Origin of the sequence: Paenibacillus xylanilyticus, assembly GCF_009664365.1 — a bacterium.
Lineage (GTDB): Bacteria > Bacillota > Bacilli > Paenibacillales > Paenibacillaceae > Paenibacillus > Paenibacillus xylanilyticus_A.
In genome coordinates this window covers 4,786,197-5,016,882 of the sequence record NZ_CP044310.1, presented here as the reverse complement: position 1 = coordinate 5,016,882, position 230,686 = coordinate 4,786,197, and the positions used below count along the sequence as shown (strand labels likewise).

The window sequence follows — 230,686 nt, the reverse complement described above, 5'->3', positions numbered from 1 at the left end:
CCCTTGAAAAATGCAGGGATTTTGCCTCAATCGGTCACCTGGTTTGGCAATCTGTACGGTTTTCTGTTTTTGATGTATATGTTGTTTATGGTAAGTCTGTATACGACGCAAAAGTGGCGTTTACGCCGTCCGATCGCGTTATTTTTCATATCGTTTATCCCTCTGGGCAATTTCGTTTATGATTTTTTCGTTTTTCGCAAAATGGACCAGGGTCAAGGTACTGTTAAATAAAGCTTGACTTTGTGTAGTGTTGTGAATATGATGAGAACAGGTTATTTGAACTGTAAGAAATGCACCAACTACAACTGCATATTCCTGATGTTAAAGGGGAGTAGCTTTCACAGTAAAGTCGTCAATTCGGGATCACATCCCCGGCTTTATTGGCAGCAATTTGTTGTTAGCGAGACCTTTACCAAGTTTTCACGCTGGGTAAAGGTCTCTTTTTATGGATATAAAAGGATCTTTACCAGCGATGGTAAAGGTCCTTTTTTTGTACATCATAAGGATACTAAGGAGGAGTCAAATTTGGATTTGTCATTATTATTGGAGTATGGATGGGTACTAATCGTCCTAGTAGTCCTGGAAGGATTGCTGGCAGCAGATAATGCTTTGGTGCTTGCGATTATGGTTAAGCATTTACCGGATGAGAAGCGCAAAAAAGCGCTATTCTACGGTTTGCTCGGAGCCTTTATCTTCAGGTTAGGTTCCTTGTTCCTGATCTCGTTCCTCGTCGATGTGTGGCAGGTTCAGGCGATCGGAGCACTGTATCTTCTTTACATCTCGATTAATCACATTGCCAAGAAAGTTATGGGCAGCCGAAACAAGACAGACGAAGCAGCCGATGATGCACCGAAGAAAGCCAAGAAACAATCCGGTTTCTGGATGACCGTTTTCAAGGTCGAGGTTGCGGATATTGCTTTTGCAGTCGACTCCATTCTTGCAGCCGTAGCACTGGCTGTGGCGCTGCCACCAAGTGGATTGCCACCAATTGGCGGGTTGGATGGTGGACAGTTTATCGTCATCTTCCTGGGTGGATTTATTGGTCTCGTCATTATGCGTTTTGCAGCTTCCTTCTTCGTTAAATTGCTTCATTCACGTCCGGGACTTGAAGTGGCAGCCTTCGTTATCGTAGGTTGGGTAGGGGTTAAGCTCGCAGTCATTACGCTGGCGCATCCTTCACTTGGTGTTCTGGATGAACATTTCCCGGAAAATAAAATTTGGAAATTCGGATTCTATATCGTATTGATTACCATTGCGGTATGCGGTTGGTTCCTGTCTTCCAAGGTACCAGCCAAAGAGGATGAAAATCCGATTGAAGAGTTGGAAAAACAAGCAGGAAACTAAGCGTATAAGCTTAACACAAACAGCATATGTCGTCGTAAAAATCAGGGGCTGTATTCAAACAGACCCCTGATTTTTTAGTATATGCATATTCATGTCAAACGGTTTATTTTCCAAGAAAAGGGTTGACATATCGAAACGAGTCCTATTAATATAAGACTTATCATTTACGAAGGGAGGCCGAAAGACATGATGGTTGGTTATGATGTTCGATTGACACATACAACAAGTCGCATAGTTACAACTGCATATCCAGCTCATCGTCTCTTTGGCCTCTTACGGGCGACATAGGAGGATCGGCATATCTTTTCACTGTTCTTAATGCAGGTATCGATATGTCATTCTCGGCTTATATAGCGATGGAGAACAGAGGTATGGCATCTTCATGCCGTCCTGTTCTCTGTTATGTCATGAAGAAGTCATGGGCGGATGCGTCCATGGCTTCTTTTTTTTGTTGTATCGACTGAAGCGGACATGAACCATGCGATACAAACATTCCTTATTTTGAAAAACAACCACAATATGATAAACAGGAAGGAAAAATAAGCATTTATGAATACAGAACCTAATTTATTTACGAGTCAAAACGAATTCCCTGGCGGATATCGGCATGAAGTGAAATTGCCAGCAGGAGACTTGACGGTATATGCCGCACAGCAATTGTTTTCCTCACTGGACTATAAAGTGTTTGAAATGGCGAACAACAATTTGCAAATTCCTGGCATTTCCTATATGAGTTATACCCCGGATGTTCACGTAGGTGTGGGAACCTGCATCGGCACGACGGCCGTATGGGACGCAAAGACGGGTTACGTGTCTCCATCCATTGTTGGCAGTGATATCGGCTGCGGGATGCGGGTGCATATGACGAATCTGCATAGGGATGATCTGAAAGATGTAAAATTGCGCCGCAAGCTGGTCAAGGCCATTGAAAAGGTATTGCCAATGGAGGCTAGTCAGCGAGGGCATTTCTCGGATATCCGACTTGAACACATTGTTCGCAAAGGCTTGCATGGCTTGCCCAAAAAATATATTCCGGACAGTTACACGCCGAAGAAGTCGACATCCATCACCCATGTGGAAAGCAGCAAATTTGCCTACGATGAGGACGTGCTCAATCTTGTTCCGGATATGACCTGGCATCGTGCACACCGTCAGCTGGGCACCTTGGGCGGGGGCAATCATTTTGCCGAAATCCAGTCTATTGAAATTGCAGAGGAAAATCGTGAGATCGCGGAAGCCTGGGGATTGGTTGATGGTCAAATCGTCGTCATGATTCATTCAGGTTCCCGTGCATGGGGCGGACATGTGAGCCAGACCAGCTCGTCTGCCATTGCCAAAATGATGCAGCGAAACGGGCTTGGTACATCGGATCCGAGACTGGTTTTTGCTCCGTTGGAACACGCCGAAGGCCGTCATTACGTCAACATGATGTATTCCGCGTTGAATTATGCTGTGGTTAACCGGCATCTGATCGCTTTCGCTATTCGGGAGGCGTTCCGGGAAGTGTTCGGACCCAAATGTGAATTCCGTACATTGTATGACCTGATGCACAACTATGCCTGGGAGGAATCTCATGCCAAAGAAGGCAGCGTATTTGTCCATCGCAAAGGGGCAACGCGTGCCCTGCCTGCCGGGCACCCGGATAATCCGAAACCTTATATGGCTACAGGTCATCCTGCGCTTATTCCAGGATCGATGGGGACAGCCTCGTATATCATGGTAGGTCAGCCTCAGGGCGAAGATAACTATTATTCGATCTGCCACGGTGCAGGGCGCATTCGTTCACGTACTGCTACCAAGCGTCTGGTTACGGTAGAAGATTTTGCATCCGCACTCGGCGTGGGTACAGAAGATGAAATTGTGGTGAATCAGCGATCACTCGAATCGATTATAGATGAATCGCCACAGGCATATAAAAATGTTGATGAAATTATTGATAGTGTTACCGGTGCAGGCCTGGCTCAGGTTGTAGCCAAATGCAAACCGCTTGCAGCTGTGAAAGGAGCAAAATAATGATTATACCCAATGAAAAAGTAAATCACACCCAAGCTATCTATGCTTACGACCACACGCAGGACGACCAGATCCGAATCCAGGGCTATGCGACATATGCACGCCTGATCCGGGGCATTATTGAAGCGTTAAGCAGCAAGTACGGGGTTCGTTATGAACTGTTTGCCAGTGATGATCCGAACAACGAATACTGGGAGCTGCTGAAGGAGGATTTGCTGAGCGACAGTAACGAAGTGGAGCTGGTTGCCCGTATTTTCGAGGATCTGGAGCTCCGTACCCTTCATTATGAAGATGATGGTGATGTGCCTACATATGGGGTGCATTATTCCATTCGGAACAACGTGTTTGCATATCCCAAATGGGGGGTTGCACTCGTCCGTATTCCCTTTTTCCGGGATAATGGCATCTACAATGAGGACTTTGTATTCGCGGTAGGTGAGGAAGAACTCAAGCAGTTTCTGGGCAGTGTGCGTGAACGGGAGCGTCAGCAAAATATGAAAAAGGTTACGGTGTATACCGATGCCCGCAATGGCAGCGAACGCCATGTCGAATCCATCACCCGCTCGGTGGGAAGAGACGATGTGGTTCTTTCGCCCCAAATTAAGCAGGATATTTTCCGCTCGCTGGATCAGTTCTTCGAAGCGGATCGCTCCTTTTACCGGGAATATGATATTCCCTACAAACGGGGGATTCTGCTGTATGGTCACCCGGGCAACGGGAAAACAACCTTGGTCAAATCCATTGCGGGCAGCATCCCGGGTCCAGCTGCATACTGGCAAATTACCGAGTATACCAACAGTGAGTCCGTTCGGGAAGTATTCGAGGCAGCCAAACGCCTGGCTCCTATGGTGCTGATCATTGAAGATATTGATTCGATGCCGGACGAAGTGCGCTCCTTCTTCCTAAATACACTGGATGGAGCTACATCCAAAGAGGGTATTTTTCTGATCGGTACAACGAATTATCCGGAGAAAATAGATCCAGGTCTCATGAACCGTGCCGGACGGTTTGATCGGGCTTATGAAATTCCGCTGCCAGACGAAGCACTGCGACTGCAATACTTGCAGCAGCGGGGATTTTCGGTCTTTGCCGGCGAAGAAGGAACGCAGGAAGCGGCTCGGCTCACGGATACATTCTCCCTTGCACAGCTCGGTGAGTTATATGTCAGTGCTGCACTCGAATGGCATCAGAATGGCCAGACAGACATTGTACAAGTTATTCAGTCCATGCGGGGAGAGCTGGACAAGAGCCATAAGCATAACTGGCTGACTCAGCCAGGAAAGGGACGAGCCGGTTTTTATTAATACCATACACCATCAAATATTATACATCTCAATTGGATATACTACGGTTGTCTGCTCCTACATACAATGACCTTCGGGAGGTACAATTAAGCCGTTGAAGCTAATAAAGGTTGAACGGAAAGCAAAAATGAGTTGTTTCCTTGCTGAGACGGGCTTGTCGTGCGGATATGAAGCATATGAATAAAAGGTAATATACAACAATTTTTAATTCAGTTGTTTAAATGCTTCTGTAGCGGTTAATAGTAGACAGACAACAACAAAAACTTTTAATTGAGGTGAGTAGTATGGGTTGGTTATGGTCATTAATTATCGGTGGTATTATTGGATGGTTGGCAGGTCTGATCGTTGGTCGTGACATCCCAGGTGGTGTTATTGGTAACATTATCGCTGGTTTCATCGGTGGATGGTTAGGCGGCGTGATCTTCGGAGAGATGGGTCCTGAAATGGGCGGATTCTACATCGTACCGGCATTAATTGGTGCCATCGTACTTGTAGCAATCGTAAGCTTGATCTTCCGTTCAATGGGTCGTAGTCGCGGGTAACGACGTTATTGCACTACGAATCCATGGGAAATAAATGATGTTTCCCGTTTATAATGAAGAGGTTGATGAGAAGCCATAGGGATGGCTTTCCATCAACCTCTTTTTGTTTTAAGATATATAGGCAGCGGTTCATAACGAAACCTTGGTTTGGGTGACAGGCAAGGTTTCCTAATAATAGATGAGTGCACGAAGGAGAGAGAGACCATGGAAAAAGCGACATTTGCCGGAGGATGTTTCTGGTGTATGGTTACACCATTTGAAGAACAGCCAGGCATTCACGGAATTGTATCCGGGTATACAGGCGGTCACGTTGAACATCCCACATATGAGCAGGTCAAAACAGGGGAAACCGGACACGTTGAGGTGGTTGAAATCACATTTGATCCGGAGCTGTTTCCCTATGAACGGCTCCTGGAGCTTTACTGGCCGCAGATTGATCCTACCGATGACGGAGGTCAGTTCCAGGATCGCGGAACCCAGTATCGTACAGCGATCTTTGTACACAATGAGCGACAGCGCGAACTGGCTGAGCAGTCCAAGCAGGATCTGGCCGCAAGTGGACGATTTAACCAGCCCATTGTGACAGAAATTCGGGATGCGGTTGTGTTCTACCCGGCCGAGGACTATCATCAGGATTACCATAAGAAAAATGAGAAGCATTACAAGGAAGACCGTGCCCAATCCGGACGGGATGAATTTATTGAAGCAAACTGGAAGTAAGACAAGGGAAGATCATATTACAAAAGCCGGGCAGGCTCCTTTTGGAGTCGACCCGGCTTTTTTTAAATCAAGGCTGATGAATTATTTTGCGGACATGGACTTAAGCACATGTTTGGACAATGCATCCTCCTGAATGGTGTAGAGGACACCATTAACATACGTTGAAGGACTTATAATAGAAGGAACCGAAGCGCTTGCTGTGTACACATGCACGTCTTCCAGGGTTTTGGGGTCCACGATATAACCGGTTTTGGCAAAATCAAGCTGATACTGCCCATCTTGAGTTCGCTTCACTTGCATCAATACAGGCTGTTGATCCTTGAACGTGCGCTCGGTTACTTTGCCTTTCATGTTGTACAGCTCCAGCTTGGAACCTGTAAACAGGGTATATCCGTCGCCTGCGGTCTGAATGAAGGCATTACCTGGAATGCTGCGTCCCCAAGCGAGCTTGCCATCTGCTCCGAAGCCCATGAGTTTGTTGCCCGTGTTCTCGAAGTTGGCACGCATGATGACGGAGCCATCGTTCAGTATGGCAAGTGACTCACCACCGCCGTCTCCCTGCGTGTTTGCATTGCTTGGGAATTGATAGAAGGACAGGCGGGTGAGCGAACGATCATAGATCTCCACTTTGGGATTCGCTGCAGGCTGCCAGTAACTGCCGACTTTGATTCGTTTGCTTGCATCTACCACAATGCGGTCACTGCCTGCCTGAAGCACAGCACCATTAATCGTCTTCTCGGTAATCAGCTTGCCCTTCTTGTCATAGAGCGAGATTGCTGTTCGAACCGAACCGTTGGACTGTGCACCCTGACTGGAAGCGACTAGCAAGGTTTCGTCATCAAGCAGATACAGATCGGAAGGAGCATTTACCGTTCTGACCCAATTCGTTTTGCCGGATGTGTTAAATGAGTATACTTTCTTGGTTCCATCCGAATATTCCATATATACATAGGCTGAGCCGTAACTGGTGTATATTGAATCGGAGTAGGTCGTATACGGCCCGCTTTTCTCATGAAAAATATAATTCCATTTCACTTTACCAGTTGTTGCATCCAGGGCCTGAAGTGTATCCAGCTGCCAGGCCAGCGTTGTGGCACTGCTTGTCTTGGTCACAGGCTGGGAGGAATGTACGTATACCAGGTTTTTGGCAGGGACAGCGTTGATCTCCTTGACCAGGACGTCTTTTTCCGTGTTGACTTGGGTTTGCATCAGTGAAGGCGAAGTCCAAGCAGGTTTCGGAAGCGGCTCACTCTGTACTGCCGCATAACCCGTTGTATTCATACTGAAGAGGAGCACGCCGCTGAGTAGCAGGGCTGCCCATGTTTTGGTATTGCGTTTGTTTAATGTAAGCAAGTTATAAACCACCTTTCTTCGGTTCAAAATAGAACCGATTGTTGAATTCTACCATTTAAGCCAGTTCGAATTCAACCTGAGAGACTGTAACCTTTTATCCCCCATGTATCCTATTATCTATGTTTGCTGAAGTGTAACGGTTACAGGGAATTCATCTTCTTTCGAACGAGGTAGAAGTTTGTTATATTAAGTCGGTAATCATGGTTAATTCTAACATAGGCACGATTCTGACAGAGGAATGTACAAGGAGAACAGACATGAATTGGAATGACAACTTAACCCCTTGGGTCATTGGATTGATCGCTGTATTGCTGCTGCTGGCTTGGGTAATTCGGCGAATCATCCGGCGGGGACAGCGTATACGCAGTGAAGCCAACCCTCGCAAGATTTCAATCAAGGACATCGATAAAATGGAAGATGGTTCGGAGTTTGAGTTATATCTCTTTCATTTGTTTCAACAGCTCGGATACGAAGAAGTTCACAAGACGACCAGCAGCCGTGACTTCGGAGCGGATCTTGTGTTTACGGACCGGCTGGGCAGACGGAATGTGATTCAGGCCAAACGATATGGAGCGAATCATCCGGTTGGTTTGAGTGCCGTGCAGGAGATTTACACCTCGATGCGTTATTATGAGGCAGACCGCTCAATCGTCCTGACTTCAGCGAGGTACACGGAAGCCTGCCGAACCCTGGCTGCGGTCAACGGTGTGAAGCTGCTGGACCGGGAAGATCTGATGGATCTGATTGTCCTGTTCAAGTCGAGAAGAGTGGAAGAAGCCATGGAGCTCATTGAAGAAGATGATCAGGAACCGGTAGAAACGTGGCAATCGAGACGAAAACGAACTACACGCTAAAGCCTAGAATAGAAATGCATTTATCAGGCCCCGATGGGGCCTTTTTACGAAGACATTAGGCAGGGTTCACCTTCACTTGCAGGCCTGCACATGATATATTGAGTGTATTCAACCAAAGGAGAGTGGATATCCATTATGGCACGTACCCAAACACAAAAAGCATTACGCAGAGCAGAGCGCTCAGGACAATACTGTCCCGAACAGAGCCGAAGAGTAAACGAAAATTATGGTGCATTATCCCAGCATGTTCGACTCATGCCAACCAAACAAGAAAAACTGCAAAAGGTCAAACACAAGAAGCGGATCATCCAGGATGGTGGTGCTTCTTTTTATTTTGTCCACGGGACGTGCGGCAAGGGCGCTTAATGAATGTTTTACTTAATGCTTTGGTTGGATTGCTTCGTTAAAGACTGATAAAATGGAAAAATAGGACAAACTGTAAAATTGTAAAAGGAAACCATGAATCCTGTGAGAAAGGACGAATGATCCATCATGACGACAACCCTGCGCACGACAAAGGCAGCTGTTCGGCGCTTTTTGCTGCATACACAATTGCTGCTGGAACGCTGGCCAGCAGAACCGGGAACGTCCGGACCGGATCAGGTTATGCGTCTGATTCGTACGCTAGGCTGCGTGCAGATCGATCCGGTTGCAGCAGTGACTGGCAATCAGCATTTGGTTCTGGGAGCCCGCGATCCGGGGTACGATCCTGCCCATTTACATACATTGCTTCGTGAGCACAAGGTATTCGAGTATTTTGCCAATGCAGCATGTGTCATCCCGATGGAGGACTACGCGTATTTCGAACCTGTGCGTGCGAGATTAAGAGAACGGCTTAATCCATCCCTGCAGCGTCTGGAGATAACTGTACAGCATGTCCTGCAGCGTCTTGCTGAGGAAGGACCGCTGCCCTCCAAAGCATTTCGTGCGGTTGAACGAGTCAGTGGTTATTGGGATCGTCCGGATGCACCAAAGACTAAGGATACAAGTCTCGCGCTGAACCTGCTGCTGGATACTGCGGCCATCCGGGTCGTTGCAAGGCAGGGCAATGAACGATACTTCCAGATCACTGAACCGAATTTGGTTCAACAGAGGCCTGGCCTTAGTGTCGAACAGGAGACGCATATGCAGCAGCAGGCACTTCTGGATAAATACATTCATGCCTATCGGGTGGTGGATACCCGTGATGCCAGACTCGGATGGCTTAAATGGTCCGCAGCTGAGCGGCGTGCGCAAATGGCTGCACGTGTGGCCGATGGACGAATGATCCAACTGGAGATTGAGGGTGTCGTGACACCCTACTACATCCGGACAGAGGATGAAGAGCTGCTGCTGAGAATGCAGCAGGACGAGACACATTATGAGGCATCAGGTCCGGTCCGTTTCTTACCCCCATTGGATAACCTGCTCTGGAGAAGGGAACGGATTGTGGATTTGTTTGATTATCATTATAAGTGGGAGATTTACACGCCTGAAGCGAAACGGACGTATGGTTATTACGCCATGCCCATTCTTCACGGGGATCGGCTGATCGGACGGATGGATCCCAGACTGGATCGTAAAACGGGAACACTCACGGTCCGTTTGTTATCCATGGAGGAGAATGCTCCTCCCGTGGAAGAATGGATGTCTGATTTTCGGGATGGACTTGCCTTCTTCGCAACCATGCATGGAGCCCAGTCCATCAAGGTGGAAAAGACGGTACCTGCAGCTCTAAAAAAAGGATTGAAGTCCCTCTGATCCACTGATGCATGAAGGGTGTATGAGGCTTTTGGAAAAAGATAAATCATTCACTCTATACATCTGAACATAACAAAAGGAGAGCCCCAGGGCTCTCCTTTATGTTTATATCATTTCGTTTGATGTACGTACCCGCGCTGCATTACCTGATTCGCGATTAGCGGAGATGCGGTACTTCCACATTGGGATCCACGTCAGCTTCGTAGTCGACGCCATCGGTCTCAAAACCGAACAGCTGGAAGAACTCGCGACGGTATCCTTCGAGATCCGACAGATCGTAGATGTTGTCTGTAGTCAGCTCATTCCAGAGCTTCGCGACTTCATCCTGCACATCCTCTCTCATCTCCCAATCGTCAATACGAATGCGTCCTTGTTCGTCGGTTGGAACGTCCCCTCCGGCATACAGGCGATCAGCGAACAGACGCTGCAATTGCTCGATACAGCCTTCGTGCAGTCCTTTTTCCTTCATGACCTTGTATAGGGCAGAGATGTACAGCGGTACAACAGGAATCGCGGAACTGGACTGGGTGACAAGAGCTTTCGCTACAGTGACATATGCACGTCCACCCGTCGCACTCATGTGATCATTCAGCTTGTGTGCTGTCGCCTCCAGATGATCCTTCGCCTGACCAATGGAGCCTTCACGATAGATGGCCTGTGTCAGTTCAGGGCCGATATAGGAAAATGCAATCGTCGTTGCGTCGTCAGCCAGCACGCCGCCTTGCTGCAGTGCATCCATCCACAGTTCCCAGTCTTCGCCGCCCATTACCGTTACCGTTTGGCGAATCTCTTCTTCGGTTGCTGGCTCCAGGGTAACGGAAGTAATTTCGCCCGTATGGAAATTAACCGTTTTGTTCGTGTATGATTGTCCAATCGGTTTCAGGACGGAGTTGGAAACTTCGCCAGTGTTCGGATCGGTGCGCCGTGCGGATGCTACACTGTAGACCACAAGATCAACTTGGCCGAATTCGCTGCGAATCAGCTCAACTGTTCTTTCTCTCGTTTCATTAGCAAATGCATCCCCAGTGATGCTGTACGATTTCAGGCCTGCTTCTTCCGCGGCCTTCTCAAATGCAGCCGAATTGTACCATCCAGCCGAAGCGGTGCGCTTATCCGTTGAGCTGCTTGGGCGGTAAATACCGATGGTATTCGCTCCTGCGCCAAACGCAGACACAATACGTGATGCGAGTCCGTATCCGGTAGAAGCACCGATAACAAGCACATTACGTGGCCCCTTCAGCGCCGGCTGGGATTTCACGTATTCAATCTGTTCTTGCACCTGTGCGGCACAACCTACAGGATGGGAAGTCGTACAAATAAAACCACGCGTTCTTGGTTTAATAATCATTCATTGGCATCCTTTCATTATCAACTCATGTGTTAATAGTTAGTCCATATTCTCCATTGCATACCTCCTTATTGTAAAACAATTGTCACCGAAACGGAAACCGTTTCATTTGAATTCGTCAAAAGGGTGGCATTGATTCCCTGATTTTGCGATGATAGTTCATAGCATTTACAGCAATGAATCGAAAGGAACACACGCCCATGCTGAAGGAACGGATTGAATTTCTGAGTAAAAGAAAGCAAATTTCCCGCAAGGATTTGGTTGAGGGTCTGGTGACACAGGCTCATTTTGCGAACATACTGGCGGATCGTTATCCGCTCCCCGAGGACTTGGCTGAAGCCATTGCTTCACGCCTGGCAGTCAAGCCGTCTTACCTATTGCACGCAGCGGATCAGAGCGAGGAGACGATGGAACGGGCAGAGGCTATTTTTGCACAGCTGTCCATGCCGGCTTCGGCCATACCGGAAGACACCGTGCATGCGCTGGAAGATCGGGATGATGCACTGACGGTTGAACTGACGACCGCTCTTATGAAAGCAGTGTATTACCAGCAGCTGAACGATGCAGCCGCTCATGAATACATCCATACTTCCTATTTGAATTATTATCTGGAGAAATACGGTCGTCCGGATGATGTCGATCTGCCCCGTCCGCTGGCGAAAGCTCTCTTGTATTACAAGGTGCAGTATTATCGTTCCAAGCTTGCATACGTCGACGTGTTGACTCATGCAACAAGGCTCAGTGAGCTGGCACTCCCTGGTAGTGAATTTTGGCTGTCGGTACAAAATATCAAAATGGAAGCCTATATTCAGGTCAAACAATATGAAGAGGCCAAACAGGTCTTTGAGCAGACGATGCGGCATGTGTATGATCAGCGTCTATTCCACCGTTTGTCGGGTTTATATGTAGCATATAGCGGTTATTGCTTCGCCATGGGGCTTGTACAGGAAGCCCTCTCGGCTCTTACGATGGCGGAAGCCAACCTGGTATATGCCGGGAATCAGGGAGATCTCGTTACTGCAATTGCAAACAATCGGATTGTCATGTTGACCATGACGGGTGAGTTAGACAAGGCTCAGACGGAGATTGAGCGATTTGAGACGCTGCTCATGCAGGAACCGGAAGAAACACAGCAGGCGATGAAGCCGCTCATCTGTGTGTATCGCTGTGAGGTGGCACTTGGCCGCAAACATTGGGGCATGCTTGCGCAAAGTGTGGATCAACTGCTGAAATGTGCAATAACAGAGGATCAACAGATGAGTGGAACGTTTTATCAGAGTCATCTGGCCCTGGCACATGGGAATCGTGAGGCGTTTATGGAACAGGCTCTCGCATGCCTTCCCTATTTCGAATCGACACAGCATGCCATGAGACTGGAGCCGTTATATGAGGGACTCGCGGTGGTATCCGAGGATCAGCGCAGGTATAAAGAGGCAGCGATGTATTATAAGAAGCTGGTTTATCTGCTGCGCAAAAAATAAGGGAGTACATCGGCTTGAAACGCATGCTTTGATCACGTTTTTTGTCCAGCGGTGGTCCATTTTCTACAAAACAAAAGATTCCCAGACCAATTAAAGGGCCGATACTCGGCTCTTTTTTTGCGAATTAAATGATATAAACATAAAAATCAGCCATCATATCGCGATTGAATTTACGGATTTGGCGTTTATTTTGTATGCAGTCAGAAGTATATTCAAGGCGAAGCCCTCCTGTTTATAATGAATATATAACAAAAAACAAACAAATGAGGTGTTTCGGATGGGATGGTTTAGCAAGAAGAACAAACAGGAAGACGCCATTGCAAAAGCAGATCGAGTGATGAACAAAGGACTTACCGGCCTGATGATGAAAGGCTTCGTACCCAAGCAGCACCGGGAAGCAATCAATCAGAGTCTGGATTCGGCGAAACAGGCACAACTGGCAGCGACGGGTTCACTTCCCTTAACAGCCACGGCTACGGTCCTCACGATTACCGATACAGGCAAGCTGATCAACTTTGATCCCATTGTGGTACTCGTATTGGATGTAACGGAGACGAGTGGAAGACAGTATCAGCGAACGCTGGAAACGCTAGTATCCAAGATGCAGATTCCCCGGGTGGGAGACCGGGTTGGATTAGGTCAGAATCCTGCGAATCCGTCGGAACTGATTTATATGGGATTGTTGACAGGTTAAGTGTTCACCCCAAGGATTAAGCAGTATGGAAAGAGAAAAGGTTACATTTATTCATATAACAACGAATTATAGAGATGAAGGAGTGGGGGATATGACAGGTATATTGAGAATGATTGGTGTGTTGACCGTATTCGGGGTGGGGTTTTCGCCATTTCTGGCACAGCAGCTCTGGAATGATCCCTTTATCATCATGCAGGCCTGGTGGTATAAACCGGCGATCTTTGCAGGCTTTGGACTAATTTTCATTCCGACCATTCTAAGTAACATCTTCGGCGTGGGTCGGGTGAAGTCAGGACTTCCTGCTGTGGGCGTCATTCGAAGTGTTCAGCAGACTGGCACGTATATTAATGAACAGCCAGAAGTGCGTCTCAGCTTGACTGTATCGCGCAAAGGACGGGAGAAATATGACACTGAATTGAAGACGGTCGTCCCCCTTACAGCGCTGGCACAGTTTCAGCCAGGAAGTTTTGTTCCGCTGGTCGTTTCCGAGAAGGATGAGCGTAAGGTGGGGATTGATCTGAAAGGACAGCTATCGCAAGCGGACCTGCAGGAACTGCTTAACGAAAAGATGATCCAGGAGGGCGTTTCTCCAGATATGATGGATATTGCCCGTACGGGGGAGAAAGCAATGGCCAAAATTCTCGACGTCACCCCGCTGGGGAATTCGGGAACAGGCAAGATCAAGCTTCAGCTTACGCTCAGTGTGACCCCGCCGAATGGGGAGACGTTTCAAGTGACAACGCAAAAGGATATTTTGCCTTCCGCCCTCTCTCAGGTTCAGCAGGGTCACATCATTAACGTCATCTATTCCAAGCAGGATCCATCCAAGCTGGTACTGGCATTGAATGTACAGGAAGAGCAGTTAAGCCATCTGTTCTCATCGTGATCCATATGCCTAAGACGGTTCTCTCCGCAGAGGAGGAACCGTCTTTTTTGAATAGCTGTAAGTTATGAATCGTGGCTGGACGCAAGTGGGCTGAGCATATCCCGGAATGATGGGAATAGAGATACAGCCCAGCCTTCAAGCTGTTCGCGACTAGGCCATTCATCGTGCACCAGCAGTTCATGATCGAACCAAACGACAGCATAATCATGGTCACCACCCGGTTTGCGAATGTCCCAGCATACCGGTCCGGCGTCATCTTCGTATGTAGCGAGTGGAATGTACCCTTCGGCGATTAGTGGTTTCCAGGCTACCCATAACTCCTGTAAGCGACGTAATGGACGATCGGAGGGTAGATCCGGCAGAACTATGACAAAGTCATCGAAACGCAGATAGACATTCATGACGTATCTTGTGCTCAGATATGCACGATATAGCGGCGGGACGGGAACGGGCAATCCACAGGACTGCTCCAGCTCGCGTATCTGATCCTCCGTCACCATAGAAGCGAGCATTCTCCAACGAACCCAGCCTTCGTCATCTACTGTACCATCCTGCATATCCATAGGCACGCCGTAATCCTCATCCTCTGTTTTGGCTGGAAGGGACATCAGGATGTCTTGATGAGGGGTATTGAAATAGTTATCCAAGCATTGTTCAATGTAAGTCCGATCTTGCAGCAAGATGTTCGAATCATTCAAAGCGATTCACTGCCTTTCTTCCGGGATGGATCTATATAATTGGAATGATGAAATGATCAGATGATACCCAGACGCATGCGGTAAGAAAACAAGACCGTTCTCGTTTGTCCGTCAAATATCCGGGTTGCGAGCGTTCTGAATTCATCCGCAGCCGTTAATAGTTCGTCTGCTCCAAGCTTAAGCGCTGTCTGCAAGCCGCCCTGACTGAGGGCCAGATTGACGTAACGATCCGCATCAAACGTCTCATGGTGATGGAATACGATCTCACGAGCAAAGCGGAACAGGCCTGATTGGCTTATTTGCTGCAGATGGCCGTCCTTGCTCCATTTATGAGCCTGGTTTTCCTGTGCTTCCAGACTGGAGGCCTGATGATCGGCTTCCGCGATCAACTGCTGATATGCCTGCTCCAGCTGCCAATCGAGGATAGGAGGCCAGTCACAATCATAAGCGGCAAATATGCCTCCTGGTCGCAGTACACGTGCGAATTCACGAAGTGTGGATTCAGGCTCCATCCAGTGGAACGATTGGGAGCAGGTCACAATATCAACACTGCCGTCTGGCAATCCCAGTTCATGAGATAAGCCTGATACAAATCGCAGATGATCCGGTTTGCCCGCAGCCTCCCATTTGGCCTCCGCCACGGCTCTCATGTCATCGCTGGGTTCTACACCAATAATGCGTTCAGCTTCATTCAGCCAGATCCATGAGGATAACCCGGTGCCGCAGCCCACATCTGCAACCAATCTTGGTTTGGTGCCGAGATAGGTGTTCAGAATTTCCACGACTTCTGTGGGTGCAGCCGGGCGATTCTGGTCATATAACGTACCGAAGCCTTTGAAACGTTCCACATTGTTGCGTCTGATGTCTTGCATGGATAAACCTCCTCTACAAAATGGGCGACTTGCAATGAATTGATGAATTCAAGTTCTTGGCGATTCCATTATATCATTCATCGGGCTGGAAGCCGTCAGGATTGAATGTTTGCACGTGTTTGACAGCCTGTTGATATCGGCGGAGCAGTTCATGTCTGACATGTGGGGGTTCGAGAACGGTCAGTTCAGCACCAAATGACATCAGAAACGAATAGAGCCGCTCTCCTTCATGAATTTCCAACGTCACACGAAGGCTGCCATCCGGCTGTTTGTTCATCCGGGAAGGTTCGAAGAAATCAAGCGCCCGATAAGCAATGGAACTTGAAAATAAGAGATCCAGGGATAAGGGAGCGTTCACAGGTGTCTTTTCCACATCGGCTGTGGAAGAAGCTGATCCATGCTCTTGCAGCCTTGGCAGCAAACGGAGCTCGGAGATCCGTTTCATCTTAAATGTCTTTTTCTCGGTAGGGTGCGGCAGGCTTTCGTCCTGTCCTTCGATATACCATGTACTATTTTTAAAAATGAGTTTGACGGGTGCAATGTTCTCTACACTTGCTTCTCCGTCAGAGTCGATATAGTTGAATGTCATCCCCTGCTTGGTCAGTATGGCCTGCTTCACTAAGTTGAACATATCTCTTTCCTGCACAGGGATATTGCCCCACGGGGAGAAATCGAATTCAATCCAATCCAGTTTGTGATCAAACAAGGCAGTCAGCCGTTTGAGCATATGAACACTGTTCAGGTGTGGAATGGCACTGATACTGTACAGGCCAAGCAAAATTTCGTTCTGATCTTCTTCAGACAGCAGGGACTTGTCCATCACATAATTGTCCATCAGATGGATGCCACCGTGCTTGCCAGTGGTGGTGTAGACGGGAATTCCCGCTGCGCTCAGCCGGTCGATGTCACGGTAAACCGTGCGTACCGAGATTTCAAACAAGCGGGCGAGTTCGGGCGCGGTGGCTTTTTTCTTCTCGAGTAACAGCAGCAGCATTCGAAATAATCGGTTATTTTCCATGCTATGATTATACCATGACAATAGGTGTCAGGGTATGGATGCTACACTGGTATTACAGTGTTAAGCAGCTCATTCATAGGAGGACTTGTCATGAAGATGAAAGATGGATTTTACTGGGGCGGCGCAACAGCTGCCAATCAATTCGAAGGCGGATGGAATCAGGGAGGCAAAGGTCCGAGCACATCCGATATGATGACAGGCGGAACTCATACGACTCCGCGGCGGATTACGCCAGTACTTGAAGAGGGCACGTATTACCCGAGCCATGAGGCTGTAGACTTTTACGGACATTACAAAGAAGATATTGCCTTGATGGCAGAGATGGGCTTCAAAATGTTCCGCATGTCCATCAACTGGTCCCGGATCTATCCGAACGGTTATGATCTAGAGCCCAACGAAGAGGGATTGCAGTTCTATGATCAAGTTTTTGCCGAATTGAAAAAATATAACATCGAACCGTTGGTAACCATCTCTCACTATGAGACACCATTTGGTCTGACGCAAAAATACAACGGATGGGCTTCGCGCGAAGTGATCGATTGTTACCTCCGTTATTGTAAAACTCTGTTCAACCGTTATAAGGATCAGGTGAAGTATTGGCTGACATTCAATGAGATCAACTGTCTCACCATGCCGATGGGCGCATATATGGCGGCGGGAATTCTGTTTGAAGGAAAAGAAACATTGACGGACGGCATCGACGATCCGCAAACCCGCTTCCAGGCCCTGCATCATCAGTTCGTGGCGAGTGCGAAGGCCGTCAAGCTTGGACATGAGATTAACCCCGATTTCCAAATCGGCTGCATGGTTGCGTTCATGACAACTTATCCGAACACGTGTAATCCGGATGACATTTTGCTTGCGCAGAAGAAGGATCAGCTCTCCAATATGATCTGTGGGGACGTGCAAGTGAGAGGAGCATATCCTGGTTTCGCCAAACGTTTCTTCGCAGAGCAGGGCATTCAGATCGAAATGCAGCCGGAAGATGAGCAAACCCTGCGTGAGGGCTGCGTGGATTTCTACTCCTTCAGCTATTATATGTCCTTGGTTGAAAGTGCGGACCAGTCCTTGGAGAGAGCCGGGGGCAACCTGCTGGGCGGGATCAAAAATCCGTACCTGGAAGCTTCCGACTGGGGCTGGCAGATTGACCCGAAAGGATTGCGTTACACGCTGAATCATCTCTATGATCGCTATCAGGTGCCATTAATGGTCGTTGAGAATGGTCTGGGTGCAGTCGATGTGGTAGAAGCAGATGGCACCATTCAGGATGACTATCGCATTGATTATTTGAGAGGCCATATTGAGCAAATGAAAGAAGCAGTCGCGGATGGAGTGGAGCTCATTGCCTACACGATGTGGGGATGTATTGACCTCGTCAGCGCATCGACCGGAGAGATAAAGAAGCGTTACGGCTTCATTCATGTCAACAAGGATAATGATGGAAATGGTGATCTGAGCAGAACGCCGAAGAAGAGCTTCCACTGGTACAAAAAAGTCATTGAATCCAATGGCGAAGAACTATAATCGATTGCTGATAAAAAAAGAGATGTCGTACCCGCTTGTTCCCTCTATGGGAATAGGCGGGTATTTGCTTTTGAATAAAATCTCGAATAATTTACATACTTAACTCAGAGACTGAGCATAAGTGAAGGTAAAACGCTAGATGTGAATTTTTCAGCAGATTCATATGATCGTCAGAAAAGGGGAGATCTCTGTGAACACTTCCGGGAATCGCTACAGCATGTCACCCATTCATCTGTATTTTGTGCTCTATGTAAGCTTGGTTGGCGTAGGTTTAATGAATTTTCAATATAAAATGCTGCGTGGCGCGGAGAAAGATGGATGGATCAGCATTTTGGCCGCCGCTGTCATGATCTCCATCATCCTTAAAATGATGTTTGTCCTGCTGTCACGCCAATCCCCCGGCCATTCCTCTCTCGTTCACATCAATCGACGGTATTGGGGACGAATCGCGGGTGCTGTCCTGAATTGGATCTTTATTTTATATTTTCTGCTGGGTGCTTTTGTAGCCTATCGCTCCTATATTCATATCATCCAGCTGTGGATTCTTCCCACACAAAATAACTGGCTGCTGGGCATCGTGGTTCTGCTGCTTGTCTATTACTGTGTGTCGGGCGGCATACAGTCGGTCACCGGGATGTGCCTTTGGGGCACCCTCTTCATCCTAGTATTTGTCTTCCCGCAGATATTCCTGGTCTCTTCCTATCTTCATCCACGAAACCTTCTTCCTGTGCTGGATCATGATGTCACATCCATATGGTTGTCCACAAGGGATATGCTTCATGAATTTATCGGCTGCGGCATTTTGCTGGTCGTATATCCATACATCAAGACGCCAGGTCGCTCGCTCAAATGGGCTTATCTCGCCTTGGTTACTGCAACCATAGTGTATCTGGTTTTCTTTATCTATTCCTTTATGTACTTCAATCATGGACAGATGAAGGAACATTTGTGGCCTACCCTGAGCCTGATCAGCATTATTGAAATGCCATTGATCCAGCGGATGGAGTATCTGGTGTTATCCTTTTGGCTGCTAAAAATTCTATCCATCATCACGTTGGGAACTTGGGCAGCATGTCATTGTTTGAAACTGGAGAGAGCAATCAAGCCCAGTCTCGGACTGAAACTCGCCATCGTCCTTTTTGCCATTCTTTTGTTTGTGGTTAAAGACACCGTGGATATTGATATGGTCAACGAGATATACACCAGAACGGGGGAAATATTGATTATGTTATATGTCCCGCTTCTGTTTATCATCTCGCTGTTCCGCAAGAATCTGGGGGGCTCTACCGGACATCAGGATATGCCGGACCAGCCCAAAGGAGAGGAAGCATGAGTTCACCTGCCAGTGACAACCAACAGATGTCCAGTACATCTCATGACCCGCTCGATCCATGCCGTCGCTCTGATGATTTTATCATAAGTACGATGACCGTCTCCGGACTGGCCCTTGAAGTTTGCTACTATAAAACACTCGTGGACAGTCATCTCCTTGAAGTAGCCATCCACTCCCTGCAGGAACGCATCCCTTCAAGCGAAGAAGTGAATTTGCATGATGTGCTCTTGCATATTCCCATAGAGGAAACGAACCTTACTAATCAAGACGAGGAAATGGTCCAATTCCTTCTTCAAGGCAGCCTGCTTATCCGGCAGTGCGGACAGACCCATGAGTGCATTGTGGTTCCCATGCCAGGCAAGGAAGGGATACGAAGTGATAACGACACGGAAAATGAATTTAGCGTGATCGGACCCAAGGTTGGATTCGTCGAGGCAATGCCGGTTAACCTGCATCTGATCCGTACACAGCTGCGAACACCTAATCTGATCATCAAGGAAATGACACTGGGCTCCTTGTCCCAATCCCAAGTGGCCATTCTGTATATGGATGGTATTGCTGATCCCGAGAACGTCAGCAGGATGGAGGACAGATTGAAGGGAATCGACTTTGATGCTGTCTTGGATACGTCACAGTTGGATCAACTGATCGCAGATAACTCACTTACGCCGTTCCCCTTGTTTACGACGACCGAACGGAGGGACAGAGTCATCTATGCCCTGATCACCGGGCAAGTAGCGGTCATCAGTGAAGGCTCGCCAAGTTTTATTACAGGGCCATCCACGTTGTTTGATTTTTTTGTCTCGCCGGAAGATTATTATCTGCCGTGGGCGCTTGGATCTTTTTTTCGGTTGATTCGCATTTTTGGCGTCATTTTCTCGCTGTTTGCCTCAGCCCTCTATGTGGCATTAATGACCTTTCACTATGAAGTCATACCCAAGGAGCTGCTTGGCAAGTTGATCTCATCCAGACAAAATGTACCGTTTCCCCCTTTTGTGGAAGCCATATTTCTGGAGACGACAATTGAATTCTTGCGTGAAGCAGGAGCCAGACTGCCGAACCGGATCGGACAAACACTGGGTATTGTTGGCGGGATCATTCTTGGACAGGCTGCCGTGGAGGCCGCACTTACGAGCAACGTACTGATCATCATCGTGTCCTTGTCTGCACTGGCTTCGTTTGTGACACCGATCTATAAAATGTCCAATGCCATTCGTTTTCTGCGATTTCCGATCATTATACTGGCTGCCATCTGGGGCGCATTCGGGATTGCGATCGGACTGTGCTTCCTCCTCGTCCATCTGTCGCGATTAAAGTCTCTGGGGTCACCTTATATGGCTCCTTTCTATCCAATGCGGTTCAGGGATCTGAAAGACAGTCTGATTCGTGCTTCCTATCAACAGACGGATAAGAGGCCGAGCTATTTAAGGCCGCTCTCCTTCATCCGCTACAAGCCGGGAAGGGTTCACCAAACGAATCAACTGGATGAGGAGTGAGCGTATGAAACGTCTATCCCAATGGTTCCTTGCCGTAATGTGGGTAATGGGGATGCTGCTGCTCAGCTCCTGCCAGGATACGAGCATTGTGAATGAGATCAGCCTCGTCCTAACTTCCGCTTACGATTTGCAAGATAAACAAATTCACAACAGCGTGCTCATCGGTGAGTATACCGAGAAGGACAAGAGTGATGTCGAACTGCTGGAGATCGACTCAACCAACAGCTTCGATGTCATGCCAAGAATGAATATGCAGGCGAAAGAACCTATTGAGTATGGCCAATTAAGAATGATGGTGCTGGGGGAGGACTATGCGAAACACGGGATAGGCGATATTCTGCGCGTGTTATCCCATAATACCCGGGTGTCCAGACGTATGCAGTTTGCCGTAGCGGAAGGAAGGGCGCTGGATATCATTAAGGCATCCATTCCCGCTCATGATCCGCTGTATCTGATGAAGTTAATCGAGCAAAACGGCAATTTTGCCAATCTGCCTCACTTCAGTCTGCATCAGACGTTGTTCCAATATTTCAGCAAAGGACAGGATATTTATCTCCCTCGGCTTCGCTTGAACGATCAGGATAAAATTATGCTTGATGGTCTCGTGGTTTTCAAAGGGGAAAAAGCTGTACTTCAGCTGAGTGATGAAGAGGGGCTTGGTTTGAAGCTGCTTACGGAGGATGCCAAGAATGGCAAGTTTCTTGCACAGATCAATGAGGTTGAGGGGGCACAGAGGCAAACGGCTAATACAACAGACAATGATGCCCTAATCAAAATTTTATCTTCCTCCGTGAAGCATCGGATGCGTTCAGACACCCCAGCAGCAGCGCTGGATTCAAAGATTCACATCAGTGCATCTGTGATTAAGGCTTCACGGAATGATTTTCTGTTATCCGGCAAGGAGATGAAGGAACTGGAATCAGAAATGAAAAGGCATATGGAAGCCAAAATCAATCAACTGATCCGCAAGTGCCAGAGAGAGAATGTGGACCCGTTCGGGTTTGGAGAGTATGTGAGAAGTTGTACGCACCACTGGGACAATGAAACGTTCTATAAGGATTATGGCTCGATGGATATTCGGGCCCACGTGGAGCTGACGCTCGTCCAGGATGGTATTCAGGAATAAAAACGGGAAAACCCGCTCTGACCTCAGCTTTGAGGATAGCGGGTCTTACCTATGTTCTAATTTTGATGTTCTATGTCAGAGGTTTGGAATGAAGCAGGGAGAGCCGCTCTGCATAACGCTGATAAAACCAAATGCAAATGGCCAGCCAGCTGCCGCTCAGAAAGTAACCTCCGATGACATCACTGGGATAATGAACCCCCAGATAAATTCGGCTCATGCCAATGGTCAGAATAAAGGCTGCACTCACGATGATCATGATAACCCGGCCTGCTGCTGTCGGGATATGCTTCCAGATCAGAAAGGCAAGTCCACTATATAGGCTGAACGCTGCCATGGAGTGTCCACTTGGGAAGCTGTAACCGCTCGCTTCGATGATGCGGTGAATAGTGGGCCTGGCACGCTGAAACGCCAGTTTCAACAGGGTGTTCAGCAACGTGGAGCCTGCGATGACTGCTGCCAAAAACAGAAGTTCCCGTCGGTGTCCCAGGAAAAGATATAAGACCACCATGGAGATGATCATTATGATGATCACAGGCAATCCGCTGCCAATCCAGGTGAAGACCTGCATCCAGTTGGTCATTCCGGGAGCTTCCATCCCTTGTATCCATCCAATCAGGTTATCATCAAACCGGTGGATCTGGTTATCACTGATAGACAGGGCAATCAGTGCAAATACGGTAAGGCTCAATGCTGCAAGGAGCAGCGGGATAGAGAAGGCCTTTTTTCCTTGCTGGTTCAAATGTCATGTTCCTCCAGGATGTTTGAATTTCATATGTTGGGCCGCCAGCCATACGATATGGATATTATGCTATCATTTCGCCTTAAATATTGCTTGAACAAAAAGGTTAGCGACTCAGTTCAGTTGAAGCATATATTCATAGGCGGTAACACCGAAGACACGCTTAAAATGTCTGTTCAAATGCGTAAGATCGACGAATCCGCATTCGGCTACCGCGGAGTAGACATCCTTATGCTTCTCTATGGCCTGCCGGGCATGTTCAACCTTGCAGTTCAGGAAGAACTGGTAGGGTGATATGCCGGCATGTGACTTGAATTCCCGGATAAACTGAAACTTGGACATATTAAACTCGGTATAGAGATCATCCAGTTTCAGCACATCATCGAACCTGCTGAACATCATTTCTTTGGCCTTTCGGACAAGCCCGTCACCAGGTCCGGGAATGTGAGTATCGATCTCCGACCGGGACAGCTGATGTACGAGGCTGAAGAGAAGTTCACTGCATTTGGCTTCATCCTGCCCGCTCTGAACGGCACGGTTCAGCATGAGAATACTTCGTGCCAGCTGAGGATCATAGACAATGGGAGTGGAGAAACGCAATTCCTTTTTCCCCAGAATGTCTTCTACCACCTCCGGCTTCAGATACAACATGACGTAGTCAATACCAGCCTTGTCGTAAGAACTGCCATCATGGGACTGCTCCCGATTAAACAGCATGACACCGTTCTGGTGAGAAGCCTGATAATGACCGTCCAGATGGTACTGCTGAATACCGCGCAGTGTCACACCAACCGCATATTCCTCGTGACAGTGCTTCTTATACGTAAAATCCGTAAAACTGGCCGAAAGGGCCAGGACATCAGACGACTTCTTATAATTGAACAGCTCCACTCCATGCATACCTCCAATCTAGATGAGTCCCGATACCATAATGGCTGAGTATACCAAAAAGAGAGCCATCACGATACTAAAAGCTTTTTGATGATCATGCAAAAATTGCCTGAACACAGAGCCGAAAACAACCCAGCTGGTAAAGGCCAAAATTCCAATCAATGTGATGAGACAGACAAACAGCACCGTGGACAGCGAGGTGTCATAATAGGGCAGCACATAGCTGGGGATGACGGTGAACGTGAACAGAATTACTTTCGGATTCACAAACTGCATGATTAAACCGCTCACAAATCCGGTTGCCTGCTTCGGTGCCTCCTCGGAAGATCCCATCTTGTAGATCTGATAGGCGAGGTACAGCATATACAGGCTACCAACGATCTGCATTACATGAAGAAGACTGGGCAAGATGCCCGCCAGAAGATGATTGAGGAAAGCCGATGCGGCAAGCAGCATACCAAATGCCACGGTGGCTCCCCACACATAATGCATGGTTTTGCGTGCACCCGCGTGCTGAACTGAAGATAAAATGACAATATTGCTGGGTCCTGGCGTAAAGGTAACCACAATGCAATAAATTAAAAAAGAGGTAAGATTCATCGTTTCATAGTGCCTCCCCGGGTTGTAGTTTCATGATCATACTGCGGGGATGGTTGAACCGATAGTACATTATTGCAGCAGTACAACCTGAGATCGAAAATAGGAAGATACGTTGGTTAGAGAGGAAAGCGGTTTCTTTTTTGCGTGTTTGCGTTTACAATTTAAGCGAAACACAAGTGGACAGATCTCAAGGATGTGAAAACGAATATGAAAAAGACATTGCTGGTCTACATTTTACTTATCTCGGCTTTTGCACTGTACGTACTCAGGTATGAATACGCAAGCGAAGCGAATGGCTCTTGGGAAGCCAAGGGACTGCGTGGAGATATTGGTGAAACATACATCATGATCACATTTCAGTCCGGCTTGGAATATTGGAAAAGTGTGCTCAAAGGCTTCGAGGATGCGGGTGATGCGCTCGGAGTAACCGTGGAGTATCGGGGAGCTACCCGATATGACCCGAAGGAACAGACCACGATCATTGAGCAAGCGATTGCACGGAAACCGGCAGGCATCGCCATCTCCGCCATTGACCCGCAATCGCTTATTCCTGTGATTAACAAAGCATTGGATGCAGGTATTCCGGTAGTTTTGTTTGATGCGGATGCCCCGGACAGCAGGGCATATTCTTTTCTCGGCACGGACAATTATCAAGCAGGGGTGACTGCTGCGGACAAAATGGCCGAGCTTCTCGGACGGGAGGGAGAAGTCGCTGTTCTGACCATGCCGGGACAGCAAAATCATGAGGAGCGAACGGAAGGGTTCCGCGATACCATCCGTGATCGGTACCCTTCCATGAAGGTTGTTGAAGTCGCGGACGGGCACGGAGATGCAATGAAATCAAGAGATGAAGCTCTTAGAATGATGAAGACATATCCGGATCTCGGCGGTATTTTTGTAACCGAAGCGACAGGAGCAGCTGGCGTTGGTGAAGCGGTTCAGAATGGGGATGCAGGTTACCCGCTGCAGATCATATCCTTTGATACCAATAAAGCAACACTGGACATGATCAAGAGCGGCACGATCTCTGCAACGATCGCACAGGGGACCTGGAACATGGGCTACTGGTCCCTTCAATACCTGTTTCATTTGCACCACCAACTGACCGTACCTGCACCGTCTTCTTCCGATGAAAATGCACCGCTGCCGGTCAGGGTGGATACCGGAATCTCTGTCGTGACACGATCGAATGTAGATGATTATTATGCCAAATAAAACAGAACATCGTTCTCGAATGCCCCTCGGCTGGAAGAAAATTCGTTTTCGAATGAAGAGCGGATTGCAGAGGCTGCGTTTGCGTAATATGCCGCTGCGCTATCAGCTGATGCTGCTCTTTTTGCTTTTTGCCATCGTTCCTTCAATGGGACTCGGACTGCTGGTGAACTGGACTGTGGAACGGATTGTTGAAAGGCAGGTCGAGGGACACACGATGCAGCTGATCGGCAAAGTCAATGAAGCACTCGACAGCAAGATGGAGAATTTGCAAAACATGACCTATCTGATCGCGTTTGACCCGGATATCCGTGCGTTCATGGAAGGGAAAACGGAGTTTGACGGTCATACTGGAGCAGCGGTATCCGGTGGCGATTCGAACCAGTCCACAGATCAGGATCAACTGTATGGGATCAAGCAGTTTTTGCAGGGATTCACGACATTGTATCCGGAGATTGCAGGAATTGTCCTTGTGAATGGAAATGGAGATTACATTAGCAACGAGATGTACCCGAAAACCAATCAGAGCCTGGTCCAGGAGCAGTGGTACCAAGGTGCGTCCCGGAATGCCGGCATTTTTACTGTGCTGGGTCAACCGAGACAGCGCAACATCACGACACATGTTCGGTATAAGGATAGTGAAATTGTGTCTGTTGCACGTTCCATCACGGATGAAACATCAGGACGTGTGCTCGGTGTCATTATGATTGACCTGAAACTGCGTACCGTATCTCAGGCCGCCAGAGATGTGACGCTGGGGAAATCCGGATATGTGATGGTGACCGATGCAGAAGGGCGAAGTGTCTATATGCCCGACAACCCCCTTGTTGAGCAGATTCCATCCGCGTGGTTCCCTTCCGGGGATAGCGGAATATTCAACGCTGAAGCGGATGGGAAGGAGTTGTTATTCATGTACCAGTCTTCTTCGTTTACAGGATGGAGAACTGTAGGCGTATTTCCGGCGAGGGAATCGATAGCGGAAGTGCGCCAGATCCAGTTTTACGTTGTCAGTTTTGTGTTCGTGGTCTGTCTCTTTGGTCTGAGTGCTTCCCTTCGGTTCTCCAGTTCCATCGCTCAGCCTATTTTCCGGTTAATGTCTTATATGCGCAGGGCGGAAACGGGAAATCTCAGATCCGGCCGCTGGAGCGATCGGGCTGATGAAATCGGCATGCTGGGTAGAAGTTTTAACCGAATGCTGGCACAGATCCGGCAGCTCATGTCCCTTAACGAATTACGGGAGCGGCAAAAACGGGATGCTGAAATGCGAAGCCTGCAGGAGCATATCAAACCTCATTTTTTATATAACACCCTGGATACGATCCATTGGATGGCACAAAGGAAAGGTGTGGACGATGTATCCGAGATGGTGGGCGCCCTGTCCAGACTATTTCGTATCGGGCTCAGCAAAGGCAATGATTTCATTCCCTTGCAATCCGAGGTTGAACATATATCCAGTTATCTGCAAATTCAGCAGACCCGGTACCGGAATCGACTTCAATGTGAGCTGGTGATTCCGGAGGAGCTGAAGGAGCTGTTTGTGCTTAAGCTGGTGCTGCAGCCTATTGTGGAAAATGCCATCTATCACGGGATTAAGGGCAGACGAGGTCCGGGTAAGATTCGAATTGAGTCCAAAGTACAAGATCATAAGCTGGTTCTGACGGTACAGGATGATGGCGCCGGGATGTCCAGCGAGCGGCTGCACGAGATGGCGCAGCTGCTTGGTACACCCTTGGAAAGCATGGAAACACAGGAAGCTGGTCAGGGCGGCAAAAGCTATGGCATGCTGAATGTACAGGCACGCCTTCGGCTTTCTTTTGGAGAAGATTATGGGATTAGTTTGAATAGTCGGGAAGGTGAAGGGACTTGTGTAACCATCACTCAGCCGTTGATGAAAGAACTTCCACAAGCGTGGCAATTCGATACTGAGGGAAGGCGGGATAGTCAATGAAGGAAGCAATGATCCAAGCAGCTTGGACAGAAGCAGAGATGGAGAATACGGCAGCATCGGTGGCTGCAGCCCAGACATTGCAGTCGGCCCGGCGTTACCAAGTGCTGATTGCAGATGATGAACCGATTATTCGCGAAGGCATTCGGGATGCCATTGACTGGGAGGCGCTTGGCATGGAGGTTGCCTGTGAAGCGGAGGACGGAGAGGAAGCGCTGGAGCTGGCTGTCCAGTTCGGTATTGATATCCTTCTAGTCGATATGAACATGCCATTTCTGAACGGCATTGATCTGATCCGTCGCCTCCAGGATGAGTGTCCGGATTGCCGCTGCCTCATCATCTCCGGGCATGATGAGTTTGCTTATGCCCAGGAGGCTGTGCGACTTGGCGTGGAGGATTACATCCTAAAGCCGGTAGATGCAGAGCGGCTGCACGCTGCGCTTATGCGCCTGAAACAGCGCATGGATGAGGAACGTAGACGTACGGCCTACGTGAAGCAGGCTGCTGACCAGATCGAACGCAACATTCCGCTGCTGCGTCAGCGTTTTTGTCTGGAGTGGCTGGAAGGACGGGCGGAGGGAAAAGATCTGACAGAGCAGCTTGCGTTCCTGCGCCTGCCATCGGATCCGCCTGTGCAGATCGGGGTCGTCCGCTGGCCTGCTGCCGAAGCACGGCAGTCCCTTATGCGAGAGAATGATCGTCAATTGTTTCTGTTTGCCGTAGAGAATATTATCGGTGAACTGCTGGGAGATCTTCCCCATGTCCTGTTCCGGGACCCGAATGGATTAATTGGCTTCTGTCTATGGCAGGCTGCTCCGGAAGAACTGGATTGCACCATTGAACAGAAAATCAGTGCCTGTCTGAATATTGCCGTTCATGCTCATGTAGAGCAGAATACAGGTGCATTGGAGGACGTCCCGAGTGCTTACCGGTTATGCCGTGAGCTTATCTATGGGGAAGCCCGCTTGTCTCCGCTGGTGCGCAGAGCTCGGCAGATCATTCATGAAGGGTACGCGGATCGGGAACTGACACTGGAATCGCTCGCTTCGCGTCTGCAAGTCTCCTCGGTATATCTCAGCCGGGTACTCAAGAAAGAGTTAAACGATACATTCGTAACCCTGGTCACCCATGCCCGCATCCGCAAAGCAGTACAGCTGCTGGATTCAACGGCACTGCCTATCCACAGCATTGCAGAACGGGTCGGTTACGATACCCAGCACTATTTCAGCACGGCGTTCAAGAAAGTGATGGGCATTTCACCTGCACAGTATCGGAAGGATGGGGGCACAGGGCAGAGTGCCTCCGCAGACCGAGTGTAGCATCATAAGATATGGCGAGTACAACAGAGTTGCTCTGCTTCTGCGAAGCGGATCAGCTCTTTTTTTCGTGCCTGGGGATGGATCTGGAACGGTATTCAATGAAAGGGATGAGGTACTCCTTCTGAGAATACAAAAGTTAAATTTTTATAAAAAAGGTTCAAAAGCTGCAAAGACTGTTTAAACCTGACAATGCTACGATGGGGTCAGGCAGAAACAGAAGGCAATTGAAGTTCATTTCTAGATTGTAAGCGTTATCTTGTGAAACACAATCAGATCCGCATGATTCGAGGAAAGGGGAACTTGATATGAAAAAAGGAGCAGTGTTGATCTGGCTTCTGGTGATGACCTTGATGTTATCGGCCTGCAATTTGGCTGAGAGCGGAACAGGCAGCAAGGAAAAAGGATATGTCGGCATCTCCATGCCAACGAAATCGTCCGAGCGCTGGGTCGGTGACGGAGAGAACATGGTCCGACTATTTCAGGAACAAGGGTATAAGACAGATCTGCAGTACGCTGAGGACGTGGTCGAAAATCAGATTTCACAGATTGAGAACATGATCACCAAGGGAGTGGATGTGATGGTCATTGCATCCGTGGACGGCAATACACTGACGGATGTAATCAAGAAGGCTCACGATGAGGGCATTCAAGTCATATCATACGACCGCCTGATCCGGAACACGCCTTATCTCACGTATTATGCGACGTTCGACAACTTCAAGGTTGGGGTACTGCAGGCTTCCTACATTGAGCAGAAGCTTGGCCTCAAGGAAGGCAAAGGACCATTCAACATCGAGCTGTTTGGCGGCTCACCCGATGACAACAATGCGTATTTCTTCTTCGACGGTGCAATGTCTGTACTGAAACCTTATATCGATTCCGGCAAGCTTGTGGTACGGAGCAACCAAACTACAATGGCACAGATTGCGACCTTGCGCTGGGATGGAGCACTCGCCCAGTCGAGGATGGATAACTTGCTAAGTGCCTATTACTCCGGAGATAACCTGGATGCGGTGTTGTCCCCGTACGATGGAATCAGCATCGGCATCATCTCGTCACTGAAAGGCGTCGGGTACGGATCAGAGAGTAAACCTCTGCCTGTTATCACTGGGCAGGACGCGGAGCTGGCCTCGATCAAATCCATAGTTGCCGGAGAGCAGACACAGACGGTATTCAAGGATACACGCAAGCTCGCGGAGCAGACGGTAGAGATGGCCAATAGCATTTTACAAGGGAAACAAGCAGAAGTGAATGACGAAAAATCATATAACAACGGAATTAAAATAATACCAGCCTATTTGCTGGATCCAATTTCCGTGGATCGGACCAATGTGGAGAAGGACATTGTCGGCTCCAATTATTACACCAAAGAGGAAATTGGATTGAAATAATAATGGAAAGGAGCAAGTCCCATGACCGGAATCATATTGGAAATGAAGGGCATCACCAAAACCTTTCCTGGCGTCAAAGCACTGGAAAATGTCAATCTCAAGATCCGGGAAGGTGAAATTCATTCCCTGTGCGGTGAGAACGGCGCAGGTAAATCCACACTGATGAAAGTGCTTAGCGGTGTATATCCACATGGAACATACGAAGGGGATATTTTGTTCCAGGGGAAAACCTGCGAGTTCAAAAGCATCAAGCAGAGCGAGGATCTGGGAATCGTCATTATCCATCAGGAGCTCGCACTGATCCCTTATCTGTCCATTGCCGAGAACATCTATCTGGGCAACGAGCGTGCCAGCAAAGGCATCATTGACTGGAAAGAAACACTGGTCGGCACACGTGAATTGCTCTCCAAAGTGGGCTTGAGCGAAAATCCGAACACCCTAGTATCCAACATCGGTGTAGGTAAGCAGCAGCTGGTTGAAATTGCAAAAGCACTCTCCAAAAAGGTTCGTCTGCTCATCCTGGATGAACCGACAGCAGCGCTGAATGAGGACGATAGTGAAAACCTGCTCCAATTAATGCTGGAGTTCAAGAAACAGGGAATAGCGTGTATCCTGATTTCCCATAAGCTGAACGAGGTGTCCAAGGTATCGGATTCCGTCACGATATTGAGGGATGGCAAGACCATCGAGACGCTGGACATGAGGAAGGATAACGTCACCGAGGACCGGATTATCAGCGGTATGGTGGGCCGTGATCTGACAAGCCGCTATCCGGAGCGTCATGCGGATATTGGTAACGTCATTTTGGAAGTGAAGGATTGGACGGTTTATCACGAGCATCATGCTGATCGCAAAGTGCTGGACCGGGTCAACATGAACATCCGGCGTGGTGAAATCGTTGGTATAGCCGGTCTGATGGGTGCGGGACGCACAGAGCTGGCCATGAGCATATTTGGCAAATCCTATGGACGCAACATATCGGGCCAGCTCATCAAGGATGGCCAACCGATTCAGAACAACAGTGTAACGGAAGCAATTCAGAATGGTTTTGCATACGTGACAGAGGATCGGAAGGAATACGGGCTCATTCTTATGGATGATATCAAACGCAATATTTCACTGACCGGCCTGGGCAAGCTGACCAAAAACGCCGTTGTGAATGAACGTGAAGAAGTGCTGGTTGCCGAAGAGATGAAGAAAAGCATGAATATCAAAGCCCCAAGCATCCTTCAGAAAACCGGCAATCTGAGCGGGGGGAACCAGCAGAAAGTGGTGCTGAGCAAATGGATATTTGCCGGACCGGATATTCTCATTCTGGATGAACCGACCCGCGGAATCGATGTGGGCGCGAAATTCGAGATCTATACGATTATTCACCGGCTCGCTGCTGAGGGCAAGGGCGTGCTGGTCATCTCATCCGAGCTCCCGGAGGTTCTGGGCCTGTGTGACCGGATTTATGTCATGAATGCCGGGCGCATCACGGGTGAAGTCAGCCGCGAGGAAGCGACGCAGGAAACGTTGATGAGATATATGACGAAGTCTGGAGGCGAGAAGCATGGAAATGCTAACTAAACTGTTCAAAAACAATATACGCCAATACGGCATGATTATCGCACTGGTTGTCATTATGATCTTGTTCGAGGTGCTGACTGGCGGGCTCTTGCTGAAGCCAATCAATATTACGAATCTGATTCTGCAGAACAGCTATATCCTGGTGCTCGCCATCGGGATGGTACTGGTCATCATTACCGGACATATTGATCTGTCGGTCGGATCTGTTGCAGCCTTTGTCGGTGCAGTGGCGGCAATTATGATGGTTGACTGGCAGCTTCCCGCTTGGCTGGCGGTAATTGCTTCTTTGCTGGTAGGGGCGTTAATCGGAGCCTGGCAGGGCTTCTGGATCGCGTATGTGCGGATTCCGGCCTTTATCGTAACCCTTGCGGGCATGCTGCTCTTCCGCGGCTTGACGATGATTGTGCTGGAGGGCCAGTCCATCTCTCCTTTTCCGGGGGGATTCCAAAAGATAAGCTCCGGATTCCTGCCTGATATCCAATTCTCAGGTTTCGGTCTCATCTCGATCCTTGTAGGGATTGCACTTACAATCTGGTATATCGTAAATGAACTGCGGGAACGCCGCTCCCAGCGGAAATACGGATTCGCGGTGGTGTCGCAGGGACTTTTCCTGCTCAAGCTGATTGTGGTGGCTGCGGTAACGAACCTGTTCACCTTCGTACTTGCAAGCTACGCCGGCATTCCGAATATCCTGATTCTGCTGTTTGTGCTGATTGTCGTGTACTCCTTCGTCATGAACCGCACTGTAATGGGACGTCATGTGTATGCACTTGGTGGAAATGAAAAGGCAGCAGGACTATCCGGAGTCAAAACCAAAAAAGTAACGTTCTGGGTATTTGTAAACATGGGCGTGCTCGCTGCTGTATCCGGTCTGATCTTCGCTGCTCGTCTGAATGCGGCTACCCCAAGAGCGGGTACCAACTTCGAACTGGATGCGATTGCTGCCTGCTTTATCGGTGGAGCTTCAGCTTCCGGAGGTATTGGAACCGTGTTTGGAGCGATCATCGGCGGCTTGGTTATGGGGGTACTGAATAACGGGATGTCCCTCATTGGATTGGGCATTGACTGGCAGCAGGGAATTAAAGGTCTGGTGCTTCTGCTTGCCGTAGCCTTCGATATCTATAATAAAAATAAAAGATCGGCATAGATTGATAGAAAATAGATCATTTCATTTCATCTCATCGATATCTTAGAGCTCGGACTTCATTTATGTTTAGATGTAGAATGTTCACTCATTTGGAAAGACACAAACAGACCCGCTATCCTTCATAGTGGGTCTGTTTTTTCGTATGTCAGGTACAGCCGGTTTTACATGAGTGCATCCAGAAAGCGGGTTGCGATCCCGAAGTAAATAAACAGCGACAATATATCGTTCAGCGTAGTGATCAAGGGTCCGGAGGCAACGGCGGGATCAACCTTGAAGCGACTTAGCAATAAGGGGATACATGTACCTGTCAGTGTACCGATCACGAGTGTGAAGAAGAGGGACACGCCAATAATGGTGCCGAGCAGCCAATCCCCCTGCCAGAAGTAGGCGATAACTGTAATCATGACTCCGCATACAAGTCCAATCAGGGTACCTACCTTGATTTCCCGACCAATTAACGCCAATACGGTGGATTTGTCGAGCTTGCGACCAATGAGACCGCGGACGACGACAGCCAGAGACTGTGTTCCCGTATTTCCGGTCATACCGGCGATCATGGGCATGAAAAATGCGAGAGCAACCACCTGATTCAGCGTATCCTCGAAGAAGTCCACAATGCTGCCTGAGATGAGTCCGATGAATAGTAACAGGATGAGCCAGGGGAGCCTGCGTTTGACCGCCACGAGCGGTTTGGTATCAAAATCAATATCCTTGCCGCCGCCGCCCATCTTCGCAAGGTCTTCACTGGCTTCATGCATGATGATATCAATGACATCATCCATCTGAATGACACCACAGAGTCTGTGGTTCTCATCAACGACGGGCAAGGCGATAAATTCATAACGCTGCAGCAGCTGCGCAGCTTCTTCCTGGTCCATGTCCACAGTCGCATAAATGACGCGCTTGGTCATCAGCTCCTCTACCCGGGTCTTGTCACCCGCCTGAAGCAGGGACCGGTGACTGACCACTCCAACGAGTTTGCCTTCATCATCCGTTACATACAGATAGCTCGTTGCCGGTATAGGCGGCGTGCCCTGGGATTCCCTTATCGCTTCCTTCGCAGTCTCATGTGCCAGAAGAGTGCGGTAACGGTCGGTCATGATCCGGCCGGCTGTCTCCGGCGGATAATTCAGCACAGAGCGGATAATGGCAGAGTGGTCGAGTTGCATATTCGACAACAGCTGTTCCCTGCGTTTGGAAGGCAAATCATGCAGGAACCGGATCAGATCACTCTTGTCCATCTGCTGCATAACCTCAAGCGTACGTTCCGGCCCTAGCTGTTCGAACAGCTTAATCTGGTCATGAAGCTTGAGCGATTCGGCCATATCGGCGAGAACATCTGGCTTGAACAGCAGCAGCAGCCGCTTCGTTTCCTGTTCGGGAAACTTTTTGTAGATGAGCGTAAGATCGTAGGGATGCAGTTCTTTTATCGCTTTATAAAATTCGGGCAGGTCTTGGGTTTGTACATATTGAACCAGCAGCTCGGTGATTTCTTCGATTGAATTGTTTTTAGGCGATTGAGGTCCGTTCTTGTTCATATCCAGACTCCTTTCTAGAGGCGGGGCTCCGTATTTTTAAACGCAATGTAAGCGAGGTAAACAGCAAATTGGAGGATTGAAGCATGGACTGTGCTATTGAAATCTTGCTCAACTATTCGGAACGGGCTTACAAATAGGCGCTGCGGAGATATACTGGTTGTACCAAGTAACTGATGAGGAGGACTTGCACGAGTGGAAACAGAGATTAGAACACAGCTGCTCAGTCTGGCCGAACCGGAGTACCAAAAATTCTCGGCTGCATTGATTCCCAATATTACGAATCTGATGGGTGTTCGATTGCCTGCGATACGCAAGATGGCGAAAAAGCTCGCTGCAGGGGACTGGCGTGCGTACCTGAAGACGGCTGACGATGACTATTTCGAAGAAGTGATGCTGCAGGCAATGGTTATTGGACATGTCCAGGCGGATCTGGATGAATGGCTGGAGCATGTCGCCGCTTTTGTTCCCAAGATTGATAACTGGTCGATATGTGACAGCTTCTGCGCCGGATTGAAATATACGAGGGTACATGCAGAATCCGTGTGGAATTTCCTGCAGCCTTATCTGAAGTCAGATCAGGAGTACGAGATACGTTTTGGCGTGGTCATGCTATTGAACTTTTATCTGGATGAGACATACATTGATCGGGTTCTGGTCTCATTGGATCAGATTAAACATGAAGCGTACTACGTCAAAATGGCGGTAGCATGGGCAATATCGATGGCCTATGTGAAGCAGCCGGAAGTGACGATGCCATATTTGAAAAACAATACGCTTGATGATTTTACCTACAATAAAGCTCTGCAGAAAATAACGGAGTCCTATCGCGTGGATCCCGAGACCAAGCAGATGATTCGCAGCATGAAGCGGAAGACCAAGAGATCTGTTCGTGTATAGCAGCGGAGCCTTCTTTATATAGAAAGAAACGAAATGAAATACTCAATAGGGAGGAGCGTGGACACATGCGAAAAAAGATCATATGGTCTGCTTTGGAGCTGGACGGAAGTCCGTGGGTGTTGATCGCTACGGAACTGGGGATCTGCCGTATTGTCATGCCGAATGAAACGTTGGAGGACTGGAGCAGCTGGATAACCCGGATTGCCCCGGGAGCAGAGCTGGTACAAGATGAACAAGCCATAAAGGGGACAGGCATGGTGGACTGGCTGCAGGCTTACTTTGCAGGGGAGCAGACTCGTTATACGGACGAGATTCCACTTGATCTGATTGGCACAGCATTCCAGCAGCAGGTGTGGAAAGAGCTGGGACGTGTCCCTTATGGTGAAGTTCGCACATACGGCGACATTGCGGCTGCAATTGGCAGACCTACGGCGGTTCGTGCAGTTGGGGCTGCGAACGGAGCGAATCCCATTCCCCTTCTGTTACCATGTCACCGCATCATCGGTGCCAACCGCAAGCTGACCGGATTTCGCGGAGGCCTGGAGTTGAAGCGCAGACTGCTGGACTTAGAGCGGATTGAAGGCGTGACGGATGGCGGGCATGAGCGGTTTCATTTTTGAAGAGCGGTGGTTTAGGGGGATAGGGTGCAGGCACTTAGTTGTGCCTGTTTTTGCATTCTCTGATTATCGTTCCGAGCGTCTGTGGAATAACGAGAACAAGTAGGAGGATCACCGTGTACGAACCCCAACGTACTTCTGAAAGGGACGTCCCGGTTACCGTATAGTACAGCATCATGAAAAGTGTAATTGCGATTGCGCTTACGAAGATATGAAGCCATTTATTCATGTTGAGGGCACACCTTTCCGCTAGTCAGATCCAAACGATCCTCGTATGGAACACCAACGTTTTACATATTTTTGCCTCGTTCAACCCTATGGTACCATAGAGCACAGATGATCGATACCATGCACGGCACACTTCGTGGAAAGAGGGATGACATGTTAAATCAGGCATATTGGTTGACTAACGTAACGTTGGAGCAGGGTTATGTTACGGAAGAGGGCCAGGTAACGGGAACACAGACAAAGAAGGCCCAGCTTCGGGTGGAGAACGGAATCATTACTGAGATGAAGGATGAGGGAGTAGAACTTCAGACGGATCTGCCTCAATATAATGCTAAAGGGCAGCTGCTGCTGCCTTCGTTCGAAGAAGCTCATATCCATCTGGATAAAACGTATTACGATGGACCTTGGCAAGCCGTAAGGCGCATATCCAGCATTTTCGAACGGATTGAAGAAGAGAAGGTGCTGCTGCCCAAGCTGCTGCCGGATGCGAAACGTCAAGCGGAGAGTATCCTGCATCTGATTCAGGGTTATGGGTCCACTCATGTACGCAGCCATTGCAACATTGAGCCCGTCAGCGGGTTAAAACGGCTTGAGGCCACCAGACAGGCACTGGAAACTTTCTCGGGCAAGCTCTCCTCGGAGATTGTGGCGTTTCCACAGCATGGGCTGCTTCGCTCCAATTCGGTGGAGTTCATGCATCAAGCCATGCAAGAAGGGGCTGCAATCGTGGGAGGTCTTGATCCTCATACGGTGGACGAGCATATCGAGAAATCGCTGCATGCCATGGTAGATCTGGCTGTGCAGCATCAGGCGGGGATCGATATCCATCTGCATGATCGCAATGAGCCGGGCAAGCAAACGCTGCAGCGACTCGTTGACCTGACGGAAGAGGCAGGACTTCAAGGGAAGGTCACGGTGAGTCATGCATTTTGGTTCGCTCAAGCGGAGCCGCAGGAGGCGGAGGATATGGCGAAGCGTATGGCCGCTCTTGGCATGAGCGTGGCTTCAACGGTACCCATTGGCAAAATGGTTATGCCCCTTCCGATGCTGCATCGCGTCGGGGTCAACGTGAAGCTGGCCACAGACAGCCTGACCGATCATTGGTCACCTTTTGGCAGTGGAGATCAACTGGAGAAAGCAGGGCGCTTCGCCGAATTGTATGGATACAATGATGAACGTTCGTTATCCCAGTCTCTTGGTTTCATCACGGGTGGAGTTACACCGCTGGATACGGAGGGGAATCAAGTCTGGCCTAAAGTAGGCGATGCGGCGAGCTTTGTACTGGTTCAGGCAAGCTGCTCGGCGGAAGCTGTTGCCCGTAAATCTGCCCGGCAGGCGGTATGGTACAAGGGGCAAATGGTGAGTGGAACTGTATAAGAGAAATGCAGAAATCATGTGAAGCCACGGGAAACCGTGGTTTTTTTGTGATGTTAAATGAAGATACACCTCTAAGGAGAGAGGAATAATTTATTCGCATATACCATGATTTGGGTTATGATGGATTTAGTTTTCCAGATGTATATGTGTTGGATAAATTGTAGGACAGGTCCGTGCAAGTATTTATATGGATTATGGTAAGACGATGATAAATGATTAAGGGGAGGCCCTCATGTCAGTAGAGAACGTCACACTAAGGTTGATAACGAAAGAAAATGAATTGGAATGCATTAACCTTAAACCCCGGGAAGAGCAAATGAACCTGGTCGCTACGAATTCGGACTCGCTCATTCATGCAATCAAGGAGACCACTTCCAAGCCATACGGAATCTATGCAGAGGATCAGATGGTGGGTTTCATTCTATTTGACAATGAAATCTATAGTGACGGGTATTACTGGATTTTGCGATTTATGATTGATGAGAGATATCAAGGAAGAGGCTATGCCAAACAAGCTATTAGAGAAGTGATCAACAAACTAAAAAGCAGAGTGGATTGCCAGCAGATCAGGGTGTCTCATGTACCGCATAACGTTGTGGCGAACACGCTATATAAAGCTTCTGGATTCCAGGACACAGGCGAAGTTGAAGACAATGGAGACATTATATTGAGTTATCACCTGAATTAATTATTTTTAGAAAATGAGGAGCGTGAGCGTGATGATCAGGGAAGCAGAGTCAAGAGATGCGCAGGCTATTGAACGTTTGTATAAAGAGTTATTGCCAAACAACTTGAATACAAAAGTGTTGGGAGAACGTATTGAGGAGATCCAAAATAATCCCAACAGTTTCTTGCTCGTATGCGAAATCGATCAAAAGGTCATTGGTACAGCGCACTTACATATTTGTCTGGATGCTCTGGTAGAGGATAGACCGTTTGGAGTAGTCGAACGAGTCATTATTACAGAGCATGTTCAGAGCAAGGGATACGGTTCAGAACTGATGAAGTATATCGAAAATATAGGTATACAGAAAAATTGTGTGAAAATGTTTCTAACCAGTGGAGCATCCAGAAGCGAGGCACATCATTTTTATGAAAAACTAGGGTACGATGGAGAGTCAAGCAAAGCATTTAAGAAATACCTATAGATGAAGAACCAAGTGAGCAAACAAATCTAATTGAACGAAATGAGGTCATAGAGCGATGAGTAGCCCGAAGCAAGATGTTGAATTGCAGATAGTATATGAAGATCATGAGGAAGACTACAAAGCCATTTGTGATCGTTTATATAACTACAATGTAAGAGAAACGAAAGGGTTATTAAAGAAGCCAGGAAAAAGTATCAATCTATTTCTGAGGGATATGGAAGGCCGGGCTGTAGGTGGAATCTTCTGTGCTACATACTGTGAGACGTTATATATTGATAACTTTTGGATCGACGAGGAATATAGAAATCAGGGGAGTGGGAAGTCTCTCCTTTTGCAAGCGGAAAGCATAGCCTCAAGTATGGGGTGCAAACTTGCTCACACCAGCACATTTTCCTATCAGGCTCCAGAGTTCTATCAGAAAATGGGCTATGAAGTGTTTGGAGTCATCGATGAATATCCAGAGGGCATAGTTCAGTATTTTCTGAAGAAAAGGCTGTAGACTTTTTGGAAATGTAATAACTATTACGAATGGAAAAGCGTTATTTTATTTATAAGTTATCAGCAGGATAAACAACAAGGAGAATCTAGTAATGACTACAATAAATGTTTTAGAAACTCAACCTTCCAGTCGGTATGATGAATTAGATCCATCTCAGGATGGGAATAAAAACACAACATTCGCAGATCTCATTATCGATGGAAAGTCTCTATATCAGATGCTTAAGAGGCACGATCTGGTACCAGCACTGGGATGGGGAACTGAAGAAAATCAAAGACAAATGATTCAATACTTTTTGTTAAAGGAACCCCATGAGTATCTGTATTATAGATATCCCATTTTAGTATGCCCTTTGTGCGGGGACGAAGAGTGCGGTTATATCTCCGTGAAAGTGGATCGGGATGATGATGTAGTTATTTGGAAGGACTTTATGCTGGAGCACAAGAACCAACCACTAAACATAGGTCCATTTTATTTTGTGTGGGAAAACTATGAGAGAGCTATTCAGGGTACATTTGGAATGGTAGAAATGTGAAGATATGTTTTGAATCAATGGCGACAAAGGAGGTTTGGCAACATGATCTACGTTCTTAGGCATGGGCAGACCGATCTGAATAAGGAGGGAAGACTCCAAGGCAGACGAGGTTTGCCATTAAACCATTACGGAATCCAGCAAATGGAACGGCCAAACCGAGGAGTTTGATCTTAAAGTAAGGTGAACAAAATCATTTATAGGAGCGATACAATCATGGCTAAAACTACCGGTGAAATGATTGAGGAATTCAAGTCGTTTACTTCGTATGTGAGAGAGTTGGACAGTCTATCTGAGCAGGTTTGGAATACGCCAATAGCTGAAGGCAAATGGACTTTGAAAGACGTTATCGCGCATATGATGCTGTGGGATCAATATTTCTATGAGGAAGCTATCTATAAAATCAAACAGGGCGAACCATTGACCGTTAAGCATCTGAACTTTGATGAATTTAATGCAAATGCGATGGAATACTCAAAGACCAGACCGAAGAAGACCATTGTTGAACAATTTATAGAAAAGCGAATGAACATTATCCATGATATTACTGGATTGAACGAAGAAGAATATACGCGAGAATATAAGGATGGAGACAAGAAGAAATTCAGTATTAAAAAGTATGTAAGGGCATTCATCTCGCATGATATACATCATAAAAAGCAGATTGAAGCCTTTAAGAAGACGCTAAACATAGCTAAGTAAAGGTGAGGTGGTAACCACGATATGAATTATGAATTAATTCAAGCATCCAAGGAATTTAAGGGTATCATACAAAATCTCATGCAATTCTATAGTTATGATTTCTCTGAATTTATCCATTGTGATGTGGAAGATGATGGTCTATTTAAGGACTATCCTTATTTGGAAGACTATTGGATCGAAGTGGATCGTCGATTTCCATATGTCATCAAACAAGAGCATAACTATATCGGGTTTGTGTTAGTCAGGTGCATAGAATCAGAAGAGCGAACGTATTGCTCCATTGCGGAGTTTTTTATTATGAAGAAATACAGAAAGACAGGCATAGGCAGGGCAGTAGCTAAACAACTATTTGATATGCATAAAGGGCACTGGGAAGTACACCAGCTTGAAAGCAATGTGCCCGCACAGCATTTTTGGAATAAGGTTATACACGAGTACACACAAGGAAACTTCTCAGATCGAGTGTATGACGGTAGAAGAATACAAGAATTTATAAGTTAGATGGACAGAAAAACAGATTCATAGATGACAAGGACGAGATAATTTCAAATGACATACAAGAGAATTCATATTATTGGTTCTACAGGTAGTGGGAAAACATATTTAGCGAGAACTCTGTCCAGCCAACTAAACATCCCATATTTTGAATTGGATAAGGTGATGTGGAGCAGCTCCGTTGAATTTGCTGGAAAGAACCCACCTGAAATACGGGATAGACTGCTTGAAGATATTATAAGTGAGGATGCGTGGATTATTGAGGGGATATATTACAAATGGGTAATGAGGAGTTTTGAAGAGGCAGATATTATCATCTTTTTGACCCCGAAACCAATGGAAAGAGCCATAAGAATTGTGCTGAGATTCATTAAGCAAAGAATTGGATTAGAAAAAGCAAACTACAAACAAACATTTAAAGGTTTAGTCGACATGCTGAAATGGAATTACAAATTCGATAGTGAAAATATGAATAAGATTTATGAGCTACTTGAACACCATAAGCGAAAATTAATTATAGTGAATAGTAATAATAAAGTGCTCTCTATGAAGATATTCAAGGGGGAATGACGAGTGCAGGTAGCTGAATGGTCTGAAAACATAGAAACGTATGATTTATCCAGCGAATATTCTATTCGTAAGGCTGACCCGGAAGAGTGGGGAATATATTGCTCGGTGTATTACAATATGCGCTTGTTGGTTTTTTTAGAGAAGAACGTTTCAGTGCTAACCGAAATAATGCGTATTGGATCTACCAGGGAGAATCGAAAATGGGTGGGGTACGGATGGCACCCAATAATATATATCATTTATTTTTCATTCCACCGTTCAATTAATCATTTGAGGTACTGAAGCTTCTGAAAAAGATTCTTGTTAGCTAGCTGGTCTGATCGAACCCAAGCCATTAAAGCTTTTGAAATTCTTCCGGACCAGGTTCATTTATTTGCCAAAGCCGGATTTTGGCCAGTGGAGTTCAGATGCCGCTGGATGCAGCGTCCCACTGAACGATTCAACGTGACTTGGGACGACGATCTGATCATCAAGAGTCCTCAAATTACCGAAGATGCAACAGGCACCAAGCGATTTACAAATGAAAATGAAATAGCTCAATGCGACTTCGCAAGCTTTGTAGGAGGTTTTGAGGCGGTAAGAAGAAATAAGTCTTCGCTGGAACAGTTCATACCTGATGAAGATCCCGCTCTAACCAATGAGACCCTTACGGAAGCTTCTACACTTTTGTATGACAAAAATACGGGGAAGCTTGTCGCCAATTGCCGGCTTTGTTTACAGGACACGGAGGCAGCAGTCTATAGTATTGGTGTTATCCCATCGCATAGAGGGAGAGGTATTGCTACATATATGCTGCAGAGAGCTTTGACAATCCTGAAAGGAAAATATCCAATCCTTCGGTTGTATGTCATGGAAGGAAACGATGCAGAATCCGTATATTATAACCTCGGGTTTATTCCTGGAGTACAAGAAGTACAGCAGATGATCATTCCTGGAGAATGAAATGAAAGGCGTATTTCAAAATGTGGAGGAATCCATTGTGAATACGTTATTTCTGGCAAAGCCAATTGGAGGTCAACTGACCGTATCCAACGAAAGTCTGGAGACCAAGTATTTCTCGGTGGAAGAAGCCTTACGGCTAGTTACGTGGAAGAATTTCAGACAGCGAATCGAGTATTGTTTAAGACCTGACATGCAGCCCTTTTATATTGAATTCTAAGAAGAAGAGGCTTTGAAAAGGAGCATGCTGTGAAAAAGTTTAGAGAGATCGGATATGGAAACCGGTGGTTTATCCGAACGGAATTCGAACACGAAGACGGTACAGAAAGCGAGGTCAAGGGATTTACTAGACCCTTCACTCTTAAGTCAGTGTACGTTAGAGTATGGATCGGAAAAAAGGTAATGATCATCGATACAAAAGAGGGAATTAAATTTGTGAATAAAAAGGTGAAGAAGGTAAAAATCATTCTTGGTTTCTTTGGGTATTGATTCAGGAATCGGGGATGCTGTGAACTTTATTATGAGCCAAGTAGTAAAGTAGTACAAGAGTACATACCTAAGGTGGAGGGAATTAAATCATGAACATGGATAATATTTATCTGATAAGTGACATACCGGGTTATTCTCCACAGATTAGTCGCCTAATTTCAATGATGAACTATGCCAGATATACAACGATTGAAGAAGTCAAAGATCTATCCATCGATCACCTTGATTTTTTGCTGGATACCGAGAGCAACTCGATTGGAGCATTGCTGCTGCACTTTGCGGGGGTCGAATATGCTTATCAGGTGGCGACGTTTGAGAATCGGCAGCTGAACGAAGAGGAATTATTGGAATGGGGCCCGGCCCTTCAATTAGGTAAGGAAGGACAGGAAAAGATCAAAGGCAATGATATCACCTTTTATTTTACGAAAATGGACCAGGTAAGAAGGAGAACACTTCAGTTCTTTCAGAGCATAGATGACGACTGGTTAAGCAAGGAAGAGGATTTTTGGTATAACAAACCGGCCAATTATTATTTTATGTGGTTTCATGTTTTTGAGGATGAGATCAATCACAGGGGTCAAATCAGAATGATCAGAAAGAGAACTCTTGACGCTTAAGGTGGTGACGTTTTTTTATATTTGTTTTTTTGGAAAATTAGAGAGTTCCCAGATTCTCTTAAGTAGTTACTCTTTCTATTTTTATGGTCACTCTAGTATTTAGATATATATTTTTTTGTCGAAAAATAACAAACAAAGTCTATGTTTATGGATAAAATTAACTTACAATTAGGTACAAAGTGATAATCATCACTTCTCAGAAGTTATATACATAGAACTTTTGGATTACACAAGGATGATACTCAGTAATTTATAAGGCCTATAGGGGAGGAACTAGAAAATGGGAGTTGTGGAAAACAAAAGTCAGTCATTGTATTCCGATGTTCAGCGGGGAAAAAAAGAAGATTTGATCTACTTAACGGCTTCCGATCTAGTTCTAAAGCAAAATTACTTTTCAGATGTTACAGCGCACTATTGGATACAGGCGGATACGATCCATCTCGATGGATCTATAAGTTTGCCAGGGCGTAATCTAACGCTAAATGCGAGAGTTATTTCTTCCAATGGGGATATTTCCATTAGTACGTCGGGATCACCCCTTCTTAAGGATCAAGATTTTATGGATGAACCGAAGGCTGATTCCGGCCTCAAAGCGATCAAAAGCGGAGACGATGGCGGAAGAGGACATGACGGTTCCAACGGAGCAGATGGAATATCCGCTGGGCACCTGGTGTTGACTGCGGAACGTTTTGATTTAAAAGGAGAATTACGTCTTTCTGCAAATGGTAGTAACGGGGGTCGCGGACAAGACGGAGGGGACGGAATGGATGGCCGCCCAGGGGATGATGGGAGAGACGGTGAAACCCATATTTTCTGGTTTAATGACTATGCTACAGCGGGTACCGACGGAGGTAATGGTGGTGACGGAGGTAACGCGGGGCGTTCGGGGAATGGTGGAGACGCGGGTCATATATTTATTGCCTATGTCGTTTCAAGCGAAGAACATCGAATAACGATGGAAACACAAGCGGGAATCGCTGGAGCACCAACCTTACCTGGAAAAGCAGGAACTGGATATCCGGGGGGGAGAGGTGGCCTTCAACTGGAGACAGTCTCTGTAGGAAGGACATCAAGTGTTACGAAGCGCAGTAGTACGAAGCGAGCCGCTAGTGGAAAGGATGGCGTAGACGGCAAAGTTGGACTTGGCGCGGATAATGGAATTGACGGTAAACCGGCAGAATCCATCATTATTCAGATTGCCTATAATCAATTCTTCGGAGCGAGAATCGCTAACCCGGAACTTTACAAGCGTCTTTCTTCTGTAAATTTAGAAACTGCCTTAAGTGCCTCATTTGAACGCCAGACACTAACCTTACATAAGGCAGGGTTAGCGTATCTTTCGGGGAGTGAGGAGAAACTCGAAGAAGCAGCCAACCTCCTAAACTGGATGCAACAAACAACACCCAATGAGTCTTGGTTTAACGAGGTCCGAGCTCAAGAGACCCATACTGAATTCCAAAGCGATATGCTGGACGCTTCCATTCAATGGCTAGCACTACGAAATAAAGCGATGATTCTTATTACACAGTTGGGACAAGGGTTAGACTATTTTGGTCATCCTTGGAACTGGGTACCGCTGATGCCTTTAGATAAATATCAAGACTTGGGTGTCAATCTGATTAACTCTGCACAACAAGCTGAAACATTATATCGTGATTACATCATAGCTGAGAACGACCAACGAGGCCAATTGAAAGTTTTAAACGATGCCATATCAGTTGCGGTGAATCGAATCAATGATATAGAAGGTCAAAGGCAAGATTCGATTAAAGAGCGGGCACGTTTGGAAGTGGAAGCAGATAAGCTCTATGAAGATATCCTTTCAAAAGAGAGATCGCTTCAAAAGGTAGCAGAAGAGTTTGTTGAAGCCCTGCGTAGTAAACTTGCCTTGTCCACGCTGAAGGCTACATTTGATTTGGTGGTGAACGGCATAGCGCTGGTGACCAATGTAACTCCAGCCCTAACGGCGCTCAAAACAGGTGGTGCTATAGCGTCAGCTATGAGTAACTACTGGAATACAGGTAAGGCCATTGTGATTGACGATACGTTCAAAAATGCCAAAACGGTAGAACAAGAAAAAAAGAAAAAAGAAGAAGAACTCTCTAAATCTATTAAAAGTGTGACTACTGCTGCCTCTTCAGGTCTCGCAATTATTAAAGATGGAATCGAAATTTATACTCTGATGAATCAAATGCACGATGCACGTGATTCCTTCGGATATTCTTCATCCATGCTTGCCATGTCACGTGGAAAATTTGAAGAGATGTTAAAACCCGTTTATGACCAAATGCCGAAAGATAAGGTCGATGGATATCGTAAGGCGTTCAATCAATATCTTAACGTCGTTGAAGAATATCAGCGCAAAAAACAATCCGTGATAGCTAAACATTTGGAAGAAGCAAAACTATTAGCCGAAATGGAACAACGACGTGCGGATCAGGATCGAATCAAGCGAGTGATGGGTGATGACGTGGATGCTAGCTTGCCGATGTTCCATACGTACATTTTCGATCTGTACAACAGCTTAAAGTTGGCATTAACCGATTTCTTGTATCAAGAGTACCAAGCGTATCGCTATATGGTTCTGAGCCAGGAGCTCTTCCCATTTGTTCAAGATAGCCACGTGGCTGAGCTCAGTCGTATCCATGCCGATGTGACGGTTAAGTTGAAAAACGCGCTAAATGCTTCGGAGAATCCAGTACAACCATTCAAGAACGTGACGTTTATATTCAACGAAGCATCGTTCCCAGAACAGTTTGAAACGCTGAGAGAACACGGAGCAGCTTTCTTCCCTTTGACATTAGATAATGAGCTTATTCGGGAGAAAATTGCAGGTAAAGCTCACATGATGGTTAGTGACTGTCACATTCAATTACCAGGTGCACGGCATACTGCTGGAGACATTCACATCGAATATACTCACTCTGGACATTCAACATTCCTGGATTCTTATGGCCAACGTTTTGACTTTGTTCATAACAAGAGCCATGGCTTCTATGAATATGAAGTAACTCCAGATCAAGGTGCAGCAGCTGATATCGAACCGAAGGAGTTTATCCGCAATGAGTCTGGTGGTGCTGTGGGCGACGGGGCTAGCCGAATTATGCCAGGTTTATTGTCCGTATGGTCGATTGAGGTACCAGGAGAGGATCGAGGCGGTATTAAGCTTAATGAGGGAGTAGATCTGAGCCAAGTGAAAAAGATCGTCATGACCTTCCAGGGAAAGGCAGAGGCTTATGCTTCTAAAGCTCAAGGAACAAAATTGACCTCCTTTGCAGCGAAAAAACTTATTTCTGAAACGTTCGCCGATAATGAAATGTTTGGGTTGCCGGGTACTGGAACAGAAACGGTACAAACAGATTCAATTGTGATAGAGCTGTAGTCTTATATGGAATGGATTAAGTTTTCCCGGAACGTTAATAAAGAGGCGTCCTTAATGGACAGCCTCTTTTGATTATATCTATATAAGATTAACCACGCGAAGGAAATTCACCCTGCAAGCAAATAATAAAACTCTGTGCAATAAAAGGTTGCATATTGTTATGAGGTTGAGATGAACCAGTTACTCCTAAAGCCATTGCCGCCATCTCTGTGGTTGGAGTGTTACTGTACAATGGAGGCTGTGGCGCAGTAGGAATAGGCTTGGCAGCTTGTGCCCAGTACGCATCTTTTGGTGATGTTTGATTCCCCGTCGCAACAATGCCTTGTGGTGCATGGGTATGAGCTGGGATTTCGGTTTGAAGTAACGTGACCACTGCTTCACCAACCTTTTGTCCAACGGTCCGAGGAGTTAGTCCTGTTCCAGTGCCTTGATGAATAACAGCCGAACCCATCAAATTGGGCAAAGCAAAAGTTGTTTTACCGTCTCCGCCATACTGTACACCCAATATAGAAAAGAGAGCCGTATTTTGCGTAATAGACATCAATTGACCATTACATAATGCCCAACCTTTTGGGGCAAAATTTCCAGCGAAAATTCGGATTTCGCCAATATATGCATCAGCCATAGTCTTTTCCTCCTTATTAGTTGCGAGAAGGGAAAATTCCCTGAACCGCAATGGCGTAATTCAAAACGGTGTACGGTTGCATATTGTTATGAGGTTGAGACCCGCCGGCTACCGAGAGAGTTCCTGGATTCATGGTTTCTTGTCCAGTGGTAGATCCGAATGAGTTCGGGACAGCTGCCCAAACGTTGTTTAGAGGAGTTGCTGCCGATGGAGTAGTATCAGAAGCTGTCACTTGATGGTTATGTATCGGCATTTCATTGATAGTTAGCGTGTGTGATGCTTCACCCTGTGAAGTACCCAGCGGGATTGTTGCAGACACATGTACAGGTACTCGCCCGCGATAATCAGGAAGTGCAAAAGTAGTAACACCATCCCCGCCGTATACGTTACCGAGCAGTGAATATAGAGCCTGATTGCTGTTAATTTGTAATATTTGTCCTTCGCAAAACATCCAGTTTCGGGGGGCGTAATTATTGGCGAACAATCGGATCTCGCCCAAAAATGGTTCTGACATGAGGTGACCTCCTCTATTTTTTATTCGTTTTTAGGGTTGAGGGGGGAACCAGCCCTCTAAAGAGATAATGAACGAAATAACGGTTGAAGGCATCATATTGTCATGAGCCTGATTTCCACCAACGGTGGATACAGAAGCAGTATTCATATTCACTGTAGTGGCTTTATCTGTAGTGTAATAGATTTTTCGTGGTGAGTTAAACCAGGTCGCATTACTTGGTGTTGAGGTAATTGTTGAGGTATCTGATGCTGTATACACTGAATGTGTGTGTGCAGGGAGTTGATTGGAAACCAGAGTAACTGTCTCATTACCTGATTTTTGGCCTCTAGTATATGTCGTACTTGGGTGTACAGCAACTCTGCCCTGCAAATCAGGCAAAGCAAACGTGGTTTGGCCATCTCCGCCATATGTGGTCCCAAGTAGAGCGAACAGAGCTTCATTTTCAGCAATCGATACAATTTGTCCATTACACAAAGCCCACCCTCGAGGAGCGAAGTTTCCTGCAAACATACGAATTTCCCCTAAATAAGCTTCACTCATTTGTTCTCACCTCATTAAATTTTGGTTCGGATTTACTTGTTTTCGAAGCATGCCATTCCATTAGCTGATGTAAACCTGTGCTGTGTACAGGAAAAAAGTCAAGCTTCTGGTACAGATTCGTTGCTCTGTTCATCGGAAGTACACTTAAATGAATTCTTGCTCCGGCACGATTTGCCTGGTGTTGTAGATCCAAAATCAGACTCGTACCTATGCCTTGATTGCGATACTCCGGAAGTAGAGAAATATCAATAAGCACCCATTCAGACCCTTTTTCAAATACATACATTTGACCAACCGGTACACCGTTTTTACGAACGATCATTCGATTGGCACCTGGGTAAGAAGCAGCATATGACATGGTTTGAGCTCTCCATTGCATATGTAAAAATTGTTCCTGCTCTGCTAATCCCCAGTTCCAACTTTGTAATTCGTCTTGGCGGCTCAATGAATACAATTGAAACAAAAACGCTTCATCTTCAGATTTTGCAGCAACTGTATCAATCACTTTTAGTTCTCTCTCCCTTGTGCCAGAGTGGTGGCTAGACATGATTGTCATAATTTGTTTATAACAGATGGCAGGAGGCATGTCATCTAAAATTTTGCGGTTTTATATCGAATAGTGACGAAAAAATATAACCGAATTTCACAAAAAACATGCCACTTACGTTAGAAAATGGGTGAAAAGTCTTTCGTATTATGAAAAAAGTCCCTAATTTTATATTTACCTATATCAAAGTCTCGTTTATGATGAGAGTAATTTCCATTTCATCATTCGACAAACTTCATCGGGAAATAGATAAGCAATGAATGAACATTGTTAATTTCATCTAGTATAAGGGGGCCGGACATGTTTTTGTTTCTGAGAAAAAGGAGTTTAAATCGTTTACTCCGAATTGCATTGGCAAGTGTGTTACTTATTAGTTCATTTAGTGGTGGAATTTTATCTTCTAAAGTGAATGCGGCTACTTGGAGTCATGTGCATCAAGAACCAGGAAGTTTTCAATATCTAGTTGAATATGGAAACGGTACATTTATGTCGTTAGGTTATTTCTTAGATTACCATCTATCGACAGATTCCATGACTTGGGATAATCGCTATCTTGGAATTGCCATGGAACCTACTAATTTGAAATATTTAAATTCAACGTGGTATATTACCGGATCGAGTGGAGTTTATAAGACAAGTAATCCCACTACAGGATGGACTCTTATGAATCCATCTCTAGCAGGCACGCATATTAATGATATTGCTTATAACCCTGTTACCGACCGTTATGTGTTAGCGGGGCAAGATAAACTTTATTCATTTACAGGAAGTGGGACACCAGAAGTGGTGTATGTGGATAATACTATCCCTAACTTTTATCGATTAACTTACGGTAACGGTATGTTTATTGCAACAACTCAGATCGAAGGACAGGGATCCAAAATCTACCGATCTACTGATGGATTAGTATGGACTCAGGTTTATACGACTAATCCAGGTCAAGCTATTTTCGATATTGCCTATGGAAACAGTACCTTTGTAGCGGTAGGTGAAGGTGGCCGGGCATACGTGTCAAATGATGGAGAAAATTGGAGTGTTTCAACATTACCGAACTACACTAGTCTGGCTTCAGTGACCTATAATTCCGGGGAATTTTATACTGTTAGCACAAATGAAAGAGTTGCAACCTCATTAAATGGTGTTGCCTGGGTAGAGGAGTGGAGTGATAGCTCCTCAGCAATTGATTTTGCTGACATCAGTATAGGTGGGGGACGAGCGGTTGCAGTAGGCTATGACAGTCAAACTTATGATGGGCACATAAAATCTGCTCCTGCTCCACAAGTGAACAGTGTAACCGTGACGCCAACCAACTCAAGTGTGGTGCAAGGGGGTACGGAACAGCTCACAGCCACTGTGGATGTTAGCGGAGGAGCCGCGCAAACCGTTACATGGAGCAGTAGTGACACAAACGGAAACGTGAAGGTGGATGGGAATGGATTGGTAAGTGTGGCAGCGAATGCCACTCCAGGTCCATATACGATTACCGCAACCTCGACAGTGGATGGCACGAAGTCGGGCAGTGCAACGGTGACGGTAACCTCGGCCCCGGCAGTGAACAGCGTAACCGTGACGCCAACCAACCCAAGTGTGGTACAAGGGGGAACGGAACAGCTCACAGCGACGGTGGATGTCGTTGGAGGAGCATCGCAATCCGTTACGTGGAGCAGTAGTGACACAAATGGCAATGTCACGGTGGATGCGAATGGATTGGTAAGTGTGGCAGCGAATGCCACTCCAGGTCCATATACGATTACCGCAACCTCGACAGTGGATGGCACGAAGTCGGGCAGTGCAACGGTGACGGTAACCTCGGCCCCGGCAGTGAACAGCGTAACCGTGACGCCAACCAACCCAAGTGTGGTACAAGGGGGAACGGAACAGCTCACAGCGACGGTGGATGTCGTTGGAGGAGCATCGCAATCCGTTACGTGGAGCAGTAGTGACACAAATGGCAATGTCACGGTGGATGCGAATGGATTGGTAAGTGTGGCAGCGAATGCCACTCCAGGTCCATATACGATTACCGCAACCTCGACAGTGGATGGCACGAAGTCGGGCAGTGCAACGGTGACGGTAACGTCTGCCCCGGCAGTGAACAGTGTAACCGTGACGCCAACCAACCCAAGTGTGGTACAAGGGGGTGCGGAACAGCTCACAGCGACGGTGGATGTCGTTGGAGGAGCATCGCAATCCGTTACGTGGAGCAGTAGTGACACGAGCGGCAATGTGACGGTGGATGCGAATGGATTGGTAAGTGTGGCAGCGAGTGCCACTCCAGGTCCATATACGATTACCGCAACCTCGACAGTGGATGGCACGAAGTCGGGCAGTGCAACGGTTACGGTAACGTCTGCCCCGGCAGTGAACAGTGTAACCGTGACGCCAACCAACCCAAGTGTGGTACAAGGGGGTACGGAACAGCTCACAGCGACGGTGGATGTCGTTGGAGGAGCCGCGCAAACCGTTACATGGAGCAGTAGTGACACAAACGGAAACGTGACGGTGGATGCGAATGGATTGGTAAGTGTGGCAGCGAATGCCACTCCAGGTCCATATACGATTACCGCAACCTCGACAGTGGATGGCACGAAGTCGGGCAGTGCAACGGTGACGGTAACCTCGGCCCCGGCAGTGAACAGCGTAACCGTGACGCCAACCAACCCAAGTGTGGTACAAGGGGATACGGAACAGCTCACAGCGACGGTGGATGTCGTTGGAGGAGCCGCGCAAACCGTTACATGGAGCAGTAGTGACACAAACGGAAACGTGACGGTGGATGCGAATGGATTGGTAAGTGTGGCAGCGAATGCCACTCCAGGTCCATATACGATTACCGCAACCTCGACAGTGGATGGCACGAAGTCGGGCAGTGCAACGGTGACGGTAACCTCGGCCCCGGCAGTGAACAGCGTAACCGTGACGCCAACCAACCCAAGTGTGGTACAAGGGGATACGGAACAGCTCACAGCGACGGTGGATGTCGTTGGAGGAGCCGCGCAAACCGTTACATGGAGCAGTAGTGACACAAACGGAAACGTGACGGTGGATGCGAATGGATTGGTAAGTGTGGCAGCGAATGCCACTCCAGGTCCATATACAATTACCGCAACCTCGACAGTGGATGGCACGAAGTCGGGCAGTGCAACGGTGACGGTAACGTCTGCCCCGGCAGTGAACAGCGTAACCGTGACGCCAACGAACTCAAGTGTGGTGCAAGGGGGTACGGAACAGCTCACAGCGACGGTGGATGTCGTTGGAGGAGCATCGCAATCCGTTACGTGGAGCAGTAGTGACACAAATGGCAATGTCACGGTGGATGCGAATGGATTGGTAAGTGTGGCAGCGAATGCCACTCCAGGTCCATATACAATTACCGCAACCTCGACAGTGGATGGCACGAAGTCGGGCAGTGCAACAATTAACGTAGTTACTCAAATCAAACTGTACAACGTAACTATAAACAACCTGGTAGATGGCACGATTACTGCTACTCCTATTAATGCTCCAGCTGGTAACGTAATTAGTTTGAACATCCTACCGGATTTTGGGAAGAGATTGAAAATAGGATCACTAAAATATACCTATAATTCTGTGGACTATCCGATAACGGGTGATGTCTTCATCATGCCAAACGGGGATGTTACTATTAGTGCAGAGTTTGAGGATATTTCAGAAACGATACCTTTTTTAAGTATTGTCGCTCCATTATTTGCACCGGTAACGGTTGGTTACGAACAACCTTCAGCAGAGAAATTAATCATTACGAATGCCGGAATGGTCGATACAACCATCCAAAGTCTTACTTCAAGTGAACCCAGCACATTTGTGGTTGAGGGAAGTGGAGAAAATGTTGCTGCGGGTGAAAGTATCGACACGTGGACTGTTCGACCAGTAGTAGGATTGCCTGCAGGAACCTATTCTTCCGTCATTACAGCTGTTTATGGAGACGGGGAGATAGCAACAACGAACTTGGTTCTCACTGTGAATCCTTCCAGTAGCTCAGGTGGCGGTGGAAATTCGGGGAATAACGGTAGTGGGGGTGGCTCTCAAGGTGGCGGAACGCCATCTGTGGACCCACCTCAGCCGGAGCCAACGGGAGTTCCTGTCATAATAAATGGTAAGTCAGAGAATATTGGCAAGTTGGAAACCAATGTCGTTGAAAATAGAAGCATTACAACCATTACGCCGGATCCTAAGAAATTGCTAGAATGGCTGGCGAGAGAAGGTCAGAACGCTATAGTGACTATTCCTGTTAATGTGTCATCAGACTCCATTGTGGGACTGCTAACAGGTGATGTCGTTAAGAAAATGGTGGACCAATCTGCCGTCTTGGAACTGGTTACCCCGCTCGCTATATATAGGCTACCAGCGAGCCAAATCTCAATTGGAACTTTAGCGGACCAACTTCGGGCAGATCAATCGCTATCTGACATGACGATTGAAGTAACGATCTCTAAAGCCTTTCCGTCGGAAACAAGCATTGCAAAGGATTCGACGAATTCAAATAGTGCTTTGCTTTTAATGGACCCAGTTCACTTTAAGTTAATGGCTGAATTTAATGGTTCAAGAAAGGAAATAAATCGCTTCAATACGTACGTTGAACGGTTTATTACTATTCCGCAGACTGTGGATCGAAATCAGATCACGACAGGAATTGTTGTAGGTTTGGATGGTTCCATTCATCATGTACCGACTTATGTTGAGCAAAAAGATGATCGTTACTACGCAGTGGTTAATAGCTTGACCAATAGTTTGTACACGCTGGTCTGGCATCCAGTCGAGTTTACTGATGTGACAAACCATTGGGCAAAAAGTGCAATCAATGATATGGGATCCCGAATGATTGCTACGGGAGTTAGTGAGGATATATTTGAACCGAATAGGGATATTACACGTGCAGAGTTCGCAGCTATGGTTATAAGAGCGCTAGGTTTAGTACCGATAAGTGGCGAAACTCCGTTCATCGATGTAAATAAGTCTGATTGGTTTGCTGATTATATCTACACAGCCCGAGAGTATCAATTAATTGAGGGTTATAGCAATGCTCAGTTCGCTCCTATGGATACCATCACTCGAGAACAAGCTATGACTATTATTGCGAAAGCCATGAAGATCACGGGAATCCATCCGAATTTATCACCTGATCAAATAAGCATGTTGCTGCAAGAATTTAAAGATGAATCGTTAATTTCCGGCTATGCCAGAGATCATATAGCAGCTGGCTTAGCGATGGATATTCTGAATGGTAGAACAGTAACTACGATTCAACCAAAGAACAAAATTACACGTGCTGAAGTGGCTACGTTACTTCAGAAATTACTCAAGAAGTCGAATTTGATTCAATAGGACTTTTTAAAGTAAAGGGTCAGACCGCGTTGGTCAGATCCTTTACTTTTTTGCATTTTAGATACGAATAAATGCGTGGGTGTCAGTCTACTCAAGTATTTTTCAACAAAGAAGGAAAACTATTTTAGGAAAGAGTAAAATATAGATGTTATGAATAGTTTTTAAGCTTTCTATAACTCGTTAGCTGTCTATCACCACCACATGTTCTAAGAAGTGTTTTAAAGAATATGATCTGGACTCAATTCACTATGGAGGGATTCCATTGCTTTATCTCATTATAGTCGTGGTTATTGGTTTTGCAGGCATAATTAGTAATCAATACGCAGGGTTGAGGAGAATGGAATCACTACAAAAATCATTGGATGAACTGAATCATCAGCTGCGAGAAGCTGGACAGATCCGGCCTGTCAATCAGGTTGAAAAGGAGTGAATCATGATGTACAAGCAAAAAACAAAAGAGACAGACAATAGCGTTATTGAGTTTATTGAGAGCGTGGATCATCCAAAGAAACGTGAGGATGCTTATACGTTGCTGGATATTTTTGCTGAAACACCAGGTTATGAAGCTAAAATGTGGGGACCGAGCATTATTGGATTTGGTGCGTATCATTATAAATATGCTTCAGGACATGAAGGCGATGCCCCGCTGGTGGGATTCTCACCCCGAAAAGCGAAAATCAGTTTATATTTTGCAACCGGAGATACAGAACGAGAATCACTATTAAAGGACCTGGGGAAACACACGTCAGGAAAAGCATGCGTGTATATTAATAAAGTCGAAGACATTCATGTGGATATTTTGAAAGCTCTTATAAACCAGTCGGTTAAGTTCTTACAAGAGACCTATCCGAATCCGTAGTTATATTTCATGGAATGACCTACAATATGCTGCTATGAACAAGGCAAGGAGGAAAATAATATGCTGCATGACCTGCAAAGCCAAGCCAATATGTCACCTGTAGTTGGGATGCTATATTCAGCAGTGAGAGAGAATAGCCAGCGACTTCAAACCATTACAGAAGGAATGTCACAGGAGGAAGTAGACTACAAGGGACCCGATCATAACCTCAACAGTACGGCTCAGTTAATAAAACATATCCTATACGTTGATCTAAACTGGGTTTACAGGATCAAGGGAGTACCGCTGCCCCAGTCATTGATAGAACAATACGGCCCGATGATCGATGAAAACAATAACCTTCCAATGGTGAGTGGAGTGTCAAGGGAGACGCTTATCTCTCAATATGAGGGAGTAATAACGGATCTGAAAGAGACATGTGAGCAATTAACAGATACTGATTTGGACCGTGTAGTAACTTTCGGGCATAACCATGAAAAACAAGCCACACTACGCTGGGGAATATGGCATATGGCCGACCATAATCGGTACCATCAAGCTCATATTAATCAACTAAGAAAGTGGTTTAAGGGGAAGGGAAATTAATTGATACCAATTTCTATTGAAACTATTGATAAAAGTAATTGGGAAGAAGCACTTTCAATCTCATTATACGAAGGAGTAAGAAATATTAAATAATGAACAACAAAAGCGTGATATGACTTGTTATTTATGATATAGCCAATACATATCGAAACGAGGTTGAGGTTCTGTATGGAAGAGCAATGGAGAATTGCAACGCATGACCCGGCATGGAGGTCGTTGTTTCTAGAGACGGGATCCAGATTGAGGGAGGCATTAGGAGAAAAAGCTCTTCGCATCGACCACGTCGGATCAACTTCTATCACCGGTTTAGACGCCAAACCCATTATTGACATTCAAATTTCGGTATTGAATCTCGATAACTTACCGGATTTCCAGTTGGATATTGAAAGGGTCGGCTTTGTATTTAGGGAGGATAATCCCGATCAGAGCAAAAGATATTTCCGCGAAGCACCAGGGAATAGACGAACGCATGTACACGTTAGGCAAGCAGGGAGTTTTTCGGAGCAGATGACATTGCTGTTTAGGGATTATTTACGAGAACATCCACTGGATTGCCTGAAGTATGCGGAGGAAAAGCATAGGCTCATGCGTTTATACAAGGAACAACGTTCAAAGTATGTGGAGGGCAAAGGGCCTATAGTGTGGGAGATCTTGCAGAAAGCCCATCTGTGGTCTCAGGAAGTAGGCTGGAAACCAGCGGATTCGGACGTATAAGTACCTTGGATTAATTGTGGATACCCATATTGGAGTGGTGAAATGAACCTGGGTAGAAAGCTGTTAACTTCACTTTTAACCGTAATCTTGTTTAGTTTAGCTGCAAGCTTGTTATCCATGAGTGAAACCTATGATTTTGGTTTTTATATTGCAGTGTACCCTATATATGCAGCTCCGTTGATCTTTTTGATAGGGTTACCTTTGTCGATCGTAGTAGACTTCTTGCTGAACAAATTCAGATTTACTAATTATGTACTCTACCTAATTGTAAAATTACTGAGTTACGCGTGCGCTGGGTTCGTCGGCATGTACATATTTTATCTGGTTATCGGAGCTAGAGAGAATATTTTTAATCTTAAAGAAACGTTCCCTCTAACCTTATATGGTGTACTTGCAGCTATGATCTTTGTGCTGATTGATCTTGGGTTGGAGGCTCTCTTCAGGGCTCACAAAAAACGAGAATAGTGTAAACAGTGTTTGTTAGGAGGTGCTGTAAGTTGGAAAAATCGATTCACAGCGAGCTTATCGGAACATTTATTTATGAAGAATTGAGCAAGGCATACACGTATGAGAAAGGTCCTGTACATTGGACATTAGAAATATCGGATGATAAGGCTAATTTTTATGAGATAATGCAGCGGGCGGAGAACCTATATAGGGTTTTGCATGAGTTCGATAAGCAGGCTAAGGTATCCATCGCAGATGAATTAACGAGCTATAAAAATGATTTCTGGCCTGAATATGATGAAGACGATGAACATCTAGATTGGGATGAAGTCGATGCAGGAAAATATGATGTAACTCCGGAGACCTTTGCAGCCTCCATCAAACTTCTGGACATCGTGATTAGGCATGAAGATATATACTGTGAATATGATGATGGAGAATTGTTCGGTGGTCACAGAATCCATGCATACTTTGATAATGACCACCGTCTTAGAAGTGCCGAGATTTAGAAGCAGCTATAGTTAGCGCAGTATTTAGGAAGGTCCATTTTATAAAAGGGTGATGGTTGTGATATCTTACCGACAGTTGGAACCACAGGATCCGAAATTTGTTAGTCATTTAATGGAGGAATATGCGCTGCAGTTTCCCGCTTTTATCATTAACCTTTATCCAGAACGTTGGGAGAGCTATTTCAATCATTCCAGTAATTCGAAATACTGGGTCGCAGTTGAGATGAGCCAGATTGTAGGACATGCCGGGTTTATGTATAACAATGATGAAAAATCGTATGAAATCGTAGGTGTTGTTGTATCGCCCAGGCATCTGAGAAAGGGAATCGGGAAAACTCTTTTGGACCATGTATGTGAAGCGATTCAAGAAAAAGGAGTAACAGAAGTTATGCTGCACACCCTCGGCCATCCAGATAATGAAGACACATTAGTATTCTATAAATCGATTGGTTACTCGGTATCGAAGTTTGAGAAGGATTATTTTCAAGCAGGGTATTCGCGCGTTACGTTTAGAAAGAGTTTGAGCCAGTCCTAGATGAGTGGGGGGAGATAGATTGAACATTAATTATAGAATACTCAACCTTTCCGCTGGGCCTTCCATGTTAGCTGTCATGCTTATTCCTGGAACTGCATACACGGAAGGCCCACCGAGAACGGAGTACGGTTTCCCCTTTCGATTTTACACAGAATATCACCATCACAGTCCCCCTGATACAATTTGGTTTCTTTCAGGTGTCAACATTCAAGTGCTCTCCTATTTGTTTAATGTCCTACTTATTTATGCAGCAATTCATGTCTTCCACTATATAAAAAAGAGATTGACCCGTTCAGAAAAGTAAAGAACTGAAATCATGGGTTCTTAGTTTTATCCATATGGTGGGTTATGATAGAAGGTGAAAGTGATAATCATCAAGAAAATTGCTTAACAGGAAGGGAGAGTGGAGAAGAGAAATGGTAGAAATTAATACGATAGATTATGAAGATAAACATGTATTACATAACCTGATGCAGCTATATCGATATGATTCAAGTGAGTTCGATGGACATGAGTTGACTATTCACGGGCTATACCTATACAAGTATATTGATCATCAATGGACGGACACCTACAGACGACCCCTAATGATCAAAGTGAATGGGGAGATAGCAGGCTTCGCCTTATTAATGCTGGATGTTCCGAGAGAGTTCGTGCATGTTAGTGAGGCATCCAGGACAAATATCATTAGTGATTTTTTTATTGTGCGGAAGTATAGAAACAAAGGATATGGAAAACGAGCAGCCTTCCACGTCTTTGATCAATTCCCGGGAGCGTGGGAGATTCGGCAAACGCTCGCCAACAAGCCTGCCAATCAATTTTGGAATCGTGTTATTGAGAGCTATACGGAAGGAATGTATAGGGAGATAATCCTGAATGAGGAACGATGGACTGGACCGATCCAGGTATTTGGAGAAGAGCCTAACAATACATTGGAGTGATGAATATGAAACAGCTTCCAGAGGAATGGAAGTCAGAACGACTCATTATTTCAGATGTGAAAGAATACGAGATCCCCGAAATCCAGTCTATTTGTAACACAAGCTGTTACTTACAACAATGGGACGGACGGGAGTATGAACCGGATTATGTGAAGAAATGCGTTAAAGAAGGCAATCTTCCACCGGGAGGAAAGTTGGAGAATTACCGGATTCAATCGATCCGTACAGTAGAAGAAAATCAAAAAATCGGTCTGCTGAGCATGTACCATGGTTACCCATCTGAGGATTCCATTTATCTTGAATTTTTATATATCCAAAGTGATATTCAGAAGCAAGGATATGGACAGGAAATGATTCAAGCACTGAGTCTCCATCTTTCCTCACTCGGATACAGGGAAATTAGAATCAACGTGGCGCTCAAAAACTGGCCTGCATTACGATTCTGGATTAAATCCGGATTCAATCAGATTAGCGGGATATACGGAGATCTTGAGCATTCAGATACCACATTTGCCAATACGGAATTGATCAAAACACTCTAGAAACACAACCGGAAAAGGAGGAATGGGAATGGAAACTTTTTTTCGTTATAACTGGATGGTGCGTGAACAGTGGTATGCGTGGTGTGAGGAGTTACCGCTTGAAGAATTGCTGAGGACTCGTACAGGCGGGGTAGGGAGCATCTTGAAGACGTTTTTCCATATCATTGATGTAGAATGGAGCTGGCTTCAGATTCTGCAAGGTAAGCCGGATGGAGCGGAAGATTTTGAACACTACAAGAGCCTTGAAGCAGTACGACAATTCGATCGCAAGCTGCGTCCCGATGTAGAGGCATTTGTTTTGGCGTGGGACACGAGCATGGAAAAGAAAGCTCATATTGATCATCTACCGAATGGCAAAGTTGTAATAGATTCATGGGGAGAAGTGATGCGCCACGTCATCGCTCATGAAATTCACCATATGGGACAATTGTCGGTATGGGCCAGAGAATTGGGCAAGGAACCGGTATCCGCCAATGTGATTGGTAAAGGCCTGATTATCCCTGACTGACCCCGGATCGGGTAGACCCATGACCAGCTAAAAAATGGTGGGAACATCTATTTTACTGGAGATAAGGCCATGTGCTGAAGAGGAGGAAGTGATGGCCATCGAACTTAGTCGTATATACTGGATTCAGCTGGATGAAAGTCTAAGGCTTATGATGAAAGGGGGATACGATGTTATTCCTTTGTCACCTGGACTGGAAGCGGATGTGATGCAAATCGTATTTGATGATCAGCCGTATGTTCTGAAGATATGGAACAAGGATTCCAAACCAAATGTAGGCAACCAATATAAGCTGTTATCCAAACTACTCCATAATGGGATTCGTGTCTCCACACCTTATGGCTGGGGCAGGGATAAGGAGCATAATCAGGTGCTGTTAACGAGCTATGATGGCGTACCTGTGACCGAATTAACATCTTCCAGGCTGGCACATTTGGCTCAACATTTAATGGAGGTCCATCGTTTTCCGTTAAACGAAGCAGATACAGGAGAAGTTGTAGCGTACATATCCAGCTATGATTTTGTTGGTTATTTCTTTCCTTCCATAGAGCTTTACGAAGACATCAGCACTCATCTGTCGTATCTTCTTCAGCGCGTCCAGCTTAGGCAGGACTGCTTAATCCATGGGGATTATAATTTGGGTAACATTCTTGAGATGGAAGACGACTATACCATTATCGACTGGACGAACGGACAATTGGGCGACCCGAGGTACGATGTTGCATGGTCTGTTTTTCTGATTACGATCTACAATGGAGAGCGTTATGGAGAGACGTATTGTGCTGAATTTAGGCGTACAGCAAGTTATTCGCTGGAGGATGAAGAGGTTTTTGAAGCAATCGCTTGTCTGCGCTGGATTCTGTTAAGCCGCGTCACCGATGTACCCATGGGACCAAACGTAATGCAGCGAGTTCATAGAATTGCCATCCATAATCCATATTTGAATGAGAGTCTGTTGCAATGGAGATAAGATGCCAAAGGAAGTTGATAGAATGTCAGAATAGCCTGTCCTAAACGATCGTTTCCTGCATACCTATGGTATAGAGGAGCGTGATAGGTCATGGAACAGAAGGTGCAAACCTATTTTCAACTGAAGCAGCAGCAAAAAGAGATTGAGCAGCAATTATCTGTACTTCGAGATGAGATTGTCGCATATTGTGCGGAACAAGGGGTATATGAGACACAGTTTGGCAGTTATACGGTGAAAACGGTGCTTCAGCACCGCAAGGAATATGATGATCAGAAGCTGTATGCCGCACTGCCTGATCCGGACATTTGGCGACTGCTGTCCAAGGTAGATAGTCATAAGCTGAAAAGCCTGATCAAGCTGAACGTGCTATCCGAAGAGCAAATCAGTCCTGCGTGTACCGTAAAACAGGTTACGCTGCTGCAGGTGGACAAGCTATAGCTGTAGCCCCCTTTAGTTTAACTGAACTTATCTGAAGAATGTACGAGCGGTTCAATGGTTGAAATACATCATCACGTCAAACAAAAAAACAGGCATGCATTTACCTTGAGAGGCGTTCTGACCGTCTCTCTGAGTGTAAATGACATGCCTGATCTTTATTTATGCTGCAAATCCCGTGTGATCTTGCGCCCTGTCGGGGTCTGGGCGAGGCCGCCGCCTGCTGTTTCGCGTAATGATTCAGGCATGGCCGATCCAACCTCAAGCATGACCTGTACCACCTCATCGGAAGGGATAACACTGCGGACTCCGGCCAGCGCCATATCGGCGGCTCCGAGAGCAGTAATGGCACCAAACCCGTTCCGTACGATGCATGGAATCTCGACAAGCCCCGCTACCGGATCACAGATCAGACCAAGGGTATTCTTCAGCGCAAGCCCAACGGCGTGGATGGCCTGGGAAGGAGACCCGCCCCGGATATCCACCAGCGCTCCAGCTGCCATCCCGATGGCTGACCCCACTTCCGCTTGACATCCGCCTTCCGCACCAGAGATGAACGAATTGTTGGCAATGACGTAACCGATTGCCCCGGAGGCGAACAGGCCGTAGACCATCTGTTCATCGGTCCAGCCGAATCGCTCCTGACTGCTGATAAATACCCCGGGAATAATACCGCAGGAACCCGCCGTCGGTGTAGCAATAATTCGACCCATCGAGGCATTGACCTCGGATACTGCAAGTGCGTAACTCATCGACAGACTGGCATGGTCACCGAGCATGGACTGTCCATCTGCACGAAAAGCCATCAATTTACGGGCGTCTCCTCCCGTTAAGCCGCTTTTGGAAGTGGTATCGGTGTGAAGACCTTGATGCACCGCACTTTTCATAATCTCATAATACTCTTGCATCTGGCCGAACACGGTACCCGTGTCTTCGCCTGATTCATGACATTGCTCTTCCAGCATGAGCTGGCCGAGGGAAAGATTGCGGGTCTCCGCCAGTTCGGCAAGTTGTTTTAGCGTTCGAAAGTTCATTGGCGTAGGCTCCTTTATCGATTAAGCGGTAAATAGTTCCAATATTCAAATTAAAGGTGGAGCAGCGTGACTTCCTGGACTTCCGGAATCACTTCAATCTGCCGCACCACGGCGTGGTCAATCCGGCCATCACATTCAAGCACCATCATGGCTTCACCCCGCCGGTTCTTACGATCCACAGACATGTGTCCAATATTGATGTGATTATCTACAAGCAGGCGAGTGACGACAGCAATGACACCGGGTTCATCGCTATGACGAATGATGAGTGTAGGATAGAGAGCCGTCAGCTTCAAGTTGTAGCCGTTAATCCGGACAATCTCGATATTCCCTCCGCCGATTGACGTACCGATCATGTTTAATGTCCGAGTTCCCGCTGCGTTGGTCAGTACAATCTCTGTCGTGTTCGGATGCGGATACAGACCTGTTCCCGGACGGATGACAGTTTGCATGCCTGCCATGTCTGCATGGGCAAAAGCCTCGGGCAGTCCGGGATCATCCGTGTCCATATCCAGCAGCCCGCCAACGATGGCGGTGTCGGTACCATGTCCTTTATATGTTGCGGCAAAAGAGCCAAACATGATGATTTCCGCATGGGAAGGGCATTCGCCGAACAGTTGGCGAGCCGTGCGTCCTATCCTTGCTGCTCCTGCAGTGTGGGAACTTGACGGTCCAACCATGGCTGGACCGATAATGGAAAATACGTCTTTGAACCTCACTGTCTCATTCTCCCCGTTTGGGAGGCTGTACATCTGCGGGAACAAGGCAGTCGTACACTTCCCCGCCGAGTCTGTCCAGCAACTCCTGCTGTGCTTCCTTGACGATCTCTGGATGCAGAATGGATTCAATGGCCGTAGCTGCCATCGCTTTGGCGGCGAGCAGCATGCCCTTGTGAGCAAAACTGCTCTTGCCTTGGGCAACGGTTTGCCAAGCATGAAGCGGTGTGCCAAAGGCCATCGTGGTTGTAATACACTGCGCGGTCGGCACATTCCAGCTGACATCGGCAACATCGGTTGATCCACCCATGAAGGTCTCCTTCTCGTCTGAATACGGAGCAATAAAGTTCGGCAGCGGTCGCTCGGCCAGAAGAGGGGCGAGTTCAGGACCAACTAACGCGCCAGCTTCCTGCTGATTTTGGAACGGCAGCGTCTCATAGATGGCTTTGGCATAATCGTATTCGTCCTCTGCATATTCAGGTGCGCCGAAAGCCACAAGATGCTGATGCATCACTTTCTCAAGCGTGCTGTTCGGAATCAGGTTGGCGCATGCGCCTTCATATTTAAAATCCATCGTGGTTTCCGTCATCAGGGCGGCCCCTTCAGCGACCTTCACCAGACGATCAAACAGACTCCGTACCTGAGCGCTCTTCGGTGCTCGGACGAGATAAGTGACCTCGGCTTCCGCCTGCACGACATTGGGTGCCAAACCGCCCGAGTTGGTAATGGCGTAGTGAATCCGGGCCTGATCAATCATGTGCTCCCGCATATAATTGGAACCGATATTCATCAGCTCAACGGCATCGAGAGCGCTTCGACCCAGGTGGGGAGCGGCAGCAGCATGAGCACTAATGCCTTTAAAAGTAAAGGTGCCGTGAATGACTGCATTGGAGCTTCCATGCATTACTGCATTCATGGAGTGGGGGTGCCAGGAGAGCGCAGCATCTACGTCTTTGAAATAGCCCTCGCGAGCAAGATACGTTTTACCATATCCGCTTTCCTCCGCCGGGCATCCATAGAAACGCACCGTTCCTTGGGTTTCCGGATGCTCTTGAAGATAGTCTTTGACTGCGACTGCCGCAGCCACAGCGCCTATGCCAAGCAGGTTATGTCCGCATCCATGACCGTTACCACGCGGCTGAACGGGCTGGTATGTGCTGATGCCTGCTTCCTGGCTGAGATCAGCCAGTGCGTCATATTCGCCCAGTAAGGCAATGACCGGCAGCCCCGAACCATAGGAAGCGATGAAACCGGTCTCCAGTCCGGCAACACCTTTCTCGATCGTGAAGCCTTCCGATTCAAGCAATTCGATCAGCAGCTCTGCGGATTGAAATTCATCGAACCTTGTCTCTGCAAATTCCCAGATTCGGTCACTGGCTTGGGTGAATACCTCGCGTTTTCCTTCAATGGCATCGGATATATATTGGGTTAGATCAATCGTTGTTGTCATGGAATACACCTCTTTACATGTGTTTTATGATGAGTACGAAATGGCTTGTTTGTTACGGCATGATTTTTATTGAAAAAAGGATACTAAGCTGCTGCGTCATTAAACGGCTGTTGCCTGCACTTCAGAACCACTGTCTTGTTTCGAACGACGCGAGAAGAATAACGAAAGGGAGCAAATGAGAGCGAAGGCGATCAACATGATGAAGGCCGTTGCATAAGATCCTCCTGAAGCCTCTACCAGAAATCCGATCAGCATCGGTGTCAGGAAACCGGCGAGCTGTGCACCTGTGTTGATGAATCCATTGGCCGTTGCGACTACAGATTCGGGCATGGTTTTTAGTGATTTTGAAATGATCAGCGTGGAAATAAATCCAGCCATGGCCGTTACGATTGTCATGTACGTAATAAATGTGGCAATGCTTCCCGAGGAGCCCATGAGGTACAGGAAGAAGGCAACCAGTACACCGAATACGGAAGCGATAATCCGATCTTTGCCAGCCGGGATACGGTCAAGCACATAGCCACTGAGGAGCATGGTGAAAATGCTGACGACGGCCGGGATGGCTGCAAGCAGTCCCATTTCCGTCATATCCAGTCCCCGGACATTGACCATGTACGTTGGCATCCAGGATTGGAGTCCCCAGTTGACGGCATAGATGCTGAAGTAGCTGATGAACAAGTTCCAGATCATAGGCGTTTTCAGAACGTCTTTAAGTGATGTTTTCGGTTGCTGGCCTGAAGCAGTGGAAGTAAGCGCCGATTTCGCAGGTTCTTTTAATAAAAAGAACATGAGCGCCGTGATGAGGATGCCCGCCGCACCGATGATGTAAAACAGGTTGCGCCAGCCAATGGTCACAAGGGCATGTCCAGTCAAAATAGGAGTGACAACCCCCATAATTGCAGCGGATGCCAGCATGATCGACATGGCTCCACTTCGCTGATTGACCGGGAAGTTGGTGGCGATAGCTTTGGAACCGGAAGGGAAGAAGCTGCCTTCACCAATACCAAACAGGAAACGAACGAAGATAAGAGAGAGTAATGACCAGGCAGACCCGGTCAGAATGGTGAATATGGACCAGGAGAACAAGGAAACAAGAATGACCTTACGGTAGCCAAAACGGTCGGCGAGTGCTCCGCCCGGGATTTGCATAATGGCATACCCGAGGAAAAAGCTGCTGAGAATGATTCCTTGCGCGGAAGCGCCCAGACCCAGATCCTCAGTTATTCCTACAATGGCATAGTTGATGACGAAGCGGTCGAGGTTGCCTAGGCACCAGCCGAGAAACAAGAGAGCGAGAACAATGTACTTGAAGTGTTTGCTTTGCATGATTTTGGACATTGTGTTACCTTCTTTCTCATCGATTGTTAACTTGATTTCTGTGTTGATATAAAGTTACAGGATGAGGGGGTACCAACACAATGTATATATATGTATAATAAATTGTAGTTTTATGTGAAAACCTACATTGACTTGGGGGTGGCTCTGTTGAATGGAATCTTACATGAAATCCTGAGAGAACGGTTGGGGAAATGCGATTATGAGGTTTGGATCAGCAGTAATTGGGAAGATTGGGTGCTGAATGAAGCCATTGGCAAAAAGGAAAGTATACCACCTTGTTTTGATGAAAGTCTCCCTCTTCAACACCCCAAAGTAGAGCAAGAATTAGATGAAATGGTGTTAGTTTTTCTGCCATATAGCAATAATATATGCGTGGCAATTCGTGTTTTTAAGAACTGGCACTGTTCTGCGGAAGATTTAGTTACGCTATCCTCATTACTCTACCCGTATTATACGGAGGCTGTGGCAATCAAGCATGAACGTGCCTTGAACGAAATCATGAACAGTATCCGTGATGTGACTCAGCTGTTAGATCTGAATGAGCTGTTGAGCCGGATTTTGGTGAGTGCTCTATCGGTTATACCTTATGAATGTATCGGAGTGTTATGGAGATACGATCCTGCAATTGATGCACTGAAGGTTAAGGCAAGAGCTGGCGAAATGGGCGAGGGCATGCTGAAAATGAAGCTGAAGCCGGGTGAAGGCATCATTGGCAGTACGTTCAAGCGAGGCACTCCCAAGCTTTACAACAGTTTCTCCACAGTGGAAGATGATTTTGGAAACATGACTCCTGACAACAAGTCTCATTTGAATTCGGCATACGACTTTCAGAATATCGGGTCCATCATTTCGGTGCCGATCAAGGTGGGAGGAGAGCCGGATTGCGTGTTAATCGTTTATCAAAAAGGAAGGGTCCCCATATTTACGGAATCGGATGTACGACTCCTGCAGAGCTTTGCCGACCAGGTTTCCATTGCCATCACGAATGCCCAGCTCTATGAGGATCTAAGCAAACGGAACGAAACACTCATCAAACGAGACGAGATTCACTCATCCTTAATGCGGCTGTCCCTCCAAAATAAAGGTGCGGTATCCATCGTTAACGAATTGACACGTATCATTGGCGTGCCCATCGTATTTATCGATTTTATTGATAATGAATGGATTCCCAAACGGAGCAGTGTCCTGAATGATTGGGATATGGAGAAGCTGCGCAATCTGTACGAATCCTTACATCATCCTGATTATCTGACATGTATCAAGGGCGACGATAGCCAGGTATTTCAATATTTGTACCCGATTGCTTCGGCTAATCAATGTCTCGGTTATCTGATTATGCAGATGAATACTCCGCTGGAACCATTGCAGTTAATTGCGCTGGAGCAGGGAAGCTCCATTCTGGCTCTTGAACTGATGCGCAAGCAGTCTCTGGCTGAATTTTACTTCAAGAAAACACAGCAATTCTTCAATGAACTGAGACTTAGTCAGGACTCGGAGGATTACTGGCAGAAGTCAGGGGAGATCGGGATCGGTCCTTCAACATCCATCATAGTGGGTCTTTTGGAGTTTGCGGATAGGCTGAACCCATCCACCTATAGTCCTTTATCCGTTCAGCTCATTGCTTATCTGAGAGAGAAAATGCCAAGCGGAACGCTGCCTGTTGCGTTTGGGGATGAGAGGCGAATTACCTTGCTGCTGATCGTGACTGATGGGGTTAAACCTGGTAAGCTGGAGCAGCAGTTCAGCTCCCTGGTGAAGGACTGGGAGAGTCGAAATCAGGTGAAATTATTCGGAGGTTTAAGTTCAATCCGATCAGGCGTGGATGCGATTAATACGGGATTCCAGGAGGGCGATAAGGCACTGGCGTATCAGAAGACAAGGGGAGAACGGGGAACCATTCGCTATACGGATATTGGTGTCAACCGTTTGTTCATCCGGCAATCTGCGGAGGATCTGAATACGTTTATGGCAGAGATCTTTGAGCCCCTGCGACCTGCCAAAGGGCAGACCGGCGGATTGGAGGAAACGCTAATGACATATATGGCTTCCGGAGGATCTGCTGCTCAGACGGCAGCCACGCTTCATATTCATATCAATACACTGTATCAGCGGATTCGCAAAATTGAAGAGATTCTGGGCATGTCCTTGAGTAACCAGGAGCACCTGCTTCATCTGCAGCTGGCCTGTTATCTGCGGCAGACATACCGCTCATCTTGATCGAACACATAAAAGGCAGAACCACACATTCACTGAATTAAATACCATGGCAACCGACTCTCTGGCTGAGGGTCGTTTTTTGTGTGCATAGGTGAAGTATAATGATTAGAAAGGAAATCATGAGAAACTTGGACGTGCGAGTCGTTAGGGAGGTGCATATCACGTTGCTTCAAAAGAAATTCGTACAATGGGCCGAACTGAAGGCAGGCCCGCTGCGAACACTTCATATTACTACCGAACCGGTGAACCATGGACGTGTGAATGAACAATATATTCCAGATCCCTCGACCGGGGTTGTTCATGAATCAGAGTGTGCCATGGGCCAAGTAACCGTATGGGAGTCCGGACAAATGGAATACGAGGTCATTAACATCGAAACGGAAGAATTGATCTTGTGGAAGTATATAGAGCAGATTCAGGAAGAGACTCCTGATTTTGATAAGCTTTTGCGAATATATTTCCAAGTGTTACAGACGGGTGTTAATCCTTAACGTATACAGCGTGAGGCTGTCGAGATGTAATGGCTGCTGACTTCCATTTACATCATGTCCATTGTTCATTACACTTGATATATAGTTATGCTAATCCCCAATACAGATATCAGGAGGAAACCATTCATGCATCAATCCGAACATATTCAAGAAGCTAGAGATTACATATTAAACCGAATCAACACCAAGCCTGCCGTAGGCATGATCCTCGGTTCCGGCCTTGGAGCACTTGCGGACGAGATCGAGAATGCTACTGTTATTCCCTATACGGATATTCCGTATTTTGCACAATCTGAAGCTGTTGGTCACGCTAACGAGCTGGTCATTGGTGAACTAATGGGCCAAACGGTCGTAGCCATGAAAGGGCGTCTTCATTATTATGAAGGTTTCTCGCTGGATGAAGTGACGTTTCCGGTTCGCATCATGAAGGCGCTGGGTGTCGAACAATTGATCATTACGAATGCCTGCGGTGCGATCAACACAAGCTTCCAGCCAGGTCAGTTGATGCTCATTACGGATCACATTAACCTGGTAGGCAACAATCCATTGATGGGACCCAATAATGCCGATCTGGGTGTGCGTTTCCCTGACGTATCCCAGGTATACAGCCGCGAGTTGCGCAGTATTGCGCTTAAGGTTGCAGAAGAGCAGAAGGTCAGCCTGCAGCAAGGGGTGTATGCGTGGTGGAGTGGCCCTGCGTATGAGACACCAGCCGAGATTCGCATGATTCGGACAATGGGTGCGGATGCTGTAGGTATGTCTACGGTTCCTGAAGCGATCGTAGCCATCCATGGCGGCATGAAGGTGCTGGGCATCTCCTGTCTGACCAACATGGCCTGCGGCATTCTGGATCAACCGCTCAGTCATGATGAAGTCATCGAAGTGGCTGCACAAGTGAAGACGACCTTTATCGGGCTTGTCAAAGGCATCCTACAAGAGATGTAGGGAAGAGAGGCTTCTCCTTTTCATAGAAATAGCAACAGAGAAAAAAGCATTGTTCATGTCGGATGATATCCGGTGGACTATGCTTTTTTCTGATCATAATCAGGTGCGAAAATATTCCTAAACGGGCAGAAACGACCTATAATAAGAGAGATTCAAACTGGTAGAATAATCAAGATCGGCTGATCAAAGGAGACTGACAGCAATGGAAGAGTTGGGTTCAACGGAATATGTCATTTTTGAACGCATCAATGCGAACTGGTTAAGGGGATTTGAAGGCGTTGGGGGAAAGCTGTTCCTTACCAATGAACGATTGGTCTTTATTCCACATGGTCTGAATATTCAGACCGAATGGCTTCAACTTGAGATCTGGGGCATGACCAGGATTGAGAAACGAAAGACCTGGGGAATCATTCCTAATGGCATTACAATTACGATGGAGGATGGACACGTCTTCAAATTTGTCGTTTGGAATCGTTCGAAGATTATCCGCGAGATTATACGTGCCAAGAAAATGGATAATGAATTGATGTAGAGTCAGCAAGAAGTAGTACATATGCGAAGAAATAGGTACTTGGAGTAATGATATGGAGGTCGTAACAATGAACCAACTAACGATGCATCAAGCTGTGCAGGAAGATGTGGAGCGGCTTGCTGATTTGCGTGCTCTGGTTCTGTATGATGATCTGACCAGATTGGGAAGGTACGACGAGGTGAAGGTTCGGGAACGTTTCCGGAACACATTCGATCCGATCTATACCTGGATTATTCAGCTGGAGGGTTCGTCTGTAGGTTGTGTGTCACTGAAGCCTACGGCGGAGGGTGCTCTGCTGGAGCACTTTTATATTCATCCGGATGTTCAGGGCAGGAGAATTGGAACCGAAGTATTGCAAAAGCTACTGGAAAAGGACGAAGTCAGAGGTAAACGTGTCACATTGAATGTGCTGCAGGGGAGCCGGGCGAAGCATTTATATGAACGTTTCGGGTTTGTTGTAGATCGTGAAGATGAGGTAGATGTGTTTATGTCCGTCCAGCTAACAGAAGATTGAGTGTAATATGGCACAACGACAGGCCCATTCATTTAATTCTTGAATGGGTCTATTGAACTTTTCTATTATACTTTCCAGCATGCATATCCTAATATGAATAATAACCTACTTATTTTATAGGAATTATATACTATGGAGAATACCGACATGCCGGATTGGAAGCGTAATCTGTATATTCTGTGGTTGGGGCTTTTTTTCAATCATATGTCGTACACCTTGTCCGTGCCGTTCTTTCCCCTGTTTCTGCAAAATGATCTCGGAATTAAGAACGGGCTGGAGGCCTGGTCCGGTGTCTCGATCTCGATCAGCTTTTTGATCAGCGGATTATGTGCGCCCTTCTGGGGATCACTGGCTGACAAATACGGCAGCAAGCTGATGCTGATCCGTTCAGGTGTTGGGCTGGCGATTGCCCATTCTGCCAACTATTTGGTTCAGGATCCTTACACCTTCATCGCTGTTCGGGTCTTTCAGGGACTCATGGCAGGATTCAATCCGGCCTCCATCACATTAGTCGGCACGAATACGCCGGAGAAACATGTCGGTTATGCGCTGGGTGTCATCTCCACATCCACTGCAGCAGGCGGAATTCTTGGGCCTCTTGCTGGAGGTGTGCTCAGTCAATGGATTGGGCTGCGTGGATGCTTTATTGCATCCGGGATCATTACATTGTTCTCGGCTCTGCTGGTTCTTGGCGTAAAAGAGTCGCGCAGAAGCCATAAAGTGGCTTCTACCAGCATTCTGGGAGATCTGAAGAGAGCCGCATCCACTCCCGGTTTAATGCGGATCTATGGACTCATTTTACTCGTCTCCACGTCCGTGCTCATCATTGAACCGGTGCTTACGCTGTATGTCGTTCAGATCGGTGGAGATGTAAGCCATGCGACACTCAGTGCAGGCATCGTATTCTCAGCCATCGGGGTAGCGACAGTCATTATGGGACCCAGATGGGGAAAGATTGGTGGCAGGATCGGGTATGAGAAAACCTTGTTTATCGGGCTGATCGGCGGCGGTATTGGCAGTCTTCTTCAGCTAACTGCGTATAATCTCGTGTATTTTGGAAGTTTGCGATTTATCTATGGTCTGTTCTTCGCTGCGGTCTACCCGGCTCTCAATGCATTAATTATCAAATATGCGGAGCAGGATTTCCGGGGCAGGGCCGTTAGTCTCAGCCAGACGGCGAGCCAATTCGGTATTGTGCTTGGTCCTTTGATCGGCGGCTTGCTTGGTGGATGGACCGGGATTCCTTTCATTTTTCTGCTTACAGGGATCGTACTTCTCGGGGCTGCCTGGGTGGTAAAAGCAAGTGATATGAAACCAGTGAACAAGAGTGACCGGATTACCCACGAAAACATAGGGAGGACTTGAATATGACGAAACGACAACTGAAATTGGGGGCCAATCTGAACGGAGTCGGGAACAGTATTTCCTTCTGGCGACACCCTGACATTCCGATTAATGCCAGTGTTAACCTTGATTTTTACAAAAAACAGGCGCGTAAAGCGGAGGAAGGCAGGTTCGATCTCCTATTTATTGCTGACGGTCTCTTTATTAACGAAAAATCCAATCCTCATTTTCTGAATCGCTTCGAGCCCTTGACCTTGTTGTCTGTGCTGGCAGGAGCCACTTCCAATATTGGGCTGGTTGCGACATTATCGACTTCCTACAGCGAACCGTTTACGGTAGCGAGGCAATTTGCTTCACTGGATCAAATTAGCGGAGGACGGTCGGGCTGGAACGTAGTCACTTCCCCACTGGAAGGATCGGCACTGAACTTTGGCAAAGGCGAACATCCAAACCATGCGCTTCGCTATGAAATTGCTGAAGAGCACCTGAATGTGGTCAAAGGACTGTGGGATTCCTGGGAGGATGACGCATTTGTCGGGGACAAGGAGAATGGTGTCTTCTTCGACCCTTCCAAGCTGCATACGCTGAATCACAAAGGGAACCATTTCTCCGTACAGGGACCGCTTAATGTGGCACGTTCAAAACAGGGTTATCCAGTCATTTTTCAGGCAGGTTCATCCGAATCCGGCAAAGATCTGGCAGCGAAATCAGCAGATGCTGTATATACGGGACATGAGACGTTTGAGGAAGCAAGAGAGTTTTACCGGGATGTTAAGGCAAGAGCGGTAGCATATGGACGCCAGGCTGAAGACATTCTGATCTTCCCGGGTATCGGTCCAATTGTGGGCAGAACAGCGGAAGAGGCAGAGCAAAAGTATCAGGAAATTGCCGGACTGGTCAGTATTGACCACGCGCTGAATTATTTGGGACGCTATTTTGACCATTATGACTTTTCCCAGTATCCGCTGGATGAGCCTTTCCCTGAGATTGGTGATGTGGGCAGCAACAGTTTCCGCAGTACGACGGACAAAATCAAACAGCAGGCACGAGAAGAGGGGCTGACTCTCCGCCAAGTCGCGCTAAGAGCATCTACGCCGCGAACCTCTTTCATTGGAACACCCGACCAGATCGCCGACCAGATCCAAGAGTGGTTTGAAGGTGAAGCCGCAGACGGATTCAATATCCGTACGGTTGTGCCGAATGGACTGGCGGATTTCGTGGATCTGGTTGTCCCTGTTCTGCAGGAACGAGGACTGTTCCGAACCGAATATGAGCATGAGACGCTTCGGGAAAACCTGGGTCTCAAAATTCCGCGTAATCGGTACACGCTGGAACGCGTGAACTAAATAGAGTAATTTGACGATAGATATTCAGGTTTGACAAACTTGACCTAAGTCCTGTTAATAGGTGGATAAAAAAAGAGCGGTAATGACGTATCTTCAACATCGTTACCGCTTTTTTGTATACAAATCTGTTTGGTTCAGAATGCTTTGAAGGAAATCCAAACGGATCCCATCATGACAACAATGCCGCCAATACTGGTCATCAAGTAATAAAAGTCGCTAGGTTCGGGGTCGTTCACCCAAATCCAGCGAAGGGAGATGAGGAAGAGGATATCCTGAAACCTCCGGTAGTAGAAGCTGCACCATCCAAATATCAGTCCGCCGAGTGCGAGAAAAAGGTAGACAGGCTCACCTTGCGTGTGATGGTATATCGGGTAAGCAGCAGTCACGATTGTATCCGGTGAAAATTGCTCTTCGTCCTCGCTAAGTATTCTCTGGTTGTTAACGTAAAAAGCGATGGAAGTTATGATATTGCCTTCTTCATCAAAACTTCTTAATATACCGCCATGGTCCTGAACCTCATACGTGTCTCCTTTGGGGTATAACACGCTATATTTTGCATGAGGTTTGGAACTGAGTTCTGTAATGATATATTTCTGATCGTCGATGAACACGGTGCGCTTCTGCTGCTCCACTAGCACCTGAATGGAATCAGCCGTTCTACTCTTATATATCAACTGGTTTTCTTCTTGGCGATCCAATAAATACTTGTTAGTATCTGCATAGAATATATGTTCTGTGAAATAAGGCTTGGATAGGAAGCCAACGATCACAGACAGTACCAAAAGGCATGAAAAGAAAATAATGGTGGGGGACTGGATTTTCTTAAGCCATTTCGTCATCGTATCACCTACCTTTCCACTTTTTTCTATTACGCTGATTTCGGGAAAGGGTTGCGTAGGGTTTGAGGGTTTGCGCCATAAAAGAAATGGAACATACTGGTTTCTTTTTTGGGCGTGGCTGTTATTATGAATTTATACCCTGAATTGGAGCTTGAGAGGGTGCAGCAGTCGTTGCCTATTAGACAAGTCACAGGAGGAGATTGGGATGATTAGAGGATTAACGAAAGCGGGTTTGGGGAAGATCGAGTCTGACGAACAATATATTACGAGTGCAGCCAAATATGGCTTCCAATCCGTAGATTTGAATCCGCTCTCATTGGTTCAACAGTACGGGAAGGAACAAGCTGCACAGCTATTGGAACATAATCAGGTGATCATCGGTTCATCGGATTTAACCGTGGACTGGAGAGGCTCGGAAGAGCAGTTTCGTGCAGGGCTCAAATCTCTGGTTGAAATGGCTGAAGCCTCTGCTTCGCTGAATTGCTTCACTTGCTGCACTTATGTTCTGCCCTCGACCGATCAGCCTGCAGCATCCTTCATGGCGGCAGCTACCAGATGGCTGAAGCTCTGCGCAGATATCCTGGGTGCTTACGGTATCCGGCTAGGGCTGGAGTTTGTCGGCCCCCATCATTTGCGGACCCAGTGGAAGAATCCGTTTATTTGGAGTGTGGAGGACACCTTGGACTGGATCGAGACCATTCATGCTCCCAATGTAGGCTTGCTGGTGGATTCCTATCATTGGCATACGCTTGGTTTGCGTATGGAAGAGGTGCTGCAATTGAAAAAGGAACAGATTGTTCACGTTCATATCAATGATGCCTCTGATCTGCCGATTGAAGAATTGCTTGATAATGAGCGCCTGTATCCAGGCGAGGGAGTCATTGATCTAACGGGTTTCCTGAAAAATCTGAAAGCCATTGGTTACACGGGCCCTGTAGCCCAGGAAGTTCTGGCACCTGCATCAACACTTGATTCAAGCGAGCTGTTTGCCAAGTCGAAAGCAGGCTTTGATAAGGTGTTTGCGGAGTTATAAATGGATAGAGCAATGAAGATTAGGGAGTAATGCTAGAAGCTGGCGGGTTCACAAGTATTGCATTGATGGATTCGCCAGTCCCTTTTTATTTTATTATTCAGTTCATGAAGAAATTAGAAATTAAAGTGATATATATATGAATATCCATAATACAAGGAGTCATATATGTAGTAGATTTGTCATTGAAATTAACACCCCATTCACAATCTTTTTACGTAATCCAAGATGTAAAATTCAAGTCAAGAGAGAACATAACCGAGTAGCCGTGGGATGTAGAGCGCTTAAATATCTCTGCAATGGATCGTAAGTATTACAGTATTTAGAATACTGTTCACAGTACGATTTTTACATAATTCTTCAGCTTGGCCGCCTCTATCACGGAATCCTCACAGACCTCTTCCTGTCATCCACAAGAGTGGTGAAAGTTTCCTGAATGGTGAACAAATTTTGAACGTTGCAAAGGGCAAGATCGGCCTGATTTTATCAATTCCGACTGATGAAATGAGAGATTTAGAGAGGAAAGCATGATATGCATACAGCAAAAGAAAGCTTTAATAGAACGTAAACGAATGCAGCTCTATGTAAAATTTTTAATAGGCGCTTTCAACACGTTGACCCTGCCCTCAAAGTCTCATATATTTACTCCCGTCACAACAACACAGAACGGGTGGAGGGATCAGGTTGTTCAACAAAAAAGGAAAGAAAATGCTAGCGATGCTTACGCTGATACCCCTGGCTACAGGGATGGTCATGGGAGCGTTTCCTGCGGCAATTACCTATGCAGCCGCGGGAGATAATACACCAGTCAGCAGCACGGATGCAGGCTCATGGCAAACGGGGGATTTGCACGTACATACATTTGAATCAGATGATGCGCAGAATTCGCTGGAGAACGTCCTGGACGCGGGTTTGACGCAATATGGGCTGGACTGGATCGCGCTGACGGATCATTTGCGGTTATCCAAGCGGGATCACAACGGAAATGAAATTCCGGGTGGGTCCATTCCGATGTCCGTGGGGATGAATGAATATCAGGTTCCACAGATCAAGGCACTACAGGAGCAGGGCAAATATGCAGGCAAAACGATCTTCTCCGGCTTCGAATGGGACATGCCGACGCATGAACACGTTGGTGTGGGCATTCTCACCGATGAGCCGAATTCGACCGAAGCGCTGGAAGCTGCCAAAGAATTCGAATATCGTTTTACCAATCGCGATGCGAGTCTGTTTGATCCGGCGGATGTAGTGGCCTGGGAACAGGAAGGTGGACGTGCCTATACGACACATCAGGATGCGCTTACTGCCATTGAATGGCTAAAAACCAACTATCCAACAACGAGCTATGCGATGATCAACCATCCTTCTCGTGGCAAAAATAAATATACAATTGCGGACTTCCGCGATTTCAACGATCTGGCACCACAAGTGGTATTCGGTATCGAAGGCATGCTGGGTAACCAGATGGAACCGGATCGCGGCGGGTATAACACAACCTACAACGTGTCTAATCCAACGGCAGACGATGGGTACAAATACCGTACATATGGCGGTGTAGACTACATGGTAGCCATAGTGGGCGGACTGTGGGACGCACTGCTTGGAGAAGGTCGCCACTTCTGGAACTATGGTAACTCGGATTACCATTTCAAGACGATTGGCACGAATTCCAGTGGTTATTTCCCTGGGGAATATGCCAAGACATACGCGTGGATTGAGGGCAGCGGAATGCAGGCCGTGCTGGAAGGCCTTCGTTCAGGAAAATCCTTTTCCGTATTTGGTGATCTGATTAACGCCCTGGATTTCACCGCATCCGGAGCAGGCGCTCAGGCTGAAATGGGTGAGGATCTGAACGTGACTCAAGGCGATGAGGTAGAGCTGAAGATCCGTTTCAAGAGTCCGACGACCAGCAACAATTATGAAACACCAATCAACAGCGGTACATCCGCTGAACAGGTACCTGTGGTGGATCACGTTGACCTGATTGCAGGAGTTGTGACAGGCAAGGCCGAGAAGGGTACAGCCGCATATAACAAGGATACCAACGATACCACCCGCGTGCTGGCTACCTTCACATCGGACGATTGGACGACAGATGCCGAAGGCTACAATGTCATCACATATAAGATCAAAGCGACGGAACAAGACCAGTATTTCCGCCTGCGCGGCACGAATCTGGATATGAACGTTCCAGGCGAGACGGTGAATGGCGAACCACAGCTGGATCCGAAGAACACAACTGCGGATGCAGAAACACGTTTCAACCAAATCAATGATAGCAACTATAGGGATCTGTGGTTCTACTCCAATCCGATCTTCGTGAATGCGGCACCTTATAGTGATGTGCAGGCGGTAAATGATACGCTCCAAGCGATTGATCTGGGGGACCTGAACGCGGTCACTTCCGACCTCACTCTTCCTGTTGAAGGGAAGCATGGAGCAACGATCACTTGGTCCAGTTCCAATCCGGCATTGATTGATAATCAAGGCAAGCTGCTGACACAACCGGATAACAATGAACGATTGGAACTGACGGCAACGGTACAACGCGGCAGCGAAACTCAAACGAAAGTTTTTACTGTCATCGTAGAGGGCACGAATAATCAGGTTCTGATTTTGAAAAGCAATATGACGACCACAGACGGCCAGCCGTATCATACGGATACATGGACGAAACAGTCTGTATACGTAAGTGTAACCAGCGCGGTTTATGCACCGGCGACTTCGGCGACCATCGAGCTGTCCCGTGATGGAGGTCAAACGTATGATCCTTATACCTCGAATACACCTCTGGAGATTGCCGAGCCTGGAGAACACAGCCTGTTGTTCCGAGCTACAGACGATCTGAACAGTGAGTATACTTTACCTGTGATGATCAAAATTGACCGTGAAATTCCGGTCATTACGCTGCAAGGCAGCAGTCAGATGACATTGAACGTGGGGGATACCTACACTGAGCCTGGAGCATTGGCATCCGACAATGTGGGTATCAGCGGTTCCGTACAGATGGATGGCACCGTGAACACGCAAGCAGCCGGAATCTATACGATTCGTTATAACGTAAAAGATATCGCTGGCAATGCAGCAGCAGAAGTCACACGTACCATTACGGTACAAGCCGGTTCGAACAATGGCGGTGGATCAGGCGGGGGTAATGGAGGCAGTTCCGGTGGCAATACCGGAGGAAGCACGCCAAGCGTACCGACAACCCCAACCGTTCCTACAACACCATCCACTCCGGAAACAGAACCAGATTCATCCACTGAAGTGAAGGTTGAAGTGGAAGCGAATCAGCCAGTACAGACGGGGATTAAAAACGTGGTAGAATTCAACGCTCCGGCTGGAGCCGTTGGGGAAAAAGATACCTTGCAGCTGTCCGTGATTGCACAGGACAAACTGCAGTATGCAGCTTCGCTGAACGTGCTGGGTCAAGCGGTACAGATTAGCCGCACGGGCGGACGGACGTTGAACCATTCGGCTGAGTTGAGCCTGAATTATGATCCGGCAGGTTTGCTAAGTGGAACGAAGCCAGCAATCTATTATTTTAACGAAGCTCGTCAGAGCTGGGTATTTGTTGGCGGGGAAACGAATGCTGCTGGAATCATCACGGCGAAGGTGAATCACCTGGGTACCTTTGTAGTGTCCAGTTATACACCCGTGAACCTGACGGATCTTAATGGACACTGGGCATCTGATTATGCGGATCGACTGATGGGCATGAATGTCATCCAAGGGTATGCAGATGGAACATTCCAACCGTCTAAGGAGATCACAAGAGCTGAGTTTGTCACATTGCTTAGCAAAGCATTGGCTCTTCAAACGGTAGCGTCCACGACTTCTTTTGCTGATGAGGAAGCTCTACCTGGATGGGCGAAGTCTGAGATTGCAGCTGCCGTACAAGCCGGTATAGTGACAGGCTATGGTGATAATGCATTCAAGCCGGATCGCACCATTACTCGTGCGGAGATGGCTGTGATGATGGCAAAAGCGTTGAAGCTGAGTGATGTGCAGGCAGGAACGAACGGTGAGATTGCTAAACCAAGCTTCACCGATGCAGCACAAACGCCAGCTTGGGCACAGGAAGCCATGGATGCAGTTGTGCAAGCCAATATTATTAATGGGTATACGGACAATACGGTTCGCGCGGAGAATGTGACTACCCGTGCGGAAGCGACAGCCATGATTTACAAATTGCTGCTTGCGATGTACCTGTAAAGGATAAGGAAAAGTACAGCTCAAAAAACAAAGAGAGGAGTGCCTGGAAGTGGCGCTCCTCTTTATTTAGTTGATTGAATCTTTTTCTTTTTATAGCACCAATATCGGAATAAATAAGGCTGGCAGCAGATTCAAAACTTTGATCTCCGTAATCTTCAGGACGTTCAATCCGGTACAGAGCGCCAGAATACCGCCAATCAGCGTGATTTCGTTAATGATGTTGGCCGTCATGTATGCGGAGATAAAATCAGCCGAGAAGAAGACCAGCGCCTCAATGACAAATAAAATAATTGCTGAAAACATGATGCCAAAGCCGAAGGAGGAAGCCAGAATTAAGGCCGTTATGCCGGAGAAAATGGTATTGATCTGTAAAAAGGTGTTATCTCCCTGCAGTGCACTTTGCAGCGGACCGAGAATCGGTATCGACCCTAAGCATAATAAGGAGATCGCAACCGTCAATCCTTCATTCAGTCCATTGGATGAGAAGCGGGTCATGATCCTGGACAAGATCTGATCGAAATTAATAAGTTGACCGATAATCCCGCCTATCGTGAGAAAGATAACAAACATCACCTGATACTGGCTCGTAGAGATGCTGTTGATGGTAGTGCTAATGCCGATGATGATAGCACTGATCCCAATAACTTGATACAGGATGGCTTTATATCCGTCATTGACAAATTTTTTGGTGATCGCTCCAAGAGTACTTCCGAATACAATGGAAAAGCAATTGACTAATATTCCGAACATGATTTCACTCCTGAATTCACCAAACCGAGTTTAGAACATCGTCTACTTGCTGTATTCTCGTCACAGATGGTGATTGAATTAGATTTCCTTTGACCATGACCATACGTACATCGGATAGTGCTTCAATATTTTCCAACGGGCTTTGGTCCAGCACGATCAGATCTGCCTGTTTTCCAATATCGACCGTACCTGTAACGTCTTCAATGCCGAGGATCTTCGCGTTGGTTCGGGTCACCATATCGATCAGGTGTCTGTTGCTAAGGTTAGTCTGGTTGATATAGTAGTCCATCTCTCTCCACATGTCATAGTGAGTCACATACGACATGGCGGCATCGGTGCCAAGACCGATGGTAATGCCGTTGTCGATGGCCTGCTTCACACCTTTTAACATGGATGTATACACGAGTCTGGCGTTTTCTTTCACGGTTGCACTCACCTTCGTTACGCTGGTATCGAGCAGAGCAGAGGGATAAGCAGCCAGAAAGGTAGGAATAAGCGCAGTATAGCCATTCAGGGCATTCGGATTGTTTTTGAACAAGCTGATAATCTCGTCATCCATCTCGGAGCCGTGCTCTATGGTATCCACGCCGCCTTTTAATGCGACTCTGACACCCTCCGTGCTTTCCACGTGAGCTGCCACCCGCAACCCGATTTTGTGGGCTTCCTCGCAGATCGCGGTAACTTCCTCTACCGTCATCTGCAAACGGCCAGCTTCGCCGACCATTTTGGCATCCGTAACGCCGCCAGTTACGCAGATTTTGATGAGATCCACGCCGTTCTTCACATTGATGCGTACATTCCTGCGTGCTTCCCAAGGGGAATCCCCGACCAGAGCCAGAAAAGGAGCACCATGACCTCCCGTCACACTTAGGAAAAATCCGGAGACAAGCAGATTAGGGCCAACGAATTCACCGTTATTAATTTCATCCCGCAATTTCACATCGGTATAGAAGAATTCGCCGACACTGCGCATCGTGGTTACGCCCGCGTGCAGTGCGGTCAGCGCATTGCGTTTCATTCTTTTTTTCAGAATGTTTTTGCCGAATTTCGTGTTCAGGATTCGATCATAGGCGAATTGCAGCATGCCTTCGCTGACCGACAGGCTGAAGGGCTTACCATCCGCAAAGAGATGGACGTGAGCGTTGATCAAGCCAGGCATCACATATTTTCCCGATAGGTCGATAACCTCATAGTGGCTCGGAATGGCCAGTTCACTTGATTTTCCAATCCCCTGAATCAGCCCTTGCTCATTGACCAGGACGGTCATATTTTTCTCCAGATCGCGATTAAGGTCTCCATGAATCAGATGGCAGTTCTTTAATGCATAAGCTGTGTTCGTCATTGGGTGTTCCTCCTTGAAATGAGCATCGAATTCAAAATTGAATTATTAATTCATTTTTAAGTCAAAAAAATATGTGGGTTGGATTAGGCATTTTTTTGCGTGCGGACCAAGTACGTTTGTTGTTATTGACCTGGTCTGCACGCTGTGCCAGCTAGGCGTATAGCTTATTCGCTCAAACTCTTCATGCCGTATAACCGGTATACATATAATGCTTCAAAAATCTGCTTGCGGCTGTCCTCGCTCATGTCCCGTTTTAACAAATCCAGGTTCATGTCGATCACATTGTGCGCGAGGATATCGAGCAAGATCAGGTGTTCTTCCATTCCAATCTCATAATGCTTGTACTGCTTTTTGAGATAGGCTTTCTTGGTTTCGATCATGGTCTCGACGAGCTCGTTCTTGGCGTTGGTGTAGATCGTTCCTTTGTTCTTTTCGAAAATGATGATGATCTGGTTCCGGTATTTGCGCAATACATCAACCTGTTCCTGTAACAGTGCCGATTTCCTATCGCTGTCCGTTTCCGCCTCGAACAGGTTCTGGTTATCGAAGTGAATGGTATCGACCAGCACTTTTTTCAGGTAATCCACCAGATCGGGCGGAACGACCGCGTAGAACAGATCCTTTTTGTTTTTGAAATACGTGTAGATATTGCCTACCGAAATATTGATTTCATTCGCAATGTCGCTCATTTTGGCATCCACAAAGCCTTTCTCGTAGAACACCTTGAGCGCCGCGTATTCAATTTCTTTCCTGACTTCGTCTTTCTTGGCTTGTACCATTGAGAACGACTCCTTAATAATGAATGAGTGATTCGTTATTAGGTTATTCTTATTTTGTGGGTTTGTCAATGGGAGTTATGATACATTTTTGAATGCAATATAATTGTATAAATATGTGGACTAGAAGGATTTATCTGTTATTCTGTCGAATAGTCTTTAAAATTAATTATAAAGTGACGTTTGTACTGAAGAATATGTCATAAGGATGATAAACTATGAAGTCTCTAAATCATGATGCAACAAATAGTTGGAATGGTTACTCTTATCAAGGTAAAACGGCTATTTACACTGTGCTAAAAATAATAAATGACAAAAGTTTAGTAAATGAAAATGTAAAAAAATTCGAATTGGAATTAGAGCACTTAGAGGATTTTACAGTAATTTATAATGATAAGGAAGTATCAATACATCAAGTTAAAACTTTTAATTCTACTGCCCCAAGCGAATATAAAGATGCTGTATGGACTCTTTTAGGTAAACTTGCAATAAAATCTCATATCGACAAAGCTTATTTGCATACTACTGAGAAACTTCCTGATAAAACAACTCTAAGAGAAAGATACAAAAACCTCACTGCCCCTACAGCAACTGGTTCTGAAAATCAATTGAATCCAAATGAGTATTATCAATATGTTATAGACAATGATCTTTATGAATCAGTTTTTGAAAAATTTGATTTGTTTACATATGATCAAGATTTAAATCATTGTAATCTTACAGAAATTAAAAATCGAATTATTTTTCAATTATCCAGATATTATAAGGAGAGGGGGATATCTAGAAGCGAAGAACATTATAATCGTCTTTATTATTTTTTGCTTTCTATACTTGATAACCATGTTTCTGAAAGGCATAAATTTTTGCAAGAAGGTAAAGTTACCAAGGACAATAGAAGAATTCCATTTAGTGACATTTATGAAGCTCTAAATTGTAATTTTGAGGAATCTAGTAAACAATATTATACATATGTCTTACGAGAGTTATACTGTTCTGTTTGTGAACAATTTTTATATGATAATCAAAATGAAGCTAGCTCTATTGCTTTTCAAAGAGTTAAGACATTTTATGATGATGTAAGATCAGTAGATGATAATGCATTTTTAAAGTTATGTAAAAAATGGACACCTCATGTTCAAGCGAGCGAAATAAATCTTAGAACCTTTCATGGTCTTATTCCATTTCAAGGAATACGGGACCCTTTACTTAAAGCACTCTATGTTTTTAGAGAGCCGCTCCATAATGATCAGTCGGTTTTTTTGAGAAAAGATGAGAACGGCCTAAATTTAGTATATTTGCCTACTACGTTGCATGAAAGGCCTACATCATTAATCGATGATGAGTTGCTAGATGAAAAACAAGTTAGCCGAATAGCTAAAGATATAATGATGAACTCAGATATTGAAGATTTGCATGAGATAGATGTAATGATTTCCTCACATATACCAATGCAATCTTTAGAAGAAGCAGCATATAAATATACTCATATCTCAAATGAAGAACTCGAGAGTGATAACGAATCAGAGGATGATAAATTTATGAAAATAAAACGGATAAGAATGATTAACTTCCCTCAAGCAAGAAAGGAGCTTGAGTAATGATACATTTTTTGAAGGATTTATTCATTGAACATAAATTCAATGTAGTTGAACCAGAATTTTTAGAAGAAAAGTCCGGATTTATGGCTGTTAAATTAGATTCATCAAAGTTAGGATTTTTCCTAGTATTATTTGAAAATGAAGATGTGAATTTTGAAAATCTGAATGAATTAATGAATCAATACTTTGTGGAGCTAAAGCGACTACCTACTGGTTATGACAGAAGAATGGATAAAAATTCCACTCTGATTATCTGTTTAAAAAGAGCTGCTTTTACTTATAATGAGAAGCTTAACAGGAGTATATTTGAAGTGGAAGAAGATCCTTATCATTTTAGAAAATTAGTTTTACCATATGCGGACGCAGAACTGCAGGAGTTTAATGAGCATCATAGAGCAAAAGGAATTACTAAAGGTTTGTATAGTTTACTTAATGATAAAGAGAAGTTCTATGATTTCAAAAAGCACCCAGTGGAATCAACTGCTTTTCATTTAACAACACGACTTTTTATTAAACTGCCGTTCTTACAGTATCGAGGAGAAGAAGAGGAATTGGATAATTTATCAATGAGGATCGACAATCGTTTGAAACAGTTAGAACTGTATTCTGTCAGAAACAGCGCTCTAAATCTAATTGGAAAACTTGAAAATTGTAATGATGAAGAAGAAAATGAATTGTTAAATGAATGGTTGGGGGAAGTTAATAATGAATGATTTGTTTCTCAAGAAAATATCAATTCAAAATTTTAAACTAATTGACAATTTCAATCTTGAAATCGATTTACAGGATTACAATCTTATCATGCTAGATGGACCCAATGGTTTTGGTAAAACAACCCTTTTTGATGCAATAGAATTAATGCTTACAGGAACAATTCAGCGTATTCGATCTGATGACGGAAGGTCAACATTTGGAGTCGATTTGCTCAGGAAAAATACAAAACGTGATTGCATCATTAAAATAGAATTTGGTTCAAATGAAAAACAATTTACATTACTTAAACGATTGAAAGCTAACAATAAACTACATAGATTTCGTACTGAGGACTTTTTTAAGTTTGAAACATTTCTACTATCATCTTTTGACTCTCCCGAAGAGGAGTACGAAGAAATTAATCAAGACAGAATATCAGAACTTTTTAATACAACTGATTTACCTCGATTCTATAATCTGTTCTATTATATTCAGCAAGAAGAAAATACTCATTTTTTAAAAAGAAAATCAAAGGAGAGGATGGAAGAGGTAGGGCAACTGTTTGACACGAAACAAGAAGAAGATACGAAGCGAAGCTTGATTAAATTGAAATCAAAGTTAAGACAAGTTTCAACTAAAGTTTCCAAGAGTTTAACAGAAGCGAGAAACAGATATAATTATTTGATAAATGAGTTACAAACTTTCGACAAAGACAGTGTGAGATATACAGCGTTTCATCCGCTATTACCTCATCTTGAAATCCCTAAACCGTGGGATATTGAATTACCAATAATTAACACGAGAGAATCCCGCGATATAATCTTGAAAGAGTTACGGTTAATGTATGAGTTTATAACTATGTTTCAAGATTTCCTAAACGCCAAACACAATTCGCAAATTGATTTTGCCGTTTCTAGTGATAATAACTCTATAATTAGGTCAGCTATTTTGACGGGATTACACATCAATGAGTTTGAAGAAATTAAGGCTATTAAGCAAACTGAAGAAAAACTGAATGAACTTCTGTTAAAGCTCTCACCAGAAACATTTCTAAAGAATCCGTCCTTATTAAATTTTGATATTTTAAAAGAGGTTAACTTCCCAATAGACAATTATTTTGGTGAAATAAATACTCTAATCATTCAGATAACTACTGATCAGAAAATTGCCGGAAATTTATCTACTTTAATTAAAGAATTAAATGACTCACGTAATCAACTTATAGAGAAATTTGTAAAGTTAACTCAAAGCCACACACACATAATAGATAGCATCTGTCCTTTATGTGGGCAAAATTGGGAAGAACAGGACATTCTAATAAGGGCTATTGAGGATAAAAAAGCAGATTTCTCTAAATTTTATGATGTTTCTACAAAGCGAGTTGAAGAAACAACTAAGCAACTTTATGAGAATTTCTTTCAAAAAATAATTAACTACGTAAATGATTACTTACAGAATCCTACTCATAGAATCGATAACAAGTTCTTTGAAGAGATATCGAATGCGAATAAAATTAAAAATAGAATTACTAAATTTGTTGAATGGTGTCAAAGTAAAAGAATTGATGTAAATAAATATTTCCAAAAAGAGCGCGAGATACCTGAAGATTTGGTTACACGTACCGATCATGTAATTCAAATGATATCATTTGAAAGAATTCACATTGATGAAATATATGATGCAGGTGGTAGTAAATTTAATGAATTCCTTAGCATTTACAAAGAAAATTTCTCAGAATCTCCTGAGAGAGTAAGACTGGTAACTCAAGAACAAGTTCAGGAAAAAATAAATTATATTGAACACATATATTTTACAGGGAATACTAATGAATTGAAAAAAATAGAAATTAATATTTCTTCTTTAGAGAGAAAAAGTTCTGCCTTAGAAGATAAAAATAATAATCTATCTGATATCATTGATGAATACGATAAAGGAATAAAGCAACATTGGAATCGCATAATGAAAGATATAGAAATCCCTTTTTATATTTATAGTGGGAAAATTATTCAATATTATCAAAAAGGTTTAGGAGTCTTCATAAAAGAGGCTGAATCAGGTGAGGCAAAAAATATTAAATTTGTGTCAGATGACATGAGTGAACATGACGCAATTAATTATTTTAGTTCTGGTCAAGTATCTTCACTTGTAATTTCTTTTACTCTAGCACTGAATAAAATTTACGGTAATAAAGGACTTGGCTTAATTCTTATTGATGATCCTGTGCAAACAATGGATGAATTGAATATGGCTTCGTTAACGGAATTATTAAGGAATGAGTTCCCTGACAAACAAATAATACTTTCTACTCATGAAGATCATATATCTCGATATATTAGATATAAATTTCAAAAGTACGGTAAAAACACTCTACAATTCAATGTTAAGAGAGAGCTAGTAAATAATTAAGTTATGAGTTTTACAGATTATTATGACAAGATATTATTTCATAACGAATTAATAAGTTAAGATGTCTTATATCTTTTCGGTATTACGTATATTAGATATTTTTGGTTTATTTTACCCTCTCTTTAATAAGGAGTGGTGATTCGAAATAGCAACATAGAAAGGTTAATTTTTTAATACGCTTCCAACTCACTCTATACACTGGAATAAGAACTGAAGAGAAAGTTATTCAAACCACAACTGGAGAAGAGCATCTTAGCGAACCGAATGAGCCAGTCTACAAAAAATAAAACGTTAATAAGGGACAGCCTAGGATCATTTACAGTGATCTTGAACTGTCCCTTTATGTTTTCACCAGCACTGTTCCTGCTTTCAATTAAGCATTGACTTTCCCTATGTGTGCCCCTAAACTTCAATTATTAAAACACTTTTAAAAACATTCAGTAAATGGCGTCAATCTACTGGAAAGGAGGCGTAAAACTCAAAATGCAGCCTACATCACACAATACACAACAGGTGAAGCGAATTAATGTGGAGCTGGTGAAGAACACGCTTAGATCAACGGGCGTGGGAACGAAGTCTTCCATTGCGAACCTGACAAAACTCAGTGTGGCGACCTGCGGCACGATTCTGAACGAGCTGCTGCAGACTGGAGAAATTATTGATCTGGGCCCGGATGAATCTAGCGGGGGGAGACCTGCGAGCAGATACCAATTCAATGCAGACTTTGCCAGCGTACTATGCGTGTTTATTCGAACAGAGGGCGGTGTTCACTCGATCACGCATCTTCAGGCTAATCTGAATGGCGAGATACAGGATGAGCAGACGCTTATTTTCGATGAGATTACCATGGCTACGGTAGAGGATCTGATTGCAGCTTTGATTGAAAAGTACAACAATGTGCAGGCGATCGGGATTGGTATACCGGGGGTGGCCCACAACGGAATGATAGGCATATGCGATGTGCCAGGTCTGGCAGGTCAGCCGCTGGGGCCGAAGCTCAAGGAGCGATTCGAAGACGTTGAAGTCACTATTGATAACGACATGAATCTGACGGTGTACGGACTGTACAACGAGCAGCATTTTGAGGAAGAGAAGAACTTTGCGGTGGTCACTTTTCCGAAAAATCATTATCCCGGGGCAGGTTTCATCATTGATGGTCACCCGTTGAAAGGGAACACGCATTTTAGCGGCGAGGTATCTTACCTGCCTTTTGGGGTGTCATCCGAAGAACAGCTTCGGATGCTGCAAACTCCGGAGGGACTGCATCAGCTTGTGGTCAAAACGCTGGTATCCATCATTGTCATTATTAACCCCGCAGCAATCGTCATCACAGGGGACACGATGGACGCTGGCATGAAGCACGATCTAATCCAGGGTTGCCTGCAAACCATTCCGCAGGAGCACATGCCACAAGTCATGATTCAGAATGACACACGACGTGAATATGTTACCGGCCTGGTGGCTGTCACGTTGGAGAGCTTAACCTACCGCATCCAGTTAATTGAGAAAAAGTGGTAGATCATATGTGACGAATCGTTATTTGTCTTATACAACAGGAGGTACTCATTTTGGAGCAGCAAGCAAGTAAAAAGAAGTTTAATAAGATGTACGCCATGCAGCTGGCGACCATCTTTATTGGTTTTATTGTGTTTGGCATATCGGAAAATATTAAAGGCCCGGCGATTCCACGCATTCAATTCGACTTCAATCTGGACGAGAAGCAGCTCGGAACGTTGTTATCCCTGAACGCATTGGGGTATCTGATCGCTTGTTCGTTTACGGCCATTCTTGTCCGCAAATGGGGCATCAAGGCAGTTAGCATCATCTCCTTTGCCTCCATGATTCTCTCGGGTGTGTTCATTTATTTATCCCATACATATCCGCTCTTTGCTTCATCTTATTTCTTCATGTACATCGGTAATGGCATGCTGGAGATTGCGCTGGCGATTCTGGGTGCTCGGATCTTTGTGAAAAATACAGGCACAATGATGAACCTGTCCCATTTCTTCTATGGTCTGAGTTCAACCGTAGCTCCGCTGCTGGCAACGGGTGTCATGTCACTGACGGTGTTTGGGCATGAACTGGACTGGCGCGGCATGTATCTGGCGATGTTGTCCCTCTGCCTACTGCCTATTATTGCGGCAATGCTTAGTTCGTTTCCGGGAGATGATCTTCCGCATGAAGACCGGGTTTCCCTTAAAATGCTGACACGTGATCCGGCCATCTGGATGATGGTGCTGATTCTTTCTTTTGGCGTGGTATCCGAACTGGCCGTAGGCGGCTGGCTTGTAAACTTCCTGGAAAAGGCGTATACCTGGGACACCGTGAAGGCTTCGGGGATGCTGTCTGCATTTTTCCTCAGCTTCTCGCTCGGGCGGCTGCTGCTCGGTCCGCTTACGGACCGGATTGGTTTTGTACTTTCATTGATTGTTTTCTCGGCTTTCTCCGCTATCTGTACGTTCGCAGCCATCGCGGGCGGTGAGGGGCTGGCGTTCCTGTTTGCCGTGTCCGGTGCAGGTATTGCGATGATCTATCCAACCGTAATGGCATTTATTGCGAAAAGGTATCCTAACGGAAGCGACACCGCCATTACGTTTGCGGTTACGCTGATGGGGGTGGGCAGCGTCATTGGTAACTATGCGATTGGCTGGGTTATTGAAGGCGTGAAGAACGCATATGGTGCAGCTACTCCGTTGGGCCTGCTCCGCGGTCTGCAGGCGGGGTATGGGTTTATCGGTTTGTGCGCTGTGATCTGTGCGGCGTCGGGCGTGGTGCTGTTTGTATATCTGAAACGGAAGCAGGAACTGATTTAGTAATTATTCTATTTAATTTAATTATGTGAGATGGCATAGGAATCCTCGATCGAGTTAAACGGGGGTTCTTTTATTTATTGATTCTGAGATATATGATGCTATTATTTTAGCTAGCCGTAGACGGATAAATTTTTCATTTTACGGACGGATAAATGCATTTTTTTGGTTTTTAAGAAAATATTTCAGGGTGAGGTATAATTGGAGCAACTATCAAACGAAAGGTATGAGATTGCCATGACTACAGCCATACTTAGGAAATGGGGAAATAGTATTGCAATTTGTATTCCTAACCAAGTACTTAAACGTCTTAATCTGGAGGAAAGTTCGGAAATTGAGATTTTAGTGACGGCAGATAATGAATTGTTGTTGCGCCCAAAAAACAAACTGACCAATTCCAATGAGGAACTGCGTTCCCATCTAAAGACTCTGCTCTCTAAAATGAATGAGGATAAACGACACGATGAAATAGACTTTGGCACGGAAGGGAACGAGTTGCTTTAAGTTCCCAAACGAGATCCCATACTTAAATCCACGTCCATCTCAATGACGTGGATTTTTTGGTTATTATTTCGAAAGGAATTTTTGGACTCTTCTGTTCTTGGTTTACCTAGTTTTAATAAACAACGAATTATATTGTTTCGATATGGAATTTATCCGGAGATTAAGTGCATCTAGTATACACTCCTAGTGAAAAGAAACATTTTAATCCTCTGAAAATGTTTCCCATTTATAGTATGATCATACTATCGATAGCTTCTGCAAACACGTACTCTATCATCTCTGTGGCTATCGGACAAGGTCGGGTCATCACGAACGAGTACCCAAGACCACCCTATACATAAACCAAAGGGGATAGAGACATGGCAGTCACCTCAAATCTAGAACAGATCCGCATTATCGAATACGATCACTCCTACGCTGCCGCACTGGCAGACATGTGGAACCGCAGTAATGAAAGCTGGGGAGGAGGGACGAACCAGAGAACAGAAGATACCGTGCGCCGGGAGATGGAGAGTTCGTCCAATCTGCATGTGTTTCTCGCAGTTCATGAGCATGAAGTGGTTGGCTTTTGCAGCTTTGCCCACTACCGTTTCGATGAAGGGGCGCTGTATGTACCGTTATTGAACGTGCGCCCCGATTATCATGGCCATAAGGTCGGCCGCAATCTGATCCTGAACGCCGTTCGCAAAACCGTGGAAGCGGGGTGGCCCCGCCTTGATCTGTTCACGTGGGCAGGCAACACCAAGGCTGTGCCGATGTACAAGAAGTGCGGTTTCTTCTGGGAGAAAAAAGAGGACAATGTGCACCTGATGAACTTCATCCCGACCGTCTTGCAGACCGAAGCGCTCGCTCCCTACTTCGAGGTGTTGGATTGGTATACCGATAGTACGCGTGAACTTGTCATTGAGCCGGATGGCCGGCGGGAGCGAGGCTTTGATTTCTTCGATTACACTTGGAAAAAGGGAGATATCTCCTTGCGCGCCGAGTTCGAGAAGTCCGGTCGTGGCTTGACCGCACTCGACACGCCAGATTACGTAATCACTACAGAGATCGATGACCATGATCTGGTGTTTGGCTCCACATACCAGGTTCGCTACCGAATCAAGAACTGCTCAGCATCTGAGCAGACGTTTGAAATCAAGGGGCAGGACAACAAAAATATTCGCTTTGCACTGGACACCGCAAGAAAAGTGGCTCCGGGGGAAGCGATCGTTGTGGAAGGCGAGTTCCATCTGGACCCGGTCACAGAGGAACAGAACCTGATGAAAACCCACCCTGTTGTCGCGAGCACATGGCTGATTGGCGGCAGGAAAGCGGAGTTCCGTATAGGCGTTGCACCGAAGTTTCCAGCCAAGCTGAACATGGTGCTGCCCGTGAAGGAACTGTACACGGGTGTCCCGGCAGAGCTGGTTCTGAACGTGGAGAACAATTATGATGCCGAGGCTGAGTTTACTTTTGACCTGCCCGAGGATGAATTCCTGGAATGGACAGAACCTTCGGTACGCCTCACCGTGCCTGCGAAGGGTAAAGCTTCCATACCCGTATCCTTTATGCTGCGCTCGTATGGACTTTATTCGAGGAAGGTGGAGGTGACAGCTGTTCCGGCAGGTCAACAGCCAGTCGTTTTCACAAGTAAACTCTCCGTCCTGATGAAGGGAACCCAAGGGCGTTATGGCGGAGAGCACGGGGATCAATGGGTAGCTGTGAATGGCGCATTCTCCCTTCATATGAGCAGACAGGATAATACGATGTGGATCGAATATCCGAGCTCTCACCATACGTTCTGGTGGACCTACCCGAAGCTGGGAAAGCCGTTTGCCGAGGAGTTTTCCAAGAAACAAGCCAAAGAAGTCAACATCTATCCCGAAGGGGACAGTCAGGTTTTTGAAGCTCTCTATGAATCGGAGGACTTTTCGGGGTTACAGGTTAAATCTGTGGTCAAGTTGTTTGCCAGCGGCATTGCGGAATTTAACCACGAAATAATCAATACGCGCAGTACAGAGCTGGAAGAGAATATGAGTTTAATGACCAACTTCGGATTCTTCGGGAGCCGGCTAATTTTGCCGTATCAAGGTCGGTACGTGGACATGGGTGATACGTATTCCAGCGATCCGGGCCATTGGGATAGTGCCCAAATCACGGAGAACTGGCTTTTCTGCAAGGAAGCGTACGGAGCATGTGGTATCTATTGGGACCCTTCACTGAAGCTGCTTCGTCCGGAATATACACTGGGGCTGGAGCATGACCTTGGCCGGATGCCGGCAGGGGCTGTTGTACAGACCAAGAAGACTGTATTTGCGTTGAACACGTTCGTTAAGTGGCAGGATTTCCGTTCTTTTGCACGTAAAGAACGCGATCTGATTGTACCTGTGCTGGATGACCATCTCGAACTGGCTCTGGGCGGTGGCAATCCATTTGAGGGAGGCAAGCTGCAGGCCGAATGGATGGAGCGAAAAATGATACCGCTAGCCGGAAATCTGGAGCTGTATGCGCAGCACGGTGGTGCATCGGAGTTTAAAGTTGCAGATATGGAATTAAACCGGGAACAGGACCTTCGCTCTGTACAGTTGGAGTTCTCCCCTGAGGAAACCGTGGCCAAGGAAAACAGTGAACATGCCTGGAAGATTCGGGCCGTATATCGCGGAGAGGATCGGATTCAGGAACGGACCGCTCTCTGGTTCCCGAAGACGCAATCCGCCGTTAACTGTGTGATTGAAGAAGGGCAGGCAGGTCCGGTGTACACGGTGAGCAATGGAGTTCTCTCGATCGCAGCAGCACCCGGGTTCGGAAGTGTCGTGCATTCCTTGATGTATCAGGGAGAGGAATGGCTGGACAGTTCGTATCCCGAAGCTGCTCCGCGTTCCTGGTGGAATCCATGGTATGGCGGTCTTGGTGTGGGAATTCCCGGCATGAATGGTTTCAGCCGTCAGCAGGAGTACCGAAGTGCAGCGTGGACGGAGCAGAAGGATGATCACGGAAACGTCTGGACAGGAATCTGCATGACAACCCGGATCGAGAAGCAGGAAGCGAATCGGGGGATCACGGTACAACAGCGTTACCTCATGCTGCCTGGGGTGCCAGTTCTTTGTTCTCTGCATTCGGTGACGAACGAAACCGGGTTGACGCAGGTGAATTACTCGCTTACCGAAGATCATTTCTTCGGGCCGTCACCCATCTTTGCCGAAGGCTGGCTGGAACATCCGGAGCAAGGACGGTTCTCCTTGGGGAAGGTGGACGCAGGTCTTCAATTGAAAGGAATCTTGCGAATAGGTGCGGATACGCGTAAAAACATGCTTCATGCCGTAGATGCCTATCCCAACCATAATCCGTCGGTATATGTGAATAACCAGGTACTCAGCCACAATGTGCATCAACATCTCCCGGTATCCAATGGGGAGACTGCCTGGATGAAACCAACCTATCTGGTCTTAGGGCAGATTCCTCTGCATGCAGAAGATGTCCGCAGCCTGTTGAAGCTATCCTTTAGGAACACGACCGTTGAAAAGGAGAACACCCATGCCGATCATTGATATTCACATTCATCTGTCTGATATTGACAGCTTCCATCGAACCGCGATCGATCTGTCCCAAGTCGATTACTCTGCCGCGGGCCTTAAGGCGGAGTTTGACAAGAACGACGTTATTCTCGGTATTGGCATGGGAGTAACCGAGCAGTCCAAGGGAGCCTTTCCGGACTCCAGTTCACCGAATCCGATGGGACTTGATCTGGAAGAAACGGTTCCTCCCTTTCTGATGGAATGCGTAGGCGTCAATCCGAACCGGCTTGGCGGTGAACACGCGCAGGAAGAACTGGACCGCATTGAAGCAAGGCTGCAGGCTCCCGAGGTAGCGGGTATCAAGCTGTACGCGGGGTACTATCATTACTATGTCCATGACAAGATTTACACTCCGATCTATGAGCTGGCAGCCAAGTATAAGATACCCGTCGTCATTCATACGGGGGACACCTACTCCATGAATGGATTGCTGAAGTATGCCCATCCGCTGACTGTGGATGAGTTAGCTTATCAACAGCGGGGAGTGAACTTCATGATCTGTCATTTGGGTGATCCCTGGGTGATGGATGCCGCCGAAGTGGTGGCGAAGAATCCTAACGTATATGCCGATTTGTCCGGCCTTGTGGTGGGGGATCGTCCCCATTTTGAACGATTCATGAATGAACCGCTGTTCATGGACCATTTCCGCCGGGCGCTGGTATATTCCGATCACTACGAGAAAATGCTCTTCGGAACCGACTGGCCGCTTGCACCGATCGATCTGTATGCCGAATTCATCCGCAGGCTTGTGCCGGAGCAGCATCATGACAAGGTGTTCTATGAGAATGCATTCCGTTTATTTCCACGCATAGAGCAGCGAATTGAACAGCTGGGTTAAGAAGAAAGGTTCAAGGAATGTATCAATAAGATGGTAAATATCCGGAATATGACGTTTGTGTTCACTATGATCGTTCACTATGAGTTATTGATCGCACAAAAGCTCCCGCCACATATATGGCAGGAGCTTTTTTTACTAGAAGGATTTAGTATAACGTTAACCAAGCATCTTCACTTTTCCATTTAACGCTATGTTCTTCTCTGTCAGCAGTAAGAGAACCGATCCGATCTATTGAGCAAGTCTCATTATAGAACAATCGGAGCCCCAACTTCTCTGAACAGAGCGCTTTTCTACCGCAAGGAGAATCAAGTTGCGTTACCAGATTTCATTTACATACGAGCCTTTTTGACAGGAATTCGAATGGCCAAGTGCTCTTCCTTGGGACGTTTTAAATAACCCTTGCTCGGCTTATGGAGCAGAAGGAATGGGATGGAACATAGATATAGCGTTTGACCCCAGGTGGGTGGCAGGGCTATACCGAGCAGTAATGCCAAAATTAGCGCAAATATGGTTCTGGTGTACCTACGTTGAGCGATGCAAACCACGATCCAGATCGCCGGAAGGCCAAGCAAAATAAACCGGGTAATGGCATCCGCTAGTACAACAGGAGCGTTATCCAGTGTGCCGCTGAGAAACATAGAGATTGCTTTCATAAGGGAGTACCCTTCATAGACAACTTTGAGGCAGAGTAGAGAGTAAAAGGCATTAAACCATTTTGGCATTTTCATTTTATTCACAGACTCCATTCTACAACTAAATCTATACTTGCAAATCCCGCTTGGAATACTGCCGCACAGGAGCCTCCTGCTTGAGATACATCTTGCTCGGTTTGTGGAGCAGGAGTACAAGCAGCATGAACAAATGCAGAACGACTAGAAAATTCTGAAGCAATCCGGCAGTGAACAAAAAGGTGAGAATCATGAAGGTCATGGTCAGTTTATATCTTCTTTTTGCAATGAATATCATGGTCAGAATCGGAGGTCCCAGGATTAGGAGGATGCGGGTTCCCGCACTCGTGAAGTAAGCGACCTGGTCGGATAGCGGAAACGCGGCGTAATCTGCACTGTGGCGCAGCATATCGTAGATTATAAAGCCTGTGGCAATTCCCATATAGATCATCTGTACCCCGAGCAGTGAGCGTATAACGTTTAACATTGTGGGCATTTTAGTATTCAATTTCAGTTCTCTCCCTAATAAATATGTAGTTCTTTGATTATACGTAAGTGATGTCATATTTTGTATTAAACCAAAGTCTAGTTTTGTTAATCGGCTGCTCACTCCTTTGGCCTAGGAAGAACCTGGAGAAAGAGCGTCAGAGGTACTGCACGAATATGAAAACATCAATGCAAATGTTCTATATCACTGAACAATGTACAGATACATACCGATATAAAGAAAATACATAAAGTATGGACCACAACATGATGAAAATGGAAGGTGAAATGAATTGAAGTTATTCAGTAAGGTGAAGGGAAGCATGGCGAACATGTCCTTCAGGGTCAGATTGCCACTGATGATCAGTGTGCTGGTATGTATCGTATTGGCAGTTACGGCGGTCTTATGTTATAGGGTTGCTGAAAGTATTACACTGGACAAAAGTAAAGATGAGATTAAAGCGACATCCGATCGGATCGGTGCGGGATTGTTCACATCTCTTACTTTGGAGGAACAGTCTACGTTTCTGATTACAACACATCGTACATTTGCGGATCTGCTCCAGATACGGAATTCGGGAGAACAGAGCGATGATACATTTTTTACAGAAAACAGTGAACTGATAGACAAAGCAAATGGCATATTGGCAGACAGTCTCGCAGGAATGGAGGGCAACAGCAATATTATCTTGCTCGACAAGGAAGGCGTCATTGTTGCAGCGAATGATCCGTCAGCGCTCAAGGGTGAACGTGCAGATCGTGATTATTTTAAGCAGGCCATTCAAGGGCGGAATGTAATCAGTGATGGCATTATTTCCAAAACGTTAGGTACGTTGGGAAACGCTTTTGCCATGCCAATTTATAATGATGACAATCAAGTAGAAGGCGTGTTGGTATCTACTGCAACCACCTCGTTCTTCGTCGACCAGCTGCAGAACATTAAAATCAATGAAAAAGGTAGTGTTATCATCCTGGATCGAGTAGGTACGGTGATGTTCCATTCGTCCGATGAGACGTTGATTGGCCAGAAGATGGAGTCCGGGGAATATCAGACATTGATTGATCTGCCTCCTAGCGAGCAGCTGCAGCAAGGGGAAGTCAGCTCGGAAGAAAAAGTGGTATTCTACTCCAAAATTCCGCGCTCTGATTGGACGGTAGTGGTGGAGGATTCGTACGACGATGTGCGGAAGCCGCTCGTATCCATGGCGAACAAAATGTATATCGTGCTGTTCAGTGCCATTGCAGTTTCCATCGCAGCTGGAATTCTGATCTCGCTGATGTTAACTAAACCGATAACCAAACTGACCGGATTGTTCAGACAGCTTGCAGGCGGGGACCTGACCGTTCAAGCAGAAGGCAAATACAGCGGAGAGTTCAAAGACTTGGCGGACAGCTTCAACACCATGGTGAGTGCCAACAGGCAGCTGATCTCCAGCATGAACAGCTCCATTATTACGTTGAACACCAGTACATTCGAGCTGGATCAATCCACGCAGCAGACTTCCGCATCCATTGCGGATACAACGACAACGGCAATGGAAATCTCGCGGGCCATGGAATCACAGGCAAGTGATACGGAATCCATCGTGGATAAATTCATGAACGTAGGAAGCAAGATTGCCAGTGTGAGCGAGAAATCACAGGCCGTAAAACGTAAAGCCGATGAGATTACCGACGCATTTGAAAACAATCATGAAGTCGTCGATAAGCTCATTGCCGTGAACAATCAGAACGAGATTGAAGTTGGCAATATCTCTAAAATTACGGTGCAGCTCGCGGAGAGTTCTACGGGTATTCATCAGATAACAGGCACCATTGCCGAGATTGCGAATCAGACGAAGCTGCTTGCACTCAATGCTTCCATTGAGGCAGCCCGAGCAGGCGATCAGGGACGCGGCTTCGCTGTCGTTGCCTCGGAGATCCGTAAACTGGCAGAGCAGACGACCGCACAGTCCGAAGACATCAAGCGGATTGTAATGCAGACGATTGAACATGTCGAGCAGAACAACCGCAGCGTACAAGCCATTGAAGCCATTGCCGAACAGCATAAGAGTAGTGTTGGTCAAACGAAGGAAACCTTTACGTTTGTCACGCAAAATATGCATGAAATCATGGACCAGGTACAGGCCGTTGCTTCCGAGATTGAATCCATAGAGCGTGACAAGGATGAGGTCATTGGAGCCGCACAGAACTTGTCTGCTTCTGGTGAGCAAGTATCGGCTTCAGTTGAGGAAGTGACTGCAACGATGCAGGAGCAAGCGGGGATGACAGAGCATTTGGCTGAAATGGTGCAGACCATTGATGAGCTGACCAAACGGCTTGCAGAGGAAGCGTCGAGGTTTAAAACGAATTGACCCAATGAAGTAATCAAACTGAACAAAATAAAATGAACTAAATAAAATGAACTAATCCATCCGCTTTAAGCATGATCACAAGAATCATTTTTAATATTAAAAGTGTTCATGAAGAAGACGTGCAAGGACGCCAATCGATAGAGATTGATGATGTCCCTGCATGTCTTTTGAATTTATAGGGATGATGAGACGCCGGTCTTGGCAAAACGGGAGAGGGCAAACCTTCCGATGTCCTGATCCGTATGCCCTGTCTGGACCAAATCGGACAGGATCTGGCCAATTGCGCTCGCGAATTTGAAGCCATGACCCGAGAATCCGCCTGCCAGCCAAACATGCTCATGCAGCGGGTGACGATCAATAATAAAGTCCTCGTCAGGCGTCATTTCGTATTTGCATACACTGCCGCGCTTCAATTGGCCTGCCGCCTGTGGCATTCGAAGCTCAAGCAGTCTCCGCAGTTCACCCTCGTCCGTTTCATCCGTTCCGAACGGTGTCTGTGATTCTCCGGGCGTCCATGTAGGTCCTGTATCATGACGGCCAATCTTCACTCCGGCCCCGCCGATGCTGGGGAATCCGTAATAGATCCCTTCCCGTTCGGCTATCGTGAAACCAGGGAAATGTTCTTCGCCGAACAATGCCTCCGGTGCATCGAACCATCCTACCGTTTTGCGAACGGCTCGGATTGGGAGATCCACAAACGGTTTCAATGTCTGAAACCAGGCACCTGTGCTGAGTATGAGCTTACTTGCGTGATACGTATCTCCTCCAGCAGTTTTTATGGATACGGACTGAGGTCCGCACTCGACATGTTCCACAGGGGTATGTGTCAGCAGAGTAGCACCCGCTTGTTCTGCAGCTTGACGATACGTCTGAATGCAGCGTTCACTGAACAGATAACCAGCATCCGGTTCGTACATGCCTTCATAATGTTCAGGTATGGTAATCCCTGACCAGCGCTTCATCACTTCATTGGCATGCAGCATCTCATACCGGACTCCGGCATCATCTGCATGAGTCAACCGGTCGCGAAACGTATGGAATTCTGGATCACCGAGGTTGATGACTCCTGAACGAACAAATAGATTATTACCCGTTATATCCTCCAGCTCCTGCCATAGATTCTGGGCAAGAAGCGCCATCGCGATGTAATCAGGTCCCCCGCTGTATACATGGCGAATCAATCGCGACTCTCCATGATGGCTCCCTTCGGTATGTGGGGGATCAAAAGCATCAATCATCAGGGTTTTTAGCCCGCTTCGTGCCAGATAATAACCTGCACTCATCCCCATGGAGCCTGCTCCAACGATAATGACGTCATAGAATGGTGTGATAAGAGCTCCTCCTCTCGCAGATTGATTAGGCTTGATTAGCTTACATGATAATGTAGACTTGAAAGCGAGTTTGGTCAAGAGGCAGCTTAGAAGAGGAAGGTATTACGATAAAGAGAAATTGGATAAAAGCAAAGATATTCCATACCTTCCATAACAAAAGCCGGTCGCTCCAACGGGAGTGCCGGCTTTTGCATATGTGTTTAAGCGTAGTAAAATAAATCAGCGGACAAACCAACTGAGCGGCTCGGGTGAAGAGTTGGCCGTATCCCGAAGATCATGGACCTTGACATGGCTGCCGTAGATCATGGAATCACTGGTCAGCCGGTACGAAGGGAAGCTGTTCTCCGATTGCAGACGCAAGTTGGACTCGAAGTATATCTGCTGCTGTTTGTTGATGAGAAAAGGGAGCGCACCGGATTCAATCGGAATGTCATCACTATCCGGTTCGTTAACGATCAGGAGGACCGCAGTGCCATCGCATCCGCATCCATCGGTGTCATAAAACAGCTTTAAATAGCCTGGCCGATCTCCCAGCATCGCGTTAAGTCTGGATTCTGCCAGCGGGCTGACCTGAATGATCATAACGTAAGTTCACACTCCTCTAATCACCATATGAATTCGCTTACAATCTAATATATGGGCGAGTGATGTAAAATAGAAGGAGTATCCATGCCAAAATCATGGAAAAATGAAGACTAATTTGCTCCATGTTTTGTCAGCGAAGGAGGCGAATTTGCATGAAAATCTTGAACCTGAACGACCAGCCGATCGAACTGTATGATTACCTGAATGCCATCCCCGGAGGAGAGGTCGCAGAGGCACAGCTGCCTATATATCATGGTACGGTTTCCGGGCTGCCAGAGGGTATAGATGCACTTATTGTGGCTTCGGATCTGCAGGGCATTATGCCTGTGCCCCGGATAGAAACGCACACGATGACAGCCGATGCAGCGGCTGAATCCGACATGGATGTATTGCTTGGTGTAATGCTGCCCGCCCATGTCCGGCTGCTGCTGGAAGTAGAATGGCCGGAGGTTGATCCGGATCGTGTGGGAGTGTTATTGTGCGGAGACCTGTATGCCCGGAGCGGCAAAAGGGGAGCAAGCGGCAATCCGGTTCCCGTCTGGCTTGCCTTCCGGGAAGCCTTCGGCTGGGTTGCCGGCGTGGACGGCAACCATGATCTCACCGATGAAGCAGGCGCTCATCGGCTGCACAGCGGCGAGGGCATCCACTATATGGATGTCCCAGCCGTCATTGACGCAGGCCCACCAGCGGGTGGCCCTGCATCGCATGCTGCCGCCCAGTCACAGCTGCTGCGCATCGCTGGTCTGGGCGGCATTATTGGCAGGCCGGACAAGCCGAACCGGCTACCGGAGAAGCACTACCTGCAATCCGTGAACAAGCTGCTGAAGCAGCATCCGGATTGTTTGCTGCTGCACCAAAGCCCGGGCATTCCCGAGCTTGGGCTCAGGGGTGAACCGCTGATCCGGCAGGCCCTGGTGGCCGGGCCGGAGACGGTTGTCTTTTGCGGACATACCCACTGGGATACGTCCCTTGTACAGCTGAACAACGGCACGCAGGTCGTTAATGCCGACAGCAAGCTGTTTATTTTGACACGAGGTTGATGCATCAGAGTGAAACCCATTACATCGCCCATCCTTATCTGGTATGATAAGCAGGAAAATTAGAGACAAAGGAAGGTTCCACTTATGACACCGATCACCATTTATGACATCGCGAAAGAAGCGAACGTATCTGTTGCGACCGTCTCCCGGGTGCTTAACGATACGGCACCCGTGCGGGCAAGCACGAGGGAGAAGATCATGTCGATTATCGAGAAGCACCAGTTCCAGCCCAATGCGCAGGCACGAAGCTTGATCAAGAAAGAGACGGGCACGATTGCCATTATCCTTCCCGACATTACCAATCCGTTCTTCCCGGAAGTATTCTGGGGCGCCGAGAATGAGGCACGCGGCTTGGGATACACATTCTTTCTGTGCAATACGGCGGGGGATTACAACCGGGAGTCCGAGTATCTGTCCATTTTGCGGGAAAAGCGGGTAGACGGCATTATTTTCCTCGGTGGAAGAATCAACATGCAGCATTGTCCGGACGACATGGCTCAGGAATTGATCGATATGGGCAAACGTATGCCGATTGTTTTGGTCAATGGCAATATTCCAAAAGGAGGTTTCCACCGGGTTTACACGGATGAAGGGGCAGGAGCTGTACTCGCTGCGGAACATTTGCTGGAACTGGGACATCGGGATATCGCTTTTGTAGGCGGACTGAGAGAACTGTCCACAACGATGGTCAAGGTCAAGGCTGTGCAGAAAAAACTGCGGGAGCATGGACTCGAAATTCCGAAAGAACGCCAGCTGCTCGGCAGTTTCTCCATCGATGACGGCAAACGGGAGATGTCCAAGCTGCTGGAGCAGGACAATCCGCCGACAGGAGTCATCTGTGTGAATGATTACACTGCCATTGGTGCGATTAAGGCAACGATTGAACATGGCCTGTCGATTCCGCAGGATATTTCCATCGTGGGATTCGATGATACGCCGCTGGCCAGTGCGGTTATTCCGGAACTGACGACCGTGTCACAGAATACGTATCAGCTTGGCAAGCTGGCGGTGGATAAGCTACACGAGCTGATTAATCAGGGACAAGCGAAGAAGCAAACCGTGCTGCAGCCGGAGCTGATTATCCGTCAGAGCACCGGTCCTGCCAAGCGATAAAGGGACGGACATCTGGAAAAGAAAGCGTTGACATTCCCTCGAAAGGTGAAATATAATGAGTCCGTGAATGAAACCCCTTTCATAAAGTGGAACGGGTTTTAATTTCAGGCTTTATGAAACCCATTTCATGAAACGGGTTTCAGTGTGGTCATCCATTCATTATTTCGAGGGGGCGTACCGTATGAGAAGAAGTTTAAAGGTCATTTCGTTATTGATGTTGGTTATGGTTGTGGTTCTGACAGCTTGCAGCAGCGGAGAGGGCGGCGATTCAGCCGGCGGGGCTGGAGGCAAGGTTGATCTGAGCATGACCATCTGGGGCTCGGAGGATGAGAAGAAGATTTACCAGGAGAGACTCGACATTGTGAAACAGACATATCCCGATATCAACGTGAAGCTCAACGTGGTTGCCGGGGATTATGACCAGAAGGTACAGACCATGATCGCCGGGGGAACTGCGCCCGACATCATGATGATTGCCGAGAACTATCAGGCGTACGCCTCCAAAAATCAGATTATCCCGCTGGATGAGATGATCCAGGCAAACAATGTCAACATGTCAGAGCGTTACTCCGATGACATCGCGAACCTCATGAAATACGATGGCAAGCAGTTCGGCATGCCGGACCGTGCTGGCGCGATGGTACTCTTTTATAACAAGGATCTGTTCGACAAGGCCGGGGTGGAATACCCAACCAAGGACTGGACCCAGGAAGACCTGCTCGAAGCAGCCAAGAAGCTGACGGTGCAGGAGAACGGCAAGACGGTTCAATGGGGGTACTACCCGGGAAGCTGGTGGCCGCAGTGGATGCAGCTGATCTACCAGAACGGGGGATCGCTGTTCGACGAGAGCGGCAAGCCAACCTTCAACACGGAACCGGTACGCAATGCGCTGCAATTCATGAATGACCTGATCTTCACGCACGGTGCTGGACCGACGCCGACGGAGATTGCCGACATGGGGAATATCGGTGCAGACCCGCTGTTCGCTCAGGGCAAGATCGCGATGGAAACAACCGGTTTCTGGAACATCGGTTCACTGGCCAAGGTGGAAGGCATCAACTGGGATATCTCTCCGGTATGGGGGGAGACGAACGCGTTCTTCAACGGCTTCACCATCACGAATGCATCGAAGCACAAGGAGGAAGCATTCAAGATTATTGAAGCATTGACGACGCCTGAGGCACAGATGCCGATGATCAAGGCAGGGCAGGATGCACCAGCTACGAAGGCGGGACTGTCCAGCGATGAATTCCTGAATGCCGAATATGGCGGCAAGAAGATCAACATGGCTGCGTTCAGCGATTCCACCATTTATGCAGAACCATTCAACCCGCAATGGAACGAAATGATGAAACTGATCAATGACAAGCTTGGCGTCTACTTCAACAATAAGGCTTCACTGGATGATACGGTAACCGAAATTCAGAGTGGGCTGGAACGACTCTACAAATAGCATGGACAGGGGGACAGATGGAGCGCAGCACATGAACTTGTGTGTATCTCCATCTGCTCTCTACGTCATGGGGAGGGCTTAACGTGAGAAAAAAAGACGGGAAATGGTTTTATCTCTTCATCTCGCCTTGGCTGATCGGTTTTCTGGGGCTTACCCTGGGTCCGATCCTGTTTTCCATCTATATGAGCTTCACGAACTGGGATCTGTTCCAGACCCCGGAATTTATCGGTATCGACAACTACAAAACGCTGCTCACCGATGATCCGCTGTTCTGGAAGTCCGTGGGCAATACGTTCTTCTATGCCTTGATATCCATTCCGCTTGGCATGTCGATTTCTCTCTGGATCGCCTATTATCTGAACAAAAAAATCAAGGGTATTACCTTTTTTCGCATCTTGTTCTATCTGCCGTCAGTCGTACCAGTCGTAGCAAGCTCGCTGCTCTTCATTCATTTGCTGGCGCCGACCGAAGGGTTGATTAACAAGGCTCTGTCCATCTTCGGCATTCCGGGTCCAGCCTGGCTGCTCGATCCGAACTGGGTCAAACCTGCATTGATTCTCATGTCCCTCTGGGGCGTTGGGGGTGGCGTGGTACTGCTGCTGGCGGGTATGAAAGGCATTCCCCAGGAGCTGTACGAGGCTGCTGCCATTGACGGAGCGAAGAGCACACAGTCCTTCTTCCATATTACCTTTCCGATGCTCACGCCCGTCATCTTCTTCAATCTGGTTACCGGGATGATCGGAGCGCTGCAGACGTTCGCACAGGTATTCATTGTTACAGCGGGCGGACCTGACAATGCGAGCCAGATGGTCGTTCCCTACCTGTTCCAGAATGCATTCCAGTTCTACAAAATGGGCTACGCCTCAGCCATAGCCTGGGTATTGTTCATTATCATCATGGCACTTACCCTGGTTGTGTTCCGTTCATCGGCACTATGGGTGCACTACGAGGAGGGAAAAGCGAATGAGTAATCCATCCACTGCGGAGAAAACGATATCCTACATATTTCTGATTCTGGTCGGGGTGCTGCTTGCTTCGCCCTTCCTGTATATGATCTCGATTGCACTGGCGAGTGACGCAACCACGGTGAAGTCAGCCTTTACCTTTGTGCCGCTGGAGTTTCAATGGTCGAACTTCTACACGATTTTCACTAACAACAACCTGGGCACCTATTTGAAAAATTCAATCATTATTACCGTATTCACCATTGTGGGCTCGGTCCTGTCGGCTTCCATCGTTTCTTATGGCTTCGCTCGCATCAAGGCCAAAGGCAGTCGGTTTCTGTTTATCGTCCTGCTGAGCACAATGATGATTCCGGGTGAGGTCACCATGGTGCCCCAGTTCATCATCTTCCGTCATCTGGACTGGATCAATACATTTTATCCGCTTATTGTACCGAGCTTCTTCGCAGGGGCGTTCAACGTATTCCTGATCCGGCAGTTCGTGATGAGCATTCCGAAGTCACTGGATGAAGCCGCGATGATCGATGGTATGGGACACCCGGGTATCTACTGGAAGATCATCATGCCGCTGACGTATCCCATCCTGGCGGCCATCGCCATTTTCTCGTTTTCCTATAACTGGGGGAACTTCATGGGGCCGCTCATCTATATCAATGATCCGGAGAAAATGCCGCTCGCGCTTGGCGTTCAGCTCCTGACAACCGTTGGTGGCGGGCAGATGCCTCCCTGGAACCTGGTCATGATTGCTTCCTTGTTCCTGACCATTCCGATGGTGCTGATCTATCTGTTCGGACAGCGTTATGTCTATGAAGCCAACATCAGCGGAGGCAGCAGCGGAATCAAGTAACGGGAGGTATGTACAATGATTGAACCTGTCGTGAAAACAAGTAGATGTCATGTTCGTGCATGGAGAGAGGATTGGGTGAACCATGGCGGATAACAAACAACGCAGCAGCCGCAAAAGAAGCTATACCCTGATCGGTGTAGCCCTGATTGTGCTTCTGGCGGGAGGAGGAATCATCGTGAATCAATTTGCCAATGAAAAATCCAAGATACTCGCATTTGAGGGTGAGCCGGTACGTCTGCAGCTGGAACAGTCCTATGACCATTTTGAAGGATGGGGTACGTCGCTTGCGTGGTGGGCCAACGATCTGGGGGGATGGAAGGATCAGGCGAAGGTCGATGAAGTTATGGATCTGGTCTTTGATGCAGACAAAGGGCTGGGACTGAACATCGTCCGTTACAATATCGGCGGAGAAGAAAACCCGGAAATGAAGGCGCTTCGCCCTGGCGGTGATGTTCCCGGCTTCCAGCCTGAACCTGGCGTGTGGGACTGGGAGGCGGATGCGGGGCAGCGGTCGGTATTGCAGGGCTCCCTGGAACGCGGAGTTAACATCGCTGAGGCATTCTCCAACTCACCACCGTATTGGATGACCATCAGCGGATCGGTAACGGGTGCCGTAGACGGCGGCAATAATCTGCGTGAGGATCAGTATGACGCTTTTGCCGATTATTTAACCGAAGTGGTGAAGCATTACCGGGATGAGTGGGGCATTACGTTCCGGACGCTTGATCCCTTGAATGAACCTTCCTCGGACTGGTGGAAAAAAGGCAACATGCAGGAAGGCAGTCACTTCAGCAACGACAAGCAGGCCGAGATCATCAAGAAGGTGGCTGCATCGCTGAAGAGCAAGGGATTGGATGGAACGGTCATCAGTGCTGCGGACGACAACAGTATTGATGAAACCGTGCACAACTTCAGTATCTATGATCAGGATACGCTGGATGTGATCGCGCAGATCAACACCCATTCTTATAATGGAAGCAAAATGGAGGAACTGCGCACCCTGGCCGAGCGGCACGGCAAGAAATTGTGGATGTCCGAGTATGGCACGGGAGGCAGTGAGCCTCATCATCACGAAGATATGACATCGGTACAGGAACTGGCGGAGCGGATCATGTTTGATCTGAAAATCATGCAGCCTTCTGCCTGGGTCTACTGGCAGGCGGTTGAAGATGAAGGTGCGAATAATAACTGGGGCTTTATCCATGCCAATTTTAACGGGGATGAGCAGTATGAGATGACCAAGCAGTATTACGGCATGGCCCAGTTCACCAAGTACATTCGTCCGGGTACGCAGATTATACCGACCGATGATGGACGTACGCTGGCTGCCTATGACGCAGAGCGCCAGAGACTGGTGCTGGTTATCCGCAATGAACTGTCTGCCGGGAAAAAGGCGTTTGATTTGCAGGCTTTTGATATTGGAAATTCATCCACGGCACAGGTGTACCAGACCTCACCGGACCGGAATATGGAACAGCTTGAGGATATTCCGGTGTATGCCAATGGAGTGGAAGTGCCTGTGGCGGACAATTCCGTGACGACCGTGGTTCTGGAAGGTGTAACGTTGAATGCGGGCGAGTAGATGAAGCAGACGCAGATCCATTCGCTTGATTAGGAATAGATGAATGACATATGAACTCAAACATTTAAGAAGGAGGGGAACGCTTTGACAGAGAAACGATCCCTTTTGCTTCATGAGCAGGAGAAGAATACAGAACCTGGGGCTGACAACCGTGTTGCTTCGGAATGGAGTTATGACCGGCATAGCTTCATGTGGAATGGACAGCGCGTATTTCTGAACAGTGCAACGATTCATTACTTCCGGATGCCAAGGGAAGAGTGGCGAGAAGTATTGGTTAAGGCCAAACTGGCTGGCATGAACTGTATCGATACGTACTTTGCCTGGAACGTACATGAACCCGAGGAAGGACAATGGAATTTCGAAGGAGATCGTGACTGTGGGGCTTTCCTGGATCTGTGTGCCGAACTGGGTATGTGGGTCATTGCACGTCCTGGCCCGTTCATCTGTGCAGAATGGGATTTTGGCGGATTTCCTTATTGGCTGGAAACGAAGCCACACGTGAAATTCCGTGAAAACAACGAAACCTATCTGCACTATGTCGACCTGTACTTCGACCGGATCATACCGATCATCCGTGAGCGCCAGGTTTCCGCTGGAGGCAGCGTCATTCTTGTTCAGGTGGAGAACGAATACGGGTATCTGATGGATGACGCCGCAGCAAGTGACCATATGAACCGCCTCCGGGATGGATTGCTGCGGCGGGGTATCGAAGTTCCGCTCATTACCTGTGTAGGAGGTGCAGAGGGGACCATCGAAGGGGCCAATTTCTGGTCAGGTGCTGACGGGCATTATGCGAAGCTGTGTGAGAAACAGCCGGATACGCCGAAGATGGTTACCGAGTTCTGGACCGGATGGTTCGAGAATTGGGGCGGACCCTCTTCCATTCAGAAAACGGCGCCATTACTGGAAAAGCGGCTGATGGAGGTTCTCCGTGCCGGGTACACCGGGATCAGCCATTACATGTTCTATGGCGGGACCAACTTTGGCGGATATGGAGGAAGAACCGTGGGCAGCAGCGACATATTTATGGTCACTTCGTATGATTATGATGCACCGCTGAATGAATACGGGCGTGTGACGCCGAAATACGCGGTAACGAAGAAGTGGTCCTATTTTGTAAATGCGTTCGGAGCGTTCTTCATGGAAGCCGAAGAGATCCCGGAAGCGGAGATGAGCCCGCGCCATCCCAAAGGGATCACCATACGAGGCCGGCGTTCTGGCGACCAGACGGTCTGGTTTCTGGAGAGTCACCTGGATGAACGGCAGACGCTGCCCATTACGCTGGAAGAAGGACGGACCCTTCCTGTTGCTTTAGACCCTGGACAGATCGTTCCGGTGTTTGACCGGATTCGGATCGCGGGTGATGTTTTCCTGACGGGTGGTGTGTGGATTGCAGGCAACGAAATGGTGAATGGTGAACGAACGTTGTTCATTGTGGGAGATACGGGACAGCGTTCGGTTGTGGAACTGGAGGCACCGTCCCTGCGAGTGATAAGCAGCAGCATGCAGCTACTCCTGGGTCACGATCCGGAAAGTGATGTCCGGCGCCTGGATTTGTTCCATTTCCGTGAACCCGGGACGATTCGTCTGGAGGCTGGCGGTGTCCCGCTCCGCATCATTGTACTGGACAGTGAAGCGATGGACAGAACCTGGAGAATCGAAGGCACGGATCAGGAACAACTGCGTTATGTGATCGGGGTGGATGATGTTGACATTCTGCCATCCGGGCAGGTCAAGGGCATGATCTCCGATCCGGACCGGTCCATGATGCTGCTCGGTGGCTGGCCCTCAGGTGAACAGATGCTGACTGGACGCGAGTTCATGCAACCGGATGCCGTAGTGGAGTCCAGCCGTACGGAGGATACGGAGGATAACCATGCGACCAAGGGCACTCACGATCAGCAGCTGCCAGTGCTGTCGATGCCTCCAAGGTTGTCTGGATCCCCGGACGTAGCGCGTATCAAGCTGCAAGCAGCGGCGCAATCACCAAGCGGTCAGCCGGAACACTTCGCGGAGTACGGGCAGGATTATGGATATCTGCTCTATGAATGCGACTTCCACAGTGAGGAAGGCGATACGCGCAATCTCATTCTGCCGGATCTTCAGGATACGGCCAGAGTATATGTCGGTGGCGTGGAACAGGCGCTGGTAAGACAGGTTGGTGCGGCAGCTATCCCGGTGAAGACTGTGAAAGGAACGAACAGGCTCCAGATCCTGATCCAGCACATGGGAAGGCTCAATTTCTCCCCACATCTGGGAGAGAGCAAAGGATTGGCAGGCCCTGTTTATCTCGGCGGCGCCGTACAGGATATCCGGCGGGACTGGCAGGCGGCAAGTGGAATTGTTCATCTGGATGAAGTGAATCATCTGGAGGAACATCCGCTGATCAGCCGGAGTATCACGCTGGATGGCATGGACCGTGCCATTCTCGTTGGAGCTGTAAGCAAAGGACTGCGGATTAATGGCATCAATGTACCGCTCGAAGGATATCAGGACTGGTTTTCCTTCCATACGGTCGATCTGTCACTCTATTTGAAACCAGGTGAAAACAACACACTCGAAATGCCTTACAGCAGCAGCCCTCTGAACCGATTGGAGCTTATTTTGTACCGAACTGAAGATGAGCTGACAGACTGGCGCATGGCTGGCAACGAAGCACTGCTTCCCAAGCAGTGGGGAACGCTCGGTACATTCGATGAATCGACTGATTCGATGGAAACCAAGCATGTCGTTCAGTATAGTGGCAATCGTATGGCCAGTCCGCTGATTGATCGTTCATATGGCCAGCCGGCGTGGTACCGTTGGAAGTTCTCCCGACCTAGCGTACCGGAACATTACCGAGTGAACCTGATGATTCGGCTTACCGGAATGAGCAAGGGAACACTCCATCTGAATGGATATCATCTGGGCCGATATTGGCAGATTGGTCCACAGGAAGATTACAAAATTCCTGTTTCCTGGCTTCAGGACGAGAATGAACTGCTCGTATTTGACGAGGAAGGCTGTGCACCTGATCGAATACGACTTCTGTTTGATGAGCCGTCCCGATACCCGTGGGTTGTAATCGAATAACCATCAAGTGTGAATAGGCACGGTTAACGTGTGCAGCAGGACTCCTTGTTGAACAGTCCGGTGATTTGTTAATATCATCTGCTGTGCAATATAGGGGTCTTTTTTTCATGATTTTGATACAATGGATAGGAAAAATCAGAGATGAATAGAATTTGATAACAGTTTGGCTGAAAGGAGAAGATCCATGAATACCCCGTTTATGTTTGACGAGTTCCCTGTGCTTCAGACCGACCGCTTCAACCTGCGAGCTGCAGATGAACAGGATGCCTCGGATCTTTTGGCGTTGTATTCCAATGAGACCGTTGTGGAATTCATGCCATTTACACCTTTTGAGAGTGTGAACGATGCGATGGATGAGATCGGTTGGTATACGAAGATTTTCAGGGAACAGTCCGGTTTGCGCTGGATGATTGAAGATGTGGAATCCGGTAAAGTGGTTGGTACCTGCGGGTTCCTCAATAGAGAAGAAGTACATAACCGTGCAGAGATTGGATACGATTTGCATCCCGAGTATTGGGGGAAGGGCGTTATGACTGAGGTAGCACATGTCGTAATGCATTTTGGCTTCACGAACATGCAGCTGAACAAGATTGAAGCGAGAGTGGAACCGAAGAATGAGGCCTCGATCAGGCTGCTTCACAAACTTGGTTTTCAGCAGGAAGGTCTGCTGCGGCAGCATGAGTTTGAAAAGGGACGGTACATCGATCTTGCGGTGTTCTCCAAGTTGAAAAGCGAAGTATAGCCAAATGGACTGGAAACAATCTAAATAGGATAAAAGCCGCGCATCTTCGCGGCCAAACGAAGACCGGACGATGATCCGGTCTTTTTCTTTTTTTTTGGAACTCTGCTGAACGGTGCATTATCCATATCAGACGGGGAGATCGTCCATGGAAGGATGGAAGGGCCTTGGATATAATCAAAAGTTACTGCATTAACGATAAGGAGGAATCGTCAATGAAACAGGTCATAAATCAAGATGGCACTAGTCAGAGGAGGAGCTTGCCAGGAACATCTGTCTATAAGGTGCGCGCTGAACGGAGTGGGCGTGAGTATGTGATTAACGCTTTTGTTGCGGACATCGCTCCGCCGCCTAACGGATATCCCGTGATCTATCTGCTTGATGCCAATGCCGTGTTCGGAACGATGGTGGAGGCTATGCGTGTTCAATCCGTGCGTTCAGATAAAACGGGAGTGGTCCCGGCAGTGATTGTCGGGATCGGTTACGAGGCTGAACAGCCCTTTCCAGCAGAGAGATATTATGATTTCATGATGCAAGTTCCTGAAGCGGATTTGCCTCGAAGACCGGATGGCGCAAGCTGGCCGGAATATGGAGGGGCAGAAGAGTTCATGCATTTTATCGAAAAACAGTTAAAGCCTGAGGTGGAGGAGAAGTACTCGATCGATCGCAGCAGGCAATCGATTGTAGGTCACTCCCTCGGCGGGTTATTGGTCCTGCAGATGCTGCTGGCCAATCCCGGAACGTTTCGCCATTACATCGCTGGCAGTCCGTCCATCCACTGGAATTCAGCCTGGGTTGAACAGCAGAGAGCATCATGGGTCTCGCGCGCTAAACACTGTGGGACGGAAATGCATGTTTTAATCACAGCAGGGGAACAGGAAGGAAGCCACCCGAGCGGCGTAGTGGGGCGTTCCAGGGAGCTCGCACATTGGCTGGGCCAGACGGGAATTGAGGGCTTCAGTGCCGAGTTTACATGTTTTGAAGATGAAGGTCATATTTCGGTACTGCCGATATTGATGAGCAGGGCTATCCGATTTGCCTCTAGGGGATAGAGGATCATTTCTTTTTCTATGTTTATCCTGAGAAGGTCGTGCGAAATCCTGCGTATGTTTGATATACTAGTACGAGTAAATGAGAATGGTTATCAAATGGAGGTAGGAAAATAGATGATTTCCCAAAACTTTCACAAGGAGCGCCTGATGGGTTCCGAACACCCGCTTGATCGTCTGACCTTGAAATTGCGAGATATCGAGAAAATCAAATCCACAACAGGATGGGTGCTGCCCCAGCAGCATACATCCTCTTACATATTGGTCATGGTTACAGGCGGTGAAGCTCTGTTAACTCTGGATCACCGTTCCGTGAACATAAGGGCACAAGGCGTATATTCATGTGTGCCTGAATCAACGTTTGGGTTGGCATCTTTTGGAGAAGAGGGGGCTGAAGTAACGCTGGTCCGCTTCGATCTGTATGAGGAAGTTACAGATGACACAAGTTCGCTGCGTCTCATTAAGGAGACACCTTTGTTTCGATCCGGTAGGGAACTGGCAGTGGCTCCAACACTGCAGCTGGCTTTCCATTGTGAAGAAATGAATAACCTGTGGCACAGCGGTAAAGCCATGGATCGTTTCCATGCTTACTTGGAATTCCAGCAGATCCTGGTTCACGTTACAGAGGCTCACACATCACTGAAGGAAGACTCTCAAATGTTGATTCAGCGTACCAAAGAATACATTGATGAACATTCCAATGAGAATCTGACGGTGGAGCTTCTCGCAGGCATGGCCGGACTCAGCCCGAAATATTACGTGGACTTGTTCAAACGAAGATATGGAATGAGCACCACTGACTACATATCAGGACTCCGGATCAACCGGGCGAAGCAATTCATGGCCAGCACGGATCTGCGTCTGCGGGACATCGCCCATCAGGTTGGGTATCAGGATGAGTTTTATTTTAGCCGCAAATTCAAAAAAATCGTAGGCGTATCCCCTTCGGTATATATGAACAGCCGACGCCGTAAAATTGCAGCCTATCATATTGGGGTCACGGGACATTTGCTGGCGCTGAACATGACTCCGTATGCTGCCCCGCTGCACCCCAAATGGACAGCCTATTACTATCGGATGTACGGTAAGGACATTCCGGTGCACCTCAGTGCCTATCGTCTGGATGTGGAATGGGAGTCGAAAATTCAGGCTCTGCAGGAGCATCAACCTGACCTGATTATCAGTTATGACCATTTGCGGCCTGAAGAGCGGAAACGGCTAGAAGAGATTGCACCTGTGCAGTATATTGCAGCTTCGGAGCATTCTTGGCGTTTGCAGCTGCAGACGCTGGCTGGACAGATCGGGGGAGAACAGGATGCCGAAGCCTGGCTGGCAAGCTATGACCTCAAGGTCCAGCAGGCTAAGGTGCTGGTGCAGCAGGAACTTGGTACTGATACTGCTGTAGTTGTACGCCTGCTGAAACAGCAGTTCACCCGGTACAGCTCGCCTTCCATGGCGGAGGTTTTCTATGGTGATTTGGGCGTTAGACCCGCCTATTCGAGTCCACAGGGCGCGGTATACAACGAACCCATTAGTCTGGAACAATTAAGCGCCATGAAGGTGGATTGCATTTTCCTGATGGTGTGTCAGGAGAGTGAAACATTATCCGTATGGGAGGATGTGCAGAAAACATCCCTATGGCAAAACATCAAGGCGGTGCAGAACAATCGTCTGTATATCATTACGGCTGACCCTTGGCTTGAAAATTCCCCTGTATCCAATGAACGAATGGTAGATGACATGATGAACCTGCTTCGGTAAATAATCCATAGGGATTCAGGACAGAGTCCATGGTCCTGTTTGTCATTCTTGTTTATCATTCAATAATGATTATTATTCTCAATTAGAGAATGGAACTATTGAAGGGGGATCACCAGAGATGAAGAAAAAACTGGGGTTGTTGCTGGCATTGATCTGTATGCTGACTGTTCTGGCGGCATGCGGTAATCAGGAAGATACAGAAGGAGGAACGGAAAATTCAGCGCAAGCTGAAAGTGCAGGAGCGAGCAGTGAAACGGACACGAGCCAAGCAGCAAAAGGAACACGAACCATTCAATATCTCGATCAGGAATACACGGTTCCGGCAGATGTTCAACGAATCGTAATTACCGGTTCGATGGAAGCGATGGAGGATGCACTGGTACTGGATGTACACCCTATAGGTGCAATTACCTTTGGCGGGGAGTTCCCGGAGATGTATACCTCGATTACTGATCAAGCAGAGTCCATTGGACAGAAGATTGAGCCAAACTTTGAAACTATATTGTCACTGAAACCGGATATTATTCTGGGTACCACCAAATTCAAGCCTGAAGTGGCTGAGCAGCTCGGCAAGATTGCCCCGTTCATTCAGGTATCTCACATTTCCACGAACTGGGAAGCGAATCTGAATCTGCTCGCTGAGTTGACAGGCAAGCAGGATCTGGCCAAACAGGAGATTGAACAATACAGAGCAGCCCTCACAACGGCTCAGGCAGAGCTCGGTGACACCCTGCAGAACAAAAAGGTCGTGGCGGTTCGAATCCGTAATGGACAGATGTATGTATATCCCGAGTCGGTCTTCGTGAACCCGATTCTGTACAATGACCTTGGATTCCAGGTCCCTGCCGAGATTCAGGCAGCCAAAGCACAGGAAGCGATCTCTGTGGAGAAATTTGCCGAGATGAATCCGGATGTGGTGTTTATTCAATTCGAAGCTACAGAGAATGCAGACACGCCGAATGCGCTTGAAGATCTGAAGAATAACCCGATTCTGCAGAAAACGGCAGCCCTGCAAAATAATCAGGCGTATGTCAACGTAATTGATCCGCTTGCCGAAGGAGGCCCGGCGTGGAGCCGAATTCATTTCCTGGAGGCCGCTGTGGAGCAGCTAACCAAATAATTAGAGCAAGGCGTGTATAATCCATGCAAAAAAGAAGATTGAATCCGGCGGTGCTGTTCGCAGCAGCACCCCTGATTATCACAGCCACCATTCTGGCATCCATTCTGTATGGAGCCAAAAATATTGATGTTTCCACGGTCTTTGCAAGTATCTTGGAATTTGACACGAACAGCATCGATCATCAGATCATTATGTCTTCACGGCTTCCACGCGTGATCGGTGCGCTGCTGATCGGCGCTTTTTTGGCCGTATCCGGGGCTCTGATGCAGGGGATGACAAGAAACTATCTTGCATCCCCTTCCATTATGGGGGTATCCGACGGGTCCGTCGTTGTAATCACGTTATGCATGGTATTTATGCCGGATACGTCTTCCCTTGGGCTTATTTTTTATTCCCTGGCGGGATCTGCTCTGGGAGCAGGGCTCGTATTTTTCATTGCCTGGCTGCTGCCCGGCGGAATGTCCCCGGTGCGACTTGCTATCCTGGGCACGATTATTGGCACGTTTCTGGGTGGTGTGTCGCAGGCAGTAGCAACCTACTATCAGGTCTCCCAGACCATCAGCTTCTGGTATAACGCCAGACTGCATCAGATGGATCCAACCATGATCAAGCTGATTGTTCCCTTTGCTGTGGTGGGCTTGGCATTGGCGCTGATCCTTTCGAAGTCCGTTACCATTCTGTCCATGGGAGATGACGTTGCAACAAGCCTGGGACAACGGACCGCATGGGTCAAGGCGTTATCCATTTTGAGTGTTGTTATTTTAACGGGCATATCCGTGGCACTGGCGGGGAAGATCGCATTTGTCGGTTTTTTGATACCGCACATCACACGTTTTTTCTTCGGTGTGGATTATCGCTGGGTTGTTCCTTGTTCCGCCATTCTGGGCGGCATATTCCTTGCGTGGTGCGACATTCTGAGCCGCTTCATTAATTCACCATTTGAAACACCAATTGGGGTTGTCACCGCATTGTTTGGCGTGCCATTTTTCCTCTATCTGATCAAGACCAAAGGAGGGGGAAAACATGCCTGAACGGAAGCGGGGAAGACTATGGACCGTTATATTCGTATGTGCGGCTATTATCGCAACAGCTGTGTACATCAGTCTGACGAACGGTACGTTCGATATCTCGGTCATGGAGGTAGTCAAAACCTTATTGAGGCTGGACCCCGTGCATGAACATGATCTGGTTATTTTTGATTTCAGGCTGCCGCGGATCGTCATTGCTCTGCTGCTTGGGCTGGGACTTGGCATTGCAGGGGCGGTTATTCAGGGGATTGCCCGCAATCCGCTGGCTGATCCAGGCATGCTTGGAATCAACGCAGGAGCGGGAACGGCCATGGTGCTGTTTATGCTGCTGTTCCAGGGTTCCATATCGGGGACCGGCTGGTTGTCCATTATGGCCATGCCGCTGTTTGGGCTGATCGGAGGCTTAGTGGCGGTCACTCTTATTCTGTGGTTTGCCCAGGAGCAGGGGCAGCTGGATTCGCAGCGGTTGATACTGGTCGGTATTGCGATCGGTTCGGGCTTCAGTGCGATTACTCTCTATCTTTCCCTGAAGATGAACCCTGGGGACTTTGAGATGGCCACCGTCTGGTTGACGGGCAGTATCTATAATGCCAACTGGCGCTTTATTGCGGCCATGATACCCTGGCTGGTGCTGCTTATTCCACTGCTTTGGCTGAAATCACGTGTACTTGACGTGATGCAGCTGCAGGAGGCCAGCAGTCAGGGGCTCGGCGTGGATGTGCACCGGGAGAGAAAACTGCTGCTGCTCGGCAGTGTTGGACTGGTCAGCGCCTGTGTTGCTGTATCCGGAAGTATTGGATTTGTTGGACTCATCGCTCCTCACATAGCCAGAAGACTGGTAGGTCTTCATTATAAGCGGGTCATTCCGGTATCCGGGCTGGTGGGTATGGCCATGGTCGTCGTGGGTGATCTGATTGGCAAAACCGTATTTGCCCCGGCAGAGCTGCCTGTAGGCATTGTGATCTCCATTATCGGAGTACCGTATTTTATATTTTTGCTGCTCAAAAACCGGATGTGATTGGCCGGATTCGCATTGGAGGAGAGGAATCCTAGCATGAGTAAATGGATACATGAGACAGTAGGCGGCTGGACGCTTCATCTTCTTCTCCCACCCTCCTACGCTGATGGAGGTCATTATCCTGTCGTTTATATTCAGGATGGGGGAGCAGTAGCCAAGGCCTGCAGCAATCTTTTGGATCATTATTACCGAACGGGAAGGCTGCCTGAAGTGATTTTGGTTGGCATTGAGCCCCATAATCGGAACGATGATTATACGCCTTGGCCATTGCCTGCCCTTACGGCTTCGTTTTCGTCTTTTGGCGGACATGGCAGAGCTTATCTGCATACGATCATCAAGCAGTTGAAACCGCACGTGGATTCGAACTATCGCACATTGTCAGATCGAGCAAATACGGGAATCATGGGTTGTTCACTTGGGGGCTTAATTTCCCTGTATGCAGCCGCCGAATTCCCGCACGTATTTGGCAAAGTCGGGGCGTTGTCTGCATCGATGTGGTACGAAGGCTTTTTGGATTACATGACCGGGCAATCCTGGTCTGATCGAAGTGAGCTGAAGCTGTATATGTATGTGGGCAGCCTGGAGGGGATCTACAAACAAAATATACAGGCCCATATGCTGGACTATACGCGTGCCGCGGTCAGGGCGATTTTGGCAAAGGGATACCCGGCTGATCGGTTGAACTACGTGGAGGAAGAGGGCGGAACACATGATATGCTGTTCTTTGCCAAACATTTTCCCGAAGCGCTTGAGTGGCTGTTTACCTAGCCTGAACTGGCTCTGATCAGCTCTCGTCCCATTTCCAGGCAGATAGCCTTGTCCTTATGAATTCGCCCATGCTATATTGGGGAGATGTGAGGAGATGAGGATATGAAGCTGGTGTCCTGGAATGTGAATGGATTAAGGGCATGTGTTACCAAAGGATTCATGGATTATTATAAGGAAAGCCAGGCCGATATTTTCTGTGTGCAGGAGACCAAACTTCAGGCAGGGCAGATTGAGATGGACCTCGGGGAAGATGTGTACCAATACTGGAACTATGCCATCAAAAAGGGGTATTCCGGTACCGCTGTATTTACCCGGATCAAGCCGTTATCCGTCCGCTACGGGATGGAGGAAGACAGTGAACCGGAAGGCCGGATGATTACGCTGGAGTTTGACCGCTTTTACCTGGTGAATGTGTACACTCCCAATGCGAAGCGTGATCTGACCCGTCTTCCCTATCGACTAGAGTGGGAGGATCGATTCCTGAAATATATTCTGCAGCTGGAGCAGACCAAGCCGGTCATTGTCTGTGGTGACCTGAATGTGGCTCATCAGGAGATTGACCTGAAGAATCCGAAGCCCAATATGGGCAACTCCGGATTTACGCTGGAAGAGCGGGGGAAAATGACCGAACTGCTGGCGGCGGGATATGTGGACAGCTTCCGGCATCTGTATCCAGATCGCACGGACGTATATAGCTGGTGGTCTTATATGCCGAAGGTACGGGAGCGGAATGTGGGCTGGCGTATTGATTATTTTCTCGTGTCCAATCAACTGGCACCACGGGTTGAAGATGCAAACATCGACTGTCATGTGATGGGCAGTGACCACTGTCCAGTCGGACTGACGCTGCAACTGTAGCAGGTGCAGAGAAGGCTGAATATTAGAATAAGGTGAGAACCGCAGGTTTCCGATCATTTATTGGAAATTTGCGGTTTTTTGGTGTGAATTGGGCTGTCTATCCCCGCTAAGTATACTGCTGGACAGTTCCTTCTCAGCCCGCAGGGTAAGTTATGAACTGGACTTTGGTTGGGGGAAGAACTGGACCCCGGATTGTTCCGGTTACAACGGATCTTGGGTAGGATTAGAGAATACATATAAGAGCGTTATGCAAGGCATAGACGAAGAAGAGATTAGGGTGTAAGGGGTAGAGAAGCGATGAACAAGGGTTTACGGAGAGTGGTGAAAGTATTAGGAGGCCTGATGCTGACGACAGGTCTGCTGCTGCTTACAGGTACGGTTTACGAAGCTTATCAGTCAGCTCAGGATATGAAGTCATATACCCCGCCTGGCAGGCTGTATGAGGTAAGTGCACGTAATATGCACCTCTACTCGGCGGGAAAGGGATCGGTGACCGTTGTTCTTGCATCAGGCTGGGGAACACCGAATCCCTACGTGGATTTCAGTCCGCTCTATGACAAGCTGAAATCCCATGTGAAAATTGCCGTGTATGACCGATTCGGATATGGATACAGCGACTATACAGAGCAGCCGCGTGACATCGATACCGTTGTAGATGAAGTTCATCAACTGCTGCGCAAATCCGGTCAGCGACCACCGTACATCATGGTGGGTCACTCCCTGGGATCCCTAGAGACTATTCGATATGCACAAATGTATCCGGATGAAGTGGCAGGTATCGTTATGATCGATGGGGGCAGTCCTGAATACTACAGCACGGTGGAGGTGGAGACGCCAGACTGGTATTTCGATTCAGCCAGGTTTCTGGTGAAAACAGGCATTGCACGAACATTGCTGCATTCGGATCGGATGATGGCAACGCTGGTTATTGACCCGGACCTGGTGGCGGAACCGATGAAAAAGGCTGCTACCAGTTCGACACTGAAGCATGCTTACAACGAGAACGTGATGGATGAGCTTCGTCGTTCCAAGATGAATGCAGCCCATGTGCTGGAGAACAAACAGCAATTTCCCTTTCCTCTAACCATTCTTACGGCCGGCTCAGATCAAGCAAGTGAGGGAAGCCGGGGATGGCAAGCAGATCAAGCCAAGTTTGCCTCATGGTCCGTACAGGGGAGACAGCAGATTGTTCCTCACGCCAAACATTACATCCATAATAGTCAACCGGATGCCGTTGCGGGGGCCATTTTGGACATGGCTGAATCCATAGGTCACCAATGAAACATATTATATCCGAAACAAACAGCGAACAGGAGGCAGAATGGATGGGGAAATTAAGGGTCGTCACCAAGTTCGCATCCTTGCTCCTGGCAAGCAGTGTACTCTCTCTCTTGATTCTAACCCTATCTTTCTTGTGCTTCACAACCAGAGCAGATGCAGCATCTGTAGCACATTTTACCGAACAGTCGGATTACATCATTCATGTGTTTCGATTATTTTTCTAGGTCCATAATAGCAATGAATGGCTAATACTTTGCATGAAAGCAGCCTGATGCTGCATTCGTGTAAAGTATTTTTGATTTCGACTGGAAACCTAACAAGTTACATGGTATGTTATATGTTTATACTAGAGTAGTAGACAACTATAGAAGAAGACAGGAGAGGATTGAACATGATTAAAGTTGGTATCGTAGGTTACGGAAATCTGGGTAAAGGTGTAGAGAAAGCTATTGCGCAAAACCCGGACTTGGAACTTGTTGCCGTATTTACACGGCGTAACCCTGAGCAGATGGTTGCAGAAGGTACAGAAGTACGTTTTGAACATATCTCTGCTGCTGAGCAGTACATAGGTAAAATCGATGTCATGATTCTGTGCGGCGGTTCGGCAACGGATCTTCCAGAGCAGACACCTGCCATTGCCAAGTTGTTCAACACCGTGGACAGCTTCGATACACATGCCAAAATTCCTGAATTCTATGCAGAAGTTCATGCTGCGGCAGAACAAGGCGGTCACGTAAGCGTGATCTCTACCGGCTGGGACCCAGGCTTGTTCTCCATGAACCGTCTGCTGGCTCAATCCATCCTGCCAGAAGGTAAGGAGTATACGTTCTGGGGCAAAGGGGTCAGCCAAGGTCACTCCGATGCAATCCGCCGTGTTCCGGGGGTTAAAGCTGGTGTTCAGTACACTGTACCTGTTGAAGAAGTGATCAACCGAATTCGTGCAGGAGAGACACCTGAATTGTCCACACGCGAGAAACATCTGCGTCAATGTTATGTTGTGGCTGAAGAAGGTGCTAACCAGGATGAAATTCGTGAAACCATTGTATCCATGCCGAACTATTTTGCAGATTACGATACAACGGTCACGTTCATTACGGAAGAGCAACTTAAATCGGAACATGAAGGTATGCCGCACGGTGGATTTGTTATTCGTAGTGGGGTTACCGGTACAGGCCAAAAGCAAATTGTGGAGTTTGGTCTGAAGCTCGATAGCAACCCTGAATTCACTGCTAGTGTACTGGTCGCTTATGCACGTGCTGCACAGCGTTTGAGCTTGGAAGGACATAAAGGTGCCAAAACCGTATTTGATATTCCACTGGGTCACCTCTCTCCGAAATCCGCTGAGGAACTTCGTCGCGATCTTCTGTAATGTTCGAAATAAAATAAAATGATTCATTCATTTGCAATAATTGAAACAGCCCGTCCTTCATTAATGAGGGACGGGCTGTTTCTATTGTAGCGACTATGACGCAGCAGGGTATCGTTACGTCGTTACAACCAGTGCTCAGGCAAGTTGAGATGAGCTGGCAGTCTGGTACGGGAATTGCCTTTGGCTGCATTCAGCTGGGATTGTGTCAGAAAAATGCTCCCGGTCAGATCGGCTCCGCCCAGATCCGCATCACGCAAGTCGGCGCCGATCAGATCAGCATGTCTTAAGTCGGCATTGCGCAGGTCACAAGCAATCATTAAGGCGCCCCGGAAGCTTACGCCCCGGAGGTCAGCTCCTCTTAGATTGGCGCCCAGGAAGTCCCTTCCTTTCAATTTGTTGCGTTTGGACTTCCTTTGTTCATGGCTGCTGGATGGCGCATGCGCACGTACCAGTTCACTCCCCTGCAGCAGAAGCTCGTTCACGACCGCCCGCTGAGAAGGAATATCCAGACGCAGAATCGCGGAAGGCTCCAGATTAGTTAGGCGTTCCGTCTCTTGGTATACGCTGTGAATGGCATCGTGAAGAGAGGCGGTTTCTGGTCGTAAGAGCATTTCGTTCATATAACTGAGCAGTTCATGCAGCTGTCTCATGACAGGCAGGCAGTCGAACATCTCGGCAGCGGATTCCGGATGATCCCGCCAATCTCTGCCCGCATAGGTTACTTGGGACAGCTTCTGGCCTGCACCAAAGCAGTCATAGACGGTACAGCCCTTGAAGCCCTTTTGCCGTAGCTGTGTATGGATGCCGCAGCGATTGTCTGAGCGCAGGTTGGAGCAAGGGGTACCGCTGGCTTTGTCAAAAGCAAAGTCGGATGACTTGCCATAAGGCAAGGCAACGCAGCAGAGCCCGAAACATTGCGAACAGTCCGTGTATAAATGTGGGCTCATCGTACTGCCGTGGGATAGATTAGACAATGTGTACACTTCCTTTAATAAATGAAAAAACTGGATAATCAGTATTGATATCACTTTACCATTACACTGAAATATGATCAATTCCTATAGGTTTCATATAGAGGGCAGAATTGCAGAATAAATAGGAATCAACATTGATATGATAAGTAGAGATAAAAAAACATTTGCAAACTTTATGTAAGTTACTTGACTATTTTAATTATATAACTTATCATCAATAACAAGCCAAACAATAAACGGATGCAGGATGGTGTAGATATGGGATTTATGGATAAGTTATTCGGTAAAACTAACAACAACACACAAGAGGAGGAAACAAAGATGTCGAAATTAAATATTGGGATTATTCTTGGGAGTACACGTGAAGGTCGGTTGAGTCCGCAAGTAGGAGAATGGGTGAAAAAGATCGCTGATTCACGCGGTGATGCCAACTATGAAATCGTGGATATTGCCGATTATAAGCTGCCGCTTTTGGGCGAAGCTGATGCAACCGAACAGGCTACAGCCTGGAACACCAAGCTGGCGAGCCTCGATGGATTCGTATTTATCGTACAGGAATATAACCACAGCATCTCTGCATCACTGAAAAATGCACTGGATTATGCTCGTGAAGCCTGGAACGATAAAGCTGCAGGAATTGTTAGCTATGGCTCGGTAGGCGGTGCACGTGCGGCAGAACACCTGCGCGGTATTCTCGGAGAACTGTCGGTTGCGGATGTTCGTGTTCACCCGGCGCTTTCTTTATTCACCGACTTCGATAACGGAACCTTCAAACCGGCTGATCTGCACTTGACCAATCTCAACGGAATGTTGGACCAAGTGTTGTCCTGGAGCGGTGCGTTGAAAACTGTTCGTTCATAATATACATGCACTATAATAGCCGCCATTTTGGCGGCTTTTTTGCGTTAGGGGAGGACAGCAACCACATGGACCGTCTCACCCTTTGGAAGCCTGGCGTGGCTCCTTTCCTTTCAAAAGATGAAAAAAGGACAGCTCTCCTCAGGGAGAACTGCCCTTCATCAATAAAGTTAAGATGAATGATGATGTGCACACGCTTCGAATGAAACGGCCTAATTGCTTAAACTTAGACTACGCCTTGAGCGAGCATGGCATCGGCTACCTTCAGGAAGCCTGCAATGTTGGCACCTGCCACAAGGTTACCAGTACAGCCATATTGATCCGCTGCCTCTACACAGCTGCTGTAGATGTTCCGCATGATCTCATGCAGCTTCGCGTCCACTTCTTCAAATGACCAGGACAGGCGCATGCTGTTCTGAGACATTTCAAGAGCGGACACCGCAACCCCACCAGCATTGGCTGCTTTCGCCGGGCCGAACAGAACACCCTCTTTCAGGAAAAGCTCGATTGCAGCAAGCGTGGAAGGCATGTTGGCTCCTTCACCGATGGCTTTGACGCCGCCTTGCACGAGCAGCTCAGCAGACTTTTCATCAATCTCATTTTGCGTTGCGCAAGGCAGCGCGATATCGCACGGGATGGACCAGATGCCTGCACAGCCCTCGGTATATACCGCGTGAGGATGCTCTTTGACGTATTCGCTGATTCGCAGACGATCCACTTCTTTCAATCGTTTTACGGTATCCAGGTTAATTCCTTCTGCATCATATATGTATCCTCCCGAGTCACTGCAAGCCACGACCTTGGCACCAAGCTCCTGAGCCTTTTGGATGGCGTAGATGGAAACATTGCCTGAACCGGAAACAACCACTGTGCTGTCCTGGAAGCTCAAGCCTTTCGATTTCAGCATCTCGTTCACGAAGTACACACAACCGAATCCAGTAGCTTCCTTGCGTGCAAGGCTTCCGCCATACAGCAGACCTTTCCCCGTTAATACCGCTGCATCATGCCCGCCGCTAATGCGTTTGTATTGTCCGAACATGTAACCGATTTCCCTCGCGCCTACACCAATATCGCCTGCAGGTACATCCGTATCGGAACCGATATATTTATACAGCTCTGTCATGAAGCTTTGCGTGAAACGCATCACTTCCAGATCGGATTTTCCTTTGGGATCGAAGTCGGAACCGCCTTTACCGCCGCCGATCGGCAGTCCAGTCAGTGCATTTTTGAAAATCTGTTCGAAGCCCAGGAACTTCACGATTCCGGAATAAACGGAAGGGTGGAAGCGCAGTCCGCCTTTGTAAGGACCGATGGCGCTGTTGAACTGTACGCGGAATCCACGGTTCACTTGAACCTTGCCTTGATCATCGACCCAAGGTACGCGGAATGTAATGACACGTTCAGGTTCAACCAGCTGTTCCAGCAAGCTGTTGTTCATGTATTTCGGGTGTGCTTCAATCACAGGAATGAGTGAGTCCAGAATCTCTTTTACAGCCTGATGGAATTCATGTTCTTGCGGATTTCTGGCGATAACCGATTCATAAACGGAATGAACATATTCTGCAGCAGTGACTTGAGTTGATTCTTGAGTAATAGTGGACACTTTTTCGATGCACTCCTTTATTGTGTTAAAGTCTGTGGTTGGCTATTTGCATAAATTGCATAAAAGTTTGTAGTTAAATATACAGGAAAGAAAATAAAAATACGAGATGAAAACCCATAAAATGTTTTTTATGACGTTATTAAAATGTTCTATGGATCTATCATGCGGTGTAAAGGTTGGATTCTAAAATTGGATAATATAGCCGATTCCCCATTTTGAACGGGAAGTTAGCTGAATAGACTGGATTAAAAAATTAGTTTTGGTAAGATGGTAAGAAGGCCCCGATTTCCGGGGCTTTTATCTAACAGAAGGAGGAAAACAGGATGATGAACAGCAACATGCGAATTCATGTGGAGAACAAAGCTTGTATAGGAGGTGAGATCTATTATGAACCATAGGTCTAACCTTCAACCTTGCAGAGAAATACTGGTGAAACAGCTCATTACATTGGGTGAAGAGAAAAGGACATTTCTCGACGCCTATTTTGACGTGCGTGAACCCGAACGGATACAGATGGAGAAATTATTGTCTGCTTACACCGAATATGTCCAGAAGCTCCTGCTCGGCCCGGATGAGCTTCTCCATTCCGTCGTGCTTATTGGGAGCGAGATCCGATTCGATTACATTGATTTTCACACGTCGGATGCATTCACGATTGTCATGCCTGAAGAGGCTGATCCAGATGCAGGGCGCATCTCCTTTCTCTCGCCTGTAGGACGTCAATTGCTGCTTAGCAGCAAAGGGGAAACGAGATCCGTTACGATCCCGGCTGGTTCCATGAGGGTGCGTATTACGGAAATCACTTGGAGTGGTCCAACCTTGAATCCGGTATCTTCAGGAGGTGTAGATCATGCACTTTAAAGAGACGGATTTACCGGGAATTGGACGCAAGTATTGGCTGCAAACCCGTAGCGGAGAGCATTTGATTATCGTGGTTCATAATGATGAGCGGCGCGATCTGTTTCACATGGAATCCGGAGACACGCCTGAAGAGGTGGGGGATATGGTATCCCTTGTAACCTTGGATGACGAAGAGGCCCGGGCAGTCGCTGCCATCGTGGGAGGCATGACTTATAAGCCCAAATTCCAGGATGAACGGGAAGTTATGCTCGATGGCCTACTGATCGAATGGTTGCGAATCGAACCTCATTCACGAAGCATTGGAAGAACGATTGGGGAACTGGATATCCGCCAAGCGACGGGGGCTGTCATTCTGGCGGTGGTGGAGAAGAACAGGGAGAAACAGTTTAATCCGGGTCCTGATTACACATTTGCCTCAGGGGCTACGGTTGTCGTGGCTGGAGAGCGGGATCAGATCAGGCAATTAAAACGGTTATTATCCGATGGACGGTTGTAGCCTATGGATATGCTCATATTCGAAGTGGGAATTGCTGTTGCGCTGATTACACTTACGGGGCTAATATCTGCACGATTACGATTTTCAGTCATTCCTTTCTATATTCTGATCGGAATGGCGGTTGGACCGCATGCACCACAGATTGGTATCGTGGATTTGCGTTTCATCGAAAGCTCGGCATTTATTGAATTTATGGGCAGGCTTGGCATTTTGTTTCTTTTATTTTATCTTGGACTTGAATTTTCGGTTTCTCGTTTGATGAAATCGGGCAAAGCCATATTGACCGGAGGCATGTTCTATGTAGGGCTAAATTTTGCTTCCGGTCTGCTGCTGGGCTGGTTCATGGAGCTGCCGTTAAAAGAAACACTGGTGGTGTGCGGCATCATGACCAGCTCTTCAACAGCGATTGTGGCCAAGGTACTCGTTGATCTGAAGCGCACGGCGAATCCTGAAACGGAGATTATTATGGGCATGATCATGTTTGACGATCTGTTCATTGCCATTCATATCTCGATCCTGACGGGCCTCGTTCTCAGCGGGGCGACCTCGTTCCTTAGTGTACTGCTGGTATCCTTGTCAGCGATGCTGTTCATTGTGCTGTTTCTGATCATTGGCCGGAAGAGCATCAAGTATATTGACAAGGCGCTGAATATCAAGTCGTCCGAATTGTTTCTGCTTACTGTGATGACATTGCTCTTTCTGGTCGCTGGTTTCTCGGAGACGCTGCATGTTGCCGAGGCGATCGGTGCATTAATGATGGGGCTGGTACTCGGTGAATCGAGGCATGCGAACCGGATTGAGCATCAGGTCATGCCGTTCAAGGACTTTTTTGGTGCGATATTCTTTTTCAGTTTTGGACTGACCATTGAACCCTCCTCCCTTGGGGGTGCTGTCGGGATGACGATCATTGCAGTCATTTTAACGATTGCGAGCAATTATGGCGCAGGAATGATTGCAGGCCGAATGTCTGGAATGACGCCCAAGGCTTCACTCAAAGTGGGATTCACGCTGGTTTCCAGAGGAGAGTTTTCGATCATTATGGCGAACATTGGCAAGGCCGGAGGACTGATGGTTTCAATCCAGTCCTTTGCTGTACTGTACGTGCTGATTCTGGCGGTACTGGGGCCGATCCTGACGAAGGAAGCGCCGTGGTTCTATGGGCAATATGAGCGTCTTAGAAATCGATTACGAAGGAAAGAAACAGGTTAGATTGGATTTTGGTAGCAGCGTCACACCGGGAGAGACTTTATCTCTTGGGTGTGACGCTTTTTTTTGTTTCCTATGCTTCCAAGTACGGTAGGTGAGAAGGCGAGCAGCGCGGGATATTTTTTGCTTAAGGAAGATGAATTTGAATATTCTCGATATGCACGGCGACGCCGCCGATCTGAACTTGAGTGATCTCGTTGGAAGGGCCGAGCGTTATTCTGCCCAGGATCCTGGAAGGACGGTTCATCGTGTATCCTTCATGCTTAATGGCTGGTTTTTGATCGAACGAGTCGGCGAGCGATTGATGATTCAAGGTCAAGTGAATGGCTGCACAGGGTAATGAAGAAGGAGAGCACGCGATAATCCAATGGGAAGGCAGGGATATGTAATGAAAGCTATTGTTATTGACACGTTTGGTGGAGCGGAACAATTGAAGGAACAGGAAGTACCCAAACCGACATGTGGAATCAATCAGGTGATCATCCAGATTCATGCAACCTCAGTGAACCCGGTCGACTTCAAAGTCAGACAAGGACATATGGAAGAAGCGGCTGACTCATTCCCTTTGATCTTGGGCGGGGATGCTGCGGGTATTGTGGCAGAGGTAGGATCCAATGTTACACAGTTCAGGGAGGGTGACCGTGTATTTGCCCGTCCGCGAAGCTTCGGAACCTATGCAGAATATGTGGCGGTAGATGCAGATATCCTATCCCGTATTCCGGACAATCTGAGTTTTGAGGAGGCTGCGGCTATACCGCTTGCGGGCATGACAGCCTGGCAGGCTCTTGTTGATCATGCGCACCTTGCCAAGGGGCAAAAGGTATTGATTCACGCGGGAGCAGGCGGTGTGGGAACGTATGCGATACAGATTGCCAAATACATTGGTGCTGAAGTGGCAGCAACGGCAAGTGAGTCCAATGAGGAGCTGCTGCGTTCCTTGGGTGTGGATCATTTTATCAATTATAATAAAGAAGACTTCTCGGAGATTCTCTCCGGGTATGACGTCGTGCTCGACACGATGGGTGGTGACATTCAGCGGGACAGCTTCAAGGTGCTGAAGCCCGGCGGACATCTGGTTTCGCTCGTGGAGCAGCCGGATCAGAGCCTTGCCAAGGAAGCAGGTGTAACGGCGAATGTATTCATGATGGAACCGAAAGGGGATCAGCTCGACCAACTGGCGAAGCTTGCCTCGGAAGGGAAACTCAAACCTGTGATTGACGAGACCTATGATTTAAGCGAGAAGGGACTCCGGGAGGCGCATAAGAAGAGCGAAACTCATCATACACGTGGGAAGCTTGTCATCCGTGCGCAATAGGTGTCAACTCGCATACGAAGGTTATTTTACATTGAAATTAGGAGTCTGAATCATGGCCATCTTCCGTTTGGGAAGGTGGCTGTTTCATGGATGGCGGGAGGAGCAGAAGCAGCATTCCCATATGTGGAGGTTTAAGATATAATAGTAGAAATTTATTCCATTCTGCGTATGAGGTGATCCAATTGTCCAACGAACTCATCCAAGCCATTCAACTGCTAAAAGAAAAGAAATGGGTTGATCTGACCCATACTTTTGGCCCGGAATCACCGCACTTCTCTGCTTTTGATGCAGCCCAGTTTGATACGTTGTTTAATCACGATCAAGGTTTTTTCGCTCAGAGCTTCAAATTCCCCGGCCAATACGGCACCCATCTGGATGCACCGATCCATTTTGTGCGTGACACGCGTTATCTGGATCAGCTAGGGCTGAAGGAACTTGTGCTGCCGCTTGTGGTTATTGACCAGTCTGCTGCCGTGGCGAGTAACCCGGACTTTACGCTGGATGTCGAGCATATTCTTGAATTCGAAAAGGAACATGGGGTCATTGAAGAAGGCAGCTTCGTGGCACTTCGTACAGATTGGAGCAAACGCTGGCCCAATCATGAAAAGTTCGACAACAAGGATGCAGAAGGCAACAGCCATGCACCCGGTTGGTCGGTTAGTGCCTTGATGTTTTTGTTCGAGGAACGCAAAATCAAGGCCATTGGTCATGAAACCTTCGATACCGATTCAGCTGTGGACTATCAGAAGAATGGCGCACTTCTCGCGGAATATTACGTGCTTGCTCAGGATACATATCAGGTAGAGTTGTTAACCAACCTGGATCAGGTGCCAGCAAAAGGTGCAGTGATCTTCAACATTGTACCCAAGGCCGAGAAGGCTTCCGGATTCCCGGTTAGATCCTTTGCCATTTTGCCTTGATGCAGCAGCTCTCAACTGAAATTAAGTTCTATACAAAATAAGTGTCCAATTAAAATACAATTCCTAACTACTAGATCAATGCTCATATGTAAACGTAAGGGAGGCACGTGTTGCCTCCTTTTTTATGTCTTACTTTTGATCCGAGTGGGGATTCGGATTGAATCGTTGTGAGATTTTCTTCTCGGCTTTCTTGCGCCGAATCCAGCGCTTAAGTATGTTCTGCTGCTTTCTTTCTTCCAGTGTTTCTTTCATGCCTTGAATCATGAATTCGGATCTTCGTCTATCATCCCGACTAATCTCGCGTAATTCTTTAATAAATTTGTCGTCCATATCTGCCTCTCGCTCATTCAGGATAACATCATTATACCGAACGTACGTTCTTTTATCAAGTTTTACCATTAACCTGCATGCAATCTGCATGATATGAAAACGGCTGCCGACAGAACCCTGGAATGATTCTGTAAGCAGCCGTATGCTTTTATTTTTACTTGGATGCGTTGTAATTGCTCAAGAACTCTTTTACTTTGGCCGGATCAGCCTTCAATTCATTCCCGGTCTGAACGAGCGGGCTTACCGTAGAGTAGGCTTTGAGCTTGTTGTTCTTATAGAACTGCAGAATCTCATCCTGATTGATGGAGTACAGCACGGCCTTTCTCAAGTCACTGCTCTTCGCCACATCTCTATTCTTGGTGTTAAACAGCAGATAGGAAACCCCGTTGCTCGGAATGCTCTGCAGCTTCAGCTTGCTGTCACTTTCAATGATGTCATACTTCGTTTCTGGTACCCCGTAATACAAATGAATCTCACTGCTGCGCAGGGCAGATAGCGCACTGTCAGGATCCGCGATGAAGCGCACGTTTACCTGTGAAATTTTCGGAGCATATTCAGATCCTTTGCGGTATCCAGGGTTTTGATAGAATACGCCCTCATAGTCGTTTTTGTAAGCCAGAATGTAAGGTCCGCTTGCATACAGTGTGTTGTTGTACGAAGATCCCTCTGTTACCGTGTTCTGGTCACCATAAGGAATATCCTTGTTTACGTCAAAAGAAGCTACGTCATAGGTGTTGATACTCTCCACCTGTTTCTTGGATACGATCCCCGCGGATTGGTGAGCCAGGTAATTCAGGACTTGAGGGAAAGGCTCTGTTGTGGTCAGTTTCACGACCTGATATTTACCTGCATTATTATCTGCTTTTGTTTTGTCTGATACGAGTTCGTTGATTTTGGAATCGAGTCCTTGCTCGAGAGCGTCTTTGATGGTTCCGTTACCGCCGGATTGCTGGATGGATTCCAGGGTGCTCAGGTCGGTTACCAGCTCAGCCTCTTTGATATGCTCGTGCAAGCTGTATGTCCGGTGATCCGGAACAGAGTCTTTATCTTTGGCACGGTCCAGAGAGAAGATGACGTCATCGGCACCAACGCGCTCCCCGGTATCCACTGCCTTTTTGTTTTCAATCTTTGCAAAGTTAATATCGTCTCTCAGTATGAAATAATACTCGGAATTCCCTTCAGCGATGCTGAAATTGTGGGAAAGTGATCCTTCGGCTGTCAGTTGATCATCATCCGTCAGGTTTACAAGACGAACATACATGTTGGTGTTCAATTGATTGATGGAGCCGTCGTTGCCTTTGATCGGATCAAGGGAAGTCAGCACGGATGCACTTTGAGTCAGGATCAGGGGATCTTTCGTATTCTTGGAGCTGTCTTTGAATTCGATCGGTTCCCAAGCCAAGGCACGGGATTTGGACAGGCGCACCGTATCGGGATTCAGGATGTCCTGATTGACGGCCTGACTTTTCAGGGAAATGTACAACGGAGCGATGTAGGCTTGATCCGTTACCAGGCGGTCCTCCAATTGTTTGTACGTATCCTTGTATTCTTCGGGTGTTTGGGTAGCTGCGGCGTCAATAAGTTTATCGATCTCTTCATCCGCCAGAATGCTGTAGTCACCACCGGTTTTGAAAAGGGAACGAACGGCATAGTCCGGGTTACCGGTTACTGTTGTCCAGCTGGAGAGAGCAATATCATAGTTGCCTGCGTCCTGTTGGGATTTGTAGCTGCCGTAATCAGGCTGCAGATTCAGCTTTACATTGAAGCCGTTTTTGGTCAGCTGATCACGGATGATATTAACATCATTTTCGGAAGAACTTTGGGCGAGCAGCTCAATGTCGACTGGAGCCTGATTCTGAGTGTTCTCAGCTGGCGAAGTTGGGGCCGTCTCCGATTGGGATTCAGACTTGGTCTTTACGCTGCAGCCCGAAATCACGATGACGAGAATGAGCAGCAAAGAGATCAACGAACGTTTTTTCATGGGATTACCTCCTGGATAATTTTGATGGAAAGATTGGTTTTGAATTAAGCCTTTACCAATTTCGGATCAAGTGCGTCGCGCAGACCATCACCGAGAAAGTTGAATGACAGAACGAGCAGAATGATAGCCAGCCCCGGATAAATGGCGAGATACGAGTGCGTTTCCAGATATGTACTGCCCAGCTTGAGAATGTTGCCCCATTCCGGGATATGTGGTTCGACACCCAGTCCCAGATAGCTCAGGCTGCTGGTCGCAATGACCGCTCCGCCAATTGTAAGCGTGGATTTGATGATCATTGGTGCAAGTGAGTTGGGAATGATGTGCTTAAAAATGATGGAACGGTTGTTATAACCGAGTGCACGCGCAGCCTCCACGAATTCAAAGGTGGAAACATACAGGACACTGGCTCTCATGGTACGTGCATAAGTCGGGATCGATCCCAGACTGAGGGCCAGAATCAGATTAACCGTATTGGCGCCAAATGCCGCAATGATGGCAATGGCCAGCAGGATGCCCGGAATGGCATAGAGGACATCGAGCAGCCGCATAATGATATTGTCTGTGTGTCTTCCATAGAATCCGGAGAAGGCTCCAAGGACTCCACCAATGATTACAGGAATAATGGTCGACAGGCAGCCTACGATCAACGAGATGCGGGCACCGAATACGATTCGGGAGAACAGGCATCGCCCGAAGTCATCCGTCCCGAGTGGATAAGCCAGAGATGGCGGCTGCAGCAGAGCGGAATAGTTGTTCTCGACCGCCATGCTGTAATCAAAGGTGAAGAAACTGCAGATCGAGATGGAAAATAGAAAGATGATAAAAAACATGCCGGACATCGCTGTTACATTAGGAGCCAGTCGGTCCCAGAGGTCGTTCCAGAAGTTTGATTTCTGTTTCCCTTGTCTCCGGTAGCGTCCAATGATGGAAATGCCGAGCAGGAGTGCAAATACGTTTCCTGTGACCGAGGTAAGGATCAGCAGGATGCTGACAGCAACCATCCAGCGCGGGATGACCGAAGCAGCAGTATACTGGGCTACAATCGTCAAAACGACCAGGTCAATGACCAGAATGAATAGCAAGGCGGCCATGGCTGGCAAAAACGTATCCGCTACATAGGGTTTGAACATATTGAGTGCCGATACGCCTATAACGAATAGCTGTGTCAGCAGCATATAGACTGCGAAGGTGTACTCCACTTGCTTTGCTTTTTTGATCAGATGAAATGCGGCTGTGACGATAAAAATATTGCCAGAGCAGATGGCCAGCAACTGAACCCAAGCCAGCCTGCGGGTTAATGCTGAGATATGTCCGTGTCTGGTCAAGTCTTTTCGGATGAGCAGTATCAGAATACTCTGAATGATCGTGAAGAAAAGATAGACACCAAGTGCAGTCAGCAGAAAGGGTCTGAATTCTTGCCTGCCCAGGTCATAACTGTTGAACAGCAGTAATACCGTCAATAGGAGAGAAGTAACCCACGCAAAGCTGGCCTGACTGTATTCTGATGAAGACTTAAGCCGGAAACGCGCTTCTTGTGTTAAGGAACCCGAATTTGTCATATTGCACCTGCTTTAATATTGTTTCATCTTGGAACGTACTCTTGGATCGATAAATGCGTACAACAGATCTACGATCACATTAATGATAGAGATGGTAATCGCTGTATACACTACTCCGCCCATAATACTCGGAATATCGGGAATAAACTGTTTATCTACAATGTAACTGCCGAGTCCGCTAATATTAAATACCTTCTCCGTTACGGCCGCTCCGCCAAGCATCCCTCCGAATTGCAAACCAACGACCGTCACGATCGGAATCAATGCATTACGTACCGCATGTTTCAGCAGAACACTCCGTTCGCTGAGTCCTTTGGCACGAGCCGTCATCACGTAATCTTCGTGAATAACCTCCAGAGTGGAAGAACGGGTCATCCGGGCTACTGCAGCCGTTAATCCTGTTCCCAGAACAATGGTTGGCATGATAATGGACAGCCAGTTCTGAGGATTGAAGGTCGCGGGAAGCCACTGCATTTTAATCGAAAAGTTCAGGATGAAGATGAGTCCCTGCCAGAAGTTCGGAATCGACAATCCGATCAGAGCGATAAACATAAATGTGTAATCAAACAGCGAATTGGGCTTGATCGCCGAGATGATCCCGATGGGAAGTGCGATGACCAGGGCAAGCAGTAGAGAAATGACTGCGAGTGTCAGTGTAATCGGAAACTTTCTGGCTATGGTCGCGGTCACATCCTCATTTCCCGAGAAGGATTTGCCCAGATCAAACAGCGCGATTCCCTTGATATTGTTCCAGAGCTGAACGAGATAAGGCTGATCCAGACCGTATACGTGATTAAAGGCTGCAATCTGCTCCTGTGTCGCTGTCTCTCCGAGAATGTTGGCTGCCGGGTTGAATGGAGACAGATACAAGATGGTAAATACGAGGGTAGCTACACCCAGAATGACGAACAGAGTCATCAGTATTCTTTCGAATATGTACTTTAGGTAAGGATTGCCATAGATCCATAGTATGACGTACATCAGACAGCCTGGAATGATAGATAGAGCCACAAACCAGGGTTTATCCAGCAGTGCACGGAACGTGTCGGCCATGGTCAGACGCTGTTCTCCATGTTCCTGCAGCCTGCGTGACGTTCGTTCATACAACTCTTTCTGATATGTTTCCTCCAGCCACTGCTCCGTCTGACGCTTAAATTCGGTTTCGCTCACCTGCTGCTGGAAGAAGCGATGTTTGCGCCTCAGCTGTTCTTCTACTATGGTTCGAAGCTTATCCCGGTAAGAAGAAGAGTGCATCTCCTGTTCTACAGCTCGCTGAGTGGTTTGCCATCCATCCTTTTGGCGTCTGGATTGCCACACCAGCAGCACAATCAGATTGATCGGCAGCCCGAGAATAAACAGCACATATCGGTAGGAGGGATGAAGCAGCATTTTGCCATAAATGAAACTCAGATGCTGTGCAAGCCGTGACATTTTGCCGCCTACTGCAAGGTTCAAACCGAGCAAACCTCCCTTCATTCAGGTTTAAATTGCATTATTCCGATTGATATAGTATATATTATTTAGGGTCTATTCAATTGTCAAGGTATGGAATTGTGTACATATTATGAAACGCGTAAATATGAAGGAAAGCAGGTGTTTGCATGCAGCCTTTACTGAAAGTTAGTGATTTGTCGGTCTCTTTTCATTCCGAAGAGAATGAGTTTCAGGCGGTACGGGATGTCAGCTTCGAGGTTCGGAAAGGGGAAACGCTGGGGATTGTTGGAGAGTCGGGAAGCGGCAAAAGCGTAACAGCCCGTTCCATTATGAGGCTGCTTGCTTCTCCTCCATCTCAGATGAAGCAGGGAGAGATTTTATTTCGCGGAGTTAACCTGGCGACCAAAACGCAGAAGGAGATGGAAAGCATCCGCGGCCGCGACATCGGCATGATTTTTCAGGATCCCATGAGTTCACTTAATCCGACCATCAAAGTCGGAAAACAAATCTCCGAAAGTCTGATAAAACATCAGAAGCTGTCCCGCAGGGAAGCGAAAAAGCAAGCCATTGCCATGCTCGAACTGGTCGGCATATCACGGAGTGAAGTGCGCTACAATCAGTACCCCCACGAGTTCTCGGGAGGCATGCGTCAACGGGTGATGATCGCCATTGCACTTGCCTGCCGCCCGGAGCTGCTGATTGCAGATGAACCAACGACTGCACTCGATGTGACCATTCAGGCGCAAATTCTGAATCTGATGAAAGACATGCAGGAACGGCTGGGGACATCCATTATACTGATTACCCATGATCTGGGGGTTGTGGCCGGAATGTGTGACCGCGTCGTAGTTATGAAAGAGGGACAGATCGTGGAATCCGGGACAACGGCAGAGATCTTCGCGAATCCGAAACACGAATACACGTCCAGACTCCTGAATGCCTTGCCGCGGCTGGATGAGAAGAAGAAACCCAAACCGGTTTCACTGTTCCCCAGGGATCTAAAAGATGATCAGCCTCTGCTTGAGGTGAAATCCCTGAAGCAGCATTTTAATCTTGGCAAAGGCAATACACTGAAGGCAGTGAATGATATCAGCTTTTATATCCGCCAAGGCGAGACACTGGGGGTCGTAGGAGAGTCTGGCAGCGGCAAGTCCACGACGGGGCGTGCCATCTTGAGACTGCATGAACCGACTGGCGGGGATGTCTTGTTCAAAGGAGTTCCACTAAACCGGCTGTCCGCTTCGGAAATGAAAACGATGAGACGGCATATGCAGATCATCTTCCAGGACCCCTACGCCTCATTGAATCCGAAATTGAGAATTATGGACATTATCGGGGAGGCCCTTGATATTCATCAGCTGACCAAGACAACAGCCGAGAGAGAGAAGCGGGTGGAAGAACTGCTGGAAATGGTGGGGCTTGATCCATCCCATGCGCTGCGGTACCCTCACGAATTCTCTGGCGGTCAGAGACAGAGAATCGGGATTGCGCGGGCACTAGCTGTGGAACCGGAGTTTATTGTGTGCGATGAGCCGCTGTCTGCGCTCGATGTGTCCATTCAGGCGCAGATCGTGCAGCTGCTTGAGGAATTGCAGCAGCGGCTTGGTTTGACGTATCTTTTTATTGCACACGACTTGTCCATGGTCAAACATATCAGTGATCGTGTTGCTGTGATGTATAACGGTAAAATCGTTGAGCTTGCTGAGAGTGAAGAGCTCTATTCCAATCCACAGCATGCGTATACGAAGTCGCTTCTCTCTGCAATCCCGGTCCCTGATCCGGCTGTGGAAGCGAAGAAAAAACGCACGGTGTATGAAGAAAGCAGTAGAGAGCAGCTAGCCGATCGTTACAATCTGGAGCAGTCCAAGTGGGTCGAAGTAACGGAAGGGCACTGGGTGGCCGTTTCTGGTTAGAACGGATCAGAGTGATCAAACAGGCAGGCACAAAAAAATAACCCCGTCAGTGATCTGTGCAAGATCAACTGTGCGGGGTCCTTTATACGTTTGTTTTAGGTTGTGGACTTTATTATTTGAATTGAACGGATTTCTTGATGTTGTCAATCTCGGCTTTGCTTGCATCATCCAAATACGTGAAGATGAAGTTGAAGGCGTAACCTTCAATGATGGTGCTGTAGTAATCTTGTGTAATGGTTGTGCCGTCACCAGCATCCATTGTGATTTGCATAACGTCCATCTCTTTACCGCCGATTGTTTCAGTTGCGATATCTTTATATTCATAAGGGAACTGGCTGTCGACCATGAATTTCTTGGTTGCTTCCAGGTAGTCTTTACCTGTGCGAATCCCTTGCAGAAGGCTGACTTTCTCGGCAATGGCCATAGCGGAAGGACCTACTTCCTGACCACCCAGTGGCAATTCCGAAGCCATCAACAGGTTCAGTGTTTTGGTTTGGGACAGTTCAAGCTGTTTTTTCTTCGTATCATCGTCACCGGCAATGGCATCCGAAGAAGCGCTTGTCAGCTCGTTCATTCCTTCTGCATCCTGGAACTCCCATTCCTCAGGGAATTTCAATGATACACCGAAGTAGTCATTCGTGTAGGAACCTTTTTCGGTTGTGCCCAGTTCCACGTTAGCTGAATTGTCTTCCTCAGCAGCTGCGTCAGTCGACGTTTCTGTACTTTCAGTATCCTCAGTCTTGGCGGTATCCGTGTCTGTAGCGGCTGCAGTTTCTGTTTTAGTCGTGTCTTCCGTTTGAGCGTTGTTATCTGCCTTGTCACCGCAAGCGGCTGCAACAAGCATCATCATGATGAGCATAGTGAATAAAGACGTTTTTTTTGTGATAGACATAAAACCCTCCTGAAATAAATGTGTGTGTGTGTTCTCTCTCTGTAATGTTGCGTACTCCAAAATTGTAGCACGAACGTTCTTCTTTACCACCTATAGGAAACTATAGGGGTCCCTCTATAAATAAGACAATCGGCTTGCAATTGAAACAGCTTCCGTGCTGGATTGCACACCTAATTTGTTGAAGATCACTTTTTTGTGGTGATTTACGGTGCATTCCTTGATTTTTAATTTCAGAGCAATAGCCTTAACGGTTAACCCTTTGGAGATCATTTCAAGGATGGTTAACTGACGCTCAGTGAAATCCACAGAAGGTTTTTCGGAAGGAACGGATGACATCAGGCTCTGATAGCTGTTCTGCATATGGGCAGGAATGAGCTTGGCAATGGCGATTAATTCACTTTGCATATCTGCGTTAATCGTGGATACATCCAGATAACCGGAATGGTTGAGTCCGACAGATAGAGGCGTCGCGTAACAGTGCCATTGTTGAAAAAGAGGGCTCTCATGCTGCTCTGGTGGCAGCAATACCGGTTCGTTCTTTTCCATGGTGGCCGAGATGGCGTTGACTCCGCAGCTCTGTGCAGTGAAAACCATGCCTGGACGAATGGGGGACTGCTTCACTTCATCTTCCAGATCAGGGCTGTAATCCATGGCGAGCAGCACGCCGTCCGCATCCGTAAGCAGAAACAGATAGGTGCTGGACAGGTTCTCCCGGATATCCGATAGACTGCGCTGGAAGGCACCGATCAGAAAATGATTGATTTTGCGCAATCTTTCCAGACTGGTCCTGGAAATATATTTTATATGAGCCATGCCGGATCTAGGTGCACTGCTGTGAGACCAATGTTCCAGCAAGGCCGATGTGGTGATAGACATGATATTACCTCCTTACATTAACCAATGGTTTCTACGACGCGACCTTCCTGGTCGGTAATTTCAGTTCGGACTATTCGGATAAGCAAGCCGGGAAGGGAAGGTATCTCGAATGTCAATTCCGAAGGTTTAAGATGAGCTGTTAGTTCGTTTACGGTCTGTTCATTCACGGTTATGGTAATTTTGGTTTCTTCTTCATGAAAAGAAGCATTTTCTCCGGCCTCGAAGGTGATATTCACTCCTGAACCTACAAGTGATAACGGAGCATCCTTTGCAATACGGCTGCGCAGTATTTTTCCAATCAGAACCGCCTGTTTGGCTCCAAGCTGGAGTTCGGCGGGCATATTTTTTTGCAGCAATCGTTTGCGGGAAGGCGTCCAAGCCAGTTGTTGTATGAATAAAAACGCCGTGCTGGAACCTTCAAGCTCAATTCCACGCTGAACAGCCTGCCCTATTGATGGAATATCCACATAGGAGTTACGCATGAGATCCGTGACATATTTGGGCATGAAAGGTTCGCATGATTTGAGGAATCCACGAGTATTCCACGTTTGCATCGTTTCCAATTCACGTCCGGTAATTCCGACCATCTGAATAAATTCCATTGTGCCATTAGGGGTGGACAGCGGCTTCAGATCCGGGTCTTCTATGAAGGAAAGGGCGGTCAGCAAGGTATCAGAGCCCAGACAGATCGGTCCGTTGGCATCCAAATAGTCGCCTGGGCGAAATACGTTTCCGCTATTGAAGACATACCGTCCCATGTTCTGTAACAAATTCAGAGCCCAAGCGGGCGGTTCAGTCTCATCCTCTGTTCGGGTAAGCCGAAAGGTCAGTTCGAATCCATATCCGCTGTGCTCGGGATCATTGGTTTCTTTGTCATATAGTTCGGAGAAGCCGTACGTTACAAAATGCCAATGAGGTGTTGGGTGTTCCACTTTATAAGCACTGATTCCATCCAGAGGGTCAGGTCCTCCGAGCGCATAAGGGATGGCTGTGCCGTAATGTTTGGGTTCCTGCTCCCCATAAAGTTCGTTAAATGCTGTATCAATGGCATCCCAGCCGGCTGTGCTTGCTTCATCAGTCATGATGGGTTCCTCCTTCGGTGTTCAATCTCCCAAAAAACATGTAAAATTAAGTTTACCTTTCTCAGTTATCGTTTCAAGCGGCTTAAGGCTGAATTATGTCAGATAGGACTTCGGGGTACCAAATCGCATTTCAGGGAGGCATTTTACATGAGTATGAAAGACATCTTTCTTGCTGAATTCAACCATGAGAGTTGGGACTCATTTGTTATGTGTTTTGCCGATTGCTTTTTGCAGGTTGATCCAAAACTGGTGGAAAGCGCGAAACAAAAGGGAATTCCGGCAGATATATGTCAGGTGCTTTTATGCGAAATGGGAGAGTATGCACTGGAATGGGTGTGAAAAAAGGTGCCTGCTTTAGGCGACCAAAGTCCTGCAAGCTATCTGGGACATATAGACGGAGAAAATGCATTAAGAGCTGCCATAATGCAAATGCCGCGCTGAAGTTCTTCTATATAAATTGGGTGTCACGTGGTGAAGTTGATTTTAAAATATAGATATGTTACGCTTACATCACGAGAGAAAAACAACAGAATAATCAATACATCGTTTGATGGATTGTTACTGCGAAGACAGGCAAAACCTAAACTGATGGTGAAATGAAAGCTCCTTTTTTGGCGCTATTTTACCTTGAGTTTAGGTTTTTCTTGTTTTCTGGCCTATTTTGGGTCCGTAGATCAGGAACAACCGCAATTGATCTATTGATTACCGTGTTGGTTTGCTCGAAATAGGACATTCTATCTTTCTGACTTGTCATTACAAAATAAATTGTTGAAAAGAGGTTGTTGTTCATGACGACGGCAAAAAAAGGTTTCCCTGAAAACTTCCTATGGGGCGGCGCTACTGCTGCCAATCAATTGGAGGGGGCATTTGATGAGGACGGCAAAGGTCTTTCCACAGCAGATATGATCGCCCATGTTCCCAAAGAGAAACGTACGGGCGGACATGCGATGGAAATCTCCTCTTCCCGCATCGAAGAAATTCTGTCAGGCAAAATTGAAGAGCGGTTCCCGAAACGCTTTGGTATCGATTTCTATCATCGTTTCAAGGAAGACATCGCCTTGTTTGCCGAAATGGGCTTCAAAGTATTCCGCTTGTCCATTCACTGGGCGCGCATTTTCCCGAACGGTTATGATCAGGAGCCGAACGAAGCAGGTCTGAAATTCTATGACGAAGTCTTCGATGAACTCTTGAAATACGGCATTGAGCCGCTGGTAACCTTGTCTCACTACGAAACTCCGCTTGGTCTGACACAGAAGTACAATGGCTGGGCTGGCCGAGAAGTTATTGGGCACTATGTAAGATATGCAGAAACGGTATTCAACCGTTATAAAAACAAAGTGAAATACTGGCTGACTTTCAATGAAATCAACGTCATGCTGTTCAGCCCGTACACTGGCGGCGGCATCCTGATCGATAAAGTAGACAACAAATTGCAAACGACGTATCAAGCGCTGCATCACCAATTCGTAGCAAGTGCAATGGTAACCAAACTTGCGCATGAGATCATGCCTGGTTCCCAAGTGGGCTGTATGCTCGCTCGCATGGAGACATATCCGGCGACTTGTAACCCGGTAGATGTGCGTCTGGCTCAACACGAGAATCAGATCAACCTCTTCTTCACGGATATGCACGCTCGTGGTAAATACCCGAACTACATGGCACGTTATTTTGAAGAGAACAACGTCGTGATTCAAAAAGAAGCTGGCGATGATGAAATCTTGCTGAACAACACGGTCGATTTCATTTCCTTCAGCTACTACATGTCCGTGACCAAATCAGCTTCTGCTGACCTGGAGGAAACGGCAGGCAACTTGGCTGGCGGTGTGAAAAATCCTTATTTGGAAGCTTCCGACTGGGGTTGGGAGATCGATCCAATCGGCCTGCGCATAACGCTGAACAACTTCTGGGATCGGTACCAAAAACCATTGTTCATCGTTGAGAATGGTCTTGGAGCTTATGACAAAGTAGAAGAAGATGGTTCGATTCATGACTCCTATCGTGTGGATTACCTGAAAAAACACATCGAACAAATGAAGGAAGCCATCAAGGATGGTGTGGATCTGATCGGATTTACGGCTTGGGGTCCAATTGACCTGGTGAGCATGTCCACTTCCGAAATGTCCAAACGGTACGGCTTCATCTACGTGGATCTGGACGACGAAGGTAACGGAACCCTCGAACGTTCCAAAAAGGATTCCTTTGACTGGTACAAAAATGTGATTGCAAGCAATGGTGAACAGCTGTAATACAGGTTCGGATAGCTTGAACGCTTCTGACAAACAATGAATAGATACGATAAGAGAGGGATGATTGAGATGACAACACCATTTCCTAAGGATTTTCTATGGGGCGGCGCGGTAGCCGCCAACCAGCTTGAAGGAGCTTATAATACGGATGGTAAAGGCTTGTCAGTTCAAGATGTGATGCCTCACGGGATCACAACGCCAAGAACAGAAGGACCTACGGAAGATAACCTGAAATTGATCGGTATCGATTTCTACAACCGTTACAAAGAGGACGTAAAACTGTTTGCCGAAATGGGCTTCAAAGTGTTCCGGACATCCATTGCCTGGTCCCGAATCTTCCCTAAAGGGGACGAGCTGGAGCCAAACGAAAAAGGGTTGCAATTTTACGATGACTTATTCGATGAATGCCACAAATACGGGATTGAACCCCTGGTAACGATCTCTCATTATGAGACACCGCTGCATCTGTCCAAAACGTATGATGGCTGGGTTAACCGCAAAATGATCGAGTTTTACGAGCGTTATGTAACGGTCCTGTTCAACCGCTTCAAGGGCAAAGTAAAGTACTGGCTGACGTTTAATGAAATCAACTCCATTTTGGAGGAGCCATTCATGAGCGGCGGGATCTATACGCCAAAAGATCAATTGAGCAAGCAGGATCTGTATCAGGCGATTCACCATGAGCTGGTGGCAAGTGCGCTGGCTGTTAAACTGGGTCATGAAATTATGCCGGAAGCCAAAATTGGCTGTATGGTTCTGAGTATGCCAACGTATCCGCTCACTCCGAATCCGGATGATGTGGTTGCAGCGATGCATGCAGAACAACGCAATGATATTTTTGCCGATATCCATGCACGTGGATACTACCCAAAATACATTAACCGTTATTTCAAAGCGAATAATATCAATATCAAGTTCGAAGACGGAGATGCGGAAATTCTGAAGCATACGGTCGACTTCATCTCGTTCAGCTACTATGTAAGTATCTGTGAAACAGGCGATCCGGAAAAACGCATTGAAGGAAAAGGAAATCTGTTTGCAGGGGTTCAAAATCCTTACCTCAAAGCAAGTGAATGGGGCTGGCAGATCGATCCGCAAGGTCTGCGTGTGACGCTGAACAAATACTGGGATCGATACCAAAAACCGTTGTTTATCGTTGAGAACGGGCTGGGTGCCGTGGATGAATTGATCACGGACGAGAACGGCAATAAAACGGTAAATGACGATTATCGCATTCAATATCTGAATGATCACTTGGTGCAGGTAGGTGAAGCGCTTGAAGATGGTGTCGAAGTTATGGGCTACACTTCATGGGGCTGTATTGACCTGGTTAGTGCATCGACTGCAGAGATGAAGAAGCGTTACGGATTCATCTATGTGGACCGCAACAACGACGGAACAGGTTCATTGGAACGGTATAAGAAAAAATCCTTCCATTGGTACAAAGAAGTTATTAGTACTAATGGTGCAAGTTTGAAAGGCATTAACGAATAATAGTGGTTCAAAAGGCATAGTTGACAAGCATCTTCTCGTGTCACAATTAGTCGCATTAACCGCTTTCACAAAAACATTGTCATATAGATATTTATATGGTAAGATGGGCCTAAGGCTAATGAATAACTGGATTGTTACTGTTCAATCAGGCAAAACCAGAAGCAGGGCATCTTTCGTGACCTGCTTTGGTTTTGCCTTTTACTACTTTGACGGTGCAAGGTGATGTGAGGAAATGAAAATTGAGAAGGTGCTCAACAACAACGTAGTTACCGTGATTGATTCGGGCGGAAACGAACTGGTCGTCATGGGGCGGGGAATTGCCTTCAAAAAACATGCTGGTGAATCGATCGACGAAAGTCTTGTCGAAAAAATATTCTCATTGGAAAGCAAGGAAGTATCGCAGAAACTGAAAACGCTTCTGTCCGATATTCCAGTTGAATATGTTGAATGCTCGGATGAAATTATTCGTTATGCGGAGACGGTGTTAGGTGAGAAGTTACATGAGAGCATCTATATTTCACTAACGGATCATATTCATTTTGCCATTGATCGACATCGTCAAGGATTGCAGATCCGTAACGCACTGTTCTGGGAGATCAAGCGCATGTACCGCAAGGAATATGCCATTGGACTAAAGGCACTTCAGATTATTGAAGAAACGCTGGGTGTACTGCTTCCCGAAGACGAATGCGCATTCATCGCCATGCATCTGGTCAATGCCCAGATGAACGGTGAGATGAGAGAAACCATCAGTATTACGAATATTGTCAAGGACATACTCAACATTGTAAGGCGCAGTTTTGTCATTGAACTGGATGAGGATTCGCTGAGCTATTATCGCTTCTTAACCCATCTGAAGTTTTTTGCTCAACGTGTGCTGCAAGGTACAGCCATTGAAGACAAGGAAGAAGATAATCCGCTTCATGATCTGGTGAGTAAGCAATACCCTGAAGCATTTACTTGTGCAGTCAAGATTAATGATTATACGCGGAAGATCTATAATCGGGTCTTGTCTAAGGAAGAAATACTGTATCTGACGATTCACATTGAGCGTGTTGTAAGAAATGAACAACCAACTGAATAATTTTGGGATTGTTACTGCTAAAAAGGCAAAACCTAAACGTTGAATAATGATAAGCTGAAACGGCTTTGTCATTATCCAGTGTTTAGGTTTTTTTTTAACCTTCATTACACATTAAAGGAGCAAAACACAATGGATAAACAACAATTGTCCAAAGATATTCTGAAATTGGTCGGTGGAGAAGAAAACATTGATCAAGTCACGCACTGTATGACAAGACTTAGATTTAATCTTAATGACAATGGCAAAGCTGACAAAGCGACGCTTAAAAATACACCTGGCGTTATGGGCGTTATGGAGAATGGTGGTCAATTTCAGGTTATTATCGGGAACGATGTGCCAGTGGTGTATAACGCGCTGGTAGGAAACATGTCCAAATCTCCTGATGCGAAACCAGCAGCTGCTGCAACAGGCGGCAAAAAGAAAAATCCGCTGAGTGCCGTATTTGACTTTATTTCAGGTGTGTTCACTCCAATCCTTCCTGCCATCACTGGCGCGGGTATGATCAAAGGGATCGTGGCCTTGCTGCTTACCTTTGGATGGATTGATGCAACAAGTTCAACATACATCATCCTGTCCGCTATTGGTGACGGTGCGTTCTACTTCCTGCCAATCATTCTCGGAATTAGTACAGCACGTAAGCTCGGAAGCAATATGTATATTGGTGCGGCCATTGGTGCATCGGTTATGCACCCAACCATTACGGCTTTGTTAGCACCAGGTGAGAATGTATCTTTCATCGGTTTGCCGGTTGTAGCTGCAACCTATGCATCTTCGGTTATTCCGATTTTGATTGCAGTCTGGCTGGCATCTTATGTAGAAAAGGCGATCGACAAAGTTACACATGCTTCTCTTAAATTGATTGTTGTGCCTACAGTGACTCTGCTTATCATTGTCCCTGTTATGATGATTGCCGTAGGACCACTAGGGGTTATCATTGGTAACGGCTTGACGGACGGTATTAACTGGTTGTTTAATAATGCTGGTTTGTTTGCAGGATTGCTTGTTGGTGGAGCGTTCTCACTGTTAATTATTACAGGAATGCACTATGCGCTCGTTCCAATCATGATCGGTTCTATTGCAACATTGGGATACGATTACTTGATCCCGCTTATGATGGTTGCTAACTTTGCACAAGCAGGTAGTGCTTTGGGTGTTTCTCTGAAATCCAAAAACAAACAAATCAAATCCTTGTCTGCATCGACTGGTGTTACCGCACTTATGGGTATTACAGAACCAGCCATGTACGGGGTCAACATGCGATTCAAAAAACCGTTTGTAGCAGCACTGATTGGTGCGGCAATTAGCGGAGCGTTCGTCAGCTTCTTCCAAACAAAAGCGTATGTTATCGGTGGTCTGGCAGGTCTCTCAGGAATTCCGATGATCATCGGTCCGACATTTGTATATGCTCTGATCGGAATTGTCATTGCAGTTGTAGCTTCTGCAATACTGACGTACATCCTCGGATTCGAAGATGTTCCAGAAGCGGTTCCAGCAGCGACTACAGCTTCAGCTGAGCCTGTTACACCCGTTGCCGCTGATGTAAACAGTTCCGCTTCCGCAGTATCTGCGGTTGAAGAAGAAAAAGCCCAGGATCAAGAAGTATTCAGCCCGATGACTGGGGAAGTAAGACCGCTTAGCGATGTACCAGACCCTGCATTCTCTGAAGAAATCATGGGTAAAGGATTTGCAATTCAGCCGACTGAAGGTCGTGTGGTTTCCCCGATTAACGGAACGGTGTTCTCCTTGTCGAAGAGTGGACATGCCATTGGTCTGGTCAGCGACAACGGTGCAGAGATGCTGATCCACATCGGAATTGATACGGTGAAGCTGAAAGGCCAATTCTTCTCGCCTAAGGTTCAGGCAGGCGCAAAAGTTGCTGTGGGTGATGTATTGATGGAATTTGACCGTGAAGAAATCGAAAAAGCCGGTTATACAACCATCACACCAGTCATCGTCACAAACATGCATCAATACGAGTCAATTGTATCTGCAGGTCGCACTGCAATCAAAGAGCAGGAGCTGCTCTATACAGCCAAAGCCTAACAATAAGAAACAGCAGAGTTTCCAAACATACTGGAGACCCTGCTGTTTTTTTTGTTTTATAGCTACGCTAATCGCCTGTGTTTCATCGCAGCTGAATATCTGTTGCTTTCAATTAACACCTCATCCGTTATGTACCTATGGGAGCATCTCCCGAACCAACTGCACGAATTGCTGGGCTGGCTTGGACAGATAACGATGGTGCAGCCAGACGAGCGCTGACCCCACGGTGGAGTTCGGGTCAAGGATCCGATAGATATGAAATGATTGTTCGTGATGGAGCTGCAGTACAGTGCCAGGCACGATAGAATTCGCGAATCCGAGCCGGACCAGCTCTAGCAGCATGGCTACATCTGAGCATTCACCCATAATCGAAGGCTTCACCTGATGTTCGCGAAACTTCTCAAGAATCAGTTCAAACATGCCGAGTCCCTCTGTACTTGGAAGCAGGAGTGGAACTTCGGCCAACTGATCAAAGTAAGTGCCATTTTCCCCCTTGGTCTCCAGAGGCTCCGAGGATATATAGTAGAGCGGCTCCTGCGGCAGATGCAGCACTTCATAGTGTTTGGTTTTCACCGGCATACGTACGCAGGCCAGCTCAATCAGTCCATCATCCAGCATGCTGCATAGCTGAGCGGATTCATTCTGCTGAATTTTGTAGGTTACTTGAGGATGGCTTGTGCGAAACTGCTGGAGCGCCTTCGGGATCAGACTATCGGAAATGGTATTCATGCCCAGGGATAGCTTGCCCCGGATTCCGTAACGGAAGCTCTGCATCTCCATAACAGCTTCCTCCATGTATTTGGTCATCGTGACCGCATAATCATAGAAGCTGCGGCCTGCTTGCGTTAATTCCATCAAGCGTCCTTTGCGTTCAAAGAGTGCTACGCCCAGCTCTTCTTCCATCAGTTTTAATTGCTGGCTGAGTGGAGGCTGAGCCATGTGCAGTCTTCGGGCAGCTGCGGTAATTTGTTTCTCTTCGGCAATGGCTATAAAGTAGCGACATTGTTTGATATCCACTTGTTTTCACCCTCGTTGCAAGTATATGTATTTCGTATAGTTAGCCAACAAAACATGTATTTTTAATATACTATCCTCCTATGGTACCATACATTAGATTTACGCACCTAAATCGCAAGATTCGATCTCCATGGGAACGCTGATCCACAAGGTTAACAACGAATTGGAGGATGAACGCATTGGTTAATACGATACATGCGGCTGCTGAAGCTGGACATACAGATGAGGTTATCCGGTTTATTACACAAGGTGCCGGATTGAACGAACAGGATGCGCTTGGGAGAACTCCGCTAATGGCTGCAGTACATGGCAACAAGGTACAGACCGTTAGCATGTTGATTGATGCCGGAGCGGATATTAACATTCAGGATAATCGATTGGATAATCCGTTGTTATATGCCAGTGCTGAGGGCCTCAAGGAAATTGTTGAAATGGCCGTCGCGGCCGGGGCAGATACAAGATTAACGAATCGCTTTGGCGGAACCGCACTTATCCCTGCAGCCGACAGGGGCCATGTGAACATTGTGGAATTCCTGCTGACTTCTACAGATGTGGATGTGAATCATGTCAACAATCTGGGCTGGACAGCACTGCTGGAGGCCGTCATTCTGGGAGACGGTGGACCCCGGCATCAGCAGATCGTGGCATTGCTTCTGCAATATGGTGCCGATAGAGAGATCGCAGATCGGGATGGCGTTACCCCGCTAGCTCATGCCAGACGGAACCGTTATACCGAAATGGAACGGATGCTATCGAATAGCTGAATGAAGGTGCCTAACTCCATATTGAGGCGCGAAAGGACACGAATTATATCATGAACAGACACCAAGAGCATGTTATTACAAAATATATAAGTCAGACATCATCACTGGTTTTGGCAGGGATTCAATGGTTCTTCTTCCTGTTTACCAACACGGTCGTCGTACCATTATCCATTGGTCATAATTTTCACATGTCACCGGATGCCATCGCTGCATCCATGCAGCACGCTTTTCTGCTGACCGGAGCCGTGTGCATTCTGCAAGCCTTGTTTGGGCATCGCTATGCAGTCATGGATGGACCGTCCGGTCTCTGGTGGGGATTGACCCTCAGCCTGACCGTCTCGGCATCTTCCGCCGGCATGAGTCTGGAGCGGATCGGGGGCGGACTTGCTGCCGGCTTCCTGCTCGCAGGACTAACGATGGCCGTTCTTGGCCGATTGGGTGCAGCCCATCTGCTGCAGAAGCTGTTTACACCCATGGTGAAGAGCGCCATGCTGTTTCTCATGACAATTCAGTTGACCATGAATTTCTTCAAAGGCATGATAGGGTATACCGAATTCGGTACATTTAACCTGCCGGTTGCAGCTTTGTCTGTAGCTATTGCCTTTCTGGTCGCCCTGATCCAACTGAAGGGAAGAGGTAAACTGGGCAACTACGCCATCCTCATCGGCATTGTGACAGGGTGGATTGCCTACAGTTTTGTGTTTCCAGGCCAGCATGCAGGGTTAACGGGCAATTCTGGGGGGAGCTTGTTTAAGCTGTTTCCATGGGGAGTACCGACGTGGGAGCCAGGCATTGTTGTAACGGCGTTCTTCGTGGGATTGGTCAACATGACGAATTCAATCACGACATTAAGCACAGTTGAGAAAATATATGAAACACAGACGACAGACCAGCAATATAAACGTTCCTATGTACTAACCGGATTGTTCAGCATGCTATCCGCATGTGTGGGTGTGCTGCTTTTATTATCGGGGCTGCCATGTTATGTATTTTGGGACTCACCCCTTCGGTGACGGCCTTTTTTGCGCAAATACCACCGAGTGTGGGCAGTGCCGTGCTGTTTGTAGCCTATCTGCAAATGTTTGGAACGGCTCTCCGCACCATTGAAGGTACTGCATTTAATTCCAAGACGATCTACCGCGTGGCGCTGCCCGTGCTAACCGGAGTTGCCGTGATGAACATCCCTGCTGAAGCCTTTCAGGCATTACCGATTTACCTTATTCCGATTATTAGCAACGGTCTCGTGATCGGAGTTATGGTCTCGCTTATTCTGGAGAAAAGTGTGAACTGGTCCAAAATGGAGAATGCTTCTACAGCGAGCAAAACCGTCACTTCACCATAATTCTTCCCTGTCCCGCAAGCATGCGCAGTTCTCTGGACAGACGATCATGGTTACCGTCTTGTATTTCAAGCTGTACGCCGTAGTGCCAGGTTTCGTTCTCTTCGTTGCCCCAGCGCAGTGTTCCTTCCAGATCTAAAGGATCTTCAAAAAGAAGCAGATTCATTCCGATCCGGATTTCATTGGACTCGACATGCAGGCTAAGCGGAAATGAAAGCTGGCACCCCGATCGGCTGATATCGATCAATTCGGCCTGAATCGGTTTGTGCGGAGCAGAGACTCCGTTAATGCTGATAATGTAAATTTCAAACGTGATGGGTTCCTTCAATGTATAACGAAAAGGCTCTCTTCTAAGGTTGATTGACATAGTTTCCTCCACAAAGTTCAAAAGATTCATGTTATGGATATATCGTCAATTTGTACCCAAAAATGAAGAGATACGGCCTTGTTTGCATTGGAAGGGATCCAACACCATATCAGGTAAAAGTGATCCCTATGCTCGCACTCGCAGACCGTGGATCATAGCTGGAATATATTGATCCCCAGGGGAGCCTGTATTCCATGTAGGGATAGGGTTTGGATCGGTTTATTTGCGGTGCAGCGGCAATCTGCTCACGAAGCCACTCATCATGGGACAGCTTGCGCTTCATCTCACCTGCCTCGGTCCAGTCATCCCAGGAAGAGGGGAATTCTTCGCCGTCCAGTGCCAAACTGGCCTGAACCAGCCTAGACTGATGGAAACACAAGGCGAGGTAAAATGCCTTACCATCTGCAGAGGCATCTGATTTGAATTTGTACCACGTATATCCCGTAGTGAGCTTCTGAACCTCCGTGCTGTTCTCCCGATAAAACGAACTTGCCTTCAATTCCTCCTCCGTAAGTCCAGAGTACAATTTCAGGCTATCGTGAACCCGAATGACGCCGCTTTCCCATCCGTCCATATTACAGTCCCACCTTCATTGCATTTTTCTCACAAGTATAGCATACACAGATATAGCCCCTGAGTTCCTTTAACCCCGTTGCCTGGCTTGATATAATGGTTGGATATGGTTCTGATTCCTCACCTGAATCAGATGGGAAGGAGCGGATGAAATGCGGCAATTAACTTCGGAACTCCGGCTTAGATTGGATCAGCTCGGGACGGGAACGGTTCAGGAAACCGCCGAGCAGCTCCGTCATTTTGGTCAATCCGGAGAGTATATCTTGATCCCAAGTCTGCTTCGACTGATGGATGACGACAGTCTTGTTATCCGTCAGGCTGCGGAGCAGGCAGTCGCCCGTTTAATAGAAGCGTGTCCAGTATTCGAGCTGGTGTGGCTGAACGAACATGTGAGGGAATGGCGTCCTTCACCCGTCATTTGGAAGCGGGTCGTGGAACGTGAGGTACTTAAGATAGATCAGGCCAGTACAATCCGTTTGTCCATGCTGACGATGCACTGGAGCGGCTATATCAGAGAGGCTGCGGTTAGAAGAATGATTCGGGAGGATGAGTCCTACAGCTTTCCTTATTTGCTGCTTCGGTTGAATGACTGGGTGTCCGAAATTCGTCAGTTGGCGAGAGCTGCACTGGAACTTAAACTGAAGCCCGAGCATGCCAGGCTGTGGATGGAAAATATCCTGCTTGTGGAGCGACTTCGGATCTGCGGACGGGATCAATTCGAGTCTTTTATCGGATCCGTACATCACCTGCTGCGTCAGAAGGAATGCAGGTTTGTCCTTCATAACGCACGGGTATCCCCTGAACCCAGCATCCGTCAGTTCGCTTTTCGGATTTCACTCGAAGCAGAGGGAACGGATACTAGCATAATTATGGAGCAGGCATTACGGGATGAGAACCCTGCCATCCGGCGATGGGCAGCACAGCGGGTAGATCGTATGTTGTCTGGTCAAAAGCTGAGAGAAGCCCTACTTGGCATGCAGCTGGACAGTGTTCCTTCAATCCGCCGAGAAGGTCTGGCTGTACTTGCCACGAGGTATCCTGATGATGCGAAGGCCCTTATAATGGATCGGCTTCTGGATTCAAATCTGTCAGTGCGTGATACAGCACGGAGGTATGCCAAACGATGGATGAACGTGAGCTATGCGGAGTGGTATCTGGATGTCATCTGGGGGGATGATCATCATCATCTCGCTGCAGCAATTTCTGGACTGGGAGAGACGGGGGACAAGGCAGACGCAGAAGTGGTGTATGAATATGCGAAGCATCCATCGATTTCCGTACGAAAAGCCGTTATCCGCGGATTAATGCGGCTGGACGCTTCTTCATACGGAACGCATTTTGTACATTCACTAACAAGCGAGCAACCTGGCATTTCCCGGGAGGCCTGCCGCGCGCTTATGCAGCATCCCTATCTTATACAGCCTGATGAAATGGCTGGTCTGTTGTTGGACCCTGATGCCCTGCCTCATGTCGTTCGCAATGTGCTGCGCATTATTTCTTCCATGAGCAAGTGGAATCAGGTTGGACTGCTGCTGCAGCAGCTTCCAGCGGCAAGACACGATTGGGTGAAACAAGCCATTCAACGCCAGCTGTATAACTGGGCCAAGTACCCGAACCGAAGCTACGGTGGGAGATTATCCACGGCAGAACGGGAACGTCTGCATAAGCTTCTGTCGTTATGCGGGCAGGAACTGGACAGTGATCTGCTGCATCGCTTGGAGTGGCTAATGCAATAAATCATGACAATCAGAGAGGAAGATAAGAATGCGTGGGACATTTCAATTCGTGACGGGAACGGCAACCATGTGCCTGTTCGATCTGGCTTCGTTAAAACACCGTGTAGAAGAACCTTCCGACTGGTGGTCCATTCCGGAAGATGAACTGGCTGAGGTGAATGCGGGCAATTGCCTCTTTTTCAATCTCGGCGCCGATGGATTGTACGAAGTGTTATGGCGTGTGGACATCTCGAATTCAACTAGCGCAGTGCCGGAAGGTGCGCAGGTATTCTATCTGCAAGTTCCAACCGGCGGCGTATTTCTGGGTGCAGCTGAAGATGTCAGCGGGGGAGGGCTCGAGCCGGATGAGTCATGCGATGGAATGATACTATCGCTGCAGCCGGGAAATGTGGCTTGCATCGTCTCAAGAGAAGGCAATCAGATCTCACTGACGATTCAACCAGGTGCTCAAGGACACAATGAGCTGGATAGTTTGATCCGGATTTGAAGTGTTTTTATAAGGGTAGACAGGTCTCATAGAACTCGAACTCAAGAAATGAAGAAAGCTGAAGCGGGAGGAATCCACATGCCGAATTGGAATTTCACAACGATCACGGATTCAGATAAACTGCACCAACAGACGCGGATACTTGCTGCACTGGATATCATCCTGTCCGAGGAAGAATGGCTTCGTGTACACCGCTATGAAGCAGAGCTGCAGCCTGGTGTAGCTTGGGGGAGTATCGACAACGGGACAGGAGATCACCTGCATGTGCTGTTTACCCCATCGGGTACCTTAATCAAGGGGTTTGATCATGAATCTCCCTTAAGCCCCCATGCTCGTGACGATGGGGAAGTCTGTCCGGGCATGTATGATGAAGTGCCGAAGGCATTGCGAGCCATCTTGGCCGACCAGGAAGAGAGAATGGAACCCGAAGATGTTACCTTTTGTATTTGGCAGGAAGGAAACGATCCGGAGTGGAAGACAGGAAGCTGGATTCAGCAGGCGTTCATCGAAGAAAGCGAAGACGATGCCACAGGCGGTGCCGATTTTTTGCTGGGTTATATTGAGGAAACACCGGAGGCGTTCGCTGATTGGGCAGAGGGTTATTACGAGTCACATGAACTGCCGCTGTCTGCGATCTCTGAGGTATATGAAGGAAAACCGGTAACGGCCAGTTTAATCAAGAAGCTATGTCCTGAACGTGATGTAGAAGCAGCGCTGAATGAGCTGCATCAACGTGGATATGTCGTAGAACGAATGGATAGAGGGTGAGGGGGGACAGCAGTCGTGTATAAGCAGCAGCTGGAACGCATAAGCGAGAAGTTGCAGAATCTACGCAGCTTGGATGCGGAAATGAGCTTGTTTGGGGCAGAGAATCATGAGTATGTGATGGAGCGGGTATGGACACCCGAAGAGATCACAGGGTTCGAACAGAAATGGAAGATTACTTTGCCAGAGGAGTATCGGGCTTTTTTGCTGCATATCGGGTCGGGAGGAGCAGGTCCATATTACGGACTGGAGAAGCCGGAAAATGGGGTGTATGCCGTCATTGGATATGACAATGAGCTGAATGCTATCTCGGATCCATTTCCCTATGTAGAAGCTTGGAATTGGGAAGTTGACTGGTATGATGACAGCAAGGAAGAAGAGGAGTGGGAGGCACTGGACCATGATTATCTGGATCCTAAACGGTCGGCTGGCCTGCTGCGCATCAGTGATTTTGGCTGCGGCATTTCCATGAATCTGGTCTTGAATGGACCATGCAGCGGGGAGATCTGGACCGATGATCGGGCAAATCGCAGCGGCATCTATCCGGATCATTATTTCGGCAATACGGAACGTCTGCGATTTCTGGATTGGTATGAGTTATGGCTGGATCGTTCCATCCATGAATTGAATGAAGAGTAGGGGAATCTTGATGGTGAAAAAAATGAACAGGATTGCATTGCTGCTCGTGCTCATTTTATATTTCATTTCATTTTACTCATTATATGCCAATATGCATAATCTATGGTTGATTGCTCCGCCTGTCTATGTGTTGCTCGTTACTTCTATATTTGTTCTTGCTCTAGCCTTATTTGGTATTCAAGATCGATCGAACAACTTTGCGAAGCGGAGAAGCTGGATCTCGGTGATTCTCTCTTCAGTCCTCATTGTCCTACTACTTGTCGTTGCATCATTTACGGTGATGTTCTCCGGAGCAAAAGTATTACTTACGACGACACATTCGCCAGATCAGCACTATACACTGAAATTCTATAAAACAGATGCGGGTGCAATGGGGACATTCGGTATTGTAGGGGAATTACAGGGACCGCTTTGGTTTCGAAAAGTAGTGTATTCGGAGCGAAAAACAGATCAAGTCCAGTTGGAATGGAGCAATAACCACACCGTTGTCATTAATGAGCACCAAGTGAATTTATTGCTAGAGAAAACCTGGATTCCACAATAGAAACCAAGCTTTCTAGAGATCCCGTTGTAACTCATGCTGATCAGTAATAACCCTTTAACGTGAGTGAAAATCACCCATTCCACATTACATAAATAAATAGAGTTTATAGAAAACGTACGAGGATCGCTCAAGCACATTTTAATAAAAAACAGTACGGATTAATGAATGATCTCTGTGTTAAACAGGGGTCATTCTTTTTATCGTTTAACTCAAAAGAGCTCCGGACAGCAGCCCTGAGCCTTAACGGGCCAGTTTTAATCTATTTTACAATCCGGCTCATTTGGCATGTGGGCAAATAATAAAAACCGTTTGGTGCAGTTGCCCGTCTTATACCACAGAAAGAGAGAGAAGGAGGGAACCGGGGTGGAGACCAAAGCCGAGATGAAGAAGATGATATTCGTGCAAACCGAAGATGAGACGGTGTTTGTCCAGTCCATCATGGAGCATCAGGATACACTGATTTCCATTGCCTACAGCTATCTCCGCAATCGTCATGATGCACTGGAAGCTGTACAGGAGATGACATGCCGGGCTTGGACGAAGCGTCGGAGTTTGAAAAATGAAAAAGCGTTCAAATCCTGGATCATTCGAATTCTGATCTATGTCTGTATTGATGAACAGAGACGCCGCAAGCGGACTACACCGCTGTCTAATGACGGTTTGGAGGAAGTGGTAGCAGATTTCATTAGTGCAAGCCTGGAGGATAATCGAATCGCCATGTGGTCATTGTTGCAAAAGATAAAACCGAAATACCGCCATGTATTATTGCTGAAGTATTATAACGACATGACCCTAAGCGAGATTGCCTCGATCCTCGGCAAACCCGAAGGCACCATCAAAACCTGGCAGCACAAGGGATTGGAGCACTTACGCAAACTGATGAAGAACAGGGGGGATTGGCATGAGAACTAGTCCGGAGGAAAAGGTACTACTCGCAGACGCCTATCAGGTCAAACTGGAGAAACAGCAGCTGAACCCGGCAGATACGGCGTTTGCTATCCAGCGAGGGCTTGCAAAAGCAAGAGCGAGGCGAACGACAAGCGGTATCCCAATAAAATGGATTACTGCTGTGCTCATAACAGCAATTACTGCAGCGTGCCTCCTACTCGGGCCATACCGAGGGATTATGATCCCCCAGACAACAGCTGTTGAACCCATTCAGGATTGGGGAGTGCTGGAGCCTTTTCGTAAATTAGCTGAGACGGATATCGATAGAGAGTCAATGGAATCCGCAATAAATAACGGTTATGTTCAGTTTGTAAACCGTAGCGTTAGAACGGGGGTTTATCAATTGAACATTGATGCAATTATGGCAGATGAGAATCGGATCACCGTGTTATATACAGCGAAAACAGATGATTCTCAAGAGATCTATAATGTTAACAGTGCTCGAATTACGGATGGTGTAACCCATCGTAAGTTGGATAATGGCAATGTCGGAGGAACGCAATTGGGTAAAGGCATGCACACGCTTCATGGGCGTGAAACGATAGACATCGACCGAGCCAACCCACTTCCGGAGAAACTATTGCTGGATTTTCAGATCGCCTCTGTTGACCCGGGTAAGTTGGATGATCCCCAAATCGGGACGAAAGTTTCTGAAATGCATTACTCGGATCGTCTAAAAATGACTCTTGATCTGGATCCCAAATTCTCGGTTCCACAGACGGAAGTCTTGGAACTGAATAAGCTATTCACAGTTGGCGGATATGAGGTGATGTTATCTGAGGTAGAGATATCACCGCTTGTGACTCGTGCCAGATTCATCTACGAACCTGAGAAAGAGATTGATTACCAAACTAAGCTTAAGATCTCCGATGCGGTGAATCCGGTTAAAATCGTCTCAACCACCAAGGATGGTAAGCAGATAGAATTATCCTCGGTAGGAGGAGCGGGCACCGAAGACGGCATGATCTACTCGTTCAGCAGCAACCTGCTGGATGATCCACAATCGTTAGTATTAAAGCTGCGTGCACCAGGCAAAGTGTACAATGATCTTCAGGAAGCAGAGCGCGAGATGATTAAGTTGGAAATCAAATAGGATGGTCTGCCAACATCATATATTGAGCTGAATCAAACCGGATTGGCCTGCCTGTACGCGTAGCGTTCAAGGCGGGCTTTTTGTCTGGTCTCTCAGTGGACAAGGAAGCATTTTATTTTGCAGCTGCATATAAAATTTGAAATTTAGAATACCGATATACATAATGTAGCGCTCATTTCATGTTTATGAAGTTAATTTGTACTATGCTACGGCGTGAGGTATTTGCGAATGGTGGATATGCAGGACCATAGACCAATGGAATGTAGTACAGAGTTGCCCTACAACACCACATTTACCTAGATAAAGGACGGGGAACGGATGAATCGGTATGATGAGATTATTTGGAAAAGGAACAAGCTGATCAGTATCATTTTGTGGGTTATTCTTGCAATTGGTGTGAGTCTGAGCTTCATGCTCCCAAAGCTGCTTGTTTCCAATGGGATTGCCATTTTGTTTGCAGCTTGGGTTACATACGCTAATGTGAAAAGAAAACATATTCATTTAATTCCTTGGCTGTTTACCATTTTGATTACCTTATGTGGGGTCTATGTCGGTTGGGGTACGGTTAACCTTACGATGAGTCTGGTAATAACCGCTGTTTTGCTGCTCATTCCGAACAAGAAGTTTTTTATGATTGGTTTTTTTGTTTTGCTAGCCCACAGTGTGCTCCAGCTATTTGTTATCAACACAGCTCAAGCTGATGAACTTATAGAGAACATTGTTAACGTTGGACTGTTCGCTCTTACCGGAGCAATCCTGATGTTAGTCTCCCATTTGAATCAAAGGCTTTTCCTGGACAGCGAAGTCCGCTGGCAGGAAGTAGAGCAATCCAAACAAAGAGTTGAGACCATGATGGAACGTGTCAAAGCTTCGGTGGAAGGCCTGTCTCTCTATACGGATCAACTGAAACAAAAGGTGGACGCGACCGGGTCCATCACGCATGAAGTGACGCTTGGATTCAGTGAAGTGGCCAAAGGTGTGGAGTTCCAGGCGACCAGCGTAGCGGAAATTTCGGAATCCCTGTCCCTGTCGGATCATCATATCCGTGATGTTGCTTCCTATTCGTCTCAAATGAAAGAACTGTCTGCCAGTATGGCATCCAGCACGGAAACGGGAAGTGCACAGATGGACCATCTGAATGTGCAGATGCAGGAACTCTATGAGACGATTGATACCACAGCATCCGATATGAGAAAGTTCAATGAGGAAAGTGAAGCGATGTCCCTGATGTTGAACAGTATCTCGGATATTGCGAACCAGACCAACTTGCTTGCACTCAATGCAGCGATCGAAGCCGCTCGTGCAGGCGAACATGGACGCGGATTTGCCGTGGTTTCAGAGGAAGTTCGCAAGCTGGCAGAGCACTCTGGTCAGTCGGCAAGTGAGATTGGCACCATTTTGACCCGGTTAAAAGGACAAACGCAGGCTCTGACGGATCGCTTCGAACGCATCCGCCTTGCTCTTCAGGAAGGAAGAGACAGCGTGCAGACGGCAGAAGTTGTTTTCCGTACCATTAATAGCAATTCCCAGGAAGTGCTGAATCAGGCCACGGACATTGAGAGCAGTTCGGCCACGATGAAGGAATCCTCCACCAAAGTCGTGAATGAGGTTTCCGAGATTTCTAGTGTAACGGAGCAATCCAGTGCAGCTACTGAAGAGATTCTTGCAAGTATGGAGGAACAGCGTAACCTGACTCAGAAGATGGTGGACAGCTTCGGTGAGCTGGAGCAACTGATTCTGAACCTGAATGAACTGGTGTCGGATCATCAGTTGTCCGCTCCTGTCACGGAAGAGAAGGCAGATAATCGCCCTTCGCCGAGTGTCGTACCGATCGATACGCTGTCAGCTAAGAAGGCAGGCTAGTTTTAAGTAGAAAATGTTGAGACCGCCCTTACGTTCATCGTGAGGCGGTCTTTTTGCTGCCAATTGGTGACTTGAACCCCATGTATATCTCCTTTACAGTGTAATGTAGAATGAGAGTTGCAAGGGGGAGAATGGTTAATGAATTGGCTTGAAATTAGTAAGTCCAAAGATGTGGAGCAAGCTTGCGCAGCAGTACATAGCTTGGATATCAATGAGCGGGATGAACGGGGACGTACGCCGTTAATGCTTTTCTTGACGTATCGCATGCCAGCTGAGGCTATTAAATGTCTGTTGGAACAGCAAGCAGACTTGGACGCGGAAGACAAACTCGGCGATACCGCTCTAAAAAAAGCTGTAAAGTTCAAGCAGATCGAAGCCATCCAGCTATTGCTCGAATATGGGGTGAAGCTGGATTCTACCTATGGAATTCAGGCGACGGCCTGGAATGCAGCTAGACGCGACCCGGCTATTGCAGATATGCTGCTCGGTACCACGGGCTCGGTTAGACTTCGGCTGACCCAGGCGGAACAGGCCATCGTGGATGACATTTTGTACGAAGAATCTTCAGAGAGGGCAGCCGCGAAGATCCGTGATCTGGACTCAGCTGTACTTCTGCATGCTGTCGTGGACGGGTACAACTGGGATGACAGTCCTGAGCCTATGCTGGCTGCTTGTGAACATCCTGCCTGTGCGGAGATCACACTGCTGGACATGGTAGATCTACTGGATGCCGATTATTGGCTGGAAATGGGCGAAGATGAAGTGAACCAAAGCGAAGATGGACCGAGATATCGCCGGCTTGCCGAGCTGCTAAGAGTGAAGTGTCCAACAAATCCCTCAAATCAATTGTGAATACAAAAAAAAGAGCATGTTCTAGGCATAACTAGAGATGCTCTTGTTTGTATAGGGTACAAAGGTTGGTTCCAGGCAAAGCACAACATCATAACGTGGTAACGCTGCTCCATGAGTGTCACATCAGATCATGCATGTTCGGCGAGTTGTACCTCGAAGCCGTCCGGGTCGGCAATGTAAAGGAAGCGTAGATGTGGATTCGGCTGAATGGGCCCGCGAACAATGGGAATATTCAGTACTGCCAGTTGTTCCATGGCTTCTTCCAGTGAACTCACCTCATAGCCGATGGACACGCCAGAGTCCTTTTTGAGGACGGATTCACTTCCCTCAATCAGCTCCAGCATGGTTTCATTTTCAGTGCCCAACATGGCAATTTGTCGCCCGCGACTTTCGAATTGACGCTGAATTGGAAGCCCGAGCATGCCGTGGTAGAACCCAAGCGAGGCTTCCAGGTTGCGCACCCGGAGCGTGATCCAGTTTAGTTTCATCAACATGGGTGAATCTCTCCTTTTGTCTCTATTTATCAATGTTACGTCCATTATACGACAAGCAAGGAGGGGGAACCCATCCTTGTCTGGGAAACAACAAAAATAGCTGCCGATCAATTTCGGCAGCCCAATGATTTAATTCCGGTTGAAACGTTGTAAACTGCTGCGCTTTCCCATTATGTGTTTGGTTTATAAGCGCAGACTATCTTTCAAACTTACTGAATCATATCAACAGCACCTTGTGGTACAAAGGCATCTACGCCGTTGTATACGATTACGCCTTCCAACGCAGTCTTTTTGCCGTTAACCAGCGCAATGTTTTTGTAGATTTGCAGTTCTACTTTAGTGCTGCCTTTGGTAACCAGAATCTTAGGATTTTTGGCATCTGTCAGGTCCAGCTTGTACGTAGCGCCTTTGGCTGTGAATGCTTGTTTGGCAGGAACAAACAGCTGTTTGCTCACGCTATCCAGATCCAGATTCAATACGCGCGCCATATATTTAGCCACATCCGTATTGTCGATTACGCCGAATGGACGATCATTGTTCGGAGCATACGTGTAGAGCACAACATCTCCGCCTGTGTGACCACCCGTCGTCCAGCCAATGCCTGCGCGTTTGCTGATCATTGGTCCGATGGCGTAGTTCAGGCTGCCTGGCTCGGCTGCCTTAATGGTAGCGATCTCCTCGGATGTCAGGTCGGAAATGCCATAGTATTGTTTCATGACCGCTTTGATATTGGTGCGTTTGGCATTCAGCTTGGCTTCCACGCCTTCGCCTGTCAGCTTGGCCTTTTTCAAAGGTCCAATAAATGTGGACAATGGTTCTTTGTCATAGGTGCCCGTTGTTGCATTGTTGCCGATCGTGAGACCGCCATTACCGTGGTCCGTTACTGCCACAACCGCTGTCTCTCCATCGGCTTTGGCAAAATCCATGGCTACTTTTACGGCATCGTCAAATGCCAGTACGTCACTGATAATTCCGATCGGATCGTTGGCATGAGCTGCCCAATCCACTTTGCTGCCTTCAACCATGAGGAAGAAGCCGTCTTCGTCTTTGGACAGGACATCAATGGCTTTGGATGTCATTGCAGCAAGGCTTGGCTGCTTGGCTGGGTCACGGTCCATATCATAAGCCATGCCTGCAGGTGCGAACATTCCCCACAGCTTGCCGGAGTTTGAGGCTTTCATGGCAGCCGGCGTGGTCACGTAATCGTAACCGAGTGCTTTGATGGAAGAGACCAGATTCTCGCCGTCTTTGCGGCCCGCTGGCTCCAGGTAGCGACTTCCGCCACCCAAAACAACATCGAGGCCGTTATATACTTGCTGTTTGCTGAGTGCGTCGTAATTTTTGCGATCCGGATAGTGGGCAGAGAAGTCTGCCGGTGTAGCGTGCATAATCTCGGAGGTGGCTACAATGCCGGTTGCTTTGCCTGCCAATTTGGATGCTTCCAGCACGGAAGCAATCGGTTTCTTGGCATCTCCAGGCGCGATCGCCTTCTGTCCAGGCATGGTTGCCTTGTCTGGCAGTACGCCAACATATCCTGTATGTGATTTATAACCTGTAGCAAAAGCCGTTCCCGCAGGAGCCGAGTCCGCAATCGGAGCATCCGCGGAGTGTGTGCGAACCATACCGCTTGCCATGGAATCCAGAGTCAGGGAAGACCCTTTGTACCAGCGGGCCAGTGCAGTGGCGTCGTTAGCCATGCCGTCCGGAATCAGGATAATGACATTTTTGATCGGTGATGATGATGCGGGTGCAGCTGTGTCCTCAGCAGCCCATGCTGCGCTGCTTCCTCCCAGCGTAGCTGTAACAACTGTTGTAACCGCGAGCATCATTTTGGCCGCACGGGCATTGAACCGGTTTAACATGAATACATCCTCCTAAAATAGATATGTATAGTTTGGTATCCCAAAACCAGTGTATACAACAATTGCTAAACGAACGTAGGGAATGGGTTAACTAAATGTAAAATTTACGATTATGATGCATAATTAGGAATGAGATGCTGTAAGCCATGGCTGAGATGAGAGGTTTACAGCGAAACCTCAGTTCGGTATGATTTTTGTATTAAACAAATGCTGCGTTGGACAAGGGGATGTGAGTGCATGTACCGAATCGGAATTGTAGGACCGAAGCCGTCCATTGAGCGGACCATGCGTGCTGTCGAGGGGCAGGATCTGGAGGCTCATTTTGAGCTGTATCCCTATGAACACGCACGCGAGACGGGCGAGATTATTACGAGGAACCGCGAGAAAGTACACGGGTGGGTGTTTACGGGCCCCATTCCTTATCTGACCGCCCAGGACGTCTTGCATGAAAAAGAACATGCCATCTACTGCCCGCCTACCGGGGCGAGCTTGTACAAAGCCATGCTGCAAGCCATTTATACACTGGGCAATCCGGTCAAGGAAATCTCCATTGATATGACGGGAAATGAGAGCTGGGGGCTGATGGACAGTCTGGAGGAATTGAATTTCTCGGATGAGCAGCTGCGAAAATACGTTTTTTCCACCGATTACGATGTCGAAGACATGATCCAATTCCACGTTCGTCACTGGGAGGAAGGGCGGACCAAGGCAGCCATTACCTGTCTGTATGCTGTATATGAAGGATTACTTCAGAGAGGGGTCCCTGTCTTCAAAATCGATTCCACCAAGCTGGAGACGGTGCAGGCGGTACGAATGCTGATTGAGCAGATTCGCAGTTCTGCATTCAAAGACAGCCAAATCGGCGTGTTAATGGTCGAGATTGAAGGGTGGCATACAGCCGGTGATCAATCAACGGAACGGTATCAGCTGCAGCATATGGAGCTCAAGATCAAGGGCATCCTGCTGCGTCATTGTGAGCAAATCGATGGTTCCCTTCACCAGGATGGTACAGGACGATACCTGATGTATGGTTCCAGGGGCGGAATGGCCCGCAACATGGAATCGCTGCACACAGCGATGCACCAGCTTGAGCTGGATACGGACCTGCTTTCCTTTGCCGGGATCGGGTTTGGTGAGACGGCATTTGATGCAGAACGTCACGCCCGGAAGGCGATCCAATATGCCAAGGACGATGAAGCTGGACGTGTGATTGTCTATGAGACGGATGGGACGATTGTGGAGGCAGCGGGTGAGGATCAGGAATTATCCTATGAGATGTATTCAAGTGACACCGAATTGCTCGAACAGTTGAACAAGGCAGGGGTAAGCATCCGTACCTTTCAGAAATTAAAGGCATACATACGCCGAATGGGCAGAGAAGAATTCACGGCCAGTGAACTGGCATCAGGATTATCAATGACCATCAGGCACGTACAGCGGATTCTCGGCAGTCTTACGGCATTCTCCCTGGCTGAAATCACGGGAAATGAGCTCAATACCCGCAGAGGACGGCCAAGTAACCGATATCGGCTGCTGCGTTAGATTTACGAACATAGAGTCGGAATAAGGATACCGATGATGCAACCTTAGTTCTCATGTCCACTCCTGGCGGACAGGGTGAACCTGGTTGCAGATCGGTATTTTTTATGTTTAGTGTCAAGAAACATAACATAAGTATTGAGTTTTGTATGGAGTTAATTATATAATGTCCTAAAATTACGACAATTTCGTTAAATGTACGTTAATAACAGTCTGGGGGGATTTGCATGGTGAAAGCGGAAAGGCAGGAGAATACAGGACTTTTTGGTTGGGTAGAGAAAGTGGGGAATAAGCTTCCCAATCCGTTTTTATTGTTTATCTATCTCATTGTTGCCCTGATGATTGCTACCCTTATACTGTCGTTCTTTAACGCGACAGCACATAACCCGATTGATGGAGAGAAGGTTCAGGTCAAAAACCTGCTGAGCCGAGAGGGAATACAGTGGCTGCTGCCGAATGTGGTAAAGAACTTTGCTGATTTTAAACCGCTTGCTTCGATTCTGGCATTGGTACTCGGTATCGGTTTGGCTGAGAAAGTCGGTCTTCTGGAAGCGGTCATGCGCAAAATGGCCGTTCGGGTACCCGCCCGCTATGCCAGCTATCTGGTCATTTTCATTGCATTCTTCAGCCATGTATCTTCAGATGCAGCGCTTGTCATCATGCCTCCGCTCGGAGCCTTAATTTTTCTCGCTGTAGGCAGACATCCGATTGCCGGCTTGATCGCAGCCATTGCCGGAGTTGGTGCTGGTTTCACCGCAAATATGCTGATTGTGACGACGGATGTATTGCTGTCAGGCATTAGTACCGAAATTGCCGCCTCGGTAGATCCGAGTGTGGGTGTTACGGTCTTGGATAACTGGTACTTTATGTCCGCTTCTGTCATTGTTCTAACACTGGTCGCAGGTTTTATGACCGACAAATTCCTGGAACCGAGACTGGGCAAATATGAAGGGGAACGTGTGTACAAGCTGGAAGCTCCAACACCTGAAGAAAACCGGGCACTGCGTGCAGCCGGTATTGCCGCCCTTATTTTTATCGCTGTCATCGCGTTTATGGTGGTACCTTCGAATGGCATCCTTCGCAATCCGGAAACAGGCAGTGTGATGGGTTCGCCTTTTCTTGCAGGGATTGTGCCTGTCATTTTACTATTCTTCTTCACCGTAGCACTGACTTACGGCATTAAACTGAAAGTGATTCGGAACCAGAATGATCTGCCGAAATTGCTGATTGAACCGATCAAAACGATGGCAGGTTTCATCGTGATGGTCTTCCCGCTATCGCAATTCGTGGCGATGTTCAACTGGAGCAACATGGGTAAGTTTCTGGCACTGACTATCACGGATCTGCTTGAAAAAACAGGCATTAACGGCATCCCGGTGGTGATTGGACTGATCTTCCTGTCTGCGCTGCTAACGATGTTTATCGCAAGTGGATCCGCGATCTGGTCCATTCTGGCTCCGGTGTTTATCCCGATGATGATGCTGCTTGGCTTCCATCCGGCATTCACTCAAGTTATTTTCAGGGTATCCGACTCCGTTATTATTCCACTTGCCCCGGTATCGCCTTTTGTACCCTTGTTCGTCGGATTTTTGCAGGAGTACCGCAAGGATGCCAAGCTCGGGACGTATTATTCCTTGATTTTGCCATATTCCATTGCATTCTTCTCCGTCTGGGTCGTCATGGTCATTCTCTGGTACGTCTTCAACCTGCCACTTGGCCCGGGAGTTCACGCCAGATTATAGAAGATGGACTGATTCGGAAATAAGAGAGTTGAGAGAGGGGAACCGATATGATCGACATTATCGCGCTTCGCAGAGAGCTGCATCAATATCCCGAATTGGGATTCACTGAATTTCGTACCGCTACCAAAGTTGTACAGATGTTAACGGCATTAGGCTATCGTGTGACGTATGGAAAAGATGCCATTGATGACGCGTCCCGGCGGGGGCTGCCCAAACCGGAAGTACTGGAAGATGCTTATCAGCGTGCTCTCCAGGAAGGAGCGGAGCCCGCTATAGTGGAGCAGATGCGCGGCGGATTTACGGCTGTTGTCGCCGAGCTGGATGGAATTCAGGAAGGGCCGACAACGGCATTTCGCTTCGATATGGATGCACTGCCGATTCGTGAAAGCGGACAGGACAAGCATGTGCCGCAGTCCGGGCAGTTCCGCTCAACCCATGAAGGCATTATGCATGCATGTGCACACGATGGTCACACCAGTATCGGTCTAGCGCTGGCAGAACGATTAAGCGACAGACAGTTTGCCGGGAAAGTGCAGCTGTTATTCCAGCCTGCCGAAGAGGGAGTACGCGGTGCGTACGCCATGGTAGAAAAAGGCATGCTGGATCAGGTGGATCGCCTGTTCTGCATGCATCTCGGCACGGACGTACCATCCGGTCATGTCAAAGGGGCCTCCGCCGGTTTCCTGGCGACGACGAAGCTGGAAGCGCACTTTACCGGGGTATCCTCTCATGCGGGAGCTTCACCTGAGGAAGGTCGGAATGCGCTGCTTGGTGCCGCAACGGCCATGCTTAACATTCATGCTCTGCCAAGATTCAGTACAGCCGATACACGGATCAATGTGGGCATTTTGGAAGGAGGAACTGGCGCGAACATCATTGCCGAGCACGCTCGCATGGTGATTGAGACGCGTTCCACGAAGGAAGAAACGAATCTTGAACTGGAGCGGCGTGTGCGTCAGATTCTGGAGCATAGTGCAGCCATGCATGAGTTAAGAGTTACCGTTGAGACTGTAGGCGGAGCTATTCCGATAAGGTGCGATATGGAACTTGCGGAGCTTGCTGTGAAGAAGGCAGAAGGGATATCCGGAATAAAACATGCTGAAGCAATCTCGGATGGCGCTGCCCTGGGAAGCGAGGATGCGAGCTATATGATCAAACGGGTACAGGAGCAGGGTGGACTTGCCACGTATATGATTGTGGGCAGCGACCTGCCTGCACCCCATCACCATCCTGAATTCGATATCGATGAAGCGGTTCTCGCTCCGGCGGTGGAATGGCTGGAACGATTGGCTCGCAGCGTGTAAAGCAGCAGAGATGGTGCATTAGCAGGCAGCAAAAAAGGACATGGGAGCGTGATGCTCTCATGTCCTTTTGAGATTTCGTGGACTCGGTACGCAGCAGGCAGCTGCTGGAACAGATGCCTGCTGCGTACTGGACTATTTTTTCTCGAAGAAGCTAAGTGTCCCTGTGCTCTCATCCGCACTGACGAATATGCTGCGGCCGTTAACCCGGTGGATTCCTTCCGGTGACTCACCAGCTGTCGGAATCAGGCCAAGGTAGGCCGGGTTCACCGGGTCAGCCAGATCGAAGAACAAAATGGCATCGGCCCGTTCAGAGGCTACGGCAGCATAAGTAGTGCCGTCTACAGTGGATACCGTCAGATTCTCGACCTCACTGCCTTTGCTCGGACTGCGATCATCCGGGTATAAACCTGCTTTGGCCGTCGCTTCATCAATGAGGTTTTGGCTGTCATATACCCGCTTGCCCTGCAAATCCCAGACGGCGATATTACGTCCACCAGCTTTGACACCATCGTCAAACTCATCTTTGCCCAGGTCGCCTTCATTGGCAGTCAGCACGTATTTACCATCTGCAGAGAACGCAATACCGTCTGGCTCATAGCGGGCTGTCAGGCTCTCAGTGAACTGAACGACACCGTCATCGCTCAGATCAGCTTGATGTGAGGTAGTACCGAGCGAGAAGATCGAGCTGATCTGTTTCGTTTGCAGGTCGATGATGGCGATGACATTGTTCTCCTGCAAGGTAACAGCAGCGGTTGTGCTGTCCGGGCTGATGGCAACATACTCTGGCTGCGGATCGTGCGGATAGCTTGCACCGCTCACATCTTCCAGAGACACAGGCAGGTTGGTTACCTCTCCTTCAAGGACGTTTCCGCCCGCAAACGATACAATCATGATGCTGCCCGGGCGTTTGGCATTAGGGTAATCGATCTCGTCCGCAGCTTTGTTCAGTTCCTCATCTTCAATGGCAATCACGGCGTGCAATCCATCCGGGGACAATGCAATGGAGTCTGGCCCGATGCCGAGCTCATATGTTTTCACGGTTTTGTAGGTTGCAAGATCAACAATGGCCAGTAGTCCCTTGTTCGCCTCGGTATCTGTATCGCCGGTACGAATAACGGCCAGACCATATTTGCCGTCCTTGGATACCGTGACACTAGTTACCTCTGCTTTGGCAGAGAGATCTTGGAAGCTGACCGTTTTCAGAACGTTCACGTTGTTCAGATCCGCAATATTCAGCACGGAAATGCTGCCATGGTCTGCTTCCGTTACGAGGAGGCGCTGACCGTCCGGGGTAGAGGCCGCGATTTCGGCTTTGCCGCTTGGCATCTGGAAGGCCGCTGCTTGTTCAAATCCGGTTTTATTCTGGCTCAGGATCACCTGATCCGTAATCTGTTTCAACGTTTGCGTGGAAACGTATGTCGTTCCTTTCGTAACATAACTTTTGCTGTCCAGCTGCGTTTGCACCCCGTTAATGGTAGCTGTAGCTGTTCCGACCGGTAGCTGCACTCGGACTTCACCCAGCTGGATGTCGGCACTGCGGCTGCTGCTATCCCAAGTGATGGTTCCCTGCATATTTTGGATGGCTGTTCGTAGTGCGACATGGTTATTAGCAGATTCGGATGCGCTGGCTGCATTAACTATCGATGCGTAGCTTGTTGCGCCTGCGCCAAGTATAGCTGTCATGGACAAAACGGCGAGCCATTGTTTTCTCTTTTTCACAGTTCCAGATCCCCTTTACCGTTTCATGGTTGATTGTATGTATAATTGTTTTAGTATAGGGGCGAATTGTTAAGCCGAAGTTAGCGAACTAAAGCAGTTTTGTAAAATATCGAGTATCTATATTTAAGTGAAAAAAGCCTACTGGCAGAGCAGAGCTCTGTCCAATAGGCTTTACTTGGTATATGGAAACCATGTGGAAATGTAAAGACTTAGAACCAGCGGCTCAGATCTGGATAGCCGGTCGTTGCCCAAGCTCCATCCACGATGAGGCTGGAACCGGACACATATCCTGCATCGTCGCTCGCAAGGAACAGGGCAGGTCCCGTCATTTCTTCAGGCTGTGCAGCACGTTTCATCGGAATCCGTTCCATGTAGGCTTCTTTGATGTCTGCATTGGAGAGCAGCTCCGCAGTTAATGGTGTATCAATGAGACCCGGTAGAATGGCATTGACACGAATGCCGTTACGCGCCATTTCGAGTGCTCCATTCTTGGTAAGCATTTCGACGCCAGCTTTGGCAGAGGCATAGGCCGATCCGGCATACATAGGCACGTGAGAGTTGAGGGAGGCCACGTTTACGATGGCTCCGCCACCATGTTTAGCCATCTCAAGGGCTTCATGCTTCATGCTCAGGAAGACGCCTTTCATGCACAGATCCACGGTGAAGTCCCAATCTTTCTCCGATAGTTCCGTAATAACGCCTGCACGGGAGGCACCTGCCACATTAAAGGCCAGATCGAGTTTGCCAAATTGTTTGACAGCGGCACTCACCATTTCTTCAATATCGTTTTCAACGGTTACATTGGCTTTAACACCGAAGAACCGTTCCCCAAGTTCACCCTGGATAGCGTCCAGACGTTCCGTATTCAGATCAGCGGCAAGGACGGAAGCTCCTTCTTGGACAAGGCGTCTCGCAATGGCATATCCGATACCGGATGCTGCGCCTGTAACAACTGCAACTTTACCTGCAAATCGATTCTCATATGGATTCATATGTAGCACTCCTCTGTCGGTTAAAATAAAATGATTTCGCTTACATTCATCTTCAATCCAAGTATACTTAATTATATGATTCATGTATATTTAACAAAAATACACTTAACTTAAAATAAATTAATGTAAGGATTGGGAGTTAAACGATGAATCTGGAACAAATGGTGTATGTACTTGAAGTTGAAAAGACCAAATCCATTACCGTTGCTGCGGCAGCACTATCGGTTACGCAGTCTACGATCAGTCAGGCGATCACACGTCTGGAGCATGAACTGGGCTTGCCATTGTTCAGCCGATCCCGTAACGGTGCGTATCTATTGGAACAGGCCAAGCCTATTTTGGACAAAATGAAATCGGTTGTCGATACGGTCCAAAACATCAAGGAGGATGCCCAGTATATGGGGCAGTCGATCCATGGAGAACTGCGATTGTCAGCCATTCCTGGAGGAGTTCCAGGGATCATACCTACCATAGCGAGTATGAAGAAACGATATCCTGATCTGAAATTTGAGCTGTCTGAAGGTGCAGCTCGCAACATTATAAGAGATGTAAGGAACAAGCAGGTCGATCTCGGTCTAATTGCTCTGTATACAGATGATATGGAGCAGCACCTGGAAGGATTGCGCTTTGTTCCCATTGATGAAGGGGTGATGCGTGCCTGTGTGAATCATACCAATCGCCTGGCAGGCAAGAAGTCGATCACCATGGAGGAACTGAAAAATGAGACACTGGTGTTATTTAATGACGAATTGGTGGATTGGTTTGTAGAGGAGCTTTCAGAGGCGGTGGGGGAGGTGAATGTGTTGTTTCGAACGAACAATTCCGAAGTGGTTAATGCGGCCCTTGCCCAGCTGGATGCGGTGACGATCGGTCATGAATATTCATTCACACATGACAGAAGTGTTCTGCATCATGACTTCTCCATCCTGGAAATTGAAGGTGTACAGCGTGCGATTTCCATTGGATGGGTTATGCGTGAGAGCAAAACGTCCAGTCTCATCGTCAAGCGGTTTCTGGATCGTTTTCAGTATGAAGGATAGCGTTCTGTTCATTCTCTAAATGAGTCTGAAAAAGCAGGAAGGTCAAAAAAGGTCAAATCAAAAGAAACAAGGATCTATTTTCAGGCAGCGGGTCATATTGAAGAAAAATCATTTTTTTTCGGCCCTTACGTATTTTGAGCATCATCCATAAGAGGATTATAATAATCCATGTAAGCAACAACAAACCAATCACATATAAGGAGATGATGTTCATGTTTGATCTGATCCCGTTTCGTAAACGAAATGAAGACCTGTTCGGACACATGCTGAAATCCTTCAATGATATGGTTGACAGCCCGTGGCTTTCTCCCTTTGGAACCGGCAGCCAGCCATTCCGGACGGATATCCGTGAGGAAGATGGGAAATATTTGATTGAAGCGGATCTGCCTGGTATCGCCAAGCAGGATATCGATATTCAGGTACAGGGCAATGAACTGGTGATCCGTGCGAAACGTAATGAGTTTCATGAACAGAAGGATGATTCCAATCGAATTATTCGGCAGGAGCGCAGGTCCGGTGAATTCCTCCGGCGTTTCTATGTGGAACATATCGATGAGGAGAACATTAAGGCCCGATTGGAAGATGGTGTGCTGAAGCTTGAAATTCCGAAACGTTCCGGAGACGATCATACGCACAGACGTATTCAGATCGATTAATGACTTATAACGCTAACCCGCATTCCTAATACAAAAGGTATCCCTCAAGGTAAACAGCATGGAGAGACATCCGTCAACATATTCCTCCATGCCATCCCTTGGGGGATTTTTTCATGCGAAATTCTTATAATTACTCTGCCGCAGCCAGCATGAGCTTATAAATTTGGCGGGTCGTGTTGACGTTTCTGACGGTCATATATTTGTAGACAGAGGAGCCGACAAGCTTGTTCATCCCGCTGCGCGCAGCATCTTCTCTGCTTACTGAATACAGGATGGCTCCAGTAACGTATATCAGGGTGCCGACTTCCGGTTTGAGGGGAAGCTTGTCCAGCACCGAGACGTCATTGACTTCATCCCACAGAAACATCACGTCACTCTTCGCCAGCTCGTCATTCGTCCATTCCTCCGGCAGCGCCTGAAGCACGGTCTGCATTTCATTCATATTGCGTACCACGACACGGATCTCCAAGCCGAACTCGGCCGTAATGGCTTGCTCCAGTATCTTGGATATCTCCGCGTTAGCTTGAATGCGTTCCTGATGATCGGCGAAGATAATGTTGCCCGTGTTAATGTAAGTTACAACATCCTGCATGCCTGCTTGTTCAAATGTTTCTTTCAGCTGCTTCATATTGATCTTATTGTTACCGCCTACATTAATTCCCCGAAGCAAAGCAACATAAATCATGGTCTTCCCCCTTGTTCATCAGAGATAAATTCTTCTGTACACAAATTTCAATACAGGTCCAAATTCGTTAGCGAAGCCATCGTACTTAGTAACAGCTGCAACCATCATCTTCAATTTGCTTATTCTCACTCCGATGATTTAACGAAGTGATAAATATTCAACCAGATGTGCGGTGTACTCAACGCCAAGCAGATCAATCAATAGAGGTTCTATATGCTCCAAATATTCAGGTTTGGTTTCAAAGGTCTCTTCATCCTTCACTTCTCCGCCGTAAGCGCGTGCCGCTTCAATCAGGATGGAGAGTGCAGTGAACAGATCGGACAATGAATCGGCAATACGCCGGGGCTCTCCGCCTTCGAAGGCCGCATACACAGGTGAGTTGGCTGCGCTTGTATCCACGATCAATGGATCATCATTGAAGTTGGCAATAACGACATGATTTGCTTTCCAGGAGGGCGACTCCTCATACGGCTCATTCATGCCAATCCATCGGTAACCCTGCTGCTGGCGGTGCAGGTGCTCGGGGGCAACAAACGATAACAGGGCTGCATCGCCGATTTCCACGGCTGCATTTTTCATTTTGAGTGTCCCTTCAGCGTTTGCATCTCTCATCTCATAATGGGTGTACAGATACACAAGCTCAGGTGAGAGAGGTATACGCTTGTCCACTTCGGGCTGGCTAGGTTGTTCACGAGGGCGCAGATCATGCTTCTTGAAAAGTCCGTAAGCTTCATTGTATAAATCCTGCTGTTCAACAAACTGCTGTAAGGCAGCATCCAATTTTTGCATGGTTTTAATTCCTCCTGATGTTATGTATGTCATGCTAATACGATGTATAGGATCGAGTCACCATAGAAATTATACTATATCAAAATGGGAAAAGCTTACAACCTGTTATGGTGTGAGTTGTTGGATGATCCCTGAAATCATAGTGATCTTGTAATGAATTTATTGCAAATGCGCCGGACCTCAGCCTTCTGAAATAATCAAGACTGTCGAAGAAGTGAACAGTTGCAATGAGACAGGATTATCCAAGAATGATCATTCTGGATGGCCATGGCAAGCTCGTAAGTCAGATTGTAAAGGGTTTTATCTTTTGCGAAAATGTGAATTCAACTCATCTCTCTATCAAGGAAATTAATATTTTTAATTCATATTCCAGCAATTTCCGATATAATAACCACATATGAAGTGAATGGAAAATACCTCAGAGAGGTGAGTGTAATGACGGTTGACGTCCTTGTACGCAACAATGTAAAAGTGTTTGGTTCAGGCAGCAGAACGATGGTATTTGCCCATGGATTTGGATGTGATCAGGACATGTGGCGCTACATCGTTCCAGGATTTAGTGAGAATTATCAAATTGTTTTGTTCGATTATGTAGGCTCAGGGCAATCCCAGATCAATTATTACGATGCGCATAAATACAGTGATTTGCGAGGATATGCTACGGATGTTCTGGAGATCATGGAAGCGCTCCAATTGAGAGATGCCATATTTGTTGGGCATTCTGTCAGCAGCATGATTGGCATGCTCGCATCGATTCAAGCTCCTCAATATTTTAAAAGCATCGTGATGCTGGGGCCTTCTCCGCGATATGTGAACGACTTGCCGAATTACTATGGGGGCTTCGACCGCCGTGACATTGATGAATTGCTCGAGATGATGCAGCTGAATTTCATAGGCTGGGCAAGTTATTTGGCACCGATCGTGATGCAGAATGCAGAACGGAAAGAGCTCACGGATGAGCTGGAGAAGAGCTTTTGCTCCAGAGATCCGCATATTGCTAGGCAATTTGCCGAGGTAACATTTTTGTCCGACTGCCGTGAGGAGCTGGAACAGGTATCTGTACCTACTTTGATTCTTCAATGCTCCGATGATAGCATTGCGCCGGTTGAAGTGGGTGATTATCTGCACGCTCATCTGAAGAACAGCATGCTGCAGCAGATGACCGCCAAAGGACATTACCCTCACTTAAGTCAACCGGAAGAGACTATTCGATTGATTAAGAATTATCTGACGAGCGCGTAAAACGCAGAAGAAAGGCTGTTATTGATGGATGCACAATTAGATCTCGCTCCCTGCGGGTACTTTTCCATTTCTGACTCGGGGGTCATACAATCAGTCAATCAAACCCTCCTGACAATGCTGGGTTATGAACGCAGCGAGCTAATGGGAAGACATATTGAGTCCACCATGTCGCTCACCAACAAGCTATTTTTTCACACCTATTTCTATCCGTACATTCAGCTGTATGGCCGTGTGGACGAGATGTACTTTACGTTTCGTACCCGTAATCAGCAGGATGTTCCGGTTCTGCTTAACGGGATTCGCCAGAATCGTGACGGGGAAAACGTCGTGGACTGTGTGGTTGTGGTCATGCGTAAACGGATCGAACATGAGAAGGATATTTTGAACACGAAGACGAAGCTGCAGGAGCTCTATCAAGCCACGCATGAAGCAAACAAGGAGCTTGAACGGCTGCACGAGGAATATGAAGTGAAGCAGCAGGCATTAATTAAAGTGAATGACCAGCTGGAGACGATGGCTTCTACCGATCTGCTCACCGGACTCAAAAACCGCAGATTCTTTCAGCAGAAAATGCTTGAAAGTTTGGAAGGCTACCGTGCCAACCAGCGCGAGTTCTCGCTGCTGGTCGTAGATATTGATCATTTCAAAAGCATTAACGATACTTACGGACACCCGGTGGGGGACCTCGTACTTGGCAATCTGGCAGGTCTGCTGCAGTCCGTATCCAGAAGTACGGACGTTGTGGCTCGTTATGGCGGGGAAGAATTTGTGATTATTCTCACGGATTGTACGGCCGAGCAAGCAGTGATTACAGCCGAACGGTACCGGTCGCAGGTAGCTTCTGCGGATTGGGGAGCCTATAATATCACGGTAAGTATTGGTGCAGCAACGGTTGCAGAGGAGGATACGGATCAGTCCTTGTTCCAAAAAGCGGATATGGCGCTGTATGCCTCCAAAACCGGAGGGCGCAATCGTGTGACCCATGCAGCTGATTTAATCCAAAGCTAAATTCTTATAACGAATGATGCAGTATAAGCAGAAAATAACCGGATAGGATAGGGGCACCCCTATATCCTATCCGGTTTTTCATTTTCTATGCATCTCTTAGTCTCTTCTGTTACCTGGGTGCAAGGTAACCACAACCTTCTGCCGGTGATCCAGGCTGGAGATTGAAGTCTTCGCTCGTTTCGTTCATGAATGCCGGGTTTATATAACGGGAGTGTGCGTCATTGCCGGAGTCCTTCATGTAGGCTGGAAAACCGGAATACCCTTCATTTTTCCATACCCACAGGGCATCTTCTTCTGCAATCGGGGTGTAGTATACATTTTCATCTAGCAGATTCCCTGAATTACTGCTGTATTCATTGTAGATGAGCACACCGGAGCTGCCTGATACGACAATGTTGCGTTTAAATGTGTTGTTCTTCGTCTTGGCTTGCACGAACAGCTGTCCATTGCCTGCGCCCAAGGTGTCATTCTGAAACAGGGTGTTGTACATCACCGTGCTATCTTCGGTAGACCCGCGTTCCTCGTCATATCCTCCCATGGCAATGCCCGTCAGCCTGTTGTGATAGATCAGATTATCCTGCACGGTAATATGGCTTGTGGAACGCCCGGCATGTTCGGATGCGATTTCGATTCCGATATCGTTGCGGTATACTCGGTTCTGGTCGATCAGATGATCTGTACCTCCATCGACATAGATACCCCCGGCCGAATGGCTGTCATTGGGAAGGTTGGTGCCATAGGAAGGATTGTCATTGGACGTAATATCATATACTTCGTTACCTCTTACAATTCCATTTCGGGCCCGATCATACTTGTCATCTGCAGAAATCCCTTCATACCCAATCAGATCGATGCCGATGTTATCCGTGTCATGGATGGTGTTGTCCAGTATGGAAAAAGTGTCTACGTTTCCGTTAACCGCGAGTGACTCGCTTGAACCTAGCACGAGATCATACAATTCATTATCCTGGATTAGAATATCCTTCAATGCTTCGGGATGTTCTGTGCCATAGATAGCGATGCCGTGTGCATCTCTACCTGTTAAGTCTGGTCCTTCAGGCTGCACGTTGCTGGCGATAGCGTGTACGGTATTGCCTATAATCTGGATGTGTTCTCCAGCTCCGTGTACATAAATCCCGGTGGGTACCTGGTCAGCATGGGTTGTGGTGAAGTTGCGAATCTCAACATTCTGTATCGTGATGAAGCTGGCATTCTCAACTTCAATCAAGCCTTCAAGTCCATTAACAGACAGGCCTTTTCCGTCAATAATGGCTTTCTCATTGGGATAGCTGGAAAAGGTGGTAGGCTCGGTGGAGGAATGGCCGCTCCGGGTGATTTTGACTTTCTGCTGGTACACGCCCTCTCGCAAATAGACCGTACTCCCTGGCTTGGCATGTTCAGAAGCATGCTGCATTGTTTTCCAAGGGGATTGAATCGTACCGCTGTTTGCATCGTCACCTGAAGGTGATATGTAATAGAATTCCTGTTGGCCGGATCCGTCAGCAGGAGCAGGAGTTGGAATAGACGAAGCCTGATCCTGACAACCCGCTGCCAGCAGCGTCAGAGCCAGAAAGCAAAGTTTAACTGCACGAAACAAAGTATTTCCTCCTTATGATTAGCTGTGAAGTTTTGATTATAGCAGATTTGAATGGTGAAATATGCCATGTTATGCTGATAGAAAGGTAAAATGTGAGTGTGTATGGAGGGTTAAGCATGTGGAATGATGTTTTTGAAAAGGAATGGGAGAAGCGGTCATTGCCAGACAGTCATGCGCATTTACTCACCTATTCCAACGGTGGAGAATTCCAGCATGGGGAGAGGATCTTTCAGTTTTTTTGGTACTTCTGATTTTAGAGAGATGAATCTGGCCTATGAAATTTGCAGAATACATGCCGGGCTCGGTTTCCTTCGCGATGGATGGGAGCGGCAATCTTTATATTTTTGATATGACTTGGAAGGAGTAAAAATATGCAAACATTATCTGCAGATGAACTATTGGATCGGGACAATCACGCGTGGGAGGAACTCAAGGAACTACTGGATAACGGGCAAAATACATATGAGTATGTTTCCGCAAGACCAGAGGATGGAGCAGATACACTCTATCGTCTTCAGGTGAGCACCAAATCCTATCTGGGAGCTGTTGCTTACGAGACGGAAGGTATGGTGTTTGATCACGGGTGGATCACGCTGCTGGGTGCAGGCGGTGAGAGCGTATTTGGAAGTCTGACGAGCTGGAATGGTGTGAGCGACAAGCCCTGCGTACAGGCACTGGAGGGTATGATGGTGGTTGCCTATGATGTGGCAGGTGGATTTTTTGCGCTGGATACCGGCAAGTTCGGTCGTACTGGAGAAATATATTATTATGCGCCGGATGCTCAGGAATGGGAAGCGACGGAGCTTACTTATTCGGAATTTCTCACCTGGCTGGCAGATGGCGATTTGCAGCAGTTCTACCAGACCTTCCGCTGGGAAGGATGGCAAAATGATCTGGGACAGCTTCAAACGGGACAAGTATTTGCCTATTACCCGCCTCTGTGGACAAAAGAAGGAAGCGGAGAGAGCAGCAGCAAATCCCCTGTGTCGGTGGAGGAAGCCTGGAAGGCAGCGCAGAATACAAACTAATACGGAACTTGCAGCCAGAGTTTGAATCATTGCGAATGACTCCGTACCGAAAGCGTATCGAAACCACACAAACAGCCCGCATACTGTGCGGGCTGTTTGTGTATTCAATTTATAACTATCATTGTATAGCATTCATTATTCATTATTTAGCCGTACGACTCTGACTCTGTACAACTCCGGAATGCGAGGACCTGTGATGCCACACAACGATAACAAGCGAGGCAAGACAGACGAAGAGCAGACATCCATAAACAACGTGATAGGCTTTCTCTACCGAAACGCCCGGGATGCTGTGCAACAGCAGTCCGCAGACCGCCACAGACATCGAACCACCGAAAAATTGAATCAGCTGAAGCAGGCCCATACCTGCTCCGATCTGCGTCTTGGGCAGAACGCGGGACGTTTCATTGTTCAGTGAAGCCATAGAGGCTGAGAGTGCGGGCGAGAAAAAGAGATAGCCTGCGGTAATAATAAAGGCGGACTGATTCAGTCCGAGCATAAATAGGGCAAGTACAGCTGCAAGCAGCACATGTCCAATCATCAGAAAGCGCATGTTGCCGTAACGGTCGATCCAGCGTCCTACGAAACGGGTGCAAAAGGCCGCGACAATGGCTCCCGGAGCAATGAGCAAACCAATCGTGAGCGATGAACGCCCGAACAGGTCGGCAAGGACAAGCGGCATCAGAAACAGATTACCCAGATTAACGACCAAAATGCAGAAGCCAATGAGAATCAAACGTGTATACCCTGGTGTTCGGAATACATCGGGATTGACAAACGGAAGACTTGCTTGGCGGATGTACCAAATATGAGCCACAAGAGACAGGACACCGATGGCAAACCAGATCCAGGACTGCTGGGTAATCGCGACCAGAAGTGTAATGGCGTTAATGACCGTTAACACTGCCCCGATCATATCGAAAGGGTTCTCAGGGCTTGGTGTTTCACGCGGCAGGAAATAGAGCAATACAGGTAGTGCAAGCAGGACCAGCACAGTTATGGCAAAAAGACCATTCCATCCCCAGTACTCGCTAATGAGTCCGCCCACAATGGGACCCAGCCCAAAGGCCATGGCACTGCCTGAAGAGATGAGGGCAATGGCGGCTCCGCGGCGTTCCAGCGGAATGTAGCGGCTGGCAATCACAAGGCCCAGCCCGGCCATAACCCCTGCACCTGCGGATTGCAGAATGCGCGTCAGCAGCAGGACGGCGAAGCTATGTGCGAATAATCCAAGTAACGAAGACAAGCCCAGAATCAGCAGTCCGATCGTTAGCAGTTTGCGCACCGGGACCCGATCGGATAGCCGGCTGAAAATAACGGTCGATAATGCGTAACCAATCGAGTAGCTGGAGATGACCCATGAGCCCAGGTCAGATGTAATTTGGAGATCGTTAATAATAACGGGTAAGGATACATTAAACATGGTGGTGTTCATCACGACAATGAACAGACAGCATGTCCAGAGAGGCATTACAATTTTATCTTTCACGTTACCATTCCTGTCTATGATTGAGTCAACCTATATTGAAAATCAATAAATCATTTTACGCCCAATCTGCATATATGGCAATAATGTCATAAAATTCGAAGAGCTTCGCATCGGTAATAAATGAGATGTACCAGATCGAAACCAACAGAAAACATAGGAAATGCCTTGTGTTGAAGAGGTTAATTCCAGGCAGCAAAAAGACGCCCGTCAGAGGGCGCCTTGATGGTTTGAAGTATTTCTCATGCTGGACTGACCGCTCTGCCACGGTTGCGAATCCATTTGATGACATCCATCAGAATGACGGCGAGCAGGGCAAGGCCGCCTGCAATCAGGAACTCGTTCCAACCAAACGCATCCGGAATGGCGAAGATACTGCGTACACCCGGAATCAAGGTGATTCCGTAGAGACAGAGACATACCAGAATGGAGCCAAGAACGAATTTATTCGTCGTGAAGCCCACCTGGAAGATGGTCTGTGTATTGGAACGGGCTGCAAATGTTTGCAGACTCCGTGCCAGAATCAGGGTCGTAAAAGCCATCGCCACGCTCATTTCTTCAGAGATGCCAAGCCCGATATACTGGGACACAATAACAGCTGCACCGATCAATACACCACGAGTAATCACAGCTTGAAGCGTACCGCCGGCAAAGATGCCTTCATTAATGTCTCGCGGTTTGCGCCGCATCACATCCGGTTCGGCCTTTTCCGTCCCCAGTGCAATGGCAGGCAGGGAGTCATTCACCAGGTTGATGAAGAGAAGCTGCAGGGCCGTAAACGGGTTCACCCAACCAACGATAAGTGCGAACAATATGGCGATAATGGCGCCAAGGTTACCCGCAAACAGATAAGCAATGGCTTTTTTGATGTTATCAAATACCATACGACCGACACTGACTGCGTTCACAATGGATACAAAGTTATCATCGGTCAGAATCATGGCAGCTGCATCCTTGGCAACATCCGTACCGCTGCCCATGGCTACACCGATGTCGGCTTGTTTCAGGGCTGGTGCATCATTGACGCCGTCTCCGGTCATGGCTGCAATTTTGCCTTTGCGCTGCCATGCGCGCACAATGCGGATTTTGTTTTCAGGGGATACCCGTGCATAGACCGAAATCTGTTCAAGCTGGCGATCCAGCTCTTCATCCGACATTTTGTCCAGCTCAGCGCCTGTGATGGCGAGATCATCGGGGCCTGCAAGTCCAATATCCCGTCCAATTGCCTGGGCTGTCGTTTTGTGATCACCTGTGATCATGATTGTGCGGATACCCGCCTTCATGGACTCTTCAATCGAGCCGTACACAGCTTCACGCGGTGGATCAATCATGGCTGTGAGTCCAACAAGCGTCAGATCATATTCGTCTTCAGGTGTAACCTGCGTTTTGTCATCGAATTTCTTGTAAGCATAAGCCAGTACACGGAAGGCACGTTTGGAGAAAGCTTCATTTTTCTCCTCGAATTGTGTGCGAATCTCAGCAGTAAGCGGCTGAACCTCTCCGTTCATGAACACATGAGTACACCTGCTGAATAGCACATCCGGACCACCTTTGGTTAATAAGGCTGTCTGTCCTTCGAAGGTATGTACTGTGCTCATCAGTTTCCGATCCGAGTCAAAAGGAAGCTCTGCTTCCCGCGGGAACTGGTCCCGGATTTCGTTATAATCCTTGTTCACACGGTTACTGAAGGCAATGAGAGCCACCTCGGTGGGATCACCCAGTTCCTTGCCCTCCTGGTTAATATTCGAATCATTGCAGAGTACTGCAATATGTAACAAGCGTCGTTCCTCTTCAGACCACTGATCGGGATCGTCCGGGAATTCCTCTTTGGTGCCATGGGGGATATAGTAATCTACAACCGTCATCTTGTTTTGGGTAAGCGTACCTGTCTTATCTGTACAGATAATGCTGGCTGAACCGAGCGCTTCCACGGCAGGCAGCCGGCGAATGATCGCATGCTGCTTGGCCATTTTATTCGTTCCCAGTGACAATACAATCGTCACAATGGAAGAGAGAGCTTCAGGAATGGCGGCGACGGCGACAGCAACGGCAAACATCAGTGCATTGATAATTGAAGGACCCAGATTGTCTGTGCCTTCGGTTAACCAGACACGTCCTGCCTCGATGGCGAAAATAAGAATGGACAGTCCCAGTATGAAAAAGCCCAGTTTTTTGCTGAAGGCTTCCAATTTGCGCTGCAGCGGGGTTTCTTTGGCTTCAGCATTTTCAATCAATTCGGCAATCTTGCCGATCTCGGTTTTTAATGCGGTGCCGGTAATCACCAGAGTGCCGCGGCCGTATACGACCAGCGAGCCGCTGAAGGCCATGTTGCGCCGATCACCAATGGGAGCTTCTTCCGGGATGGCATCTGCATGTTTCTCCGCTGCTTCGGATTCTCCGGTCAGCATGCCCTCATTCATTCTCAGACTGCCGGATTCCAAAATGCGACCGTCTGCCGGTACATAATCACCCGCATCTAATAAAACGATATCGCCGGGAACGAGTTCCCTGGCCGGGATGGTCTTTTTCTCCCCATCACGGATAACTTTGGCTTCAGGAGCAGACATTTGCCTTAGGGCATCGAGAGAGCTTTCTGCTTTTTTGGTCTGTACCACACTAATTACGGCATTCAGCAGGATAACCAAAAAGATAATCAGGGATTCAATAAGATGTCCGAGCACAACCTGTACACCTGCCGCAATGAGCAGCACGATGACCATGGGATCTTTGAAATTTTCAAGAAACAGTTTCCAGACAGGTGTTGCATTTTTGCCTTTTAACTCGTTATATCCTTCTGTCTCAAGTCTTTTTGCAGCTTCGGAGGCTGTCAGCCCCTTGGGGGAACTATCCAAGTCTTGAAGTGTCTCCTCAGCACTGTGTCTATAATGTTGCAATTGACCAGCTCCTTGATTAAATGGATTTCTTCTGTGTATTACCCTTACGGGCAAAATATAGAATCGTTTCATTTCCAACTTTTTTATGTTCACAGTATTTTTCATAAGCAGCCAAGATATGCCTCTTGTCCAATATATTTATTTACAGTGATGCACGGTTACGTGCACCACTGCATTGATATAACATGCACCTGCGAAAAGGACAGGTCAGATTAAGCGGTAACCGGGAGGTAACTCTCCGGTTCTTCTGATCTCGCGAATCTGTGCCAGAGTTAAGCGCTGATTGGATGCGATGAGGGATTCCACATCTCCTCTGCGCAAAAAGTCATCCAGTTCGCGAATGCTGCGATTCCCCCGCAGTACAACAAAATTGTCACGAAAACGTGAACGATTAAACAACACGAGTGTGGCGTTTGGATTGGTGGAAAAAAATCGCAAGCTCTCAATTCCAGTCAGAATGGCATCGACATCGGAGATGCCCAGGTTGCCACGATAGACTCTTCGGCGTCCCCTGAAGTTTTCTTCACTGAACACTGTCAAGCGAGGATACGTTTGAGAAATGGAAACGGGTTTAGCCATTTGAACTCCTCCTTTTCTATAGACCTGCTGCTATGGCAGCTTGGACTACGCAATAACATATGCGAAGGAGCTAATGAAAGATTGGATGATAGTCTTGTAGGAGGAATAATAGATTCATATACTTGCTAATTTTGACTATAAGGTGTCGAATGATAAACTGTGTCCGCCATCACACTTGGTCCCCTGAGGGTTTGTTACGCTGTTACCAGTGAATGAAATCGAATCACGTTGGAGGGAACAAACATGTTTTGTTATCAGTGTGAGCAGACACCGAGTGGTGGATGTACGGTAGTTGGGGTCTGTGGGAAAAATGAAACGATAGCCAGTCTGCAGGATACCATGATCTTTGCGTTGAAAGGCATAGCGGCTTATGCAACACATGCTCGGCAGCTGGGGTATCATGATCCGGAAGTGGATCGAATTACGCATGAAGCCCTGTATATGACGTTGACCAATTCCAATTTCAATGTGCAGGAACATCTTGATATGGCCATGCAAGTCGGAAACGCGGCGATCCGAATCATGGACGTGCTGGATCGTGCGCACACGGAGAGATTCGGCATTCCGCAGCCAATCACGGTTTCGCAGAATCAGATTGAGGGGCAATGCATTGTCGTGACCGGACATAACTTGTATGCGCTGGAGGAGCTTCTTCGCCAGACCGAAGGGAAGGGCATCAACATTTATACACATTCCGAGATGCTGCCTGCTCACGGGTACCCGGCACTTCAGAAATATGCTCATCTGAAAGGCAATATCGGCAAAGCATGGTATGATCAGCGCAGATTATTTGAACAGTTCCCGGGTGCCATCCTTGCGACCACAAACTGTGTCATGCCTATCAAAGGTACATACGCTGACCGATTCTTCTCGTATGAAGTCGCGGGTCTTGAGGGTGTAGCCAAGATTGTTAATGATGATTTCACACCTCTAATTGAGCGCGCGATTTCCCTGCCGGCTGCAGACGTTAAGTCTGAGCAGGTGCTGACGACAGGGTACCATCATGAGACGGTAATCGGACTCGCTCCGGAGATTATTCAGGCAGTCAAAGATGGGCATATCCGTCGTTTCTTCGTTATCGCTGGCTGTGATGCACCTGGAAAAGGCGGAAACTATTATCGCGAGCTAGCCACTTCGCTGCCTAACAATACCGTGATTCTAACCACATCATGCGGTAAATTCCGCTTCAATGATGTGGATTACGGTACAGTCGGGGATACAGGGATTCCCCGTTATATCGATTTGGGGCAGTGTAACAACTCCGGTTCAACCGTGAAAATTGCAATGGCTCTTGCGGACGCTTTTGGCTGTTCAGTCAATGAGCTTCCTGTCAGCATTGTCCTGTCCTGGTTTGAGCAAAAAGCAGTGGCGATCCTGCTGGGGCTGTTCAGTTTGGGTATTCAGGACATTCGAATTGGACCCAAACCCCCAGAATTTATCTCGGCTGGAGTATTGGATGTGCTTGTTGACATGTTTGGCTTGAAGCTGATCACCACAGCAGAGGAAGATATGAACGCCATGCTGTCGTTGTCATAGGGGGTCAGAAATTGAATCGATCATAAAAGAGATTATGGAAGAGCCTGCGGAAGCAGGCTCTTTGCTTTCTTCAGGTGAGTTTAGGTCCATGTACCCTGCTCATATGGTAATGAAATGAAAGGAAAATTAGTTTGAATATCCTATTGAAGTTCGATCATGGAAATGGGTATATAGATAAGGACACATCATAAAACTCGGGTTTACCGCAGCATAAGGAGAAGGGACATATGAATGACAGGCAATTCGAACAGATCTTGAAACTTGCAGGTGGAAAGGGGAATATCAGGCAGGTCAAGCGGGATGAGCAATCAACAATACTGATGTTGGAGGATCACAGCAAAGTAGATATGTCAGCGCCTGATGCAGTCGATCTAGAAACAATAATTCGGATAACAGGTGCAGAATGCTTCTTGGTGATTAAAGATGAAACCTCTTCTTATTACCGTCTATTAAGGGACATGGGTAAGCCAGAGAGCATACAGGATCATCCCGAACGCAAAGAGAGGCATACATACCGCAAATCGTTTTCATTATTAGAGTTTATATCTGATGTGTTTAGACCCATAATGCCTGCCATTTTGGGAGCAGCGGTCTTCAAGATTGTGCTTGCAGTCATAACGCTGATTAGTACGTACGGTTTTTCGGAACCCTCATCGTTTCTACAGAGTCAGACATTTATGATATTGAAATCGATTGGGGAGAGCGCCTTTTATCTGCTGCCGGTACTGGCAGCTATCAGTACTGCCCGGCAGTTAAAGAGTAATATTTACGTTGCTGCAGCTATCGGCGGATTGATGTTTTACCCACAAATGAGTTATTTACTGTCAGGTCAGGAAGAAGTTCATTTTATGGGTGTGCCGATGGTGTCGCAGGCAGCCTTTTTCTCAGCGACTCTCTGGATGATTTTAACGATCTCTGCGGCGTCTTATGTAGAAAGGGCAGTTGAACGATTCAGTCCCAAGGTGCTGCAAGGCATTCTGGCTCCGGCATTAACCCTTGGAATTTTGGTCCCGCTGGTTCTGCTGTTGCTGGGTCCACTCGGTTCATGGATTGACAAGCGGATGCCCGCTGCTGTCGATTCCTTGCTCATGGATGCGCCTGTAGTGGCTGTGATGCTGCTGGGAGCGGCATTTGCATTCATGCTGTTTGCCGGATTGCATTATTGGCTGGTTCCCCTAATGCTTAATGAACTGATGACCAACGGATTCTCCGTGATCATTCCTGCAATGTTTGTTGCTTTTACTGCTCAGGCGGGGGCTGCACTGGCTGCAGGTCTGCGCAGCAGTCAGCCCGGGTTTAGAAAGCTGGCATTCTGGGCGACAGGAACGGCTCTATTGGGCGTTCTGGAGCCTGCACTCTATGCCGTCAACATGAGAAGAATGGCTTCTTTTGGTGCAGCACTAATAGGTGGAGCTATAGGCGGACTGTATTTCGGCATCGTGTCCGTAAAATCCTTTGCTTTAAGTGAATCAGCAAGCCTGCTGGAAATCCCGTCATTCATGGAAGATGGCACGCTGAACTTGCTGCATACCTGCATTGGTCTGCTCTTGGCCTTCGCCGTCTCAGGTGCACTCACATACTGGCTTGAAGGTAGAGCATCACATACCAAACATGTGTAACGTGTAGAAATTTAATATGCTTTGCATTATAATCTTGGCTGTTTGGTAAGAGAATTTTCAATATGTAATCGAAGCTTAACGTCTAATTATTGCTCCATGAGATAGACAACTTTCCTCATATTGGGCCCTGGAATTTCCTGAATTATAGTTAGTTGTCTACGCCCCCAGTGATGACTGCACATAGTATGTGGAGAAATATCACGGAGGTGAGTTATTTGATCAATCATCATGGGAAACGGATTTGTAGACGTAAATTCAAAAAACATGTACATTGCGGTGTGAAAGTTAAGGTTGTGAAGGTTAAACCTAAAGTTATAGTTAATGCACCACAAGGCGTACCAGGGATTCCTGGTCCAATAGGACCGATAGGTCCCAAAGGGGCCACTGGTGCTCAAGGGATACCGGGGCCAGTCGGATTGCAAGGGATTCCTGGTATACAAGGACCCGTGGGTCCGGTTGGTGCGGTAGGAGCAGTGGGCCCAGCAGGACCTACTGGCCTCGTGGGTCCAGCAGGTCCTGTCGGCCCTGCAGGTGCAACTGGAGCAACAGGTCCTGCCGGTCCAACGGGGGCTGGAATCTCCGATTTCCTGAGTGTTTTCCGGGCTGATCCCGGCACAGGTACGGACACCGTTCCAGGAAACTCACCAATTACGTTGACTGGTGTTTTGGCTAACGTGGGTGGTGCCTTTACCTTCGTGCCGCCATCTTCAACGATAACCATCAATGAAACAGGAAGTTATTTTATCTCTTTCTCCATTCATAATCAGGGCAATGCCGATTTCAACCTTACAGTGAATGGGACGCCCATCACACCTGTTCCTTTCACAGGTAATGGCGGAGGCCCCATATCTGCTGAAGTTATTATTACGGTCACAACAGTTCCGACAACGATTCAACTGGTCAATGCGAATGCAACTCCTGCACAGTTGCATAACAATCTGAATACCACGGTGACTATTCTTAAACTGACTCCTTAATGTCGATTCACGATATAGTCTATGTCAGCATAAAAACTAAAGTATATGCCTTTTATCCAGTCCATAAGTCTATTTATTCAGAAGTTAGTATGGATGGCTAGGGATTCTGGAGCGGCGGGATGCTGTTGTTCAATAGACATGACCGCTGCTCTTTTTCTTTTCATAGCCGAGACCTAAGTGAGGGAATTGACTCTAGATTGGGAGAATTGTTATTGAAGGGATTTCTTAATAAACCTCAGATCCTGTAATTGGTGTATGAGAGACAAGCTCAATGGGGCTATAGCAGCTGATACAAAAAGACATCCATTGGTTAGCCTACGGATAGCAGTGATCAGGCTCGAACAAAATCGTGTTGTAAGATATCAATAGTATATGGTGCAGAGCTTGGAATGTTACGGTTGATATGGCTGGAGAGCGGATGCCTCATCGATCTTATAATTGCCGGTAACGGATGAACCCTCGCGACATTAAACCTCTAATGCCCGCAACTTGCGCTGCTGATAATCAAGAAGGGCTTCGTATAACAATTGCTCGTTAAAGTCAGGCCACATGACATCCGTAAACCACAGCTCAGCGTAGGCAACCTGCCATAATAAAAAGTTGCTCAGCCGTTTCTCACCGCTTGTCCGTATCAATAGATCCGGTGCAGGATTTTGCCCGGTGTACAGAAACTTCTCGAGCTCCTGTTCAGAGATGTCCGGTATGTTTTTGTTTTCTTCTATACATAATTTAACGGCTTGAACAATATCGCTTTTCCCACCATAGTTCATGGCGAAGTATACATTCATCCCGCTATTGGTCTCGGTCAGCTCAACTACCTTGCGCATGGCCTCCTGTGTTTCAAGGGGGAATCTGGATATATCACCTATAAAATTGATTTTAATGTCATGTTGATTCAGTTCCTGAACGGTAGTATCCTGTACAAATTCGACAACCAGGCTAATGATATAATCGACTTCCTCTTTTGGTCTTTTCCAATTCTCCGTGGAAAATGCATAAAGGGTGAGAGATGCGATCCCGTTTCGATGGCACATGCCTATCGTTTCACGCATCGTCTGCATGCCGGCATAATGGCCTGCACTTCTCGGGAGCCCTCTTCTCGTGGCCCAGCGTCCATTTCCATCCATCATTATTGCAATATGTTTAGGGAGGTTACTGTTCCAGTCTATCTTATTCCTGATATCATGATCTGCCTTATGTAAACGGAGCCATTTCATTGGATATTCCTCCTACATGGTCTGCTTGGGGAACAATGCTGTCTGGGCTAATGAGTAATAAGTCTGTTGTCCACCATGGTTTCCAGAATTTATAATTATTATATAGGAATGGATTGGAAGTTGAAACGAAAATCGTAAGAAAGGAACGTGTCCTTATGTCCGCATGGACTGATCTTTTTGAGAATAGAACACATTCGCTCGTTATGTATCCAGATTCTACAGACGACTATTCATCGCCGAGTTGGATGGGGGGGAATGCACCCGCTTTTTTTGATGATAACGCCGCATTCGCATTTCTGCGTGAGCAGAATTATCTGTTTTATCTCAGTGTGACTCTTCCTGACACAAACTCTAAGGGACCTGTACCAGGCAAGGAGATGATCTCTGTATTTGTACCAGCAGAATATGAGAGATACCTGGAGAACAATAGATATCCAACCTGTGATATCCAGGTGTTTCTGCATCCTGCTTCCCCTGAAAGTGCACTGGAAACCTACACCAATCCTGCATTGGTTAAGCACAGCCTAACCGAGTGGACATGGGTTGAAGATGGAGCTGTAACAGATGAGCCGTGCTTGGTCAGAATTGGAGGCACTCCGAGGCTCATTCAGCAGGAGGACAGTTACTTCACAGCTTTGCATCAGGACGGATACGAATTTTTCATCCAGATTGACGAAGAGGGGTATGCGGATGGGATGGTGGAAGAGTATGTCTTTGGTTATGGGGCATTGTACTTGTTCGCCAACTTCGATGACGGGAAATGGATCGATCCCATTGCTGGTTTTTGGCAGTATTCGTAGTTTCGATGGCAAAGCAACATATCTCGTGCATATTGTGGGTTATCATTCAGGAAGTAAACAGATCCATATTTATCTATCGGTTATCCCACAAAAGCCTGTCCATTTGCTGATTGAAAGAGCTTTCATTTCATCCGTATACTAGAGGTGTCAATGGGTTGGATGCCTTAATCAGGCGTTCATCTTCAAATAGGAAAGGATGATATGAAATGGGCAGATTAACTGGAAAAGTTGCAATTATAACTGGTGCCGCTAGTGGTATGGGATTGGCAGGAGCGCAATTGTTTGCCAGAGAAGGCGCGAAGGTTGTCGCTACCGATGTTGCTGTTGGAGCCTTGGAGGAACAGGTTAAACAGATTGTGGCCAAAGATGGGGAAGCCATTGCCTTGAAGCTGGATGTATCGAGTCCGGAATCATGGAACGCTGTTGTGGAAGAAACGGTAGAGAAATACGGCAAAATAGATATTCTGGTCAACAATGCCGGAATTCACATAGCCAAGGGGATCTTGGAGGCAGAGCTGGACGATTGGGAGAAGGTCATGTCCATTAATGGTACAGGCGTATGGCTAGGTATGAAGGCGGTTATCCCTTACATGCAGAAGAATGGACAAGGCTCTATTGTTAATACATCGTCCATCGCTGCAATCATTGGAGGCATCGCAGACGCTCAGGGCGCAGCCTATAGTGCTTCCAAAGGCTCTGTACGTTCACTGACCAAACATGGTGCACAGTGGTTTGCGAAAGACAACATACGGGTTAACTCTGTACATCCTGGTGCTGTATTTACCGGCATGGTCGAAAAAGCAGGCATCAAATCACAAGTGGAGATGGGTGAGCATTACAAAAATCTCGCGCCTTTGCCTCCACATGCCGGAGAATCCATGGATATCGCTTATGCCTATCTGTTCCTGGCTTCAGATGAATCGAAATTTATCACAGGCATTGAGCTCCCTGTGGATGGCGGATGGATTAGTAACTAGACCATATGAACATACGGCAGTAATTCGGAGGTACCAGTCTCATGAGGAATGAGGCTGGTACCTCTTTTATATGGACAAGCCTGGTTTATGACCATGGGCCGGGGCAAGATTTGAGCGATAAACCTCATTCGAGCGATTCATACGAGTAAATTCCAATAACTGCTCGGCCATGTAAGTGGAGCTGTATTTGAAGTTGCTCTGTACCCAGCCCGTAATAAGACCCAGAACGGCATTAGCCTGATAGCAGGCGAGGAGTTCCTTGTCGATTCTGGGATCCGGAGATATATCTGTTACATCCTGCAAGTACAGGGTGATGAGCGTTTCATAGAGTGTGTCCCGGAATTCTCTAGGCATTTGGGAATGAACAAGCAAGGTATAAAAGCTGGAATTAAGAAGCACATGGTCGAAGATTTTGATAGCCGAAGCATTCAAATCCTTGATCTCAAAATCATGGTAATGTACATATGGAGCTCGGTAGGCAGCTATCAGATCATCAATCACATCAGTCAAAATCTCACGTAGCAAGTCTTCTTTGTATACATAATGTTTGTAAAAGGTGCTGCGATTTAATTCGGCAGATTTGACAATATCGGTGATGGTGATGCCCTCCAGTGGTTTGCGTGACATCCATTCTAGCAAGGAAGCCTTGAGCGCCTGTTTGGATTTGTAAATTCTTCGATCTGTATCTGATTCGGACGCAGATTTATGCATATACATACCCTCCTTTACTTATCAATAATACTTCTAATATGTTGTTGATTTTTTTGACCTACAAGACAATTATGTGAAAATCTGGTGAATTTGAATGTGTATATAGCCCATAACATGGCATCCTCCATTATAATAAACCAAAACGAACGGGGAGATGAACTCCAGTTGAGAAAAGGAATACTTATTGCAGCCTTATTCATTACGGTCGTTGGCTTAGGAATATATTTGATCGCTGATAATATGCTGAAAAAAGAAGCAGGCCCTCCTGAATCAACCAATGTTAAAGAATTGGTATACGATATCAGTACAGGCAAGGTCGAAACAAAATCGGCCTCCATCAATGCTACCCAGTTGGTCGTTACCGGCAAGGATGATCAAACGAAAACCTATACTCTGCCTGAAGAGGAGTTTTTCCTTTCGATTGCGCCGTACATCGAGCAGACTCATCCATGTGCTGTTCATAGCTTGACGGGTTGTCAGGGGGAGATGAAGAACAAAGAGTTCCTAGTCACAATTCATGACTCTGAAGGTAATACGTTTACGAAAGAAGAACCGATGAAAACCGGAAAGAACGGGTTTATGGATCTGTGGTTACCGAGGAACAGAACATATCTGATCCGTCTTGTACATGACGGGAAGGTTGCGGAATCCCAGCTTTCCACATATGAGCAGGACAATACCTGCATCACTACAATGGAACTGAACTAACATTCGCATTCCGTTACAATAGGGGCACGATGATATATGATGGAAGGCTTGCACGGTAGATGAATAATACTACAGATCTGGCATGCAATGATGCTGGTTGAGAAGAGTCCACGGGGAACCAGGGACTCTTTTTCTTTTTATTCTCATAATAGGCACAATAGCAGAATCTGCAGCCAGCCCGTTATCGCTTTTTTATTGACAAAATGTGATTTCTGTCGCATAATCCAATATGTGATAATGATAATTATTATCAGAGCCAATACATATAAACAGGGGAGATTACAGTACATGAAAAAAAGCTTGAACGGACTACTATTATTGTTGGTTTTTGCTCTTACATTAGCAGGATGCGGTTCTGCAAGCACTAGCTCGAACGGATCAGCTGCGGATGCAGGTGAAGGTAATGCTTCTGACAACACGCAGACGGAAGCGGCTTCCGGCCCTGTTACCGTTAAACATAAACGTGGAGAACTGACGCTGGACAAGCCGGCAGAGCGCGTGGTTACACTGGAATGGACCTATACGGAAGATGTGGTTGCACTGGGCGTTCAGCCAGTAGGTAATGCCGACAACGCCAACTACAAAGTTTATGTTACTCCTGAAGCAGCCCTGGATGACAGCGTGACAGATATTGGTACACGGAGTGAGCCGAATCTGGAAGCTATTGCTGCATTGAAACCAGACCTCATCATTGCCAATGCAGATAACAATAATGCAGTCTACGATCAGCTTAATGCAATCGCACCAACGATGGAATTCGACCCTTATGAAGGCGATGGCTATAACTATGACAAAATGACAGATATCTTCAATAACATTGCCATTGCTCTTGGCAAAGAGGACAAAGCGAAGCAAGTACTGGATGAACTTGATCAACATTATGTAGAAGCCAAAGAAAAACTGGCTGCTGCAGGCAAAGAAGATTTCCACTTTGCTCTAACCCAAGCATTCACGTATCAAAATGCAGCTAGTCTGCGTATGTTCACGGACAACTCGGTCGTTATTGGTACATTGGACAAAATCGGTTTGGTAAACGACTGGCAGCCTGAAAAGCTCGAAGGCTATGGCTTCTCCACAGTAGGAATTGAATCCTTATCTGATGTACAGGACAGTAACTTCATTTATATTACACAGCCGGATGATGACGTTTTTGGCACAGCCATGAAAGATAACTCGGTTTGGAACGGACTGAATTTTGTGAAGGAAAACCGCCTATATCAACTGGATAGCACAACATGGACATTCGGTGGACCAATCTCCTCCAAAGTGCTGGTTGACGGAGTTGTTGAGGCGATTACCAAATGAGTTCAGTTCAGGGAGCTAGGCCAGCGTTGAACTGGCGCACAATAAGCATATATGGGGGCGGTCTAACCGCTCTCATCGTGCTTTTTTTTGTAAGTCTTTGTTATGGAGAGGCTTCCATTCCATTGAGTACAGTCTGGGATGCTCTTACAGGCAGACAGAACTCATTGGAGCACAATATGATCTGGGATTTGCGTATGCCGCGTACAGTTATCGGCATTATCGCAGGCGGTGCGTTAGCTGTGGCCGGAGCACTCCTGCAGACGATCACCCGTAATCCCTTGGCAGCATCAGACACGCTGGGCATTAATGCAGGGGCCTACTTTATCGTCGTGCTGGGAGCGATTCTCTTTCCGGGGGTGCTCAATCAGTCACCTTTTCTGTTCGCAGCTCTTGGGGGTCTGCTTGCGGCATTTGCAGCTTATTTCATGGGCGGGGGACGACGATCAAGTCCGGTTCGACTTGCGTTGTCCGGTATGATCGTGTCAATGGTGCTTGGCTCATTTACAAGCGCACTGCATATTTTCTTCTCCATGGAAACGCAGGGACTATTCCTATGGGGTTCAGGAACACTCGTCCAGAATGACTGGAGCGGTGTCGCTTATGCTTGGCCCTGGGTTGTGGGCATAACCATTCTGGCGCTAATATTGTCCAGACAGTGGGATATGCTGGGGCTGGATGAATCAACGGCGTCCTCTTTGGGTCAAAGGGTTGGCCTGGCTCGTGCCGGTGGATTGATTATCGCGGTTTTGCTGGCTGCTGTCATAGTCAGTGTCATCGGGCCAATTGGTTTCGTGGGTTTGGTTGCACCTCACCTGGTCCGATTGAGTGGAGTACGCTCTAACCGATTACTGCTGCCCGGTGTGTTTATATGGGGAGCGGCTCTCCTGGTTGGCGCTGACGTGCTCGCCAAGATGGTACATAACTCCAGCATGGAGCTGCCGACAGGGGCTGTCATGGCGATTATTGGAGCACCGTGGCTGATCTGGCTGGTACTTACACGCATGAAAGCAGCGAACGGTTCAGGGATGTCGTCTTCCATGAGCACAGGTGCACCATCGCGTCGCTTTGCGTTCGGCCCGATGGCAGTATTGTTCTCGGTCGTAACTATAGCGCTTATATTGCTCAGTACGATGTTTGGCGGTATGCGAATTCCGCTGGCGGATCTGTTGCCGAGTTTATTCCAATCGGATGGACTGTTCTCGGCGGTGATCCAGCTTCGAATTCCGCGTACGCTTGTTGCTGCAGGTGCTGGAGCTGCACTGGCGATCAGTGGTGTGCTCATTCAGATGGCCGTGCGTAATCCGCTGGCGGATGCTTCCATCGTCGGTGTGTCCTCCGGGGCAGGGCTCGGAGCCATGATGGTCATTATTTTATGGCCGGGTCTTCCAATATATCTGCTGCCCATCGCAGCCATCATCGGTGCAGCTATTGCGGCAGTGGTTGTATTCTCCCTCTCCTGGAAGAAAGGACTTAATCCGTCTGCGGTTGTGCTGCTGGGGATCGCCATGTCGGCCATTGCTGGAGCGGGAATTCAGATCCTGATTGTTCGTGGCGCCGTATACGGCAGCAGCGGATATATCTGGCTGACAGGTAGTACCTATGCCCGTACATGGGATCAGGTGAAGGTTATCGGTTTATTTTTGGTTGTTCTGGTTCCGCTGGCCTGGTGGCTCGCCCGTCGATTCGAACTGTTGGTATTCGACGACAACAGTGCATCAGGACTTGGACTAGGCGTGCGCCGAACAAGATTGCTCGCCATGACGACAGGAGTACTGCTGGCAGCAGGTGCTGTTGCTTGTGTAGGAACCGTCGGGTTTATCGGTCTGATTGCCCCGCATATGGTACGGCTGCTGACAGGACATAAGTTAAGACGGTCAATGTTTTTATCCGCACTCGCAGGTGCAGTGATGCTGGTGCTCGCTGATACGATCGGCAGAACCGTCATGGCGCCGACAGAGATTCCGTCCGGAATCCTTATTGCCCTGATTGGAACACCGTACTTCCTTTACCTGATGTACCGTTCCAACTGGCACAGACCAATGAAATAAAGCACATATTCTAATGCGAAATCGAATTTGGAACGCGAAAAAGCCCGCTCACGCAGCGGGCTTTTGTTGTTGATTTATGTTCATTGCGATCATGTGCACACTATGCTTTCTGATCAACTTGGAACTGGCTTAATTCTTCCTCAAGCTTGTTCGACAACTGACTCAATTGCTCGGATAATTCCGCAACCTGCTGGATACTGTCCAGTTGTTCCTGTGTACTTGCACTGACCTCTTCGGTAGAGGCTGAATTTTCTTCGGTGGTGGAGGAGATGATTTCGAGTGCCTGGACAATCTCATCCTTGTGTTTATGGACGCTGGAGGTGTTGTTGCTGATCTGCAGCATGCGCATTCTCAATTCCTCCAGATCTTTATTGATGCTGTAGAACACCTGCTTGGTGCCTTCGACAGACTTGGCATTTTCCTCTGCAATCAAGAGGCCGTGGGCCGTGTGTTCTACGGATGTCTTCGTTTTATCTTCGATTTGGCGAACCTTTTTGCTAATCTCCTCTGTTGCCATCGCCGTCTGCTCGGCCAGTTTGCGAACTTCCCCTGCGACCACGGCAAAACCTCGTCCCTGTTCTCCTGCACGTGCAGCTTCGATGGAAGCGTTGAGTGCAAGCAGGTTGGTTTGGGTTGCGATCTGATGGACGGTGTCCACGATACCGGAGATTTCATGACGGCTTAGATCAATATCATGGATAATGGTTGACATGGCCTGGGTTGAATGGTGGTTCTCCTCTGCCCATTTGGATAACTGATTCAATACTTCCAATCCTCGTTCGCTTTGTTCTGCGGAAGCTTGAACTTTGGTCTCCATCGTTTGGACATCACTTGAAATATCGTCGATTTGACCTGATAATGATCCGGTTTTTTGCAAAATGTTCTCGGATTCAATGGACTGATAATTGGTTGCATTGGCAATTTCGTTAATTGCTGTTGCCGTATCATTCATCGTTACGGCCGTCCGAGCGGAAATGGATTGCAGATCCTTGGAGGATTGGCCTAAAACTTGGGCTGTTGCCCCAACCATCTGAATCATGCTCTGAATTTTCTGCACCATGTTGAGCATACCTTGTGAGATTTGACCAATCTCGTTGCGGGATGCTGTATCAAACTGGACGGTCAGATCTCCCTGTTCCACAAGCTTGATTTTTTGCAGCAGTTTCGGGATGGATCTTAGCAGATATCTCAGGGTGATATAACTGATGAACACAAGCACGATGGCGGCTACAGCAAAACCTATAATGGTGATCCACGTAAAGGCTTTTAATTCTTCGAGCACTTCATGCTCCCAAATGGTCAAACCTACAGACCATCCGGTATCTGCGCTGGTGGCATACCCGATATAACGGCCTTCACCGTTGTCATCAATCAGTTGAATTCCGGATTCACCGGCCATCATTTTCTTGCCGATCTCACCCAAATCTCCTGGACTTTCGTTAATCTTTTCCTTGAGCACCTTGGCCTCGTCCGGGTGATATAAAATGTCACCGGTCTTAGAGGCCAAAATGGAATAGCCTGTGCTTCCAAGGGAGTAGCTCTCCATAATGGCGGGAATATCCTTGAATGCAATATCTGCCGCAGCCAAACCGATCAACTCGTTGTTGTCATCCTTAATCGGATAGAATATGCCCATTAGGATATTACCTGTAGCAATATCGGCATAGGGTTCGGAGAAGTATAAGCCATCGGCTTCAACAGCCGGTTTATAATACGGACGATCCTGAATCACAAATTCAGAGTCGGACGCTGCACCATCGTGTTGGAGCCAGAAACCTTTTCCATCAATGCCCGCGATCCAAGCATCTACAAAAGATGGCTCTTCCTTCACGATGGCTGCAAGTGTAGCTTGGGTTTCGGCAGCATAGGGTGATGTTGTGGCGGTAGAAGCAGATTCAGTGGTTTGAATATACTGCCTGAATAAGTTATTGGTGGACATCTGCTTAACCAGAGATCCTTTTTCCTTAAATAAAGCATCGAACTGGGCTACAATGGCCTGCGTTTTCGTTTGCAGCATCAATTCCTGCTGTTTCACAAGGATGCTTCGAGTACTGGTAAATATAAATGTTCCCAGGATGGAAAAGACGACAACAATGATGGCCAACAACATGATAGACAGTGTATTGGCGATGCTTGATGTCCGGGTCCCTCTTTTTCTAAATAACTGTGCCATGCTGCCAACTCCCCAAGATTGATATTGAGCTGAACCGCTCTTATTTTTTATTTCGGTATTTCGATTCTGTTTCGATAGAGGATGGGGAAATACAGTACATCTCCGCATGACAGCAGTAAAAAGCACCCGTTCCCTAATAAGGAATTGGTGCTTTTTGCTGAGGATTAGTTCGAGATCAACAGACGGCTGTTTTCCACAGCTTGCAGTGCCTGCTCCAGTTGTTCCCGGTCCTGGACAAGCGCAAGACGGACATATCCTTCCCCTGAAGGACCAAAAGCACTACCAGGTGTCACGATGACGCCCGCCCGGCTGACCAGATCCATGGCGAATTGCTCGGAGTTGTAATAATGAGCCGGAATCCGCGTCCAGATAAACATGGTGGCATCGGGCTTAGCGATTTCCCATCCGAGTCTGCTGAATCCTTCGCAGAGAATGTCTCGACGTTCCTCATAGATGGCCCGTACCCGGCCTACATCACTCTGATCACCTGTAATGGCGGCAATTGCTGCCTTCTGAATGGGAAGGAACATGCCGTAATCCATATTGGATTTCAGCTTTTTCAACATGGAGACGACGGCTGCATTACCTAAGCAAAATCCGATTCGAGCCCCAGCAAGCCCGTAGGTTTTGGACAGGGAATTGAATTCAACGCCGACATCCATAGCTCCAGGGAAGGCAAGAAAGCTTCCACATGATTTCCCGTCAAACACAAGTTCACTATACGCATTGTCATGGAGGACAATGATATCATATTTTTTGGCAAATGCGATCAAGTCCAGATAGAACTGTTCCGGTGCCATGGCTGTTGTTGGATTGTTGGGATAGGATACCAGCATGAATTTGGCTCTCTGCGCGATCTCTTCCGGGATCTCTTCCAGCTGAATCACATATTGATGTTCTTCCTTTTGTGGCATGTAGTACAGCTCAGCTCCCGCCAGAAGCGGCCCGTCCGCAAATACCGGATAGCAGGGATCCGGAACTAGAACAAGATCGCCTTCATCCACGATGGATAATGAGATATGTGCCAGGCCCTCTTGTGAGCCAAGCAGAGAGCAAACTTCGGTTTTGGGGTCCAGATCGACCTGATACCTGCGCTTGTACCACTCACTGACAGCTTTCAGCAGCTCACTTTGGTCATTGATGGCATAGGTGTAATTCTGAACATCAGCTGCCGCTTCACATAGAGCCTGGATAATATGTTGCGCTGGCGGGGTGTTGGGTGCGCCTACACTCAGATCAATGACGCCGAGCCCCTGTTCCAGACGTTGTCGCTTAATTTCAGATAATCGTGTAAATATTCCTTCATTAAAGTGGTTCATTCGTTTGGCAAATTGCATGCTGTGGTTCCTCCAGTCTGTTCAAACGCTTATTTCTATAATAGATGGGCGAGAGGCAAATGAGAAGAGACGTGGACGAACTCTATCTATACAGCCTAAATTGCACTTCTCAAGGCGGTCTTCTTCATTTACAATTACAGGAAAAACAGAAGGAGGGGGTCTAAAAATGAGTGAACCTTGGACGGCGTCGATGAGCGGCGTTCCCTGGAACACAGCGAAAATGGACAATGCGGTTAAGCAGCTGCGGAATCGGGCTACCATTTCTTTTGTAGTCGGAGCAGACGTGATGGAAGATGTTGCGGAATTGGACAAACGGGTATTTTCCAAACGGCCTGATCTGATCCTGAAGATTACGAATGTGGAGGAGAAGGGACGGTACACGGAAGAGTTTTGGAAGATCATTGCCGAATTAAAATATGTGAAAGCTTTGGAATTGGACCTGAAACAGAAACAGGATTTGAGTGTACTTGGTGCGCTGCAGCGATTGGAGTTTTTGAATATACGGGCAGCCAAAACGCAAAATCTGGAGTTCCTCCGACAGTACAAGCAGCTGCAGTATCTTTCTCTCAGCGGAAAATTTGATGATTTGGCTCCGATTGAGGACTGTATTCGGTTGAGCACATTGGTGTTGAACTGTACCATCGAGACACTGGATTTTGCCTTGGACCTGCCGTTCATTGAATATCTGGCCATTGATAATGGTGCCTTAAATGGTCCTCTGGATGTACTTGCTGACTCAAACATTCGTATGCTGAGACTGTCATCTGTACGGAATCTGACTCATATTGATGAACTGAGCGCATTGCATCATCTGGAGTTTTTGCACCTGTCACTGCCCAAAGTCGAGCGGCTGTGCGATTTTTCAGGTATGAAAAACCTGCGGCAGCTGGAATTGGATTTTATGAAATCACTACAGTATATAGACAACCTATGGACTATGGAGCACTTGGAGGTGCTGGTGCTGAAAGAAATACATAAGGGAATAAAGGCAGAAGCTTTCGAGCGTTTGACCGAAATGCCAAGTCTGCGGCAGGTGGATTTTCGTTTCATTGATCAGGGCAAAGGCCGGATTGCAGCCATGCGCAAACAAATGATGGATGCGGGAAAAGAACATCTTCTTTATGAGAATATTCCTGAAGAACAACGCATTTCCTCCACGGCTCTTGTGCACCTGTCCAAAATTCTCATGTGATATATTAGCAAACGCCCGCTTTCTAAGCGGGTGTTTGCTTTATATAGGCTCTTAAGGTTTCCCCGCTCCTCACACCTGGCTATCCATGATTCGAGGAGATGAACGGGTCATCGCCCGCATGACGCTTGCGATACTCTCCCGGGGTCAGTCCGTATCGACGCTTGAACATGCGGATGAAGGAGTTTACGTTCTGATAACCGACCTGCATGGCAATATCCTGAATTCGCAGATCCACATTGACCAGCAGTTCCTTGGCCCGCTCAACACGAAGATTATTGAGATATTCGCTGAAGTTGATGTTGGTCTTTTCCTTGAAAATGCTGGAGAGATACCCCGGCGTGAGATTCAGCTTGTCGGCAACAAGATTCAGATTAATATCCTCCCCATAATGATGGTTCAGATAATCGAGCACAAAGCTGATAACGGGATCTTTCGTTTCCAATTGGCTGCTGATCGCCGAGAGGATCGGTTGAATCTGCGACTGAAGCCATGTCCTGTATTGCTCTATGGAATAAAATCCAGCAAACGGATCACCAGAAGGAGAGGCGTGAATTCCGCCTTCCATGCTTGTCAAATTCAGCTTCATCACCGTCTTACCGACCTGCTCTATTGCACCAAGAGCAAATGTCCGAAAATCCTCTGCGGCTGCGTCCTTGTGTCTCAGCTGCTCCAGCTGGCGATCCAGCCAGGCAAACACAGCCTGCTCCTTGCCTGATTGCAGCAGATCATGCAGTTCCTCCCCGTAAGTCACCTTGACATGAAACGAGCTGGATGAAGAGGCTCGTGGCTCGACAATAACCTGGGTTTCTCCGTTTAGTCTTCGTTCCTTGAGCAGAGTGGACAGATTCCCATACGCATCGGTAAACGGAATATCCCCCGAGTATACCGGGCTTACCGCAATGGTCAGGTACAGGCATTCTTCAGCAGCAAGCAGTTTCTTCAGCGTATCGAGCGCCTGCAGGATACCGCTCTGCGGACCGGGATCGAATAGAAGCAGGAGTAATTGATCCTGTTCAGGCTGAAGTGCAACGCTGTTATTCGGATTGCTGGTGAACAGGCTCTGAATTAATTTCCACAATAGGAGGGTGTGCTGTTCCAATTCATCGGGCCGGTCTTTGAAGCCAACCTTGAATAAAATGGCCACGTAGGGATGTTCGGGCTGCCGAACCTCCTCAAGATCTGCCAGATGTGAGCTGAGCGGGATGTTCTTGACTTTATGCGTATAAGCGAACTGCCGCACCAGAGAGTTCTTCTGCGCAAGATCGCTTTGAATGAATCGATTGCTCTCCAGAATGGTACTTAGACGGTCACCGATCATGGCGAATTCCTTTACTCTGCTCAACTTGTCTGTCCCGCTTCCGGAATTTCGGTCAAGAGCGGCAATAAGGTGCTGCAGCGGCTGATTTAACCTCAGACTGAACAGCAGGGAGGAGAGTATACTGATCAAAATGGCAGCGCCGAGCAGTACCGTAAGCAGCAGCTGCATGCCCCGCATCTCCGCCGCAATCACTGAGGCCTGGGTGACTCTCACATAGGTGAACCCGGTCTGCTTGCCTTTTTCATAGAAGTAATACTGATCTCCAATGCGTTCATGTCTGCTTCCCTCTATAGGCAGCGAAGGATTATGAAGTTTCTCTTCTGTGGTAGTGAACAATAAACGCCCCTCACTATCCAGGATGTAGAACGGATTATGGCTGCCATCTCCATACGTATCCTGCATGCGCTGCGGATTCAGCATCACAATGCCGTACACTTCCTCATAGGGGATGGCTTTCATCATGACAGGCATCAGCTCTCCCAGAGAGCGGGACGAATGGACAGTTTTTTCTGTAAAAGCTGCTGCAGGCATCACTTTCAGGAACTGGTTGCTCATCGTTTGGCTTTTCCAGTAATCCGGCGAGTACGCTTCACTGTAATAATATTTGCCGAACATGTCGGCTGCGCTGCTAAGGCCTTCCTTCTCCAGCACATAGTCCTCCTGCTTGAAATAAAGAATGAAATTGTCGATATGCAAAAAAGGATTGGTATACAGGGTAGAGAGGTCCGCTTTCACTTCAGCAGGGATATCGTAACGACGGTTGTCCTTAAGGTGGCTCAAAATGCCCAAGTTGGCTGTCCAGGTATCCGATTGAATGAGGGCCAGAATCATGTTCTGGGTCAGCCGGAAGTGATTCTCATATCCTTCGACGGTCTGTGCGAGGCCCAGTTCATTTTGTCTTACCATCTCCTGATAAACTTTATTGCTAAGGTACAGATGGGAGAACAGATTAAATGAAGCCAAAATCAGGATGACACTGAGGAAGCTCAGCATTAGCTTAACAAACAGGCCGTTCAGCGCAAATCGGTTTGTAAGCAGTTCCTTCATTATGACATTCCCCCCTCGAATACAGCCGCAGATCAATGGTCTAATCTAATCATAGCGGCATAAAGCTGACACAAACAATATACACTTTTACTGATTTATACGCGGATATCTGGAAAATAGCAGTAGAGGGAAATGTTATATAACATGTAGATAGCGCTTACCATAAAAGGTTTGTTATAATAAAGGGATAATTCCAGGATTTAAAGAGAAGTTATCTTACATAATAAAATCCTTTAACGATGCTTTTGTGTGATCGTAATGAAGGATGACTCGCTGAGATCATGCACAATAGCCTCATTTCCCAGCTTCAAGATGTGGAGTAGAAGAATATTCTCACTGGAGGAAATTAATGAAACGTTCTTACCTGTTATTGGTGATTTTATTAACGCTAAGTGCATGTGAACAAGCTAATACGAGTGATAACGACAGTAATGATACTTCTGTTTCCAGAGGAATCAATGTTAATAATGCTAAAGATGGAGAAGTTTCTCCCAACACTAAAGAAAATTCATCGAAAGACTCCTCCCATTTTTTAGCTGAAGACGACAGAAGTCTATCCGCTCTGGATACTGATGCGGCCTATAAAATGTGTACAGAAGCGCTAACTGAATATTACAAGGCGATTTGGAACGGCTCCGACATTGAACTGGATCGGTATATCGATAATGAAAACCTTAAGCAATATACGCAAAAAAAGATTTCATCTCAATTTAATTTGTTTCGCAAAAACAACCTCACTCATAATCAAGTGACAGGCGTTGATATTAGTGCCGGAAAAGTTGAACATGTTAGAGAAGGTGAGGATTTTTTCTATTTTAAATTAGAGGCACGCATTAAGAAGGATGTGGGTAGCTTTGCTGAACCTACTGAATTTCTGGTGCAAAATGTGAATGGGAAGTTAGTTATTGTTGACTGGTATACGAATACAAAGGAAAGTTATGATTCTGTTGTACGTGGAGAAAATCAGACTATTGATAATCCGGATATCTGGAATGGCAGTGAATGGGCCAATTAAATGGATTAATTTATATACTCAACAAAAACAATGATCAAGTATAGGAAGAAAAGAAAAGCGCGAGCTGCAGGATTTTTGATCTCTGTGACTCGTGCTTTTTGGTTCGCACTCAACTGCTCTAGTGCTGCTTCTGTTGAAAATAGGAGTGTTCGGATCAATTAGCTCAATGGAATAATCCTATCATAACGGCATAAAGCTGACACAAATAATATACACTTTTACGGATTTATACGCGGATATCTGGAAAATAGCAGTATAGGCGAAATGTTATATAACATGTAGATAGCGCTTACCATCGAAAACTGGCTATAATTCGGTTACAAACCCCGGTCGTTTAGGGGAAGTTAGCTCACATATAAATGAGCTGCAATTATGTAGCAAGAGGGGGCATGCCGATGGCTGATGTTGGCTTAATGGAAGACAAACTGCGAAGAAAATTAAATCATTCGTCACGGCGGAAGGTGCGGATGACCCGGATGACCCGGATCTGGAACAAAAACAAGGCGCTATGGCTGCTCTTCCTGCCATGCCTCCTGTATTATTTAATCTTTCGCTATGCACCGATGTTCGGACTGGTCATTACCTTCAAAGACTACAACCTGTTTAAGGGAATTTGGGCCAGTGATTGGGTGGGGCTGAAATACTACCGAATGTTTCTGGAGAATCCCGATTTTTGGCCGCTCATGAAAAATACGTTCCTGCTGGGAATGTATAAGTTGGTGTTCGGCTTCCCGGCCCCGATCGTGCTGGCCATTTTGCTCAATGAAGTGCGTAAGGCGGCGTTTAAGCGTTTTGTGCAGACGGTCAGTTATCTGCCTCATTTTATCTCGAATGTAATTGTGGCAAGTATGGTCATTATGTTTCTCTCCCCCACCGGAGGATTGATTAATAATCTGCTCGAATGGATTGGCCTGGGACCGATCAATTTCATGAATGAACCCGGACTATTTCGAGGGATCTATGTTCTGTCGGAGATCTGGCAGCATATCGGCTGGGAGACCATTATTTATCTGGCCGCGCTGACAGCCGTTGACCCTCAGCTGTATGAGGCAGCTGATATGGACGGAGCAAGCCGATTGCGCAAAATCTGGCATGTCACGCTGCCCGGCATATCTCCTGCGATCGTCATCACGCTGATTTTGAATATCGGCAAGGTGCTAGAGATTGGTTTCGAGAAGGTCTTCCTGATGCAGAACCCGGCGATCTACGATACAGCAGATATTATCAGTACCTATGTCTACAGGGTAGGGATGGTCCAGGGAAACTTCAGTTATGGCGCCTCCATTGACCTGTTCATGGGAGTCATCAGCCTGATCTTCATCTATACGGCCAACTTGCTCAGCCGCCGATTTAGTGAAACCAGTCTATGGTAGAAATGAGGTGTGAATGTGAAATCCCTCCGGTTCTCCTGGTTTAATCTCATGGCATCATTAATTCTGCTGCTTGTTGTGGTGGTCACACTCTATCCGTTCCTTCATATGCTGGCCGTTTCCCTCAGCAGCAACGCCAATGTCATTCAGAACAATATTACCTTCTGGCCCAAGGGCTTCGATCTGAGCATGTATAAGCTGGTGCTGGGAGATCCGCAAATCTGGACGGCTTACCGAAATACGATTATCTATACTGTGCTCGGTACGCTGATCTCGCTGGTGGTCACTTCAACCGGAGCGTATGCATTGTCCAGGAAAGACATGGCGCTGCGCAATAGCTTCACCGTACTGATTGTCATCACGATGTTCTTCAGCGGCGGAATGATTCCGACCTTTCTGGTGGTCCGCTCCCTGAATCTGGTGGACACCGTCTGGGGCATGGTTCTTCCAGGGGCCGTCAGCACATGGAATCTGATCCTGATGAGAACGTTTTTCTCAGGCATTCCCAAAGAGCTGGAGGAATCGGGGCGTATGGACGGTCTGAACGATATCGGTATCTTCATTCGTATTGTCGTTCCGCTGTCCAAGGCGTCCTTCGCTACCATTGCCCTGTTCTATGCCGTGGGCATGTGGAATAACTTTATCTTCCCGCTGCTCTATCTAAGGTCTCCCGATTTGTTTCCGCTGCAGGTGCTGCTCCGTAATCTGGTGCTGGCCGGCAGTGCAAGCTCAGGCGATGTTACGTCGATTGGCGGGGATAATGTGGTCGTGGAGGAATCACTTAAGTATGCGACCATTATGGTGTCCACTTTGCCAATCCTGATCATTTATCCATTTGTACAGAAGTATTTTGTGAAGGGAGCCATGGTTGGGGCAGTCAAGGGCTAATCGCCATGAAAACCACCGCAAATTCACTTAAGGGAGAGAAGCGTATGGGCAAATGGAAATCGGTAATACTTCCGCTGTTGATTGCTGTAACGATGGTAGCGGGGTGCAGTGGAGGCGGCAATGCTTCCGGCCCGAAGACGGATGCACAAGGGAAGAATGACGTAAAGAATAACTCCTCGGGAACCGGAAAGACGTTTACCGCACTGCTGGATAACAATCCCACATTTCCGTATTCCAAAAGCTGGCCCGTTTGGAGCTGGCTGAAGGAGAAGACTGGCGTCACACTTGAAGTGCAGACACCTTCCGGCAAGCTGGATGAAAGCCTGAATCTGGCGATTGCCTCCAAATCGCTGCCTGATCTGATGTATATGCCCAATCGCAAGGAATCAAACAAGTTTGGGCAGCAAGGCGCGCTGGTGGATCTGATGGAGTATATGGACAACATGCCGAATCTGCAGGCATGGATGAAGCAATATCCCGAGGAAGCGAAGGCAGCACTCTCTGCCGACGGCAAGATGTATATGTTCCCTAATCAGGGCTTCGGTGAGACGAACCGTATAATCTGGATGTATCGCAAGGATGTTTTCGACAAGGAAGGCATTCAGGTTCCGACGACTTACGAAGAGCTGCATGCGGCCCTGAAGAAGCTGAAGGAGAAATATCCGGACAGTTATCCTCTCTCCATCCGCTACGGACAGATTCCGGATGAGATGAATGCCAATATGACGGTGAATTATGGAACCGGGGAAGGCGCCTACTATGATTTTGACCAGAAAGAATGGCGTTATGGACCGACCGAAGATAATTATAAATCCATGGTAGGCATGTGGAAAAGCTTTTACGACGAAGGACTGGTTCCGCCTGATTTCTTATCGCTGCAAACGAAGCAGTGGCAGGATATGGTCTCTACAGGCAAATCATTCGTGACCATCGATTATATCAGCCGGATTGATTTCTTTAACAATGCCATGCAGCCGGAGAACCCCGAGTTCAACATGCAGTTCATGGCACCACCAGCCGGTGTTGCCGGTGGCAAACAATTGAATCCATATTTTCATTATATGGAGGGCGGGTTAACGGTAGCGTCTACCTCCAAAAACATTGACGATATCATGAAGTACATGGACTTCTTCTATTCCGAGGAAGGGCGTACGTTCAGCAGCTGGGGAGTAGAAGGCGAGACATATGTAAAGGAAGGAGATGCGATCAAGTTCAAGCCGGAGTATAACGATGTCATTGAAATGCGCAAGCAAACGGGGCTGCAGACCAGTGGAACCTATACCTGGATTGATTTTAATGCTCATCTGTCCCTGTTCTCGGATGCCCTGAAGCACGCTTATGAAGAAGCGGTGAAGTATGATCCTTCCGCCATGCAGCCAAGACCTGCATTTACCGAGGGTGAAAATGAAATCATCTCCATTACCGGGCAGGCGATCAAAAAGCACCGCGATGAGAGCTTTGCCAAATTCGTGACCGGCTCCCGCAGTCTGGCGGATTGGGAGAAGTATGTAGAGGAGATTAACAATCTTGGTGTAGATCAGCTGCTGAGCACTTATAAGGAAGCGTATGACCGCGTTCTGAATATTCAGTTGAGCGCGAAATGAGCGAATATACGGCCCAGGAATCCTAGACCATTAGTACAGAATGGCAAAAGGAGGCTTCGCTTATGAAAAAGCAGCACCTGCGTGTGTACTCCGGATTCAGGCTAGCCATGGTTTTGTTGATAACTATGGTGTTCGTTGGAATACCCTTCCCTGGTAAGGCGGGAGCAGCTGGTTCCATCTCGCTGGACGCGCCCGGTGGTGGTTATGTGTCGGACGGAGGAATGGTAGAGATCGGTGGCAGTTATACCGACCTGTATGACATTCGGCTGTATGTGAACGGTACGTCCCAATACGAAGTGATGTTGAATGATCCGGACGGGGATGACAGCGGCACTTGGTCTTACATGCTCGATACATCGGGCTATAACGGGACAGTGGAACTGATGGTCCGCGGGCTGGATACGTCCACCCGCTACGGGGTATGGAGCACTCCCGCCATGCTTACCGTTGATAATCCGGCAGGGGCTGTCCCTGTCGTCACTATCACGGGACCATCCGAAGGTGTGCCTTTAAGCGGTCAGGTAGAGGTCACCATTGAGACCAGTTCGCCCATTCCGGTCTCAATGGTAGAGGTGAGGGTGAATCGAGGGCCTTGGCAGCAGGCAACCGAGCAAGGTACGGCTTACGTCTTCGTGTGGGACACAGCGGGAATGGTTGATCGTACCGTCAGTCTGGAGGCCAGAGCGACCAATGCACCGGAACGATACGGCTATAGTCCAACCGTATATGCACAGGTTGGAAACGGGACGAACGAACCGGCTGTCCCTCTGCCCCATCAGGACCGGTCCATGTGGATCTGGGAACCGGAAAGCTACAAGCTGCTTTTGAATCCCGGCTCGCGCCAGGTGCTGGAGTCATTCATTACGGATACACAGACATTCGGGCAAGACCCAGTTCAGACGCTGTATCTCGCAGTAGGCAAGTACGCAGGGTACAATGCGCTGGAAGAACAGGTGGATGAACTGCGTTCGTTCCTGAGCTGGGCTCATAGCAAAAATCTGCAGGTGCATGCTCTTATTGCTGGCGGCACTTCCCCGGCATACATGGGCGCATACGAGAAATATCATAGTCATGCAGTAAGGGAAATGGAACAGGTCATCAATTACAATCTTGCAGCAGCAGATACGGAGAAGTTTGACGGCATCAATGTGGATATTGAGCCTTACATTTCCCCCGACTTCAGAGATCCGAGCCGGTTCCTGCAGCAGGAATATCTGGATGTCTTGCAAAAAATGATTGATCGCCGGGATATGGCGGGTATCCGGCTGCCGTTCGGCCCAGCTGTGCCCAAGTGGTATGACACGTCGGATCAGGGTGCGAATATTGTCTGGAATGGCTCCAGCAAGTGGCTCTCCGAGCATGTTCAGGATATCTCCGACTACATCTCCATCATGGATTACCGGGATACGGCGGACGGCTCCGCTGGAATTATTGCCGGGGCTGCTGGAGAACTCGCTTACGCAGACCAGATCGGCAAGCCGAATTCAGTGGTAATTGGCGTTGAGACACTGGATATCGCGAATAGCGGCGATCCCGAGTCAATCACGTTCTGGGAAGAAGGCCGCAGCCATATGGAAGCCGAACTGGATAAGGTCTATGCAGCTTACGGGCAGAACAGCGCCTTCGGCGGTATTGCCGTCCATCACTATGATTCCTACCGGGCACTGCCTTCGTTCTGGGGACCTGGCGGGACACATTGGATAGCCCCGGATGATCAGGAGGCCCCTTCGGCCCTTGCTGGAATACCCTCCATCGAAGCCACCAGTTATCAGACCATACAGCTGAATTATGGAAAGGCTTCAGATAACATGGAAGTGGAGCGATATGTAATCTATCGAAGTACGATTCAAGGCTTCATGCCTGCTGCTTCAGATATCGCTGGACTCGCCCGGGGCTTGAACTACCAGGATAAGGGACTGCTGCCGGATACGACTTACTACTACCGCATTGCAGCCCGTGACTTGCAGGGCAACATCGGACCACTCACCGATGAAGTCTCGGCTACGACGGGAAGCACCACGCTGAAGCCCCTAATTGTCTCTGACATGAATCTGGTGTATAGCGGATCAGCGGTATCCGTCACACTGAAGGTCAGGGATTACGATACTGGTGAGGTACTAACGGGTTCGAAGGTGGAGGGAAGGTTTACGCATTCAGCAGGACGGTATACCAGCGGCATCACTGGAGCAGATGGAAATGTCACGCTTAGCTCGGAAGCGGTGATCTCGGGAAGACAGGTTGGTTTTGAACCTCGCCGAATCCGTTATAACGGTTATTACTATGCGAGCAGGCATGATCTGTCCCATGCGACACTGCTGATGCAGAATGTGAGTCATGAAGAATCGGGTGAGCAGCCGTCTGAAGGAGGATGAGAAGCATGAAAGTAAATGGCTTGACACAGCCACTGGAAACGCAAGTCGTCGATCGAATGTCTGTACAGATCTATGCCAATCGGGACCAGATGGGGGCAGCTGCCGCATCCGCAGTTGGGCATCAATTAAGACAGCTGCTGCAGGATCCGAAGCGTCAGGTCCGTATCGTCTTTGCTGCAGCTCCTTCACAGAACGAATTGTATGAGGGGCTGGCACGGGAGCAGGGCATCGACTGGTCAAGGGTCTGTGCTTTTCATATGGATGAATATATTGGTTTACCGGAGGAGGCTCCGCAGCGTTTCGGCCAATATCTGACGGAACGTCTATTCAGCCGAATTCATCCGGGGCGGGTGGAACTGCTGAACGGACTGGGGGATGTGGAGCAGGAATGCCGGAGATATGGAGAGCTGCTCCATGCTGCTCCTATGGATATCGTCTGTCTTGGGATCGGAGAGAATGGACATATTGCCTTCAATGATCCACCTGTTGCGGATTTCAATGACCCGGTGCCTGTAAAAGTAGCAAAGCTGGATGAGGCCTGCCGCCGTCAGCAGGTAAACGATGGCTGTTTTGCCCGGCTGGATGATGTACCTGAACAGGCTCTGACTCTGACGGTGCCGGCGCTGATGGCAGGCAAGAAACTGTTCGCCATTGTTCCAGGCGCGTCGAAACGTCAGGCGCTCAATGCAGCGTTACATGATCCGATAAGCACGGCATGTCCGGCAACCATCCTGCGTACACATCCCGGTATCACGATGTTTACGGACCGGGAAGCCTTCGCCCTGTGAGCATGCTCATTCGTGGTAGACACTACCGGACGGGGCTGCCCATTGAGGTCCGAGTCAGAGAGGGAAAGATTGCTGCCGTTACTGATCTTGCTGTGACATCTTCCACGGAACATCTTCCCTGGCTTGCCCCCGGTCTGGTTGATTTGCAGGTGAACGGTGGCTGGGGTCTGGATCTGAATGCGGCTCCGCTGTACCCGGATACGGTGCTGAAGCTGACCATGCAGCTGCAGAGTCAAGGAGTCACGAGTTATTGCCCTACACTGATTACAAACCGTTATGATCGGCTCGCTGAAGCTGCATCTGCAATTGCCGAAGCTGTTCGGATGGACCCGAATGCGGCCGCGGGCATAGCGGGCATTCATCTGGAAGGCCCGTTCCTGTCACCAGAGGACGGACCGCGCGGTGCACATCCGCTGCAGCATATCGTTCCCCCGGACTGGAATGCCTTGTGCCGCTGGCAGGAGGCCGCAGGCGGGCTAATCCGTATCGTGACCCTTTCCCCGGAATGGCCGGAGGCAGCTTCATTTATCGCCCGGTGCTGTGAATCTGGCATTCTGGTCTCCATTGGGCATACGGCAGCTTCGCCTGAGCAGATCCGGGAAGCTGTCCAGGCGGGGGCCGTCATGTCTACCCATCTTGGCAATGGTGCACATCTCATGCTTCCGCGCCATCCCAACTACCTGTGGGAGCAGCTGGCAGCAGATGAGCTGTATGGCTGCATGATCGCAGATGGCCATCATCTTCCGCCATCTGTGCTGTCTGTCATTCTCCGAATGAAGCGCAAACGGGCCATTCTCGTTAGCGATGCCGTCTCACTGAGCGGCATGCCGCCAGGTACTTACCGTCTGCACATCGGCGGCGACGTGGTGTTGACAGCAGAAGGGCGGCTGCACCTTGCCGGGCAGCCGCAGCTGTTGGCCGGCTCGGCAAGGATGCTGCTGGATCAGGTGAGCTATCTCGTGGAAACAGGACTTGCCGGACTTGCCGATGCCTGGGATTATGCTTCGGCGCATCCGGCGAAGCTGCTTGGACTTCAACAAGCCGCAGGACTTGAGGCAGGAGCACCTGCGGATCTGGTCAGCTTCAACATGAACGATGGGAAGCTGAGCATGCTGCAGTGCTGGAAGAACGGGCACCTGCAGGCATAGAGTGACGAATAGGAGGAGAGCGATGCAGAGCTTGATACCGCAACCGAAGCAGTTTACAGCAATTCAGGAAGGCCCCTTACGGCTGGACGACAAGGCAAGGATAAGCATGTATATGGAGCAGGAAGATCCCCGGCTGGCAGTTCATTGCCGACGGGCATTTCCGGGACTTCAATATACGTCCTCAAGAATAGATAAAGGTTATTGGCTTGTTATAGAACGTTCGGTAGGGCAAGAACCACAGCAGGTAGACCATGACCCTAAGATCAGCGATCAGGCCGTTGATGAAGTCCAGGTAGAACAGGAGAAGAACTCGTTTCACTCTAATGTCACTTCATTCTCTGCAGAAAGCGAAGAAAAATGGGCATGCCTTGCAGGGAGGCCGCAAGGTTACACGTTAGAGGTTTCGAGCCGTAGGGCGGAGGTTTGGGCGCTGGATGCTGCGGGTCTATTTTATGGATTGCAGACCCTGGTTCAACTACGCGGATCGGATGAAAACATCCCGGCCGTGTTGATATCCGACTGGCCGGATACGGCTGTGCGGGCAATGAATCTGGATTTACGCCAGACGTTCTCGAAGCCGGAGCTGCTGATCGAATATTTGGGAGAGTTTGCCAAATATAAGACGAACGCCGTGCTGATTGAATATGAGGATAAATTTCCATTTCGGACTCACCCAGAGCTTGCGCATCCCAAACATGCATTAAGCCTGTCGCAGTTTGAAGAACTGAAGCTTACTGCCCATGAACATTTTATCGAGATTATTCCGCTTCAGCAGAGCTTCGGACACCTGGAGTATGTACTGCGCCACGAAGCCTGGCGTCACCTCCGCGAAACAGAGCAGTCCACCGGGGAAATCTGCCCGTCGCACCCGGAGTCCTTCGGACTGATAACCACCCTGCTTGGGGAGATGATCGACGCCCACCCGGAATCGCGATATATTCATCTGGGCTGTGACGAGGTCTACAGCCTATGTGAATGCGAACGCTGTCAAGTTGAATATGAAGGTGTACGGGAACGAGCCTTTATCGCCTTTTTGAATCGGTTGATCGCCTATACAGCAGAGCGGGGGAAACAGCCGATTTTCTGGCATGACATGCTCGACAAATGTCCTCCGGAAGAGCTGACTAAGCTGGATCAGCGAAGTGCAGCCATGATCTGGATTTATAATGGACGCAACATTGAGGCAGAGGTTACTTCGCATACGGACAAATTCAGATCGCTGGGCATCGAAGTCATGGGAGCTCCGGCTGTTCGCAGCTTTGACTGGGCAGAGCATCAGAACTATCCGGTATTATCGAACCGCACAGACAACTTGCTTCAGTGGGCTGAAACAGCCGGCAAGCTGGATCTTGACTGTATTGTTGCCACCAACTGGACGGGGCCGTTCAGTCTTGGTGTTCCGTATGGCATTTTTGAAACGACGTGGTACCCCATGCTGCTGCATGCGGACCTGGCCTGGAATCGCAAGGCGAATGCCTCCACCTTCATTGACCGATTCCTGGAACGGTTTCATGGCATTGATCGGGTTACCGGGCATACGTGCCTCGGCCATTATCAGTTGGAGGACTATTATGAGATCATCTGGAAGCTGCTGGACGAGGTGCAGGAGCATAAGGAAGAAGCGGAACTGGTTGCCATTATGCATGATTTTGAGGTAGCAACAGACCGTTCGCGAGCGATCCACAAGTACGCCTACCGCTGGGAGCTGTATCCTGGAGACGATGCAGAGTGGCGCTCCCTGCAGATTAACTACACGAGAAACCGCCGCGGACGCGAGAAGGTTCTGCCTCGCATGAAGGCAGCGCTGGAACGTTACCAGCCGCCTGCTATGGCGGAGCATTTTGTGAAGTCGAGGTTCTACCTGCATGATTATCTGGAGCGCACACTTTATCATGAAATGGGACTGGATATGACCTATGCGGAATCTGAACCGAAGGCGATGAGACTGGAAGATAAAATAGCAACGATGTGTGTGGTTGGTACATCATCGACCTGTGCCGAACCGGAATTTCGGGAGAGAATGTCGCAGCAGCGGTTTGGCGGGATCGGCATCTTTCCCCATAATGTTGAGAGTGAGCAGCAGACGCTGGCACTACTCGAAGAAATTCAGAAGATAGCCGGAGAGTTTGGCAGCTCATTGCCTTATTATATTTCGGTAGATGAAGAAGGGGGCACCCTGTCCAAGTTCAAAACCTTCTTTCCCTATATCCCGGGTAACCGGGCAGTTGGATTAAGCGAAGACCTCGAAACAGCCTGCCTGCTCGGTAAATTCATCGGCAGTCAGTTGAACGCGCTGGGGATTCCGATGAACTGGGCACCTGTACTGGATGTGAACACCAATGTGGATAATCCCGTCGTTGGTGTCCGTTCTTTCGGAGAGGACTCAGGGCGGGTAGCCCAATACGGTCGGGCTTATATTCAGGGGATGCATGAAGCAGGTGTGGCCGTGACGGCAAAGCACTTTCCGGGTCACGGCCAAGTAAGCGGGGATTCGCACGTGGTCCTCCCTGCGTGTGAGCTAACACTTGAGCAATTGATGGAGGGGCCGCTGCTTCCCTTCATGGAAGCAATCGATGCCGGAACGGATTCAATCATGATGGGGCATCTGGTGTTTCCCAACATTCCGGAATCCGCTGGGCTTCCAGCTTCGCTCAGTTCTTTCTTTGCCTCAGAGCTGCTGCGTACCAAGCTGGGATTTGAAGGTGTAATCTGCACTGATGATATTGAGATGGGAGCAATCCGTAATCATTTCAGTCCGGATGAAGTAGGCGTCCTGGCCGTACAGGCAGGAAACGATATGATTCTAATGTGTCACACCCCTGAGTATCAGAGCCGGGTTATTGCGGGTATTCTGGCAGCCGTGCAGGATGGGCGGATCGATGAGGCGCGAATTGACGAGTCCGTTCATCGGATCCGGCAGCTATACGGTAAATTCCAACAATACCGAGCAGCTGCCCAGCCCATTCCCAGGGAGAAGTGGGAAGGGGAGGCATTGAATCTGGCTCGTAAAACCGTGAAAGTTACCCGAGATCCACAGCGACTGCTTCCGCTCAAGAATTCGCTAAACTATTTGCTGATTCTGCCGAAGCAGGAGCAGCTGACGCAGGCCGATAATAGCGGTGCAGCCGAGATCAGACTGGCATCGCTTTTGAAGGATGCAGGATTAACTGTGGTGACGCACCACTGTTCGATGAGGCCGGATGCGGACGAGATCACGTTACTCGTACAGCAAGCGGCTGGTACGGATGTTGTGATTCAGGGCACGCTTAATGCTCATCTGTTCACAGGTCAGCTGGTATTGGCCGAGGCACTCGCTTCAGTTAAGCCCTTACTGAATCTGGTGCTGCGCAATCCGTATGATGACGCCGCTTTGCCTCAGCAGGCCGGGAGCATACAGCTGTGTTCAACCTCCGATTATTCGCTGCGGGCACTGGTGGAGCAGCTGACGATGGCCGCTTCGAAGTGACTTGTCTGCTTGAAATGGTATTCCATAATGAAAAGGTAAAAAGCCCGTTAAGTTGGTCATAACCCTGTCAAGTAGACAGTACAAAAAAAAGACAAGATTTAAGCTGCGGCCGTTTCCCGGTATTCTACCGGGGAACGGTCGTTTAGTTTTTTCTGAAATCGGTTTTGGTTGTAAAACAGTATGTATTCATTCACTTGCTGCTCAACCTCTGCTTTGTTTGCCGCCTTATTCAAATAAATTTTCTCCGTCTTCAAATGAGAGAAAAAAGATTCAACACAGGCATTATCTAAGCAATTTCCACGCCTGGAGTGACTGCCTAGCATGCCAAGCTGGTTTAGTTTACGGTTAAATGGCTTCGACGTATATTGAAATCCTTGATCTGAGTGTAGGATTACGCCATTCAGATCCACGTGCTGACGGAGTCTATCCAGCGTGTCATGAACTAAAGCAAGGTCATTTCGTTCAGAAAGATGCCACGCTACAATTTCGTTATTGTATAAATCCTGAATAACAGACAGATACACAAAGTGTTCTCCAGCACGAATATAGGTAATGTCCGTAACCAGCTTCGTTCGTGGTGTATCCGCCTGAAACTGACGCTCCAGCCGATTTGGGTTTACCACAGAGGCTTGTTTTCCAAAGAATCGACGCTTTTTTCGAATGACAGAACAGATGCCTAATTGTTTCATTAATCGGTACACCTTTTTGTGGTTGACTCGAAGGCCTTCCCGTCGTAAAGCAACGGTCATTCGAAGATAGCCAAAGTAAGGATGCACGCGATGAATGGCAAGCAAATGGGATTCTAGTTCATGTTCTTTGTGTCTACGCTCTTTTGCGGCTGCTATGCTTTTTCTCCACTTGTAATAACCCGAGCGGGAAACCGCAGCTAACTTCAAGAGCCAAGCCAGACCATGGCGTGCTCTCAGGTCCTCAATGATTTGAAATCTGGCTGCTTTACTCGTCACTCCTTGTGTAGATTTGGATATTGCTTTTTTAAGTATTCAATCTCCGCCCGCAAATACGCCATCTCTTCTTCCATACTGGAAAACTTGGTTCTAGGGCGTCCCCGTTTGGGTGTAGCAGGTTCTAGACTCATTCCCTGTTTCGCTTTGGCTGCCCACACTTGTACCTGAGATTTATTTTGAATATCTAAACGCGTCGCTACTTCACGTATACTCATATGTTCTTCGTTGACCAGCCGGACGGCCTCCAATTTCAACTCCAAGGAGTACCGCCGGTATGTTTGTCCTTTTTTAGCCATGAAAAAATCCCCTTCGTTTACATGATTAAGTTCATCTTAACAGATGTCTTTTTTCTCATGTCTACTAAAAGGGGATAATACCAAGTAACGGGCTTTTTACTATATTGAATCCGTCTGTTATTCCTTGGTTTTATAAGGATTCTCCATGATTGGAGGGGACTGCAATAAAATATCCCATCAAGCCTCCATTATGCGTTGGTATCCGTGATCGCAGGCATATTGATTTCTTTTACGCAGGCTGCCTTTGACAGATTCACGATGCATTTGACGATGGAAACCATATCCTGAAGGGGGATACGTGTGCCATTATATTCAGCTAGTGCTCGTTCACTGCCCTCTTCATAAGGTATTTCACCTGCAAGCTCCCCAGGGTTAATACATGTTACGGCAATGCCATCCTGTCTCGTGTGCTCCCGCAAGGCCTCCGTAATTCCACGAATGGCGAACTTGGAAGCTACAAATGAAACCTGAGTGTTATTCGTATTGTTCAGACCTGCAGTCGAGCCAATCAGAATGATTTTGCCGGCTGTCGATTGCCGGAGATGGGGCAGTAATGCCTGAATACATACAATCGCCGATGTTATATTTACATGAATCAGATTCGAGATATCAGCAGGAGCATCCTGGTCAAACGAGTAGTGATCCTCGAAGCCTTCCTTTTCCCAAATGCCTACATTGTATATGAGAACATCTAGTGTTTCGTGCTGGAGCGCGTCTGTGATCACTTGGGCTGCATGGAGATCAGACAGATCCGCCTGTATCCATATGCGTTCAACGCCGTCATTCAGGTTTACATTGTCAGGTCTGCTGCGAGAGATGACCCAGACCTTGTCTCCTTGCTCGGGGACACCTCTGACGAAGGCATCTCCAAGTCCTTTGCTTGCACCAAATACGAGATAGTTTTTCATTTCAAGTTCTCCTTCTTTTCAATTATCGAATCAAGGGATATCGAGTCAAGAACAGACTCTTTATTTTCCAAAAGCATAATTTCTTCTCCCTGCTGCTGTCTTAATGCTATATTATCTCGGCCCCATGCACACATCACATCCACAATCTTGTTGGCAGTAACTCCATATTCCGTAAGACTGTATTCGACTTTTGGCGGCATCTGTTGATACACATGTCTTCTGACAAGGCCGTCCCTCTCCAGCTCACGTAATTGCTGAATCAGGACCTTTTGTGAAATGCCGTCGATACTGCGCTGCAGCTCGCCTGTCCTCTTCACGCCTGACATTAATAAGCATATAATTAGCGCTTTCCACTTGCCGCCGATAATCTCGAGTGTTGCTTCAATTCCCAGATTATATTGTTTCATGACCGTTCACCTCGTTCAGGTTACATCTTGTTGATGCGGTATAACGGTTCATTTTCTCACAACTTTGCTGATGAAGTCCATACACACCTCGAAGTAACCATCTTACTTTATTGTGTGTATTTTCTTTTTGTCAGGCCTATATGATAATGGCGTTATTCAGCCTGAACCAAGAAAGGAAGTACAACAATGAAAACACTCGTGATCCTGGCACATCCGAATATTGACGTCTCAAGAGTCAATCGGCGCTGGAAAGAAGAACTTGAGCAGCATACGACTGATATTACAATTCATGAGATCTACCAAGCATATCCGGATTGGAATATTGATGTTTCGCGAGAGCAGGAGCTGCTCGAGGCATACGATCATATTATTCTGCAGTTTCCGCTATATTGGTACAGCTATCCGCCTTTGCTCAAAAAGTGGTTTGATGATGTTTTTACCTACGGGTGGGCGTATGGATTATCAGGCAATAAACTGCACGGGAAAAAGCTGAGCCTCGCCTTGTCCATTGGTGATAAAAAAGAAAATTACTCGCCGGAAGGCTCAGTCTCTTTTACGGTAGATGAGGTGATCGCACCTTTCAAAGCCAGCATCAATCATGTGGGTGCGATCGCATTACCTTATTTTGTAGTTTTCGGTGCCTCATTTCAGGCTACAGATGAAGAGATAAACCAAAGTGCTCAAGAGTATATCCGTTATATCCGTAAGTATGCTTGATTGCCGAAATTGGCGTTGATATGAAGGTGCTTCCCTCAATTGAGAACCTTAGCGTCCATGTCCCCAAGTCCACATACACCATCATCGCTGCAAACCAAGAGCCTGCTTCCGAAGGGGGCTCTTTTTGCTTTATTGAAATATGATCTATAGATTCCATTAGCCAATTCTGGAGAAAAGGGGCGATCTGGTAGAACTAAATGCATGGCCAAGATGAGCCATTGTTCTCAGAGTAGTGGTATTTACTGACCATTGATTTTGGAAAGTGAAGTGGTCACAATAGTAATATTGCCATAAATGACGAAATTGTTATTTTTGTAGAAGATCATCTTTCAATGATAGACATCGATCCTTCGATGTTCTTTTAATGCTAAGTAACAGGGAGGAGCATCCATGCAGCAGGATGAGCGGAGTGTCATAAGGGGGCGTAGTTCCGCAAGGGCATTGGCCACGCAACTTATTGAATGGTCTGGAGGAACGGACAATATTATCGAAAGCACCCATTGCACGACACGACTTCGACTCCGGTTGCAGAACAGTGACCTGGTGGAACAAGAACGTCTTGACGGTATGCAGGAAATCCAAGGGGTGCACGTTCGTGCTGGACAACTGCAGATTATCCTGGGTCCCGTTCTTGTCTCGAAGGTTAATCGCCAGGTGAATGTCATACTTCAGTCAGCTGCTTCGTCCATACCGAAAGAAGACGACTCGAATGGACCCATCACACCGCGGCTGCACGAAGAAAATCATACGGATTCCTATCCACTGCCGTCCGTGTCTACAACCAGCAGATCATCCAATGATAAGGGGCTTCATTCACGAGCATTGTTACACAGGTTGATGGACGCATTCCAATTTTTTTCTGATATCGTTGTGCCCATTATTCCGCTCTTCGTCGTGGCAGGGCCGCTGCTGGGTCTCTTGGGACTTGCGAAGGCATTCGGCTGGGATGATCCAGGGCAAACGTGGTTCCGGATTCTGTCACTGCTGACGGGCTCAGCGTTCCAGCTGATGGCGGTTCTTTTCGGATACAACACGGCCAAGCGGTTCGGTGGAACCCCGGCGCTTGGTGCCGCTGTTGGGATTGTCATGACTCATCCGGGGATTCTTCCGTTCACCGACATCGGTGCAGATCCAGCCTTTGCTCAAGCTTTGCCCATATCACCACAATTCGGATATCAGGGAGCTATAATCCCAACCGTTCTAGCGGCATTTATGCTAACGATAATTGAGAAAAGACTACGCCGATGGATACCGTCATCCGGAGCTGTTCTTCTCGTTCCCTTTTTGAGCTTTAGCCTTGCGGGCAGCCTTGCGGTACTGGTGATTGAACCCCTTGCTCTTGGTCTGGGCGGCTCGCTGGGAAGTATTCTGGAACATGTCTTCAACTACGGGAACTTGCTTTTTGGGCTTCTGCTTGGAGGTATATACAGCTCCATTGTGATCACCGGTCTTCATCACGGGATTCAGGCTGTCGAAGTTGGACTGATTTCCAATCCGGATATCGGCTTCAATTTCTTGCTTCCGATCTGGTCCATGGCGAATTTTGCGCAAGCAGGTGCCGGTCTTGCAGTGTATGCCAGAACCCGGGACAAAGCATTGAGGAAGATAGCATTGCCTGCCTCGATCACAGCGCTGTTCGGTATCACCGAGCCAGTCATCTATGGTGTTAATCTTAAACTTGCGCGCCCCTTTCTGGGTGCTGCTGCAGGAGGAGCCGTGGGAGGAGCATATGTTGCTTTTCATCAGGTTGTGGCCAATTCATTGGGGCTAACCGGATTGCCGATGATCGCTTTTGTTGTACAGCCCGGGTTGATGAATCTTGTTCATTATCTCATAGGTTTTGTGCTTGCTCTGGCTACGGCATTTACTGTTACCTTGCTGCTCGGTGTGGATCGCGTTGTTCGACCAGAAGCTGATAAACTTAACGAACAGGCATAGGAGACTAACATGAAGATCAAAAAAATACTTAACAATAACGCCGCTGTAGTTAACGATCATGGAGAAGAGAAAATTGTCATGGGGCCGGGTGTAGTTTTCCAAAAAGGAAAAAATGATGTTGTTGACCCGAGCCTTGTTGAAAAAGTGTTTGTGATGACCGACCCGAAGCAGTACAACCACCTTCAGGAAATACTGGGGACCCTGCCTGAAGAAGAAATTGCAGTCACCCAGCAGATCATCACTTTCGCCGAGAAAGCATTGGGTGTTACGTTTCATGAGCACATCCATATCGCTCTTGCAGACCATCTCTCGTTTGCCTTGGAGCGAATTGGCAAGGGAATCGAAATTCGAAATACGCTGCTTGAGGAGATTCGTATCCTCTATCCAAGAGAGTTCCAGCTTGGGCTTCATGCCAAGCGTTTGATCTACGAGAAATTGCAGGTGGTCATCCCGGAAGATGAGGTTGGTTATATCGCCATGCATATCCATACGGCCTGGAAGAATGCGGGCATGCGCCATAAGGCTCCGGAAAAGACGGCCATGATAAGGGATATCGCCGAAGGTGTAGGACAAGTTGCCGGTGTACTGGATCGACGGTCTGCGAACTATGAGCGACTTTTGACCCAGCTTGAGAATATGCTGCAAACGGATGAATCAGGCAGACTCCGCAATGAACTGAATCCGGAGCTTGTAGCGATGGCAAAGATGAATTTTACCGAAGCATATACACAGGCCCGCGAGATCGGTGAAATGGTTGAAGAGGATTATGGATATGCGTTTACTGAAAGCCAACTGGTTGTGATCGCCATGGAAATCATCCGGATAGATCATCGACTTCATCCATCCTCGGATTGATTCTGATGCTTGATAAACTGAGTCCCTGGTCCTTGATCCGAATCGGGAGTTTCGATCTATAGCCAAATTTTGATCCGACCATATAGAATAGTTATCGACAGTTGAATATGTCGGGATTGTTACTGGTAAGCAGGCAAGACCTAAAAGTCCGTTGGGATTGGTGTATCCACCATACCCTAACGATTTTTAGGTCTTTTTCTTTTTTCCGAAAAAAAATGACAAGAGAGAGGGATACATCTAATGAATTTCCAGAAGATTGTGAGAAGAGTGACAGCAGTAACGTTTGCAACAACACTATTGGCAGGTGGGGGAGTTTCGGCTTTTGCAAAAGAAAGTACAGACTACAAAGAAAGTTACGGTTTCTCGCATATTACACGCACAGACGCCCTGAAAATCCCTGCGGAACAAATTAAAGAACGATTCAAGGTTCCTCAGTTTGACGCATCTACCATTCAAAATCTTCCTTCTGCAAAAGGATATGATGAAAAGGGTAACGTCATCGACATGGATGTGTGGGATACCTGGCCGCTGCAAAATGCAGATGGTACCGTAGCTGACTATCATGGTTATCAAATCGTTTTTGGTCTGGCGGGTGACCCGGATCGGGGCTCAGACACATTCATCTATATGTTCTACAAAAAAGCAGGAGACACATCCATTGATGCCTGGAAAAATGCAGGCAGAGTGTTCAAAAACACCGACAAGGACGTTCCGAACGATCCAATTCTGAATCACCAGGAAGAGGAATGGTCCGGCTCTTCTACGCTGACTACGGATGGCCATATTCGTCTCTTCTATACCAATCGTCATGGCTGGGACCCGGCCAATGGATTTTATGGCAAGCAAACTCTGACGACTGCTCAAATCAATGTCTCTGAACTTGCAGAGGACACGCTCAAGGTGGACGGTGTTGAAGATTTCAAGTCGATCTTTGATGGTGACGGCAAAATGTATCAAACCGTGGAGCAGGCTTTCAGTGGTGGGGATTATTCCGACAATCATACGCTGAGAGATCCTCATTACGTTGAAGATAATGGTCACAAATACCTTGTTTTCGAAGCCAATACTGGAACAGAGACGGGCTACCAGGGCGATGATGCATTCAATAACAGAGCCTTCTACGAAGGAAGCAAGAAGTTCTTCCAGGCCGAGAGGGAGAAATTGCTGCAAAGCCCTAATAAAAAGTTAGCTTCCTTAGCCAATGGCGCTTTGGGGATCATTGAATTGAATGATGACTATACCTTAAAACAAGTGATGAAGCCGCTGATTGCATCCAATACGGTAACAGATGAAATTGAACGCGCAAATATCTTTAAATTGAATGGAAAATGGTATTTGTTCACGGATACAAGAGGAGCCAAAATGGTTGTGGATGGTGTTGACGCTGAAGATATCTACATGTTGGGATATGTATCTGGTTCTCTGACCGGACCTTATAAGCCATTGAATGGTACTGGACTTGTATTGCATCAAGATCTGGACCCTAAGGATGTTACCTGGACTTACGCACATTTTGCTATTCCGCAGGTTCAAGGCAACAACGTAGTGATCACTAGTTATATGACCAACCGAGGAATGTTTGAAGATCATCATTCTACCTTCGCACCAAGTTTCCTGGTGAACATCAAAGGATCTAAAACATCCGTAGTGAAGGACAGCATTCTGGCACAAGGACAGTTGACAGTGGAATAAACAAATACCACAGAAAGTCTAAAAGAAAGAAAATGTCGATACCTATTGGCATTTTCTTTTTTTACAAACGAGGTAACTGTTATGAATAACAACTTCAGAAAGAAAATGGTCATATGGTCTGCTGTCTGTGGTGTGATCACGCTTGCCTTCACTGTCATTCCGAGCCTGACCAACAACCTATGGCCTACAGTGGATACGGGAGCAGCCTCCTCTGGCGCGAGCCAGCGAGCCAGCTTTCATTTTACAACACCCGACAAATGGAAGAATGATCCTCAAAGACCGATATATCTGGACGGGAAGTACCACTATTATTATCTGTATAACGGTGATTACCCAACAGGCAATGGTACGGAATGGCGGCATGCCACATCGGTCGATCTCGTTCATTGGAAAGATGAAGGTGTGGCAATCCCCAAATACACAAACCGAAACGGTGATCCATGGTCTGGCTCATTGGTTGTGGATGAGTCAGGTACAGCCGGCTTCGGCAAGGGAGCAATTGTTGCGATCATGACGCAGCCCTCTGCCAGCAGCGGACAGCAGGAACAATATTTGTGGTACAGCACCAATCAAGGGAAAACGTTTAAGCCTTATGGAGATCGACCGGTAATTAAGAATCCGGGACAAAAGGATTTTAGGGACCCTAAAATTATCTGGGATGAACCCTCCAAAAAATGGGTTATGGCTCTGGCTGAAGGGACGAAGATTGGGTTCTATGAGTCGGTTAATTTGAAAAATTGGCGATATACTGGCGGCTTCTTCACGGAAAACGTGGGGTTGGTGGAATGTCCTGATCTATTTGTGATGCGGGCAGATAACGGAACCTATAAATGGGTGCTCGGCGTAAGCGCCAACGGCAGATCATCAGGACAACCCAATACCTACGCTTACTGGACCGGAAGCTTTAATGGCAAAGAATTTGTTTCCGACCTTCATGAACCACAATGGCTGGACTATGGCTTCGACTGGTATGGGGGAGTTACATTTGAAGATGGGACAAGCCCTGACAAAACCGGTCACCGTTACGCATTCGCCTGGATGAATAATTGGAGCTATGCCAACAATACACCGACACTGAAGGAAGGTTACAACGGCATGGACTCGATTGTTCGTGAAATTAAACTTATTTCATCGAAAACGGGTCAGTATCGACTGATCTCAAGACCGATTGAGTCTCTGGAACAGGCAGTGGTCTCGGAGACTGCCTTTAAACCGATTACAGTGAAGGGATCTCATACACTTCATGTTTCGGGAGATTCGTATCAGCTTGAGGCCGATATATCGTGGACCAAGATCAATAATATTGGATTAAGGCTTCGTGAATCCAGCGACCGTAGCCGACATGTGGATACAGGCGTCAATGTAGAAGGTGGCTATGTCTATGTGAACCGGACCTATACCGGGAATCCTGACAGGAGTGGCCGAGACTTGGAGAGTCAAGCGGCATTCGCTTCGGAGAAGAACAAGGTTCATCTCAAGATTCTAGTAGACAAGACCAGTATCGAGGTCTTCGTTGATGACGGCTCTTTGGTGTTATCCAATATTATTTTTCCAAAATGGAATGACCGCGGGATCACACTGTATGCTGAAGGGGGGACGGCAGTATTTAGCAACCTGCAGATAAAATATTTCGATTAATTGGTGGCATGGGTCGGACTGTTTCTATATTAATACGTCTAATTATCAGTCAATTCGGATGAAGGCCAGCCTCTCTCCATTGCCATCAAGTTGGAAGACGAAAAGCCCGCATCGTTTAGATGTGGGCTTCTTTCATTTATTCTTTCCCCGCAGCCACCTGGATCCCAAGAGAATATCAATCCGCACACCTGAATAGGCACAGGCACGGAAAGTGTATTCTGCTTGACTCTGGCCAGCTGCTTAACTCCCCGATTTATACGTCAATCTTCCCTTTAACGTATGATCCAATTGATGTAGTCTTGTATCATTTCTTTGCTTCGTGTTCGATTTATCTTATCCGGCTCTAGATACAAATTGAGAGCCATTCCATTCATGAAGGCATACAATTTTTCTTGTTCCTTCTCTTCATCGGTTGTGCTCAGAAGACCTTCATTTTTCAAGTATATAATGCAATTCTTGATTGCGTTTTGGAGGTCCTCATAATTGGTATCGAACCCTTTTTGCGTTTTTCCATAGGCTACAAATGCAAACCAAACCTCCATTTCCAATAATGTTTGTTCATCAGTCGGGACTAGCTCAAGCAAGTATTCAACAATTCTTTCTTGAGGCGCCAGTTCTCTTGTATTCAGATTGCTCAGCCGAGTAAGTACCTTTTCTTTAACTAACTCCATTGCAAATGCTAATAGGCTCTCTTGTTTGGAAAAATAATGTCTTAAAGCGCCTTGTGATAATCCGGCTTCCTTCGCAATCGTTCTTGACGTTGCCTGATGAATGCCTTTCTCGCTAATGATTTTCCAAGTTGCTTCAGCGATAATATTTTTCATTTTCTCATGGTCTACGATTTTTGGCATACATACAGAATATCATATTATTTAGCTCAACTGAATTAAATAGACGATTAAGATGGAATGTGCTAGAGTTTATTTAACTCAGCTGAATTAAAAAAAAGAATGGGGCAGATGCCGCATGCAACTCAAAGGAGTGCAAAGGGAATGAACCAGCAATTCAAAGTAATGCTTCCCGCATGGGGAAAGACAATTGGCTTATTGTGCATGATAATTATGTTTGCTGCTGTACTGTGGTTAGTGTGGACCGGAAACTTTAGTATAAGGTACACGGCCGACCATGAGGGAGTGATTCCAATATGGCATAGTTGGTTACCGGCATTCCTTGGTATTTTGCTAATCCGTCTGGTTCCTTATAAAAGTCAAAATCATACGTCTTTCCAACAAATGGAGAGACCTCACTTGGTTGTTCAATCGATTGTGTTATTCATATCAGGTGTTTTATTTACGGCTGCTCTTGTAATGATAGACCCTCAAGGATTACATTTCGAGCTATATTATTTGGCGTTCAAGTTGACGACACTGTTGTGCATTCCGCTGATTTTCTTGCTAATTTATCGCAAAACGACTGGCGCGCAGCAAGAAATTATCTCCGCAAAGCCTCGCTTTCTCAGAAACGTCATTGCACCACTGATCATTATTGTGGTCTGGGGTTATCTAAAGTTCTATTCCCCAATTGCACAACCAGAAGGAGTAATCGAAGCAACTGATTTGACAGAATTATTTCTCTTGGTATTCATTGGTTTTATGATCAATAGCGTATTGGAGGAAGTTTTCTACCGGGTATGGCTGCAAACCCGGTTGGAGGCATTGCTTGGAAGATGGCCTGCCATACTACTCGTTTCAATACTATGGTCCAGCTGGCATGTTGCCATTCAAGGTTATGGTCAGTGGGATATTGATGTGGCAACAGTGATTGCTAATCATGGGATTACGGGTCTGTTTCTTGGTTATTTATGGGCCCGCTATCGTAGAGTATGGGTGATTATCTTGGTTCATGGACTCATCAATGCTTCCCCTCATGTTCTGTTGCAAATTTTATTTCACTGAGGGGAAAGGAACTGGATAAGTCTGCTTGTGCAAAAATGACTTTATTTCTCGCGTATTCCAGGATGTTAACAAAGACATTCAAATTGCCTGCCTTCAGCCTAGTAATATTTATTAAAGTGAATGTGGCTTCACCCTCAACATGTTGATTTCCTGTTGACGCTCATGCACTGTAAATACACCGCCCCGGGCATCAGCCTGTATGGCGGTGTATTCGTCTTTGAGATACTGTAGACCCGTGCTCCGTACTTACTCGTCCACAGTTTCCACTGCATTCTCCTCATACCTAATCCAGTCACTCCAGCTTCCGGCGTACAGCTTCACATTGGTATAATCGGCTTCCTCCAGCACGATCACGTTTGGGTAGGTGATTGGCTGAAACAGAGTACAGTAGTATTCCTGCTGCGGGATTAGATGCATGAAAGGCACACATCATTCTCATGGAACTAAATTTCGTTTGTTCAATTCTCTGAAGGAGCATTCTCAATTTTGCTAGATGTATTTAAAATTTATATGTCTTATATACAGGAAGTATAGTGACATTCGATTTATTCATATAAGATGCTACTGATATATAGTTATATTATGTTATTTTTGTTGACGTAAAAATATTGTTGTAAATATATTTATATGTTAATGTGGAATTAATTGTTAGATAATATTACATAGTTTAGAGGAGAGGATGTAATGTTTATTAACCAGACTATTAGGAAATTAGGGGTTTCAGTCGGGATTGTAAGTATGTTTACATTTGCTCTACCTTCAGTGGGCTTTAGTGTGCCACTGCAACCAACAACCATCGATAAGGTAGAAGGCGATTATTATGTAACGTCTGCGATTGAGAACATTCGGTGGGGATCACTGCCTAATCGAGATAGCTCTCCTATTCTTACTGTACCATCAGGAAGTGCTGTAACATTTGATACGGTATCGCATGAGGGTCTGATCGAGGATCAAGGGAGAAATCCAGTGGAGTACTTCGGCAAATATGGTATCTCACCCGATGACGTGTTGGATGATGCGAAGGCGATTGCGGCTTCTGAGATTCAGCATGATTATGTAAAAGACGGACCTCATATTATCACTGGGCCAGTAGCGGTTGAGGGAGCGATGCCAGGAGATGTTCTTAAAGTAGAAGTCCTTTCGTTGCAAACTCGAGTACCCTATGGTGTCATTTCTAACCGTCATGGAAAAGGGGCTCTCCCTAACGAATTTCCAGAAAATGCAGGCCCGCAAGAGGGGGCTAGCGCAACAAAACCGGAATTATATAATAATGTATCTATATTTACGCCTATTGAAGAAATCAACGGCAATTGGTATGGTTTATTACCAACAAAAGCTGGCAAAAATGTACGTTTCCCAATTAACCCGTTTCTAGGTGTTATGGGGGTTGCACCAAATACCAGTGAAGTTGTGAGTTCGATCCCACCGATTGAAACGGGAGGAAATATGGATATTAATGAGTTAGGTGTCGGTTCAACTATTTATTATCCGATTCAAGTTAAAGGCGGGTTATTCTATACTGGAGATCCACACTTTGCTCAAGGGGATGGAGAAGTCGCATTAACTGCCTTGGAAGCATCCTTAAGAGGGACAGTTCGGTTAACGGTTTTAAAGAAAGGTGATCCTTCGATCCCGCATAGTGGAGAATTCACGCAACCCTTTGCTGAAACAGAGGACTATTGGATTCCCATTGGACTGGATCCTGATTTGGATGAAGCAATGAAAGAATCAGTACGTGAATCGATTCAATTCTTATCCGATAAGCTTGATATGGATAGAAGTGTGGCTTATGCGTACCTATCGGTGGCAACGGATTATGAAGTATCTCAGGTCGTAGATCGAACGAAAGGGGTTCATGGACTCATTCGAAAGACCGATTTCCTTGAATATGTTGACGTAATAATGAATGTAGGTGGTACGTCAATCAAGCCGGTTGTTCATAACGATGAGTTTTACGTACCGATTCGAACCATTTCGGAGCTATTGGGTGGCACAGTAGAATGGGATAATAAGACGCGTACAACGAAAATCGGATTAGGCACGAAAAATATAAGTGCTCAAATTGGTTCAGATGTGTATTCAATTAACGAGAAATTAGTGTTCAATAGTAAGGTACCTAAGCTTTTAAATGGTGAAACCGTAGTTCCGGTCGCTGTTATTAATGAAATACTAGGTGCTTATGTAAACTGGACGACGATCGACAAGACGTTAACCGCAAATGTATCGTTAAGTAAAAAGCAATAATAAATCTCATTATTCAACCGTGGTGGACAGATGTCCATCACGGTATTTTCTATTATCATGAATCAGAAAAAGCTGCCACTTGATATCTACTTCTGTGTACTTTAAATATCTACAGGGTGGTGTTTGACTCGATGTTGACTCCGAACATAGAAAAATACATCGCCGGGGCAGATAAGCCACCTGGCGATGTATTCAACATCGATACACTGCTATACGTTTTTGTCAGCTTCCGAATTACCGGTTGCCACCGGGTTCTCCTCGTAACTAATCCAATCACTCCAGCTTCCGGAATATAGCTTCACATTCGAGAATCCCGCTTCTTCGAGCGCAATGACGTTCGGGCAGGCGGATACGCCAGAGCCGCAGTAAACAATAATCGCATCATCTTTCCCGAGCTTCACGAACCGCTCTTCTAATGCTTCAACACCAGACCAGCGTCCATCTGCACCAAGCACGTCTTTCCAAAAATAATTCACCGCCCCCGGAATATGTCCGGCCTTGGCATCAATCGGTTCCTCCAACCCCGCATAGCGGCGGGCATCGCGAGAGTCGATCAGTACCGCTGAGCTGTTCGCCGAAGCGTGCTGTGCATCCTGCACGCTGGCGAGCATGTGCGGCTGTACGTTCGCTTCGAACGTGGAGGGAATCCGTACAGGCACATCCGTGGTTACCGGGAACTTGGCGTTTTGCCAGGCGGAGAAGCCCTCGTCCATCACATACACCTGTTCATGGCCCAGATAACGAAGCAGCCACCATAATCTTGAGGCATTCATACCGCCCTGATCATCGTAGGCAACAATACGAGCATTTGAACCGATTCCCGCTTTCGAAAGACGCTTTACCAGTTCTGCCGGGTCAGGGAGCGGATGACGTCCGCCATGGGCCGACACGGGAGATGATAGATCCTGTTCGAGATCGAGATAAACGGCACCTGGGATATGTCCAGCCTCGTAAGCTTGTCGTCCTGCATCTGGTTGACCGAGCAGGAATCTGCAGTCGGCAATGACCACATCGGGTTCGTACATTCTGGCGAGCAGCCAGCGCATGGATACAATGTTTTTCATGAAAATACACCGCCTTATGAAGAGTATTGGATTCCGATTGAAGTCTGTTGATCAGACTCCAATCGTTCTTATTGCCATGGTATATGTTTCGGATAGATTACACCGCCGTAGGTTCAGCAGGTCCTTGACCGCCGACAGGCGCGTCAGCAGGAATGGGTTCCGGTTTGGTTTTGCCATAACGAATGAAAATCCATACCCCAAAGATAATGACGACGCCGGCTATCATCTGCATGGCACTGAGGGATTCACCAAGCAGCATCCAGGCCAGCAGGGAAGAGAATACGGGTTCACCGAGCACGCCCATGGATACCGTGGTGGCATTCATATACTGAAGCAGCCAGTTGAAGAGATAGTGTCCGAAGATCGTCGGCACAATGGCGAGCAGCAGGAAAATTCCCCACTCCGAAGCGGCATAACCCCCGAACGGATGCCCCATGGCCAAATTATATACCGCCAGCGTACAGGCAGCGACGAAAAATACCCAGAAGTTATAAGAGAAGGCACTGAGTCCGGAACGCAGAAATTGTCCAAGCAGCATATGGATGGCTACCGCAATCGTTCCCAGCAGAGATAGAAAATCACCTTGCAGCGCCGTACCGGCTAACTGAAAATCTCCAGCTCCGATCGCGATGGACCCAAGCAGGGCAATGCCCATGCCGATAATCATCATGCGGTTAATCTTGGCTTTGAACAGCCAGACGGAGCCCGCGAGAATTAATATGGGCTCAAGTGCGAGAATGACCGTGGAGCTGGCCACACTCGTAAGTCTGAGCGATCCCATCCACAGCAGGAAATGAAGTGCCAGCATCACACCGGATGCAAGCAGGAGCCCCCACTGCCTGAAGTTCAGGCGCATCATCTCATGCCGGTATTTCCAGACAAACGGAAGCATCAGCAGATTGGTGAGAAACAGCCGATACATGGCGATAACAGCCACATCTGCACTGGACCAGCGCACGAAAATGGAAGAAAACGAGATGGCAATAATGCCGACAACGAACAGAAGTTCAATGGATCTGCCGGCACGAAACAAGCTTGTCATGGATGTAGCTCCTTCTTGAAGTCAAATGGCGTAAATCAATTCATTATACAGGAGAACGCAGCTGTTCGAAAAGCGATGAAAGGAAAATAGATAAGCAGATTGTAACCGGGCTTGTAACTATTCTGTCATTCACCCATGCCGCTTTTCTATTAATCTTCTATATAGAGACATGAAACGATATAATATACCAATAATCGGGAAATTAAGGAAGTGGCATGGAAAGTGAGAGTTCAACAACAGACAGCAGGAGAAAACAGCAGCATTGCGAGCAGAACCAGCCGAACGAAGACACACAAACGAAGACGAATCCGGTATGGGAGATTGAGTGCAGCCCTGATGCTCCTAGCACTGATCATTACCGGTTTAACATATGCATTCATTGGAATGACCCACTGGATTAAGGGCTATGTAGCCCCGCCCCCGGTAGCTGTCATTGAACAGCCAACCAAGCTGGGCATGATTGAAATGACTCCGGATGTGAAGGAAGAGCCTGCACGCTTTCAGGGACAGGTTCGCAAGCTGGCATACATAACGTTTGACGATGGACCGAGTGAATATACGGAACAACTGCTGGATATTTTGAAAGAGCATGAGGCCAAGGCAACCTTTTTCATGATTGGACGTCAGTTGAATCAGCATAAGTCAGCGGTAGAGCGGCTGGTTCAAGAGGGCAGCTACCCGGGGCTCCACAGCATGACACATAACTATAACACCCTGTACAAAAGCGGAAGCTCCGCGAATTTCGTAAAGGAATTCAAGAAGGAGCAGAAGATGGTGCAGGATCTGATTGGCTATACGCCGCATCTGATTCGCGCTCCTTACGGCAGCAGTCCACAGATCGGTGAGTCGTTCAGGGGTGACATTGCCGCAGCGGGATTCAAAATGTGGGATTGGACAACAGACTCCCTGGATTGGAATCTTCCGGGTCAGCCGGACAAAATCGTGGCGCGTGTCAGAAAAAGTGTCCACCGGGACAAGGAAGTGATCCTGATGCATGAGCGGGAGCAGACGGTGCAGGCGTTGC

At 47.4% G+C, this 230,686-nt stretch carries 198 protein-coding genes and 5 pseudogenes (2 of these 203 only partly in view); 143 read left to right on the top strand and 60 right to left on the bottom strand.

Translation table 11 applies throughout. From position 1 onward, the window contains the following. The 6 genes from F4V51_RS22310 to msrA form a co-directional block, all read left to right on the top strand. Positions 1-231, top strand: the 3' portion of a protein-coding gene (locus F4V51_RS22310; protein WP_162009975.1) for a DUF3817 domain-containing protein. The gene continues 87 nt to the left of window position 1, outside the view; 231 of the gene's 318 nt are visible here — the last part of the coding sequence; the start codon falls outside the window, past its left edge; its stop codon occupies positions 229-231. A gap of 294 nt (positions 232-525) precedes the next feature. Beyond that, on the top strand, positions 526-1,344 hold the full coding sequence (locus F4V51_RS22305) for a TerC family protein (protein ID WP_095289570.1): 819 nt from the start codon (positions 526-528) through the stop codon (positions 1,342-1,344). A 549-nt stretch (positions 1,345-1,893) separates the two neighbouring features. Beyond that, entirely contained in the window at positions 1,894-3,357 is a 1,464-nt protein-coding gene (locus tag F4V51_RS22300; protein WP_227780061.1) for an RtcB family protein, read from the top strand. Further along, on the top strand, positions 3,357-4,661 hold the full coding sequence (locus tag F4V51_RS22295; RefSeq protein WP_153979682.1) for an AAA family ATPase: 1,305 nt from the start codon (positions 3,357-3,359) through the stop codon (positions 4,659-4,661). The genes F4V51_RS22300 and F4V51_RS22295 overlap by 1 nt, the downstream gene beginning before the upstream one ends. A gap of 284 nt (positions 4,662-4,945) precedes the next feature. After that, on the top strand, positions 4,946-5,203 hold the full coding sequence (locus F4V51_RS22290; protein ID WP_095289572.1) for a GlsB/YeaQ/YmgE family stress response membrane protein: 258 nt from the start codon (positions 4,946-4,948) through the stop codon (positions 5,201-5,203). 204 nt (positions 5,204-5,407) lie between these two features. Continuing rightward, positions 5,408-5,923 (top strand): peptide-methionine (S)-S-oxide reductase MsrA, encoded by a 516-nt coding sequence (gene msrA, locus F4V51_RS22285; RefSeq protein ID WP_153979681.1) that lies wholly within the window; start codon positions 5,408-5,410, stop codon positions 5,921-5,923. Positions 5,924-6,004: 81 nt separating this feature from the next. Here the strand turns inward: msrA and F4V51_RS22280 are convergent, their stop codons facing one another. Then, the gene (locus F4V51_RS22280) at positions 6,005-7,276 is read right to left on the bottom strand and encodes a PQQ-binding-like beta-propeller repeat protein (protein WP_153979680.1); all 1,272 of its coding nucleotides are present in this window, start codon (positions 7,274-7,276) and stop codon (positions 6,005-6,007) included. 257 nt (positions 7,277-7,533) lie between these two features. Between F4V51_RS22280 and F4V51_RS22275 the strand changes: the two genes are divergently transcribed. The 3 genes from F4V51_RS22275 (at position 7,534) to F4V51_RS22265 (ending at position 9,870) form a co-directional block, all read left to right on the top strand. Then, the gene (locus F4V51_RS22275) at positions 7,534-8,130 is read left to right on the top strand and encodes a restriction endonuclease (RefSeq protein WP_153979679.1); all 597 of its coding nucleotides are present in this window, start codon (positions 7,534-7,536) and stop codon (positions 8,128-8,130) included. Positions 8,131-8,265: 135 nt separating this feature from the next. After that, on the top strand, positions 8,266-8,496 hold the full coding sequence (locus tag F4V51_RS22270; RefSeq protein ID WP_127538689.1) for a hypothetical protein: 231 nt from the start codon (positions 8,266-8,268) through the stop codon (positions 8,494-8,496). 126 nt (positions 8,497-8,622) lie between these two features. Beyond that, positions 8,623-9,870, top strand: a complete 1,248-nt coding sequence (locus F4V51_RS22265; RefSeq protein ID WP_153979678.1) for a winged helix-turn-helix domain-containing protein — start codon at positions 8,623-8,625, stop codon at positions 9,868-9,870. Between the two features lie 157 nt (positions 9,871-10,027). Here F4V51_RS22265 and fabV read toward each other — a convergent pair whose 3' ends face one another. Continuing rightward, positions 10,028-11,218: an enoyl-ACP reductase FabV gene (fabV, locus tag F4V51_RS22260; protein ID WP_153979677.1), complete on the bottom strand. Its 1,191-nt coding sequence runs from the start codon at positions 11,216-11,218 to the stop codon at positions 10,028-10,030. A gap of 200 nt (positions 11,219-11,418) precedes the next feature. Here fabV and F4V51_RS22255 point away from each other — a divergent pair, with 200 nt between their 5' ends. From F4V51_RS22255 to F4V51_RS22245, 3 genes are all read left to right on the top strand, one after another. Beyond that, positions 11,419-12,699, top strand: a complete 1,281-nt coding sequence (locus F4V51_RS22255) for an XRE family transcriptional regulator (RefSeq protein WP_153980817.1) — start codon at positions 11,419-11,421, stop codon at positions 12,697-12,699. Positions 12,700-12,976: 277 nt separating this feature from the next. Continuing rightward, complete coding sequence (locus F4V51_RS22250; RefSeq protein ID WP_095289580.1) at positions 12,977-13,393, top strand: hypothetical protein; 417 nt, start codon at positions 12,977-12,979, stop codon at positions 13,391-13,393. Positions 13,394-13,484: 91 nt separating this feature from the next. Continuing rightward, entirely contained in the window at positions 13,485-14,279 is a 795-nt protein-coding gene (locus tag F4V51_RS22245) for a hypothetical protein (protein WP_153979676.1), read from the top strand. Between the two features lie 62 nt (positions 14,280-14,341). Here F4V51_RS22245 and F4V51_RS22240 read toward each other — a convergent pair whose 3' ends face one another. From F4V51_RS22240 to F4V51_RS22230, 3 genes are all read right to left on the bottom strand, one after another. After that, on the bottom strand, positions 14,342-14,977 hold the full coding sequence (locus tag F4V51_RS22240) for an SMI1/KNR4 family protein (RefSeq protein WP_153979675.1): 636 nt from the start codon (positions 14,975-14,977) through the stop codon (positions 14,342-14,344). A gap of 56 nt (positions 14,978-15,033) precedes the next feature. Next, positions 15,034-15,849, bottom strand: a complete 816-nt coding sequence (locus tag F4V51_RS22235; protein WP_153979674.1) for a class I SAM-dependent methyltransferase — start codon at positions 15,847-15,849, stop codon at positions 15,034-15,036. A 73-nt stretch (positions 15,850-15,922) separates the two neighbouring features. Beyond that, positions 15,923-16,867, bottom strand: a complete 945-nt coding sequence (locus F4V51_RS22230) for a helix-turn-helix transcriptional regulator (RefSeq protein WP_236146618.1) — start codon at positions 16,865-16,867, stop codon at positions 15,923-15,925. 90 nt (positions 16,868-16,957) lie between these two features. Here F4V51_RS22230 and F4V51_RS22225 point away from each other — a divergent pair, with 90 nt between their 5' ends. From F4V51_RS22225 to F4V51_RS22210, 4 genes are all read left to right on the top strand, one after another. Further along, a complete protein-coding gene (locus tag F4V51_RS22225) occupies positions 16,958-18,391 on the top strand; it encodes a glycoside hydrolase family 1 protein (protein ID WP_153979673.1) in 1,434 nt (477 codons plus the stop codon). Positions 18,392-18,581: 190 nt separating this feature from the next. Then, positions 18,582-19,724: a GerAB/ArcD/ProY family transporter gene (locus F4V51_RS22220; RefSeq protein ID WP_162009974.1), complete on the top strand. Its 1,143-nt coding sequence runs from the start codon at positions 18,582-18,584 to the stop codon at positions 19,722-19,724. Further along, positions 19,721-21,220 carry a spore germination protein gene (locus tag F4V51_RS22215; protein WP_236146617.1) on the top strand — a complete coding sequence of 500 codons (1,500 nt, stop codon included), beginning with the start codon at positions 19,721-19,723 and terminating at the stop codon, positions 21,218-21,220. Before F4V51_RS22220 ends, F4V51_RS22215 begins: the two co-directional genes overlap by 4 nt. A 4-nt stretch (positions 21,221-21,224) precedes the next feature. Next, positions 21,225-22,346: a Ger(x)C family spore germination protein gene (locus F4V51_RS22210; RefSeq protein ID WP_162009973.1), complete on the top strand. Its 1,122-nt coding sequence runs from the start codon at positions 21,225-21,227 to the stop codon at positions 22,344-22,346. A 70-nt stretch (positions 22,347-22,416) separates the two neighbouring features. On the opposite strand, the gene F4V51_RS22205 is transcribed toward F4V51_RS22210, so the two are convergent. From F4V51_RS22205 to F4V51_RS22195, 3 genes are all read right to left on the bottom strand, one after another. Beyond that, the gene (locus F4V51_RS22205) at positions 22,417-23,085 is read right to left on the bottom strand and encodes a phosphatase PAP2 family protein (protein ID WP_153979670.1); all 669 of its coding nucleotides are present in this window, start codon (positions 23,083-23,085) and stop codon (positions 22,417-22,419) included. Positions 23,086-23,199: 114 nt separating this feature from the next. Beyond that, positions 23,200-23,976 (bottom strand): AraC family ligand binding domain-containing protein, encoded by a 777-nt coding sequence (locus F4V51_RS22200; protein ID WP_153979669.1) that lies wholly within the window; start codon positions 23,974-23,976, stop codon positions 23,200-23,202. 18 nt (positions 23,977-23,994) lie between these two features. Beyond that, on the bottom strand, positions 23,995-24,576 hold the full coding sequence (locus F4V51_RS22195; RefSeq protein ID WP_153979668.1) for a LysE family translocator: 582 nt from the start codon (positions 24,574-24,576) through the stop codon (positions 23,995-23,997). Between the two features lie 207 nt (positions 24,577-24,783). Between F4V51_RS22195 and F4V51_RS22190 the strand changes: the two genes are divergently transcribed. The 6 genes from F4V51_RS22190 (at position 24,784) to mmsB (ending at position 33,162) form a co-directional block, all read left to right on the top strand. Next, a complete protein-coding gene (locus F4V51_RS22190) occupies positions 24,784-25,791 on the top strand; it encodes a substrate-binding domain-containing protein (RefSeq protein ID WP_153979667.1) in 1,008 nt (335 codons plus the stop codon). Continuing rightward, positions 25,772-27,736, top strand: coding sequence for a cache domain-containing sensor histidine kinase (locus F4V51_RS22185; protein WP_416226488.1), 1,965 nt, complete (start codon positions 25,772-25,774; stop codon positions 27,734-27,736). The genes F4V51_RS22190 and F4V51_RS22185 overlap by 20 nt, the downstream gene beginning before the upstream one ends. 38 nt (positions 27,737-27,774) lie before the next feature. Further along, positions 27,775-29,052: a response regulator gene (locus tag F4V51_RS22180; RefSeq protein ID WP_236146836.1), complete on the top strand. Its 1,278-nt coding sequence runs from the start codon at positions 27,775-27,777 to the stop codon at positions 29,050-29,052. Between the two features lie 305 nt (positions 29,053-29,357). Then, positions 29,358-30,443, top strand: a complete 1,086-nt coding sequence (gene chvE, locus F4V51_RS22175; RefSeq protein ID WP_153979666.1) for a multiple monosaccharide ABC transporter substrate-binding protein — start codon at positions 29,358-29,360, stop codon at positions 30,441-30,443. A 21-nt stretch (positions 30,444-30,464) separates the two neighbouring features. Next, a complete protein-coding gene (mmsA, locus tag F4V51_RS22170) occupies positions 30,465-32,015 on the top strand; it encodes a multiple monosaccharide ABC transporter ATP-binding protein (protein ID WP_095359719.1) in 1,551 nt (516 codons plus the stop codon). After that, complete coding sequence (mmsB, locus tag F4V51_RS22165) at positions 31,999-33,162, top strand: multiple monosaccharide ABC transporter permease (protein WP_095359718.1); 1,164 nt, start codon at positions 31,999-32,001, stop codon at positions 33,160-33,162. Before mmsA ends, mmsB begins: the two co-directional genes overlap by 17 nt. 161 nt (positions 33,163-33,323) lie before the next feature. On the opposite strand, the gene mgtE is transcribed toward mmsB, so the two are convergent. Next, positions 33,324-34,700, bottom strand: a complete 1,377-nt coding sequence (gene mgtE / locus F4V51_RS22160; RefSeq protein ID WP_153979665.1) for a magnesium transporter — start codon at positions 34,698-34,700, stop codon at positions 33,324-33,326. Between the two features lie 192 nt (positions 34,701-34,892). Between mgtE and F4V51_RS22155 the strand changes: the two genes are divergently transcribed. Together F4V51_RS22155 and F4V51_RS22150 are read left to right on the top strand one after the other, a co-directional pair. Further along, on the top strand, positions 34,893-35,597 hold the full coding sequence (locus F4V51_RS22155) for a DNA alkylation repair protein (RefSeq protein ID WP_153979664.1): 705 nt from the start codon (positions 34,893-34,895) through the stop codon (positions 35,595-35,597). 65 nt (positions 35,598-35,662) lie between these two features. Next, positions 35,663-36,217 carry a methylated-DNA--[protein]-cysteine S-methyltransferase gene (locus F4V51_RS22150; RefSeq protein WP_153979663.1) on the top strand — a complete coding sequence of 185 codons (555 nt, stop codon included), beginning with the start codon at positions 35,663-35,665 and terminating at the stop codon, positions 36,215-36,217. A 34-nt stretch (positions 36,218-36,251) separates the two neighbouring features. Here the strand turns inward: F4V51_RS22150 and F4V51_RS22145 are convergent, their stop codons facing one another. Beyond that, positions 36,252-36,443: a hypothetical protein gene (locus F4V51_RS22145; protein ID WP_153979662.1), complete on the bottom strand. Its 192-nt coding sequence runs from the start codon at positions 36,441-36,443 to the stop codon at positions 36,252-36,254. 152 nt (positions 36,444-36,595) lie between these two features. Here F4V51_RS22145 and F4V51_RS22140 point away from each other — a divergent pair, with 152 nt between their 5' ends. The 14 genes and pseudogenes from F4V51_RS22140 to F4V51_RS22075 all read left to right on the top strand — a co-directional run bounded on the left by F4V51_RS22140 (position 36,596) and on the right by F4V51_RS22075 (position 47,192). Further along, positions 36,596-37,819 (top strand): amidohydrolase family protein, encoded by a 1,224-nt coding sequence (locus F4V51_RS22140; RefSeq protein WP_153979661.1) that lies wholly within the window; start codon positions 36,596-36,598, stop codon positions 37,817-37,819. Between the two features lie 232 nt (positions 37,820-38,051). After that, complete coding sequence (locus F4V51_RS22135; protein WP_153979660.1) at positions 38,052-38,507, top strand: GNAT family N-acetyltransferase; 456 nt, start codon at positions 38,052-38,054, stop codon at positions 38,505-38,507. A 31-nt stretch (positions 38,508-38,538) separates the two neighbouring features. Further along, positions 38,539-38,967, top strand: a complete 429-nt coding sequence (locus F4V51_RS22130) for a GNAT family N-acetyltransferase (protein ID WP_201281167.1) — start codon at positions 38,539-38,541, stop codon at positions 38,965-38,967. A 55-nt stretch (positions 38,968-39,022) separates the two neighbouring features. After that, a complete protein-coding gene (locus F4V51_RS22125; RefSeq protein WP_153979658.1) occupies positions 39,023-39,466 on the top strand; it encodes a GNAT family N-acetyltransferase in 444 nt (147 codons plus the stop codon). 91 nt (positions 39,467-39,557) lie between these two features. After that, positions 39,558-40,001 (top strand): oxidoreductase, encoded by a 444-nt coding sequence (locus tag F4V51_RS22120; protein ID WP_153979657.1) that lies wholly within the window; start codon positions 39,558-39,560, stop codon positions 39,999-40,001. A 42-nt stretch (positions 40,002-40,043) separates the two neighbouring features. Beyond that, a pseudogene (locus F4V51_RS29315) lies at positions 40,044-40,148 on the top strand (histidine phosphatase family protein); the annotation flags it as partial. A gap of 66 nt (positions 40,149-40,214) precedes the next feature. After that, positions 40,215-40,700, top strand: a complete 486-nt coding sequence (locus F4V51_RS22110) for a DinB family protein (protein WP_153979656.1) — start codon at positions 40,215-40,217, stop codon at positions 40,698-40,700. A gap of 21 nt (positions 40,701-40,721) precedes the next feature. Further along, complete coding sequence (locus tag F4V51_RS22105) at positions 40,722-41,201, top strand: GNAT family N-acetyltransferase (RefSeq protein ID WP_153979655.1); 480 nt, start codon at positions 40,722-40,724, stop codon at positions 41,199-41,201. Between the two features lie 48 nt (positions 41,202-41,249). Then, entirely contained in the window at positions 41,250-41,765 is a 516-nt protein-coding gene (locus F4V51_RS22100; protein WP_153979654.1) for a P-loop NTPase family protein, read from the top strand. Positions 41,766-42,065: 300 nt separating this feature from the next. Continuing rightward, positions 42,066-42,707 (top strand): GNAT family N-acetyltransferase, encoded by a 642-nt coding sequence (locus tag F4V51_RS22095; protein ID WP_236146616.1) that lies wholly within the window; start codon positions 42,066-42,068, stop codon positions 42,705-42,707. A gap of 7 nt (positions 42,708-42,714) precedes the next feature. Then, positions 42,715-42,924 (top strand): annotated as a pseudogene (locus F4V51_RS22090) (ADP-ribose pyrophosphatase); the annotation flags it as partial. 29 nt (positions 42,925-42,953) lie between these two features. Then, positions 42,954-43,193: a DUF3977 family protein gene (locus F4V51_RS22085; RefSeq protein ID WP_153979652.1), complete on the top strand. Its 240-nt coding sequence runs from the start codon at positions 42,954-42,956 to the stop codon at positions 43,191-43,193. A gap of 95 nt (positions 43,194-43,288) precedes the next feature. After that, on the top strand, positions 43,289-43,810 hold the full coding sequence (locus F4V51_RS22080; protein ID WP_415753062.1) for a DinB family protein: 522 nt from the start codon (positions 43,289-43,291) through the stop codon (positions 43,808-43,810). A 280-nt stretch (positions 43,811-44,090) separates the two neighbouring features. After that, positions 44,091-47,192, top strand: a complete 3,102-nt coding sequence (locus F4V51_RS22075; RefSeq protein WP_153979650.1) for a hypothetical protein — start codon at positions 44,091-44,093, stop codon at positions 47,190-47,192. A gap of 88 nt (positions 47,193-47,280) precedes the next feature. Here F4V51_RS22075 and F4V51_RS22070 read toward each other — a convergent pair whose 3' ends face one another. From F4V51_RS22070 to F4V51_RS22055, 4 genes are read right to left on the bottom strand one after another with little or no spacing between them, the layout of a single operon-like run. Next, positions 47,281-47,817 (bottom strand): phage tail protein, encoded by a 537-nt coding sequence (locus tag F4V51_RS22070; protein WP_153979649.1) that lies wholly within the window; start codon positions 47,815-47,817, stop codon positions 47,281-47,283. Positions 47,818-47,833: 16 nt separating this feature from the next. Then, entirely contained in the window at positions 47,834-48,331 is a 498-nt protein-coding gene (locus F4V51_RS22065; RefSeq protein ID WP_153979648.1) for a phage tail protein, read from the bottom strand. Between the two features lie 30 nt (positions 48,332-48,361). Beyond that, a complete protein-coding gene (locus tag F4V51_RS22060) occupies positions 48,362-48,871 on the bottom strand; it encodes a phage tail protein (protein ID WP_153979647.1) in 510 nt (169 codons plus the stop codon). Further along, positions 48,864-49,376 carry a GNAT family N-acetyltransferase gene (locus F4V51_RS22055; protein ID WP_162009972.1) on the bottom strand — a complete coding sequence of 171 codons (513 nt, stop codon included), beginning with the start codon at positions 49,374-49,376 and terminating at the stop codon, positions 48,864-48,866. The genes F4V51_RS22060 and F4V51_RS22055 overlap by 8 nt, the downstream gene beginning before the upstream one ends. Positions 49,377-50,081: 705 nt before the next feature. Here F4V51_RS22055 and F4V51_RS22050 point away from each other — a divergent pair. The 11 genes from F4V51_RS22050 (at position 50,082) to F4V51_RS22000 (ending at position 61,809) form a co-directional block, all read left to right on the top strand. Beyond that, the gene (locus tag F4V51_RS22050) at positions 50,082-54,764 is read left to right on the top strand and encodes an Ig-like domain-containing protein (RefSeq protein ID WP_162009971.1); all 4,683 of its coding nucleotides are present in this window, start codon (positions 50,082-50,084) and stop codon (positions 54,762-54,764) included. Between the two features lie 436 nt (positions 54,765-55,200). Beyond that, complete coding sequence (locus F4V51_RS22045) at positions 55,201-55,623, top strand: DUF1801 domain-containing protein (RefSeq protein ID WP_153980812.1); 423 nt, start codon at positions 55,201-55,203, stop codon at positions 55,621-55,623. Between the two features lie 60 nt (positions 55,624-55,683). Then, the gene (locus tag F4V51_RS22040) at positions 55,684-56,208 is read left to right on the top strand and encodes a DinB family protein (RefSeq protein WP_153979644.1); all 525 of its coding nucleotides are present in this window, start codon (positions 55,684-55,686) and stop codon (positions 56,206-56,208) included. A gap of 168 nt (positions 56,209-56,376) precedes the next feature. Then, positions 56,377-56,922, top strand: a complete 546-nt coding sequence (locus F4V51_RS22035; protein ID WP_153979643.1) for a GrpB family protein — start codon at positions 56,377-56,379, stop codon at positions 56,920-56,922. 497 nt (positions 56,923-57,419) lie between these two features. Next, entirely contained in the window at positions 57,420-57,878 is a 459-nt protein-coding gene (locus F4V51_RS22030) for a DUF2262 domain-containing protein (protein ID WP_153979642.1), read from the top strand. A gap of 58 nt (positions 57,879-57,936) precedes the next feature. After that, positions 57,937-58,413 carry a GNAT family N-acetyltransferase gene (locus tag F4V51_RS22025; RefSeq protein ID WP_162009970.1) on the top strand — a complete coding sequence of 159 codons (477 nt, stop codon included), beginning with the start codon at positions 57,937-57,939 and terminating at the stop codon, positions 58,411-58,413. A 416-nt stretch (positions 58,414-58,829) separates the two neighbouring features. Beyond that, positions 58,830-59,354: a GNAT family N-acetyltransferase gene (locus F4V51_RS22020; RefSeq protein ID WP_153979640.1), complete on the top strand. Its 525-nt coding sequence runs from the start codon at positions 58,830-58,832 to the stop codon at positions 59,352-59,354. A 5-nt stretch (positions 59,355-59,359) separates the two neighbouring features. Further along, positions 59,360-59,896 (top strand): GNAT family N-acetyltransferase, encoded by a 537-nt coding sequence (locus tag F4V51_RS22015; RefSeq protein ID WP_153979639.1) that lies wholly within the window; start codon positions 59,360-59,362, stop codon positions 59,894-59,896. A gap of 28 nt (positions 59,897-59,924) precedes the next feature. Beyond that, positions 59,925-60,404, top strand: coding sequence for a DinB family protein (locus F4V51_RS22010; protein WP_153979638.1), 480 nt, complete (start codon positions 59,925-59,927; stop codon positions 60,402-60,404). Positions 60,405-60,495: 91 nt separating this feature from the next. Further along, the gene (locus tag F4V51_RS22005) at positions 60,496-61,371 is read left to right on the top strand and encodes an aminoglycoside phosphotransferase family protein (protein WP_153979637.1); all 876 of its coding nucleotides are present in this window, start codon (positions 60,496-60,498) and stop codon (positions 61,369-61,371) included. A 90-nt stretch (positions 61,372-61,461) separates the two neighbouring features. After that, the gene (locus tag F4V51_RS22000) at positions 61,462-61,809 is read left to right on the top strand and encodes a hypothetical protein (RefSeq protein WP_153979636.1); all 348 of its coding nucleotides are present in this window, start codon (positions 61,462-61,464) and stop codon (positions 61,807-61,809) included. A gap of 155 nt (positions 61,810-61,964) precedes the next feature. Here F4V51_RS22000 and sdaAA read toward each other — a convergent pair whose 3' ends face one another. The 4 genes from sdaAA to F4V51_RS21980 form a co-directional block, all read right to left on the bottom strand. After that, positions 61,965-62,840, bottom strand: a complete 876-nt coding sequence (gene sdaAA / locus F4V51_RS21995; RefSeq protein ID WP_095359693.1) for an L-serine ammonia-lyase, iron-sulfur-dependent, subunit alpha — start codon at positions 62,838-62,840, stop codon at positions 61,965-61,967. A 50-nt stretch (positions 62,841-62,890) separates the two neighbouring features. Next, on the bottom strand, positions 62,891-63,559 hold the full coding sequence (sdaAB, locus tag F4V51_RS21990) for an L-serine ammonia-lyase, iron-sulfur-dependent subunit beta (RefSeq protein WP_153979635.1): 669 nt from the start codon (positions 63,557-63,559) through the stop codon (positions 62,891-62,893). A 4-nt stretch (positions 63,560-63,563) separates the two neighbouring features. Next, on the bottom strand, positions 63,564-65,006 hold the full coding sequence (locus F4V51_RS21985; protein ID WP_167301706.1) for a M20 family metallopeptidase: 1,443 nt from the start codon (positions 65,004-65,006) through the stop codon (positions 63,564-63,566). Between the two features lie 99 nt (positions 65,007-65,105). Then, entirely contained in the window at positions 65,106-66,344 is a 1,239-nt protein-coding gene (locus F4V51_RS21980) for an MFS transporter (protein WP_227780164.1), read from the bottom strand. A gap of 147 nt (positions 66,345-66,491) precedes the next feature. On the opposite strand from F4V51_RS21980, the gene F4V51_RS21975 reads away from it, so the two are divergent. The 7 genes from F4V51_RS21975 to F4V51_RS21945 all read left to right on the top strand — a co-directional run bounded on the left by F4V51_RS21975 (position 66,492) and on the right by F4V51_RS21945 (position 73,733). After that, positions 66,492-68,561 carry a helix-turn-helix domain-containing protein gene (locus F4V51_RS21975; protein WP_153979634.1) on the top strand — a complete coding sequence of 690 codons (2,070 nt, stop codon included), beginning with the start codon at positions 66,492-66,494 and terminating at the stop codon, positions 68,559-68,561. Between the two features lie 164 nt (positions 68,562-68,725). Continuing rightward, the gene (locus tag F4V51_RS21970) at positions 68,726-69,052 is read left to right on the top strand and encodes an immunity protein TriTu family protein (protein ID WP_153979633.1); all 327 of its coding nucleotides are present in this window, start codon (positions 68,726-68,728) and stop codon (positions 69,050-69,052) included. Between the two features lie 126 nt (positions 69,053-69,178). Further along, positions 69,179-69,997 (top strand): purine-nucleoside phosphorylase, encoded by an 819-nt coding sequence (locus tag F4V51_RS21965; protein WP_153979632.1) that lies wholly within the window; start codon positions 69,179-69,181, stop codon positions 69,995-69,997. A 202-nt stretch (positions 69,998-70,199) separates the two neighbouring features. Further along, a complete protein-coding gene (locus F4V51_RS21960; RefSeq protein WP_153979631.1) occupies positions 70,200-70,529 on the top strand; it encodes a GRAM domain-containing protein in 330 nt (109 codons plus the stop codon). Between the two features lie 67 nt (positions 70,530-70,596). Further along, positions 70,597-71,043, top strand: a complete 447-nt coding sequence (locus F4V51_RS21955) for a GNAT family N-acetyltransferase (protein WP_153979630.1) — start codon at positions 70,597-70,599, stop codon at positions 71,041-71,043. 147 nt (positions 71,044-71,190) lie between these two features. Continuing rightward, a complete protein-coding gene (locus tag F4V51_RS21950) occupies positions 71,191-72,408 on the top strand; it encodes an MFS transporter (protein ID WP_153979629.1) in 1,218 nt (405 codons plus the stop codon). 2 nt (positions 72,409-72,410) lie between these two features. Then, positions 72,411-73,733 carry an LLM class flavin-dependent oxidoreductase gene (locus tag F4V51_RS21945; RefSeq protein WP_153979628.1) on the top strand — a complete coding sequence of 441 codons (1,323 nt, stop codon included), beginning with the start codon at positions 72,411-72,413 and terminating at the stop codon, positions 73,731-73,733. A gap of 134 nt (positions 73,734-73,867) precedes the next feature. On the opposite strand, the gene F4V51_RS21940 is transcribed toward F4V51_RS21945, so the two are convergent. Further along, the gene (locus tag F4V51_RS21940; RefSeq protein WP_153979627.1) at positions 73,868-74,572 is read right to left on the bottom strand and encodes a DUF6199 family natural product biosynthesis protein; all 705 of its coding nucleotides are present in this window, start codon (positions 74,570-74,572) and stop codon (positions 73,868-73,870) included. Between the two features lie 205 nt (positions 74,573-74,777). Between F4V51_RS21940 and F4V51_RS21935 the strand changes: the two genes are divergently transcribed. Together F4V51_RS21935 and F4V51_RS21930 are read left to right on the top strand one after the other, a co-directional pair. Beyond that, the gene (locus F4V51_RS21935; protein WP_153979626.1) at positions 74,778-75,605 is read left to right on the top strand and encodes a sugar phosphate isomerase/epimerase family protein; all 828 of its coding nucleotides are present in this window, start codon (positions 74,778-74,780) and stop codon (positions 75,603-75,605) included. Between the two features lie 681 nt (positions 75,606-76,286). After that, entirely contained in the window at positions 76,287-79,817 is a 3,531-nt protein-coding gene (locus F4V51_RS21930; protein WP_153979625.1) for an S-layer homology domain-containing protein, read from the top strand. 90 nt (positions 79,818-79,907) lie between these two features. Here F4V51_RS21930 and F4V51_RS21925 read toward each other — a convergent pair whose 3' ends face one another. The 3 genes from F4V51_RS21925 to F4V51_RS21915 all read right to left on the bottom strand — a co-directional run bounded on the left by F4V51_RS21925 (position 79,908) and on the right by F4V51_RS21915 (position 82,688). Next, on the bottom strand, positions 79,908-80,567 hold the full coding sequence (locus F4V51_RS21925) for a DUF554 family protein (RefSeq protein ID WP_153979624.1): 660 nt from the start codon (positions 80,565-80,567) through the stop codon (positions 79,908-79,910). Positions 80,568-80,583: 16 nt separating this feature from the next. Further along, on the bottom strand, positions 80,584-81,909 hold the full coding sequence (locus tag F4V51_RS21920; protein WP_153979623.1) for an amidohydrolase family protein: 1,326 nt from the start codon (positions 81,907-81,909) through the stop codon (positions 80,584-80,586). Between the two features lie 164 nt (positions 81,910-82,073). Then, positions 82,074-82,688 carry a TetR/AcrR family transcriptional regulator gene (locus F4V51_RS21915; protein WP_153979622.1) on the bottom strand — a complete coding sequence of 205 codons (615 nt, stop codon included), beginning with the start codon at positions 82,686-82,688 and terminating at the stop codon, positions 82,074-82,076. Between the two features lie 215 nt (positions 82,689-82,903). On the opposite strand from F4V51_RS21915, the gene F4V51_RS21910 reads away from it, so the two are divergent. From F4V51_RS21910 to F4V51_RS21875, 8 genes are all read left to right on the top strand, one after another. Then, positions 82,904-84,283 (top strand): ABC-three component system protein, encoded by a 1,380-nt coding sequence (locus F4V51_RS21910; RefSeq protein WP_153979621.1) that lies wholly within the window; start codon positions 82,904-82,906, stop codon positions 84,281-84,283. Further along, on the top strand, positions 84,283-84,996 hold the full coding sequence (locus F4V51_RS21905) for an ABC-three component system middle component 1 (protein WP_153979620.1): 714 nt from the start codon (positions 84,283-84,285) through the stop codon (positions 84,994-84,996). Before F4V51_RS21910 ends, F4V51_RS21905 begins: the two co-directional genes overlap by 1 nt. Further along, positions 84,989-87,382, top strand: coding sequence for an AAA family ATPase (locus F4V51_RS21900; RefSeq protein ID WP_162009969.1), 2,394 nt, complete (start codon positions 84,989-84,991; stop codon positions 87,380-87,382). Before F4V51_RS21905 ends, F4V51_RS21900 begins: the two co-directional genes overlap by 8 nt. 483 nt (positions 87,383-87,865) lie before the next feature. Then, positions 87,866-88,900 (top strand): ROK family protein, encoded by a 1,035-nt coding sequence (locus tag F4V51_RS21895; RefSeq protein ID WP_153979618.1) that lies wholly within the window; start codon positions 87,866-87,868, stop codon positions 88,898-88,900. 86 nt (positions 88,901-88,986) lie between these two features. Further along, a complete protein-coding gene (locus tag F4V51_RS21890; RefSeq protein WP_153980809.1) occupies positions 88,987-90,195 on the top strand; it encodes an MFS transporter in 1,209 nt (402 codons plus the stop codon). A gap of 198 nt (positions 90,196-90,393) precedes the next feature. Further along, complete coding sequence (locus F4V51_RS21885) at positions 90,394-90,696, top strand: AbrB/MazE/SpoVT family DNA-binding domain-containing protein (RefSeq protein ID WP_153979617.1); 303 nt, start codon at positions 90,394-90,396, stop codon at positions 90,694-90,696. A 359-nt stretch (positions 90,697-91,055) separates the two neighbouring features. Then, complete coding sequence (locus F4V51_RS21880; RefSeq protein ID WP_153979616.1) at positions 91,056-94,226, top strand: GNAT family N-acetyltransferase; 3,171 nt, start codon at positions 91,056-91,058, stop codon at positions 94,224-94,226. After that, positions 94,213-95,091: an amidohydrolase family protein gene (locus tag F4V51_RS21875; RefSeq protein WP_153979615.1), complete on the top strand. Its 879-nt coding sequence runs from the start codon at positions 94,213-94,215 to the stop codon at positions 95,089-95,091. Before F4V51_RS21880 ends, F4V51_RS21875 begins: the two co-directional genes overlap by 14 nt. Before the next feature lie 329 nt (positions 95,092-95,420). Here F4V51_RS21875 and F4V51_RS21870 read toward each other — a convergent pair whose 3' ends face one another. Continuing rightward, positions 95,421-95,744 (bottom strand): hypothetical protein, encoded by a 324-nt coding sequence (locus F4V51_RS21870; protein WP_153979614.1) that lies wholly within the window; start codon positions 95,742-95,744, stop codon positions 95,421-95,423. Positions 95,745-95,850: 106 nt separating this feature from the next. Next, positions 95,851-96,267 carry a hypothetical protein gene (locus F4V51_RS21865; protein WP_153979613.1) on the bottom strand — a complete coding sequence of 139 codons (417 nt, stop codon included), beginning with the start codon at positions 96,265-96,267 and terminating at the stop codon, positions 95,851-95,853. Positions 96,268-96,568: 301 nt separating this feature from the next. On the opposite strand from F4V51_RS21865, the gene F4V51_RS21860 reads away from it, so the two are divergent. Then, positions 96,569-98,599: a methyl-accepting chemotaxis protein gene (locus F4V51_RS21860; RefSeq protein WP_153979612.1), complete on the top strand. Its 2,031-nt coding sequence runs from the start codon at positions 96,569-96,571 to the stop codon at positions 98,597-98,599. Between the two features lie 173 nt (positions 98,600-98,772). On the opposite strand, the gene solA is transcribed toward F4V51_RS21860, so the two are convergent. Both solA and F4V51_RS21850 read right to left on the bottom strand, forming a co-directional pair. Then, a complete protein-coding gene (solA, locus tag F4V51_RS21855; RefSeq protein ID WP_268893554.1) occupies positions 98,773-99,930 on the bottom strand; it encodes an N-methyl-L-tryptophan oxidase in 1,158 nt (385 codons plus the stop codon). Between the two features lie 219 nt (positions 99,931-100,149). Further along, the gene (locus tag F4V51_RS21850) at positions 100,150-100,512 is read right to left on the bottom strand and encodes an iron-sulfur cluster biosynthesis family protein (protein WP_095289646.1); all 363 of its coding nucleotides are present in this window, start codon (positions 100,510-100,512) and stop codon (positions 100,150-100,152) included. Between the two features lie 155 nt (positions 100,513-100,667). Here F4V51_RS21850 and F4V51_RS21845 point away from each other — a divergent pair, with 155 nt between their 5' ends. From F4V51_RS21845 to F4V51_RS21760, 18 genes are all read left to right on the top strand, one after another. After that, positions 100,668-101,555, top strand: coding sequence for a metallophosphoesterase family protein (locus tag F4V51_RS21845; protein ID WP_162009968.1), 888 nt, complete (start codon positions 100,668-100,670; stop codon positions 101,553-101,555). An 84-nt stretch (positions 101,556-101,639) separates the two neighbouring features. After that, positions 101,640-102,668, top strand: a complete 1,029-nt coding sequence (locus F4V51_RS21840) for a LacI family DNA-binding transcriptional regulator (RefSeq protein WP_095359667.1) — start codon at positions 101,640-101,642, stop codon at positions 102,666-102,668. A gap of 181 nt (positions 102,669-102,849) precedes the next feature. Then, positions 102,850-104,121, top strand: coding sequence for an ABC transporter substrate-binding protein (locus F4V51_RS21835; RefSeq protein ID WP_153979609.1), 1,272 nt, complete (start codon positions 102,850-102,852; stop codon positions 104,119-104,121). Between the two features lie 83 nt (positions 104,122-104,204). After that, the gene (locus tag F4V51_RS21830; protein WP_095289650.1) at positions 104,205-105,092 is read left to right on the top strand and encodes a carbohydrate ABC transporter permease; all 888 of its coding nucleotides are present in this window, start codon (positions 104,205-104,207) and stop codon (positions 105,090-105,092) included. Further along, entirely contained in the window at positions 105,085-105,930 is an 846-nt protein-coding gene (locus F4V51_RS21825; protein ID WP_153979608.1) for a carbohydrate ABC transporter permease, read from the top strand. The genes F4V51_RS21830 and F4V51_RS21825 overlap by 8 nt, the downstream gene beginning before the upstream one ends. A gap of 82 nt (positions 105,931-106,012) precedes the next feature. Further along, positions 106,013-107,512 carry a glycoside hydrolase family 30 protein gene (locus tag F4V51_RS21820; RefSeq protein WP_153979607.1) on the top strand — a complete coding sequence of 500 codons (1,500 nt, stop codon included), beginning with the start codon at positions 106,013-106,015 and terminating at the stop codon, positions 107,510-107,512. An 84-nt stretch (positions 107,513-107,596) separates the two neighbouring features. Further along, a complete protein-coding gene (locus F4V51_RS21815) occupies positions 107,597-110,584 on the top strand; it encodes a beta-galactosidase (RefSeq protein WP_153979606.1) in 2,988 nt (995 codons plus the stop codon). A 184-nt stretch (positions 110,585-110,768) separates the two neighbouring features. After that, positions 110,769-111,326: a GNAT family N-acetyltransferase gene (locus F4V51_RS21810; RefSeq protein WP_153979605.1), complete on the top strand. Its 558-nt coding sequence runs from the start codon at positions 110,769-110,771 to the stop codon at positions 111,324-111,326. 212 nt (positions 111,327-111,538) lie between these two features. After that, the gene (locus F4V51_RS21805; RefSeq protein WP_153979604.1) at positions 111,539-112,375 is read left to right on the top strand and encodes an alpha/beta hydrolase; all 837 of its coding nucleotides are present in this window, start codon (positions 111,539-111,541) and stop codon (positions 112,373-112,375) included. Between the two features lie 114 nt (positions 112,376-112,489). Continuing rightward, positions 112,490-114,133 (top strand): AraC family transcriptional regulator, encoded by a 1,644-nt coding sequence (locus F4V51_RS21800; protein WP_153979603.1) that lies wholly within the window; start codon positions 112,490-112,492, stop codon positions 114,131-114,133. A gap of 118 nt (positions 114,134-114,251) precedes the next feature. Continuing rightward, entirely contained in the window at positions 114,252-115,253 is a 1,002-nt protein-coding gene (locus tag F4V51_RS21795; protein WP_153979602.1) for an ABC transporter substrate-binding protein, read from the top strand. 23 nt (positions 115,254-115,276) lie between these two features. Then, the gene (locus tag F4V51_RS21790) at positions 115,277-116,284 is read left to right on the top strand and encodes a FecCD family ABC transporter permease (RefSeq protein ID WP_153979601.1); all 1,008 of its coding nucleotides are present in this window, start codon (positions 115,277-115,279) and stop codon (positions 116,282-116,284) included. Next, positions 116,277-117,299, top strand: coding sequence for a FecCD family ABC transporter permease (locus F4V51_RS21785; protein ID WP_153979600.1), 1,023 nt, complete (start codon positions 116,277-116,279; stop codon positions 117,297-117,299). Before F4V51_RS21790 ends, F4V51_RS21785 begins: the two co-directional genes overlap by 8 nt. A gap of 36 nt (positions 117,300-117,335) precedes the next feature. After that, complete coding sequence (locus F4V51_RS21780) at positions 117,336-118,067, top strand: alpha/beta hydrolase (protein WP_153979599.1); 732 nt, start codon at positions 117,336-117,338, stop codon at positions 118,065-118,067. 102 nt (positions 118,068-118,169) lie between these two features. Next, positions 118,170-118,925 (top strand): exodeoxyribonuclease III, encoded by a 756-nt coding sequence (locus F4V51_RS21775; protein ID WP_110821873.1) that lies wholly within the window; start codon positions 118,170-118,172, stop codon positions 118,923-118,925. A 297-nt stretch (positions 118,926-119,222) separates the two neighbouring features. Further along, positions 119,223-120,206, top strand: coding sequence for an alpha/beta fold hydrolase (locus tag F4V51_RS21770; protein ID WP_153979598.1), 984 nt, complete (start codon positions 119,223-119,225; stop codon positions 120,204-120,206). A 44-nt stretch (positions 120,207-120,250) separates the two neighbouring features. Further along, positions 120,251-120,430 (top strand): hypothetical protein, encoded by a 180-nt coding sequence (locus tag F4V51_RS21765; RefSeq protein ID WP_153979597.1) that lies wholly within the window; start codon positions 120,251-120,253, stop codon positions 120,428-120,430. A gap of 167 nt (positions 120,431-120,597) precedes the next feature. Beyond that, complete coding sequence (locus tag F4V51_RS21760; RefSeq protein WP_193725056.1) at positions 120,598-121,575, top strand: diaminopimelate dehydrogenase; 978 nt, start codon at positions 120,598-120,600, stop codon at positions 121,573-121,575. 122 nt (positions 121,576-121,697) lie between these two features. Here F4V51_RS21760 and F4V51_RS21755 read toward each other — a convergent pair whose 3' ends face one another. Beyond that, on the bottom strand, positions 121,698-122,522 hold the full coding sequence (locus F4V51_RS21755; protein ID WP_153980808.1) for a pentapeptide repeat-containing protein: 825 nt from the start codon (positions 122,520-122,522) through the stop codon (positions 121,698-121,700). Between the two features lie 348 nt (positions 122,523-122,870). Between F4V51_RS21755 and F4V51_RS21750 the strand changes: the two genes are divergently transcribed. Then, positions 122,871-123,410: an NADPH-dependent FMN reductase gene (locus F4V51_RS21750; RefSeq protein WP_153979595.1), complete on the top strand. Its 540-nt coding sequence runs from the start codon at positions 122,871-122,873 to the stop codon at positions 123,408-123,410. A gap of 223 nt (positions 123,411-123,633) precedes the next feature. On the opposite strand, the gene gdhA is transcribed toward F4V51_RS21750, so the two are convergent. Further along, positions 123,634-125,010: an NADP-specific glutamate dehydrogenase gene (gdhA, locus tag F4V51_RS21745; RefSeq protein WP_153979594.1), complete on the bottom strand. Its 1,377-nt coding sequence runs from the start codon at positions 125,008-125,010 to the stop codon at positions 123,634-123,636. Between the two features lie 387 nt (positions 125,011-125,397). On the opposite strand from gdhA, the gene F4V51_RS21740 reads away from it, so the two are divergent. The 6 genes from F4V51_RS21740 (at position 125,398) to F4V51_RS21715 (ending at position 129,808) form a co-directional block, all read left to right on the top strand. Beyond that, a complete protein-coding gene (locus F4V51_RS21740) occupies positions 125,398-125,871 on the top strand; it encodes a GreA/GreB family elongation factor (RefSeq protein ID WP_153979593.1) in 474 nt (157 codons plus the stop codon). Further along, positions 125,861-126,367 carry a cation:proton antiporter regulatory subunit gene (locus F4V51_RS21735; RefSeq protein WP_416226487.1) on the top strand — a complete coding sequence of 169 codons (507 nt, stop codon included), beginning with the start codon at positions 125,861-125,863 and terminating at the stop codon, positions 126,365-126,367. The genes F4V51_RS21740 and F4V51_RS21735 overlap by 11 nt, the downstream gene beginning before the upstream one ends. A 3-nt stretch (positions 126,368-126,370) precedes the next feature. Then, a complete protein-coding gene (locus F4V51_RS21730) occupies positions 126,371-127,576 on the top strand; it encodes a cation:proton antiporter (protein WP_153979591.1) in 1,206 nt (401 codons plus the stop codon). A 139-nt stretch (positions 127,577-127,715) separates the two neighbouring features. Continuing rightward, positions 127,716-127,913: a hypothetical protein gene (locus tag F4V51_RS28760; RefSeq protein WP_162009967.1), complete on the top strand. Its 198-nt coding sequence runs from the start codon at positions 127,716-127,718 to the stop codon at positions 127,911-127,913. Between the two features lie 48 nt (positions 127,914-127,961). After that, entirely contained in the window at positions 127,962-128,888 is a 927-nt protein-coding gene (locus F4V51_RS21720; RefSeq protein WP_162009966.1) for an NADP-dependent oxidoreductase, read from the top strand. A gap of 182 nt (positions 128,889-129,070) precedes the next feature. Then, the gene (locus F4V51_RS21715) at positions 129,071-129,808 is read left to right on the top strand and encodes a cyclase family protein (protein WP_153979589.1); all 738 of its coding nucleotides are present in this window, start codon (positions 129,071-129,073) and stop codon (positions 129,806-129,808) included. 129 nt (positions 129,809-129,937) lie between these two features. Here F4V51_RS21715 and F4V51_RS21710 read toward each other — a convergent pair whose 3' ends face one another. The 4 genes from F4V51_RS21710 to F4V51_RS21695 all read right to left on the bottom strand — a co-directional run bounded on the left by F4V51_RS21710 (position 129,938) and on the right by F4V51_RS21695 (position 135,109). Next, positions 129,938-130,138, bottom strand: coding sequence for a hypothetical protein (locus F4V51_RS21710; RefSeq protein ID WP_095290136.1), 201 nt, complete (start codon positions 130,136-130,138; stop codon positions 129,938-129,940). A gap of 154 nt (positions 130,139-130,292) precedes the next feature. Next, positions 130,293-132,119, bottom strand: a complete 1,827-nt coding sequence (locus F4V51_RS21705; protein WP_153979588.1) for an ABC transporter substrate-binding protein — start codon at positions 132,117-132,119, stop codon at positions 130,293-130,295. A gap of 44 nt (positions 132,120-132,163) precedes the next feature. Further along, entirely contained in the window at positions 132,164-133,678 is a 1,515-nt protein-coding gene (locus tag F4V51_RS21700; protein WP_153979587.1) for an ABC transporter permease, read from the bottom strand. Positions 133,679-133,690: 12 nt separating this feature from the next. Continuing rightward, positions 133,691-135,109, bottom strand: coding sequence for an ABC transporter permease (locus F4V51_RS21695; RefSeq protein ID WP_236146834.1), 1,419 nt, complete (start codon positions 135,107-135,109; stop codon positions 133,691-133,693). Between the two features lie 170 nt (positions 135,110-135,279). On the opposite strand from F4V51_RS21695, the gene F4V51_RS21690 reads away from it, so the two are divergent. Further along, entirely contained in the window at positions 135,280-137,025 is a 1,746-nt protein-coding gene (locus F4V51_RS21690; RefSeq protein WP_153979585.1) for an ABC transporter ATP-binding protein, read from the top strand. A 112-nt stretch (positions 137,026-137,137) separates the two neighbouring features. Here F4V51_RS21690 and F4V51_RS21685 read toward each other — a convergent pair whose 3' ends face one another. The 3 genes from F4V51_RS21685 to F4V51_RS21675 all read right to left on the bottom strand — a co-directional run bounded on the left by F4V51_RS21685 (position 137,138) and on the right by F4V51_RS21675 (position 139,875). Continuing rightward, positions 137,138-137,917: a hypothetical protein gene (locus F4V51_RS21685; protein WP_153979584.1), complete on the bottom strand. Its 780-nt coding sequence runs from the start codon at positions 137,915-137,917 to the stop codon at positions 137,138-137,140. Positions 137,918-138,031: 114 nt separating this feature from the next. Next, positions 138,032-138,793: a LuxR C-terminal-related transcriptional regulator gene (locus F4V51_RS21680; RefSeq protein ID WP_153979583.1), complete on the bottom strand. Its 762-nt coding sequence runs from the start codon at positions 138,791-138,793 to the stop codon at positions 138,032-138,034. 17 nt (positions 138,794-138,810) lie between these two features. After that, positions 138,811-139,875, bottom strand: a complete 1,065-nt coding sequence (locus F4V51_RS21675) for a suppressor of fused domain protein (RefSeq protein WP_153979582.1) — start codon at positions 139,873-139,875, stop codon at positions 138,811-138,813. A gap of 147 nt (positions 139,876-140,022) precedes the next feature. Here F4V51_RS21675 and F4V51_RS21670 point away from each other — a divergent pair, with 147 nt between their 5' ends. The 5 genes from F4V51_RS21670 (at position 140,023) to F4V51_RS21650 (ending at position 146,742) form a co-directional block, all read left to right on the top strand. Then, a complete protein-coding gene (locus tag F4V51_RS21670) occupies positions 140,023-140,214 on the top strand; it encodes a hypothetical protein (protein ID WP_153979581.1) in 192 nt (63 codons plus the stop codon). A gap of 449 nt (positions 140,215-140,663) precedes the next feature. Continuing rightward, positions 140,664-142,121 (top strand): glycoside hydrolase family 1 protein, encoded by a 1,458-nt coding sequence (locus F4V51_RS21665; protein ID WP_153979580.1) that lies wholly within the window; start codon positions 140,664-140,666, stop codon positions 142,119-142,121. Positions 142,122-142,190: 69 nt separating this feature from the next. After that, positions 142,191-143,615, top strand: coding sequence for a glycoside hydrolase family 1 protein (locus F4V51_RS21660; protein ID WP_153979579.1), 1,425 nt, complete (start codon positions 142,191-142,193; stop codon positions 143,613-143,615). Between the two features lie 232 nt (positions 143,616-143,847). Beyond that, positions 143,848-144,699, top strand: coding sequence for a BglG family transcription antiterminator LicT (gene licT, locus F4V51_RS21655; RefSeq protein WP_153979578.1), 852 nt, complete (start codon positions 143,848-143,850; stop codon positions 144,697-144,699). A gap of 129 nt (positions 144,700-144,828) precedes the next feature. After that, complete coding sequence (locus F4V51_RS21650; protein ID WP_153979577.1) at positions 144,829-146,742, top strand: beta-glucoside-specific PTS transporter subunit IIABC; 1,914 nt, start codon at positions 144,829-144,831, stop codon at positions 146,740-146,742. 135 nt (positions 146,743-146,877) lie between these two features. Here F4V51_RS21650 and F4V51_RS21645 read toward each other — a convergent pair whose 3' ends face one another. Then, entirely contained in the window at positions 146,878-147,759 is an 882-nt protein-coding gene (locus tag F4V51_RS21645) for a LysR family transcriptional regulator (protein ID WP_153979576.1), read from the bottom strand. Positions 147,760-147,929: 170 nt separating this feature from the next. Between F4V51_RS21645 and F4V51_RS21640 the strand changes: the two genes are divergently transcribed. Both F4V51_RS21640 and F4V51_RS21635 read left to right on the top strand, forming a co-directional pair. Further along, complete coding sequence (locus tag F4V51_RS21640) at positions 147,930-148,523, top strand: ankyrin repeat domain-containing protein (protein ID WP_167301705.1); 594 nt, start codon at positions 147,930-147,932, stop codon at positions 148,521-148,523. Positions 148,524-148,573: 50 nt separating this feature from the next. Continuing rightward, a pseudogene (locus F4V51_RS21635) lies at positions 148,574-149,865 on the top strand (purine/pyrimidine permease). Here the strand turns inward: F4V51_RS21635 and F4V51_RS21630 are convergent. Together F4V51_RS21630 and F4V51_RS21625 are read right to left on the bottom strand one after the other, a co-directional pair. Further along, the gene (locus F4V51_RS21630; RefSeq protein ID WP_153979574.1) at positions 149,852-150,229 is read right to left on the bottom strand and encodes a PilZ domain-containing protein; all 378 of its coding nucleotides are present in this window, start codon (positions 150,227-150,229) and stop codon (positions 149,852-149,854) included. The pseudogene F4V51_RS21635 and the gene F4V51_RS21630 sit on opposite strands and share 14 nt — an antisense overlap. Positions 150,230-150,338: 109 nt before the next feature. Next, positions 150,339-150,803, bottom strand: coding sequence for a hypothetical protein (locus tag F4V51_RS21625; protein ID WP_153979573.1), 465 nt, complete (start codon positions 150,801-150,803; stop codon positions 150,339-150,341). 151 nt (positions 150,804-150,954) lie between these two features. Between F4V51_RS21625 and F4V51_RS21620 the strand changes: the two genes are divergently transcribed. The 9 genes from F4V51_RS21620 (at position 150,955) to F4V51_RS21580 (ending at position 159,729) form a co-directional block, all read left to right on the top strand. Beyond that, positions 150,955-152,538, top strand: coding sequence for a HEAT repeat domain-containing protein (locus F4V51_RS21620; protein WP_153979572.1), 1,584 nt, complete (start codon positions 150,955-150,957; stop codon positions 152,536-152,538). A gap of 28 nt (positions 152,539-152,566) precedes the next feature. After that, positions 152,567-153,025: a DUF6386 family protein gene (locus tag F4V51_RS21615; RefSeq protein ID WP_201281166.1), complete on the top strand. Its 459-nt coding sequence runs from the start codon at positions 152,567-152,569 to the stop codon at positions 153,023-153,025. Between the two features lie 78 nt (positions 153,026-153,103). Next, positions 153,104-153,793 carry a hypothetical protein gene (locus tag F4V51_RS21610; RefSeq protein WP_153979570.1) on the top strand — a complete coding sequence of 230 codons (690 nt, stop codon included), beginning with the start codon at positions 153,104-153,106 and terminating at the stop codon, positions 153,791-153,793. Positions 153,794-153,808: 15 nt separating this feature from the next. Beyond that, complete coding sequence (locus F4V51_RS21605) at positions 153,809-154,429, top strand: SMI1/KNR4 family protein (protein ID WP_153979569.1); 621 nt, start codon at positions 153,809-153,811, stop codon at positions 154,427-154,429. A gap of 10 nt (positions 154,430-154,439) precedes the next feature. Further along, positions 154,440-154,973 (top strand): DUF5412 family protein, encoded by a 534-nt coding sequence (locus F4V51_RS21600; RefSeq protein ID WP_153979568.1) that lies wholly within the window; start codon positions 154,440-154,442, stop codon positions 154,971-154,973. Positions 154,974-155,336: 363 nt separating this feature from the next. Next, the gene (locus tag F4V51_RS21595; protein WP_236146615.1) at positions 155,337-155,885 is read left to right on the top strand and encodes an RNA polymerase sigma factor; all 549 of its coding nucleotides are present in this window, start codon (positions 155,337-155,339) and stop codon (positions 155,883-155,885) included. Further along, complete coding sequence (locus F4V51_RS21590) at positions 155,875-157,014, top strand: DUF4179 domain-containing protein (RefSeq protein ID WP_153979567.1); 1,140 nt, start codon at positions 155,875-155,877, stop codon at positions 157,012-157,014. The genes F4V51_RS21595 and F4V51_RS21590 overlap by 11 nt, the downstream gene beginning before the upstream one ends. A 318-nt stretch (positions 157,015-157,332) precedes the next feature. Further along, on the top strand, positions 157,333-158,877 hold the full coding sequence (locus F4V51_RS21585; RefSeq protein WP_153979566.1) for a methyl-accepting chemotaxis protein: 1,545 nt from the start codon (positions 157,333-157,335) through the stop codon (positions 158,875-158,877). 138 nt (positions 158,878-159,015) lie between these two features. After that, the gene (locus tag F4V51_RS21580) at positions 159,016-159,729 is read left to right on the top strand and encodes a DUF4274 domain-containing protein (protein WP_153979565.1); all 714 of its coding nucleotides are present in this window, start codon (positions 159,016-159,018) and stop codon (positions 159,727-159,729) included. 128 nt (positions 159,730-159,857) lie between these two features. Here F4V51_RS21580 and F4V51_RS21575 read toward each other — a convergent pair whose 3' ends face one another. After that, on the bottom strand, positions 159,858-160,223 hold the full coding sequence (locus F4V51_RS21575) for a VOC family protein (protein WP_153979564.1): 366 nt from the start codon (positions 160,221-160,223) through the stop codon (positions 159,858-159,860). Positions 160,224-160,432: 209 nt separating this feature from the next. Then, positions 160,433-162,085, bottom strand: coding sequence for an alkaline phosphatase (locus F4V51_RS21570; RefSeq protein ID WP_236146614.1), 1,653 nt, complete (start codon positions 162,083-162,085; stop codon positions 160,433-160,435). 237 nt (positions 162,086-162,322) lie between these two features. Here F4V51_RS21570 and F4V51_RS21565 point away from each other — a divergent pair, with 237 nt between their 5' ends. From F4V51_RS21565 to F4V51_RS21555, 3 genes are all read left to right on the top strand, one after another. After that, entirely contained in the window at positions 162,323-163,627 is a 1,305-nt protein-coding gene (locus F4V51_RS21565) for a hypothetical protein (RefSeq protein ID WP_153979563.1), read from the top strand. A 224-nt stretch (positions 163,628-163,851) separates the two neighbouring features. Next, positions 163,852-165,366, top strand: a complete 1,515-nt coding sequence (locus F4V51_RS21560; RefSeq protein WP_153979562.1) for an AbgT family transporter — start codon at positions 163,852-163,854, stop codon at positions 165,364-165,366. Positions 165,367-165,413: 47 nt separating this feature from the next. Then, the gene (locus F4V51_RS21555; RefSeq protein WP_153979561.1) at positions 165,414-166,670 is read left to right on the top strand and encodes an amidohydrolase; all 1,257 of its coding nucleotides are present in this window, start codon (positions 165,414-165,416) and stop codon (positions 166,668-166,670) included. A 132-nt stretch (positions 166,671-166,802) separates the two neighbouring features. Here the strand turns inward: F4V51_RS21555 and F4V51_RS21550 are convergent, their stop codons facing one another. Further along, the gene (locus F4V51_RS21550; RefSeq protein WP_153979560.1) at positions 166,803-168,389 is read right to left on the bottom strand and encodes a choice-of-anchor I domain-containing protein; all 1,587 of its coding nucleotides are present in this window, start codon (positions 168,387-168,389) and stop codon (positions 166,803-166,805) included. Between the two features lie 209 nt (positions 168,390-168,598). Then, on the bottom strand, positions 168,599-169,381 hold the full coding sequence (locus F4V51_RS21545; RefSeq protein WP_153979559.1) for an SDR family NAD(P)-dependent oxidoreductase: 783 nt from the start codon (positions 169,379-169,381) through the stop codon (positions 168,599-168,601). A 146-nt stretch (positions 169,382-169,527) separates the two neighbouring features. On the opposite strand from F4V51_RS21545, the gene F4V51_RS21540 reads away from it, so the two are divergent. Together F4V51_RS21540 and F4V51_RS21535 are read left to right on the top strand one after the other, a co-directional pair. After that, the gene (locus F4V51_RS21540) at positions 169,528-170,421 is read left to right on the top strand and encodes a LysR family transcriptional regulator (RefSeq protein ID WP_153979558.1); all 894 of its coding nucleotides are present in this window, start codon (positions 169,528-169,530) and stop codon (positions 170,419-170,421) included. A gap of 212 nt (positions 170,422-170,633) precedes the next feature. Continuing rightward, positions 170,634-171,077, top strand: a complete 444-nt coding sequence (locus tag F4V51_RS21535; RefSeq protein ID WP_153979557.1) for an Hsp20/alpha crystallin family protein — start codon at positions 170,634-170,636, stop codon at positions 171,075-171,077. 130 nt (positions 171,078-171,207) lie between these two features. Here the strand turns inward: F4V51_RS21535 and F4V51_RS21530 are convergent, their stop codons facing one another. Both F4V51_RS21530 and F4V51_RS21525 read right to left on the bottom strand, forming a co-directional pair. After that, positions 171,208-171,762: a DUF1697 domain-containing protein gene (locus F4V51_RS21530; protein ID WP_153979556.1), complete on the bottom strand. Its 555-nt coding sequence runs from the start codon at positions 171,760-171,762 to the stop codon at positions 171,208-171,210. Between the two features lie 138 nt (positions 171,763-171,900). Next, positions 171,901-172,551, bottom strand: a complete 651-nt coding sequence (locus F4V51_RS21525; protein ID WP_153979555.1) for a hypothetical protein — start codon at positions 172,549-172,551, stop codon at positions 171,901-171,903. 435 nt (positions 172,552-172,986) lie between these two features. Here F4V51_RS21525 and F4V51_RS21520 point away from each other — a divergent pair, with 435 nt between their 5' ends. Together F4V51_RS21520 and F4V51_RS21515 are read left to right on the top strand one after the other, a co-directional pair. After that, on the top strand, positions 172,987-173,793 hold the full coding sequence (locus F4V51_RS21520; RefSeq protein WP_153979554.1) for an alpha/beta fold hydrolase: 807 nt from the start codon (positions 172,987-172,989) through the stop codon (positions 173,791-173,793). 24 nt (positions 173,794-173,817) lie between these two features. Continuing rightward, positions 173,818-174,801, top strand: coding sequence for a sensor domain-containing diguanylate cyclase (locus tag F4V51_RS21515; protein ID WP_153979553.1), 984 nt, complete (start codon positions 173,818-173,820; stop codon positions 174,799-174,801). Between the two features lie 109 nt (positions 174,802-174,910). On the opposite strand, the gene F4V51_RS21510 is transcribed toward F4V51_RS21515, so the two are convergent. Next, the gene (locus tag F4V51_RS21510; RefSeq protein WP_236146613.1) at positions 174,911-176,398 is read right to left on the bottom strand and encodes a right-handed parallel beta-helix repeat-containing protein; all 1,488 of its coding nucleotides are present in this window, start codon (positions 176,396-176,398) and stop codon (positions 174,911-174,913) included. 182 nt (positions 176,399-176,580) lie between these two features. On the opposite strand from F4V51_RS21510, the pseudogene F4V51_RS29165 reads away from it, so the two are divergent. Both F4V51_RS29165 and F4V51_RS21500 read left to right on the top strand, forming a co-directional pair. Further along, positions 176,581-176,750 (top strand): annotated as a pseudogene (locus F4V51_RS29165) (SMI1/KNR4 family protein); the annotation flags it as partial. 19 nt (positions 176,751-176,769) lie between these two features. Beyond that, positions 176,770-177,426 (top strand): DUF2625 family protein, encoded by a 657-nt coding sequence (locus tag F4V51_RS21500; RefSeq protein WP_153979552.1) that lies wholly within the window; start codon positions 176,770-176,772, stop codon positions 177,424-177,426. Positions 177,427-177,568: 142 nt separating this feature from the next. Here the strand turns inward: F4V51_RS21500 and F4V51_RS21495 are convergent, their stop codons facing one another. From F4V51_RS21495 to F4V51_RS21485, 3 genes are all read right to left on the bottom strand, one after another. Further along, the gene (locus F4V51_RS21495) at positions 177,569-178,915 is read right to left on the bottom strand and encodes an MFS transporter (RefSeq protein ID WP_153979551.1); all 1,347 of its coding nucleotides are present in this window, start codon (positions 178,913-178,915) and stop codon (positions 177,569-177,571) included. 239 nt (positions 178,916-179,154) lie between these two features. Beyond that, the gene (locus F4V51_RS21490; RefSeq protein ID WP_153979550.1) at positions 179,155-181,806 is read right to left on the bottom strand and encodes a cation-translocating P-type ATPase; all 2,652 of its coding nucleotides are present in this window, start codon (positions 181,804-181,806) and stop codon (positions 179,155-179,157) included. A gap of 207 nt (positions 181,807-182,013) precedes the next feature. Beyond that, entirely contained in the window at positions 182,014-182,385 is a 372-nt protein-coding gene (locus F4V51_RS21485) for a hypothetical protein (protein ID WP_095359607.1), read from the bottom strand. 243 nt (positions 182,386-182,628) lie between these two features. Here F4V51_RS21485 and hcp point away from each other — a divergent pair, with 243 nt between their 5' ends. The 3 genes from hcp to F4V51_RS21470 all read left to right on the top strand — a co-directional run bounded on the left by hcp (position 182,629) and on the right by F4V51_RS21470 (position 186,517). Further along, on the top strand, positions 182,629-183,921 hold the full coding sequence (hcp, locus tag F4V51_RS21480) for a hydroxylamine reductase (RefSeq protein ID WP_153979549.1): 1,293 nt from the start codon (positions 182,629-182,631) through the stop codon (positions 183,919-183,921). Positions 183,922-184,148: 227 nt separating this feature from the next. Further along, positions 184,149-185,540: a PTS sugar transporter subunit IIC gene (locus F4V51_RS21475; protein WP_153979548.1), complete on the top strand. Its 1,392-nt coding sequence runs from the start codon at positions 184,149-184,151 to the stop codon at positions 185,538-185,540. Between the two features lie 215 nt (positions 185,541-185,755). Further along, on the top strand, positions 185,756-186,517 hold the full coding sequence (locus tag F4V51_RS21470; RefSeq protein WP_236146612.1) for a collagen-like domain-containing protein: 762 nt from the start codon (positions 185,756-185,758) through the stop codon (positions 186,515-186,517). 467 nt (positions 186,518-186,984) lie between these two features. On the opposite strand, the gene F4V51_RS21465 is transcribed toward F4V51_RS21470, so the two are convergent. Beyond that, positions 186,985-187,734, bottom strand: a complete 750-nt coding sequence (locus tag F4V51_RS21465; protein WP_153979547.1) for an undecaprenyl pyrophosphate synthase — start codon at positions 187,732-187,734, stop codon at positions 186,985-186,987. Positions 187,735-187,889: 155 nt separating this feature from the next. On the opposite strand from F4V51_RS21465, the gene F4V51_RS21460 reads away from it, so the two are divergent. Next, a complete protein-coding gene (locus F4V51_RS21460; protein ID WP_153979546.1) occupies positions 187,890-188,534 on the top strand; it encodes a hypothetical protein in 645 nt (214 codons plus the stop codon). Between the two features lie 206 nt (positions 188,535-188,740). Next, the gene (locus tag F4V51_RS21455; protein WP_153979545.1) at positions 188,741-189,511 is read left to right on the top strand and encodes an SDR family NAD(P)-dependent oxidoreductase; all 771 of its coding nucleotides are present in this window, start codon (positions 188,741-188,743) and stop codon (positions 189,509-189,511) included. A gap of 66 nt (positions 189,512-189,577) precedes the next feature. Here the strand turns inward: F4V51_RS21455 and F4V51_RS21450 are convergent, their stop codons facing one another. Beyond that, entirely contained in the window at positions 189,578-190,222 is a 645-nt protein-coding gene (locus F4V51_RS21450; RefSeq protein WP_162009965.1) for a TetR/AcrR family transcriptional regulator, read from the bottom strand. Positions 190,223-190,387: 165 nt separating this feature from the next. Here F4V51_RS21450 and F4V51_RS21445 point away from each other — a divergent pair, with 165 nt between their 5' ends. From F4V51_RS21445 to F4V51_RS21435, 3 genes are all read left to right on the top strand, one after another. Beyond that, on the top strand, positions 190,388-190,930 hold the full coding sequence (locus F4V51_RS21445) for a CueP family metal-binding protein (protein ID WP_153979543.1): 543 nt from the start codon (positions 190,388-190,390) through the stop codon (positions 190,928-190,930). A gap of 288 nt (positions 190,931-191,218) precedes the next feature. Further along, positions 191,219-192,235 (top strand): ABC transporter substrate-binding protein, encoded by a 1,017-nt coding sequence (locus F4V51_RS21440; protein ID WP_153979542.1) that lies wholly within the window; start codon positions 191,219-191,221, stop codon positions 192,233-192,235. Next, positions 192,232-194,283, top strand: coding sequence for an iron ABC transporter permease (locus tag F4V51_RS21435; protein ID WP_153979541.1), 2,052 nt, complete (start codon positions 192,232-192,234; stop codon positions 194,281-194,283). Before F4V51_RS21440 ends, F4V51_RS21435 begins: the two co-directional genes overlap by 4 nt. Positions 194,284-194,383: 100 nt before the next feature. On the opposite strand, the gene F4V51_RS21430 is transcribed toward F4V51_RS21435, so the two are convergent. Beyond that, a complete protein-coding gene (locus tag F4V51_RS21430) occupies positions 194,384-196,456 on the bottom strand; it encodes a methyl-accepting chemotaxis protein (protein WP_153979540.1) in 2,073 nt (690 codons plus the stop codon). A 164-nt stretch (positions 196,457-196,620) separates the two neighbouring features. After that, positions 196,621-197,793, bottom strand: coding sequence for an aminotransferase class I/II-fold pyridoxal phosphate-dependent enzyme (locus F4V51_RS21425; RefSeq protein ID WP_153979539.1), 1,173 nt, complete (start codon positions 197,791-197,793; stop codon positions 196,621-196,623). 166 nt (positions 197,794-197,959) lie between these two features. Here F4V51_RS21425 and F4V51_RS21420 point away from each other — a divergent pair, with 166 nt between their 5' ends. Further along, entirely contained in the window at positions 197,960-198,985 is a 1,026-nt protein-coding gene (locus F4V51_RS21420) for a leucine-rich repeat domain-containing protein (protein WP_153979538.1), read from the top strand. A gap of 79 nt (positions 198,986-199,064) precedes the next feature. On the opposite strand, the gene F4V51_RS21415 is transcribed toward F4V51_RS21420, so the two are convergent. After that, positions 199,065-201,350, bottom strand: coding sequence for a helix-turn-helix transcriptional regulator (locus F4V51_RS21415; protein ID WP_153979537.1), 2,286 nt, complete (start codon positions 201,348-201,350; stop codon positions 199,065-199,067). A 349-nt stretch (positions 201,351-201,699) separates the two neighbouring features. On the opposite strand from F4V51_RS21415, the gene F4V51_RS21410 reads away from it, so the two are divergent. The 8 genes from F4V51_RS21410 (at position 201,700) to nagZ (ending at position 214,001) form a co-directional block, all read left to right on the top strand. Then, entirely contained in the window at positions 201,700-202,365 is a 666-nt protein-coding gene (locus tag F4V51_RS21410; protein WP_153979536.1) for a hypothetical protein, read from the top strand. Positions 202,366-202,832: 467 nt separating this feature from the next. After that, on the top strand, positions 202,833-203,738 hold the full coding sequence (locus tag F4V51_RS21405) for an ABC transporter permease (protein WP_236146833.1): 906 nt from the start codon (positions 202,833-202,835) through the stop codon (positions 203,736-203,738). Positions 203,739-203,786: 48 nt separating this feature from the next. After that, a complete protein-coding gene (locus tag F4V51_RS21400) occupies positions 203,787-204,623 on the top strand; it encodes a carbohydrate ABC transporter permease (protein ID WP_153980802.1) in 837 nt (278 codons plus the stop codon). 44 nt (positions 204,624-204,667) lie between these two features. Next, a complete protein-coding gene (locus tag F4V51_RS21395) occupies positions 204,668-206,227 on the top strand; it encodes an extracellular solute-binding protein (RefSeq protein WP_153979535.1) in 1,560 nt (519 codons plus the stop codon). A 62-nt stretch (positions 206,228-206,289) separates the two neighbouring features. Beyond that, entirely contained in the window at positions 206,290-208,599 is a 2,310-nt protein-coding gene (locus tag F4V51_RS21390; RefSeq protein WP_162009964.1) for an Ig-like domain-containing protein, read from the top strand. Positions 208,600-208,604: 5 nt separating this feature from the next. Then, a complete protein-coding gene (locus F4V51_RS21385; RefSeq protein ID WP_153979534.1) occupies positions 208,605-209,387 on the top strand; it encodes a glucosamine-6-phosphate deaminase in 783 nt (260 codons plus the stop codon). Positions 209,388-209,389: 2 nt separating this feature from the next. After that, positions 209,390-210,535: an N-acetylglucosamine-6-phosphate deacetylase gene (locus tag F4V51_RS21380; RefSeq protein WP_153980801.1), complete on the top strand. Its 1,146-nt coding sequence runs from the start codon at positions 209,390-209,392 to the stop codon at positions 210,533-210,535. Between the two features lie 22 nt (positions 210,536-210,557). Beyond that, positions 210,558-214,001 carry a beta-N-acetylhexosaminidase gene (gene nagZ / locus F4V51_RS21375; RefSeq protein WP_153979533.1) on the top strand — a complete coding sequence of 1,148 codons (3,444 nt, stop codon included), beginning with the start codon at positions 210,558-210,560 and terminating at the stop codon, positions 213,999-214,001. A 98-nt stretch (positions 214,002-214,099) separates the two neighbouring features. Here the strand turns inward: nagZ and F4V51_RS21370 are convergent. From F4V51_RS21370 to F4V51_RS21360, 3 genes are all read right to left on the bottom strand, one after another. Continuing rightward, positions 214,100-215,262 (bottom strand): IS3 family transposase gene (locus F4V51_RS21370; protein ID WP_416226484.1). Its coding sequence is split into 2 segments (ribosomal slippage): positions 214,100-214,998 and positions 214,998-215,262, totalling 1,164 coding nucleotides; the frame shifts between segments, so codons are not numbered across the junction. Between the two features lie 188 nt (positions 215,263-215,450). Next, a complete protein-coding gene (locus F4V51_RS21365; protein WP_153979532.1) occupies positions 215,451-216,170 on the bottom strand; it encodes an SDR family NAD(P)-dependent oxidoreductase in 720 nt (239 codons plus the stop codon). Next, the gene (locus F4V51_RS21360) at positions 216,167-216,577 is read right to left on the bottom strand and encodes a winged helix-turn-helix transcriptional regulator (RefSeq protein WP_153979531.1); all 411 of its coding nucleotides are present in this window, start codon (positions 216,575-216,577) and stop codon (positions 216,167-216,169) included. The genes F4V51_RS21365 and F4V51_RS21360 overlap by 4 nt, the downstream gene beginning before the upstream one ends. 186 nt (positions 216,578-216,763) lie before the next feature. Here F4V51_RS21360 and F4V51_RS21355 point away from each other — a divergent pair, with 186 nt between their 5' ends. From F4V51_RS21355 to F4V51_RS21335, 5 genes are all read left to right on the top strand, one after another. Then, positions 216,764-217,294 carry an NAD(P)H-dependent oxidoreductase gene (locus F4V51_RS21355; protein ID WP_153979530.1) on the top strand — a complete coding sequence of 177 codons (531 nt, stop codon included), beginning with the start codon at positions 216,764-216,766 and terminating at the stop codon, positions 217,292-217,294. 390 nt (positions 217,295-217,684) lie between these two features. Beyond that, positions 217,685-219,232 carry a PTS transporter subunit EIIC gene (locus F4V51_RS21350; RefSeq protein WP_153979529.1) on the top strand — a complete coding sequence of 516 codons (1,548 nt, stop codon included), beginning with the start codon at positions 217,685-217,687 and terminating at the stop codon, positions 219,230-219,232. A gap of 9 nt (positions 219,233-219,241) precedes the next feature. Continuing rightward, positions 219,242-220,087: a PRD domain-containing protein gene (locus F4V51_RS21345; RefSeq protein WP_153979528.1), complete on the top strand. Its 846-nt coding sequence runs from the start codon at positions 219,242-219,244 to the stop codon at positions 220,085-220,087. Between the two features lie 240 nt (positions 220,088-220,327). Then, entirely contained in the window at positions 220,328-221,779 is a 1,452-nt protein-coding gene (locus tag F4V51_RS21340; RefSeq protein ID WP_153979527.1) for a glycoside hydrolase family 68 protein, read from the top strand. A gap of 81 nt (positions 221,780-221,860) precedes the next feature. Continuing rightward, on the top strand, positions 221,861-223,417 hold the full coding sequence (locus F4V51_RS21335; RefSeq protein WP_323131783.1) for a glycoside hydrolase family 32 protein: 1,557 nt from the start codon (positions 221,861-221,863) through the stop codon (positions 223,415-223,417). A 272-nt stretch (positions 223,418-223,689) separates the two neighbouring features. Here the strand turns inward: F4V51_RS21335 and F4V51_RS21330 are convergent, their stop codons facing one another. Continuing rightward, positions 223,690-224,268, bottom strand: a complete 579-nt coding sequence (locus F4V51_RS21330; protein ID WP_153979526.1) for a TetR/AcrR family transcriptional regulator — start codon at positions 224,266-224,268, stop codon at positions 223,690-223,692. A 141-nt stretch (positions 224,269-224,409) separates the two neighbouring features. Between F4V51_RS21330 and F4V51_RS21325 the strand changes: the two genes are divergently transcribed. Continuing rightward, complete coding sequence (locus F4V51_RS21325) at positions 224,410-225,312, top strand: CPBP family intramembrane glutamic endopeptidase (RefSeq protein ID WP_236146611.1); 903 nt, start codon at positions 224,410-224,412, stop codon at positions 225,310-225,312. A gap of 246 nt (positions 225,313-225,558) precedes the next feature. Here the strand turns inward: F4V51_RS21325 and F4V51_RS21320 are convergent. Then, positions 225,559-225,672 (bottom strand): annotated as a pseudogene (locus tag F4V51_RS21320) (sulfurtransferase); the annotation flags it as partial. Positions 225,673-225,996: 324 nt separating this feature from the next. On the opposite strand from F4V51_RS21320, the gene F4V51_RS21315 reads away from it, so the two are divergent. Continuing rightward, positions 225,997-227,556: an acetamidase/formamidase family protein gene (locus F4V51_RS21315; RefSeq protein ID WP_153979525.1), complete on the top strand. Its 1,560-nt coding sequence runs from the start codon at positions 225,997-225,999 to the stop codon at positions 227,554-227,556. Between the two features lie 209 nt (positions 227,557-227,765). Here the strand turns inward: F4V51_RS21315 and F4V51_RS21310 are convergent, their stop codons facing one another. Together F4V51_RS21310 and F4V51_RS21305 are read right to left on the bottom strand one after the other, a co-directional pair. Further along, positions 227,766-228,620: a sulfurtransferase gene (locus F4V51_RS21310; RefSeq protein ID WP_153979524.1), complete on the bottom strand. Its 855-nt coding sequence runs from the start codon at positions 228,618-228,620 to the stop codon at positions 227,766-227,768. Positions 228,621-228,717: 97 nt separating this feature from the next. Further along, complete coding sequence (locus F4V51_RS21305) at positions 228,718-229,662, bottom strand: DMT family transporter (protein ID WP_153979523.1); 945 nt, start codon at positions 229,660-229,662, stop codon at positions 228,718-228,720. Positions 229,663-229,884: 222 nt separating this feature from the next. Here F4V51_RS21305 and F4V51_RS21300 point away from each other — a divergent pair, with 222 nt between their 5' ends. Continuing rightward, a protein-coding gene (locus F4V51_RS21300; protein ID WP_236146610.1) for a polysaccharide deacetylase family protein crosses the window boundary here: on the top strand, positions 229,885-230,686 show its 5' portion. The gene runs 101 nt beyond the window's last position; only the first 802 of its 903 coding nucleotides appear in the window; its start codon is at positions 229,885-229,887; the stop codon falls past the right edge of the window.

Bases quoted from the DNA above. Each gene is read 5' to 3' on its own strand.
- F4V51_RS22255 (WP_153980817.1), top strand. From the start codon at position 11,419: ATGCTGAAGGAACGGATTGAATTTCTGAGTAAAAGAAAGCAAATTTCC.
- nagZ (WP_153979533.1), top strand. From the start codon at position 210,558: ATGCAGAGCTTGATACCGCAACCGAAGCAGTTTACAGCAATTCAGGAA.
- F4V51_RS21760 (WP_193725056.1), top strand. From the start codon at position 120,598: ATGATTAAAGTTGGTATCGTAGGTTACGGAAATCTGGGTAAAGGTGTA.
- F4V51_RS21415 (WP_153979537.1), bottom strand. From the start codon at position 201,350: ATGAAGGAACTGCTTACAAACCGATTTGCGCTGAACGGCCTGTTTGTT.
- F4V51_RS22210 (WP_162009973.1), top strand. From the start codon at position 21,225: ATGAAACGTCTATCCCAATGGTTCCTTGCCGTAATGTGGGTAATGGGG.
- F4V51_RS21485 (WP_095359607.1), bottom strand. From the start codon at position 182,385: ATGGCTAAACCCGTTTCCATTTCTCAAACGTATCCTCGCTTGACAGTG.
- F4V51_RS22020 (WP_153979640.1), top strand. From the start codon at position 58,830: ATGGTAGAAATTAATACGATAGATTATGAAGATAAACATGTATTACAT.
- F4V51_RS21360 (WP_153979531.1), bottom strand. From the start codon at position 216,577: ATGAAACAATATAATCTGGGAATTGAAGCAACACTCGAGATTATCGGC.
- F4V51_RS21755 (WP_153980808.1), bottom strand. From the start codon at position 122,522: ATGAGCCCACATTTATACACGGACTGTTCGCAATGTTTCGGGCTCTGC.
- F4V51_RS21610 (WP_153979570.1), top strand. From the start codon at position 153,104: ATGCCGAATTGGAATTTCACAACGATCACGGATTCAGATAAACTGCAC.
- F4V51_RS21875 (WP_153979615.1), top strand. From the start codon at position 94,213: ATGCCGATCATTGATATTCACATTCATCTGTCTGATATTGACAGCTTC.
- F4V51_RS21860 (WP_153979612.1), top strand. From the start codon at position 96,569: ATGGCGAACATGTCCTTCAGGGTCAGATTGCCACTGATGATCAGTGTG.
- msrA (WP_153979681.1), top strand. From the start codon at position 5,408: ATGGAAAAAGCGACATTTGCCGGAGGATGTTTCTGGTGTATGGTTACA.
- F4V51_RS21940 (WP_153979627.1), bottom strand. From the start codon at position 74,572: ATGACGAAATGGCTTAAGAAAATCCAGTCCCCCACCATTATTTTCTTT.
- F4V51_RS22080 (WP_415753062.1), top strand. From the start codon at position 43,289: ATGGATAATATTTATCTGATAAGTGACATACCGGGTTATTCTCCACAG.
- F4V51_RS22295 (WP_153979682.1), top strand. From the start codon at position 3,357: ATGATTATACCCAATGAAAAAGTAAATCACACCCAAGCTATCTATGCT.
- F4V51_RS22300 (WP_227780061.1), top strand. From the start codon at position 1,894: ATGAATACAGAACCTAATTTATTTACGAGTCAAAACGAATTCCCTGGC.
- F4V51_RS21955 (WP_153979630.1), top strand. From the start codon at position 70,597: ATGAACCAACTAACGATGCATCAAGCTGTGCAGGAAGATGTGGAGCGG.
- F4V51_RS22100 (WP_153979654.1), top strand. From the start codon at position 41,250: ATGACATACAAGAGAATTCATATTATTGGTTCTACAGGTAGTGGGAAA.
- F4V51_RS21600 (WP_153979568.1), top strand. From the start codon at position 154,440: ATGGTGAAAAAAATGAACAGGATTGCATTGCTGCTCGTGCTCATTTTA.
- F4V51_RS22185 (WP_416226488.1), top strand. From the start codon at position 25,772: ATGATTATTATGCCAAATAAAACAGAACATCGTTCTCGAATGCCCCTC.
- F4V51_RS21690 (WP_153979585.1), top strand. From the start codon at position 135,280: ATGCAGCCTTTACTGAAAGTTAGTGATTTGTCGGTCTCTTTTCATTCC.
- hcp (WP_153979549.1), top strand. From the start codon at position 182,629: ATGTTTTGTTATCAGTGTGAGCAGACACCGAGTGGTGGATGTACGGTA.
- F4V51_RS22180 (WP_236146836.1), top strand. From the start codon at position 27,775: ATGGAGAATACGGCAGCATCGGTGGCTGCAGCCCAGACATTGCAGTCG.
- F4V51_RS21845 (WP_162009968.1), top strand. From the start codon at position 100,668: ATGAAAATCTTGAACCTGAACGACCAGCCGATCGAACTGTATGATTAC.
- F4V51_RS21640 (WP_167301705.1), top strand. From the start codon at position 147,930: ATGAACGCATTGGTTAATACGATACATGCGGCTGCTGAAGCTGGACAT.
- F4V51_RS21310 (WP_153979524.1), bottom strand. From the start codon at position 228,620: ATGAAAAACATTGTATCCATGCGCTGGCTGCTCGCCAGAATGTACGAA.
- F4V51_RS21850 (WP_095289646.1), bottom strand. From the start codon at position 100,512: ATGATCATTCAGGTCAGCCCGCTGGCAGAATCCAGACTTAACGCGATG.
- F4V51_RS21450 (WP_162009965.1), bottom strand. From the start codon at position 190,222: ATGCATAAATCTGCGTCCGAATCAGATACAGATCGAAGAATTTACAAA.
- F4V51_RS22060 (WP_153979647.1), bottom strand. From the start codon at position 48,871: ATGAGTGAAGCTTATTTAGGGGAAATTCGTATGTTTGCAGGAAACTTC.
- F4V51_RS21800 (WP_153979603.1), top strand. From the start codon at position 112,490: ATGATTTCCCAAAACTTTCACAAGGAGCGCCTGATGGGTTCCGAACAC.
- F4V51_RS21380 (WP_153980801.1), top strand. From the start codon at position 209,390: ATGCTCATTCGTGGTAGACACTACCGGACGGGGCTGCCCATTGAGGTC.
- chvE (WP_153979666.1), top strand. From the start codon at position 29,358: ATGAAAAAAGGAGCAGTGTTGATCTGGCTTCTGGTGATGACCTTGATG.
- F4V51_RS22275 (WP_153979679.1), top strand. From the start codon at position 7,534: ATGAATTGGAATGACAACTTAACCCCTTGGGTCATTGGATTGATCGCT.
- F4V51_RS21575 (WP_153979564.1), bottom strand. From the start codon at position 160,223: ATGTTGATGAAACTAAACTGGATCACGCTCCGGGTGCGCAACCTGGAA.
- F4V51_RS21555 (WP_153979561.1), top strand. From the start codon at position 165,414: ATGATCGACATTATCGCGCTTCGCAGAGAGCTGCATCAATATCCCGAA.
- F4V51_RS21400 (WP_153980802.1), top strand. From the start codon at position 203,787: ATGGCATCATTAATTCTGCTGCTTGTTGTGGTGGTCACACTCTATCCG.
- F4V51_RS22145 (WP_153979662.1), bottom strand. From the start codon at position 36,443: ATGAATAAATGGCTTCATATCTTCGTAAGCGCAATCGCAATTACACTT.
- F4V51_RS21705 (WP_153979588.1), bottom strand. From the start codon at position 132,119: ATGAAAAAACGTTCGTTGATCTCTTTGCTGCTCATTCTCGTCATCGTG.
- F4V51_RS22215 (WP_236146617.1), top strand. From the start codon at position 19,721: ATGAGTTCACCTGCCAGTGACAACCAACAGATGTCCAGTACATCTCAT.
- F4V51_RS21825 (WP_153979608.1), top strand. From the start codon at position 105,085: ATGAGTAATCCATCCACTGCGGAGAAAACGATATCCTACATATTTCTG.
- F4V51_RS21770 (WP_153979598.1), top strand. From the start codon at position 119,223: ATGAACAAGGGTTTACGGAGAGTGGTGAAAGTATTAGGAGGCCTGATG.
- F4V51_RS21665 (WP_153979580.1), top strand. From the start codon at position 140,664: ATGACGACGGCAAAAAAAGGTTTCCCTGAAAACTTCCTATGGGGCGGC.
- F4V51_RS22000 (WP_153979636.1), top strand. From the start codon at position 61,462: ATGGAACAGAAGGTGCAAACCTATTTTCAACTGAAGCAGCAGCAAAAA.
- F4V51_RS21915 (WP_153979622.1), bottom strand. From the start codon at position 82,688: ATGGTACAAGCCAAGAAAGACGAAGTCAGGAAAGAAATTGAATACGCG.
- F4V51_RS21330 (WP_153979526.1), bottom strand. From the start codon at position 224,268: ATGCCAAAAATCGTAGACCATGAGAAAATGAAAAATATTATCGCTGAA.
- F4V51_RS21345 (WP_153979528.1), top strand. From the start codon at position 219,242: ATGAAGATCAAAAAAATACTTAACAATAACGCCGCTGTAGTTAACGAT.
- F4V51_RS21650 (WP_153979577.1), top strand. From the start codon at position 144,829: ATGGATAAACAACAATTGTCCAAAGATATTCTGAAATTGGTCGGTGGA.
- F4V51_RS22135 (WP_153979660.1), top strand. From the start codon at position 38,052: ATGTCAGTAGAGAACGTCACACTAAGGTTGATAACGAAAGAAAATGAA.
- F4V51_RS21950 (WP_153979629.1), top strand. From the start codon at position 71,191: ATGCCGGATTGGAAGCGTAATCTGTATATTCTGTGGTTGGGGCTTTTT.
- F4V51_RS21540 (WP_153979558.1), top strand. From the start codon at position 169,528: ATGAATCTGGAACAAATGGTGTATGTACTTGAAGTTGAAAAGACCAAA.
- F4V51_RS22190 (WP_153979667.1), top strand. From the start codon at position 24,784: ATGAAAAAGACATTGCTGGTCTACATTTTACTTATCTCGGCTTTTGCA.
- F4V51_RS21890 (WP_153980809.1), top strand. From the start codon at position 88,987: ATGTACGCCATGCAGCTGGCGACCATCTTTATTGGTTTTATTGTGTTT.
- F4V51_RS21315 (WP_153979525.1), top strand. From the start codon at position 225,997: ATGTTTATTAACCAGACTATTAGGAAATTAGGGGTTTCAGTCGGGATT.
- sdaAA (WP_095359693.1), bottom strand. From the start codon at position 62,840: ATGAACTTTCGAACGCTAAAACAACTTGCCGAACTGGCGGAGACCCGC.
- F4V51_RS21750 (WP_153979595.1), top strand. From the start codon at position 122,871: ATGTCGAAATTAAATATTGGGATTATTCTTGGGAGTACACGTGAAGGT.
- F4V51_RS22235 (WP_153979674.1), bottom strand. From the start codon at position 15,849: ATGCAAGACATCAGACGCAACAATGTGGAACGTTTCAAAGGCTTCGGT.
- F4V51_RS22005 (WP_153979637.1), top strand. From the start codon at position 60,496: ATGGCCATCGAACTTAGTCGTATATACTGGATTCAGCTGGATGAAAGT.
- F4V51_RS22245 (WP_153979676.1), top strand. From the start codon at position 13,485: ATGACAGGTATATTGAGAATGATTGGTGTGTTGACCGTATTCGGGGTG.
- F4V51_RS21535 (WP_153979557.1), top strand. From the start codon at position 170,634: ATGTTTGATCTGATCCCGTTTCGTAAACGAAATGAAGACCTGTTCGGA.
- F4V51_RS21385 (WP_153979534.1), top strand. From the start codon at position 208,605: ATGAAAGTAAATGGCTTGACACAGCCACTGGAAACGCAAGTCGTCGAT.
- F4V51_RS21410 (WP_153979536.1), top strand. From the start codon at position 201,700: ATGAAACGTTCTTACCTGTTATTGGTGATTTTATTAACGCTAAGTGCA.
- F4V51_RS21325 (WP_236146611.1), top strand. From the start codon at position 224,410: ATGAACCAGCAATTCAAAGTAATGCTTCCCGCATGGGGAAAGACAATT.
- F4V51_RS21670 (WP_153979581.1), top strand. From the start codon at position 140,023: ATGAGTATGAAAGACATCTTTCTTGCTGAATTCAACCATGAGAGTTGG.
- F4V51_RS21525 (WP_153979555.1), bottom strand. From the start codon at position 172,551: ATGCAAAAATTGGATGCTGCCTTACAGCAGTTTGTTGAACAGCAGGAT.
- F4V51_RS21895 (WP_153979618.1), top strand. From the start codon at position 87,866: ATGCAGCCTACATCACACAATACACAACAGGTGAAGCGAATTAATGTG.
- F4V51_RS21335 (WP_323131783.1), top strand. From the start codon at position 221,861: ATGAATAACAACTTCAGAAAGAAAATGGTCATATGGTCTGCTGTCTGT.
- mgtE (WP_153979665.1), bottom strand. From the start codon at position 34,700: ATGAACAAGAACGGACCTCAATCGCCTAAAAACAATTCAATCGAAGAA.
- F4V51_RS22225 (WP_153979673.1), top strand. From the start codon at position 16,958: ATGAAGATGAAAGATGGATTTTACTGGGGCGGCGCAACAGCTGCCAAT.
- F4V51_RS22105 (WP_153979655.1), top strand. From the start codon at position 40,722: ATGAATTATGAATTAATTCAAGCATCCAAGGAATTTAAGGGTATCATA.
- F4V51_RS21565 (WP_153979563.1), top strand. From the start codon at position 162,323: ATGTACCGAATCGGAATTGTAGGACCGAAGCCGTCCATTGAGCGGACC.
- fabV (WP_153979677.1), bottom strand. From the start codon at position 11,218: ATGATTATTAAACCAAGAACGCGTGGTTTTATTTGTACGACTTCCCAT.
- F4V51_RS22065 (WP_153979648.1), bottom strand. From the start codon at position 48,331: ATGTCAGAACCATTTTTGGGCGAGATCCGATTGTTCGCCAATAATTAC.
- F4V51_RS21615 (WP_201281166.1), top strand. From the start codon at position 152,567: ATGCGTGGGACATTTCAATTCGTGACGGGAACGGCAACCATGTGCCTG.
- F4V51_RS21785 (WP_153979600.1), top strand. From the start codon at position 116,277: ATGCCTGAACGGAAGCGGGGAAGACTATGGACCGTTATATTCGTATGT.
- F4V51_RS21390 (WP_162009964.1), top strand. From the start codon at position 206,290: ATGAAAAAGCAGCACCTGCGTGTGTACTCCGGATTCAGGCTAGCCATG.
- F4V51_RS21625 (WP_153979573.1), bottom strand. From the start codon at position 150,803: ATGGACGGATGGGAAAGCGGCGTCATTCGGGTTCACGATAGCCTGAAA.
- F4V51_RS21355 (WP_153979530.1), top strand. From the start codon at position 216,764: ATGAAAACACTCGTGATCCTGGCACATCCGAATATTGACGTCTCAAGA.
- F4V51_RS21515 (WP_153979553.1), top strand. From the start codon at position 173,818: ATGGATGCACAATTAGATCTCGCTCCCTGCGGGTACTTTTCCATTTCT.
- F4V51_RS21340 (WP_153979527.1), top strand. From the start codon at position 220,328: ATGAATTTCCAGAAGATTGTGAGAAGAGTGACAGCAGTAACGTTTGCA.
- F4V51_RS22110 (WP_153979656.1), top strand. From the start codon at position 40,215: ATGGCTAAAACTACCGGTGAAATGATTGAGGAATTCAAGTCGTTTACT.
- F4V51_RS21620 (WP_153979572.1), top strand. From the start codon at position 150,955: ATGCGGCAATTAACTTCGGAACTCCGGCTTAGATTGGATCAGCTCGGG.
- F4V51_RS21305 (WP_153979523.1), bottom strand. From the start codon at position 229,662: ATGACAAGCTTGTTTCGTGCCGGCAGATCCATTGAACTTCTGTTCGTT.
- F4V51_RS21880 (WP_153979616.1), top strand. From the start codon at position 91,056: ATGGCAGTCACCTCAAATCTAGAACAGATCCGCATTATCGAATACGAT.
- F4V51_RS22070 (WP_153979649.1), bottom strand. From the start codon at position 47,817: ATGGCTGATGCATATATTGGCGAAATCCGAATTTTCGCTGGAAATTTT.
- F4V51_RS21440 (WP_153979542.1), top strand. From the start codon at position 191,219: ATGAAAAAAAGCTTGAACGGACTACTATTATTGTTGGTTTTTGCTCTT.
- F4V51_RS21790 (WP_153979601.1), top strand. From the start codon at position 115,277: ATGCAAAAAAGAAGATTGAATCCGGCGGTGCTGTTCGCAGCAGCACCC.
- F4V51_RS21740 (WP_153979593.1), top strand. From the start codon at position 125,398: ATGAACCATAGGTCTAACCTTCAACCTTGCAGAGAAATACTGGTGAAA.
- F4V51_RS21925 (WP_153979624.1), bottom strand. From the start codon at position 80,567: ATGTTCGGAATATTAGTCAATTGCTTTTCCATTGTATTCGGAAGTACT.
- F4V51_RS21460 (WP_153979546.1), top strand. From the start codon at position 187,890: ATGTCCGCATGGACTGATCTTTTTGAGAATAGAACACATTCGCTCGTT.
- F4V51_RS22075 (WP_153979650.1), top strand. From the start codon at position 44,091: ATGGGAGTTGTGGAAAACAAAAGTCAGTCATTGTATTCCGATGTTCAG.
- F4V51_RS21695 (WP_236146834.1), bottom strand. From the start codon at position 135,109: ATGTCACGGCTTGCACAGCATCTGAGTTTCATTTATGGCAAAATGCTG.
- F4V51_RS21820 (WP_153979607.1), top strand. From the start codon at position 106,013: ATGGCGGATAACAAACAACGCAGCAGCCGCAAAAGAAGCTATACCCTG.
- F4V51_RS22290 (WP_095289572.1), top strand. From the start codon at position 4,946: ATGGGTTGGTTATGGTCATTAATTATCGGTGGTATTATTGGATGGTTG.
- F4V51_RS22120 (WP_153979657.1), top strand. From the start codon at position 39,558: ATGACTACAATAAATGTTTTAGAAACTCAACCTTCCAGTCGGTATGAT.
- F4V51_RS21475 (WP_153979548.1), top strand. From the start codon at position 184,149: ATGAATGACAGGCAATTCGAACAGATCTTGAAACTTGCAGGTGGAAAG.
- F4V51_RS22140 (WP_153979661.1), top strand. From the start codon at position 36,596: ATGTTAAATCAGGCATATTGGTTGACTAACGTAACGTTGGAGCAGGGT.
- F4V51_RS21520 (WP_153979554.1), top strand. From the start codon at position 172,987: ATGACGGTTGACGTCCTTGTACGCAACAATGTAAAAGTGTTTGGTTCA.
- F4V51_RS21710 (WP_095290136.1), bottom strand. From the start codon at position 130,138: ATGGACGACAAATTTATTAAAGAATTACGCGAGATTAGTCGGGATGAT.
- F4V51_RS21900 (WP_162009969.1), top strand. From the start codon at position 84,989: ATGAATGATTTGTTTCTCAAGAAAATATCAATTCAAAATTTTAAACTA.
- F4V51_RS21630 (WP_153979574.1), bottom strand. From the start codon at position 150,229: ATGTCAATCAACCTTAGAAGAGAGCCTTTTCGTTATACATTGAAGGAA.
- F4V51_RS21980 (WP_227780164.1), bottom strand. From the start codon at position 66,344: ATGTCCAAAATCATGCAAAGCAAACACTTCAAGTACATTGTTCTCGCT.
- F4V51_RS21590 (WP_153979567.1), top strand. From the start codon at position 155,875: ATGAGAACTAGTCCGGAGGAAAAGGTACTACTCGCAGACGCCTATCAG.
- F4V51_RS21730 (WP_153979591.1), top strand. From the start codon at position 126,371: ATGGATATGCTCATATTCGAAGTGGGAATTGCTGTTGCGCTGATTACA.
- F4V51_RS21680 (WP_153979583.1), bottom strand. From the start codon at position 138,793: ATGTCTATCACCACATCGGCCTTGCTGGAACATTGGTCTCACAGCAGT.
- F4V51_RS21920 (WP_153979623.1), bottom strand. From the start codon at position 81,909: ATGACGAACACAGCTTATGCATTAAAGAACTGCCATCTGATTCATGGA.
- F4V51_RS21700 (WP_153979587.1), bottom strand. From the start codon at position 133,678: ATGACAAATTCGGGTTCCTTAACACAAGAAGCGCGTTTCCGGCTTAAG.
- F4V51_RS21735 (WP_416226487.1), top strand. From the start codon at position 125,861: ATGCACTTTAAAGAGACGGATTTACCGGGAATTGGACGCAAGTATTGG.
- F4V51_RS21795 (WP_153979602.1), top strand. From the start codon at position 114,252: ATGAAGAAAAAACTGGGGTTGTTGCTGGCATTGATCTGTATGCTGACT.
- F4V51_RS21585 (WP_153979566.1), top strand. From the start codon at position 157,333: ATGAATCGGTATGATGAGATTATTTGGAAAAGGAACAAGCTGATCAGT.
- F4V51_RS21435 (WP_153979541.1), top strand. From the start codon at position 192,232: ATGAGTTCAGTTCAGGGAGCTAGGCCAGCGTTGAACTGGCGCACAATA.
- F4V51_RS22130 (WP_201281167.1), top strand. From the start codon at position 38,539: ATGATCAGGGAAGCAGAGTCAAGAGATGCGCAGGCTATTGAACGTTTG.
- F4V51_RS21395 (WP_153979535.1), top strand. From the start codon at position 204,668: ATGGGCAAATGGAAATCGGTAATACTTCCGCTGTTGATTGCTGTAACG.
- F4V51_RS21365 (WP_153979532.1), bottom strand. From the start codon at position 216,170: ATGAAAAACTATCTCGTATTTGGTGCAAGCAAAGGACTTGGAGATGCC.
- F4V51_RS22050 (WP_162009971.1), top strand. From the start codon at position 50,082: ATGAATCCATCTCTAGCAGGCACGCATATTAATGATATTGCTTATAAC.
- F4V51_RS21350 (WP_153979529.1), top strand. From the start codon at position 217,685: ATGCAGCAGGATGAGCGGAGTGTCATAAGGGGGCGTAGTTCCGCAAGG.
- F4V51_RS21870 (WP_153979614.1), bottom strand. From the start codon at position 95,744: ATGAAAGCAATCTCTATGTTTCTCAGCGGCACACTGGATAACGCTCCT.
- F4V51_RS21465 (WP_153979547.1), bottom strand. From the start codon at position 187,734: ATGAAATGGCTCCGTTTACATAAGGCAGATCATGATATCAGGAATAAG.
- F4V51_RS21580 (WP_153979565.1), top strand. From the start codon at position 159,016: ATGAATTGGCTTGAAATTAGTAAGTCCAAAGATGTGGAGCAAGCTTGC.
- F4V51_RS21430 (WP_153979540.1), bottom strand. From the start codon at position 196,456: ATGGCACAGTTATTTAGAAAAAGAGGGACCCGGACATCAAGCATCGCC.
- F4V51_RS21935 (WP_153979626.1), top strand. From the start codon at position 74,778: ATGATTAGAGGATTAACGAAAGCGGGTTTGGGGAAGATCGAGTCTGAC.
- F4V51_RS22045 (WP_153980812.1), top strand. From the start codon at position 55,201: ATGTACAAGCAAAAAACAAAAGAGACAGACAATAGCGTTATTGAGTTT.
- F4V51_RS21560 (WP_153979562.1), top strand. From the start codon at position 163,852: ATGGTGAAAGCGGAAAGGCAGGAGAATACAGGACTTTTTGGTTGGGTA.
- F4V51_RS21945 (WP_153979628.1), top strand. From the start codon at position 72,411: ATGACGAAACGACAACTGAAATTGGGGGCCAATCTGAACGGAGTCGGG.
- F4V51_RS22015 (WP_153979639.1), top strand. From the start codon at position 59,360: ATGAAACAGCTTCCAGAGGAATGGAAGTCAGAACGACTCATTATTTCA.
- F4V51_RS21425 (WP_153979539.1), bottom strand. From the start codon at position 197,793: ATGCAATTTGCCAAACGAATGAACCACTTTAATGAAGGAATATTTACA.
- F4V51_RS22040 (WP_153979644.1), top strand. From the start codon at position 55,684: ATGCTGCATGACCTGCAAAGCCAAGCCAATATGTCACCTGTAGTTGGG.
- F4V51_RS21805 (WP_153979604.1), top strand. From the start codon at position 111,539: ATGAAACAGGTCATAAATCAAGATGGCACTAGTCAGAGGAGGAGCTTG.
- F4V51_RS22250 (WP_095289580.1), top strand. From the start codon at position 12,977: ATGGGATGGTTTAGCAAGAAGAACAAACAGGAAGACGCCATTGCAAAA.
- F4V51_RS21910 (WP_153979621.1), top strand. From the start codon at position 82,904: ATGAAGTCTCTAAATCATGATGCAACAAATAGTTGGAATGGTTACTCT.
- F4V51_RS21675 (WP_153979582.1), bottom strand. From the start codon at position 139,875: ATGACTGATGAAGCAAGCACAGCCGGCTGGGATGCCATTGATACAGCA.
- F4V51_RS21420 (WP_153979538.1), top strand. From the start codon at position 197,960: ATGAGTGAACCTTGGACGGCGTCGATGAGCGGCGTTCCCTGGAACACA.
- F4V51_RS21405 (WP_236146833.1), top strand. From the start codon at position 202,833: ATGACCCGGATGACCCGGATCTGGAACAAAAACAAGGCGCTATGGCTG.
- F4V51_RS22150 (WP_153979663.1), top strand. From the start codon at position 35,663: ATGCGAAAAAAGATCATATGGTCTGCTTTGGAGCTGGACGGAAGTCCG.
- F4V51_RS22270 (WP_127538689.1), top strand. From the start codon at position 8,266: ATGGCACGTACCCAAACACAAAAAGCATTACGCAGAGCAGAGCGCTCA.
- F4V51_RS22035 (WP_153979643.1), top strand. From the start codon at position 56,377: ATGGAAGAGCAATGGAGAATTGCAACGCATGACCCGGCATGGAGGTCG.
- F4V51_RS22265 (WP_153979678.1), top strand. From the start codon at position 8,623: ATGACGACAACCCTGCGCACGACAAAGGCAGCTGTTCGGCGCTTTTTG.
- F4V51_RS21840 (WP_095359667.1), top strand. From the start codon at position 101,640: ATGACACCGATCACCATTTATGACATCGCGAAAGAAGCGAACGTATCT.
- F4V51_RS21545 (WP_153979559.1), bottom strand. From the start codon at position 169,381: ATGAATCCATATGAGAATCGATTTGCAGGTAAAGTTGCAGTTGTTACA.
- F4V51_RS21530 (WP_153979556.1), bottom strand. From the start codon at position 171,762: ATGATTTATGTTGCTTTGCTTCGGGGAATTAATGTAGGCGGTAACAAT.
- F4V51_RS21960 (WP_153979631.1), top strand. From the start codon at position 70,200: ATGGAAGAGTTGGGTTCAACGGAATATGTCATTTTTGAACGCATCAAT.
- F4V51_RS21570 (WP_236146614.1), bottom strand. From the start codon at position 162,085: ATGTTAAACCGGTTCAATGCCCGTGCGGCCAAAATGATGCTCGCGGTT.
- F4V51_RS21985 (WP_167301706.1), bottom strand. From the start codon at position 65,006: ATGACAACAACGATTGATCTAACCCAATATATATCCGATGCCATTGAA.
- F4V51_RS22125 (WP_153979658.1), top strand. From the start codon at position 39,023: ATGAGTAGCCCGAAGCAAGATGTTGAATTGCAGATAGTATATGAAGAT.
- licT (WP_153979578.1), top strand. From the start codon at position 143,848: ATGAAAATTGAGAAGGTGCTCAACAACAACGTAGTTACCGTGATTGAT.
- mmsA (WP_095359719.1), top strand. From the start codon at position 30,465: ATGACCGGAATCATATTGGAAATGAAGGGCATCACCAAAACCTTTCCT.
- F4V51_RS22230 (WP_236146618.1), bottom strand. From the start codon at position 16,867: ATGGAAAATAACCGATTATTTCGAATGCTGCTGCTGTTACTCGAGAAG.
- F4V51_RS21455 (WP_153979545.1), top strand. From the start codon at position 188,741: ATGGGCAGATTAACTGGAAAAGTTGCAATTATAACTGGTGCCGCTAGT.
- F4V51_RS21500 (WP_153979552.1), top strand. From the start codon at position 176,770: ATGCAAACATTATCTGCAGATGAACTATTGGATCGGGACAATCACGCG.
- F4V51_RS21765 (WP_153979597.1), top strand. From the start codon at position 120,251: ATGGGGAAATTAAGGGTCGTCACCAAGTTCGCATCCTTGCTCCTGGCA.
- F4V51_RS21965 (WP_153979632.1), top strand. From the start codon at position 69,179: ATGCATCAATCCGAACATATTCAAGAAGCTAGAGATTACATATTAAAC.
- F4V51_RS21775 (WP_110821873.1), top strand. From the start codon at position 118,170: ATGAAGCTGGTGTCCTGGAATGTGAATGGATTAAGGGCATGTGTTACC.
- mmsB (WP_095359718.1), top strand. From the start codon at position 31,999: ATGGAAATGCTAACTAAACTGTTCAAAAACAATATACGCCAATACGGC.
- F4V51_RS21685 (WP_153979584.1), bottom strand. From the start codon at position 137,917: ATGTCTATCACAAAAAAAACGTCTTTATTCACTATGCTCATCATGATG.
- F4V51_RS21660 (WP_153979579.1), top strand. From the start codon at position 142,191: ATGACAACACCATTTCCTAAGGATTTTCTATGGGGCGGCGCGGTAGCC.
- F4V51_RS21835 (WP_153979609.1), top strand. From the start codon at position 102,850: ATGAGAAGAAGTTTAAAGGTCATTTCGTTATTGATGTTGGTTATGGTT.
- F4V51_RS21780 (WP_153979599.1), top strand. From the start codon at position 117,336: ATGAGTAAATGGATACATGAGACAGTAGGCGGCTGGACGCTTCATCTT.
- F4V51_RS22010 (WP_153979638.1), top strand. From the start codon at position 59,925: ATGGAAACTTTTTTTCGTTATAACTGGATGGTGCGTGAACAGTGGTAT.
- F4V51_RS21720 (WP_162009966.1), top strand. From the start codon at position 127,962: ATGAAAGCTATTGTTATTGACACGTTTGGTGGAGCGGAACAATTGAAG.
- F4V51_RS21810 (WP_153979605.1), top strand. From the start codon at position 110,769: ATGAATACCCCGTTTATGTTTGACGAGTTCCCTGTGCTTCAGACCGAC.
- F4V51_RS21905 (WP_153979620.1), top strand. From the start codon at position 84,283: ATGATACATTTTTTGAAGGATTTATTCATTGAACATAAATTCAATGTA.
- F4V51_RS22195 (WP_153979668.1), bottom strand. From the start codon at position 24,576: ATGAATCTTACCTCTTTTTTAATTTATTGCATTGTGGTTACCTTTACG.